Here is a 230,686-nt window from a genome sequence, read left to right as displayed (position 1 = left end):
CTGTGGATAACTCTGTGGAGAAACCTGTGGGGCTGTGGATAAGCGTGTGGATTAGCGGGTCCAGTCGTGCTTGGCGGCCCGGATCAGGCGGTCCTTCAGCTCGCGGGTGTGCCGGCGGCTGACCGGCAGGTCCACGCCGTCGACCGCGACCACGTAGCCGGAGTTGGTCAGCCGCAGCTCGGTGACCAGGCGCAACTGCACCAGGTAGGAGCGGTGGATGCGGACGAAACCGGCGTTCGCCCAGCGCTCGGCCAGGGTGGCCAGCGAGACCCGGACCAGGTGCGAGGCGTCGGCGGTGTGCAGCCGGGCATAGTCGCCCTGTGCCTCCACCCAGCGCACCGAGGACCGCGGCAGCATCCGGGTGGTGCCGGCCAGCTCCACCGGGATGGCCGGCTCGTCCGGGGCGATCGCCGGGGCCGGCGCGGACCGCAGCCCGGCCACGCGGCGCAGGGACTCGCCGAGCCGTTCGGCCCGCACGGGTTTCCGGACATAATCCGTCACGCCCAGGTCGAAGGCGTCGACGGCGCCGTCGTCGTACGCGGTGACGAACACGATCGCCGGCGGATGCGCGAAACGGCGCAGGATCCGGGCCAGCTCCATGCCGTCCAGGCCGGGCATCCGGATGTCCAGGAAGACCGCGTCCACCTCGGTGTCGCGCAGCACCCGCAGCGCCTCGGTCGCGTCGCCGGCCCGGTGCACGTAGGCGACCCGGCCGTCCGCGTTCAACAGGTACGCCAACTCGTCCAGGGCCGGTGGCTCGTCGTCCACGGCCAGCACCACGAGGCTCATGCCCGCCTCCGCGGCGTCGTCGCGGCGCGCGGCCGGGTCATGCCCGCACCTGGGGGTGGAATTTCGGCACCCGCATGCTCACCTTCGTCCCCGCGCCCGGGGCGGTCTCGACGATCAGGCCGTGATGATCGCCGAACACCGATCGCAGGCGCTCGTCCACATTGACCAGGCCGACGTGCTGGCCGTCGTCGCCGTCCGCGCTCTCCAAGCCGAACACCGACGGATCCATGCCGACCCCGTCGTCCTCGACCGTGATGTGACACTCGGCGCCGGCGTCACGGGCTTCGATGCTCACCATACCGACGCCGGGTTTGCGGGACAGGCCGTGCCGGACCGCGTTCTCCACCAGCGGCTGAAGGCAGAGGAACGGCAGCCCGACCGGCAGCACCTCGGGCGCGATCTGCAATCTGACCTGGAGCCGGTCGCCGAAGCGGGCGCGCTCGATGGTCAGGTAGCGATCGATCGAGCGCAGCTCCTCGGCCAGCGTGGTGAACTCGCCGTGCGCCCGGAACGAGTACCGGGTGAACTCGGCGAACTCCAGGATCAGCTCACGCGCCCGCTCCGGGTCGGTGCGCACGAACGAGGCGATCGCGGTCAGCGCGTTGTAGATGAAGTGCGGGCTGATCTGCGCGCGCAGAGCCCGCACCTCGGCCCGGGCCAGCCGCTCCCGGGAGGAGTCGAGCTCGGCGAGCGCGAGCTGCGACCCGGCCCAGCGAGCCGCCTCCAGTGTGGCCTGCACCAGACCCGGCGCCGGCTGGTCGTCGGCGACCGCGACCAGAGCCGCCGACGCCGCGCCGTCCGGCCCGGGCAGCGGCGCGATCACGGCGCCGCGGACCACGCAGTCGACCCGGTCGCAGGGCAGATCCGCGGCGGTCAGCACGATCGATCGGCGCGTGCTCACCGCTCGCTGCGCGGCGGCGGTCAGCTGGTCGGTGTGGTGGTGGCCGCGACCGTCGAACGCCAGGCACCGCTCGGCGTCGGCGAGACTCAGCCCGACCGCGCCGACCAGTGCCCGCAGATGCCGCACCGCCTTGGCCGCGGTCGCCTGGCTGAGCCCGGCCCGCAACGGCTCGGCCGCCAGCGAAGCCGTGTGCAGCACCTCGTAGGTCGCCCGCTGCATCGTGGTGGCGATCCCGCGCCGGGCTCGCAGCCGCAACACGGCCACGACGGCGGCCGCCAGCGCCGCCAGCACGGCGAGCACCGCCAGCACACTCCCGATCTGCCCCGCCACGGCACAGATCCTCGCCCCTCGAAGCCCTTCGCGCCATGCCCAGCCCTCGCCAGGCCACCATCAGCCACGCCGTCCTTCCCTGCACCCCTCACGCTCCGTCCCCCGGGCCATGCGGTCGCCACTCCCGGTCCACAGCCGGCGTGGTCGGCGAGCCGACCGCGACATGGCTGGTCGCGGTTCGCTGCCAGGGTGCGGTGCGCGGCGGGGTGCGGTGCGGATGCCAGGCCATGGGGTCGCTGGTCGTGGTAGCGGCCGCCGCTCCCGGTCCGCAGTCGGTTGCGGTGGCGTCATGAGCGCTCGGGACAAGCTCGTGGCTCCGGCTGGTCGCGGTAGCCCTATCCGGCCGGGCGATAGGGCCATGGGCGCCAGCTCGGGGAGTCCGGCTGGTCGTGGTGGCCCTGTTTGGGCGTGCGATAGGGCCATGAGCGCCAGCTGGGGGTCCGGCTGGTCGAGGTGGCCTTAGCCGGGTGTGCGATGGGGCTGTGGGTGCCAGCTCGGGGAGTCCGGCTGGTCGTGGTGGCCCTATTCGGGCGTGCGATAGGGCCGTGGGGGCCAGCTCGGGGTTTGGCGGGACGGGGCTGGGCGGGCTGCGTTGGCTGGGACGGCGGCGGGGTTGGGGGTTCCGTGAGTGGCCACGGGCAATGAAGGACGCGGGGATTGTTTTGGACGCGCAGCGGCCAGATCCCCGTGTCCGGCCCGCGCGGGAGCGTGCGATCCGTACCCGAGCGGACGCGCGTATATGGGGATCTTGAAGTTGATCTTCCAGGCTTGAGAGAACGGGTTGCGGAAACCAAAACGGCCCGCGACGTTGGGGGCGTCGCAGGCCGTGGGTGGAGCGGGCTGGCGTCAGTAGGCGCCCTTGCGCTTGAGGACGACCCAGATGGTGCGCCAGAGGATGCTCAAGTCGTAGGTGAGCGACCAGTTGTCGACGTAGTAGAGGTCCAGGCGGACCGCCTCGTCCCAGGAGAGGTCGGAGCGGCCGCTCACCTGCCAGAGGCCGGTGATGCCGGGGCGGACCAGCAGGCGGCGGCGGACGTCGCCCAGGTAGTCGCCGTCGTCGGCGGGGAGCGGGCGGGGGCCGACCAGGGACATCTCGCCCTTGAGCACGTTGATCAGCTGGGGCAGCTCGTCGAGGGACGTCGCGCGCAGTTTCTGGCCGAACGCGAAGATGCGCGGGTCGTGCTTCATCTTGAAGAGCATGCCGTCGGACTCGTTGAGCTCTTCGAGGGTGGCCTTGCGCTCCTCGGCGTCTACGTACATGGTCCGGAACTTCCAGACCTTGAAGGTGCGGCCGTCGTGGCCGACCCGGGTCTGCCGGAAGATCACCGGGCCGGGGTCGGAGAGCCGGATGCCGATCGCGATGACCGCCAGGATCGGGCTGATCAGCAGCAGGCCGATGGCGGCGGCGACCCGGTCGAGCAGGTTTTTCACCAGCCAGCCGGGGCCGGAGAGGGTGGGCTCCTCGACGTGCAGCAGCGGCAGGCCCTCGATCGGGCGGATGTGCACGCGGGGGCCGGCGATGTCGGTGAGCTGTGGCGCGACGACCAGGTCGACGCCGGTGCCCTCCAGCTGCCAGGCCAGGCGGCGCAGCTCGCCGGGCTCGGCGCTGGCCGAGCCGCAGACCGCGATGGTGTCCGCGCCGACCTCACGGACCAGCGAGAGCACGTCGCGACCGGCGTAGACCGGGACGGGCGTCTCGATGCCGCGGGCGGAGGCGTAACCGTCGGTGATGTGGATGGCGACCGGGATCAGGCCGGCGGCCGGGCTGCGGGTGACCGCGGTGTAGACCTCGAGCGCCTCGGGCAGCGTGCCGACCAGGATCATCCGGTGCGCGCCGTGACCGGTGCGGCGCCGGGAGAGGTGCAGGACCTGCCTGGCGGTGACCCGGCAGAGCAGGATGAACAGCAGCGAGCACAGCGAGACCGTGGCGACCGTGCCGCGGGACAGGTCGGTCTTGGTGGCGAACGCGAGCAGCGACACGGCGGCCACCACGGTGACCGAGGTGCGCACGATCCGCTTGAACTCCTCGCTGCCCAGACCCAGGTAACGGCGGTCGTAGGTGCCGTTGGTCCAGAGCAGGAGCAGCCAGCCGAGCGGCAGGACGACGTAGGCGAAGAAGCTGAAGAGATCGGGCCCCTGGAAGAAGAGCCAGCTCTTGTCCTGGAAACCGCTCTTGGACTTCTCCAGCGACACGTCGGCGATCTTGCTGGCCGCCAGAGTGGAGATCAGGTCGAGCAGGACCAGCGCCGCGGTGTACGGCCGGTGCCACCGGGAGAGCCGGCGGTGCTGGCGGGTCCACGCCGAACGGGGAACGCCGTTGCTCGGTGGCTGCTGCTGTTGTTGCGGCCACTCGAAGCTGTCGTACCCCACGGGTTTACTCCGGCTGCCGTCGGTCGTTGGGCGATGCAGGCTAGTCGTCACTTCGCCTACGTCCTCCCGCATCCGGAAAAAGATTACGCACCGCCACGACCTCGTAATCGTCGTCGGGTCCACCGATACCCGTTCGCGTCACAACGGTGTCCAGGGACCGGGCCACTATACCGATGGATCGGCCGGAGAGAAGGTGACGTTGTGGTAGCAATCCTTACCGCCACGGTCCGTAATCGAGCGATGGCGGTTCTCACCGGACCAACTTGGACAGGCGGCGATCGGCGAGGGGTTTACCGCCGGTCTGGCAGGTAGCGCAGTATTGCAGGCTCTTGTCGGCGAAGGAGACCTCTCGCACGGTGTCCCCGCAAACCGGGCAAGGTAGACCCGTCCGGGCGTGCACCCGCATGCCGGCTCGCTTCTCGCCCTTGAGCTCGGCCGCTTTCTGCCCGACGGAGCGCTGGACCGCGTCGGTCTCCACTTCGCGCATCGCCTCGTAGAGCGTGGTGATCTGCTCGTCGGTGAGCTTGCCGGTCAGCGCGAACGGCGACATCTTGGCCACGTGCAGGATCTCGTCGGAGTAGGCATTGCCGATCCCGGCCAGCACCTCCTGGTCGACGAGCACGCCCTTGACCTGACCGTTGCGGGACCTGATCGCGGCGGCGAACTCGTCACGGCTGACCGCGAGGGCGTCCGGGCCGAGCCGGGACACGCCCGGGACCTCGGTCAGCGGGTCGCGGACCAGGTAGGCCGCGAGGGATTTCTGGGTGCCGGCCTCGGTCAGGTCGAAGCCGGAGCCGTCGTCGAGCCGGAGCCGGATCGCGATCGGGCCGCTGCCCGGCTTGAGCGGGGCGGGCGACTTGAAAGCGTCCCGGTAATGCAGCCAGCCGGCCCGGGCCAGGTGCACGACCAGGTGCACCTCGGGGCCGATGCCGATGTCCAGGAACTTGCCGTGCCGGCCGGCCGAGGTCAGTGGCAGGCCGGTCAGGGCGGAGGGCGCCGGATCATACGTTTTCAGCGCGCTGAACGAGGAGACCTCGAAGCGCTGCACGGTGTGGCCGACCGCACGCTCCCGCAGGTACGCAGCGAGCGCCTCGACCTCGGGGAGTTCGGGCACCCGTCCACGGTAGCGTTCTGACCCGTGAAGGTGGTGGTGGCACACAACCGGTATCGCGAGGCGATCCCCTCGGGGGAGAACGTCATCGTCGACACCGAGATTTCCCAGTTGCGGGCGGCGGGCCTGGAGGTCGTGCCGTTCCAGCGCAGCTCGGACTCGATCGAGACGATGTCGGCGGCGCAGAAGGCGCTGCTGCCGGTCTCGCCGATCCTCGGGATCGCGGCGCAACGCGACCTCGCGGCACTACTCGAGGCCGAAAAACCGGATATTCTTCACATCCATAATCCATATCCTCTCATTTCACCGCGAGTGATCCGGACCGCGCACCGCTTCGGGGTGCCGGTGATCCAGACGGTGCACAACTACCGGCAGGTCTGCTCCTCCGGGCTCTACTTCCGGGACGGGCACAACTGCCACGACTGCCGCGGCAAGCTGCTCGGCTGGCCGGCGATCAGGCACAAGTGCTACCGCGGCTCGGCCGCGCAGAGCGCGATCATGGCCACCACACTGGCCGTGCACCGCCCCACCTGGCACTCGGTGGACCGCTACATCGCGCTGACCGACAAGATCGCCGCCCACCTGATCGACTACGGCATCCGGCCCGAGCACATCGTGATCAAGCCCAACGGTCTGCCTGACCCGGGACAGCCCGACCCGCTGGGTGAGGGTTTCCTGTACGGCGCCCGCCTCTCCCCCGAGAAGGGCCTCGGCCTGCTGCTCGACGCCTGGCGGCAGCACCCGGACGGCGCCCTCGGGACGCTGCGCATCGCCGGCGACGGCGAGTTGCGTCCGCTGGCCGAGCAGGTCGCCGCCGAGCGCGCCGACGTCACCTATCTGGGTCCCCTGGACCGTGCCGGGATGACCGCGGCCCGCCGGGCCTCGGCGGTGGTGGTGGCGGTCCCGACCTGGGAGGACGTGCTGCCCACCGTGGTGCTCGAGGCGATGTCGGCGGGCCGGCCGGTGCTCGGCACGGCGGTCGGCGGGGTGCCGTACATGATCGGGGAGGGCCCGGACGCGGGTGGCTGGCTGGCCCGGCCGGACGTCGCCGCGCTGGCCGCGGCCCTGCCGGTGGCGCGCGACGGCGCCGCCCGGACAGCGACCGCGGCTCGCGAGCGCTATCTGCGCCACTTCCATCCCGACGTGCTGACGAAGCGGCTGATCGAGGTTTACACCGAGCTCAGCCGCGCAGCGCGGCCCGCCCGGTGAAGGCGATGCTGGCGGCCAGGAAACCCGCGTTCACCAGGGTGAACAGCGCGACGAACCAGACGGTCCACTGCGGAGCCACGGTGAGCAGCACCCCGGCCAGGGTGATCACCGCGCCGTAGTCGCGGACCAGCTTGACCGCCCGGATCGGCAGCGACCGGCTGGTCACCATGCTCGCCGCCTGCTCGCCACCCTGCATCACCGAGGTGACCAGGTTGACCATCCAGGTGGCGGCGAACGCGGCGAGCAGCCAGGCCGGGGTGTCCGGCTCCTGCGCCTTGGCGACCGACGCGAGCGCGGCCACCAGGGCGGACTGCACGGCCACGTCGCAGAGCACGTCGAGCCGGCCGCCGGCCGTGCTGGTCTGCCCGGTCACCCGGGCCAGCTGGCCGTCGGAGCAGTCGAACGCGTACGCCAACTGCCAGCCGACCAGCGCGATCAGGCCGATCAGCCAACTCCACACCCGGCCGTCGGCGACCGGGCCGGCGGTGGCGATCACCACGAACGAGGTGAGGCACCCGATGCCCAGGTTGCCGATGGTCATGACGGTCGGGCTGAGCCTGTTCCGATAAGCGAACACGGCGAGCCGGGCGCCGATCCGCTGGCTCACCGCCTCGCTGAACAGCCCGCCACCGCGGTTGACCGCGTAGTAGTCAGCCGCGGTGGGCGCCGGGCCCGGCTCAGCGGGCCGCGAGGGCGTTCTCATACTCGCTCAGCCTCTGGAGGGTCTCCTCCGGCGTCATCGCCAGATGTTCGAGAATCGTGTACCGGTCCGGCCGGGTCCGCGGGGCGAACTCGACCGCCCGGGCGAACTGGTCGGCGTCCAGTCCGACGTCGGACGGCGTCCGGGGAAGCTGGTGCCGCTCCAGGCAGTCCGCCATCTGAACGAACCGACGCGTGTCGCCGCGCAGGAACGTGCAGAACAGCGCGCCGAGACCGGCCAGCTCACCGTGTGATGCGGTGGCCGGGAACAGCGAGTCGATGGCGTGCATGATCTCGTGGCAGCCGCCGCTGGACGGCCGGCTGCTGCCGCAGACCGCCATCGCCAGGCCGCTGGAGATCAGCGCCTCGGCCAGCACGGTGACGAACGCGTCGTCGGTCATGTCGCCGGGCATGGTCAGCACCGCCTCGGCGCCCATCCGGGCCAGCGAGGCGGCCAGGCCGTCGACCGGCTCGCCACGCACCTGCCGGGCCAGCTCCCAGTCGGCCAGCGCGCTGATGTTGCTGATCACGTCGCCGATGCCGGCCCGGTTGACCCGCTCCGGCCCGTTCTCCACGAAGTCCAGGTCGACGATCACGCCGAACGGGATGTGCACCCCGTACGACCCCTTGATCCCGTCGTTGATCAGGCTGGCCACCGGCGAGGCGATGCCGTCGTTGGCCAGGCTGGTGGCGACCGAGACCATCGGCAGGCCCCAGCGGCTCGCGGCGTATTTCGCGGTGTCCACCGTCTTGCCGCCGCCGATGCCGACCACCGCGTCGAAGTTCCCCGAGCGCAGCTTGTCAGCCAGCTCCAGGGCGGCGTCCAGGGTGCCGCCGGTGGTGACGTAGACGGTCGCCGACTGCAGCGACGGGCGCAGCAGGTCGACGATCTGCTCGCCGATGCCGGGCCCGACCACCACGGCCACGTCCCCGCCGGAGGAGATCCGGCCGTCCGCGAGGATCCGGCCGAGATCGGCGACCGCGCCCCGCCGCACGTCGATGTGCAGCGGGGTCTGGACGCTACGGGCTAGTAGCGGCATGCGATGTCCCGGGCTTTCGCCAGGTCGTCGTGGTTGTCCACCTCGACCCACGGTAGGTCGCCGATGGTCGCGGCGCGGACCTCGCCGCCACGGTTCGCGTACTCCTGGAAGCCGTCCTCGTAGTAGAGGTCGGGGTTGCGCTCGAAGGTCGTCTTCAGCGCGTCGGCCAGCGCGGCCGCGGCGGACGCCTCGATGATGTTGGCGCCGATGTACTCGCCGAACGCCTCGGACGGCTCCATCAGCTTAGTGATCTTGGTGAGCTGGCCGTTCTCGTCGAAGACGGTCTTCATCTCCTCGTCGGCCAGCTTCTTCACGTTGTCGACGGCGAGCAGGATGCTCGGGCCCCGGTTGGCGAGCAGGGTCTGCTCGACGCTGACCGGGTGCACGGTGTCGCCGTTGACCATCAGCGCGCCCTGCGCGAAGTGGTCCCGGGCCAGCCAGAGCGAGTACGCGTTGTTCCACTCCTCGGCCTTGTCGTTGTGCACCAGGGAGATCTTCACGCCGTACTTGTTCTGGAAGGCCTCGACCCGCTCCTCCACGGCGCTCGCGCAGTAGCCGACGACGATGGTCACGTCGGTCAGCCCGGCGGCGGCCAGGTTGCGCAGCGAGATGTCCATGATCGTGGTTTCCCCGTCGACCGGGACGAGGGCCTTCGGCAGCGTATCCGTGTACGGGCGCAGGCGGCGCCCGGCGCCGGCGGCAAGCACCAGACCGATCATGGGTGTTCCTTCCAATGGAAAAGGGGTGTGCCCCGGAAGGATACCCACCGTTCACTTCTAAGCTGTCAGCTATGACCGCTGAGCAGCTCATCTCGTTCGCCCGTGGTGCTCCGTCGCTGGACATCGTCGACGTGGAGGGCCTGAAGGCCGCCGCCGCCCGTGCCTTCGACGCCGATCCGGCCGGGGTCACCGCGTACGGCACGTCCGTCGGTTACCTCCCGCTGCGGAAGTGGATCGCCGACAAGCACGGCGTCTCGCCGGACCAGGTCATCGTGACCAACGGCTCGCTCCAGGCCGACGCGTTCCTCTTCGGCCACCTGGTGCAGCCCGGCGACGACGTGGTCGTGGAGAAGCCGACCTACGACCGCACCCTGCTCAACCTGCAGAACCTCGGCGCCAAGGTGCACCAGGTGACGCTGCGGCCGGACGGCATCGACATCGACGAGCTGCGCGCCCTGCTGGAGTCCGGGGTCCGGCCGAAGCTCGCGCACATCATCCCGAACTATCAGAACCCGGCCGGTCTCACGCTCTCCGCGGAGAAGCGGCGGGCGCTGCTGGCCCTGGCCGAGCAGTACGAGTTCATCATCTTCGAGGACGACCCGTACGTGGACATCCGGTTCCGCGGCGAGGCGCTCCCGTCGATGCTCTCGCTGGACACCAACAACTCGGTGGTGCACGCCTCCAGCTTCACCAAGACGGTCTGCCCCGGCGTGCGCGTCGGTTACCTGGTCGGCCCGGCCGCGCTGATCGACGCGATCGCGAAGAAGGCGACCAACCTGTACATCTCGCCGGGCATGGTGTCCGAGGCGATCGTCCACCAGTTCTGCGTCTCCGGCGACATCGAGAAGTCGGTCCGGACGGTCAGCGCGGCCCTGGGCGAGCGGGCGAAGGTGCTGGCCGACTCGATCCGCAAGCACATCCCGGGTGCCACCTTCACCGAGCCGGACGGCGGATACTTCCTCTGGGTGGACCTGCCCGCCGACGTCGATGTGGACAAGCTCTTCCCGGCGGCCATGAAGAAGGGCGTCGCGATCGTCAAGGGCAGCGACTTCCTGCTGGAGGGCGGCCGGAGCTCGGTGCGCCTGGCCTACTCCGCGGTCACCGTCGACCAGATCGACGAGGGTGTGCGGCGGCTCGCGGCCGCCATCGACGAGGTTCGCGCCTGACGGACGCGTTTCCGCCCGGGCGGATGTGGGCATCATCAGTCCGTCCGGGTGGGCCGCTCAGGTCTGACCCCCGCCGACGTCTGGCGGTCCGCCCGGCCGTACTCCCCGCGGCCCCGACGAAGTAGCCTCGATTGGTTTGTCGGAGCACCCGGGGGAGGTTGGCATGAGCGACCGCGAGAGCAACACGTGGGGCCGTGGCCGGCCGTTGTCCAAGGCCTGGGCGGCCCGCGCGATGAACCGTTTCCTCGGGTCCGCGGACGCCGGCCAGCAGTCCGGCGAGAACGGCCCGGACGGCTCCGCGGTGGTCGACTGCGGGGTCTACGTGGCCGGCGAGCGGATCCCCGGCGCGTTCACCCCGGACCAGGCGTTCGCCGAGGCCCGCAAGCGTGCCGATGCCTTCGTCTGGCTCGGCCTGCACCAGCCGTCCGAGCACGAGATGACCGGGATCGCCCAGACCTACGGCCTGCACGAGCTGTCCGTGGAGGACGCGGTCAAGGCCGAGCAGCGGCCCAAGCTGGAGCAGTTCGGCGACGTGCACTTCCTGGTGCTGCGGACCGCGCGGTACGTGCCGCACCAGGAGCTGACCGAGAGCTCCCAGGTGGTGGAGACCGGCCAGATGATGATCTTCATCGGTGACCGGTTCGTCATCACCGTCCGGCACGGTGACGCGTCCGAGATGTCGCCGGTCCGCGCCGACCTGGAGAAACAGCGCGCGCAGCTGCTCCAGCAGGGCCCGTGGGCGGTCGCGTACGCGGTGACCGACCGGGTCGTCGACCACTACCTCGAGGTGGCCGAGCAGGTCGAGGCGGACCTGGACCTGATCGAGGAGGGTGTCTTCTCCCGCGACAAGAGCGCCCCGATCCAGCAGGTCTACCAGCTCAAGCGGGAGCTGGTGGAGTTCCGCCGGGCGGTGGTGCCGTTGCAGCGGCCGCTGGCCGGGATCATCGCCAGCCAGGGCGTGGTGCCCAAGGAGATCCGGCGGTACTTCCGGGACGTGCAGGACCACCTGACGCGTACCGTCGAGCAGGTCTCCTCCTACGACGACCTGCTCAACTCGATCCTCCAGGCCCGGCTGGCCCAGGTGACGGTCGATCAGAACAACGACATGCGCAAGATCGCGGCCTGGGCCGGTATCGCGACGGTGTGGACCGCCGCGGCCGGCGTCTACGGGATGAACTTCGACTACATGCCGGAGACCAAGTGGCAGTACGGCTATCCCGGCCTGGTCGCCCTGCTCTCGGTGATCACCGTGGTGCTCTATCGGGCGTTCCGGCGCAACGGCTGGCTATAAAGTGACCGGGTGTCCGATCTGGAACGGTTCACCGGCGCCCTGATCGTCCACGACGCGGATCCGCCCCGGCCACCACTGCGCCGCACCGTGCCCGTGCTGCTGACCGGTCTGCTGATCGCCGCGCTCGTGGCGGGCGGCCTGGCGGCCTACGGCATGGTCACCGGGGCGGGGCTGACCGAGCCGACCGACCCGGCGGCGATCCTGCTCGACCGGCACTCCGGCGCCCGCTACGTCTACCTGGAGTCCGACCGCCGCCTGCACCCGGTCCTCAACTACACCTCCGGCCTGCTGCTCGCGGCGTCGGAGAGTCCGCGGGTCAAGGCGGTGTCGACGAAGAGGCTGGCCGGGGTGCCGCTCGGCGAGACGCTCGGCATCCCGGACGCCCCGGATGAGCTGCCGCTCGCGGACCGGCTGCTGGAGGGCGCCTGGACGGCCTGTACCGAGGGAGGCGCCGGCACCCTGCTGGTCGGGACGACCCCGAGCGGCGGGACCGTTGCGGATCAGGCGCTGCTGGTCCGGGATCCGACCGGTCGCACGTTCCTGGTGCACGCCGGCCAGCGCTTCCAGCTGCCCGCGGACCGGACGGACGCGACGCTGCGCGCGCTCGGCTGGTATGGCCGGGCCCCCGGCCTGGTCGCCACGAGCTGGATCGACGCGGTGCCCGCCGGTCCGGATCTGATCGCCCCCGAGGTGCCCGCCGCGGGTGCCGCGTCGGTGCTGCCCGGCCACCGGGTGGGTGAGGTGCTGACCGACTCCGGCGGGCAGTTCGCGGTGGTGCTGGCCGACGGCATCGCGGCGATCACCGAGCTGGAGGCCCGGCTGCTCGCACCGCCGACCGCTGTGGGCGCGGAATTCCTCCGGCTGCCGCCGTCGGGTCAGCGGGTGCGGTCCGGCCTGCCGCCCACGGTTCCCCGGATCACCGATCTTCCGGTACGGGTGTGTGTCACTCGCCCGGCGGACGGGCCGGCCACCTTACGGTTCGACCCGGCCGTCCCGGGGCCGGGCCCGGTACACGTGCCGCGGGGCCACGGCGCAGTGGTCACCTCGACGGCCGGTCCGATCCAGCTGGTCACCGACGCCGGGCGGGCCTACCCGCTGGCGAGCGCGGACCTGCTGGCACGGCTCGGCTATGCCGGGGTGCGTCCGGTCGCGGTGCCGGCCGAGCTGATCGCACAGCTGCCGGCCGGCCCGCTCCTGGATCCGGAGCGGGCCGGCCGGCACTGAGTTCCTACTTAGCCGGGTTCGGCTTGCCGGCCTGCTCGGTCGACGTGCCGTTGGCCGTGGTGTAAACCGTCGGCTCCAGCGGCTCGAAGGCCGCGTCGTCCGCACCGGCCGGCGACGGGTTGGGCGCCGCGTCGTACTCCTCCCACTGCGCCTCGCTGCGCCGCTTGGCGTACCACGCGGCGCCGATGCCGACAGCGGTGCCGAGCAGCGCATACCCGGCCAGCTTGCTGCCCCGGCCGCGCTTCTTGCCCACCGCCTTGTCGGCCTTGCGCTGGAGCTTCTCGGCACGCTTGCGCTGCGCCTTGAGCTCCCGCTTGCTGACCTTCTTGCTCGTCTTCCCGGCCTGCCGCACGTTGTCGGTGGCCGCGGTGACCAGCGGGGTCAGCGCCGCGAGAGCGCTGTCCCAGCTCTGCGACGCGGCGTCCTTCGCCTTCCCGGCGGCCGGCTGCACACGCTCGACCGCGGCGTTGAGCCGAGGCCCGACAGTCGCGCTGGTCTCCTGCGCGGCGAGCGACGCTGCGCGCTTGAAGTGATCCACGCCCTGTCCGAGCTCGTTGCGCATCCGCGCGCTCCGGCGCTTACGGCGCATCGTTGCGAACACCAGTGCCACCTCCTGTGGTCGTCTCCCAGCTCATGGTGCCTTCTCGGGTACCCCCGCGCGGCCGGATCAGACACATGGGGGAGGATCCGACTTGACGAGACAGTTCCCATTCAACGCAGTTGGGAGTACCCGTGGCCGAGACGATTTACGCCACCCTGCACACCAACCACGGTCCGATCCGGCTTCAGCTGTTCCCGGACCACGCCCCGGCGACCGTCCGGAACTTCGTGGAGCTGGCCGAGGGCACCAAGGCGTACACCGACCCGCGCACCGGTCAGCCGGGCAAGGGTCCGTACTACGACGGCACCATCTCGCACCGGGTGATCGCCGGCTTCATGGTTCAGATGGGCGACCCGACCGGCACCGGCCGGGGCGGGCCGGGCTTCCAGTTCGCCGACGAGTTCCACCCGGAGCTCTCCTTCGACCGGCCGTACCTGCTGGCCATGGCGAACGCGGGGCCGGGCACCAACGGCTCGCAGTTCTTCATCACGGTCGGCCCGACCCCGCACCTGAACCGCCGGCACACCATCTTCGGCCAGGTCGCGGACGAGCAGTCGGCCAAGGTCGTGGACTCGATCGCGAACACCCCCACCGGCCCGGGCGACCGGCCGCGTGAGGACGTCGTGATCGAGCGGGTGGAGATCGAGCGGGCCTGACCCGCACGGTACCTTTGGTGACATGAGTGAGGCTCCGTCCACGTCCTCGGTGTGCTATCGACACCCGGGCACGGAGACCATGCTCCGATGCAGCCGGTGCGAGAAACCGATCTGTCCGAAATGCATGAATGACGCGGCGGTCGGTTTCCAGTGCCCGGACTGTGTCAAGGATGGACGGCGTAGCCAGCGGCAGGCGCGAAACGCCTTCGGCGGGAGCCTTGTCGCTGGCCGTGCCGGTTACGCGGTGCGCACCATCATCGGGCTCAACTTCCTGGTGATGGCCGTCTCGGTGGCCTTCGGCGGCCTCCGCGCGATCGCCGGCGCGGGCGGCTTCTTCAACACCGGTGGCGCGCAGACCAGGGTCACCAAGGCGTTCGAGGTGCTCGGCTACGCGCGCTACGGCGGCGACTGGCACGGCATCGCGGCCGGCGAGTGGTATCGGCTGGTCACCGCCATGTTCGTGCACTACGGCGCGGTCCACCTGCTGCTCAACATGATGCTGCTGTGGCAGATCGGCAGCTACCTGGAGGGCAAGTTCGGCCCGGCCCGGTTCGTGGCCCTCTACTTCCTGGCCGGCTTCGGCGGCAACGTCGCGGTCTACGCGCTCCAGGAGCCCTACATCCCCGCGGCCGGTGCCTCCACCGCGACGTTCGGCCTGGTCATCGGCATCATCATCGTCAACCGGCGGCTGGCACTGGACATCAGCTCGCTGGTCCCGCTGCTGGTGATGAACCTGGTCTACACCTTCGCCCTGCCCGGCATCTCGGTCGAGGGCCACCTCGGCGGCCTGGCCGCGGGCGCCGCCGCCACCGTCGTGCTGGCCTATGCCAAGCTGCCGCACCGCACCGCGAAACAGGTGATCGGCTGCTCGATCCTGTTCGTGATCCTGGTCGGCATCGCGATCGCCCGCACCATCCAGATCCTCAATTAGGATCAAAACCGCCTTTTTGCGTACGCATTAAGCGCGCAGCCCCGCCAGCTCGGTCACCACGTCCTCGGGCATCGCGCCCAGCTCGTGCGCCCCGAAGAGGTAGACCGCGTCACCGGCGTCGATCTCCAGCAGCTCGCTGCGCAGGCCCCGCCGGGTGGTCCGGTCCACCCGCACCCGTTCGACGTCGGACCAGGCCAGCCGTCGCCGGCGGGCGAACCCGGTGACCACCGTGACGCCGCCCGCGTCGGCCGCCAGCCGGACCGGGACGAGCAGGTCGCGCAGCGCCCAGACGAGCAGGGCCAGGGCGACCACCGCGGCCACCGCCCAGCGCACTCGATCCCCGCCCCCGAACGCGAGGGCCATCACCACCACGGCGACCGCACCTATCAGCTTGGTGACCGGCAGCACCGGTCGTACGCGCCACTGCATGGGGACACTATGGCAGCACGACCGCTGTAATTCCTTATTCAGCAGCTCAGGCCGCTGCCTGTCCCGTTCACACGCCGTTAACCATGTCATGGACGTGATCTCGCGTACGTTCTTCCCCGCCACCACCGAAGCTGGCGTGGTCATCCCCAGCCGGCACCTCCCGATCGTGGAACGGTGCGTCGATGCCGACGACACCGCGGTCCTGGTGGCCCGGTGCACGCGGCCGGAGGCCCCGCTCGCCGGCGACCATCTGCTGCTGCTCACCCGGCGGCGGCTCGTGGTCATCCAGAAGACGCCGGTGCTGCACCGGTTGCGTCTGCACCTGAACGCGAACCTGCGGCATCTGAGCAACGTCACCTGGCGTCCCGACCTGACCCGGCCGGCGCTGGAGATGGCCGCCACCGCGGTGGACGGGGTGCGCGAGCGCTTCCGGATGAGGTTCGCGAACACCGAGGCGGTGTGGCGCTTCGAGGGCGTGCTGCGCGAGACCTTCCTAGCCTAGGAAGTCGGTGATCGACTTCCGCAGGCCCGCGGCGTCGAGGCCGTGTGCCCGGGCGTGGTCCTCCCAGGTCCCGTAATCGCGGATCTCGGCCCGGCCCACGCCCAGGTGCAACGCCCGGTGCGGGAGGCCGTTCAGCGCCTCGCCGACCAGGCGGGCCGACGTCCCGGCCAGGTACGGCTCGACCACGACCACCTCGCCCCCGGCGATCAGCCGCAGCCCCTCGACGTCCAGTGGCCGCGGGGTGTTGGTGTAGGCGACCGTGACGTCCAGGTCCCGGGTGGCGGCCAGCACCGGGTCGAGCATCGGCCCGACCGCCAGGACCAGCGGACCGCCGCGCCTGAGCACCCGCAGCTTCCCGCCGTCGGGATGGGCCCGGGCGTTCTCCTGCAGGCCGAGCCGGATGTAGACCCGGTCGTCGTGCCGGGCCGCCTCGCGCAGCATCGCCGGGACCTCGTCGCGGTGCCCGGGCACCTGCACGGTCCAGCCGTCCAGGGTGTCGAGCAGGGCGACGTCGCCGGGGGACTGGTGCGTGTACCCGGCCGCGGCCGCGTCGTACGACCCGCCGATGCTGACCAGCACCGCGCCGGCGTCCTGGTGCCCGAGGTCGAGCTTGATCTGCTCGTATGCCCGGTCGATCAGGAACGGGGCGTACGAGTGCAGGTAGGGCCGCATGCCGGTGAGTGCCAGCCCGCCGCCGACCCCGACCATCAGCTGCTCCCGGATGCCCACGTTCAGGGCTCGGTCGGGGTGCCGGCGCAGCGCGGGCGCGAACACGTCGGCGGAGATGTCGGCGAGCACCAGTGCGGTGCGCGGGTCCTCGTCGAGCAGGGCGGTGGTGGTGGCCACGAAGGTTTCGCGCATGATCAGCTCCACTTGGGTTCGACGGTGGCGACGACGAGGTGCGGACGCTCATGGCGTACCGAAAGGGCTCTGTCGATCTCGTCGTGGTCGTGCCCGTCGACCTGTGACACCGACCACCCGGGGAAACGCGCCGGGATCCCGCCGGGCCAGCCGTGCGTGGCCGACTGGTTGTCGATCACGATCGCGGTCAGCGGCAACCGGATCGCGGCCGCGTACGCGATCGCCTCGAAATTCGACCCCTCGTCCAGTTCCGCGTCGCCGAGCAGCACGAACGTCCGCGCCTCGGTGAATCCCTGCGCGCGCAGCCCGAGCGCGGTGCCGACCGCGAGCCCCAGCCCGTGCCCGAGCGACCCGGTGCCCACCTCGACACCGGGGATCAGCACCCGGTCCGGGTGGGTGCCGAGGCGGCTGTGCCAGCGGCCCATCCGGTCCAGCCAGTGTTCGGGGATGAAGCCCCGGTCGGCCAGCACCGCGTAGTACGCGGCCGGCCCGTGGCCCTTGGAGAGCAGGAACCGGTCCCGGTCCGGCTCGTCGGCGGTCTCCGGGCTGATCCGGAGCACCCGCTCGTAGAGGACGCGGAGCACGTCCAGTGTGGAGTGCGCGCTGGGCGCGTGTTTCTCGTCGCCGGTGAGTCGGCGCAGCGTGGTCGCGGTCATGTCGGATAGGCTGCAACTTGAAGTTCACTTCAACTCAAGGGGATCGGATGGAGACCCTCGCCATCGGGGAGATGGCCGCCCGCAGCGGCGTGGCGCCATCGGCGTTGCGTTACTACGAGCGGGAGGGCCTGCTGCACGCCGCCCGCACCGGCGGCAACCAGCGGCGTTACGAACGGGCCGACCTGCGCCGGATCGCGTTCATCAAGATCGCGCAGCAGGTCGGGGTGTCGCTCGACGAGATCCGCGAGGCGCTCGCCGAGCTGCCGGAGAACCGGACGCCCACCAAGGCCGACTGGTCCCGGCTGTCCAGCCACTGGCGGCACCGGCTGGACGAGCGGATCGCCATGATGGAACGGCTGCGTGACCAGCTGACCGGCTGCATCGGGTGCGGGTGCCTGTCGCTGCAGCGGTGCAACCTGATCAACCCGCGGGACCGGCTGGCGACCCGCGGGACCGGTCCGCAGATGATCCTCAACCCGCCGGGGGACTGACCGATCTTCCGGGGTGGCCCCCCGTTCGTCGTACCCGTCAGGGAGATCCATGCGCACCACTCTGCTCGCCGCCGGTCTCGGCACCCTGCTCTCGGCCGGCCTGGCGGTGCCGGCACACGCCGCCGGCGCCCCGGCCGAGGGCGTCTACCGGCTCGGCGCGACCAGCCTGTTCGCCGGCCAGTCGGTCACCCTCGACCAGGTGTCGCTGACCGGGAACGAGGACGGCTCGGTGCAGGACCGGCAGGTCGACTGGGGCGACGGCACCCAGGGCTCGCTGACCGACGGGAGCCTGGCGCATCGATATGCGACGCCGGGGACGTACCGGGTGCAGGTGGCGATCACCGACCTGGACGGGGACAGCGCCGGCACCCTCACCGGCGGTGACACGGTCACCGTGGCGGCGGTGGGTGGGACGTACAAACTGCTGGCCGGCGCGGTGTGGACCGGGCCGGACGGCACCCAGCGGACGGCGCTGTCGCTCAGCGGCGTCCCGGCGGCCGCCGACACCGTGAAGATCGGCTGGGGCGACGGCTCGGTCAGCGAGGTCGCCCCGAGCACGACCCGGGTGGAGCACACGTACCCGAAGGCCGGCACGCGGACGGTGACGGTGACCCTGGCCGATGAGAACGGCGACTCGTCCGCCCGGACGGTCGGCACCGTCGCGGTGAAGTCGGATCTGGTCCGGCCGTACATGACGGTCACCACGCCGTCGAAGAAGTCCCGGGCGTCGTCGTGGCGTACCGTCCGCGGCACGGTCGGTGACAAGGCCTCCGGCCTGCACCTGGCGGCGGTCGGGCTGGCCCAGGTGCGCGGCGGGACCGAGTACTACTACAACGGCAAGAAGTGGGTGAAGGGCCCGGCCGAGAACGCCGAGGGCTTCATCGTCCGCGCCGGCTCGAACGGCACGTGGTCGTTCAAGCCGGTGGTCGCGCCGACGAAGGGCTACCTGATCGTCTGGTACGCCGCGGTCGACAACGTCGGCAACGCCTACGCCCCGAAGGGCAAGTTGGTGAAGCTCACAAGCTGACCATGGTTCACCCGGATGGCGGGCTTGCGCGCGGCAGTTATGGTGATCAGCAGTCTTGATCGACTTCCGCGCCGGGCTGACCAGCCGCCCGGCTCGCCTTCCGGGGGAACAATGCCTCTCACCCAGCCTCGACGGCTGTCCACTGTCCTCGCCGCCGGCCTCGGCGCCGTGCTCTCCGCGGGTCTGCTCGCGCAGCCCGCGCAGGCCGCCGGCACGCCGGCGCAGGGCACCTACCAGCTCAACTACAGCAGTGTCTACGCCGGACAGACGGTGACGCTGCGCCAGCTGTCGCTCACCGACAACGAGGACGACCGCCTGCTGCTCCGCAAGGTCACGTGGGGCGACGGCAGCACCGGCCTGATCTACGACGGCGAGGTGACGGCCCAGCACGAGTACGCGGACGCGGGAAGTTACCCGGTCTCGGTCGAGCTGATGGACCTCGACGGCACCACGGCCGGCACCATCACCGGGACCAGCACGGTCACCGTGGCGAAGGTCACCGGCAGCTACCGGCTCAGCGCCGGCACCACCTGGCGGGGCCCGTCGGCCACGCTGCCGGTCAGCCTCTCGCTCGCCGGCGTCCCGGCGGATGCCACCCAGGTCCGGATCGGCTGGGACGACGGCCAGGAGAGCACGGTCGCTCGCACCACCCGGAGCGTGTCGCACCGGTTCGCCTACAGCGGCGCGCACCGGGTGACGGTCTCGCTGGTCAACGGCGCGGGCGTGTCCGCCCCGCTGAGCGTCGGCACGGTGAACGTCAAGCTCGACTACACCAGCCCGACCGTCAAGATCACGACGCCGGCGAAGAGCAACCGGGCGGCCTCGTGGAAGACCATCCGGGGCACCGCGGCCGACAAGGGCGCCGGGGCGTCCCAGGTGGCGATCGTGGTCGGCCAGGTCCGCGGCGGCAAGACCTACTACTTCAACGGCAAGAAGTGGGTCCGGGGCAGCATCAACAAGTCCAAGGTCCGATACGCCACGGTCAAGAACGGCAAGTGGTCGGTGAAGATCGCGACGCCGAAGAAGGGATACCTGATCATCGGGTACGCCGCCGTCGACAAGGTCGGCAACTCGTCCGTCGGCAAGAGCAAGCAGGTCAAGCTCACTCGCTGAGCACGCACCGAGCGCGACGCCCGGCTCCCGGACTTACCGGGGCCGGGCGTTTTCGCTGCTCGGAGCGTCTGCGGAGGACGTGGGATTCGAACCCACGATGGGTTGCCCCATACCGGTTTTCAAGACCGGCGCCATCGGCCACTAGGCGAGTCCTCCCGTGGTGCCGCTCTAGTCTGCCAGACGTTCCCGGCGTGCCGTCGTTTGTGTCGTACCCGTGGGGCAAAGTCGATCCCATGCACGCCATCGTGATCGAGGACAAGCAGCTGCGCTGGGCCGAGGTGCCGGACCCGGAGCCGGGCCCCGGCGAGGTCGTCATCGACGTCACCGCCGCCGGGGTCAACCGAGCTGACCTGCTGCAACGGCAGGGTCACTACCCACCTCCACCGGGCGCCCCGGTCTATCCGGGGCTGGAGTGCTCCGGCGTGATCAGTGCGGTCGGGCCGGGTGTCGACGATCACCACGTGGGCGAGCGGGTCTGCGCCCTGCTGGCCGGCGGGGGTTATGCGGAGCGCGTCGCGGTGCCCGCCGGCCAGCTGCTGCCGGTCCCGGCCGGGCTCTCCCTGGTCGAGGCGGCGGCGCTGCCCGAGGTGGCCTGCACCGTCTGGTCCAACACGGTCGCGCACGACCGGTTGCGCGCCGGTCAGACGTTCCTGGTGCACGGTGGCGGCAGCGGGATCGGCACGTTCGCCGTCCAGTTGGGCAAAGCGCTGGGCGCCACGGTGCTGGTCACCGCCCGCGCGGCGAAACACGAGCGGCTGCGCGCGCTCGGCGCCGATCTGACGATCGACTATCAGGAGCAGGATTTCGTACGCGTGGTGCACGAGGCCACCGACGGCCGGGGCGCCGACGTGGTGCTCGACATCATCGGCGCGAAATACCTGGGTCGCAACATCGAGGCGCTCGCCCCGGACGGCCGGATCTCGGTGATCGGCTTCCAGGGCGGCACCCGCGCCGAGCTGGACCTGGGGGCGCTGATGGCCAAGCGCGGCACCGTCTCGTCCACCTCGCTACGCGCCCGCCCGATCGCCGACAAGGCCCGGATCGTCGCCGGCGTCCGCGACCAGGTCTGGCCCCTGGTCGCCGCCGGCCTGGTGAAACCGATCATCCACGGGACCTTCCCGCTCGCCGAGGCGGCGCGGGCGCAGCGCGTGCTGGAGTCCAGCGACCACCTCGGCAAGCTCATCCTGCTCCGCTGATCACCCGATCGAGGGAATATCCCCGTGGCGATATAGCCGATAAAGTCGGTTTTGCGGCGAGTCGCGGTGATGTGCGGCCGCACCGAACCCAGCATGGACGGACAGCGCGTCCGGCCCTCGGTCGCGCCTCGGAGCTGGGGGACGCCGTGACCTACACACCGCACCGTGCCACGACCATTCGGGTGATCCATCCGGATGACGACGGCGCGGACGAGTGGGCGCTGCGCTGGCGGGCGCGCATCTGGGTGGGCGGCGGCGTGTTCATCGCCTTGGCGCTGATCACGTTCGGGATCTGGGCGGTGGCGACCGCCGACCGGCCGGACGGCGGCCCCGCGGTGATCCGGGGGCTGCCCGCGGCCGGGCCGGCCGACGCCGCGCCCGGCGGTTTCGGGATGCGGGTGAAAAGCGTGCGCTGCGGCGTCTCGGCGGTCGGCCCGGACGGGCTGGAACAGCGTGCGCAGGGGCAGTTCTGTCTGCTCGACGTGCGAGTCACCAACAACGGCCTGGAGCCGGAACTGTTCGACAGCTCCGCCCAGCGCGTCTACGACACCAACGGTGCAGCGTACGCCGTCGCCGACGAGGCCGCGGTTTTTCTCAACGATGACAGTCCGACACTGCTCGACGAGATCGAGCCGGGCTCCTCGGTGAACGGCGTGCTGCCGTTCGACGTTCCCAAGGATGCCCAGCTCAGCGAGGTTTCGCTGAACGGCTCGACGGCCACGCCGGGGATCCGGATGTCGCTGCCCACCGCCGAGTAGCAGCATGCCTTTATCTTTTCGAGATCGGGGGATTAATTATCTGAATCCAGCCACGCCGTAATTCAAGGTGTGTTGGCATGGTCCACGGAATGCACAAAGTTGTCCGGGTTCCCATTGCCTTCCTTCGACGGCGGCAATAGCGCGGCGACGCACCTGCCGTCGCGCTGAAGATGGGATTCGCGTGAGTGCCCCGGGCCTATTTCGGAGGCAACACTGCACGGTACGTCCACCCGCCGCGTGCTGACCGCCGGCGCTCTCGCGCTGGCCGTCATCGCACCGGCCGTAGACCCCGCCGAGCACGGCGCGGAAGCGGTCCAAGCGCCGCCCGCTCGGCCGGCCGACCTCCCGGTGGCTCCGCTCTCCGGGCAACTCTCCGGCGGCGGCCAGGCCGGCCTCGGCGGCGTCGACGAGAGCCTCTACCAGCAGCGCCAGTCGGCTGCCGCACGCGCCAACCGGGCGATGCGCCGGCCAGCCGCGGTGCGGCCCGCCCCGCTGGCCCCGATCCGATTGCGTCCAACTGCCCAGCGGCCGGCCCCGCTGGCCCCGATCCGGCTGCGCCCGGGCGCCCAGCAGCCGGTCACCCGGGTGGCCACCCGGGAGGCGCAGCCACGACAGGTTCGCCAGGCCCGGCCGTACCGCGCGTCGCAGCGGCGGATCGTGGTCGCCCAGCGGCGGACCACGGTGTCGCACCGCGGCATGGTGCGCACCACGGTGCGGCGGACCGCGGAACGCCCGATCCGGATGTCGGCCCGCGGCGGGATGAACGCGGTCATCGCGTACGCCCGCTCGCAGCTCGGCCGGCGGTACGTCACCGGCGGCGAGGGCCGGGGCGGGTTCGACTGCTCCGGGCTGACCCGGCAGGCGTACGCCCGGGCCGGGATGCGGCTGCCGCACTCGTCCCGCGCCCAGGCCGCCCGGGCCCGCAGCATCTCCCGCCGGCTCGCCCGCCCGGGCGACCTGGTGGTCGGCAGCGGGCACGTGGGCATCTACATGGGCCGCGGCATGATGATCGACGCCGGCAACCACCGGACCGGGGTGGTCTATCGCAAGATGTACCGCGGACTGCGGGTGGAGCGGATCCCCGGCTCCTGACGTGCTGTCCGGGTCCTCGGGGACCGGACAGCAGCCGGCACCCGCCATGGTGACGGGTGCCGGCTCGCATGGTCGCTGTTCGCGTACCTATCGCAACTGAGCACGGGGATCTCTGCCGCACGCACCCGGTCGGATGTCTGACAGAAGCATCGCCGACCGCCGGTGTGCCGGTGCGCACCACCTGTGCGTTTACCCGTACGAGTGACCGGCTCTCGCAACACGGGGGAAAGGCGGCCGACACGTCCGGCGGTTACTCTCGGCTCATCGAGGGAAAGCCAGATCAGTTAAGCCACTTCGCCGGAGGACCCCATGAGTCTTGACCGAGCTCTGGCCCCCGATCCGTACGACCTCCTGCCGAGCGTCCCGTCCTTCACGGTGACCAGCGCGGACGTGACGGACGGGCAGCCGCTCGACGAGCTGTACGCGCACACCAGCGTGGGCGGCAAGAATCTGTCGCCCCAGTTGTCCTGGTCGGGCTTCCCCGACGAGACCCGTGGTTTCGTGGTCACCTGCTTCGACCCGGACGCACCCACCGGCAGCGGTTTCTGGCATTGGGTGCTGGTCAACCTGCCGGTCACGGTGACCTCCCTCGACCGCGGCGTCGACCCACTGCCGGACGGCGCGTTCTGCGTCCGCAACGACTACGGCGAGCGGGCCTTCGGCGGTTCCGCGCCGCCGCCCGGCGACCGCCCGCATCGGTACGTGTTCGCGGTGCACGCGATCGACGTGGACCGCCTCGAGGTGACCCCGGACGCGACCCCCGCGTACGTCGGGTTCAACCTGGCCTTCCACACCCTGGCCCGGGCCACCCTCCGCCCGACGTTCCAGGTCCGCGGCTGACCGAGGCACCAACAGCGAGGCGACGGCCGGATGGCCGTCGCCTCGATTGCTGTGCGGGAAGGTCAGCGCGGGGTGCGCGCCACCGCGAAGACCGACTGGCCGAACGGCGGCTTGACCACCCGCTCGGCCGCCTTGGTCACCGGCAGCACCAGCGAGTCGTACACCTTCACCATCGGGCCCTCTTTCGGGGCCAGCTTGAAGATGCTGGTCGCGCCGTAGTAGCCGATCAGGCCCAGCGCGTTCGCGTAGTGGATCTTCTCCATCTCCAGGCCCGCCTCGGCGAACGCGGCGCCCAGGGTCTTCTTCGTGTACCGCCGGATGTGGCCGGTGGCGATGTCGACCTGGCTCATCGCGAACATGAACGCCGGCACGATGATGATCACCCGGCCGCCCGGGCGGACCAGGTCACGCATGCTGCGCAGCGCGCCGACGTGGTCCTCGATGTGCTCGAGCACGTTGTAGGAGACGGCGGCACTGTACTCACCCGCGGCCTCCTGCGCGGGGAGCAGCATCTGCCGCACCTCGATGTTCGAGTGCTCGGCCATCCGCTCCTTGAGCAGCACGAGCCGGTCGGGGTCGGCCTCGGTCGCGGTGAACCGCGGAAGGTGCTCGGCCCACTCGATGGCGTAGTCCCCGAGGCCGCTGCCGATCTCGATGGGGTTGTCCCCGAGGTACGGGAGAGCGAGCTCGACGAACCACCGGCGGTGGTTCACAGCCGTGGCGAGGCCTTCGAGCACTTCGGACTGGATCCGCTGGTCTCCAGTGATGTCTGCCATAGGTGAGGTTCCCTCATCTTGCCGATCCGAGCTGACAGCGGGACCGGTGAAGTTAACCATCTACCGCCGCTATCCGAAAGTTGACCACCGGGTGACGGCGATTTTTTGGCCTGATTGAGACATAGCCCGCGCTGGTAGTTCGTTGGGTTACGCGTGGCTGGGCGTCGGGTGTGCGAGTGATCCATGGACACGCGGAAAACACGCGTACATATCGTCTCTATCACGCTGCGGGCGCTCATCGTGGAACTCTTCGCAACCTCGGTTAGGCTCGCCGATGCTATGACGATTACGGGTTTTGAGTCGACGGGCCAGTCGGCCGGTGAGAACGTTCTGCCGCCCCGCCAAGTGACCGCTGCCGAGGACCTGGACGCCGAGCTGCGCGCACTTGAGGACGGCATCGCCACGGCCGCGCCGGCTTCTGCCGTACCCGCCGGGGAAAAGACCGATGAGCAGGCAGGAGAGCCTGTCCGGCGCCGTCCTCTGTGGCGTGCGCTCACCTGGCAGGACGTTCTGGCAATAGCAAGTTTCCTAGCTGTTGCGCTCTTCGTCACGGCGCCGTTGTGGCTCAATCTTGATCATGAGTTGCGCGATGATCCACAGGATCAGGCTTTCTTCGAGTGGATGCTGGCGCACGGTGCACGCGTGCTCACGGATGGCGCTTATCCGTTCTTCTCGGATCGCATGAATTACCCCGATGGGGTGAACATGATGGCCAACACCTCGGTGTTGGCCGTTTCGCTGCCACTGACGCCCGTCACTCTTCTGTTCGGCCCGCATGTGGCGTTCAACGTATTTCTAACCGGCGCATTGGCATTAACCGGTGCTTCATGGTATTTGGTGCTCGCCCGCCGTCTGGTCACCTCGCGACTGGCCGCCTGGGTCGGCGCTCTGCTCTGCACCTTCGCGCCGAGCATGATCTCGCACGCCGCCGGCCACCCGAACATCGTCTCGCAGTTCCTGGTTCCGCTGATCATCTGGCGCACGCTGGAGCTGCGCGTGCCCGGCCGCGCCGTGCGCAACGGCCTGCTGCTCGGCGGCCTGCTGATCTGGCAGGCGTTCATCAACCTGGAAATCCTGTTCATGACCGCGGTCGGCCTCGGTGTCTTCTGCGCGGTCCTGGCCGTGGCCCGGCGCAAGCGGCACCGCGGCGAGACCTTCGCCTTCCTGCGCGGCCTCGCCGTCGCCGGGATCCTCGCCCTCGCCGTGCTGGCGTACCCGTTGAGCGTCCAGTTCTTCGGCCCGCAGTCCTACCAGGGGCTGGCGGAGTCGGTGCGCGCCTTCGGCGCCGACCTCGGTTCGTTCACCGCTTACTCCACCCACTCGGTGGCCGGCCGGACCGACCTCCCGCTGACCCTCGCGCAGAACCCGTCCGAGCAGAACGCGTTCTTCGGCTGGGGCCTGGTCGTCCTCTTCTTCGGGCTGATCCTCTGGATGCGGCGCAGCGCCGCGGTGCTGACCCTGGGCGCGCTGGCCGTGCTGTTCGCCGCGATGTCGCTGGGCCCGAGCGTCCACCTCGACGGCGCCGACACCGGGGTGCCCGGCATCTGGGCGTTCCTGCACCACCTGCCGGTGCTCAACTCGGCGGTCCCGACCCGCTGGGCGATGGCCATCGCGCCGATCGTCGGCATCGTGCTCGCCCTCGGCTGCCAGCGCGCCGCCGACCTGGCCCGCACCCAGCCGCACACCCGCGGCCCGATCCGGGTCGCCATGATCACCGCGGTGGCGATGGCGCTGGTCCCGATCGTGCCGCTCCAACTCGCCACGGTGGCGATGGAGCCGGTGCCGGCCTTCGTCACCTCCGGCCAGTGGCAGCGGTACGTGGACGACGAGCACACCATGGTCACCCTGCCGCTGCCGGACAGCAGTTACCCCGACCCGCTGCGCTGGAGCGCCTACACCGGTCAGGACCTGCGGATCGCCGGCGCCTACGCGCTGCTGCCCACGCAGAACCCGCAGGACCCGGCCGATCACACCGCGGCGTTCGCCCCGCCGTGGCGTCCGACCAGCGGCCTGATGGCCTCGATCCGGCAGGGCAACCCGACTCCCGAGGTCACCGCCGCGCGCCGCGAGATGACCCTCGCCGACCTGCGGTACTGGAAGGCCGGCGTGGTGGTGCTGACCCCGCAGACCCGCGACGTCGAGATGCTGCGCACCATGTCCGATCTGCTCGGCTTCCGCCCGACGTGGACCGGTGGCGTCTGGATGTGGGACGTGCGTGACCTGGTCGACGACCCGGACGCCGTCCTCACGGCCGAGGCCAGCAGCTGATCGCCGTACCGTAATCGGTTCTTGATCTGACGATCGTGACGGACCGCGGTCCGCACGACCGTCTCGTTCTCTTTCGGTACGCCCGGAGCCCGGCCGGCGTCGCGACAATCGCGCGCCGCGGGGGAATGCTGGATTACGAACGCGTGCGGCGGTAATCCGTTAATCCGCGGTCACGCCTTGATGCAGCAGCCCGGGCAGAGTTTCGCGGTCGGCAGGGTGAAGGCGAGGCAGCAGGTCTTGCGCTGCACGTCGAGCTCGCCGCTCGGACCCGGGACCAGGTCGACCAGGTCAGCGATGCCGAGCGCGCCGAGCAGCCGGCCGATCGACTCCGCGGACCGGCCGGGGACGGCGTCGGCCGAGCGGAGGACGCCGTAGGCGATGCCGGAGGCGAGCGAGCCGAGCAGCGGCCGGGTGCCGAGGCGGACCCGGCTGTGGATGGCGTCCAGCAGGGGCGTCAGGTGCTCGTCCAGGACGGCCCGGCGGAACGCGCAGAGCAGCGCGGCCTCGTCCGAGACGACGATCGCGTCCGGGTGACCGCCGAGCGCGAGCGGGTCGTCGGGAAGCACCGCGACGGGTGTGCCGGGGCGCACACCGAGCGTGATCATCACGTCCGGGTCGAAGCGCGTCAGCACGTTACCCGCGGTGATCAACGGAACCCGGCGGGCGGAGGCCCAGCCGAGGACCGCGGGCAGCGTCAGCCAGTAGGTGTACGCCTTCCAGGCGAGGGCGGCGGCGGCGTGCGGCTGCGCGTTCCACCGGCGGCCGGCGGACTCCAGCAGGGCGCTCAGGCCCGGGCCGGCCAGCTCCGCCGCTGGAGTCCATCCGGCCTGGTCACCGACGATCAAGCCGGGCGCCAGCGCGGGCGCCGGGACGCCGCCGAACATGGCGCGCAGGGTGGCGGTGACGGGCGCCAGCGGGTGGGTGCCGGTGCGCAGAAGGGTGACGGTCACGCGTCCACCAGCTTTTCCATCTCACCGCTCCCAGCAGGGGCCCGAACGTCGGCCGCGACCAGGCTTGCCGCCGTGGTCGGGCACTCTCGTCGGCCCGGCTCGTCGTCGTGGCCCACGGCGACCGAGAGTACTCGGTTAAGGCTAGCCTAACCAATGTCTGTGACGGGATCTTTCGGGCGAATACCCTCTGCGATGATTACATAACGTAGCGTTGCGATCCTGTCGGATTTGTCAAGGTACCTGTCGGCAACGCGCTACTAGCCCCATCCGGATACCCGACGCCAGCGACACTGAAGGTGCCGTCGCGAAGGGGACATCCGTGATGACCACCTCGCCCATTGAGAGGGCCGCAGATCAGTTCGTCACGGCGCTTGCGCAATGGCGGGTCGAGCGCGGGATGACCAAGAAGCAGCTCGCCGCGCGCATGGGCTTCGATCCCTCCTACGTCAGTCACGTCGAGGGCCGCCGCCACAAACCGACCGAGGACTTCGCCCGGCGGGCGGAGGCGGTGCTCGGTGCGGGCGGCGCGATCTGGCAACGCTTCCAGGAGTACGACGAGCTCCGGCACGCCCGCGGCTCGACCCTGCACCGCGACCCGCCGGTGCCGGTCCAGTGGCTGCCGCCGGGCACCGGCCTGGTGGTGGAACGCGAGATCGCCGAGCTCACCTACATCGGCGGCGGCTACCGCTGCCGGGTGATCCGGTCGCTCTACAACGCCGGCGTCGAGCCGGTCACCCGCTACCTCGTGAAGATCTCGGTGGACCGGTACCCGAACGATCCGGCCGGCTCCAACCGGCACCACCGGGAGCACCCGCTGACCTTCGAGGAGATGGACGTCAGCGCGATGGCCGGCGAGGGCGACGCGGCCGAGCCCATGCAGTGGCGGGTCAAGCTGGACCGGGACGCCGCCAAGGAGCTGTGGCTGCTGTTCGCGAACGAGCGTGGGCAGTTCCCGCTCTACCCCGGCGAGCGCACCACGATCGAGTACGCCTACACGGTCGGCGAGGAGAAATGGGGCCAGTGGTTCCAGCGCGCCGTCCGGCTGCCGACCCGGCAGCTCACCGTCCGCCTGAACCTTCCGCAGAGCTTCGAACCCCAGGTCTGGGGTGTCGAGGCGTCGCTGGCCGCGGAGGTCCCGGTCCGCAGTCCCCTGGAACGCCGCAACGAGGGAGGTCGCGCCATTTTCGAGTGGTCCACCGATCAGCCCCTGTTGAACGCCCGGTACCGCCTGGAGTGGCGGTTCCGTGGCGCCGACGCCCCCCGATACGACGAGTTCGGCCCACCCGAGCCACCCGCCCCGCCGCGCGCCTCGCACCGGATGCTCGGCATCGGGATCGTCCAGCGCGGCTCCGACCTGCTCCGGCAGCGCTCCCGGCACTTCCAGCTGCCCCGCGAGGGACCGGCCGCCCGGGAGACGGTCACCCGCCTGCTCACCTCGCTCGCCCAGCTGGAGGACCTGCACGAGTTCAGCAAGGGGGTGGGCCTGGCCGCGCCGCAGATCGGGCTGCCCGTCGCGGCCGCCGTGGTGCGCCCACCGGATCGCGAGCTCGAGCCGGTGGTGCTGCTCAACCCCCGGATCGTCGGCGAGTCCCGGGACGGCGACGAGCAATACGAGGGCTGCCTCTCCTTCTTCGACTATCGCGGCATGGTCGCCCGGCCGCTGCGGATCGAGGTGGAGCACGCGCGATTCGACGGCACCCGGGTGGTGACCGTCTTCGAGCGAGCCGTGGCCCGGTTGATCAGCCACGAGATCGACCATCTGGAGGGCCGGCTGTACGTGGATCGGATGGAGCCGGACGCCAAACTGGTGCCGGTCGCGCAGTATCAACAGACCGGCCGGCCCTGGGACTACTAGCTCTGCCCGTCGTCCCGGTTCATTCGCTGAAACTGTCGTACTTGATGCGCATCGACGGGACCTGCAGCTCGGCGAGGGTCTTCAGGGTCGCCTTGACCATGGGGCCCGAGCCGGAGACGAAGAAGTCGTGCTCGTTCCACGGGCCGTACCGGGCCACGATGTCCGAGATGTTGCCCTGCTCGCCGGGGAACGTGGGGTCCTCGCTGCACGCGGTCACCACCGACAGCCAGGGGTAGCGGGCGGCCAGGCGGTTCAGGTCGGCCAGGTCGTACAGGTCGTCCCGGTTCCGGGCGCCGAAGAAGACGTGCACCCAGCGGGTCCGGTTGTACCTGGTCAGTTCCTCCAGCAGCGACTTCACCGGGGCCAGCCCGGTGCCGCCGGCCACGAAGACGGCGTCCCGGGTCGATCTTCGATCCAGGGTCATCGAGCCCATCGGCGCGGCCAACTTGATCATGTCGCCCACCTTGAGTCGCCGGACCAGAGCGCTGGAGACCCAGCCGGCGCCGAGAGCCCGGACGTGGAATTCCAGCGAGTTGTCCCGGCGCGGCGCGTTCGCCGGTGAATAGGTGCGCCACAGTCGCGGTTGATAGGGCGTCGCCTCCAGGCTCAGGTACTGCCCGGCGCGGTACTCCAGCGGCTGCAACGGCAGCACGGTGAAGACCGCGATGTCATGCGAGCGGCGCTGGTGCTCGACGACCTCGCCGTACCAATAGGGCGGATTCTGATCGGCGTCCGCGCCGGCCAGCATCTTGCTGGCGATCACCGCGTAGGCGTCGGCCCAGGCCTGGTCGTACTCGACACCCCACTGCTCGCCGGCGAACGCCCGCAACGACTCGATCAGCGCGCCGCCGACCACCTCGTAGTGCTCGGGCAGCACGTGGAACTTGCGGTGATCCCGGCCGAGCGCTCGCAGGTAGTCGTCGAACCGCTCGGGATCCTCCAGGGTCTGCACCGCGGTGACGATCGCGGTCAGCAACCGAGTCCGTTGCACATCCATCTGCACCGGGAAAAGGTCGCGCAGGTCGGGGTGCGACAGGAACATACGGGCGTAGAAGTATCCGGCCACCTTGTCCTGATGTTCCTCGACGAGGCTCCAGCTCTCCTTGAGCAAGCGTGCGAGGTCTCCCATGCATTCATGGTGGTCAGCACAGTCGGGAACACGACGCACCAAAAGTGCGACTCGTCACGTCTGTCGGCGCGTCGCTTGCCGAAATGGCCGCATTCTGGCCGTCCTACAGTTAAAGCCGTGACTCTTGAAGGCCAGCGGACCACCCGATCGGCGTACCCCGCCGAGATAGTCATCGTCATGCTGCTGTCGCTCGGGCAGTCGGCGATCTGGTCGCTGGTGCGGCTGACCGCCACGCTCACCGACGGCAAGCCGCTGGCCAGCCACACCGCGACGCTGAATGCGCCGCTGTCCCCCCGGCCGTACCTGGACCTCACCTACCAGCTGCTGAACATCTTCTTCGACCTGGTGCCGGTCGCCCTGGCGTGGTACCTGCTGCGCCGCGACGACATGAACCCGGGCCGGGACCTCGGCATCGACCTGCGGCGGCCCGGCTTCGACGCGGGGTGGGGCGCCGCACTCGCGGCCGGGATCGGGATCCCCGGGCTGCTGCTGGTTTATACCGCACTCCAGCTCGGGATCAGCGCGCAGATCGTGCCGTCGGCGTTGCAGCCGTACTGGTGGGCGGTGCCGGTGCTGATCCTCTCCGCGATACAGAACGCGGTGCTGGAGGAGGTGCTGGTCGTCGGTTACCTGATCACCCGGCTCCGACAGCTCTCCGTCTCGGTGCCGGCGATCATCGCTTGCTCTGCCGTGCTGCGGGGGTCGTACCACCTGTACCAGGGGTTCGGCGGCTTCATCGGGAACGTCGTGATGGGGGTGATCTTTGCGCTGTTCTACCTGCGGACGAAGCGGGTGATGCCGTTGATCGTGGCGCACAGTCTGCTCGACATCACCGCGTTCGTCGGTTATGAGTTGCTGCCGGATTCATGGCTGGGGTGGCTGCATCCGTAAGCAGCGTCTTCACCTCTCTTACTCGTCTTACTCGCGGGCCTTCTCCCGCCCGGTGTACCAGCCGTAGCGTCGCTCGGCTCGGGTCGCCACCGCCTCGGCCGCGTTCCGGCCGCCGAGAACCGCGCCGAGCAGGCTCGTGCCCGGGAGGAAACGGTCGGCCAGGCGCAGCGCGGCCCAGGCCGCTCCGTTCCGGTAGCCCGGGAGGAGGCCCAGGATCTCCGCCGCCCGGTCCGGGTGGGTGGGATCGAGACCGTACGCCGCGGCGAGGTGCAGGACCAGCTCGGCGTGGGTGAACGCGGCCGTGGCGACCAGGGTGAACGGGGCGTAGGTGCCGGAGAGCGCGCTGAGGCCGCCGCGCAGCGTCGCGGCGCGGGTGAAGCGGGCGGTGGCGAGCCTGGCCAGGGCTTGCGGGGTGGCGGCGGGGTAGGTGGCGCGGGTCTGCGCGGCCCAGGCGGCGGCGCGGGGGCCGAGGGTGTGCACGGCGGAATCGGCCAGGAGTTTGGCGGCGTTGCGGGGGTCGGCCAGGAGGCGGGGCCAGAGGTCGACGGCTAGTTGGTCCGGGGTGGGTAGAGGCGGCTGCGGGGTAGCGGCCCGGGTCGGCTGGGCCGGGACTGTTGGGGGTGTTTCGGTTGTCGGCGCTGCCACGGTGTCGGCCGTTGGGCGCGGTGCTGCCACGGTGTCGGTTTTGGGGCGCGGCGCTGCCACGGTGTCGGCTGTTGGCGGCGCTGCTGCGGTGTCGGTTTTGGGGCGCGGCGCTGCCACGGTGTCGGCCGTTGGGGGCGGCGCGGCCGCTGCTGCTGCTGCCTCCGCTGGCGGGGCTGGTTTGGTCATCGGTGTTGCCGCGGCGACCTCGGCGGTCTCTGTTGGTGGGGCCGGCTTTGTCGTCGGCGCTGCCTCAGTCGGTGTCACCGCCTTCGTGACGACTGCTTGAACCGGTGCTGTTTCCGCCGGGATCGTGGCCGCCGGAGCGGTGGTCTTTCGGGCGCGTTTGGCGGGAGCCGCGCGCTTCACCGGAGACTCCGGGCTGGTCAGCGGGTCGGCCGGGGTGCTCTTTGCGGCTGCGCGGGCGCGCGGGGCGGGCCGCTTCGCCGGGGCGGGCTTCCTCGCCGGAGGCTCCGGTGCGGTGTCCTTCTTCACGGGCGTTGCCGCTGCCGGGGTGGTCTTTGCGGGGCGTGCGGGTTTTTTCGCCGGCGGCACCGGGCGGGGTGGGGTCGCCTCTGCCGCCGAGGTGGGCTCCTCGGCCGGGGCTTGACTCGGGGTCGCCTTGGCTGGTGTGGCCTTGGGCACTCTTGTCGTGGGACGGGGAGTTGTCGTGGATGCGGGCGGGCTGTCAGGCGTACCCAAATCGGGTTTTTGGGGGTGACCTTCGGCACTGACCCCGGGTCGTGGCGGCTGGAAGGTGACCACCGGCGGTGCCCCACGCCGGGCCGGCGGCGCGGCCGGCTCCTCCGAACCCGCTCCGCTGAACGGCGCGTGCGGATCGCGCCCACCCCGCGTCTGCTTCTCCTCCATCCTGCGCAGCGTAGTCGCAAGCGCAACGTTTCGCCTGTTCGCAGCCTTCACAGCAGATCTTCGGGAGGTTTCGGGCGGACCTCTTTGTGCGGCCCTCAGGCGGTCCGGTATCCTCAATCCTCGGTGGCTCCGACGGGCCGCCGAGGAGACTTCGCCTAGTCTGGTCTATGGCGCCGCACTGCTAATGCGGTTTGGGCTAACCGCCCATCCCGGGTTCGAATCCCGGAGTCTCCGCGCAAAAGTCGGTGTGTATGCTGACTGAGCACTGAACGAGCGCCCGTAGCTCAATGGATAGAGCATCTGACTACGGATCAGAAGGTTAGGGGTTCGAGTCCCTTCGGGCGCACTTCTTCGATAAAGGCCTGAGCTGCGGAAACGCGGTTCGGGCCTTTGTCGTTGTCCGGCCTGTGTGGAGGGTGGGTGGCACATGGGTGTCGTTACTTTCCGTGACGGAAGGGGTTGCGGCGGTTGCGTGACCTGCGGCTTCGCTTCTTGTTGATGGGTCGTTTCTCCGAAGGTGTTTCTTTTCGCCGCGCCCGGCGGGCCGGTTCTTCGCCGCTTTCTGCTTGATGCGTTTGCGGGTGTGCCGGGCCGCTGCAAGCACCAACGCGGCGGTGGCATCCGCGCAGCGGCGCTGGCTGTCGGGCAGGACGCTGGTGTGGGTGTCGGCGGTGACCACGATGCTGGAGTGGCCGAGCAGATCTTGCAGGGTCTTCAGGTCCGCGCCGGCCTCGTGGGCCAGGGAGGCGGCGCCGTGGCGCAGGTCGTGCAGGCGGGCCGGGGGTAGGCCGGCGCGGGTGGTGAGTTTGCGGAAGCGGGTGGTGGCGTAGCTCGGGTTGATCGGTTCGCCGTCTTTGCAGCCTCACTTGCGCAACCCACGGCCACACCGATGCGGCGGGCGCCTCGATCCGTACCGCCCGCCATATTCCGTCCTGGCCGAGTCCCACTCGGCTTTCACTTCTCTTGCCGCCGATCGTGCGCGCCGACCAGCAGAGAGGCAGTTGCAACGGCTGGGCCGGGTTGGCTGACAACGGTACAGATTGGACCGTCCGGGCCCGTGCTGAGGCGCGGGCCCGGATCGTGCTGTCGGCTCGAACGGCTCGGTAAGACCACGACGCATCTGGTGGCGCGGGCTTACGGACGCCGGGCGGCCTCGGGCGTGCCGATCGGTGGCGGCACCGCAATAGCCGAGGTGCTGGTCACGGTGTTCGGGCTGACGTTGTCCGGCTGGCAGACCGGGCTGCTCGCGCAGCCGGCCTTGTGGACGATGGCGTGCTTGCTGCTGACCCGCGGCCGGGTGCGCGCGCACGTGGGCGCGACGTTGCTGGCGGCTGCACGCCCCGGGAGTCGCGTTAAAGAAGCTTTAAGGAAAGCTTGTTCAGCGTCATGAACTGCCGTCACATCATCGCTCGTATATCTCGGCACAAGCAGTACCGAGACGAAGAGGAGCCGTGCATGTATCGACGCGGAGTCAGCAGCCGGACGCGCAAGCTGGTGATTGGAGGTGCCGCAGCAGCGCTGCTCGGCTCGGCGCTCGCGGTCGGCACGGGGATGAGCCAGGCCGCCGAGTCCGGAGCCGGCTCCGGCAACATCAACGCTTTGGTGCCGGCGCTGGGCTTCAGTCCGGGTGATCCGAACGCGACGGCCGACCGTGTGGGTCCTACCGGGGTGAACGTTCCCGGTCGCTGCCCGCCCACTCAAGCCCAAGTGAACGCGCAGGTAGCGCTCAAGAATGCGAACTTTCCGAGTGGAGCGGACCTGGAAAGTCGCATCCAGCGTTTTGAAAAGACTCTGTCGGCGATTCAGGACTTGAAATGCCCCGCATCTTCCACGACTTTGCTGGGCCGCTTGAAATCCTTGACCGCGCTGCGCGGAAACGCGGACCGCGATAACATCCTGCGTGGTTTGGGTTTGAACGAGACGCCAGCGGACAAAGCCGCCGCAGGATCCGGTGACGCGGCCGCGAGTGGAGCGACGGGGAACGCCGGAGCCGGCTCCGGCAACATCAACGCTTTGGTGCCGGCGCTGGGCTTCAGCCCGGGTGATCCGAACGCGACGGCCGACCGTGTGGGTCCTACCGGGGTGAACGTTCCCGGTCGCTGCCCGCCCACTCAAGCCCAAGTGAACGCGCAGGTAGCGCTGAAGAATCCGAACTTTCCGAGTGGAGCGGACCTGGAAAGTCGCATCCAGCGTTTTGAAAAGACTCTGTCGGCGATTCAGGACTTGAAATGCCCCGCGTCTTCCACGACTTTGCTGGGCCGCTTGAAATCCTTGACCGCGCTGCGCGGAAACGCGAACCGCGATAACATCCTGCGTGGTTTGGGTTTGAACGAGACGCCAGCGGACAAAGCCGCGGGAAATGCGGCGCCGTAAAACGCGCCAGCGAAATAGGCAGAGCGGCGCCGCGGACGACGGCAACCTGATCCTTCGCGGATCCTGATCCACGGTAAGGAAACGCCTCGCCGGAGACCCTCGCACCACGGGGGTCTCCGGCGCGTCCGTGTGTGGCCCATGCGCGCGGTGATCTTCGGCTACTTCGGCACGCTGACCGACCCGCACGGACCTCTTCACCAGCCCTGAGGACGGATCGGTGCGCGTCGAGGCGCCGCTGCTGCTCGGCTCGTACCCGGGGTTCTCGGCGCTCGTCGCCGCGTGGGGGTCACGACCCGATTCAGGCGCGCACTTGAACGCTTTGCAGGAAGCTTTCCGCCAGCTCCCGGATATCGAGTTCGGTCGAGTCCCGTCCGCTCATGATCCAGTAGAACGCCGGCCCGATCAGGCGTGCGGCCACCTGATCGGGGGCGGCCAGGCCGGGAATGGTCCGGTCGAGGACGGCTTGCGCGCTCGCGCCGAGGACGTCGCGCGACGCGATCAGCTGCGCGACCGCCGGATCGTGCTGAGCGGCGGCGAGCAGCGTCCGGTACGCGATCCCAGCCGGTGAGTGCGTCAGGAAGCGGACCAACGCCTCGAGGTAGGCGCTGATGCCGGCCAGCGGGGTGCGGGCGGGCGGCACCGTGAGTTCCTCCTCGGCGTCGGCGACGCTGGCCTCGAAAATGATCTCCGCCTTGGTTGACCACCAGCGGTAGACCGTCTGCCGGCCGACGCCCGCGCGCTCAGCGATGCCCTTCATCGTCAGAGCGGCATAACCGACTTCGAGCAACAGGTCGTCGACCGCATGCAGGACGGCTTCACGCGCCTGTTCGCTGCGGGGCCGGCCGCCTCGGCTCTTCGGTTCGATCATCCGGCCATCGTACCGAGACATCGTGCCTCGCTTTGTGACTCAAGTAACGAGACATGGTGCCTCGTTATGACCTACGGTTACGAGACACGATGGATCGAAACCTTGGGGAGATCTCATGAACGTCTTCGTCACCGGGGCGACCGGTTGGATCGGCTCCGCCACCGTCGACGAATTGCTCGCGAACGGTTACCAGGTCACCGGCCTGGCCCGCTCCGACGACTCGGCCAAGACGCTGGAGGCCAAGGGCGCCACCGCTCTGCGCGGCGACCTCGACGACCTCGACTCACTGCGCCGCAGCGTCGCCGCGGCCGACGCTGTCGTCCACCTCGCCAACAAGCACGACTTCGGCCCGGAGAGCGATCGGGCCGAACGCGCCGCCGTCGAGGCCATGGCCGAGGCACTGGTCGGCAGTGACAAGCCCTTCGTCGTCGCCAACGGTCTCTCCGGCGTCGCCGAGGGCCGGCCGGCCCTGGAATCCGACGTCAGCCCGGTCGACTCACGCGGTGACAGCGAGAACGTGGCGTTGAGCTACGTCGAGCGAGGCGTACGCACGATCATCGCGCGATTCGCCCCGAGCGTGCACGGCGTCGGCGACTGGGGCTTCGTCACCTTCCTCGCCGACGGGGCCCGCCGACGCGGCGCGTCGGGCTACATCGACGACGGCTCCACCGCATGGTCGGCCGTGCACCGCTCGGACGCCGCGCGGGCGATCCGGCTCGGCATCGAGAAGGCCCCGGCCGGTACCCGGATGCACGTCGTGGCCGAGGAGTCCATCTCGACCCGCAAGATCGCCGAGGCCCTCGGCGAGGCACTTGGGCTGCCCACGGTCGCGGTCGCCCGCGAGAACGCCGCCGAGCACTTCGGTCTCATGGCCCATTTTCTCGGCCTCGGCATGGCCGCTTCCAGCGCCCGCACCCGTGAACTGCTCGGCTGGACCCCGACCGGCCCCACCCTGCTCGACGACATCGCGGCCGGCGCCTACGGCAGCGCGTCCTGACCGACACCGCACACAGCCCGAAAGAGGAGCTGCCATGACCGCCGAAGAAGCCGAACCGACCGTCACCGCGTTCATGCTCGTCAAGACCACGCCGGAATGGCTCGCCCTGACCGTTGAAGAACGTGTGGAAGCCTTCACCACACAGGTCCTTCCGGTGATCCAGAGCAAGGCCAAAGACGTCACATCACGCTTCTACGACACAGAGTTCTACTCCACCCGTGTCACCGACGTCTGGGTCTGAAGGCCCGCGACCACCAGTCCTACCAGCTGCTGATCGAGGCGCTGCGCGAGACGCCGTTCTGGGACCGCTATTTCACGATCGTCGACCTGCTCGTCGGCGTCGAGAACGGCTACGCCCGCAACTACGACCTCGACGCTGCCGCCACCGTCAACGTGTGACAGAGCGGGTCGATGAGCCTGCGGATGACGCCCGAGCCACCCCACGCCGGGACGTCATCCGCAGGCTCACGCCTGGTCCGGACCTGCTCTTCCACCGCCAGTTCCCGAGCGGTCTGTCCGCTGGCCAGCCCCGCTGAGCGCAACCCTGTGGGCCGGATCACCTCAGGCCGCCTGCCCGACGACCGATACCTCGTGCGTGAGGCCTCTGACTCGTCGCACGTCGGCCGGGGACCCGATTCTGGTCGGGCTGGCGGCGCTGGCCGCAGTCGTCACGCTGTGGTACCTGCTGGTTCCGGCCGGAGTCGCGGCTCAGGTGATCACGTACCGGACCCTGCAACCGCTGTTGAACATCGGGCTCACGGTGATGTCCGTGCGCGCCGCCCGGATGCCCATGCTGCCCCGGGCGGCCCGCCGGTTCTGGTACGCCCTGGGTCTCGGCGGGGCCGTGCTCGCTCTCGGCAACGCCTCGCAGGCGGCGCTGACCTGGTGGCATCCGACGGTGGCCGCGGTCGGCATGAACCCCTTCCAGAGCGTGTGCCAGGTGGTCGGCACCACGATTCCGCTGATCGTCATGCTGAGCTATCCGCTGGGCCTGGAGACAGCGCGCAAGCGTGTCTCGTTCTGGTTCGACACGATCACCGTGCTGATCGCCACCGCCATGGTCGCCTGGTACCTGTCGGCCGGGGCCGCCCTGGACGGCCGCCAGATCGTCGACTCGCTGCTCAACTGCGGCATCTCGGTCGTGACCGTGTTCGCCGTGGTCAAGCTGATGATCAGCGGCTCCCGTCCGTTCACCCGCGCGGCAGCGATCTGCGGCGTCGCCACCGTCGGTACCGCCGGGCTGCTGGAGGCCGTCAGCCAGCCACTGCTGCACGGCGCGCACCTGGGGGCGCTGCTGGCCGCGAACCTTCTCCCGGCATACCTGAGCACGGCCATACCGCGCCTGCAGCAGCTGCGGTTGCGGGCGGACCCGAAGGCGCTGGCCGTCCGCCAGCGCCCGTACAGCCGGCTCCCGTATCTCGCCGTGGCGGTGACCGACGCGGTGCTGGCGGTCGCGCTGCTGCACCACGGTCTGGACGCGCAGACCTGGATCCTGCTGGGTGGCGTGCCGCTCATCACCGCCGTGGTGGTGATGCGCCAGCTGATGGCGTTCGCCGACAACGACCGTCTGCTCCGGCAGGTCAGTCGCCAGGAGGAACGATTCCGCGCGCTGGTCCGGCATGCCTCCGAGATCACCTACATCGTCGACGGTTCCGGAACCGTCTCCTACGCCAGCCCGGCGACCGTCCGCGTCCTCGGCATCGAACCGGACGAGGCCGTCGGACGGACATGGGGCTGGAACGCGCACCCCGAGGATCTCGACGCCCTCCGTGCCACCGTCGCGGAACTGCTCGCCAACCCGGGCATGAGCGTCACCTTCGAGATGCGGGTCCGGCACGCCGACGGTGGCTGGCGATGGCTGGAGACGGTCAGCACCAACCTGATCGACGATCCGAGCGTGGCCGGCCTGGTCTGCAACGCCCGCGACGTGAGCGCCGCCCGGCAGCTGCAGGAAGAGCTGCGCCGGCAGGCCTCGCACGACCCGCTGACCGGGCTCGGCAACCGTGCCCTGTTCACCGAGCGGCTCGCCGCGCTCAGCCGGCAGCAGACCGCGGTCATCCTCATCGACCTGGACGACTTCAAGCCGGTCAACGACACACTCGGCCATCACGTCGGCGACGCTCTGCTGATCGCCGCCGGACAGCGGCTGCGGTCGGCGGTGCGACCGGGGGACACGGTGGTGCGCCTCGGCGGCGACGAGTTCGCCGTCCTGCTCCCCGGCGCCGACGGCGAGTTCGGCACGGCGGTCGCCGCCCGGATCGGACAGGCATTCGCCGAGCCGGTGCTGTTCGATGGCCTGCGGCTGAGCATCAAGGCCAGCTTCGGTGTCGTCGACGGCGAACTGGACCCCGGGGGCGAGCTGCTCCGCCGGGCCGACGAGGCGATGTACGCGGTCAAGCGGGCCGGCAAGCCGGCCGCGGCGAACCGCTGACCCCGCGGGCGCGCCCGGCCGGGTGATGCGTGGACGCCGGCATCAGCCAGCACCACGCCTACCCCGGCCCTACCCCTGTCCGCCGGTCGCCTCGCCCACAACGCGCACGCCGGCGGACCGGCGGGCCGCGGTCTTCGCCAGCGACCCTGAGGGCGCGAAGAACGCCCGGCCAGCTGCGATGGCAGGAACCGAGTCCGCGCTCGGGCAACTGAGGGCAATTCTGTTCCAAGCGTTTGCCCTCGCTGTTACGGCATCCGCACCGCTTGAAAGTCTTGGTTGTGCTGGCCATCGCTGCCTCCACCGTTCGCTCTATGAACAGAACGTGATGCCGAGGCTGGATTTCGAAGTTCCTCCGAGGGATGACTGCGGGGCGGGGTTGTCGGCGTGGTGATGAGAGACCACCGCCCATCGACTCATGGCAGTGGCCGCCTGTCGCCCCGGTCGCCCGGCTAGCTCTGGTGCTGCTGGGAACCTGGGAGTCAACTGTGACCAAGCGCCCGTGCAGGGGGTCTTGAAGGCGATCGGCTTATTTCTATACGGTGCCTCTGCTGGTGATCTCAGCGAGGTTCCGTCAACCCGCGAGGCACCATTTCTGCTAACCGGGGGAACCTTAATGACATACCTTCGGCGGCCGGGAGGCCGCCATCTTGGCATGCCTGTCCACAGTCTTGTTCGTCCCGTGGCGACAGCCGCTGCGCTGACGATGGCGGTCGTGGCCGGCGTCGCCGCTCCGGCGGCAGCGAGCCCGCCAGTGAGTGCCCTGCCCGTGAAGGATCCGACTGAGACGGTGACCGAGCAGGCGAGCGCCATGCATTTGGCGTGGAAGACGCGGCAGCCCGTCGAGATCGTTTCGGAGCGTACCGAGTCGTCGGAGACGTTCGCGCAGCCTGATGGCACCCTGCGGGTGCGGCAGCACGCGGCGCCCGTGCGGGTCCAGCGCGATGCGGGCTTCGTGCCGGTTGATCCGAGCCTGGTGCTGGAAGATGGCGTCGTCAGGCCGGAAGCAACCACTTTGGATGTCCGTTTCTCCGCTGGTGGCGACGACCGGATGCTCACGGTGGTTCGTGATGGCCGGTCACTGTCCATGAGCTGGCCCGGTGTACTTCCGAAGCCGGTGATTACGGGAGACACGGCGACCTATCCTGAGGTGTTGCCCGGGGTTGACTTGCAGCTCGCGGCGCAGGTCGACTCGTTCAGCGAGGTGCTGGTCGTCAAGAATGCGGCTGCCGCCGCCGATCCAGCGTTGCAGCGGCTGCAGTTCGGGATCGAGACCGACGGTGTCACGTTGCGCAGTGACGCTGATGGTTTCTTGACGGCGGTCACGCCAGAGGGCGAGCGAGTTTTCGCGTCCGATGGCGCGCGTATGTGGGACAAGCCGCAGGCTGTGACGTCGCTTGCGTCGATTGCGTCGAAGCGGGCTCGGGTGGCCGCCGCAGCTCCGGAATCGGGAACACTGCCACAGGATCCCGAGCCTCGCCATGTCGAGGACGTGCCGGTGATTCTGGAGAACGGGTCGCTGACGGTGGTTCCGTCGCAGCAGATGCTGGCTGATCCGGCCACGGTGTATCCGGTCTCGATCGATCCCGGCTTCAACGGGGGCAAGGAGATCTGGACGCACGTCTCCCGTAAGAACCCGACCAAGTCGTACTGGAGTGACTCGGCTACCCGGGACGACATGCGGGTCGGTCAGATGTGGCACGGCACGTCGGACGACGACTGGCGCACGATCGTGCAGTTCAACGTCTCCAAGCTCAGCGGCACCCAGATCGTCTCGGCTGCCGTGCATGTCAATGTGCGGCACAGCGCGGACTGTTCGCCGTCACCGTTGCAGCTGTGGCGAACCAACTACGTCAGTGATTCCAGTGCGGTGACGTGGAACAGCACGAAGGACAAGTCCTGGACGCTGCTGGGTTCGGTCAAGGCGACCGCGAACAAGAGTGCGTGCCCGAAGGGCAACGACGAGGTCAAATACGCGCAGACCGCGGTCAAGACCGCGTTCGCGGACGCGGCCAAGAACGGCTACGCCACCATCACTCTCGCGTTCCGGGCCGCGGACGAGTCGGACGAATATCAGTGGAAGAAGCTGGTGGCCGGCTCCACCTACCTGGATATCAACTACAACCACAAGCCTGCGATCCCGGACAACCTCACCCTGGGTCCGTGCTATGCGGCCTGCGGCAACGGCACCGCAGTGACGTCGTCCAAACAGCCGCAGTTGAGCATGAGAGCGTCGGATCCTGACGGCGGAACCCTGCGGTATGAGTTCGAGGTCTACGCAAGCAACAAGACAACACAGGTCGCAAGTTCGAAGACCACGGTTACCGGAGTCGCGAGCGGCAAACAGCAGCCGTGGACGGTCGTCACGAAACTCGCCGACGGGCAGTACTACTGGCGTGGCCGAGCGTGTGACGCCACGATATGCAGCGGGGACACGGGATGGTTCGGCTTCAAAGTTGACGCCACCAATCCGGGTAACCCCGCCGTCACCAGCACGGATTACCCGCCGACTGGATGGAACGGTGGCCCCGGCACACCCGGCAAGTTCACGTTCAGCCCGGGCGCTGCCGGCGACGCGGTGAAGTACTACACCTACTCACTCAACGGTGGTAGAGAGACGCAGACCGCTCCGCCGGCCAACGGCGTCCTGACGGTGACTCTGACCCCGGACAAAGACCTGGTGAACACACTGCGGGTCAAGGCGATCGACACCGCCGGCAACCTGTCCGGTGGCGCCGACTACCCCTTCAAGGTGCGACCCATCGGGGACTCCTGGTACTGGTCACTCGACGAGGGCACCGGAACGACTGCCGACTCTGCTCCGGAGAACAGCCGCCCGGCCAGCATGGCTGGAACCGGGGTGACGTGGTCGGAGACAGGAAAGGGCAGCGCCTCGGCGCTTACGTTCGCGGGCACCGGCGAGCTCACAACCTCCTCGCCGGTGTTCAACACGTTGTCGCCGTCCGGCTTCACGGTCGCCGCCTGGGTTCGGCTGCCAGCACCTCCTGTCGAGCAAGATGCTGACGGCGGAATCGGCACGGCGGATACGGACGACGAGCAACAACCTGAATCGCCGCTGCCGGTCGGTAACCGGATCGCGGTCTCGCAGGACGGCACCAAGACGTCCATGTTCAGCCTTGGGTACCGCACCGATCTCGACATCACCGGCGACAACGTCAAGGACCCGGCGTGGTGCTTCACCGTGGCGGCTAGTGACACCGCCGACGCGGCCACGACCGACGCCTGCACCACCAACTATGTCGAAGCCGGCACCTGGGTGCACCTGGTCGGCGTCGTGAACCCGATGACCAACAAGATCCAGCTGTACGTCAACGGCACTCCCGCCGTGGACGGCGTCCTGGTGGAGAAGAGCGGGGCCGCGACCTGGGAAGCGGCCGGGAAGTTCGCGATCGGCCGCGGCTGGTCCGGCACGCCCGACAGCCGCTGGACCGGCGAGATCGACGAGGTCCACGTGACCCCCCGCATCTGGTCGGAGCAGGAGATCGACGTAACGGCCGGTTCCTGACCCGTTACCCATCACCAGCAGGAAAAGGCCAGGTCGGGAACCGAACCGCGTTCCGGACCTGGCCCGACTGTCCGTGACATTCGAGCAACTAATCGTTTTGAGGCCGGCGCCGCGCCGGCGTACGGGGAATGCCGCACCAGCGGCCGACAGGAGATCGATGTGACCGTCAGGGTCCACCGGCACATGCCACAAAGGCGGCACCGCAGCCGCCCTTCACGACTACTGCACAGCGCCGTCATAGTCTCGCTGCTGACCAGCACGCTGGGGCAGCTACCACTGTCCGAGCCGGCCTCAGCCGCCGCAGCGACACCGCAGGACGTCAAAGGCATCAAGGTGACGCCGGTGATGGCGGCACCGCTACCGGAATACACCGCCGAAGACCGGGAACTCACCGAGGCCGACCTGCCCCCGGACCCGGACGTGCCGACAGTCGCCAAGACCGTCGACCTGGCCCAGCAGCCGACCGCGCGAGTCCAGGCCGGAAAGCTGGCCGTCGCAGTCTCGGCGGTCAGCCCAGCCAAGACCGCACAGAGCGCGCCCGCCGCGGACGCCCAGGGCACCGTGCGCAAGGTGAAGATCAGCGCGCTGAGCCGGGACGCCGGAGGCTCCGCGACGGACGACCTCGTCGTCGGAGTTGCCCGCGCGGATGGCACGAAGAAGGCCGGCCAGGTCAAGCTCGCCGTCGACTACCGGTCCGTGGCAGGCATGTTCAACAGTGATGCGCTCGGCCGCCTGCAACTGGTCCGGCTTGCCGACGGACAGCCGGTCCCGTCGACCAACAACACCCGTACCGACACGGTCACCGCCACTGTCGCGGTCGCCGCATCGGGCACCGCTTCGACCTTCGCGCTGGCGGCGGCTCCGGAAAGCGAGAACGGTGACTACAAGGCCACCAGTCTCACGCCGGCTTCGACTTGGCAGGTGTCGCAGCAGAACGGCGCGTTCGCCTGGTCCTACCCGATCAAAGCGCCGGCACCGCCTGGCGGGGTCGCCCCCGAACTGGCGTTGAGCTACTCCTCCGCTTCCATCGACGGCCACACCTCCGGGAACAACACCCAGGGATCCTGGATCGGCGACGGCTGGTCGCTGGAGCCTGGCTACGTCGAGCGGACCTACCGGCCGTGCTCGGATGACCGGGACGGCAAGGACGAGCATGAGCCGAACAATCTGAAGTTCTACGGCGGCGACCAGTGCTGGTTCGACGACAACGCCACCATCTCCTTCAACGGCGCCTCCACCGAGCTCGTCAAGGTGGCCAGCAGCGAGACCGACAGCGACGACAAGACCGTTCTGTACCGGGGCAAGGCCGACGACGGTCTGCGCATCGAGCAGGTCAAGGGCAGTGCCGACAACGGTGACGAGGACAAGATCTACTGGCGGGTCACCAAGCTCGACGGAACCCAGTACTACTTCGGTCGAGGCACCACTGACGGTGGAACCTCGAACGGCGCCGCGACCAACTCGACGTGGACTGAACCGGTCTACAGCAACCACCCCGGCGAGCCCGGCTACGACAAGGACTTCGCCAAGTCCCGCAAGACCCGCGCCTGGCGCTGGAACCTCGACTACGTCGTCGACCCGAACCACAACACCATCAGCTACTTCTACGCCGCCGAACAGGGTGCCTACGCCCGCGAGGACGACAAGGACAAGCGCACCACCTACGACCGTGGCGGCTACCTCACCAAGATCGAGTACGGGAGTCGTAGTGACGCCGGCGCCGCTGCGCGTCCGGTCGACCGCGTTCTGTTCGATGTCGCCGACCGGTGCATCGGCACCTGCATCTCCAACGGCAAACCCATCGCGAAGCGTTTCCCGGATACTCCGTGGGACCAGTACTGCGACGCCGCTCCCTGTGACACCTTCTCGCCCACGTTCTGGACGAGCAAGCGCCTGGACCAGGTCAGGACCCAGGTCTACACCGGTACCGGTGACACCTACACCACCGTCGACACGTACACGCTGAAGCAGGCGTACCTGCAGGCCGGCGGCAACGAGAGCACCCCGATGTGGCTTAAGAGCATCAGCCACACCGGTAATGTCACCAGCGCCGGCGGACCCGCGGTCACCGACCCGCCCGTGGTCTTCAACCCCAACGCCGACTTCATGCCGAACCGGGTGAACACCCCGAACGGCCACTCCAGCCTGTTCCGTAGCCGTATTCAGTCGATCACCACCGAGTCCGGTGCCCAGATCGGCATCACCTACTCGAAGCCCGAGTGCGACGGCATCACTTTGCCGAAACCGTGGGCCAACACCAAACGCTGCTACCCGCAGTACTACGGGGCTGAGGGCGAAGAACCGGTCCTCGACTGGTTCAACAAGTACGTCGTCACCCGCGTCGACGTCTACGACAACACCGGCGGGTTCGAACACCAGCAGACCAACTACGACTACCTCGACACCCCGGCCTGGGCGTATGACAAGTCGCCGATGGTCAAGCCGAAGAAGCGCACCTGGGGCGACTATCGCGGCTACGGCCGGGTACAGGTTCGAGTCGGTATCGACTCCGAGACCCAGACCCGGACCGAGTACCGGTACTTCCGCGGCCTCGACGGGGACCCGCAACCCGCGGCTGACGGCACGCTGCCGCCCAAGGGCACGCCACGCACCGTCCAGGTTGAAGACTCCCTCGGTGGGAAAATCGCCGACCACGAAGCGCTGAGCGGCATGCTCCGGGAGCAGATCGACTACAACGGCAGCGCCTGGATCTCCGGAACCCTCAACACACCGGCAGACCCCATCGTCACCGCCACCGCCGGCTCGCTGAAAGCCTGGCGGACCCACGTCGAGACCGAACGCAAACGCACCAGGCTGTCCAGCGGGGGGACCCGATGGACCAGCACCATCACCAAATACAACGACGACAACCTCGTCATCCAGGTGGACGAGACCGGCGACGAGGCCGTCACCGGTGACGAACACTGCACCCGCACCGAGTACGCCCGCAACGAAACCCTGTGGATGCTCGACCACGTCAAACGCAAGACCGTCGACGGCGCCAGATGCGGCACCGCGAGCGGGCCGAGCACCCTGCAGAGTGACGTCCGCACGTACTACGACAACGCCAAGACCTATGGAGCCGCACCTACCCGCGGCCTCCCCGTTCGGGTCGATATGGTCGACCACTTCGACGGCGACCAGCCGGTTCTCATTACCGCTGCCAGCACCGTCTACGACGATCTCGGCCGTGCCGTGCAGCAGACTGACGCTTCCGCCACGCAGTTGTTCGACCCGGCCAAGTCCACCCGGACCGAATACACGCCCGCCACCGGTGGCCCTGTCACTCAAACCAAGACCATCAACCCCCTCGGGCACACCGTCACCAATACCCTGAACCCGACCCTCGGCGTGACGTCCAAGATCACCGACGCCAACGGGCTGGTCACCGAGTACGCCTATGACGGCGACGCACGCCTGCTGAAGGTCTGGGCCCCCGGACGGGACCGGACCACTTACCCGAACGACCCCACGATCAGCTACACCTACCAGCTGAGCAAAACCGCGCCCAGTTCGGTCACCTCCAAGACCCTGATGCCGTACGGGTCGAAGACGTATCGCACCTCGATCGCCCTGTATGACGGCATGCTGCGCCTGCGGCAGACGCAGACCCAGACCATCGCCGGCGGCCGCACCATCGTCGACAACGTCTACAACTCCCGCGGGCTGCTTGCGTGGACAAGCAACGCCTACTACGACATCGACAACGCCGCCCCCGACACGAAGCTCGTCACGCCGGTACGGCGCCCCGAAATCCCCTCACTGACCAGCAACGTCTACGACGGCGCGGGACGCATCACCGACGCCGTCTTCACGGTTCGCGGGGACGAGGCCTGGCGAACCCACACCACGTACGACGGGGAAAAGACCAGCGTCACCCCGCCCAAGGGCGGCACCGCCACGACCACCGTCATTGACGCACAGGGTCACGTCACCGAGATGCGCCAGTACAAGGACCCGGCAAAGGTCGGCAGCGACGACGCCGCCGCCTTCGAACGCACCACCTACCGGTTCAACAACCGAGGCGACCTCGCAGCCGTGGTCGGTCCCGGCAACAACACCTGGGCCTACACCTACGACTTCCGCGGAAACAAGATCGCCACGGATGACCCCGACAACGGCAGCTCCAGTAGCGGATACGACGTCCTCGGTCGACAGGTCTGGACCAAGGACGCCCGGGGCAAGACTACTTACTTCGATTACGACGTAGTCGGCCGCAAGACCGCCGAGCACCAGGGCAGCAAGGACGGGCGCGTCCTCGCCGAATGGAAATACGACACCCTGGACAAGGGCATCGGAAAACTCGGCAGCTCGATCCGGTACGAGTACGACAGCAACGGCCAAAAAGCCGCCTACGTAACCGCCACCACCGGCTTTGACGCGGCGGGCCGCCCGAAGGGCACCTCCGTCACGGTCCCGCCGACCGACAGCGGACTCTGCGTGTCCGGCGAAACCGATCCCTGCACCTACACACAAACGCTCGGTTACCGCCCGAACAACACCCTCGAGAAAGTCACCACCCCGGCCGTCGCAGGACTCCCCGCCGAAACGGTCACCACCCTGTTCAACGCGGTCGGCCTGTCCAACGGCCTGATCGGCAAGCAGATCTATGCGCAGGAGATCGTCTATAACCAGTTCGACCAGCTCATCGGCCAGAACCTCGGCGAACACGGCCGCCGGGTTGCCCTGACCTACGGCTACGACGACACCACCGGCCGCCAGACGACATTCAACGCGGTCCCCGAGCTCAAGAACGACGTCTACAACCTCTCCTACCACTACAACGATGCCGGCAACATCACGGCGATCACCGACACGCCCGACGGCGGTCAGGCCGCGGAAACGCAGTGTTTCCAGTACGACGCACTGAAGCGGATCACCGATGCCTGGGCCCAACCGGCCGCCACCTGCGCCGCCTCACCAACCAGTGCAGCCGTCGGTGGTCCCGCCCCCTACTGGCGCTCCTACACCTACGACGCCTCCGGCAACCGCAAAACCGAGGTGATCCACCAGGCAACCGACACCACCACCCGTACCTACGACTACCCGGCCGCCGGCGGAGCCGCGGGCAGCAAACCACACGCCGTCACCAAGGTCACCACAACAGGGGCCGCCACAGCAGTCCAGCAGTACGCCTACGACGCGACCGGCAGCACCCTCTGCCGTCCCATCGGAACCGCCGCGAACGTGTGCGCGGCTGACGGTGCGGCAGGTGCCGGAAGCCAGGCGCTGACCTGGACCGACAGTGGCAAGCTCAACACCAGCACCGACACGACCGGCGTCACCAGCTACACCTACGACGCCGACGGAACCCGCCTGATCCGCCGCGACCCCACCGGAGCAACCCTCTACCTGCCCGGCGGCATCGAAATCCGCAAACCCAAAACCGGAAACGCCACCGGCACCCGCTACTACAGCCACGGCGGCTCAACCATCGCGGTACGCACCCCCACTGCTCTGACCTGGCTCGTCAACGACCACCAGGGAACCGCCAACGCCACCGTCACCAGCGACACCTCACTATCCGTCACCCGCCGCCGCACCACCCCCTTCGGAACCGACCGCGGCACCACACCCACCATCTGGGCCGGCGACAAGGGATTCGTCGGCGGCACCCGCGACAACACCGGACTGACCCACCTCGGTGCCCGCGAATACGACTCCAACCTGGGCCGATTCATCTCTGTCGACCCCATGATGGACCTCGCCGACCCCCAACAATGGGCCGCCTACAACTACGCCGACGACAACCCCGTCACCACCTCCGACCCGTCCGGGCTCTGCCCGCGCGACCGATGCGACGGCTACGGCCAAAATCCCGCGCCGGCGCCGACCACGGACGACGACGATGACGATGACGACCACGGCGGCAATGGCGACCAAGGAGGCAACGGAGACAACGGCAACGGCGGCTCTGACGGCGGCGGCAACAACGTCGTGCAGGCCCTGCCAACAGAAGACGAAGGCATCGACTGCGGATGGTTCGACGTCGTCTGCAACAAGATCGCGAACGGCGTCGACAACCTCATCGACAACGCTGACACCATCGGCAGCATCGCGCTCCACACCGGCGAGCTGGTCGTCGGCGTCCTCTCCATCGAACAGGGCATCCCCGAGGTCATCGCCGGCGGTGCCGTAATCGTTGGTACGGACGGAGCGGCAACGCCTGTGGCGGCTCCCGTCATCTTGGTCGGCGGGATACAAGTTGTCGGCGGTACTTTCCTCGCCCGCGAAGGTGTAGGCGGGCTGAAGAAGGACTTCGACAACCTCCACTGGAACAACCAGGCTGAGGGCGCTTCCGGTACCCCGGGCGGCTATGCCGGGCGTTCGTACGAGCTGAAACTCAAAGAGCAGTTTAAAGGCGAGGACGGATTCTCTGAAGGTGGACGTCAATTCGACGGCAGGTATGTGAAAGAGGACGGCGGTAAGGTCTGGTACGAAGCCAAGTCCGGCGAGGCTTTCGACAGGATGCTGGAGAAACCGGAGCTGTTGGAGAAATTCAAGGCGAACACAGGTCAGCAGAGGAAGATCGCTGAAGAGAATGGTGCCGAGTTCAAGGTCTACTCGGAGAATCCCATTCCGGACAGTATTGCATCGTGGCTGACCAAAAAGCAAATCAGTTTCGAAGTTCGTTGATCAAATTGAAGGACTCGCATGAGTAGAGATATTGATATCGACTTCGGCTTCTCCCGGCTGCCAAGTGTTCGCGAATTTATTCTGGCACTGCGCTCGCGGGGGATCGTGCTGGAGCGAGGCGGTGTGCTGCTGGTGTCGACCGATGGGGATTTCACCTGGGAAGATCGGGGCGTTTCCGAGTTGAACGCCGTCGTGGAAGAGATGGCACGAACCGTATCGGACGGGCAGAGTGTTGGATTCAAGATCGCCTGGGTCCATCAGGAGAAGCGGGGAACCATCGTCGTCATGCCTGCGTGCAACAAGATCTCCTTCTCGCCGGATGTCGATACGCTGCTGCGCGGAGTTGATCCGTCGTCGGTAGGGGTGGGCTGGTACCTGGATGAGCTCGGAGCGCTTCTGGCGCCGTTCGGGCCGACGGAGATGACGGCCCGCAACGTGGGCTGACATCGGAGCGAAAGCCTCCTGGCGGGCCATACGGAACGGATGGAGCGGCGAATTCGGCTTTACGGAGCACGAGGAGGTCATTTGTCTCGCTCCTGAAGCGAGCAAGGTTGAAGTGACAACTTCAATCCGCCCGATCAAGGCGATGGTGTTGGGGTCAGGCCGCTCGTGTGGCGGCTTGGCCCCAGCGTCTTTGTCGGTCGCTGCGGACGCAGGGTTGTTCGCGGCCGCGTCGGTGGATCGCCGACGCGGCCGGTGGTTGGTGTGGTGACGTTCAGTTCTTGCCGGTCTTGGGGTTCTCGGTCTGTGCGGCGTAACCCTTTTCAGCCTTGGCGACGGCCTCGGGGGTGAGGTTGATGCCGCCCGTGACCTTGACCATCTGTTCTCTGGTCAGGCCGGTGCTGGCGTCGAACTGAACGGTGAGGTAGACGTGTGGGGACTGAATCACGAAGATCTGGGTCGCCTCCACGGTGGTTCCCTCGGCCGGAGTTCCCTCGGCGGCGTGGATGGCGCGCAGCGCCGCCGGTTTGTCGCCGATCCTGCGTCTCCACCGTGCCGGACCTTCCCCAGGCGGTCACGACGTATGAGTCCTCCCGGGTGACGGAAGCCGACTTGTAGGCCGTTCGACGTGCATCCGGCGTCCTCGCGTACGGGGAATCACCCTGTGGGCGCCGGATGCGCAGGTAGTGGCGCTTCGGATGCGGACAGGGGCAGGGCGGCGGTCACCACGAACCCGTGGGCATACGCCTCGGCACGGAAGTCACCGCCGACCGCCTGGACTCGTTCTTGCAGGCCTATCAGACCGTGACCTGTCGACGGCACCGGGCCGCCCCGGTCGTGGGTTCTGCCGAAACCTTTGTCGGCGACCGTGACGGTGAGACGGTCGCTGGCCCAAGCGAGCGTGACCTGGGCGGTTGCGTCGGGTCCGGCATGCTTGGTGGAGTTGGTCAGCGCCTCCTGGACGACCCGATAGGCGGTGAGGTTCACACTCGCGTCCAGCTGGGCCGGGTGGCCGGTCGACTCGACGGTGACCGCGAGGCCGGTGGCGCGCATCCGGTCCACCAGGTCGTCGAGCCCTTCCAGACCTTGCCGGGTGCCGCCGGGGGTCGGTATGGCGTCGTCGGGCATTCGCATCAGGTTGAGCATCCGGTTCAGCTCCGCCATCGATGCGGTACCGGCGGCTTGAATGGTGTCCAGGGCGTCGAGCACCCGGTCCGGATCTTGTGCGAAGATCGCCCGCGCTCCGGCTGCCTGGAGCATCATCACCGCCACCGAGTGAGACACGATATCGTGCAGTTCCCGGGCGAGCTGCAACCGCTCGCCGCGCCGCGCCTGTTTCACCGCCTCCGCCGCGGCGCGGGCCAGCGTCGCCCGCCGCGACCAGTAGCCGAGCAGCCAAACCGTGACGGGCGCGATCGCGTACAGGGCCGAAGCGAACGTGAGCGCGGGAAATGAGCCGTTCGCGTAGTAGAACTGGTCCCACACGCTCCGGTAGCCGCCTATGAGGATCAACGCGACGCAGCACATCGCCGTAGGCACGGAGATCCGTGGCCGATGTTGCCGCGCGACCGTGTGTAAGCCGATCAGAAGACCCCCGACGAAGTCTGCCCCGGGCAGGATCTGCGCCAGCAGTACCGCATAGCCCGCTTCGACAGCGAAGACCGCCAAGGGCCGGCGCCAGCGCATGAACAGCACCGCCAGCACCGAGAACTCCAGGAAGTACATCGACCACCAGCCGGCCGGGGTGCCCGCCTCATACCGGAGCCAGGAGTTCCAGTCGAGTGCGAGGGCGCCGCCGATCAGCACGGCGTCGAACACGGTCCGCAGCCAGACCTGGCCTGGCAGAGCCGGCATCGGGCCGGGGGAGCGATCGCGGGGCTGACGCGTCATGAAACCGATCCTTCCTGCCTCGCCGTGCGGTCAGGCCCGAACCTGAGGAGCCGGTGGCGGTTTCAGGGCAACGTGAACCAGAACCGGCTGCCGCCGCCCGGGTTGTCCTCGACCCCGATCCGGCCGCCGTGGCGCTCCACTATCCGACGGCAGATCGCCAGGCCCAGCCCGGTACCGGTGAAGTCGCCACTGTTGGCGCAGCGGTGGAATTCGTCGAACACCCGGGACCGTTCGTCCGCCGGGATTCCGATGCCTCGGTCGGCCACCTCGATCCGCATCCCGCGGCCCGCCAGTTCCCGGGCCGAGACCAGGACGTCCGCCCTGGTCCCCGGCGGCGTGTACTTGATCGCGTTGCCGACCAGGTTGTCGATCACGTGGCGAAGCAACATCGGATCGGCGGTTACCGTCGGCAGAGGGCCACCGGTCGCTACCCGGGTCCCGTCGTCGACGGTGACCCGCTCGGCGACCACGCCGGCGACCAGATCGTCAAGCGCGACCGGGCCGAGCCGGAGGGCGGACCCGACGGCGCGGGCGTGTCCGAGCATCTCTTCCACCAGGCGGTCGATGCGGCGGGCTGCCCGTTCCATCGCGGCCAGATCCCGCTCGACGTCGGCGCCCAGCGTCCGGCCGCGATCCTCGCGCAACACCTGAAGGTGAGTCGCGATGGTGGTCAGCGGCGACCGCAGGTCGTGGCCGGTCATCGTGATGAATCCGCGCAACTCGGCCTCACGTCGGCGCAGGTCGCGCTCGACGTCGGCGCGGCGTCGCTTCCGGTACCAAACCCGCCGGGCGGTGACAGCCGCTGAGGTGGTGATCATGGCGTTCATATCGGCTCCTTGACGACGACTCGCCGGTCGTGGCTCGCGACCTGACCACATCGTGTGTCACCGGCCACCGCGGGGTCATCCACCTGCGGCGGCGTCACCGGGCCGTCGTGTACCGACGTGGTTGTACACCGGGCGGGGCGCCGCCGAACACCTGCGCGGGTCTGCCGGCGCGGTCGAGAATCCTCGGTATGGAAAGCCCCGCCGTGGACGTCGCGACCATCCGCATCGTGCTCGCCGATGACGAGCCGCTCGTCCGAGCCGGTATCGCGATGTTGCTGTCGGTGCAGCCAGACATGGAAGTGGTGGGTGAGGCCGCCGACGGCCTGGAGGCGGTAGCGCTTGCCCGGGAACTCCAGCCGGACATCGTGATCATGGATCTGCAAATGCCGAATCTGGACGGGGTCGGTGCCACGCACCGGCTTACCGCGGACGACTTCGCGGCCGACCAGAAGCACACCGTCAAGGTTCTCGTGTTGACTACGTTCAGCAACGACGAACAGGTGTACGCGGCACTACGAGCGGGTGCGTCGGGGTTCCTGCTCAAGAGCGGCGTTCCCACCGACCTGGCCAGTGCGGTACGGGAGATCCACGCCGGGAACGCATACCTCCATCCCGCGGTGACCCGTAGCGTGATAGCCGACCTGACCCATCGCCCGGGCCCGTCGCCGCGGACACCGGGTTTGCTGGACCGGCTCACCCCACGGGAACGCGAGATCCTCCAGCTGATGGCGCACGGCCTGCCCAACCGGGAGATCGCCGAGCGGCTTTTCCTGGCCGAGGCAACGGTCAAGACCCACGTCTGCCGAGTGATCATGAAACTGGGTGTCGACGACCGTACTCAGGCCGTCGTGCTGGCGTACCGGAACCAATTGGTCGAGCTTCCTTGACGCCGAACCCCCGCACAGCAGTGTGAACCGTGCTCCAGGCCGAGTGCTCGTTGACACTCCCTAAAACCTACTTAACCTATAGGCTATAAGGTGATGTTGAGCTGAGGAGGGTGTCGATGGATCTGCAACTGGCCGGCAAGAGGGCCCTGGTGACCGGGGGCAGCCGCGGGATCGGACTGCGCATCGCGCGGTCGCTGCTCGCCGAGGGCGCCGACGTGGCGATCGCCGCGCGCGACGGTGAACGGCTGGCCAAGGCCGCCGCCGAGCTGGCGGCTGCGGGCCATCCGGGGCGGATCGTCACCGCGCAGCTCGACACCGGCGACGACGCGTCCGTGCGGGCCGGCGTGCAGCGGGTCCGCGAGCAACTCGGCGGCATCGACATCCTGGTCAACAACGCGGCGGTGCCCGGCGGCGGCCAGGGTGGCCCGATCACGCCGTCGCAGACCACCGACCAGCAGTTCGTCGACGCGGTCAACGTCAAGGTGCTGGGCTATCTGCGCACCGCCCGGGCGGTGGCGCCCGACCTGATCGCCCAGGGCTGGGGACGGATCATCAACATCTCCGGCCTGGCCGCCCGGCTCAGCGGCGACTTCGTCGCGACCGCCCGCAACATCGGCGTGGTCGCGCTCACCAAGAACCTCGCCGACGAGCTCGGCCGGCACGGCATCAACGTGACGGTCGTGCACCCGGGCGCCACGGTCACCGAGCGCACTCCGGCGCTGATCGCGGCGGCCGCCGAGCAGTGGGGCGTCACCGTCGAGGAGGCCGAGCGGCGCCGGGCCGAGCGGACGGCGATCGGCCGCGAGGTGACCGCGGAGGAGGTCGCCGACGTGGTGACGTTCCTCGCCTCGCCGCGCAGCGTCGCCATCACCGGCGACGCCGTCACGGTCGGCGGCGGCCTGATCGGCCCCATCCACTACTGACCCCGCGAGGGGGCGTAGCAACTCGGCCGGTGCCGTACATGTACCCCCTGGATGCACCCGGCATCCGGATCGTGGGGCACCTGAATGACCGCAAGAAGCAGTGAACGGCTGTACGCGCTGGATGGAATGCGCCTGCTGTGCGCGCTGGCCGTGGCGGGCTACCACTTCGGCGACTCGTGGCGGCTGGACGGCGTCCACCGCCCGATCCATCACCTCCCGGACGCGGCGCCGGTCCTGATCTACGGCTTCCTGGGCGTGGAGTCGTTCTTCCTGATCAGCGGCTTCGTGATCCTGATGAGCGGCTGGGGGCGAACCCTGCGCGGGTTCGCCGCCTCCCGCGCCGCCCGCCTCTACCCGGCCTTCTGGGCGTGCGTGCTGATCACGACGGCGGTGAGCGCTCTGCTGCCGATCGAGGGCGGGCTGCCCTTCGGCGGGCCGCCCGACTCCACCGACGTGCTGGTCAACCTCACCATGCTCGCGGAGCCGTTGAACACGCCGATGGTCGACACCGTGTACTGGACGCTCTGGTGCGAGCTGCGCTTCTATCTGATCGTCGCGTTCCTCGTCGCCGCCGGCCTCACCGACCGGCGGGTGAAGGGCTTCGCCACCGGCTGGCTGCTGGCCGCGATCGTGCTGCCCTACTTCCCCGGCGCCGCACTGACCCAGGTGGTCATGCCGGACTTCGCGCCGTACTTCATCGCCGGGATGACGATGTTCCTGCTCCGCCGGAACCCCCGTGACCTGTGGTCCTGGGTGCTGCTGGCCGCCTGCTGGCTGCTGAGCCAGGAACGGGTGCACACCCGCGCGCTGAGCCTCGACCCCGGTTTCCGGGTGCCCGCCTGGCCGGCCCATGTCATCATCACCGTCGTCTTCTTGCTGCTGCTCGTCATCGCGCTCGGCGCCACCGACCGGTTGCGGCTGGGCTGGCTGGCGACGGCCGGCGCGCTGACCTACCCGTTCTACCTGCTCCACCAGCGTGCCGGTTACAGCCTGATCCGCACCGTCGCGACCGCAACCGGCGCGGATGCCGCCTTCGTCATAGCCGGGACCGTGCTGGTGCTGCTGGGTGTGGCATGGGCGGTGCACCGTGTCGTCGAGCGGCCACTGGCTCCGGTGCTCAGAAGATTTCTGAGCCGGCCGCCGAAAGAACATGTAGCAGCGCCGCCGCGGCCGAACATGAGCAGGATATGAAGCATCCACCCGCGGACGTCGAGGCCGCCTTCCGGGAGTTGTTCGAGGCGGCGTACGACGATCTGCTCTGCTTCGTCGAGCGCCGTACCCACCTGGCTGTCGCCGACGACGTGGTGGCCGAGGTGTTCCTGACCGCGTGGCGCCGTTTCGACGACGTGCCCGCCTCGTTGAGCGACGCCCGTGCCTGGCTGTTCACCGCCGCGTACAACGTCCTGCGCAACCGGCAGCGCAGTGATCAACGGCAGCAGAGCCTCGCCCTGCGGATCCTGCGCGAGCCGGGCGCACCCGGGCACGCTGAGGACGACGCCGTGGTCGCCCGCGTCGATCTGGCCCGGGCCTGGAACCGGCTGCCGCTCAAGGACCAGGAGGCGCTCACGCTCACCGTCTTCGAGGGCCTCACCGGTGCTCAGGCCGCCACGCTGCTGAACATCTCCCGTCCCGCGTTCAGCCTGCGGCTGATCCGCGCCCGCCGGCGTCTGCGCCATCTGCTCCGCCCGCACCTCGACGTCTCGATGCCCGCACCCGCCCCGGCAGCAGGAGCCACCCCATGACGAACGACCGCACCCTCGACCAGGCACTGCGTCACGCGGCCGTCCCGGTGGACGCCCGCGCGCACCGGCCGGCCGCACAGAATCTGCTCGACGAGATCCTGCGCAGCGATCCCACCGTCCTCGCCGGCCCGGCGGCGATGTCCAGGCCACGCCGGCGCCCGCGGCTGATGCTGGCCGGAGCGGCGCTCGCCCTGGCAGCCGCCGCCGTGTTCACCGTCACCACGGTCAGTACCGATCGCGCGTACGCATCCTGGACCACCGATCCGAGCCCCCTGCCCGCCACCGATGCGCAGAGCATCATGAGCGCATGCCTGCCCTCCTCCGGCGCAGCGGGCGCGCGCGTCGCCATCGGGGAACGGCGCGGGGAGTACGCGTACGTCACCGTCCTCACCGCCGACGGCAACGTCACCTGCTTCCGTGATCACGATGGCCGGGTCAGCGAGACCAGTGTCCTCGCCGCACCCGCCGACGCCGCGCGCCTCGGTGCCGCCGGCATCGATCTGTACGCCTGGCCCCAGGTGCACACCGACGAGGGCTACGCCCGGCTGATGGCCGGTCGTCTCGGCTCTCAGGTCACCGCCGTCGAGATCACCGTCCGCCCCGGCGTCGTGGTCCGGGCCACGGTGACCGGCGGATTCTTCGCCGCCTGGTACCCGGAGGGGCTGGCCGAGTCCGCCGAGAACAACACCTCGCTGACGCTCCGGCTGGCCGACGGTCGCACCGTCGCCGGCCTGACCGCCCGGGGCCTGATGGAGGAGCCCAAGCTGGACTGACCTGACCCACGGCGGGTTTTATGTACCTTTAGCCCCAATCTGCTCCCGCGTCGGCTCCGAATCCCCAGGACAGGGCCATCTCCGACGATGGCCCGCGATTGCAGGGGGATTCACATGTTCGACATCAACCGCCGCCGGGCCGGGGGCACCGGTGCGTTCCGGCGCTGGGCTGTCCCGGTCTCTGTCGCCGCGATCGTCATGGCGGCCGGGGGTGGCGCCATCGCCAAGGCCGCGCACGCCGCCGAGTCCGGCGGCCGGGGCCCCAACGAGTACGGCATGACCATGGGCAGCCACGCCGGGCACTCGTCGAGTTTCACCTACACCCACGGCTTCTACTGCGACACGCACGTCGCCGCGGCCTCGACCACCGGCTGCGAGGCGGGCGAGGCGGCCGAGGTGGCGCCGGCCAAGCACGTCGACCCACTGTTCATCACGGTGCCGCTCGGGTTCACCGCCAAGGGCCTGGACTGCCCGGACAAGCTCACCTGCGTCGACCATCCGATGAACCTGGACATGACCCGGCTGGCCGCGGCGCTGGCCCCGGTCTACAAGACCACTCCGGAGAAGCTGACGCCGGCGCTGCGCAACTTCACCACACCGGGGCACGACCACTTCATCGGGACCAAGGCCGAGGGCAAGGCGGAGTGGTGGGATGTCCGGGTGGTCGGCGTGACCGACCCGGCAACCTACCGGGCCGTCCAGCAGCACCGGAGCTGGACCTACCTGCACGGCCTGATCAAGGCCAAGAACAAGCACGTGGTCGGGCCGATCCCGACCAACATGTTCCTGTTCTTCGCCGCCCGCTGACGGCATCTCGACGGTGCGCCGGGGACAACGTCCCGGCGCACCACCCCTCGCTCAGCCCACGGTGACGCTGATCGTGTGCCAGCCGGTCGCCCCGTCCGGGAACGGGGTAGCCCGGGTCTCCGGCTGCACCGCGCCGCTCCTGTCGGTGGCGCGCACCGCCAGCGAGTGCGGCCCGGCGGTCGCCTTCCAGCTGAACCGCCACTGCGTCCACGTGTCGACCGAGGCGGTGGGCAGCAGTTCCGCCTTCGCCCATGGCCCGCCGTCGACGCTGATCTCGACGGCCGCGATCCCGCGCCGCTGGGCCCACGCGACACCGGCCACGGTCACCGTGCCCGCTTCGACGCGGGCGAACGGTTTGGGCTTGTCGATCCGCGACGCGGTCTTCACCGTTCCCTGCTGCCCCCAGCCGCGTTCGACCCAGTACGCGTCGAACCGATCAAAAGTGGTCAGCTCCAGCTCGGTCACCCACTTGCAGGCACCCGCGTACCCGTACAGGCCAGGGGTCAGCATCCGCACCGGGAAACCGTGCTCGAGCGGCAACGGTTCACCGTTCATCCCGACGGCGAGCATCGTGTCGCGGCCGTCGAGCGCGGTCGCCACGGGCGTGCCGATCGTCATGCCCTCGACCGAGCGGGCCACGATCTGGTCCGCACCGCTCCGCACGCCGGCCTCCTCGAGCAGCGCGGCGAGGGGCACGCCGAGCCACCGCGCGGTGCCGATGTAGGGGCCTCCGACCTCGTTGGACACGCAGTTGAGGGTGATGTCGCGTTCGATCAGCGGCCGGCGCAGCAGATCCGCGAGCGACAACTCGATCTGCCGGTCGACCATCCCGTGGATCTTCAGCCGCCACGTCGACGGATCGACGCGAGGCACGGTCAGGGCGGTGTCGACGCGGTAGAACTTCGTGGCCGGGGTGGTGAAGTCCGCCGCGATCCCAGGGGGCAGCGGTTTCGCCGGATCGGCGGCCCCGGGAAGCCGGATCGCCTCCCGGGACTTGCCGGCCGCACTTTCGCGCTGACCGGAAACGGCCAGACCGGTCGCCTCCACCACGGCGGCGCCGGCCGCCAGCAACGACAGGCGAAGAACCAACCGACGATCAACCCCATTTTCCCGTACGTCCGCGGCACCCCGCCGATCGCGCAGCAGCCACCACAGCGCCAGCCCGGCCACAGTCGCCCCGAACCCGGCCGGGACCGTGTCCAGCACGGTCCCGGCCGGTCGGGACAGTGCGGCGGCCGCCCCCGCCACACCGAGCACACCGGTGCCCACCGGGATCGCGGCCCGCCACTTCGTCGCCGCGATCCCGGTGGTCGCGGCCAGCAGGATCAGGACGAGGCCGATCACGCCGAGCAGCACGGGCTTGTCGTGGGTGCCCAGCTCCCGTACGGCGAGTTCTTTGATCGGGGTGGGGGTGGCATCGATCACCGCGCCACCCACCGCGACCAGCGGCCCCGCACCGGGCCGGACCGCGGCCGCGAGCAGTTCCGCGGCCGCGATCCCGGAGGCCGCCGCGGCGATCCCGCAGATGGCCCCACGCAGCCGGCTCATCAGCTCTTCGGCATCAGGACGGAATCGATGATGTACACGTTCGCGTTCGCGGTCTGCACGTTCCCGCACACCACCGACGCGCTGTCCGCGCCGACCTTGAAGTCCTCGCCGCTGCCGGTCACCGTCAGGTCCTGGCCCTGCAGCGTCTTGTGCGTGCCGGCCAGGTCCTGCGGGGTCAGCTTCCCGGGCACCACGTGGTAGGTCAGGATGCTGGTCAGCGTCTTCTTGTCGGCGAGGACCTTGTCGAGGGTGGCCTTCGGGATCTTCGCGAACGCGTCGTTGGTCGGCGCGAATACGGTGATCCCGTCCGCGGAGTTGAGCGAGTCGACCAGGCCGGCCTTCTTGACCGCGGTGACCAGCGTGGACAGCAGCGGGTTGCCGGAGGCGGCGGTGGCCACCGGCACCTTGCCCATCGCCTCGAAACTGCCCGCGTTCGCCGGGTCGGTCGGCACCGCCGCACACCCCGGGCCGAAGCTCACCATGTCGGTGCTCATGCTCGGGGCCATGCTGGGCGCCGCCGAGGTCATCGTCGGCGCCGCGGCCGTCGCCCCGCCACTGCTGCTCTCGTCGGTGTCACTGCCGCAGGCCGCCAGGGAGATCGCGAAAACGGTCGCCGCGGCCAGGGCGGTGAACTTCGTTGCACGCATGATTTTGCTCCTCTTTATCGGGACTTACACCGATGATTCGGAGCCGACCGTGCCGCGGATTGGTGGAATCTCCGATCGTTTTCACGTCGGCCACGGTTCGACCGGGAGTCGCGTCCGATGCCTTCGTGATGATTCGGAGCCGACGGATCACCAGATGGGTCCGACCGAGAACTGCGAGCAGGTCGAAGGCGACACCCGCCAAGGTGCTCGCGAGGCTTCACGACCGGAACGACTCGGTGGTCGACAAGGGCGACCTCAGGCCGCGGACGGGCTATCGGCGCCAGGTACGGGTGACGGTGTCCGTCACGTTGCCGGCGCGGTCGTAGGCTCGCAGGCGTACGTGAATCGTCTTGCCGTATTTCTTGGTGTCGACGGCGAAGCTGTAGCTCGCGGTGCGGTCCCGCGCGACCACCCTGCCGTTGATCAGCAGCTCCACCCGGCTGATGCCGTTGCGATCGGTCGCCGAGGCGTGGACCTTGACCGTGCCCTTGACCTTCGCCCTGTTCTTCGGCGCCCGGGTGACGGTGAGCTTCGGCCGGGTGTTGTCGACGATGACGGTCTGGTAGACGGTGGTCCAGTTGCCCGAGGTGTCGGCGACCTGCCAGCCCAGGCGCTGGATGCCGTCGCTGCCGAGGGAGAACGGCACGGTGTACGGCGCGTCGGAGCCGGCCATGGCTTGCTGCTGACCCTGGGCCAGCACCCAGGCGATGTCGGACTGGTCGTCGAACCGGACCGTCGACAGGACGCCGGAGCCACGCACCAGCGCGTTGGGCTCGGGGCTGATGGAGACCAGGCGCGGCGGCGTGGCGTCGACCGTGACCGGGTATGTCGTGACGGTCTGGTTACCGGCCCGGTCCCAGGCGCGGAGCTCGACAGTGGTGGACCGCTGGACGTCGCCAAAGTCGTACTCCAAGTGGCTGCCGGTCCCGCGGAGCGCGCCGTCGACCCACCACTCGATCCGGTCGACGCCGGCCGGATCGGTCACCGATCCGATCAGGATCTGCTTACCGCGTCCGACGATGTGGGGCCGCTGCGAGGAGGTGATCGACGCGGTCGGGGCGGTGTTGTCGATCTGAAATAGGCGGTTGTAGACGGTGGTGTTCCCGGCGTGGTCCTCGACCGTCACCCGTACCGCGCCGGTCTGACCGGGCGTGGTGGTGTCCCACCGCAGGTTCCAGGGAGCCGCGGTGGCCTGGCTGATCTCCTGGCCGTCGAGTGAGGTCACCACGATGCGGGCGGTGTCCGCCGACACCTGGTCCGGGGTCAGGGTGGTGACACCGCCGACGTACGCGTTGTCCGCGAGCGAGAGGATCGCCGTCGGAGCGGTCTTGTCGACGTGCACGCGGGTGGTGCGCGCACCGGTGTTGTGGGCGCGGTCCTCGACGCGGACGGTGACGTCCACATCGGTGTCGTCCGGAATGTCAGCCAGGTACGCCGCGGCGACGAACTCCCCCTGGTAGCGGCCGAAGCTGTTGCGATAGATCCCGTTGACCAGGATGTCGAGCCGCATGACCTCGACGTCGTCACTCACGACGGGCCGGAAGAGGGTGTGCGGACCGATCAGCTGACCCTCGGTCAGGCCGGTCTGCGAGACCACCGGCGGTGTGGTGTCGCCGGCAGCGGCCGGACCCGGCGCCGCGAAGAGAAGAGCGGCGGCGATCACCGCGGAGGCAGCGGCACGTAACGCGATCAACTAGCTGTCCTTCGGGGCTTTTGCCAGCGGAGATGCGCCTGGACTCTAGGCGAGTCGATCAACCTGGTCGACCCCGGGCCCTGATGTCAAGGCCGATACGGCATCGTTGCAACGGTCCGGTCTCGACTTGCAAGATCGATCGGCGTACAGTGCCTGCACTACATCGACTCTGAGTGCGGGGAAACATCGATGGGCAAGGCACGCTCCGCGACGCTCGCTGCGATCGTCGCGACCCTGATCGCTGCCGGTGGGACGCCGGCCTACGCCGAGGACGTCCCGGACGTCACCGCACCGGTCGGGCGCTACCAGCTCGACTTCACCAACCTCTGGGACGGCCAGGGCGCCACGCTGACCGCCCTGGAGGTCTCCGACGACGTCTCGGCGCAGTCGGACATCACCCAGTACGTCGAGTGGGGGGACGGCAACTTCTCGTACCTGGACGGCGATGAGAAGTCGGAGTGGCACCGGTACTTCAACCCCGGCTCGTACACCGTGAAGGTCCGGGTCACCGACCGGGCGGGCAACTCGTCGGCCGGTGTCTTCGCCGACACGTCCACGGTCACCGTGGTGAAGACCCCCGGCACCTTCAAGATCGTCAACAAGATGGTCTGGATCGGCGACCCCGCGACCGTCACCCTGGCCGACGTCCCCAGCGATGTGACCAAGGTGCGGATCTGGTGGGGCGACGGCAAGGAGTCCACGGTCAGCCGGACGACCCGGGAGGTCAAGCACTACTACACCAGCCAGACGACCTGGTCGGTCAGCGTCATGCTGACCAACGCGGCGGGCGAGACGTACGGCCGGGAGATCGGCGACATCAACACCGCGTACGACGAGAGCGCCCCGCAGGTCTGGCTGACCAAGCCCAGGAAGCCGGCGTACGTCTCGTCCTGGCGCACGATCAACGGCACGGTCCGTGATCGGGGCCGGGGGACGACCGCGGTGGGCGCCGCCTTCATCGAGCAGCGCGGCAGCCGCTGGTACTACTACACCGGCAAGAAGTGGGTGAAGGCCACGTCACTCAACCAGGCGCTGAAGAAGACCAGGACGATCGCGGTCCGCCCGACCGCGAAGAACACCTGGAAGATCAAGATCAAGGGCCTGAAGAAGGGCACCCTGTACGTCTTCTACGCGGCGGTCGACAAGAACGGCAACCAGTCGGAGTCGAAGGTCAAGAAGCAGAAGCTGACCCGCTGATCCGGCAACCCGGCCGGATGAACAGCGCCTAAGACGCCGAAACCGGGGCGAAACGGATAGTTACCGTGCGTGGGTGACTACCAAGAGAGTTCGTAGAGTCCTGGCGGCCTTGATCGGGCTGCTCACCCTGTCCGTCGCCACCCCCGCGCACGCCGCCCCCCAACCGGGGCTCGCGGGTTCCGACCCTGCCCGGCGGGCGGTGCCGGGGGTGGACGGACTCATCGCCCTCCGTCCGGACGGGAAAGTCTTCGCCACCGTGAGTGACGACGCGGTGCGTCTGTGGACCACCGCGACGGGTCGGCGTGCCGGAGCGCCGCTCGCCGAGGGCGCCGGGCCGATCTACTCGATCGCGTTCAGCTCGGACGGCAAACTGCTGGCGGTCGCCGGTGACCGTGGGGTGTCGCTGTGGGATCCGGCCACCGGGAAGCCGTCCGGGCCGCCGCTGACCGGCCATGCCGGGCCGGTGCGCTCGGTGGTCTTCAGCTCCGCGGGGCCGCTGATGGCCACGGCGGGCGACGACGGCACGGTCCGCCTGTGGAATTCCAGGACCGGGATTCTGGTACGCACATTGAACGGTCACGCCGGCGCCTTGCAGTCGGTCGTCTTCAGCCGGGACGGGAGCCGCCTGGCCACCGCCGAAGCCGGCGACACCGTGCGACTGTGGCAGACCGGCACCGGCCGGCCCATCGGTGAGCCGCTTACCGTGAGCCCCGGCCCGGTGTACGCGATGAGCTTCAGCCCCGACGGGCACCTCTTCGCCGCCTCCGGTGGTGGCAACGCCGTCCGGCTGTGGAACCCGGCCACCGGCGCACCCGCGGGCGAGCCCCTCGTCGCCGGCTCCGGGCCGGTCTACACGCTCACCTTCAGCCTCGGCCGCAAGCTCCTGGCCACCTCGTCCGGCGGCGACAACACGGTGCATCTGTGGAACACGGTGACCCGCCGGCCGGTCGGCGCGCCACTCGCCGGTCACACCGGACCGGTGCGCGCCATGCGGTTCAGCAAGAACGGAAAGCTGCTGGCCACCGGCAGCGACGACGGAACCGTGCGGCTGTGGGACCCGGCCACCGGGAGCCTCGAAGGCGCACCGCTGACCGGGCACGCCGGCCGGGTCTGGGCGGTCCGGATCACCCCGAACGGCAAACGGGTGATCTCCGCGGGCGCCGACGGCAAGGTCCGCCTCTGGCGGGTCCCCAAGCGCAACCCGGCCTGACCCGGAGCGGAACAGAAAGCGGGCGGGCTCCTCGCCGGACCCGCCCGCTTATCGGGCATCATCATTGACCGTGACCGAAGGTAACAGTCGGCTCAGCCGACGCACCCTGGGCAAACTCGCGGTGGGAGCCGGTTTCGGCGCCGCCACCTATGGCGGCTTCCGGGCCGCCTCGGCGGACACGACGTCGGACACGGCGGCCGCCACCTGGAAGGCAACGGGGACCGCCGTCCCGGCCCTGTCCTCGTTCGACAGCACCATGAAGTCGTTCATGCAGGCGCGGAACATCACCGCCGGCCAGCTCGCCGTGACCTACAAGGGGCGGCTCGTGCTCGCCCGGGGATACAAGTGGAGTGCCGACACCGCGCTGAACGTGCAACCCACCTCGCTGTTCCGGGTGGCCAGCCTGTCCAAGTCACTGACCGCGGCGGCCATCGTCAAGCTGGTGCAGGACGGCAAGCTGACGCTGACCACCAAGGTGGGCAGCATTCTCGACCTGACGCCGCCCGCGGGGCAGACCCGCGACCCGCGCCTCGCGAACGTCACGTTGTGGCAGGTGCTCCAGCACACCGGCGGCTGGGACTCGAGCGTCACCCCGGACCCGCAGTGGAATGACCGGGTGGTCGCCAAGGCACTGGGTGTGCCGATGGAGCTGTACCCGAAGGACGTCATCAAGTACATGTCCGGGCAGCTGCTCGACTTCACCCCGGGCACCAAGGTCGCCTACTGCAACTTCGGGTACAACCTCGCGGGCCGGGTGATCGAGGCGGTCAGCGGGCTTCCGTACGCGACGTACGTGCAACAGAAGCTGCTGACCCCGCTCGGCATCACCCGGATGGCGCAGGGCTGGAGCATCGCCAAGCACACCGGCGAGGTGCCGTACGTGTCGAAGTACACCGGCACCACCGTGCTGAACGAGACCGGCGATGTCGTGCCGGCCCCGTACGGCTCGTTCAGCATGCGGGTGATGGACGCGCACGGCGGCTGGATCGCCTCGGCCGTCGACATGGTGCGCTGGGCGTCGATGTTCGACAAGGCCGGCACGGTGCTCGGCAGCACCGCGCTGGGCCAGGTCTTCAAGACGCCGAGCCTCGGCGTCAACCCCGACGGCTGGTACTACGGTCTCGGCTGGGCGGTGCGACCGGTGACCACCGGCGGGACCGGCCGCAACACCTGGCACGTCGGCAGCATGCCCGGCACGTACACGCTGCTGGTGCGTACCTATCACGGAATGAGCTGGGCAGCGCTGTTCAACCAGCGTGACGACGCCTCCGGGCTGGGCTACGGCGACATCGACGCGCAGCTCTGGACGGCGGCCGGCAAGGTCACCGCCTGGCCGACGAACAACCTGTACTCGACCTACTTCTAGAGGGACGCGGGCGGCTCCGGCCGCCCGCGTCGCTACTCGGTGAAGGCTGTCGCCGGACTTGCCTTTGACATCGCACCCGGTTCGACGTGACGGTCTAGTTGCGACGGGAGTCAGGTCGTGCTGAGGGCAGCGGCGCCGAAGGAGACCGAGAAGCGTTTGCACCAGATGCTGACGCTGCGGAACTCCGCGGGATCGACGCCGGCCGGTATCGCGTAGACCTGGTCGCCGTGGTTGCCCTTGAGGCGGCCGAGTTCCCGGTACTCGCCGTCGTCGAAGACGCGCCAGCCCGCGGCGCCCGCGCGGACCGGTTGGTCGGTGAGCCAGACCCGCAGGTCGGGGCCGTCGGTGGTGTCCAGGCCGACCAGTTCGAGTTGGTGACTGCCGTCGGCGTTGCGGACGATCCGCGCGGTGCCGGTGGTGTCGTGCTCGTGGGTGACGAAGCTGCCCTGCGCCACCACGGTCGCGACCGGCGCCGCCGGCGCGGAGGCGGAGGCGGACGCGGACGCGGCGGTGGCCGGGGGCGCGGAGGCCGGGACCGCCAGGGAGTCGGTCACGGTGGTGTCGGTGAACAGCCGCCACGGCTGGAACCAGTAGAGCGCTCCGACGCCGAGCACGGCGGCGACGATCCAGGTGGCCGGCTTGGTGAGAAGTCTGCGGATCACGGGTTCCAGTCAACCGAGAGCCGGACGGGTACGACAGGCGGTGCGCGCTTACGAACCGCTTACGGACCCGTCCGGCCGGCGACGGTCAGAACCGCGTGTGGGTCATCGTGTACCAGGTCGGGATGATCATGGTCAGGATCAGCACCGCCAGGACCGCGAGGGCGACGAGCGCGCGCCGGGTGGTGAGCGGCTCCGGGGCGATCGGCCGGTGGCGCGACCGGCCCACCGCGATGAACGCCGAGACCCCGCCCAGCAGCAGGTTGACCGGGATCAGCGGGTACTCGCCGCGGATCAGGTGGAAGCCGGCGGCCAGGAGCATGGTCAGAGCCAGGCCGGCGGCGGCGAGCGGGACCAGCCTCGGTGCGACCCGGGTGATGGCCGGCAGGATCAGGCCGAGGCCGCCGAGCAGTTCGGCGACCCCGATGACGACGATCAGGGGCTGGGGCACCGCGGCGTACCAGGCGACGGCGCGGGGGGCGTCCGCGTACAGGGCCGCGTCGTAGAGCAGCACCTTGCCGAAACCGCTGCCGGCGAAGAAGAAGCCCCAGAGGATCTGGAGCGTCCAGAGCACGCCGTTGCGGGTCACGCGCAGCTCGCGGCGCTGGGTCGGGACGCTGATGTTCGTGGTCATGGTGTGTCTCCCGGACGAGGGTGGCTGAGGACTTCAGCGTCTCGTCCGGGAGTACGGGTCCACATCCGTGGTCACCACGGAACCGGCCACCGAGGGTGGCCGGGTGTCACTTGACGAACGTGAGGTACTGGTACGCCGTCCAGGTGGTGGTGTTCAGGCTGTCGCCGGAGCCGCCCTTGACGTACGCGGTGCGCACCCGCAGCTTGGCCCCGATCAGCTTGGCGCCGTTCAGGTACAGCCCGTCGTTGGCGGCGAAGTAGCCCGAGTCCAGGGTCTTCCACTTGCCCTTGGTGTAGAGCTGGACCGAGATGTAGACCTTCCGCGTGGCGCCGCCGGTCATCGACGTGTAGAACCGCGCGTCGTTCTTGACGTGGAAGTACCGGTACTTCTTGCTGCCGATCTTCGCCGTCTTGTAGTACCCGGACACCTTCAGCGACAGGTTGACCTTGGTGCCGACCGTCGCCGTCACGGTGCGCGGCGCGTACCGCGCGTCGCCGGTGAACACCGCGGACAGCGTGGTGTCACGGGTCAGCCGGACACTCGCCGTGAGGTTGCCGGAGCTGTTCACGGTGCCGCGCTTGACCAGAACCCTGGCCTGGTCGGCGCCGGCCGGGTCGGCCCAGATCTCCACGGTCCGGTTCTTGTAGGTGGCGCCGAGGTGCGCGGTGAACGACACCGTCTGGCCGTACGCGTAGACCTTGCCGCCGTTGGTCAGCGTCAGGGCCGGGGTGACCCGGGAGACCGCGATCGCCTTGGTCGCCGCCGCCGCGGTGTGCGTCTTGTCGCCGGCGTACGCGACCCGGTAGGTCACCGTGCCGCCGGCCGGCGGGGTGTCGGTGACCGAGAACGAGCCGTCGGATCCGACCGGCCGGGTGCCCAGCGCGAGGCCGGTCGGGTGCTCCAGGTCGATCCGGGTGACCGACACCGTGAGCCCGGACGGCAGGGCCAGCGGCGAGGCCAGGGTGCCGGTGATGGTGAGCGGCTTGGCCCGGGGCGCCGAGGACGGCCCGGCGAGCGTCACGGTGGACGCGGTCCGGGAGACCAGGATCGACGCCCTGCCGGTGCCCGGTAGCAGGGTGCCACTGCCGGCGTAGGCGAACTCGTAGCCCCACGTGCCCTCCTCGTCCGGCGCGGTGCCGGTGAAGGAGAAGTTCTGGTCCGCGTCGACCGTGACGGTGCCCAGCACCGCACCGGCGCGGGAGACCGTGAGCGAGTCGCCGGCGTGCGAGTACCCCTGCGAGGTCAGCCGGCCGGTGATGGTGATCGCCGCGCCGGGAACCGCCGTGGTCGGACCCCAGAGGGTCACCGTCGACGCGGCGCGTTCCACCCGGACCGAGGCGGTCGCCGTGGACGGCAGGTGGGAGTCGTCACCGGCGTACGAGACCTGGTAGGTCGCCACGCCGTCGGCCGGCGGGGTGTCGGTGAAGCTGAACGAGCCGCCGGCGCCGACCGTGGCGTTGTCCAGCGCGGAGCCGCCGCGGGAGATCGCCACCACGGTGCCCGCGGGCAGCGACAGCGACGACGTCAGGGTGCCGGTGAGGGTGACCGGCGCACCCGGGACCGCCGCCGGCGGAGCGCTGAGGGCGATCGTCGTCGGCGAGTGTTTCGTGTCCGTGTAGGTGTTGAGCCGGAACACGGTGCCGTTGGCCGAGACGGCGAACAGGCGGTCGCCGTCCGGCTCCCAGGCCACGCCCTTGTCCAGTCCACGCCCGTTGTTCGAGGAGGTGAGCGAGGTGATCAGCTCGCCGGACCGGGCGTAGACGTGCACGCCCGGCGACGACACACCGTGGCTGACCCCGGCGATGGATCCGTCCGGCCCGAAGTCCACCGCGTAGGAGTAGTCCTGGAACGGGAGCGACTTCGACGTCGCCAGGTCACTGGTGTTGCGCAGGGTGACCCCGTAGTAGCCCGGGGAGACCGTGGCGATCTGATCGCCGTCCGGAGAGATCGCCAGGTCGGTTTCCTGACCGCCGGCGGCCGCGACCGCCACCTCGGTGACGGTGTCCCCGGACGCGTCGAGGACGGCCGTCTTCCCCATGGCGGCCACGCCGATCCGGTTCGGCTTGGCGGCGGAGGTGGCCAGTTCGGCGGCCGAGGTCCCGGTGTCGTACCGGTCCAGCTGCACGGCCGCGGTCTCGCCGGACGGGTCGATCGTGCCGAGCCGGCCGTGCAGGCCGGAGGCATACGAGAACCAGATCCGGTCGCCGGTGGCGGCCACGTCCGCCGGCACGAAGCCGAGCGGGTACGCCGCGATCTGCTCCAGGCTGGTGGTGTCCAGCGCGATGATCGCCTGCCCGGCACGGGAGGTCACGTAGAGCCGCGTCGCGTCCGGCGCCAGGGCCAGGTCCTCGGCGGTGCCGACCTGGGCGGCACCGAGCTGGTTCCCGCTGTAGTCGATCGCGACGACCTTGCCGGCGTCCGGGTCGCTGATGAAGATCCGGTCGTGGGCGCCGTCGACGAGCATGTCGCCGACCGACGTGACGGCGAGGACCGGGCTGGTGTCGGCCAGCGCCGGCGCGGCGGAGCCGACGGCCAGCGCGGTGGTGCCGGTCAGCACGGCGACGGTGGCCGCGCTGATCTTTCGGTTACCCATCGCGCGACGATATATCGGAGAACGCGAAAATGGATCATGCGAATGGACGAGTCGCACCCGCATCGTCGTAACGGTGAAGTCACGACGAGTGGAGGTAGGTGAGAATCGATCCGTGTACGAGCGATTACTGGCGTGGGCGCGCGGGCTGCCGCCCCTGGCGGTGGATCTCGGGCTGACGCTGATCGCGCTGGTCGCGCAGCTCGCCCCGTTCGCCTCCCGGGGCGGGCACTGGCCGCTCGCCGCGTACGCCGTCGCGGTCGCCGTGTCGGTTCCGGTCGTCTGGCGGCGGCGTGCGCCGTTCGCCGTGCTGCTGCTGACCGAGGCCGCCGCGGCCGGTTACGACCTCGTGGCCAGCGGCCCGCGGCAGCCGCTCTGGTACGGCGCGCTGATCGCCATGTTCACCGTGGCCGCGCAGGCGCCGCGCTGGCAGCGGATCAGCGCCGTCGTGATCATCGGCTGGGGCGCCTTCATCCTGACCGGCTCGGTCGAGACGGCGGCCCGCGGCGCGCTGCTCTGGACCACCGCCTACGTGATGGGCCGGGCCTGGGCGAACCGCCGGGAGGAGGTGCGCACGTTGCGGGAACGGGCCCGCCACCTGGAACGGGAGCGGGAGCTGGAGGCCGAGCGGGAGCGGTCCCGGATCGCCCGGGACATGCACGACATCCTGGCGCACGCGGTGAGCATCACGATCGCACAGGCGGAGGCGGGCCCGGTGGTGATGAAACAGGGCCCCGCGCGTACCGAAGAAGCCTTTGACGCGATCGCCGCGGCCGGGCGGGAAGCGATGGCCCAGCTGCGCAGGATCCTCGGCGTCCTCGACGCCGGAGGCGAGGGCGCCCGCGCACCGCAGCCGACGCTCGCCGGGATCGCCGGCCTGGTGGCGAGCGTGTCCCAGGTCGGCGGCACCGCGGTGTCTCTGAACGTTCTCGGTCAGCCGGGCACGGTGACCCCGGACGCCGAGGTCGCCGCCTACCGGATCGTCCAGGAAGCCTTGACCAATGTGCTCAAACACGCCCGGGCCAGGACCGTGACGGTGACCCTCGACTGGCGCGGCGACGGGCTGGCCGTCACGGTGACCGACGACGGGCGGGGGCCGCAGCGGACGGCCGGGCCGGGGCAGGGGCACGGTCTGATCGGGATCCGGGAGCGCGCGGCGTCCTGCGGCGGCTCCGCGACGGCCGGTCCGGCGCCCGGTGGCAGGGGATTCCAGGTGCGGGCGACTCTGCCCGGCACATCTGTGGAGGTGGCCTGATGGGCATCCGGATCGTGGTGGCGGACGACCAGGAACTCGTCCGCGGCGCGTTCGCGATGATCCTCGACAACGAGCCGGACATGGAGGTCGTCGCCGAGGTCGCGGACGGCGCCGCGGCGATCGCGGCCGTCCGCGAGCACGCCCCCGATGTGCTGGTGCTCGACATCCGGATGCCCGGGATGGACGGCATCGAGGCCACCCGGCGGCTGCGCGGCGAGCCGGTCCGCGTGCTCATGCTGACCACTTTCGGCCAGGACGATTATGTGTACGACGCGCTCCGCGCCGGGGCGAGCGGCTTCCTGCTCAAGGACGTCCGGCGCGCCGAGCTGGTGCAGGCGGTCCGGGTCGTCGCCGCCGGCGAGTCGTTGCTGGCCCCGGCGGTCACCACCCGGCTGATCGAGACGGCGGTCCGCGGCCAGGCCCCGCCGGTCAAGCCGTGGACCGGCCTGGACCGGCTCACCCCGCGGGAGCACGAGGCGCTGCGGCTGCTCGGCCGCGGGCTCACCAACGCCGAGATGGCGGCCACCCTCGTGGTCAGCGAGCACACCGTGAAAACGCACGTCAGCAGCGTGCTCGCCAAGCTCGGCCTGCGGGACCGGGCGCAGGCCGTGGTGGCCGCGTACGAGTCCGGCCTGGTCGTCGCCGGGGAGCCGCCTCCCTCTGGAGAGTGAGACCGGAACCGCTCGCGGCGGCGATTCGCGCGGGCGTCGATTCATCGATGCTCGTTCCATGCCCGCCCGCAGCCTCCGCCTCCTGGTCCTGGCGCTCGTCGCCGTCGCCCTGACCGGCACTCCGGCCACCGCCGCCGTCCCGGCGCCGCCGATTCCGGCCGACCTCACCACCACCGACGTCAGCATTCCCACCCAAGACGGAAAAATCCTTTACGGTACGGTCTTCGCGCCCCGGAACGCCGCCCGCCCGCTCCCCGGTCTGGTCCTGGTGCACGGCTCCGGCAACGGCAAGCGCAGCGGCGTCCAGCCCGAGGCGATCGCCTTCGCCCGGCAGGGGATGGCGGTTCTCGCCTACGACAAGCGCCCGCTCGACCAGCCGGTGTACTCGCTGCTCGCCGACGACGTGATCGCCGCGACCGGCGTGCTGCGCCATCAGCCCGGAGTGCGGCCGGACGCGGTCGGCCTGTGGGGGATCAGCGAGGGCGGCTGGGTCATGCCGATCGCGGCGAGCCGGTCGAAGGAGATCGCCTTCCTGGTCCTCGCGTCCGCTCCGGGCCTGAGCCCGCTGCGCGTGCAGAACTGGAACATGCGCAACAAGCTGGCCGGCGCCGGGGTGACCGGAGCGCTCCGCGACACCCTCTCGAACCGGTTCTACCGGCTCGCCGACGACGCCGGACTGTTCGCCGAGGCCGATCACGACCCGCGGCCGGCGCTGGCCGGCATCACCCAGCCGGTCCTCGCCGTGTACGGGACGGCCGACACCCAGGTGCCGCCGGCCGAGGGCGCCGCGGTGCTGCGCGACACCGTCCACGCGCCGCTGACCATCCGGTTCATCCCGGGCGCCGGGCACACCCTGCGGGTGCTGGACGCCGGCGGGATGTTCACCGACGCGCTGTTCCCGTCCTACCCGGACATCGTCGGTGGCTGGGTCCGCGCGATCGGCGCCGGCACTGTCCCGCCGTCCCGGATCGATCCGTCCCCGGCGCAGCGGGCGACCAGCGTCGACCTGGCGCCGTCGGCCTGGTGGGAGTCCTGGCCGGCGCAGCTCGCCGTGCTGGTCGTGATGGTGGTGGGCTTCCTGGCGTACCCGATCGTCGCGCTCGTCCGCCGGGTCCGCCGCCGTCCGGTGCCGGTCGCCCGTCCGGCCCGGGTCCTCGCGGTCACCGGCGCCACCGCGGTGCTCGGCTTCGTCGCCTACTTCGTCGCGGTGGCCGACAGCGCGAACTGGAAGGGCATCTCGCCCGGCCCGACGGTGGCCGGCCGTCCGGTGCTCTGGCTGGCGTTGCAGGCCGCCGCGCTGGTCACGGTGATCGCCACCGCCCTGACCGTCCACGCCTGGCGGGTCTCGCCCGCCGACCGCCCGCGCCAGAGCCTGCTGATCGTGGCCGGCGTCCTGTTCCTCCCCTGGGCCCTGTACTGGGGCCTCCTCCTTCCCTGAGAGGCAACGCCGATGCGCATCTGGATCACCCTTCTCGCCGCCCTCGCCGCCGCGCCGCTCACCGCGTGCGTCCACCAGGAGCAGACCGAGACCGAGACCCGCACCTACGACCTCACCGACCGGGCCGCCGCCGTGGTGGTCAGCAGCCTCGGCGGCCGGATCACCGTTACGGCTGGCGCCGGCGACACCGTGCACGTCACCGAGACCCTCCGGTACGCCGGGGCGCAACCCGCGCCGGAGCACCGGGTCGTCGGCACCGACCTCACCTTCACCTCGGGCTGCCAGGGCCACCGGGGCACCTGCGGCGTCGACTACCGGATCGAGGTGCCGGCCTTCTTCCGGGCGACGCTCGACAGCGACGGCGGCGCCGTCTCGGTCACCGGCCTCTCCGGCGAGCTCGACCTGACGTCCGGCGGCGGAGCGGTCGAGGCGGACGGCATCGGCCCGGTCACCGCCCGGACCGGCGGCGGCGCCGTGCGGCTCACCTTCGCGACGCCGCCCGGCACGGTCCGGGTGGACAGCTCGGGTGGGGACGTCACGCTCCGGCTGCCGCGGGACAGTTATCGCGTCGACGCACGAGCGGACGGCGGTGACACGAGCATCGAGGTGCCGACCGACGGCGCCGCCCCGCGCCGGATCGGCGTCGACTCCGGCGGTGGGAGCATCGTGGTCACACCTGTCCGATGAGGACGGTCAGGTGCACGGGTGCTCTATGATGCCGCGAACAATTCATGAATGGTTTTCGAACGGGGGAGAGATGGCGATGTCGAGGTTGACCTGGCTGACCCGGGCCGGAGTGGCGCTGCTGGCCACCACCGCCGCGGTCGGCGTGTGCAGCGCGCCCGCCCAGGCCGCGTCCACCGGTCTGGTGTATGTGGGGGCGCCCATCGAGCCCGGCGATCCGGTCACCGTCAACTTCAAGGCGGGCTCGGGGAAGAAGAACGCGGTCGTGATCACCCGGTCCGGCCGGACGATCACCTTCGACGACCGGGTCGCGGTGCGGGCCGGCAAGGGTTGCAAGGCGGTGAAGGGCGACAAGACCAAGGTTCGCTGCACCGTCAAGGCGGAGATCGGCAACCTCAGCGTCAGCCTCGGCTCGGGCAACGACAAGGTCACCAACAAGACCAACCTGCCGCTGCTCGCCCGGGGCGGCTCCGGCAAGGACACGCTGATCGGTGGCTCGGCGCAGGACCTGCTGTTCGGTGGCTCCGGCGCGGACCGTCTCTACGGCCTGGGCGGCGACGACAACCTCTACGGCGAGACCGGCGCCGACGTGCTGTCCGGCGACGCGGGTAACGACAGCCTGACCGGTGGCCTGGGCAACGACCTGGAGTACGGCGGCGCCGGCAACGACAGCTTCGCGCAGGCCAACAACGACGAGAGCGCCCCGGACGCGGACTGGCTCTCCGGCGGCGCCGGGACCGACCAGATCTCGTACGCCTGGCGCAAGCGGGCGATCACCGCCGACTCCGACGGTGCCCGGGGCGACGACGGCCACCGGGGCGAGGGTGACACCCTCCTCAGCTTCGAGACCATCATCGGCGGTCTCGGTGACGATCACCTGTACGGCACCAACGGCCCGGACCACCTCTCCGGCCTGGCCGGCAACGACGTCATCGTCGGCTACGGCGGCGACGACGTGATCGACGACTACGCCGGCAACAACAAGCTCTACGGCAACGACGGCAACGACGTGATCGAGTCCGGCACCGGCACCGACCTGATCTCCGGTGGGGCGGGCGTGGACACCGTCACCTACGGCTTGCGGTTCGACGGGGTGACCGTGGACCTGGACGGCGCCACCGGTGACGACGGCGCGCCGGGCGAGAAGGACACCGTGGCCGGCGACATCGAGAACGTGCGCGGCACGCAGGCCAACGACATGATCATCGGCAACGACGGGCCCAACCGCCTGGACGGCGGCAACGGCGACGACGTCATCCGCGGTGGCGGGGGTGGCGACGTGCTGCTCGGTGGCGAGGCCGACGGCGTCGACCAGCTGTTCGGCGAGGCCGGCGACGACTACCTCGACGGCGGGCAGGACGGGAAGATCGACTCCCTCGACGGCGGCGCCGACAGCGACCAGTGCCTGCCGAACCGCGAGGGCGACAAGCTGGTGAACTGCGAGCGCTAGACCCGGAACCACGAAGGGCCGCCCCGGCCGGGGCGGCCCTTCGCCGTTTCACCGGACGGTTACCGGGGGTCGCGGTTGAACTTCGCGGTGGACCAGAAGTAGCCGAGGACCGCGAGGCCGACGCACCAGGCCACGGCGAGCCAGCCGTTGTGGCCGATGCCGGTGCCCAGGAGCAGGCCGCGCAGGGTCTCGATGGCCGGGGTGAACGGCTGATACTCGGCGATCGGCTGGAACCAGCCGGGCATCGCGTCGACCGGGACGAACGCGCTGGACAGCAGCGGCAGCAGGATCAGCGGCATGGCGTTGTTGCTGGCCGCCTCGGCGGTCGGGCTGACCAGGCCCATCCCGACCGCGATCCAGGTGAGCGCCAGGGCGAACAGGGTGAGCAGCCCGAACGCCGCCAGCCACTCCAGGACCGTGGCGTCGGTGGAGCGGAAGCCGATGGCCACGCCGACCGCACCGACCAGGACCACGCTGACCACCGACTGCACGACACTGCCGATCACGTGCCCGACCAGCACCGAGCCGCGGTGGATGGCCATCGTGCGGAACCGGGCGATGATGCCCTCGCTCATGTCGGTGGAGACCGAGACGGCGGTGCCGATCACCGTGCTGCCGATGGTCATCAGCAGCAGGCCGGGCACCAGGTAGGCGATGTACTCGGCGCGGCCGCCGCCCAGGCCGGCGCCGAGGGTGTCGCCGAATATGTAGACGAACAGCAACAGCAACATGACCGGGGTGAGCAGCAGGTTCAGTGTCAGCGACGGGTAGCGGCGCGCGTGCAGCAGGTTGCGGCGCAGCATGGTGGACGAGTCGCGGACGGCGAGGGCGAGGGTACTCATCGGACAGCCTCCTCGGGCTTGCTGGACTTGCTGGTCAGGGCGAAGAACACGTCGTCGAGGTCGGGGGTGTGCACGGTCAGTTCGTCCGCGCGGACGCCGGCCGCGTCCAGCCGGTCGAGGATCGCGCGCAGGTTCTGCTGGCTGCCGTCGCTGGCGAGGTGCAGCGCCTGCGCCTCGTCGTCTCCGCTCGCCCCGTCCAGGGCGAGCACCGCGGCACGGTAGGCGAGCGGATCGGTGAACCGCAGCCGGACGTGCCCGCCGGGGATGAGACGTTTGAGCTCGTCGGCGGTGCCCTCGGCGGCGATCGTGCCCTCGTGCAGCACGGCGATCCGGTCCGCGAGCTCGTCGGCCTCCTCCAGGTACTGGGTGGTGAGGAAGACGGTGACGCCGTCCGCGACGAGCTCACGGATGATCTGCCACATGTTGTGCCGGCTGCGCGGGTCGAGGCCGGTGGTCGGCTCGTCGAGGAAGATCACCCGCGGGCTGCCGACCAGCGTCATCGCGATGTCGAGGCGGCGCTTCATGCCGCCGGAGTAGGTGGAGGCGGGTTTGCCGGCCGCCTCCACCAGGTCGAACCGCTCCAGCAGCTCGGCCGTGACCCGCCGGCCCGCGGACCGGGACAGGTGGTGCAGGTCCGCCATGAGCAGCATGTTCTCCGCGCCGGTGATCAGGCCGTCGACCGCGGAGAACTGCCCGGTGACACCGATCGACGCGCGGACCGCCTGCGGGTCGGTGGCCAGGTCGTGCCCGGCGATCCGGATCGGGCCGGAGGCCGGGTCCGGCGTGATCAGGGTGGAGAGGATCTTGACGGCGGTGGTCTTGCCGGCGCCGTTCGGGCCGAGCAGCGAGAAGATCGTGCCCTGCGGCACGGCCAGGTCGACGCCGTCGAGCACCACCGTGCCGTCGTAGGACTTGCGCAGCCCGTTCGCTGCGATGGCCAGGTTCGTCATGTCGGTCTCCGTCACAGGCTGCGGGCGACGATGTCGCCGTACGAGGTGGTCGCGTGGATGTCGAGCGCCGGGGCGCCGTCGTTCTTCAGGCTGTTGTCGATCCGGCCGTGACCGGTGCCGGCGTCCAGGGCGGCCGCGACGCCCGCCGCCGCGACGACGGTGATGGAGCCGGCCTGGGTGCGCAGCACGACCGTGCCGCGGTGCGCCTCGGCGATCCGGATGTCGCCCTGGTCGGTGCTGATCTCGGCGGGGCCGGTGAGCCGGGCGACCGCGATGTCGGCGGCGTTGGCGATGAGCCGGACGCTCGCGGCCTCGTCGATGTCGACGGCCCCGTGCGCGCCCTCGAAGGTGACCTCGCCGAGCTGCCCGGTGGTCCGGAACTCGGCGCTGGCCGCCCGCGCCTCGATCCGGGACCCGGCCGGCAGGTGGATCGTCACGTCGACGGCGCCGGAGGAGCCGAGGACCTGGTGCTGGGTGGTGGTCTCGACCCGCAGGACGCCGTCGGCGTACGCGATCCGGGTCCGCTCGGCGGCCGTCACGTCGCGGCTCTTGGTGTCGTCCGCCGGCCGCCCCTCGACCGTGGTGTCGGCCCGCTCGGTGGCGACGACGTGGATCCGCCCGGCCGGGACGTCCAGGACGGCGGCGATCGGGGCCGGGGTGGCGAAGGTCTGCATCATGCTCTCCCGTGTTCAACGTTGTTTCCGATGCCAGAAACGCTACGTTGCGTTCGAGAGTTGGGCAACATGGTCGTTGCGTACCGTCAGTGTTTTAGCTGTTCAATGCTCTGAAATCGTTGCAACGGGATGGTTTTCAATGCAACACGGCCGAGCGGTTTCATTGCAATGCAGCGAGGCTGAACGCTACGCTGGAGGCGTCACGGCGTACGCAAAGGAGATTGTCGATGCCCGGAGGCAGGCTTACCCAGCAGGAGCGCCAGCAGATCGCGCTGGGGGTGGCCGACGGGCTGGCCTATGCGGAGATCGCCCGCCGGCTCGACCGTCCCACCTCGACGGTCACCCGCGAGGTGATGCGCAACGGCGGCCCCGCGGCCTATCGGGCGGACCTGGCGCACCGGGCCACCGAGCGCCGCGCCCACCAGCGGCGCAAAGCCGTCCCGCGGGGGACCGAGGCGCGCCTGCACGCGCACGGGCGCGACCCCGAGGCGGTGCGCGAGTTCGAGGAGGCGATGACCACCAACATCATGGCCTCCGGCTTGCCGAAAATGATGGCCCGCATGCTGACCTGCCTTTACACCACCGACGCGGGCAGTCTCACCGCCGGCGAGCTGGTCCAGCACTTGGGGGTGAGCAAGGCGTCCGTCTCCAAGGCGGTCGCCATGCTGGAGAGTTTCGGCCTGATCCGCCGGGAGCGCGACGAGCGCCGCCGCGAGCGCTACGTCGTCGACAACGCCGCGCTCTACCAGTCGATGATCGCCAGCGCTCAGCAGAACCTCGAGTTGGCCCGGATCGCCCGGGGCGGCGTCGGCGTCCTCGGCCCGGACACCCCGGCGGGCATCCGGTTGGAGAACGTCGCCCGTTTCATGGACTTCGTCGCCGAGGCCATCGTGCGCGCCGCCGAGCAGGCCCGCGAGGTGCTCTACGCGAAGGGGACCTGATCGGGAAGTGACGCTTGGGGCGGCCGGGGCTCGCGGTGCGGGAGCACAATGCAGGCGTGACGAGTGAGACGCTGGTCGGCCGGGTCGGCAGGGTGATCACCGCGATCCGCGGCGGCGAGCGTGCCGGTGAGATACGCCTGATGGTCGGCGGCATGCCGCACTATTACCTCGCGTATTCGCCGGTTCCCCTCCCGATCGGGGCAGAGGCGCTCGTCATCCACAACCGTGGCGCGCGCCAGGTCGACGTCGAGCCATGGCCCACTGTGCCGCCGGACGGGATCGCCCGCGGCGTCGATGAAGGGCTGTAGAAGTGTTCGGTTATCGGGTTCCCGCCCCCAACGAAGCGCTGCTGATCAGCGGTCGGAAACAACGGGGTGCGGATGCGTTGCCGTTCAAGATCGTCACTGGGCACGGCGTGTTCGTCCTGCCCGTCTTCTCCAAGGCCACCCGGCTGACCCTGGCCATGCAGGAGGCCGAGGTCGTCGAGGACTGCTACACCAAGCAGGGCCTGACGCTGGGCGTGCAGGCGGTGATCGCGTTCAAGGTCGGCGACGACCACGAGTCGATCGCCGCGGCCGCCCGTCGCTTCCAGGGCAACCAGGGTCAGATGCCCACGCTGGTCGGCCGGATCTTCTCGGGCCACCTGCGCAGCATCATCGGCAGCATGACCGTCGAGTCGATCATCAGGGAGCAGCAGACGCTGGCCGACGCGATCGTCGACGCCAGCAAGACCGAGATGGCCCGGATCGGCCTGGCCGTCGACTCGTTGCAGATCAGCAGCATCGACGACAAGGGCGTCGGCTACATCAAGGCGCTCGCCGCGCCGCACCAGGCGCGGGTCAACCAGGAGGCGAAGGTCGCGCAGGCCGCCGCCGACCGGGAGAGCGCGATGTCCGAGCAGGAGAGCATGCGGCACCAGGCCGAGTACGCCCGGCAGACCGCGATCGCCCGCGCGCAGTATCAAGCCGAGATCGACCAGGCGCAGCAGACCGCGTCGCAGGCCGGCCCGCTGGCCGCCGCCCGCGCCGCCCAGGAGGTGCTCGCCGAGCAGGCGCTGGTCGCGCAGAAGAACGCCGAGCTGCGCCAGGCCCAGCTGATCGCCGAGGTGGTCCGGCCGGCCGAGGCCGAGGCCGAGCGGATCCGGGCGCTGGCCAAGGCTCAGGCCGACGCCACCAAGCTCTCCGCCGAGGCCGCCGCGGCCCAGGACCGGATCGCCCTGGACCAGGCGATCATCGACCGGCTGCCGGAGATGCTGCGGGCCGCCGCCGAGGGCCTGCGCGGCGCCAACGTCACCGTCCTGGACGGTGCCGAGGGCCTGAACAGCGTGGTCGCGTCGCTGGCCGCGCAGGGCATGACCATGCTGGAGACGATCCGCTCCGGCATGCGGACCGATCCCGTGCAGCCGGGCACCGCGGTCGCGCCGATCAGCCCCAAGTCCGTCGCCTGACCTGCCGGGCCCGGCCGCCGCGGCGGCCGGGCCCGCGGCAACAATGGGGTCGTGCGACGAGACGGTTGCGTTCTATGATCGCGGGCACTCATCCCCATCGATCATGGAGTCCGTCGATTTGAACAGGGTCTTCAGCACCGGCCTGGCGCGTGTCGCCGCGGCTGTCGTGGCCGGGGCGGCCACCGCGGCCGTACCCCTGGCCCCGGCCCTGGCAGCGGAACTGCCGGACCTGCGGGTCACCGTCGGGATCAGCCCGGCCAAAGCCACCTACGCCGTCGGTGACCAGGTGACATTCACTTTCACCGTGGCCAACGTGGGTGACGCCCCAGCGGTCCGGGCCCGGCTGGAGGGTGGTGACGAGGACGGTGTCACCCGTGCGTCCGATCCGCCGGGTGAGCCCTTCGGGCTGGCGCCGGGTGCGACGCACACCATCACCTGGGACGGGGTGATCGACAAGTCGGCGGCCGTCGGCGGGGCAGCCGCTGGAGCCTGGAGCTTCGTCAACGACGCGGGCGAGGCGAACGCGAGTGACAACACCGCCCGCTACCGGCTGCTGGTCCCCGGCCTCACCGGCAATCTGACCGTCAAGACGTTCGCTGATCTCCTCGGCAACTATGACAGCCGGCAGCGGGGCACCTCCGGCGTCGGGCTGACCCTGACCGGCGAGGACGGTGCGACCGTCGCCACGGCGACCACCGATGCGACCGGCATCGCCCGGTTCACCGACCTGCCCGCGAGCAACCGGTACGTCCTCGTCCTCACCGGTTGGCAGCAGCGCGGCGAAGGCGGCCGCATGCAGGTCAAGGGCGGCGAGACCATGTCGGCGTCGATCGCGCTCGTGCCCGGCAGCGGTCCGGCGGAGGCGCGGCCCACCGTGTCCGGCACCGGCCTGACCGACGGGCAGCAACTGGGGCTCTACCCGACGATCCACCCGGCGTACGCCGACGACGTCGCGGTCACCAAGGTCGAGGTCCTGGTCGGTGACGTGGTCGCCGGGTCGTTCGCGGCGCCGCTCCCGGCGGACCTGTCGTTCACCGTGCCGAACCCGGCGCAGCTGCACGACACGGACGCGACGGTCACCGTGCGCGCCTACGACGCGGACGGGAACTCCGGCTCGGCGAGCACCCGGGTGCACGTGGACGTGCTGGCCCCGGAGGCGACCATCACGCCGGCATTCGGCACCACGCTCAGCGGTGTGACCAGCCTCCAGGCCACCGGCCTCTCGCCGGACGTGGCGCGGATCGAGGTGCGCGACTCCCGGGGGGCCGTTGTCGCCCGTGCGGACCGGGCGCCGTGGACCCTGACCTGGGACACCCGTGGCCGCAACGGCGACGAGGCGGTCATGGTGCACGTCTTCGACACCGCCGGCAACGCGCGCAACCTGGGCGGGGTGTACCGGATCGACAACGCGGGGCCGGCGGTCAAGTCCGTCACACCCGGCGCGGGCGCCCTGGTCCGTGGCACGGTGCGGACCACCGTGTCCGCTTCCGACCCCAGCGGGATCGCGTCCGCGACGGTTCTCGGCGGCAAGCCCACCTCGTCGCCGTTCACCTGGACGGTCACGCCGGTCGCGCAGGGCGCGTTCACCATCGAGTGGACCGTGACCGACCGGCTCGGGAACCGGACGACCGTGCGGCGAGTGGTCGTCAACGACACCGTCCGGCCCACGCTGAAGGTCACCAAGCGGCCGAAGAACAACACCAAGCTGACCAAGAAGACCACGCTGACCGCCGCGGCGAGCGACCGCAACGGCGTCGCCAAGGTCCAGCTGCTGGTCAACGGCAAGGTGGTGGCCACCGACTTCACGGCCGGTTACCACTTCACGCTGAACCCGAAGAGGTACGGCAAGAAGTTCACCGTGCAGCTCCGTGCCTACGACAAGGCGGGCAACGTCACGTACTCGACCAAACGGACCTACCGCCGCTGACGCCCGCGTCCTCTCCGTTGTGCCGATACGGCCCCGTCCGCGGGGCCGTATCCGTCTTCACGCCGAACAAGCTCTTTACATCTTCAGTTAACAGTCCTAATAATTGCCCATGCGTCGATCCGTGACCCTCGCCACGGCGGCTGTGCTGGCCGCCGCATGCACAAGCGTCTATGCCGCCTCGACCGCGAGCGCCGCCACGGCGTGCGCTCCGGCCTGGAGCGCCTCCGCGACCTACGTCAAGGACAACGTCGCCTCCAAGGGCGGCAACAATTACACCGCCAAGTGGTGGACCCAGGGTGAGGACCCGACCCTCAAGAGCGGGCAGTGGGACGTCTGGATAAACAACGGCGCGTGTGGCGGGACCACGAACCCGAGCCCGACCACGTCGACGAGCCCGACCACGAGCCCCAGCCCGACGGTCAGCCCGACGACCAGTCCGACGGCGAGCCCGACGCCGACCAGCCCCACCCCGACCACGCCGATCCCCACCGGCGGCCTGCCCAAGCACGCGCTCATCGGCTACCTGCACGCCAGCTTCGCCAACGGCGCCGGCTACCTGCGGATGGCCGACGTCCCCGCCGACTGGGACATCATCAACCTGTCCTTCGGCGAGCCGACCAGCGTCACCTCCGGTGACATCCAGTTCAAGCTCTGCCCGGTCACCGAGTGCCCGACCGTGGAGAGCGAGGCCGAGTTCATCGCCGCGATCAAGACGAAGCGGGCGGCCGGCAAGAAGGTGCTGCTCTCCATCGGAGGCGCCAACGGCCAGGTGCAGCTCACCACCACGGCGGCCCGGGACAAGTTCGTCAGCTCGGTCAGCGCGATCATCGACAAGTACGGCCTGGACGGCGTCGACATCGACTTCGAGGGTCACTCGCTGTCGCTGAACACCGGTGACACCGACTTCAAGAACCCGACCACCCCGGTGATCGTCAACCTGATCAGCGCCCTGAAGTCGCTCAAGGCCCGGTACGGCGCCGGCTTCGTGCTGACCATGGCCCCGGAGACGTTCTTCGTCCAGCTCGGTTACCAGTACTACGGCTCCGGCCCGTGGGGCGGCCAGGACCCGCGCGCCGGCTCCTACCTCCCGGTGATCTACGCGGTCCGCGACTTCCTCACCGTGCTGCACGTCCAGGACTACAACTCCGGCTCGATCATGGGCCTGGACAACCAGTACCACTCGATGGGTGGCGCCGACTTCCACATCGCGATGACCGACATGATGCTGGCCGGCTTCCCGGTCGCCGGCAACACCGCGAACCTGTTCCCGGCCCTGCGCGAGGACCAGGTCGCTTTTGGCGCGCCGAGCTCCACCAGCGCCGGCAACGGCTACGTCGCACCGGCCGGCGTGCAGCAGGCGGTCACCTGCCTGGTGAAGGGCACCAACTGCGGCGGCTACACCCCGCGCAGCGGCCTCAACCCGGACTTCCGCGGCCTGATGACCTGGTCGATCAACTGGGACAAGTTCTACAGCTGGGAGTTCAAGAACAGCCACGAGCCGTTCCTGAACGCCCTCCCGTAACCCTGTCGGGCATCGGGTGATCGTCCACCGGTCCCCCGATGCCCAACCCCAAAAATCAACACCACCCTCAGGTACGCCCTAGCCCCGCCCCACCCGCACAGCCCCGTCCCGCCCCTCGACGCCAGGCCCTGCCCCCTCCCGACCGCGACGCCGCATCCGGGCCGAACTGCCCACCTCCCGCTGTCCCGCCCAAACCCCCACGGTGAAGCCCAGCCGGGTTCGCCGGGCTGGACCCCACGGCCCTGTCCCGAGCCCCGATAGGGCCACCAAGCCCAGCCGGGCTCGCCGGGCTGGCTCGCATGGCCCTGTCCCGGGTCCGGGTAGGGCCGTCAGGGCCAGCCGGGTTTGTCGGGCTGGCCCTCACGGCCCTGTCCCGAGCGCGGGTAGGGCGGTCAGGGCCAGCCGGGCTCGCCGGGTTTGTCGGGCTGGCGTCCATGGCCCTGTCCCGGGTCCGGGTAGGGCGGTCAGGGCCAGCCGGGTTTGTCGGGCTGGTGTCTATGGCCCTGTCCCGGGCCCGGACAGGGCCACCGGGGCCAGCCGGGTTTGTCGGGCTGGTGTCTATGGCCCTGTCCCGAGCCCCGATAGGGCCGCCAAGGCCAGCCGGGCTTGCCGGGGTTGCCGGGCTGGCGCCCACGGCCCTGTCCCGGGTCCGGGTAGGGCGGTCAGGGCCAGCCGGGTTTGTCGGGCTGGCGTCCATGGCCCTATCCCGGGTCCAGATAGGGCCGCCAGGTCCAGCCGGGTTCGTCGGGGTTGCCGGGCTGGCCCCCACGGCCCTATCCCGAGCCCGGAAAGGGCCGCCAGGTCCAGCCGGGTTCGTCGGGCTGGCGCCCATGGCCCTATCGAGAGTCCGGATAGGGCCGCCAGGTCCAGCTCGGGGTTGGGTTGGCGGTCGTGGGCAGCCGCGGGCGCCGCCCTGGAGGGGTGGGCGTTTTGGACGCGTCAGCGGCCAGCCCGGCCCGGAAGGGTCCCTGGCGGGAGCGACGATCAGTGATCAGCGCGGACCCGAGTCAGCATGAATTTGATCCTGAAGTTGATCTAGGGGAGGACCACGCAACGGCGGCAGCGCGCCTCATAGGTGTACGTGCCGTCGTCGGGCAGCGCGGTCGAGGGCGCCAGCTCGCGGATGAACGGTTTGCCGTGCTCCAGGACCTGGGTGTGGGTCGCGTCCAGGGAGCGGCAGACGTCGCAGACCGCGCGGCGGTAGATCACCTTCTCCGGCGCGAGTTCGAACAGCGCCCGGACCGGCGCGAACAGCTGCCCCCGGTGGTCCAGGTCGATCCCGGCGACGACCACCTTGATGCCGGCGCGGACCGCGACCCCGAGCACCGCGATGTCGTCGACGGTGAACATGTGGATCTCGTCGACGCCGATCACCTCGACCTCGCCGTCGGCGGCCCCGGCCAGCGTGTGCACCTTCAGCGTCTCCAGGGAGCCGCCGGAGCGGGACATCACCGCGGTGTCCCGGCCGTGCCGGGCCGACTGGAAGATGCGGTGCGGGATGCCGGTGTGCTGCAACGGGGACAGCAAGCTGATCATCTCGAGTGACTTGCCGCCCTTCATCGGGCCGAGGATCACGGTCAGGTCCATGACGCAGAGCGTGCCACCAGGGGATGGCCCGGTGGCACGCACCCCGTGCTACCTGGATCAGCCGATGGCGTAGGTCCGGGGGAGTCGTCGACTCTCTGTAGCCACCGCTGGTGCAGGTTGATCATGGCATAGGCGCCGGTGATTACGACTGCGTGGCGACGGGACCGTTACGGCCGGCGTGGTTTGGGCCGATGTAAACGGCCGATAAGAAGATCGCTGACGTTCGCCGGACAGCGCGTTCCCGAGGATGTCGACCATGCAGAACTCCGCAGGTAAGACCCGGGTCGCGGTCATCTTCGGCGGGCAGAGCGCGGAACACGACGTCTCCTGCCGCTCCGCCGCCTCGGTCTTCCGGTTCCTCGACCGCGGACGCTACGAGGTGCTGCCGATCCGGATCTCGCGGGCCGGCGTGTGGGAGATCGGCACGGACACCGGCACCGGCGCCGAGTTCCCGGAGCGGCCGCCGTCGACCGGCAGCCTGATCGCCGCGCTCGGCGCGCTCCGCGCCGTGGACGTCGCGTTCCCGGTCATGCACGGCCCGTTCGGCGAGGACGGCACGTTGCAGGCGGTGCTCGAGACGGCCGGGGTCCGGTACGTCGGCAGCGGCGTCCTGGCCAGCGCCACCTCGATGGACAAGCAGTTCACCAAGACGATCGTGGCGGCCGAGGGGATCGCGGTGGCCGACGGCGTGGTGCTGCGCGACGGCGACGACGACGTGCCGCCGGCCGACCGGGAGCGGCTCGGCCTGCCCGTCTTCGTGAAACCGGCCCGCAGCGGCTCCAGCGTCGGCGTCACCCGGGTCGACGACTGGGCCGACCTGGACCAGGCGATCACGGCGGCCCGCAAGCACGACACCAAGGTGCTGGTGGAGGCGGCCGTGATCGGGCGCGAGGTGGACATGGCGGTGATCCAGCACCCGGATGGGACGATCGTGGCCGGACCGGCGCTGGAGATCAGGCACGGCGCCGCGTTCTTCGACTTCGATGCGAAGTACACGCCGGGCGCGGCCGAGTTCGTCATCCCGGCCGACCTGCGCCCCGAGGAGCGGGAGCTGCTGGAGCGGACCGCGATCCGGGCGTTCGAGGCGCTGGGCTGTGCCGGGCTGCTGCGGGTGGACTTCTTCCTGACCGGGGACGGCGTGGTGCTCAACGAGGTGAACACGCTGCCCGGCATGACCGAGCTGTCGCAGTTCCCGCAGATCTGGCGGGCCGCCGGGATGCCCTACCCCGAGCTGCTCGACCTGCTGCTGCGTGCGGCTCGATGACCCGGGCGATCGTCGACCTGGACGCGATCGGGCACAACACCCGGCTGCTGCACCGCGCCGCCGCCGGCGCCCGGTTGATGGCCGTGGTCAAGGCGAACGGATTCGGGCACGGCAGCGTCGAGGTGGCTCGCGCGGCGCTGGCCTCCGGCGCCTCCTGGCTGGGCGTGACCTCGCTGCCGGAGGCGATGGAGTTGCGGGCCGCCGGGATCCGGGCGCCGATCCTGATGTGGTTGTTCGCCCCGGACGACATACTGGAAACCGCCCTGCTGTCCGACATCGACCTGTCCGTCAGCGCGGTCCGCACCCTGGAGTCGCTGGCCCGCGCCGCGGGCCGGCTCGGCCGCCCGGCGGCCGTGCACCTCAAGGCGGACACCGGGTTGTCCCGCGGCGGCGCGACCGCCGACGACTGGCCGCACCTGCTCACGGTCGCCGCCAAACTCCGGGCCGCCGGTCTCATCACGGTACGCGGGGTGTGGTCCCACCTCGCGAACGCCGAGCACCCGGACGACCCGGGCCTGCACCGGCAGCTGATCGCCTTCGGTCACGCGCGCGCCGAGGCGGCCGCCGCGGGCTTCCCCGGCCCGCTCACCCACCTGGCCAACTCGGCGGCGACCCTGCACCTGCCGCAGACCCGGTTCGACCTGGTCCGCCCGGGCATCGCCGTGTACGGCGTCGAACCGGTGCCGGGCCGCTCGTTCGGCCTGCGCCCGGCGATGACCCTGGAGTCCACCGTCATCCTCACCAAGCGGGTCGGCCCCGGCACCGGCGTCTCCTACGGCCACGACCACGTGGTCACCCGGGAGACCACGCTCGCCCTGGTCCCGGCCGGTTACGCGGACGGGGTGCCGCGGCGGGTCGCCGGCCGCGCCGAGGTCGCCATCCACGGCCGTCGCGTCCCGATCGTCGGCCGGATCGCGATGGACCAGGTCGTGGTCGACGTCGGCGACCTACCGGTCCGGGCCGGCGACCGGGTGGTCCTGTTCGGGCCGGGCGACGAGGGTGAGCCGACCGTCGCCGACTGGGCGCGCTGGGCGGAGACCAACCCGCACGAGATCCTGACCGGTGTCGGTCCGCGGGTCCGGCGCTGTCACCGCGGTTTCTCGGCCGGCAGCACGATCTCCACCCGCAGCCCGTCGCGGCCGGACGAGTGCGCGGCGATGACCCCGTCGTGAGCCCGGCAGATCGACCGGACGATGGTCAGGCCCAGGCCGGCCCCGCCGCTGTGGTCGATCCGGGTCCCGGACAGTCGCCGGAACGGCTCGAAGAGCCCGACCACCGCCTCCGGCGGCACGTCGTCGCCGGTGTTGGTGACGGTCAGCGCGGGCTCCCCGCCGACCTGCACCTCGATGGTGCCGTCCGGCCGGTTGTACTTGATGGCGTTCTGCACCAGGTTGGTGACCATCCGTTCGAGCAGCACCCGCTCGCCGAACACGGTCCGGGCGGTGAGCTTGCGGGTGATCGTGACGCCGGCCTCCCGGGCCCGCGCCTCGTGGTCGTCGAGCACCGTCGCGACGATCTCGTCGAGCCGTAACGGGATCTTGGTGACCAGTCCGCGGTCGCTCTCGCTGAGCACCAGCAGGCCCTCGATCAGCCGCTCGTTGCGCTCGTTGGTCTCCAGCAGCTGCGCGGTGACCAGGTCGAGCTTGTCCGGGTTGGTGGCCCGGGCCAGGCCGACCTCGATCAGGGTGCGCTGCACGGCAAGCGGGGTGCGCAGCTCGTGCGCGGCGTTCGCGGCGAAGTGGCGCTGCGCGTCGTAGCCCATCGCGATCCGGTCCATCATCGCGTCGATCGCCCGGGCCAGCACCGCGATCTCGGTGTCACCGCCGGCCGGGTTGATCCGGTAGCCCAGGTTCTGCGGGCCGACGCTGGCGATCACCGGCTCCAGCTCCCGGATCGGTTGCAGGCACCAGCGGACCGCCCACCGCGCGCCGGCCGCCGCGGCCACCGTGACCAGCAGCACGAGCGCGAAGAGTTGCAGGTTGGGGCGCTCGGCGACGGCCTGGCAGAGGACCCCGCGGCTCCCCAGCGACCCGCAGACCGCGCCGCCGGCCAGCCGCAGCCAGAACAGCAGGAAGTCGGTGAGCCAGAAGACCAGGACGCCCAGGACGAACGCCGTGGTGCACACCGCGATGATCCGCCGGGCCGGCGAGCGGGTCTTCATGCGAGCGTGCCCAGCCGGTACCCGACGCGCGGCACGGTGTGGATCACGGCGGGCTCGCCGAGTTTCTTGCGCAGCGTCATGATGGTCACCCGGACCGAGTTGGTGAACGGGTCGGCGTGCTCGTCCCAGGCCTGTTCCAGCAGGTCCTCGGCGCTGACCACCTGCCCGCCGGCGCGCAGCAGCACGCGCAGCACGGCGAACTCCTTGGGTGTCAGGTTCAGCGTCAGCCCGTCCCGGGCGGCGAAGTGCCGGACCGTGTCGAGCAGCACGCCGTCCTGCTCAAGCACCGGCTTGAGCGGCGCCACCGAGCGCCGGGCCAGCGCCTGCACCCGGGCCACCAGCTCGGCGAAGGCGAACGGCTTGGTCAGGTAGTCGTCGGCGCCGAGCCCGAGCCCCTCCACCCGGTCGCGGATGCCGGCCGCCGCGGTGAGCAGCAGCAACCGGGTGTCGATGCCCTTCTCGACGACCTGGACGCAGACCTCGTCACCGGTCAGCCGGGGCATGTCCCGGTCCAGGATGGCGACGTCGTACCGGTGCGTGTTGATCCGCTCGAGCGCGTCCGCGCCGTCGTAGACGACGTCCACCGCCATGGCGAACTGCCGCAGCCCGTCGGCGACCGTGTCGGCCAGGGTCCGCTCGTCGTCGGCCATCAAAATGCGCACGGCTGCACCCTAACCACCGCTGCCCAGTCGGCGGTCCGACATTTATGATCTCTGGAACTCACGGGGAGGGTCCATATGAGAATCGTTTCTCGCCTGCTGGTCCTGGGCGTCACCACCACCGCGGTCGCCGCGGTGTTCGCCGCGCCCGCGCAGGCCGCGTCGACGGGCGTCGCGTCGGTCTCCGGCAGCAAGGTGCGCTTCAAGGCCGCCGCGACCGGCGCCAACCGGGTCGTGATCACCCGCAACGGACGGACGATCACGATCGACGACAAGCGGGCGATCAAGGCCGGCAAGGGTTGCAAGCAGGTCAAGGGCGACAAGACCAAGGTTCGGTGTACGCCCGCGACGGCGCCCACCCGGATCCGTGTCGAGCTGCGCGGTGGCAACGACGTCCTGGACAACCGCACCGGCGTGCGGATGACCGCGTACGGCAACGACGGCAACGACCGGATCTACGGCGGCTCGGGCGACGACCTGATCTACGGCGGCCGCGGCGGCGACGAGATCTACGGCCGGGACGGCGGCGACCACATCTACGGCGCGTCCGGCTATGACGTGATCTCCGGCGGTGCCGGCAACGACCAGCTCTTCGGCCAGCTCGGCCGGGACCTGCTGGACGGCGGGTACGGCGACGACCAGCTCCGCGGTGACGACCCGGCGCAGGGCGCGGTCGCGGCCGACTTCCTGTACGGCGGCCCGGGCCGGGACCTGGTCTCCTACATCCAGTACCGCAAGGCGGTCACCGTCAACCTGGACGGCCGGTCCGGTGACGGTCAGGCCGGCGAGCGGGACACGGTCGGCGCCGACGTGGAGGACCTCGAAGGCGGCTCCGGCAACGACCTGCTGACCGGCAACGCCGCGAACAACTTCCTGCGCGGCTGGTCGGGCGACGACGTGCTGCGCGGTGGCGCCGGCAACGACGTGCTCGAGGACGGCCTCGGCCGGGACTCGCTGTACGGCGAGGACGGCGACGACGACCTGCGGGGCCTGGACAACCTGGGCACGCCGTCACCCGACCGGATCGACGGCGGCGCCAACACCGACTTCTGCCTCTACACCCCGGTCGACACCCTGATCAGCTGCGAGGAGTCGTCCACCGAGTAGGTCCGCCGCCCATGCTCAGGAGCCACCCCGCCCGGGGTGGCTCCTTTTTGTTTGCGGGACGTTCATCGATCCCGGACGTGACGCCGTAACGGTACCGTCCTACACTCTCGATCATGCTTTCCGGACGCCTTCGTGCCTTCGCCGCCGCCCTCGCCCTCGCGCCCGCCGCGGGCCTGCTGATCGCCTCCACGCCCGCCCAGGCCGCCACCGACATCAAGGTCACCTCGGTCTCGGTGAGCAAGAGCGTCGTCGTGCTGAGCTCCAAGGCCGGCTGCACCGGCGCCGTCACCTTCACCGCCAAGCTGAACAAGGCCATGCCTGCCACGGGTTACTCGTTCGCCGGCGTCGGCGTCGACATCTACGAGCCGGGCAACTCCAGCAAGCCGCGGGACGGCCTGGCGTTCAAGCGGGTCGGCTCGACGAACACCTACCAGGGCACCGTGAAGCTGTGCGGCAGGTACAAGGCCGGCAAGTTCACCGCCAAGGTCTACGGCGCGCTGGTGCCCACCTCCGGTGACGCCGAGTTCACCAACGTGATCACCAAGGCCATCTCGCTCAAGCGGCCGTCGAAGGTCACCCTGAACGCCGCTCCCGAGCCGGTCGTCAAGGGCAAGAAGCTGACCGCGGCCGGCGTGCTGAAGTCCGACGGCAAGCTGCTGGCGAAGACCTCGGTCAAGATTTACTTCAAGCCGGCCGGCAAGACCACCTGGGCCTACAAGGGCACCGCGGTCACCAACGCCAAGGGCGCTTTCAGCAAGAAGTTCACCGCCACCAGGACCGGCACCTGGAAGGTCGTCTACGCGGGCACCGGCACGCGGAACACCGCAAGCGCCACGGACGCCGTGAAGGTCAAGTAACACCGGGCACGAACAGAAGCGGGGCGCCCGGCCGGGCGCCCCGCTTCTGTGTCACTGCCGGATCAGACCTCGAAGCGGTCCAGCTCCATGACCTTGACCCACGCCTGGACGAAGTCCTGGACGAACTTCTCCTTGGCGTCGTCGGCCGCGTAGACCTCGGACTGGGCCCGCAGGATCGAGTTCGACCCGAAGATCAGGTCGGCCCGGGTGCCGGTCCACTTCACCGCGCCGGTCGCCCGGTCGCGGCCCTCGAACAGCTCGCCGTCGCCGTCCACCGGCGACCAGACGGTGCCGAAGTCGAGGACGTTGACGAAGAAGTCGTTGGTCAGCACGCCCGGCGTCGCGGTGAACACGCCGGTGCTGGACTGCTGGTAGGTCGCGCCCAGCACGCGCAGGCCGCCGACCAGCACGGTCAGCTCCGGCGCGGTCAGCGTGAGCAGCTCGGCCCGGTCGACGAGCAACTGCTCGGTCGGCCGGCGGTGGCCCTTGCCCAGGTAGTTGCGGAAGCCGTCGTGGGTCGGCTCGAGCACCGCGAACGACTCGGCGTCGGTCTGCTCCTCGGTGGCGTCGGTGCGGCCCGGCGTGAACGGGACCTCGACCGTGACGCCGGCGTCCGCGGCCGCCTTCTCCACCGCGGCCGAGCCGGCCAGCACGATCAGGTCGGCCAGCGAGATCTCGGCGCTGAGCTGCGCCCGGACACTCTCCAGCACACCCAGCACGCGGGCCAGCCGCTCCGGCTCGTTGACCTCCCAGCCGCTCTGCGGGGCCAGCCGGATCCGGGCGCCGTTCGCGCCGCCGCGCTTGTCGGTGCCGCGGAACGTCGAGGCCGACGCCCAGGCGGTGGCGACCAGCTCGGCGACGGTCAGGCCGGACGCCAGCACGGCGGCCTTGATCTCGGCGACCTGCGCCGGGCCGACCAGCTCGTGGCTGACCGGCGGGACCGGGTCCTGCCAGATCTGCGGCTCGGACGGGACCTCCGGGCCGAGGTACCGGGCGATCGGGCCCATGTCACGGTGGGTCAGCTTGAACCAGGCCTTCGCGAAGGCGAGCCGGAACTCCTCTGGGTTCTCGTGGAACCGGCGGGCGATCGGCTCGTAGATCGGGTCGAACCGGAGCGCCAGGTCGGAGGTGAGCATGGTCGGCACGTGCCGTTTCGCCGGGTCGTGCGCGTCCGGCACGGTGCCCTCGGCGGCCGGGTCGGTGGGCACCCACTGCTTCGCGCCGGCCGGGCTCTCGCTCAGCGTCCACTCGTACTTGAAGAGGGTCTCGAAGAACGTGTTGTCCCACTGGGTCGGGGTCGGCGTCCAGATGCCCTCCAGGCCACTGGTGATCGCGTCGCCGCCGACCCCGGTGCCGTACGTGCTCTTCCAGCCGAGGCCCATCTGCTCGATCGGGGCGGCCTCCGGCTCGGCGCCGACGTTCGACGCCGGGCCGGCGCCGTGCGTCTTGCCGAAGGTGTGGCCACCGGCGATCAGGGCGACGGTCTCCTCGTCGTTCATCGCCATCCGGCCGAACGTGTCCCGGATGTCCCGGGCCGACGCCAGCGGGTCCGGGTTGCCGTTCGGGCCCTCCGGGTTGACGTAGATCAGGCCCATCTGCACCGCGCCGAGCGGGCTGGCCAGCTCGCGGTCGCCGGAGTAGCGCTCGTCACCCAGCCAGGTGTCCTCGCTGCCCCAGTTGACCTCCTCCGGCTCGTAGACGTCGGCACGGCCGCCACCGAAGCCGAACGTCTCGAAGCCCATCGACTCCAGCGCGACGTTGCCGGCCAGGATCATCAGGTCGGCCCAGGAGAGGCTCTTGCCGTACTTCTTCTTGACCGGCCAGAGCAGCAGCCGGGCCTTGTCCAGGTTGCCGTTGTCCGGCCAGCTGTTGAGCGGGGCGAACCGCTGCTCGCCGGCGCCGCCACCACCGCGGCCGTCGAAGGTCCGGTAGGTGCCGGCGCTGTGCCAGGCCATCCGGATGAAGAGCGGGCCGTAGTGGCCGAAGTCGGCCGGCCACCAGTCCTGCGACCGGGTCAGCAGTTCGGTGATGTCGGCCTTGACCGCCGCCAGGTCCAGGCTCTGGAACGCCGCGGCGTAGTCGAAGTCGCCGCCCAGCGGGTTGCCGGCGGCCGGGTTGCGGTGCAGGACGCTCAGGTCGAGCTGGTTCGGCCACCAGTCCCGGTTCGCCCGCCCGCCGTGGGACGCGGTGCCGTGCGCGACCGGGCACTTGCCGGCGCTCTCCTTGCGTACCTCACGGTTTTCGGCGGCGAGTTCGTCGGCCACAGGTCCTCCAGAGACGGTGATCAGGCGGATGCGCCGACGAGTCTGGTCCCTTTTCTGGAATCAGTCAAGAAAACATCTGGTGCGCGAGCCGGGTCGCCGGGGTGCCTCAGATCCTGCCGGTGCCGGCACCGGCCTTGACCAGGGCGGAGACCGACGAGGCGGGCTCCAGGGTGACCGCGTACGGCGCGGCGGTGAACGTGCCGGTCTGGGTGATCACCGGGGCCTGGCCGCCGAAGTCGTTGCCGGAGATGACCGCGAAGCCGTCCTCGTCGGAGTCCTCAGTGGTCCAGACCGGCAGCTTGACGTTCACGAACACGTTGTTCTGGACCAGGCACTGCGCGTTCATCAGGCAGTGGATGCCGCTGGTCTCGGCGTTGCTGAACAGGTTGTCGTACAGGTGCACGGTGCCGAACCGGACCCGCGGCAGGCGGGACGCCACGTTGTCGAACCAGTTGTGGCCGTAGGTGATCCGCAGGTGGCCGGTGTCCTCGGCCGCGTTGCTGTCCGAGTGGCCGATCAGCGAGCCCTTGTGGTGGTCGTGCAGGTGGTTCCAGGAGACCGTGACGAAGTCGGTGGCGTGCGTCAGGTCCACCATGCCGTCGTAGAAGTCCTTGTCGTGCGTGGTGTCGTTGAACAGCTCGTTGTGGTCGATCCAGATGTGATCCGACTTCTGCGCGGCGATCAGGTCGACCGGCGCCAGCGCGAACGAGATCTTCAGGTTCCGGATGATGACGTTGCTGGCCTTCTTGATGGAGATGCCCGCGCCGGTCAGGCCGGCGTTCGCGCCGACCCCCACGATCGTCTTGTCCGAGGAGACGACGACCTGGTCCGAGCCGCTGCCCTTGAGGACGCTGGAGAGCTGGAGGACCTTCGGGCCGTCCGAGGCGGCCTCGGTGATCAGCTGGGCGAGCGAGGTGATGGCGACGGTCTCGCCGCCGGCGCCGCCGGTGGTGCCCGCGCCGAAGCCGATCGGGCTGCTCTCGAACTTCCCGCCGGTGGTGGCGGTCGGACTCGCCGTCGCCGTCGCCGTCGGGCTCGCGGTAGCGGTAGCGGTCGGGGACGTCGTCGGGGCGGTCCCGCTGGTGGTCACCACCACGTCGTCGAACGCTGCGGTGGCGTCATAGGTCAGCAGTCCGATCCGGCCCCTGCCGCTGGTGCTCGCCGTGCCGGTCACGATCGTGGCGCCGTTGACCGAGCCGCTCAGCGTGGTCCCGCTGACCGTCAGTCCCAGGGTGTAGGAGGCGCCGGCGGTCACCGTGACGGCCGCCTCGCTGAGCACGGTGGCCGTGCCCGACTTCACCGACTCCAGGCGGACCTTGTTCCCGCCGGTCAGTGCCAGGCGGTAGAAGCTGGTGGAGCTGGTCGCCCGGGCCACGATCCCGGCGTAACCGCCGGTCGCCACCGCGAGCGGGTCGACCTTGGCCTGCACGGTGTAGTCCGTCCAGTCGGTCGAACCCGCGAACTCCCGGGCCAGTGTCGCGCCACTCTTCGACTGCCGGAGCTCGCCGTCGGTGACCGACCAGGTGCCACCCGACTTGCTCCAGCCGGCCGTGTCACCGTCTCCGAAATCGTCCGAGAATCCGGCCGGGTTCGCGGCGTCGGCGTCCGCGAAGGACACCCCCGCCACGGTGCCGAGGCCGGCCACGACTGCCGCCATTCCGGCCGCGAGAATCACTTTCCGCTTCCGGGGATCCGGCTTCTTCGCGTGGTTCATCGTCGTCCTTTCGCTCCGATTCGCGGCGAGGCGAAGACGGGGGAATGGGGATGGCCGCCTCGGCGCGATCAGGACGATATGCATTAGTGGGAGGGCGGTCAACCCGCCTTAAGCAATTCCTAAAAGTGTTCTGAGCTGCGGATATGTAAACGCTGCTAGGGTCGGCAGAATGCTCTGCCGACCTCAGGAATGAATTCAAAAAAGGCCATGCCGACGGTCCGGGCCGCCATTTCCCTTCCGCTCCGCGGCCAATTTCTCGCGTACGTAAGGGTGTGGTCCCGCCCCCCGCAATCCGTTGCTCGCCCGTCCTGTGACGGTCGTCACACTGAAGCGCGGCCCGTCTATCGCTCAAGATCACCTTCTCCTTAAGATGCGCCGCGATCGCTACATCGGGGGAAGCATTCGATGCTACGAAACCACTGGCCGGCAGGAGTCGGTCTCACACTTCTCGCCATCGTCGCCTCGGGCGCGGTGGCCACCCCCGCCATGGCGCTGACCGGGGGCGACGCCTACGCCGGCACCAGCCGGGTCACCTTCCGGGCGGACTCCGGCGACCGGAACCAGGTGGTGATCACCCGGGCCGGGCGTTACGTCGTCATCGACGACCGGGTGACCATCAACCCGGGCAAGGGCTGCAAGCGGGTCAAGGGCGACAAGACCAAGGTGCGCTGCAAGACCAAGAAGCCGGCCCGATCGCTGTACATCAAGGTCTACGACCGGAACGACTCCGTCGTCAACAACAGCGATCTGCGGATGGAGGCGTACGGCGGTACCGGTAGTGACACGCTCGTCGGCGGTCCCAAGGCCGACATGTTCCGCAGCGACGACACCTGCGAGCCGCGCGGTGGCAACGACCGGATCTACGGCCGGGGCGGCAACGACGAGATCTTCGCGGACGACGGCTCCGACTACATCTCGGCCGGCGACGGCAACGACCTGGTTCTCGGTGACAGCGATTGCGCCAACCACCCGATCCGTCCCGGCAACGACGTGATCCACGGCGGCAAGGGCGACGACGAACTGGTCGGCGGCGCCGGTGACGACCAGATCTACGGCGACGACGGCTCCGACTGGCTCGCCGGCCAGGCCGGCCGGGACCGCCTCGACGGTGGGGCGGGCGACGATGCGCTGCAAGGCGACGAGAACGATCGAGGCGCGGCAGCCGACGTGCTGCTCGGCGGCCCGGGCCGGGATCGGTTGGACTACTTCGCCTACGCCAAGTCGATCACGGTCGATCTGGACGGCTCCTCCGGCGACGACGGGCTGCCCGGGGAGCGCGACACCGTCGGCGCCGACGTCGAGGACATCATCAGCGGACCGGGTGACGACCGCCTGACCGGCAACGAAACCGCGAACCACCTCGAGGGCTACTACGGCAACGACGTCATCGTCGGTGGTGGCGGCGACGACGAACTCGACGGAGTGGACGGCAGCGACAAGATCTACGGCGGAGCGGGCGACGACGCCATCATCACCGCGGGCGCGTCCAGTCTTGTCGACGGTGGACCGGACAACGACGTGTGCCGGGTGCGGCCGGAGACCACGGCGGTGTTCTCCTGCGAGGTCCGGGAGATCTGGTGACCGGTGCGCACGACGCGGGCCGCAGACCGGATGATCCGCTCACCGCTGAGCCGCAGCTCGGCCACGCGCGAAGCGGTCAGTAGACGTCGCGGACGTAGCGCTTGTCGGCGGCCAGTTGCTTCAGGTACGCCGTCGCCGCCTCCGGTGACAGCCGCCCGTGGTTGACCGCGATCTCGTGCAACGCCCGGTCCACGTCCTTGGCCATCCGGCTGGCGTCGCCGCAGACGTAGAAGTGCGCGCCGTCCTCCAGCCACGCCCACAGTTGCGCGCCCTGCTCCCGCATCCGGTCCTGCACGTACACCTTGGCCCGCTGGTCCCGGGAGAACGCCAGGTCGAGCCGGGTCAGGGTGCCGGCCGCGGAGAGCGCCGCCAGCTCCTCGCGGTAGTAGAAGTCGGTCTCCCGCCGCTGCTCGCCGAAGAACAGCCAGTTCGCCCCGGGCGCGCCGAGTGCCTGACGCTCCTGGAGGAAGCCGAGGAACGGCGCCACCCCGGTACCCGGCCCCACCATGATCATCGGTGTGGCCGGGTCGGCCGGTGGGCGGAAGTGCGGCGCCTTCTGCACGAAGAGCGGCACCTCGATGTCGTCCAGGGCGTCGGCCAGGTGGGTCGAGCAGACTCCCTTGCGCGGCCGCCCGAGCAGGCTGTCGAACCGGACCACCGACACGGTCAGGCTCACCTGGTCCGGGTCGACCAGCGGGGTCGAGCTGATCGAGTAGAGGCGGGGTTGCAGGCGTTTGAGCACCCCGGCCCACTCCTGCGCGGAGGCCCGTACGCCCTGCTCGGCGATCAGGTCGACGGCTTGCCGGCCCCACGTCCACTTCGCCAGCTCGCCCTTGTTGTCCGGCCGGAGCAGGGTCTTGAGCTGCCCGTCCCCGCCCCGCTCGGCGGTGAACCGGAGCAGGTCCGTGGTGATCTTCGTGATGTCCAGGTGCCGGGTGAGCGCCTCGGACAGCGGGACCATCCCGACCCGGTCCAGCTCCACGGCGGTGTCCGCGGCCAGACCGGTCACCGACAGCCACTCGTCGACCAGCTCCGGACCGTTCACCGGCCACACGCCGAGCGCGTCGCCGGCCTGGTAGTCCAGCAGGCCGCCGGTGTGGAAGGTGAATCGGCGCACCTCCTTGGCCGAGCCGGGCTTGCTGAGCAGGCGGTTCCCGACCAGGGCGGACTTCAGCGGGGCGGCCTTGGTGGGCGCGACCCGGGGCGGGGCGGTCAGCGCCGTGACGACCGAGTCGAGCCACCGGCCGGCGGTGTCCTCGAAGTCCGGCTCGCAGTCGGCGCGCGGGGCGAGGCGTTCGGCGCCCAGCTCGGCGAGGCGTTCGTCGAGGCGGCGGCCGTGTCCGCAGAAGTCGTCGTAGTTCGAGTCACCGAAGGCCAGCACCGCGAACCTGCGCCCGTCCAGCCGGGGTGCGCCGTCGCCGGCGATCGACCGCCAGAACTCGGCGCCGTTGTCCGGGGCGTCGCCGTCGCCGAACGTGCTGGTCACCACCAGGAGGTCGGCGTCCGGGTCGAGGAGGTCGTCGACGGCGCGGTCCATACCGCGTACCGAAATCTGGCGCCCGGTCTCCGCGAGCCGCGAGCCCAGGCCGCGGGCGAACTCCTCGGCGTTGCCGGTCTGGGAAGCCCAGAGAATCTGCAGGCGCGGCCCGGCCGCGGCCGGCGGAGCAACGACGGGCGCCGCGTGGAAGATCCCGGCCAGCAGCCCGTTGACCCACATCGCGGTGCCCGGGTCGAACGGCGCGTTGGCCGGCAGCGTCGGCGCGTCCGGGCGCACCGGTGGCAGCCCGGCCAGGAATCCGGCCAGGTACCGGCGCTGCCCGTCGCTCAGCACCGGGGGCTGCGGGTCCAGGCCGAGCAGGTCGTGGATCCGAGCCGGCGTGACGGCGGCCTCGGTGACCGGTGCGGCCACCTTCGACAGCGCCACGGCGCAGACCTTCAGCTCCGGCTGGAAGCTCAGCGGGTCGACCGCGTCGCTGGTCACCGCGTTGACGCTGACGTACTCGCCGAACAGGTCGTTCCAGTGGAACGGGGCGAAGCAATTGCCCGGCATCACCCGGTCGGTGAGCACCGCGGGCAGCACCGCGCGCCCGCGCCGGGACTCGATCTCCACCTGGTCGCCCTCGGCGATCCCGTGTGCCCGGGCGTCGGCCGGGTTGATCTCCACGAACGGGCCCGGGTTGAGCTTGGTCAGCTTGGCCACCTTGCCGGTCTTGGTCATGGTGTGCCACTGGTGCTGCAACCGGCCGGTGTTCAGGACGAACGGGAAGTCGTCGTCGGGCAGCTCGGCCGGGGGCAGGTGCGGGCGCGGGTGGAAGACCGCCTTCCCGCTCGCGGTGGCGAACCGCAGACCGCCGTCGGCTTCGCGGTAGCGGATCGGGTTGCGGTCCGGCCCGCCCGGCGCGGCCGGCCACTGGACCGGGCCGCCGGCAAGCCTTTCGTACGACACACCGCGCAGGTCGTAACCGGTCTGTGGGTTGGCGAACCGCTTGATCTCGTCGAGGATCTCGGGCGCGCTGCCGTACGAAAAAGCCTCCGCGAAGCCCATCGCGGCGGCGATCCGGCAGATCAGCAGCCAGTCCGGCAGCGCGTCGCCGGGAGCGTCCACCACCGGATGCACCAGGGTCAGGTTCCGCTCGGAGTTGATCATGATGCCGTCGGACTCCGACCACATCGCGGCCGGCAGCGCGATGTCGGCGTACGCATGGGTCTCCGTCTCGCCGAAGGCGTCCTGGGTGATCACCAGTTCGGCGGCCTCCAGGCCGGCGATCACCGTCTTGCGGTTGCCGACCGAGGCGACCGGGTTGGTGCAGATGATCCAGCAGGCCTTGATCTTCCCGGCCGCCATCTGCTCGAACATGTCGACGGTGCCCTTGCCGACCTCGGTGCGCAGCGTGCCGGCGGGCAGCCCCCAGACCCGCTCGGTGAACTCCCGGTCGGCCGGGACCAGCACCGACCGCTGGCCGGGCAGTCCCGGGCCCATGTAGCCCATCTCCCGGCCGCCCATCGCGTTCGGCTGGCCGGTCAGCGAGAACGGGCCGCTCCCGGTCCGGCAGATCGCGCCGGTGGCCAGGTGCAGATTGCAGATCGCGTTGGTGTTCCAGGTGCCGTGGGTGCTCTGGTTCAGCCCCATGGTCCAGAGCGTGACCCAGTTCGCGGCCCCGCTGATCCACGCGGCGGCGGTCCGGATGTCGTCCTCGGGCAGCCCGGTCAGCTCGGCCACCGCGGCCGGCGGGTAGTCGGCGAGCAGCTCCGGCATCGCCGCCCAGCCCTCGGTGTGCGCCGCGATGAACTCCTCGTCCTTGTCGACGAGGTGCAGCAGGCCGTTGAGCAGCGCCAGGTCGGTCCCCGGCTTGATCTGGAGGAAGAGGTGCGCCTTGTCGGCGGTGGCGGTACGCCGCGGGTCGACCACGATCAGCTTGGCCCCGGCCTTGACCCGCTCCATCATCCGCAGGAACAGGATCGGGTGGCAGTCCGCCATGTTCGCGCCGATCACGAAGAAGACGTCGGCGTGATCCAGGTCGTCGTAGGAACCGGGCGGCCCGTCGGCGCCCAGCGACAGCTTGTAGCCGGTGCCGGCGCTGGCCATGCAGAGCCGCGAGTTCGACTCGATGTTGTTGGTCCCGATGTAGCCCTTGACCAGCTTGTTCGCCAGGTACTGCGCCTCCAGCGTCATCTGACCGGAAACGTACATGGCGAACGAGTCCGGGCCGTGCTCGTCGACGATCGCCCGCAGCCGCCGGGCGGTCTCCGCGATCGCCTCGTCCAGGTTCTGCTTCCGCGGCTCGGCGCCCCGCTCGGCGCGCACCATCGCGTGCCCCAGCCGGCCACCGGCCGCGAGCAGGTCGGCGCTGGTCGCGCCCTTGGTGCAGAGCCGGCCGCCGTTGGCCGGGTGGTCCTTGTCGCCACTGGCCCTGAGCACCCGCCGCCGCCCGTCGGCGTCCCGGGCGACATCCAGCACCATGCCGCAGCCGACGCCGCAGTAGCCGCACACGGTACGCACCTGGGTGCCCACAGAGCGGGTTCCTTCCGTCCAGCGTGTCGTCCTCGATGTTCACGCTAGGAAGCCGCGATTACCGCCCTGTCACCCGAACGTGCTTCGAGAGTTACCCGATCCTCACCGTCTCCGGGCAGCGGTTGTGAGCCCGGGACTCAGCCGGCGCGGCGGGTCCGGGAGAGCGCCAGGCTGGCCAGGCCGCAACAGACGGTCAGCCAGGTGGCCGGGAGCAGCAGGTAGACCACGTCCCGGACGGTTCCGGGCAGCAGACCGCTAAGGATCAGCAGAGCCGCGCCGATGAAGACGAGCGCGGCGGTGGTCACCGTGCGGCGCAGGGTGCGGTGGGGCATGCGGGACTCCAGGACTCGGTGGCGGAGGAAGCCTTCCCGACCGCCGCGAACCGGGACAACGGCCGTCCGGGTCGCGTTGTTTGCCCTGGTAGCCGGTCGGCCGGTAACGGGACGGTACCGTTTCGGCCCTGCGCGCGAGATCTCTTGATCGACTCATGCCGACGCCCCTAATCTCTGCGCAGTCGATCATAGGGGCTGCATGCTGATGGTGAGCTGGACGTTGCGAACGGCGACAGCGGTGTCTCTCGCGGGCGGGCTGGTGCTGGCCGGCGCGGTACCCGCGGTCGCGGACGATCCGGCCGCGGACGTCACGAACCCGGTGATCACCAGCGTCGGGCTGACCGACGGGCAGCTGGTCCGGGCGGTTCCGCTCTTCCGGGTCACCGCCACCGACGACGTCAAGGTCACCAAGGTGGTGGTCACGGTCGACACACCCGGCGACCCCTACGCCAACGGCGGCTGCCAGACCTCGGCGACCGCCGGATATTGGATCTGCAAGGCAGTCACGACGACGCGGGTCCGTGACTATTACGACAGCACCATCACCGTGCAGGCTCTCGACGCGGCGGGTAACCGCAGTGCGCCGATCGTCCGGCAGGTGCATGTCGACAACGTGGCACCACGGATGGATCTCACGCCGGCGCCAGGGTCGTCGATGCGCAGCGGCCCGGTCACCATCGAGATCACCGGCGTGCCGGCTGACATCACGAAGGTGGAGGTGCTCGACGGGGCGTTCGGGCCGGTGCTCGCCACCCTCACCGAGGCGCCGTGGTCCTACACCTGGCAGGCCACCGACGGGGCCACACAGCCCTGTTTCCAGGCATTCGATCGAGTCGGCAACATCTCGTCCCCGTGCACCGGGTACATCGTCGATGACGAGGAGCCGGTCATCACGCGGGTGGACGCCACCAGCATGTATACGACGAGCCGGGTGGACAGCGGCAACGGCTGGGTCGGCGGTGACACCGGATTGACGCCCACGATCGATGACGAGTCGCCGATCACCCGAACGCAGTGGCGGGTCAACGGTGAACTGAAGTCGACGGGATCCAGTTTCAGCTGGGCGGCGAAGACAATCGCGGCACCGACCGCGACCGTGGACCTGCAGGTCTGGGACGCCGCCGGCAATACGGCGTCGACGTCGTTCCCGGTGAACATCGACAGGACCGCGCCGACGATGGTCATCTCGCCGGCCGAGCGGGCCTTGGTCCGGGGCACGTCGTTCGTCACCTCGCTGCGGGCATCGGACGTGCACGGTGTCGCTTACACCCAATTCGGGAACCAGGCGACGACGTCGTCGTGGGTCCGGTCCGGCGCGGACGGCCCCAAGACCCTGACCTGGCTGGCGACCGACAGTCTGGGCAACACCGCGGAGGCCCGGCGGACCGTGATCGTCGACAACACGGCCCCGGGCCTGACGGTCACCAAGCGGCCGACGAACAACACCAAGCTGACCAAGAAGACCACGCTGACCGCCGCGGCGAGCGACCGTAACGGCGTTGCCAAGGTCCAGCTGCTGGTCAACGGCAAGGTCGTGGCCACCGACTACACGGCCGGTTACCACTTCACGCTGAACCCCAAGAGGTACGGCAAGAAGTTCACCGTGCAGCTGCGCGCCTACGACAAAGCGGGCAACGTCAAGTACTCGACGAAGCGCACCTACCGCCGCTGACTTCGGAGGCCGCCCGGTCAGCCCTCGGCCGGCTCGCCCGTCGGCTGGTTGATCGGCAGCAGCCGCGCGTCCGGTTTCGCCTCGGCGACCAGGATGATCACGCCGAGCAGGGAGAGGGCGATGATCGCCGGGGCCAGCGGGTTCGCGATCTGGTTGCCCAGTGGGTACATGAAGTAGGTGCGCAGCAGCACCGTCGTGCTCGACGCCGGCCACATGCTCGCCACGCAGTCGAAGCTGTTCACCACGGCGGCGACCAGGGCCGGCAGGCTGATCAGCAGCATCCGCCGGCGGGTGCCGGGACCGGTCCGGGCCACCCGGTGCGCCAGCCAGGTCAGCGCCTGCCAGGCCAGCAGGGCGCCGATCACGAAGCCGGCGATCGCGCCGGCCAGCAGGCCGGGCGGCTCGACCGGGTACCAGTGAACGGTGATGCCACTGTGCTCGTAGGTCCCGCCGACGGTGATCAGTGCGCCGTCGCGCTCGGCCCAGAAGACGCCGTCCGGCGAGTTCTCGTCCCGGACCACCTCGCCCATGGCCCAGCCGTCGTGCTGCAGCCGCTGGTACGCCGCGGTCAGCACGCCCGGCACGTCCGGCACGCCGTCGTAGCCGCGGGACTGCTCGTCCGGCACCGGCCGGGAGCCGGTCCAGCCCTGCCCGCTGAAGTCGTTCAGCGTGCCGGACGTCCCGGCCAGATAGGCCAGCTCCACCGGGTTGTAGCCGGACGCGTCCGTGCTGGTCGCGGACGGCTGCCCGGCCAGTTGGTCGGCGAGCGCGGCGAGCCGGGGCGGCTCCGGGCGCTGCGCGGCGTAGACGGCGACCGTGCCGAGGCCGCTGCACACCAGTGCGACCCAGAGGGTCACGAAGCCGGCCACGACGGCGCTGATCCAGCCCGGCGGCACGAACCTGTACCGCAGACCGATCAGCAGCAGGTGGAGCGCCTCGCCGCGGGACGGCCTGGTCTGCCCCGGTTCGGCGGCGTCCATCAGCGTGGTCAGGATCTCCAGGCCGCGTTCGCGGCGGTAGAAGCGCGGGTACGCCCAGAGCAGGCGACGGTACGAGAGCTCCAGCTCAGGCATGCTGAACTCCCCCGATGAAGCCGAACGCCTCGCGCAGCCGGGTCGCGGCCACCCTCGCGTTCGACTGGAGCCTCGCCACCGCCTCCTCGAGCGCCGCGCGCCCGTCGTCGGAGAGCACGTAGTACCGGCGGAGCCGGCCGCCGACGGCCTCCTCGCGGTCCACGACGATCAGGCCGTCCGAGCTGAGGCGGTCGAGCGCGGCGTAGAGGGTCCCGGCCTTGAGCCGGACGCGACCGTCGGAGAGCTGCTCGACCGCCTGCATGATCCCGTAGCCGTGCAGTGGTGTGCGCACCAGCGCGGTCAGGATGAAGAACGTCGGTTCCTGCATCGTCATGCGGAGGAATATAGACCATCGCTATATACAGTCGGACTGCATATGGGGGTGTCGTGTTCCCCGACCCGGGATTCAGCCCGGCGGTCGCCGGGCGGCCCGGTGCCCACGCGGGCCTCGCGGGTAGCCACGGGACGGGCTGGTGCGGTGGTGGGAGGGGTAACGCGTATCGAATGGATTGTGGCTTCGGGCAAAGGGTCAGGCGGCGACCGCCGATCGGCGAACCGGGGCGCGGCTCAGCATCAGCTGGGTGAGCAGCGCACCTGTCACCGCCGCCGCGAACGCCGGCCCGGTGCCGAGCGGTCCGAGCAGCACCGCGGCCAGAAAGCAGAACACGGCGAAGCCGGTCAGACCGCGGGTCACCCCGGACAGGGTCCGGATGGTGGCGGCCGGCCCCTGCTGCGCCCGGACGAACGCGGCGATCACGCTGGTGGCGATCGGGAACGGTGCCAGGATCCCGGTGACCGTGGGGCCGAGGCGGGCGGCCGCGCTGGTCACGGTCAGGACCAGGGCGGCGGTGGCCAGGGCCCGCGCCGGGAGGTCCCACCACGGCGGCGCGGCCGGGTGCACCTCGGCGGCCGGGTCGTCGAGGCCGGTCACCAGCCGGTGGGCGGCCACGATCGCGGCCAGCACCAGCGGGAACGCCACCCAGGCGGTGAGCCTGAACCCGGCCAGGACGGCGTCCCCGGCCAGGTTGGCGAGCCAGGCCAGGACCAGTGCCGGCAGCCAGCCGAGGCGGCGGGCGGCGTACGCGTAGACGACCGCGAACAGCGCCAGCGTGATCAAGCCCAGCAGCGACGCCGAGGCGGCCCGGGCACCGAAGGCCGGACCGTGGTCGAGGCAGGTGATCAGCAGGATCGGACCGGCCACGATCGGAAAGGTGACCAGCAGACCGGCCACCCGCGGACCCCAGCGACGCCCGGCGAGCGTGGAGCCGGCCACCAGCAGCGGGGCCAGCAGGAACTTCAGGAGCAGAACCACGGTGAGCGGGTCAGTACGCGGCGGCGCTCACATACACCCAGGCGCGTACGCCGGAGCCGAGCGAGACCAGCACCCGGTGGTAATCGTCCACTTCGTACTTGTCGGCCGCGGTCAGCTCGTCCTCGGTCACCTCGAACACCGTGCCCGGTACCCCGTCGGCGTCCTCGCCGGTCTCCACGACGATCGGGTGATGGGTCTTGCCGCTGGTCGCCAGGACCTCCGGGTCGGTGATCTCCAGGAGCCGTTCCGCGTACCCGGGCAGGGTGTCCGCCCGGCCCTCCAGTTCCCTTCCGAAGTTGGCCCGCTGGACGGCGGGATCTTGCAGGGTGCCGTACGAGAAGAGCAGAGGCATGCCCTGATCCTGCCTGGTCTTGCCGCGGCGGATTAGCCTGCGTCCCGGGTTTTAGGACCGAGGAGGTTGCGGTGGGTACCTGGCTGGCCACGGTCCGCTTCCCGGACGGCGTCGCGCGATACGCCGTCTACAGCACCGTCGTCGAGGCGATGTACGCCGACCTCTACCCCACGTTCCACGTGGAACACTACCGAGAGCGAGTGTCCGGTGACCCGCTGCCAAGCTTTCCCGATCGCGACCTCGCCCCGCTTGACGAGCTGATACCGGTGGTGATCACGCGTGCGCCTGATGATCGCGAATGGCATGCCGTCTACTGTCCGCGACGGTCCATGGTGGTCGGTCCGCACTCGCCGCACCACCAGTGGCACGTCCAGGAGAGCCATGATCTGGTCTTCGGGGCCCACGACAACGTGCGGCATTTGTCACAAGTGAATACTCGTGGCCGGTGCGGGGCGCCGGTGACCGACGCCCCGCTGCGTTATCACCGCGAGGCCCCCGGGATCGGGAACCCGGAGTGGCGCGAGGAGGACCAGCCGCCGGCGGTGGACATCTTCGCGGAGTGGACGCGCCCCGACATGTGCCGGGCCTGCCTGATCACGGCGCTTCAGGCCGCATAGACCCGCTCACCACCCACGAAGGTCATGGCGACCTTCGTCGCCGCGATCGCGGCGGCCGGCCCGTCGAACGGGTCGCGGTCGAGGACCACCAGGTCCGCGACGTTTCCGGTACGCACGACGCCGCTGTCGTCCCGATGATTGAGGTACCCGCTGCCGGCCGTGTACGCCGCCAGCGCCGTACCCAGGTCCAGCCGCTGCTCGGGCAGGAACACCCGGTCGTCGTCCGCCCCGGGCACCTGCCGGTTCACCGCCACGTGGATGCCCTCGATCGGGTTCGGGCTGCTCACCGGCCAGTCCGAGCCGGCCGCCAGGGTCGCCCCGGCCCGGAGCAGATCGCCGAACGGATACTGCCGCCCGGCCAGCGCCGGGTCCAGGAACGGAATGGTCAGCTCGTCCATCTGCGGCTCGTGCGCGGCCCACAGCGGCTGCATGTTCGCGGTCGCCCCGAGCCGCCGGAACCGGGCGATGTCGTCCGGGTGCACGACCTGGAGGTGGGCCAGATGCGGCCGGGTGTCCCGGAATCCGTTCACGGTCCGCGCCGCCTCGATCGCATCGAGCGCCTCCCGGACCGCCCGGTCACCGAGCGCGTGGAAGTGCACCTGGAAGCCCAGCCCGTCCAGCTCCGTGACATATCCCCGCAGCAGCGCCGGATCCACGAAGCTCAGCCCGCTGTTCGGCGTCGGGCAGCCGCACCTGTCCAGGTACGGCTCGGTCATCGCGGCGGTGAAGTTCTCCGCCACCCCGTCCTGCATGATCTTCACGGTCGAGCAGGTGAGCCGCCCGATCGTCAGCTGCGCCCGGTGCTCGACCAGCTCGGCGATCTGGTCGGCGCCGCGGTCCCGGTCCCACCAGAGCGCGCCGGTCACCGCCGCGGTCAGCCAGCCCTCGCCGGCCGCGGTCCGGTACGCGTCCGCCGGATCCGGATACCCGTTCGACCCGCGCAGCATGGCGTCCTGCCAGCCGGTGACGCCGAGCGAGTGCAGCAGCGCCTGGGCCCGGCGCAGACCGGCCACCAACTGATCCGGGGTGGTCGCCGGGATCAGGTGGCCGACCAGCCCCATCGCCCCCTCTTGCAGGGCGCCGGCCGGGTTGCCCGCGGCGTCTCGGTTGATCACGCCGTCCGCCGGATCCGGGGTGTCCCGGGTGACCTTCGCGAGTTCGAGGGCGACCGAGTTGACCCATGCCCCGTGGTGGTCACGGTTGGTCAGGTAGACCGGCCGGTCCGGGACGATCGCGTCCAGCAGCGCCGCCGACGGCACGCCGCCCGGGAAGCTCTCCATCGACCAGCCGCTCCCGGTGATCCACTCCCGGTCGGGGTGGGCGGCCGCGTAGGCGGCGATCCGCTCGCGGTAGACCGCGAGGTCCGTGGTGCCGGTCAGGTCGCACTCGCCCATCTCGACGCCGCCGAAGACCGCGTGCACGTGCGCGTCCTGGAACCCCGGGATCAGCAGCTTCCCGGCCAGGTCGACCACCTCGGTCCGGGCCCCGCGCAGGTCGGCCAGGTCGTGCCCGACCGCGAGGATCCGCCCGTCCTTGACCGCGACGGCGGTGGCCCGGGAGCGCGCCCCGCCCGCGGTGAACACCGGCCCACCGGTGAAGAGCAGGTCAGCGGTGGTCATACGGTCTCCTCCACACGAGCGAAGTACGGTGAGCGGCGGCGCCACTTCGCCATCGCGGCGGCCCCGATCCCGAGCAGCACGATCAGCGCCGGGGCGGCCAGGTTGAACCAGCCGTTCTCCACGCTGATCGCGAAGCTGTCGCTCAGGGTGGCGTAGTACAGGGCGAGGTAGATGCCGAGGGCGAGCAATGCCGTACCGGAAAGCAGCGGGATGACAACGGCCCGCAAGCCTTCGGTGGGGTTGGTCCGCAGCAGTCCGCGGAAGCGGACCGCGGAGGCGATCGCGGTCAGCCCGTAATAGACCGCCACGAGCAGGCCGATGGTGTTCACCGCGGCGAGAATCGCCTGGTTGAGCGTGGGGATGGCGAACTCCAGCAGGGCCACGAACCCGGCGATCACCGCGATCACGACAGTGCCGGCGGCGGGCGCGCCGCGCTTGCTGAGCCGCGCCCAGAACGGGCCGAGCGTCTTGTCCCGGCTCATCGCCAGGGTCAGCCGGGCGGTCGGGATCACCCCGGACTGCACCGAGGCGATCGCCGAGAACATCAGCGCGAGCAGTGGCACCGACGCCCACGGCTCGCCGACCAGCTTGGCGGCGAAGTAGCTGAGGCCCTGCGCGCCGTTCTCGGCCAGTTCCTCGGTGGGCAGCACGCGCTGGAACGCGATCGAGCCGAGCACGAAGAGGCCGAGCATGGTGAAGAGCGCGATGAACCCGCCGCGGGAGGCGTCCTCCGGGTTGCGGGTCTCCTCGGTGACGTTGAACGCGGAGTCCCAGCCCCAGTAGAAGAAGACCGCCAGCACCAGGCCCTGTGCCAGGCCGCTGAGCGAGTCGAAGGCGAACGTGTTGAGCCAGGAGAGCGAGAACGGCTGGTCGCCGACGATCATCCCCCAGCCGCAGAAGACGATCAGGACCGCGTACTCGAAGATCAGCAGGTATTTCTGGAAGGTGACGGCGTGCGCCACCCCGCGGATCGCCGTCCAGGTGACCGCCACCAGCACCACCAGGCCGACCAGGGTGCACTGCGCGGTCGAGTCCGGGTCGAGGCCGTGCAGGCCGACCTTGCCGGCGGTCTGGATCAGCAGCGAGCCGCAGATCGCGGTGGTGTAGGCCAGGAAGATCACCGTGCCGGCCACCGGGATCCAGCCGGCCAGGAAGCCGAGCCAGGGGCCGAGGGTGCGGCCCACCCAGGTGTATCCGGCGCCGCAGTCGGGCTCGGAGCGGTTCAGCCGGGCGTAGGCGCCGGCGATGCCGATCATCGGCAGGAACGCCAGGACCAGCAGGATCGGCACCTGGCGGCCGACGGTCGCGGCGAGCACACCGGTGCCGATCGCGATGCTGGTGGTGGCGGCGGTGCTGGAGGCGGCGATCACGACGCCGTCGATGACGCCGAGTGACTTCGGCATGGGTGCGTTCATCTATCCACTCCCCTTGGTGACCCTGGCCACAGATGCAACGACATCTGAACACCGATGTCAACAGCGTTCACAACGTTGTTTCATTAAGATGGGCCGCATGGCGAAGAGGGAGCGGGGCACGCTGAGCCGGGCGGAGATCGTCAAGGTGGCGCTGGAGGTGGCCGAGGCGGACGGCGCGGAGGCGCTGACCTTCCGGCGACTCGGCCCGGCGCTCGGGGTGGCGCCCACCGCGGTGCTGCGGCACTTCCGGGACAAGGACGAGCTGCTGCTGGCGATCGGCGCGCAGCTGCTGGAGCACGCGCTGTCCGAGGTGGACACGGACGAGCCGGACTGGCGGAAAAGGATCATGTCGCTGGCCCGGGCCAGCCGCCGCGCCTTCGTCACGCATCCCCGGGTGGCCGCCCTGGTCGCCACCCGCACGCTGCGCCAGGAGGCCGAGTTCCGCACCGTCGAGCTGATCATCGGCGCCCTCGAGCAGGCCGGCCTGCACGGTCGCGCCGCCGCCAGCATGTACCGCGCGGTCGCCGACACCATCCTGGCCTGGACCGCCTTCGAGGCGAACGTGCACGCCGTGGGCCTGGACGTGATGGACCGCGACGGCCTGGCCTGGACCAGGGAATACGTCGTCCTGCCCGCCGACCGCTACCCGCACATCCGCAACGTCGCCGAGCACCTGAGCGACGTCAACCGCGAGGACCAGTTCGAGCTGGCGCTGGAACTCATCCTGGATGCGGTCGAAATGCGGGCAAAACCTATTTGATACGCATTACCCCTCCCACCACCGCACCAGCCCCGTCCCGTGGCTACCCGCGAGGCCCGCGTGGGCACCGGGCCGCCCGGCGACCGCCGGGCTGAATCCCGGGTCGAGAAGCATCGCCGAGACGCCGAAGGGGAGACCCGGCCGGGCCTCCCCTTCGGTGTGTCATGTGCCGGTCAGCGGCGGTAGGTCCGCTTCGTCGAGTACTTCACGTTCCCGGCGCGGTCGTACGCGCGGAGCTGGACGGTGAACTTCTTGCCGAACTTCTTCGGGTTCAGGGTGAAGCTGAAGGCGGCCTTGCTGTCGGTCGCCACCACCTTGCCGTTGACCAGCAGCTGGACCCGGGCGATGCCGAAGCGGTCGGCGGCGATGGCCTTGACGGTCACCTTGCGGGTCAGCTTCGCCCGGTTCTTCGGCGCGGTGCCGAACCTCACCGCCGGCGCGGTGTTGTCGACGTAGACCGACCGGCGCAGCTGCGTGAGGTTGCCGGCCTTGTCCTTCACGTCCCAGGCCAGGGTGTGCCGGCCGTCGGCGACCGCGCGGCTGTTGACGTGCACGTACCACGGGCTGCGCTCGGTGAAGCCGGTGCCGCGGAAGTCGTCGAAGTAGACGGCCAGGTAGGCGGCGCCGGTGGCGTCTCGGAAGTTGCTGACCCCGGCGCCGAAGGTACCGCGCAGGTAGCTCGACCCGGGCGCGCCGGCCGCGACCGGCTTGTCGTTGTCGACCACGACCGAGCGCGTCTGCTCGGTGACGTTGCCCAGGTGGTCGTACGTCTTGACGGTCAGCGTGGCCGGACCGTTCGCAGTGCCCGCCGCGAGGTCGAGGTCGGCGACGCCGGCGCCGTTCAGCGTGGCGGTGTCAGCGAGCACGCCGTTCAGGTACAGCTCGGCCCGGTCGACGGTGGCCGGGTCGGACGCCTCGACCGCGAGCGGCTGGTGGACGCTGACGTAACCCGCCACCTGCGGGAACCGGACGGTCGTCGCCGGCCCGGTCCGGTCCACCCACAGCCAGGCCGAGTTCTGCGTGGTGTTGCCCAGGTCGTCGGTGGTGGTCGCGGTCAGCTTGACCACGCCCTCCGGGAAGGCCGAGGTGTCCCAGGTGACCGGCCACGGCGCCGCGGTGGCCGTGTCGATGACCTGGCCGCCCACCGACAGCTGGATCCACCGGACGGTGTCGGCGTCGCCGGCCGGGGTCAGTGAGAACCGCTGGATGCCGGTGAAGCTGTTGTTGCTCGCCGGGTACTGCTGGCTGCTGCCCCAGCCCTGCGGGAAGCTCGCCAGTGGCGCGTAGTTGTCGACCCGGACGGTGACCTTCCCGGTCGGCGTCTTGTTGCCGTCCTTGTCGACGGCGACCAGGTAGACCGGCACGTCCTGGTCGATGATGCCCCGGGTGTTCCAGCTCAGCGACCAGGGCGCCGCGTAGTCGTAGGCGACGGGCGCGTTGTTCGCCCACAGCTGGAGCTGGGCGACGTCGGCCTCCGCGGCCACCGTGGGCCGGAGCTCGACAGTCCGGTTGACGCGGGCGCCGGGTGCGATGCCGAGGTCGGTGACCGGCCCGTCGGCGGCTTGCGCGGGCGAAGCGAAGACGAGGCCGGCGGCCAGGGTGGTGAGAGTGGACAAGGCGACGGTGCGATGACGCATAGGTTCCCCCGTGCTCAATGGTGATCGGATACTACGGCCGGCCTCCGACAGTCACCAGAGGGGTCCGCAGTGGACCCTTGTCTCCGAACGCGTTCGAGCCTTACGCTGCAAGCAGCAGGAAAGCGCTTTCCTAAAGGAAGAGGTCGCGGCACATGGCAGCGCGCAGATCGATCGGAATTGTGATCAACGGAGTGACCGGCCGGATGGGGTACCGGCAGCACCTGGTCCGCTCCCTGCTCGCCATCCGGGAGCAGGGCGGCGTCGCCCTGCCCGGTGGCGGCCAGATCTGGCCGGAGCTGATCCTGGTCGGCCGCGACCCGGACAAACTCGCGGCGCTCGCCGCACGGCACGGCCTCACCGAGTGGACCACCGACCTGGACGCCGCGCTGGCCCGGCCGGACGTGGAGATCTACTTCGACGCGCAGGTCACCCAGCAGCGGGAGAAGGCGATCCGCCAGGCGATCGCGGCCGGCAAGCACGTCTACACCGAGAAACCCCTCGCCGAGAGCTCGCCGGCGGCCGAGGAGCTGGCCGAGCTGGCCGCCGCGGCCGGCATCCGCAGCGGCGTGGTCCAGGACAAGCTCTTCCTGCCCGGCCTGCGCAAGCTGAAGCGGCTGATCGACGGCGGCTTCTTCGGCCGGATCCTGTCGGTGCGCGGCGAGTTCGGCTACTGGGTCTTCGAGGGCGACTGGCAGGCCGCCCAGCGTCCGAGTTGGAACTACCGGCTGGCCGACGGCGGCGGCATCGTGATGGACATGTTCCCGCACTGGAACTACGTGCTGGAGGAGCTGTTCGGCGCGGTGCGCAGCGTGCAGGCGACGACCGCCACGCACATCCCGGTCCGGGTCGACGAGCGCGGTGAGGAATACACCGCCGACGCCGACGACGCGGCCTACGGGATCTTCGAGCTGGAGGGCGGCATCGTCGCCCAGATCAACTCGTCCTGGGCGGTCCGGGTCAACCGCGACGAGCTGGTCGAGTTCCAGGTCGACGGCACGCACGGCAGCGCGGTCGCGGGCCTGCGCGGCTGCAAGATCCAGCACCGGGCGACCACCCCGAAACCGGTGTGGAACCCCGACCTGCCGGTCACCTTCTCGTTCCGCGACCAATGGACCGAGGTGCCGGACAACGACGAGTTCGACAACGGCTTCAAGGTGCAGTGGGAGGCGTTCCTCCGGCACGTCGTCGCCGGTGAGGCGTTCCCCTGGGACTTCGCCTCCGGCGCCCGCGGCGTCCGGCTCGCCGAGGCCGGCCTGCGGTCCGCCCGCGAGGGCCGCCGCATCGAGCTGGGGAACGCCTGATGGCCACGGTGAATCTGCCGTCCGGGCCGCTGACCCTCGCCGGGCGGCGCCTCTGGGAAAACCCGGAAACCCCACCCCGAACCCGATTCGCGTACGCCGCGGCGCACGTGGTCGCGGATCCGCGGGCCGAGAACGCGCCCGGCGCGCCGGCGGTCCTGGACTGGGAGGCGACGCTGGCCTTCCGGCATCACCTCTGGTCGCACGGCCTGGGTGTGGCCGAGGCGATGGACACCGCGCAGCGGGGGATGGGTCTCGATTACGCCGCGACCAAGGAGTTGATCCGGCGCAGCGCGGCGGCGGCCGGGGGCCGGATCGTGGCCGGCGTCGCCACGGATCAGTTGGCGCCCGGCCCGGTGACGCTCGACCAGGTGCACCGGGCCTATGCGGAGCAGCTCGCGGATGTGCTGACCGCGGGCGCCGGGCCGGTGCTGATGTGCAGCCGGCACCTGGCCGCTACCGCGCGGGACGCCGACGACTATCTGACGATTTATCGTTCGTTGTTGGATACTTCGGACAAGCCGGTGATCCTGCACTGGCTCGGTACCGCGTTCGACCCGGCGCTGGAGGGCTACTGGGGCTCGTCCGACGTGGACAAGGCCACCGAGACGGTTCTCGAGCTGATCACCGCGAACCCGGCCAAGGTCGACGGCATCAAGATCTCGCTGCTCGACGCCGGCCATGAGATCCGGCTGCGCCGCAGGCTGCCCGCGGGGGTCCGGCTCTACACCGGCGACGACTTCAACTATCCGGAGCTGATCCGCGGCGACGAGCAGGGCCACTCGGACGCGCTGCTCGGCATCTTCGCCGCGATCGCCCCGGCCGCGGCCGCCGCGTTCGCCGCGCTGGACCGCGGTGACCTGGACGAGTACGACCGGATCTTCGCGCCGACCGTTCCGCTGTCCCGGCACATCTTCGAGAAGCCGACCTTCTACTACAAGACCGGCATCGTCTTCCTCGCCTGGCTGGCCGGTCACCAGTCGCACTTCACCATGGTCGGCGGGTTGCAGTCGGGTCGTTCGGTGCCGCATTTCGCCAGGCTGGTGGAGCTCGCCGACGCGGCGGGCCTGCTGCCGGATCCCGACCTGGCGGCACACCGTGCCAACCGATTCTTCGAGGTGGTCGCCGGATGAGCCGGTTCTCCTTCAACCAGATCACGGCGAAGCTGTGGGACCTGGAAGAGATGGTGGCCGGGTGCGTCGCGGCCGGCGTGGACAAGGTCGCGCTCTGGCGGGAACCCGTTGCCGAGTACGGCCTGGACCGCTCCGCCGCCCTGGTGCGTGACGCCGGGCTGACCGTGACCACGCTCTGCCGCAGCGGGTTCTTCCAGCTGCCGGACTGGTTCGACGACAACCGCCGGGCGATCGACGAGGCCGCCGCGCTCGGCACCCCGGTGCTGGTCCTGGTCTCCGGCGGTCTGCCGGAGGGGTCGCGGGACATCGCGGGGGCACGCCGGCACGTCGCCGACGCGATCGCCCGGCTCGCGCCGCACGCGGCCGCGGCCGGGGTGACCCTGGCGATCGAGCCGCTGCATCCGATGTACGCCGCCGACCGCTGCGTGATCAGCACCTGGGACCAGGCCATGGCGATCGCCGAGCAGCACCCGGCCGGGCAGGTCGGGGTCACCGTCGACACCTACCACCTGTGGTGGGACGACACCGTCCTGGAGAAGATCGCGCGGGCCGGCGAGCGGATCGCGATCTACCAGCTCGCCGACTGGATCACCCCGCTGCCGGCCGGCGTGCTCACCGGGCGCGGGCTGCCCGGGGACGGGTGCGTGGACATGCGGGCGTTCCACGACGCGGTGGACAAGGCGGGGTACACCGGGCCGATCGAGGTCGAGGTGATGAACGCCGGCCTCTGGGAGCGGCCCGGGCGGGACGTGCTGGACGCGACGCTCAGGGCGTACGAAAGCGTCCTGTGAAAGCTGGAATCGGTCGCGGCCAACGGAGTCCGGACCGGTTCCTTTCACTTGGGTGGCAGGGAAGCGGCGAAGTCGAGGCCGGCCCGGAGCCAGCGGGCCAAGCCGTCGTCGTCGAGGCGGTCGCCGTCCACCACGATCCAGTTCTTCATCGGGCGGCCGGTGAAGTCGAAGGCCCGGGTGCCCGGCTCGGCCAGGGCGGCCTCCCCGGCGGCCGCGCCGAGCCGCACGATCAGGTCGTCGCCCATCACGCCGACGGCCATGTTGCCCTGCACCATGAAGGTGATCCCGCCGAACATCCGCTTGTCGGTCACCCCGTCGACGTCCCCCAGCGCGTCCCGGATCCGGTCCGCGAGTGCCTCGTCGAAAGCCATACCTCAACCTAACGACCTCGGCGCCTCCGATGTGTGACCCATGCCACTCTGATGTGACAACCGAATGCGCTGTGCCGTCGTCTTGCTGGATGTGAGACGAAGTCTGGACGCGGCCGACGAGGCGGAGCTCGTGCGCCGCACCGCAGCCGGCGACCGGCGCGCCTTCGACGAGCTCTATCGGCGCACCTCGCCGTGGCTCGCCGTCCGCCTGCGCCGCCGGTGTGCCGACGCCGACGTGGTCGCCGACGTCATGCAGGAGACCTACCTGGCCGTCTGGCGCGCCGCCGGCGACTTCGCCGGGTCGGCCACCGGCGGCAGCGCGGTCGGCTGGCTCTGGACCATCGCCGCCAACCGGCTGGTCGACGCGTTCCGCCGGCGTGCCCGGCAGGAGAAGGTGCCGGTCGCCCACGCCGAGACCACCGTCCCGGCCGCCGAGGACGAGGTGATGGCCGGCCGGGTCGGTCACGAGCTGGAGCAGGCGCTGCTCACCCTCCCGGCCGATGTCCGGCAGGTGCTGCGCGCCATGGTCCTCGACGGTCTCTCGGTCCGGGAGACGTCCCTGCTGCTCGGCGTGCCGGAGGGCACCGTGAAATCCCGGGCGCGGCGGGCCCGGCTCGCGCTGCGGGAGGCGCTGTCATGACCGGACACCCCAGCCCATCGACGATCTCTCGCTACGCCGCCGGCGACCCGCATCTCGACGAGGCCACCCTCTGGTCGGTCGAGGTGCACCTGGAGGAGTGCGGCGACTGCCGGGCCCGGCTGGCCGGCAGCGTCCCGGAGGATGTCCTGACCCTGCTCGACCGGGTGAGCGACGGGGTGGATCAGGGCGTCGCGGCCGGGCCCGCCCCGGTCCCGATGCGGCGGCGCTGGTCCGCCGTGCGAAACCGCTGGCTGGTCTGGCAGCTGGTCCCGTGGCTGACCATGACCGGCGCCGTCCTGGCCTGTGCGGTGCTGCTGCAGGCGTTGCAGCCCAGCATGCCGTCGCTGGTGCTGCTGCTGGCGCCGGTCGCACCGCTGCCCGGCGTGGCGGTCGCCTGGAGCCGGATCGGCGACCCGGCCTGGGAGCTGGTCGCCGGCACCCCGGCGGCCGGCCTGCCCCTGCTGTTGCGGCGCACCGCCACGGTGCTCGCCGTGATCATCCCGATGCTCGCGCTGGCCAGCGACCGGGCCGGGGTCTCCCTGGCTCTGGCGTTGCTGCCGTGCCTGGCCTTCACCACCACCGCCATCGCGCTGGGCGCCCTGATCGGGGTGCGCCTGGCCGTGTTCGGTCTGATCGCCGGCTGGTCGTCCGCGGTGGTCCTGCCGGCGGTGCTCACCGCCCACCTCCCGGTCGTGCTTCAGCCGGGCAGTCTCGGCGTCTGGGCGTCGCTCGCGGTGGCCTCGGCGGCCTTCGCGACGACCCGCGCCGACCGCTTTCTCAGGAGGAAATGACTTATGCGTACGGTGAGCGCGGCGGAGACCGCCTCCACCACCCACCCCTGGGCGGTGCACACCGAGGGACTGCGCGTCCGGGCCGGCCGGCACCTGGCCGTCGACGGGCTCGACCTGAGGCTGGGCACCGGCGTGCACGGCCTGCTCGGGCCGAACGGTGCCGGCAAGACGACACTGATGCGCGCGCTGGCGACCGTGATCGAGCCGGCCGGCGGCAAGCTGACGCTGCTCGGCGAGTCCGTCGACGGGCGGGCCGACCTGCGCCGCGTCCGCCGCGGCCTGGGTTACCTCCCGCAGGCGTTCGGGTTCTACCCGCGCTTCACGGTGCGCGAGTTCGTGGAGTACATGGCCTGGCTCAAGGAGATGCCCAAAACAGCGGTGCCCGGCGCCGTGCAGCGGGCCATCGAGCGGGTCGGTCTCGCCGACCGCGCCGACGCGCGGCTCAAGACGCTCTCCGGCGGCATGCTGCGCCGGGTCGGCATCGCCCAGGCGATCGTCAACGACCCGGCGATCCTCCTGCTCGACGAGCCGACCGTCGGGCTCGACCCGGAGCAGCGCCTGGACTTCCGGGAGCTGCTGCGCGACCTGGGCGTGGACAGCTGCGTGCTGGTCTCCACCCACCTGGTCGAGGACGTGGTGGCCGCGTGCTCCGACGTCGTGATGATCAACCAGGGCCGGCTGGTCTTCCAGGGCACCCCGGACGACCTGATCGCCCAGGGCGCCCCGGGCGACGCGGGTGACAGTGCCGCCGAGCGCGGTTACTCGGCCCTGCTCCGCCGGCACCGGGCGGAGGCGGGCCGATGAGTCGCATCCTGGGGATCGAGATTCGCCGGTCGGCCGCAATCGGATCCGCGTTGATCCTGCTCGCGGTCGGCGTCGCCCTGCTGTATCTGTTCGACGAGGAGGACTGGTCGGCCGGCTGGATGCAGCTGGCCATGACCCAGCGGCTCTACCTCGCCCTGCTCTGGCCGCTGGCCCTGGCCGCCGGCGCGTGGCAGGGCCGCCGCGAGCACCAGTCGAACGTGATCGAGCTGTTCGCCAGCACGCCCCGGCCGCGGGCCCACCGGACCGTGCCGACCCTGCTGGCGATGGCCGTCACCCTCGCCGGTGGCTACCTGCTGATGGGCGTCGCGGGCGGTGTGTCCCTGCTCGGCGCCGCGGCCTACCTGCCCCTGTCGGTGCTCGCCGTCACCGCGGTCGGCGTGCTGTCCCTGGTCGCGGCGGCCTGGCTGGGCCTCGCGGTCGGCCGCCTGCTGCCCTGGCTGATCACCGCGCCGGTCCTCGCGGTGGCCGGTCTTGGGCTGCTGCTGACCATCCCCGGCGCGACCCGTCCCCGGGGCTGGCTGGCCCTGGTCTTCTCGCCGATCTACGAGATGAACATGCCGGACGCCTACGCGACCGTCTCCGGCCCGATCAGCGCCGCCCAGGCGATCTGGCTGGCCGCGCTCGCGGTCACCGGGATGCTGCTCTTCGCGACCGCCGGCTGGCGCTCCCGGGTGGCGGCGCTGCTGCCGGTGGTGCTCGGCGCCACCCTGGCCATCGCGGTCATGCCGCACCGGAACAGGATGATCGTCGACTCGGTGGACCCGGTGGCGAAAGCGCTGGTCTGCGCGAAGGACGAGCCCCGGGTGTGCGTCAGCCGGGTGCACGAGGGGCTGCTGCCCGACGTGGTCCCGCAGGCCCGGGCGGCGCTGACGGTCCTGGCCAAGCTGCCCGGCGCGCCGACCCGCGTCAGCGAGGACAACACCACCTACTTGCCGTATGTGCCGGCCCCGCGGACCGCCGACGTCGCCCTGGTCCCGATCCGGACCGGCCACATCTCCGACCTGACCCCGGAGATCGTGGTCGCCGCGTTCGCCCGGTCGTACGACTGCGAACAGGGCCCCGCCTGGGCCGACTCGCTCGCGGCGGCCTACTGGCTGCTCGGCCGCAAGCCGGTATCCGACGAACCGGACGTCGCCGCCGACGCCGTGAGCCGCTGGGAGCAACTGCGCGCCCTGCCCGCCACCCAGGCCACGGCCCAGATCGCCGCCGTCCGCAAGGCCGCCCTGGAGTGCAACTCATGAGCAGCCCGCCGCTGTGCCCGCATGCCGAGTCCGTCCCCGTCAACCAGGCTGGCTTGGAGCGCGCCTCATGAGCCGGTTGCCGTTGTGTCTGCGTGTCGGGTCTGTCGTCGTCGGCCAGGCTGTCCTTGGGTGTGGCTCATGACCTGGTCGCCGTCGTTGTTCCTGCGTGTCGGGTCTGCCGCCGTCGGCCAGGCTGGCTTGGAGCGCGCCTCATGAGCTGGTCCCGTTGTGTCTGTGTGTCAGGTCTGTCGCCGTCGGCAAGGCTGGCTTGGAGCGCCTCATGAGCCGGTTGCCGTTGTGTGTGCGTGCCGAGTCCGTCGCCGTTGGCAAGGCTGTCCTGGGGTGTGGCTCATGAGCCGGTTGCCGTTGTTCCTGCGTGTCGGGTCTGCCGCCGATAGTGCGGTGCTGGAGGGTGAGTCGTGAGAGGGCTGATGCTGTACCTGCGATCCCGGCGGGCGCCGATGGCGCTGGCCGTGGCCGGTGGCTGCGCGGTCGCGATGTGGTCGTTGTGGGCGGCCCTGTCGGAGACCCGGGACGTTGACCCGCAGATGGTCGTGCTCACCGTGCTGCTGCTGGTGGCCACCCTGACCGTCACGCTCAGCAGCCCGGACTATGCCCTGGACCGCACCGCCGCGCTGTCCTGGCCGCCGCGCCGGGCCGCGCACCTGCTGGCGATGCTGCTCATCGTGGTGGGGCTGCTCGCGGTCACGCTGCTCACCCCGGCCCGCTTCGGCCCGCTGGCGGTGGTGCTCCGGGACGCTGCCGGGCTCGTCGGCCTGACCGCGCTCGGCGCCGCCCTGCTCACCCCGGCCCGCTCCTGGTTCCTGCCGCTCGGCTGGACCCTGGCCGCCACCCTGTTCCCCCGCACGGAAACCGTCGCCGCCCAACTCCTCACCTGGCAGTCCCAGCCCTCGGGCACCACCCCCGCCACGCTGCTCGCCGTCTCCTTGGCGGTATCCGGGCTGCTCACCTACGCCCTCTTCGGCCCGTCACGCCAAGCCACCGCCGAAGTCCCCGCCTGACCCGCGTCACCCCGACGCCGACCGGTCTGCCCCACCTCGTCACAACCGCGGCGGCCACTCCCGCCGGCCCTGCTTCGGTCACGGTGCTGGTTGCCGCCGATCCTGTTTCGGCCGCGGTGCTGGTTGCCGCCGGTCCTGTTTCGGTCGCGGTGCTGGTTGCCGCCGATCCTGTTTCGGTCGCGGTGCTGGTTGCCGCCGGTCCTGTTCCGGTCGCGGTGCTGGTTGCCGCCGATCCTGTTTCGGCCGCGGTGCTGGTTGCCGCCGGTCCTGTTCCGGTCGCGGTGCTGGTTGCCGCCGGTCCTGTTTCGGCCGCGGTGCTGGTTGCCGCCGGTCCTGTTCCGGTCGCGGTGCTGGTTGCCGCCAGCCCTTTTCGGTCACGGTGCTGGCTGCCGCCAGCCCTGCTTCGGTCGCGGTGGCAGTGCCGCCGGCCCTGTTCCGGCCGCGGTGGTGGCTCCTGGCGACCCTGTTCTGGCCGCGGCGGCCGCGGCTTAGCTCCGGCTACGGTGGCGGCTCACGGCGACCTTGTTCCGAGTCGCGGCGGCCGCTCACGGCGAAATTTGTCCGAGTCGGGGTGGCGGCTGGTGGCGAGCGTGTTTCGGCCGGGCAGCGGCTCACGGTGATGCTGTTCCGGCTGACGGCTACTCACGTTGGCCCTGTTCTGACTCGGGGCGGCGGCTGATGACGGCCCTGTTCTGGCTCGGGGCGATGGCTGATGACGGCCCTGTTCTGGCTCGGGGCGGTGGCTGATGGCGGTGCTGTTCCGGCTCGGGGTGGTGGCTCACGGCGGCCCTGTTCGGGCGGCGGCGGCGTGCCTGGACGCTGTCGCTGGCTGGCGGGGGATTCGTGCGGCGAAGCGGACCCGCACGACACGCGTTGCGGTCGTGCGGGGGCTGGGGCCTCGCGTGCCGATTGCCACGGGGCTCCGAGTCGTACCAAAGAAAATGCCGAAAGCGGGCAAGCGGTGTCGCGGCAGCGGGTGAGGTGGGGAAGCGGCGCGGGAGCGGGCGGTGTTGTCGCGGTGGGTGGGGTTGGTGGTGCGGGGGCAGGCGGCGTCGCGGCAGCGGGTGAGGTGGGGAAGCGGCGCGGGAGTGGGCGGTGTTGTCGCGGTGGGTGGGGTTGGTGGTGCGGGGGCAGGCGGTGTCGCGGCAGCGGGTGAGGCTGGGAAGCGGCGCGGGAGCGGGCGGTGTTGTCGCGGTGGGTGGGGTTGGTGGTGCGGGAGCAGGCGGCGTCGCGGCAGCGGGAGAGGTTGGAAGCGGCGCGGGAGCGGTCAGCGTCGCGGTATAGGGAGAGGTCGAACGGCGGTGGGAAGTGGGTGGCGAGGTAGCGGAGAGGTCGAACGGCGGGGCGGAGCGGGCCGTGCGGCAGCGGGGAAGTGTCGGAGTGGGCAGACGGCACCGAGTGATGACGGCAGTGGCCGCAACGGCGGCAGCACCCCCCGGATTGCGGTAGGAATCAACGGTGACTTCCTATGCGGCCGCGTCGGCCCGTTATGACGCTATGGAGTACCGCCGCTGTGGGCGCAGCGGCCTGAAACTGCCCGTGATCTCGCTGGGGTTGTGGCACAACTTCGGTGACGACAAGCCGATCGAGACGCAGCGTGCGGTGCTGCGGCGTGCCTTCGACCTCGGGGTCACGCACTTCGACCTGGCCAACAACTACGGGCCGCCGTACGGTTCCGCGGAGATCAATTTCGGTCGGCTGCTGGCCGAGGACTTCGCGCCCTACCGGGATGAGCTGGTCATCTCGACGAAGGCCGGTTATGACATGTGGCCCGGGCCCTACGGTGAGTGGGGGTCGCGGAAGTATGTGACGGCGTCGCTGGACCAGTCGCTGCGGCGGATGAAGCTGGACTATGTGGACATCTTCTACTCGCACCGGTTCGATCCGGAGACGCCGCTCGAGGAGACGATGGGCGCGCTGGACGCCGCCGTGCGGGCGGGTAAAGCGCTCTATGTCGGGATTTCGTCATACTCCCCGGCCAAGACCGCAGAGGCCGCCGCGATCCTCAAAGATCTTGGTACACCGCTGCTGATCCACCAGCCGTCCTACTCGATGCTGAACCGCTGGATCGAGGACGAGCTGCTCGGCGTGCTGGAGCAGGTCGGCGCCGGGTGCATCGGCTTCTCGCCGCTGGCGCAGGGCATGCTCACCGACCGCTATCTGAACGGGGTGCCGCAGGGTTCCCGCGCGGACGAGCAGAAGTCGCTGACCAAGGAGTGGCTGACCGAGGAGAACCTGGAGAAGATCCGGGCGCTGAACGCGATCGCCGAGCGGCGCGGGCAGAGCCTGGCCCAGATGGCGATCGCCTGGTCGGTCCGGGACCCCCGGATGACCTCGGTGGTGCTCGGCGCCAGCAGCGTCGCCCAGTTGGAGAACAATCTGGCCGCGCTCGGCAACACGTCGTTCAGCGAGCAGGAGCTGGCCGAGATCGATCAGCACGCGACCGAGTCCGGCATCAACCTGTGGGCGCGGTCGAGCGCGTACTGAGTACCCGAAGCGGCGCGAACGGATGGATGCGTACGGTTTGACCATGACCGAGAAACTCACCGTCAGCGTCCTCGGCACCGGGATCATGGGTGCCGCGATGGCCCGCAATCTGGCTCGCGCCGGCCACGTCGTGCGGGTCTGGAACCGGCACCGGGACCGCGCCGAGCCGCTCGCCGCCGACGGCGCGCACGTCGCCGGCACCGCGGCCTGATCTTCTTCGACGCGCCGGTGCTGGGCACCCGCCAGCCGGCCGAGGCCGGGCAGCTCACCGTGCTGGCCACCGGACCGGCCGAGCACCGGGACGCGGTCGCGCCGGTCTTCGACGCGGTCGGCGCGCGCACGGTGTGGACCGAGTCCGCCACCCGGCTGAAACTGGTCGCCAACAGCTGGGTGCTGGCGGTCACCCACGGAACGGCCGAGACGCTGGCGCTGGCCAAGGGCCTCGGCGTCGACCCGGCGAGCTTCTTCGACCTGATCAAAGACGGACCGCTGGACATGGGTTACCTGCACGCCAAGGGATCCGCGATCCTCGAGGACCGGCTGTCGCCGCCCAGCTTCGCGGTGGTCACGGCCGAGAAGGACGCGCGGCTGATCGTCGATGCGGGCGCGGCGCACGGGGTACGCCTGGACGTGGCGGCCGCCGGCGCGGAGCGGTTCCGCCGCGCCGCGGAACTGGGGCACGGGGACGAGGACATGGCGGCTTCGTACTATGCGAGTTTCGAAGGATAGAACCACTATCCAATCGACATCTCTCGCTGTAGCTTCACGGGATGAAGGACGTCACGCCCGCGATCCGTGCCGGATTCCTCCTCCCGCTGGCGCTCTGCGCCGGTCTCCAGGTGCTGTTGCTCTTCGTGCTCGGCGGCCGGGGCTTCGCCTGGACGTTCACGTCGCCACTGTCCGCGGCCACGATGGGCGCCGGCTACTGCGGCGGCCTGGCCATGCTGGTCTCCGCGCTGCGGCTGCGGCGATGGGTGGACGTCCGGGTGGCGTACCTCAGCACTCTGCTGCTGATGATCCTCATGCTGCTGGTCACGCTCCGCTACGCGGATCAGACCCACCTCGGCGGCGGTGACATCGTCGCGTTCGGCAACGCCTGGGGCTGGCTGATCGTGCACCTGCTCGCTCCGGTCGTCGGCGCGGTCCTGCTGGTGGTGCAGCTGCGCGCGCCGGGCCGGATCCCGCCGCGCGAGTTTCCCCGCCTCTGGTTCACCGTGCTGCCGATCGCCGTGGTCGCCGTGATCGGCACCGGCGTGGGCCTGTTCGCCCTGCTCCGGCCGGCCGCGGCCGCCGACGCCTGGCCCTGGCCGGTCAGCGAGCTGGACGTCTCCGCGCTGGGCGTGTGGGCCCTGGTCTTCGGCGTCGGCTCGATCCTCGCCATCCGCGAGGGCGATCCGGACCGCCAGCGCGCCGGCGCCGTCAACTACCTGGTCGCGGGCACGGCGAGCGTGATCGCCTTCGTCCGCTATCTCGGCGAGGTCCGCTGGGACAACACCCTGAGCTGGATCTACCTGGTCCTGATGATCCTGCTCGCCCTGACCGGCGCGATCGGCTGGCTGATGGCGGGCCCCGCCGAGCGCTGGAGGTCCCCGGCTTTGGCCGATTAAGACCACGTTTTGCGTACGCCCGGAGCAGCCCCGCCGTCACACCCCGTCGAGCGGGCTGATCGGCCGGCGGTTGTGCAGTCGCGCCGAGACGTCCTCGTGGGCGAGCCGCCGGACGGCCAGCAGGATCGGCTCGTACAGCACCGTGTAGGCGACCGTGGCCTCGATGGCCTCGTCCAGGTCCCGATGGCCGTCGATGAACCGGTACTCGCCCTCGGCGAGCGGGTGCATCGCCGCCGCGTACCGGCGCACGTGCTCGATCCCGTCCCGGTACCCGAGCCGGCGCAGCGCGACGATGGACCTGGTCAGCGCGTTCAGGGACGGGCTGAAGTCGTTGATCAGCCAGCCCAGCTCGGTCATCAGGGCCAGCACCTCGCCGTGCGTCTGGTCCCAGAGCGGGTCGTCGGTGGGCGCCTCGACCAGCGGCGGCAGCATGTATTGCGCGACCCCGAGCCGCTCGTGCCGGCTCAGCGTGCTCTCGCCGGCCGCGAACAGCACGTTGCGCACCTGGTCGATGCTCATCCCGCCGATCTGCTGCATGGCGCGGACCAGGCGCAACCGCCGCAGATGGCTGTCGTCGTAGTCGGACTGGCGCGCGGTGACCGGCGCCCCCGGCTCCAGCAAGCCCTCCCGCAGGTAGAACTTGATGGTCGCGATGGGCACACCACTCTCGGTGCTGAGCTCGGACAGGCGCACGCTGAGCCATTCTTCCCCAACGGTCTGGACAGCGACCGGCGTCACTAGGATAGTGGAACTATCCTACGGATCGAGGAGGCCCGCCATGGCCGGTTCGGCACTGTTCCACGGAGCTCAACTGCTCATGCATCCGCGCTGGCAGCGCACCGGGCCGGTCGACGACCAGGTGCGCCGCGGCCGGTTCATGGCGGACAACGAGGAGCCGATCGCGGTCTTCCTGGTCGGCATGCGGATCAACCGGTTGCGGTCGCTGCGCACCTGGCTGGCGGTGATGTTCGCGATGCCCGGGATGCTCCGCGAGCTGGCCGCCGACCCGGAGAGCGGCCTGCTCGGCTACCAGATGCTCGGCGGCCCGGGCCTGCGCCAGGTCACCCTGATCCAGTACTGGCGCCGTGCCGGTGACATCCGCGCCTTCGCGCACGACGGTGGCCGGCTGCACCGCCCGGCGCAGGACCGGTTCTGGAAGAGGTACTTCGCCGGGAACGGCGCGGTCGGCATCTGGCACGAGATGTTCTCCGTGCCGAAGGGCGCCTACCAGTGCCTTTACGGGGACATGCCGGCCACCGGGGTCGGCGCCGTGCGTGGTTTGCAGCCGGTCGTCCCGAAGGGCGAGCACGGGGGCTATCAAGCCACCACGGAGCCGATCTTCCACTCCCAGCTGCGCGGCTGACTCAGTCCTGGGCGCGGAGCTGGACCAGCAGGCCGTCGCGGTCGGTGAGGACGGCGCCGAGGATCCGGCGGCCGGCGGCCAGCAGGTCGGCGACGTCCGGGGTGCTCAGGGCGTACATCACCAGGGCGCCGTCGCGGAACGTGATCACGATGCCGGCCCGGCGGAGCACCGCGAGTTGCTGCGAGAGGTTCGAGGCCTCGACGTCGATCTCGGACAGCAGGTCGCGGACCGGTTTCGGGCCGTCCTGGAGCAGCTCCAGGACGCGGATCCGGACGGGGTGGCCGAGGGTCCGGAACATCTCGGCCTTCGCCTGGTACAGCGGCACGGACACGACGAGTCCCCTCCAGTCATTCACACCGGCAAACGCGGGAGGGGAGGACCCGGTTACGCGTCTTCAGCTCTTTCGGAGTTGCGAAAATCTTCAACTCCTTCGGTGCCATCACCAGCATGCGAGCTGGTCGACTGTCCAAGCCGGACATCATGTGCGACGGGTTCCGCCGGGTGTCGGTGACAGTCGATGGCGACGGAGCGAGATATCGGAGGAACCCGAAATGCCGGACATGGACGTGGCACTGAAGGATGCGATGCAGATCGACGGCGCGATCGGCGTCGCGCTGGTCGACCGCAGCAGCGGGATGGCGCTCGGCGTGGCCGGCGGCGACCGGAACTTCGACCTGACCGTCGCTGCCGCCGCCAACACCGAGGTGGTGCGGGCCAAGCTGCGCACGATGGAGATGCTCGGTCTGCGCGAGAGCATCGAGGACGTACTGATCACCCTCGACACGCAGTATCACCTGATCCGGCCGCTGACCGGGCGCTCCGGGCAGGGGCTCTTCCTTTACCTGGCGCTGTACAAGGAGCGGGCCAACCTCGCGCTGGCCCGCCACCAGCTCAAGCGGATCGAGGCGAACCTGGACATCTGATCAGCCGCCGTCACGTGTCGCCATTGGCACATCTGTTCGAGTTATCCACAGGCTGTGCGCACAGCCTGTGGGTTGTGGGTTCGTCAGCGGGGCAGCGCGCCGATGCCACCGGGCAGGTGATCCTGATCCGCCGGGTCGACCAGCCTGATCGACCCGTCCGCGACGGTCAGCGCCCGGAGCATGGCGGCGTCCGCGCGGACCAGGGGCGGATACCGGATGCCGGCCCGGTTGAGCGTTTCCGGATCGTCGCTGAGCTGCATCGGGTCCGGGCCGATCCACAGTTGCTCGGTCGAGGACGGGTCGTCGATCAGCAGCAGCGTCTCGACCTCCCCCCGCGACAGGTCGATCACCACCTTGCTCATGCCGTCCCGGAACTGATCGGGTGACGCGACGTCCTCGGCGTCCCGCGCCAGCTGCACGACCATCGGCATGGCGTGCGGCAACGGGTCGTAGGCGGTGATCGCCGCGGGCGGATCGGGCAGCACCTGCCGCATGATCACCTCACCGGCCGTGGCGAACAGGGCGAGTCCGTGCCGGCCCGGAACCTCCGGATGGTGATCCATGACGGCGTCGTCGAGTGCATGCACGGTCAGCGGATCGCAACCGGCGTCGGCCAGCGCGTCCCGTGCGGCGGACCAGCGTGACTCGGCGGCCCGCGAGGCGTCCCCGGCGTCCTGCGATGTGTCGAGATATACCGAAGCCCACGGTCCGGGCCGTTCGTACAGTGGTCGGAGCAGATTGAGTCGCATGTCCTGCCTCCCTGAGTCCCTCGTCTCGACCCGCGAGGTACCCCAACAGAGGCGGCTCAACCAGCGTGTTTGCGGTTCAGCCAGAGCCAGGCGGCGGGCAGCAGGGCAGCCGCCAGAGCGATCTTCAGGAGATCGCCCATCAGGTACGGAAACAGGCCCTGGCAGATCGCCTCGGGCACGTCGAGGGTGGTGGCCAGCGCCAGCCACGGCACGCCGATCAGATAGATCAGCAGGTTGCCGATCACCATGAGTCCGATCGTGTAACCCGGGCGGCGGTCGGCGCCGAGCGCGGCGAGCTGGCCGACCAGCGCCGCGGCGACGACGAAACCGAGCAGGTAACCGCCGGTCGCGGCGGGCCAGCCGGAAGCGCCCGCGGCGAACCACGGGACGCCGAGGATGCCGGCCACCGCGTACACAAGCATGCCGGCCGCGCCGCGACCGGGACCGAGCACCGCGCCGGCCAGCAGCACCGCGAAGGTCTGTCCGGTGATCGGGATCGGTGAGCCGGGCACCGGGAGAGCGATCTGGGCGGCCAGGCCGACAGCGCCGGCGGCGCCCACGATCAGGATCACGTCGCGGACGGCGGACCGGCCCCACACGTCGGCGAGCACACCGGTCGGGCGGCCGGGCACCACCGCCCCGAATACGTCAGTCACTGTCGCGACCTCCCGTCCTGCGTTGACGGGAACCGTAAGCGTCGAAGATCACGGTCCGGCGTCACTGTGGCTGGGGCCACATCGGACTGTCATGCCGGGAGGGGCGCTGCCGACGGCAGCGCCCCTCGTGCTCACCCGTGAGGGTCAGAGAGTGAGCGTCCAACTGTTGATGTAGCCGGTGTCCGCCGAGTAGACGTCCTGGACCTTCAGGCGCCAGGTCCCGTTCGCCGCCTCGCTGGAGAGGTTCTTCGTGTACGTCGTGGCGACGTTGTCCGCGCTGTCGCTGCTCGACGTGGCCTTCAGGTTGTAGACCGTGCCGTCCGGCGCGACCAGGTCGACCCGCAGGTCACCCCGGTAGGTGTGGACGATGTTCACGGCGATCGTCGAGGTCGACGAGGCGCTGCGGGCGCAGCCGCTGATCGCGATGTCGCTGTAGACCGCCGAGCCCGCGTCCGGGATCGAGACGTCGGTGCCGTTGGTGCCGCTGCAACCGGCCGGCGGGTTCGAGGTGCTCTGCGACGGGGTCGGCGAGGTGGTGCCGCCGGTGCAGGTCGGGTCGGCGGACTGGGCCGGCACGCTCACCGCGTCCCAGGCGGCCTTCGTGGTGTTGAAGAGCCCGCAGGTGCTGTCCAGGGCCTTGGCCGCGGTCAGCGTCCAGGTGCGGTACTTCAGGTACGACGAGCTGCTGGTCTTCATCAACATCGCGTTGTACATGATCTTGGTGGCGGTCTGGATGCCGACACCGGTGATCGCGCCGGAGCCGGAGCACCGGCTGCTGGACGGCTGGCCGTTGGTCGGGTTGGTGCCCTCGGCGAGCAGGTAGAACCAGTGGTTACCGGGGCCGGCCGCGGCGTGCACCTCCTGGCTCGGGGTGCTGGACGAGTAGCAGTTGTCGTCACCGGCGAGCGACGGGTTGTACATGTACCGGATCGGGCCGGAGCCGACCAGGTTGATCTCCTCGCCGACCTGGTAGTCCGGCGGGTCGTTCGGGTTGTTGGCGTAGGCCTCGGTGGCCGCGCCGAACACGTCGGCGACGAACTCCTGGGTGTTGCCGTTCGAGATGCCACCCGGGGTGTTGTCGTCGATGCCGTGGCCGAGTTCGTGGCCCACCACGTCAGCCGAGGAGATCCACTGGTTGGCGGTGTTCTTGCCGATCTGGACCTGGGTGCCGTCGTAGTACGCGTTCTGGTCGTTCAGGCCGACCCGGATCGGCCACGCGCCACCGCTGCTGGAGAAGCCGGTGCGGCCCAGCCAGCTGGACAGCATGCCCTTCTCCTTCTGCGCGACGTAGAACGCGTCGACGCAGCCGGTCTCCTTGTTGGTGCCGGTGCCGTTGCCCCACGCGTTGTCGGTGCCGCTGAAGGTCGTGTTGGTCGACGCGTCCTGGCAGGTCAGCGACGTGATGCTCGGGTCCTTCAGGCTGTAGGTGCTGCCCGAGAGGGTGGTGTCCAGGCTGACCGAGCCGTTGATCCAGCCGGTGCCGGTGCCGGTCACGTCGGTCACGTGCTCGTAGGTGCGCAGCACCTTGCCGGAGGCGGCGTCCACGTCGACGGTGAGGCGGCTCGGGCCCTCGGCGCTGGTGCCCCGGATGGTCGACTCCCAGGCCAGCGCCGGGGTGCCGGTCGTGGCCAGGACGATCAGCTTGGTGCCCTCGACGGTGGCCACCGACTTCAGCTCGCTCTTGGCGATCTTGAGGGAGTCGGCGGCGCTCAGGCTCGGGGTGGTGTTGATCGTGCCGAGCGGCGCGTCCTGCGCCACCGACGTGAACTGGACCTGGCCGGCCGCGTCGGTGACGACGACGCCGTCCCCGCCGATCACCGCGAGACCCTTGTAGGTGCGGTCGAACGGGACGTACTGAAGCTTGTCGGTGGTGATCACATCGTGCTGGACGAACGCCTCGTCAGCGGAGGCGTGCAGCGCCGCGGGCGGGGCCGCGAGCAGGTTGGATGCGGCCTGCGCGGCTGCCTGAGGCGAGGGCGGCGGAGTTTGAGCGGTCGCCGGTTGGGCGACGGCCACGGCCACCGCGGCGGCCGCTGTTGCGGCGACCGTGGCGGCGACGACAGGGGTACGGGATTTCACGCACTGCTCCTTTCCCGCCCGGGGGGTTGGCGGGCGGGCTCAACCGTCCGTAGACGATGGGTCACACCTGGATGACTTGTGGTGTGACGTTAGGCATCGACGGACGTCACCGAATCAGGGAAAACCCTTGCGGTTCCTGAATGGCGCCTGAGAGCGTGCTCAATTAGGAAACTTCTATGATCCGATCTCGTTGACCTCGACGAACGGCGCGTCGTTCCACCAGATCGCGCGGATGATGAAGCTGTGCCCGGTCTCGTTGAAGTAGACCGCCATGTCGTCCGGCTCGCTCTGCGTCTTCTCCACCGCGTAGCCGTCCGCGGGTGTCGCGGTGACCAGGGAGACCACGCCCCGGCTGGTCATTTTGATCACCGCTTGGCCGCCGGCGCAGGTGTAGGAGCGGACGTACGTCTTCACGCCGTCGCTGCCCGTGGTGACCGTCCAGCCGTTCTCGACCGTGGGGGCCGGCGTGGTCGCGGCCGGTGCCGTGGTGGCCGGCTCGGTCGTGGGCTTCTTGCTCGGCTTCCGCGTGACCTTCGGCGTCCGGTCCGGGGTGGGGGAGGTGGACGGCGGAGCGGGACGGGCCGGTGCGGTGGTGGAGATCGGTGGCTGCTGCACGTCGATCTTGGCGGCCGGCACCTGATCGATGTCCGGCAGCGCTCCCACGTCCGCCCGGGCCGCGTTGAGCACCGGAAGCAGGGCCACCCAGGAGAGCACGATGCTGGTCGCGGTCGCCACGAACCACCCGGCTATCGGCACCCACCTGGAAGATCGCACGAGGCCATCCTCTCACCTGGTCCTATGGTGTACGCCATGGCGTTGATCCTGTTGGTCGAGGACGACCGCAACATCGCGGCGGCACTGACCCGTGCGTTGACCGACGCCGGGCACGTGGTGCGCCCGGTCGGCCAGGCTGCCCAGGCGCTGAAGATCGTCACCCAGGAACGGCCCGACCTGGTCATCCTCGACCTCGGGCTGCCCGACATCGACGGCACCGACGCGCTGCGGATGATGCGTACCGTCTCCGACGTGCCGGTCATCGTGGCGACCGCCCGGCGCTCGGAGGCGGACATCATCGCACTGCTGAGCGCCGGCGCCGACGACTACGTGACCAAGCCGTTCTCCGGCGGGCACATCCTGGCCCGGATCTCGGCGGTGCTGCGCCGGGCGCGGACCACCACCGAGCAGGCGCCGAACGCGATCACGGTGGGCGAGCTGGTGATCAAGCCGCGGCAGCGCCGGGCGGAGCTGCGCGGGGAGCCGCTGCAACTGACCCGGCGCGAGTTCGACGTGCTGGCGTACCTGGCGGAGCGGGTGGGTCAGGTGATCAGCCGGCGGGAGCTGATGAACCAGGTGTGGAACCAGGCGCGGATCGGTGAGGAGCAGACCATCGACGTACACATCTCCTGGCTGCGTCGCAAGCTCGGGGAGACCGCCGCGAAGCCGCGCTTCCTGCACACCGTCCGCGGTGTCGGCGTCATGATGGTCGATCCGCAGTGAGGTGGGCGCTGAACCGGCTGGCCCTGGCGATCACCTCGATGGTGGCGCTGGCCTTCCTGGTCCCGCTCGCCGTCGCGATCTGGCAGATCGCCCACGACAAGGCCATCTCCGAGGCGCGCCAGCAGGCCACCTCGTTGGTCACGGTGCTCGGGGTGAACGCGGATCCGACCGCGCTCACCAACGCGGTGGCCAGCACCTCGGCCGGTAGCGCGGGGCTGCTCGCCGTACACCTGCCGGAGCTGGACCCGATCGGGACCTCGCACCTGCCCCCGGAGACGGTCGACCGCGCGGCGAAGCAGCGCCGGTCGGCGACCGCGGCCGCCGACGGTGGCCTCGCCTACCTCCAGCCGACCGTGCTCACCGACGGCCGGACCGTGGTGGTCGAGGTCTTCGTGACCGACGAGGAGATGCGCCGCGGCGTCTGGCCGGCCTGGCTGGCGCTCGGTGGGCTGGCCGTCGTGCTGGTCGGCGGCTCGACCCTGCTCGCCGACCGGCTGGGGGCGCAGCTGGTCCGGGCCACCCGCCAGCTCGCGGTTTCCGCCCGCAAACTCGGCGGCGGCGAGCTCAGCGAGCGGATCGAGCCGACCGGGCCGCGCGAACTGCGCGACGCGGCCCAGGCGTTCAACACCATGGCCGGGGACCTGCGCCGGCTGCTGGACCGCGAGCGCGAACTGGCCGCTGACCTCTCACACCGTTTGCGTACGCCGTTGACCGCGCTCCGCCTGGACGCCGAGACCATCCCGCCCGGCCCGATCGCCGACCGGATGCGGGACGCCTGCGACCTGCTCGACGAGGAGCTCGACGCGATCATCAACGGCGCCCGGCTGGGCGTCGAGGTGCGCGGCACCGAGCAGTGCGACCTGGTCGAGGTGCTGGCCGACCGGCTGGCCTTCTGGTCGGTGCTGGCCGAGGACCAGGAGCGCCCGTGGGAGGTGGTCGGCGGGCACGAGCCGGTGATCGTGCCGATGCCGCAGAGCGAGGTGATCCTGGTCGTTGACGCGATGCTGGGCAACGTCTTCTCGCACACCGACGAGGGGGTGGCGTTCCGGGTCAGCGTCTCGTCGACCGGGCTGCTGGTGGACGACGCGGGACCGGGGATCGCCGACCCGGCGGCCGCCGTGCAGCGCGGGTTCAGCGGGGCCGGGTCGACCGGGCTCGGGCTGGACATCGTGCGGCGGGCGGCGGATACCGTACGCGGGCAGTTGGTTGTCGGGCGAAGCCCGTTGGGTGGGGCTCGCGTGGGTTTCCTGCTCACCTCGGCCGGCGACCTTCCTGAGGAGCCGCAACCGCGCCGGCGGCGCCGGGCGGTCCCATGATCGGGTTTCAGGCGGGTTTTCGGTCGCCTTAAGGCTCCGTTATGGCAGCTCTCCCTAACGTTCCGGCCCGTAAGTAAGCCAGGACGAGATGTCTGGAGAACTGACATGCGCAGGAAGATCGCCTACCCGCTGGCCACCCTCGGGATGGTCGGGTCCACCTTGGTGATCGCCTCACCGGCCCTGGCACACGGCTACGTCTCATCGCCGCCGAGCCGGCAGGCGCAGTGCGCCGCCGGCACCGTCTCGGACTGTGGCGCGATCCAGTTCGAGCCGCAGAGCGTCGAGGCACCGAAGGGCTCCAAGCAATGCAACGGTGGAAACGCCAACTACCCGGTCTTGAACGACGACTCCAAGAGCTGGAAGCGCACTACCGTCGGTACCTCGGTCACGTTCAACTGGGTGCTGACCGCCCGGCACCGGACCGCGACCTGGGTCTACTACGTCGACGGTACCGAGGTCGCCACGTTCAACGACGGCAACGCGATCCCCGAGGCGACCGTCAGCCACAAGGTGGACCTCAGCAAATTCAAGGGCAACCACACGGTCCTGGCGGTCTGGAACATCGGGGACACGGCGAACGCCTTCTACAACTGCGTCGACTTGAACGTTGGTGGCAGCGGCTCCTCGACGCCCACCACGGCGCCGACCACCGCGGCCCCGACGACCGCCCCGACCACCGCGCCCACAACGGCCGCGCCGACCGCGACCGCTACCACCGCGGCGCCGACCGCGACCGCAACCAGCTCCGGCGGCTCCTCGACGAGCGGCAGCGAGTGGGCGCCGGGCGTCAGCTACAAGACCGGTGACGTGGTGACCTACAACGGCGTCTCCTACACGTGCCGGCAGCCGCACACCTCGATCCACAGCTGGGAGCCGTCCGTGTTCACCCTCGCGCTCTGGCTGCCGCTGTGAAGCGCGGCCTGGTAGCGGTTGCGCTCCTTCTCGCGGTGGGCGGATGCGGCACGGCCGCGTCTCCGGCGCCTGCCCCCTCGGCCCCCGCGGCCCCGGCGGTCAAGAACGTCGCGGAGATCACCGCTGGCTCGACCTTCAACGAGCGGGACGTGATGTTCCTCCAGATGCTGGTCGACCACCAGCAGCAGGGCCTGGAGATGGCCGCGATCGGCGCGCAGCGGGCCACCCGGGCCGACGTGGCCGACCTGGCCAAGGCGGTGTCGCTGACCGAGACCGACGAGCTGACCATGATGAAGAACTGGCTGACCGAGTGGGGCAAGCCCACCACGGTCGACAAGCGGGTCAGCGTTCACGCCGATCACGGTGGCCTGCCGAGCACCACCGACACCGAGATCACCTCGTTGAAGACGGTGAAGAAGAAGGACTTCGAGACGGCCTTCCTCAACCTCTTCCTGGCGCACCAGCACAACGCCGTGGAGATGGCCCAGCTCGAACTGGACAAGGGCGCGAACGAGCAGACCAAGCAGTTCGCGGAGCGGGTCAAGCAATCCCGCGCCGATCAGGTGCAGCAGATGCTCCGCCTGCTGAACGGCTGAGCTTTCTCTTTCCCTACGCTGCGGATGGCCCGGCCTGGCGGGCGGGCCATCCGCTTTTTCCGTAATCTGCAGATATGACCACACGCCGTCGTGTCTCCGTCATGCTGTCGTCGCTGCTCCTGGGCTTGCCGGTCCCGCTGTGGGACCACCCCGGCTACGACGCCGAGGACAGCCACTTCAACCCGAACGCGACGATCACCACCTTCACGACAGCCTGGTCGGCCAGGTTGCGCCAGGTCGACGAGAGCTGCTCCGGTTTCTCCGCCCCGCTGGTCGGCGCCGACCAGGTCTTCGTCACCGACACCGAGGGCGTCTCCAGCTACGGCATCGACTCGGGTGACCTGCGGCTGCGCTTCACCTGGGACAACGCCATGGACAACAGCACCCCGCGGATGGCCGTCGCCGGCGACCTGCTGATCCTCGCCAACGGCGGCTGCAACTCCCAGAGCGACCCGGACGGCCGGCTCACCGCCCTGGACTTCTACGGCAAGACGCGCTGGAAGGCCGCCATGGACACCCCGATCGACGCCGTCGTGGTGGACAAGGGGGTGGTCCTGGTCTCCGGCACCTCACCGTCCGATGTCGACCAGGTCGCGGCGTACCGGGTACGCGACGGGCACCTGCTCTGGACCAAGTCGCCGTACGCCTCCAGCGGCGTCTCGGCGGACGGCCTGGTCCCGCTCCAGAAGACGGACGGCTTCGGCGTCCCGTCCGGCGAAACCGTCGCCGTCGACATCGCGACCGGCAGGCCGCGCTGGACCAACCGGGCATCCTGGCATGTCGAGGCGGCCAGCCCGACCTTCGGCCGCTTCTTCGCCACCGACAGATCCGGCACTTTCGCCGCCTTGAACGCGGCGACCGGTGTCGCGGGCTGGTCGGTCCTCAAGCAGGCAACCTCACTGGTGGCCACCGACGGCGCCCGCGTCTATCTGTCCTCCGGCTCGACCGTCTCCAGCCGGGACGCGGCGACCGGCCGCCTCCTGTGGTCACGCAAACTTCCCGGCGCGGTGCAGCAGCCGGTTTTGGCCGCTGGGCTGCTCTACACCGGCGGCCTCGTGTTGAACGCCCTCACCGGAGTCCCGGCCGGCAGCACGCTCCCGGGCTACGTGGTCCCGGCCGGCACCCACCTCTACCAGGTCAACGGCCCCAAACTGACCGCCTACGCCCCCTGACCCAGGCGATCGCCGCCGCGAAGACGTACTCGACCGGCTCTTGAAACCAGAACGACCGATCGCATAGCCCCGGTGTCATTTATGGGTTCCGAGCATCGCTCGCCGGCACTATGGTGCGGATCAACTAGGCACTTGCCTAGCCGAGTCTGGACCTAATCCCGGGGGTCTTTGGTGGATCTTGACGAGCTGATGGCCGAAACGCGCAAGCTGCGGCCCAGGCGACGCAGGGGTCGCCTGACGGTGAATCAGCCAGTCGTCCTCCTTTGGGCTGCTCGGCGAGCGGTTGCTGGCGAATCTCGACAGGTTAGGTGGTCGGACGTCAGGTCTACTCTTAGCGAGGCGATCTCGGAACTCGGTGGCGGCATCGAGGCAGATCCAGCTGCTGTTCCTGTGCTTGCGCTGGCGCAGTCGCCGCTCGGAGAAATCGAGATGGCCATGTCCGCGCCGCATAGCGACTCGCATGCAGCACGATGGCTTAATAGCACCGATCCTCATATCGGCCTGTCGTCGAGCGCCTTCACGGCGCTGCACGAGGTGGAGATCTTCGAGGACTTTGCGCATACGGTTGTCGAAAAGTTTGATGAACCCACAGCGCGGGCTGTGCTGGATTACTTCGGTGTCCAGCGGCCGTTGTTTCGCGGCATCGGTGAAGTGCCCGGTGTTGAGGTCGGTGACACCTTTGCGAGCCGTGCCGAGCTGCATGAGGCTCGGGTCCACCGTGCATTGCAAGCCGGCATCGTCGGCACCGCCGATAAGGGTGCCGAATCCATCGTCGTCTCAGGGGGATATGAAGACAAAGATTACGATGACTGGATTATTTATACGGGCCATGGAGGTTGGGATCGCGATACTGGAAAGCAGGTCGCCGATCAAAGCCCAACCGCGCCAGGTAATGCAGGGCTAATTACCAGCAGCCTCACTAAGGCTCCGGTGCGAGTGATTCGTGGTGCGCACGAGGGCAATCCGCATGCGCCGGCGACCGGGTTCCGTTACGACGGGCTATTCATGGTCGAAAGGTTCTGGCAGGAACCCGGCGAGCATGGCTTTTCTCTTTGTCGCTATCGCCTTGTTCGCCTCGCGCCAACGGCCGCAACCATATCGACTGGCGCGGACGCCGTGCACCTTCCCCCGGTGCCGAGCGGGAATTCTCGGCCGGGCCGAAAGTTGACAGCGGCAGAAAGAATTGTCCGTGACGTTGAGGTCGTCCGATTCACCAAGGCTGCGCACGACTGTATCTGCCAGATATGTGAAATAAGGATGGTAATACAGGGGCGTGGATACGCCCAGGGTGCTCATATTAGGCCCCTGGGTGAGCCGCACGGTGGCCCTGACACTCCGGACAACATGTTGTGTCTCTGCCCGAACTGTCATGTGCTCTTTGACAATGGCGAGATTTTGGTCGATAGCGACTTGAGAATTATTTCGGAATATCCGAATCGCGGGACACTTCGGACGGCTGAAAGCCACGTGATTAATCCAGAATTCTTGGAGTACCATCGCGGTTTATATCCGACAACAAAGGTGCCCGCTGAATGAGCGCTCCCGTCCGATTTGCTGCTGCACTGCTCAAAATCCAGAGGTCGCTGGCCATCGCTGCTCGATGGGTGACACCTACGGTAACGTCAGGCTGATCCTCGGGCAGTCGGGTTCGTTGGAGCTGGGTTCGGTAGCGTGAAAGTGCACGCTGACCGGCCACAGACCTAGGGGACTACGTGGAGCTGCTGCACTCCGGCAAGGTTCGGGACGTCTATGCCGACGGGGACGACCTCATCCTGGTCGCGTCGGACCGGATGTCGATCTTTGACGTCATCCTGCCGACGCCGATCCCCGACAAGGGCAAGATTCTCACCCAGCTGTCGCTGTGGTGGTTCGACCAGCTCAGTGACGTGGTGCCGAACCACATCATCTCCTCGACCGACGTTCCCGAGCAGTGGCTGGGGCGGGCGATCCGGTGTGAGCGGCTCGACATGGTGAAGGTGGAGTGCATCGCGCGCGGATACCTCGCCGGGTCCGGGCTCAAGGACTACCAGCGGGACGGGGCGATCTCCGGGGTGCCGCTGCCGCCGGGGCTGGTCGAGGGGTCGAAGCTGCCTGAGGCGATCTTCACGCCGACCACCAAGGAGGCGGTCGGGGCCGGGCACGACGCGCCGATGACCTTCGCCGAGGTGGTGGCTCAGGAGGGGCAGGACCAGGCCGAGGAGCTGCGGCGGATCACGCTGGAGATCTACCGGCGGGGGTCGGAGATCGCGGCCGGCAAGGGGATCCTGATCGCGGACACCAAGATCGAACTGGGGCTGAAGGACGGGGAGCTCAAGCTCGGCGACGAGGTGCTGACGCCGGACTCGTCGCGGTTCTGGGCGGCGGACGAGTGGCAGCCGGGGAGCGTGCAGCGGTACCTGGACAAGCAGGTCCTGCGCGACTGGGCGACCAAGGAGACCGACTGGGACCGGACCGAGCCCGGCCCGGACCTGCCCGAGCACGTGGTCGAGGCGACCCGGAACCGGTACGTCGAGGTTTACGAGCGACTGACCGGCGACCGCTGGAGCTGACCCACAGAGGGGCGAGCTCAGGCTTCCGCGGTGGGGCGGCGGTCCGTCGACGGCGGCCAGGACGGGGTATCCGTCGCCCGGCTGCGTTTGCGCATCAGCCAGGCGCCGTAAATGACCGCGAGAACCGCCTCCAGCACCCCGGTCCATCCGCCGAAATACAGACAGAACGGGACGACCGCCCACAGTAGAACGGCCAGGATCAGCCAGCGCCGGCGTTGGCGGGCCTGCATGCGGTCGCACCGCCGGGTGAAGCCCGGGTCGGCGTCTCGCAGCCGGGACACCATGCTGTCGAATTCCCGCTCATCCCGCGGCTCGAGCACGCCCGTCACCTCCGTTGCGCGGATGGACTGCTCGAAACTACCCCTTCCGAGGGCGTGTCAACCCCGATTGTCGGCATACGGCACAGCCGCGGGGCGCGGTGAGCATCGAGAAAGAGCGGTGCTCACCGCGTACCGAAAGAAACTGAACAGCGGACCTCAGGCCCACTGCACGGTCGTGGCGCTGTCGAGCCGCGGCAGGCGGTCCCGGTACGCGTTCTCCGCCGGATGCCCGAGGTTGACCACCGCGAGCGACTTGAAGCGGCCGTCCGGGAAGAACTCCGCGTCCACGCCGGCCTTGTCGAAACCGGTCATCGGGCCGGCGTAGAGGCCGATCGCCCGGGCCGCGATGATGAAGTACCCGGCCTGGAGCGCGGCGCTGAACGTACCGTCCTGGATCCGCTTCTCCGGGTTGCCCTCGAAGACGTCCTTGAGCCCCGGGTTGTGCGGGAAAACCTGCGGGACGTGCTCGTGGAACTGGGTGTCGAGGGCGAGCACGGCGACCACCGGCGCGCTCTGCGACTTGGCCCGGTTGCCCTCGGCGAGGTGCTTCACCAGGCGTTCCTTGCCCTCGGCGGTCCGCACGTAGAGCACCCGCAGCGGCTGGGTGTTCGCCTGGGTGGGCGGCCATTTCGCCAGCTCCCAGATCTCGTTGAGCTCCTCGTCGGTCACCGGGACCGGCGCGAAGAACGACGCCGTGCGCGCGTCGGTGAAGAGCAGGCCGCGGCCAGCTTCGGAAAGAGTATCCACTTCTAAAAAGCTAGCGGCTGTGGATCAGAAAGCTATTCCGAGCCTGGGTGAAGTACTTCACTGCGGGAAGTGTTCGTCGGCCCACTGGGCGATCTGCCCGAGGGCGGGCATCAGTGCTCGGCTGGCCGGGGTCAGCGCATAGGACACCGACACCGGCGGGCCGGCCTCCACCTCGCGGGTGATCAGACCGGCGTTGGCCAGGCAGGACAGCCTGTTCGACAGGACCGAGTCGCTGATCCCGTCGATCGCGCGGGACAGGTCGCGGAAGCCGGCCGGGCCGCTCTCCAGAGCGCCGAGAACCGCCGCGTTCCACCGGCGGCCGAGGAACTCGAAGGCGCGGGCGAGCGAGGTGGCCTTTTCCTGGCACGCCCGGGCGCTCTGCTCCATCGCCGTCATGCACGTCAAGCTACCTCCGAGAACGGCCGGGGCGCGACATACGATCTTCGGGTGGACTACGGGCACCCGCTGCGGTTCGGGACGTTCCTGACGCCGGCCAACGACGATCTGGAGGGCGTGGTCGTCCGGGCCGTGCTCAGCGAGCAGCTCGGATTCGACCTGGTCACCTTCCAGGACCATCCCTACCAGCCCGGCTTCCTGGACACCTGGACGCTGCTGAGCTGGGTGGCCGCGCGAACCGAGAAGGTCGAGCTGGCCGGCAACGTGCTCAACGTGCCGATGCGCCCGGCCCCGGTGCTGGCCCGCGCGGCGGCCAGCCTGGACCTGCTCTCCGGCGGGCGGCTCGCGCTCGGGCTGGGCGCCGGCGCTTTCTGGGACCCGATGGTGGCGATGGGCGTCACCCGGCGCACGCCCGGGGAGTCGGTCGATCAGCTCAGTGAGGCGATCGACGTGATCCGCGAGCTGTGGGACACCGAGTCGCGGCACCCGCTCCGCTTCGACGGTGAGTATTACCAGCTCAACGGACCGAAACGCGGCCCGGCGCCGGCGCACCGGGTGCCGATCTGGCTGGGCGCCTACGGCCCGCGGATGCTCAAGGTGGCCGGGACCAAGGCGGACGGCTGGCTGCCCTCGCTGTCCTACCTGAAACCGGGTGCGCTGGCCCGGGGCAACACGATCATCGACGAGGCCGCGGTCGCGACGGGACGTGATCCGCGGGAGATCCAGCGGCTGCTCAACGTGCCGGCCGACCGGAGCGTCGAGGAGCTGCTCGGGTACGTGCTCGAGCACGGCGTCAGCACCTTCGTCATCGGCACCGACCAGCCCGCCGAGCTGGAGCGCTTCGCCGCCGAGGTGATCCCGGCGCTGCGCGAGGCGGTGGACCGGGAACGCGCGGCGAGCGGTGCGCCGACCGGCCCGGTGCGCGCCGCCGCGGCGCTGGCGCGCCGGCGGGACGGGATCGACTACGACGGGTTGCCGGATTCGCTCGCGGCGGTCGCGATCGAGCCGGGCGATTTCGGGTACGCCCGGGTCCGCTCCACCTACATGCGCGGCGGAGCGCCCGGCCTGGTGCTGCAACCGGTGGATGTCGAGCAGGCCGCGACGGCGCTGGCCTTCGCCCGCGAGCAGGAGGTGCCGCTCGCCGTCCGCAGCGGCGGCCACGGCATCAGCGGCCGCTCCACCAACGACGGCGGCATCGTGATCGACGTCGGCCGGCTCAACGCCATCGAGATCCTCTCGACCGCCGACCGGCTGATCAGAGTCGGTCCCGGCGCCCGCTGGAAGGAGGTGGCCGCCGCGCTTGCCCCGCACGGCTGGGCGCTGAGCAGCGGTGACTACGGCGGCGTCGGGGTCGGCGGGCTGGCCACCGCGGGCGGGATCGGCTGGCTGGCCCGCGAGCACGGGCTGACCATCGACCGGATGCGCGCCGCCGAGCTGCTGCTGGCCGACGGGACCCTGGTGCGGACCAGCGAGACCGAGAACCCGGACCTGTTCTGGGCGGTTCGCGGTGCGGGAGCGAACTTCGGCATCGTCACCGCGTTCGAGTTCCAGGCGGACGAGGTGGGGGCGGTCGGTTTCGGTCAGTTCGTGCTCGACGCCACGGACGGCGCGGGCCTGCTGGAACGCTGGGGCGCCGCCATGGAGGCCGCGCCCCGGGACGTCACCACGAACCTGATCATGGGGGCGCCGCGGCGTGGGCAGTCGCTCGCGCAGATCTACGGCGTGGTCGACTCCGAGGTGCCGGACACGATCATCGAGCGCTTCACGCCGATCGCCTCGGTCGGGCCGCTGCTCGATCAGCAGGTGCAGCTGGTTCCGTACGCCGGCGTGATGAACGTGCCGGACGCCCCGCACGACGGCCAGGGCGATCCCGCCGCGCGATCCGGGCTGATCGAGCACCTGACCCCGTCGTTCTGCGCGGCCGCGGCCCGGTTGATCGCCTCCGGGGCGGTCTACTTCTTCCAGGTGCGTTCGGTGGGCGGCGCGGTCGCCGACGTGCCGTCCGAGGCAACGGCCTACGCCCACCGAACCGCCAACTTCTCGGTGGTGGCGTTCGGCGCGTCCCGGGCTCGCCTCGACGCGGCATGGGAGGAGTTGGCGCCGTATTTCAGTGGGCTCTATCTGTCCTTCGAGACCGATCAGCGGCTGGAGCGGATCGCCGAGGCTTGGCCGCCGGCGACTTTGTCCCGGTTGCGGGATCTGAAGCGCCGCTACGACCCGGCTAACGTCTTCCGCGACAACTTCAATATCACCCCGTAGTCGACATGTACCGATAAATCGGTTACAGACCGGTATCGGCAGACTCAAGGTCAACTTCATGCTGACTCGGGTCCGCGCTGATCACTGATCGTCGCTCCCGCCAGGGACCCTTCCGGGCCGGGCTGGCCGCTGGCGCGTCCAAAACGCCCGCCCCTCCAGGGCGACGCCCGCGGGTGCCCACGACCGCCAACCCCAACCCCCGAGCTGGCCCTGGTGGCCCTATCCGTGCGTGGGGCAGGGCGGTGGGTGCCAGCTCGGTGCTTCGGGCTGGCCCTGGTGGCCCTATTCGTACTTGGGGCAGGGCCGTGGACGCCAGCCCGATACTCCCGGCTGGCCCTGACCGCCCTGTCCGCACCCGGGACAGGGCCATGGGCGCCAGCCCGACACTCCCGGCTGGTCCTGACCGCCCCGTCCGCACCCGGGATAGGGCCGTGGGCGCCAGCCCGACACTCCCGGCTGGTCCTGGTGGCCCTATTCGTGCGTGGGATAGGGCCGTGGGTGCCAGCTCGGTGCTCCGGGCTGGTCCTGACCGCCCTGTCCGCGCGCGGGGCAGGGCCGTGGACGCCAGCCCGATACTCCCGGCTGGTCCTGACCGCCCCGTCCGCACCCGGGATAGGGCCGTGGGTGCCAGCCCGGTGCTTCGGCTGGTCCTGGTGGCCCTATTCGTGCGTGGGGTAGGGCTGTGGGTGCCAGCTCGGTGCTCCGGGCTGGTCTTGGCGGCCTATCCGTGCGTGGGATAGGGCCGTGGACGCCAGCCCGATACTCCCGGCTGGTCCTGACCGCCCTGTCCGCACCCGGGATAGGGCCGTAGGCGCCAGCCCGACACTCCCGGCTGGTCCTGACCGCCCTGTTCGCACCCGGGACAGGGCCGTGGACGCCAGCCCGACAACCCGGCTGGTCTTGGGGGCCTGTCCGTACGCGGGGCAGGGCCGTGGGCGCCGGCCCGACACTCCCGGCTGGTCCTGACCGCCCTGTCCGCACCCGGGATGGGGCCGTGGACGCCAGCCCGACGCTTCCGGCTGGTTCTGGGGGCCCTATTCGTGCGCGGGATAGGGCCGTAGGCGCCAGCCGGACAATCCTGCTGGGCTTCACCGTGGGGGTTTGGGTGGACCACCGGGAGGTGGCAGTTCGGCCCGGATGCGGCCTCGCGGTCGGGAGGGGGCAGCGGCCTGGCGTCGAGGCACGGGACGGGGCTGTGCGGTTGGGGCGGGGCGAGGGCGTACCGAAAAAGGGACCCGCGGACCGTGCGGGGTCAGCGGTGGGTGGCGGCGGTCTGGTGCTCCGGCCAGTGGACGCTCATCTTGCAGTCGCCGCAAGTCAGCTGTTCGCCGCAGGTGGGACACCAGTCGTTGGTGCGTCGCAGGTACCACCCCAGGGCCACGCCCGAGAAGAGACTCAGCAGGCCGACGATGGCGGAGACGGTGACGGCGCCGGTCATGCCAGCGGCTTTCGGCGGACCAGGCGGAGGCCTCGATTGTCGAGGGTGGGGTCGTCGTCGTCGCGGGACGTCACGTAGGGCGCGGTGAACGTGTCGACGCCGGTGCCGCGGTGGCTGCCCGGCTTGTAGGTGACGGTGACGGCTCGGGGGGAGGCGGCCTCGATGACGCCGGCGCGCCAGCCGTCGCGGTAGACCCAGACCGGGTCGGCCGGGCGGTAGCTCTCGGCGGGCGCCACGTCGGCCGGATCGCGCTGTGGCGGGGTGACGGTCGGCGTGGATGTCATCCAACTCGACATCGCGGTGCCTCCAAGCTCTCAAGGGCCGGCAAAGTCAAGGGCCAGCAAACAGCACCGACGGGGCGCAACGGCCGAGCAGCCGAAGTTTTCGGCACGCTGCGTTAGCAGTCGGTACGTGTCTGTCAGCTATCATGCTCGTCATCAAGTGCGTCCGCAAGGCCGTCTGCACGTGCATCTGTGCGCGCATCCGCCACGGCAGTTCTACACTTGACAAGGTTTCGCGGTAGACGATCTCCGCTTTAGGATGCACACGACTGCATTCCGGTAGTCACGAGACGGCGACGAGGAGTCAGGTGAGCGCGGGTACGCAGGAGGAGGCGCCGGGCGGCGGTCCAACCGTGCTGCGCATTCTGCTCGGCTCCCAACTCCGGAAGCTGCGGGAGTCGAGAGGGATCACCCGGGACGCGGCGGGCTACGAGATCCGCGCCTCGGGTTCGAAGATCAGCCGGATGGAGCTCGGCCGGGTCAGCTTCAAGGAACGCGACGTCGCGGACCTGTTGACCTTGTATGGCGTGGACGACAAGGCGGAGCGCGACGCGCTGATCGGCCTTGCCCGCCAGGCCAACAGCCCCGGCTGGTGGCAGCAGCTGAACGACGTGCTGCCCACCTGGTTCCAGGCCTACCTGGGGCTCGAGGCGGCCGCCACGCTGATCCGCACCTACGAGATCCAGTTCGTTCCGGGTCTGCTCCAGACGCCGGAGTACGCGCGTGCCGTGATCATGCTGGGGCACGCCGGCGCCAGTGCCGAGGAGATCAACAAGCGGGTCGAGGTGCGCCGGCAGCGGCAGCAGATTCTCACCCGTTCGGGTGGCCCGCAGCTGTGGGCGGTGATCGACGAGGCGGTGCTGCGCCGGCCGATCGGCGGCGTCGACGTGATGCGCGCGCAGATCGAGTCGCTCATCGCGGCGTCCCGGCTGCCGAGCGTGCGGTTGCAGATCATCCCGTTCACCGCGGGCGGGCACGCCGCGGCCGGTGGCCCGTTCTCGATCCTGCGGTTCCCCGAGCCGGAGCTGCCCGACGTGGTCTACGTCGAGCAGTTGACCAGCGCGATCTACCTCGACAAGCGCGAGGACGTGGATCAGTACGCGATGGCGATGGAGCGCGTCTGCATCGACGCCGAGCCGCCGAATCACACCCAGGAGATCCTGGGGAAGCTGCTCAACGAGGTCGGCCGCCCGATCTAGGGGCGGATGGGCCAATGGTCCGGCCGGTGCGATGTCACCCGGCCGGACCTCTTTTCGTCTGAAGCGGTGACCTTCAGGCCACCAGGTTGTCGAAGTCCCCGTCCCGAACTCCACCCAGGAACGCCTCGATCTCGGCGCGGGTGTAGATGAGCGCGGCACCCTCCGGGTCGCGGGAGTTGCGCACGGCGACGTCGCCGCCGGGCAGGACAGCGCACTCCACACAGTTGCCACTCGGGTTGCTGCGACGGCTCTTCTGCCAGGTCACGCCCTGCAGCTGACCGGCTGGCATGCCGTTGACCACGTAGGTCATTCCAAGCTCCCTTGGTCTGCCCGGATCGCTGTTCGACCCGGGGTGGTGATCCCCCTGTGCCAATTCGCTCGACGATGCAAATGCACGTGCATCTGGCCTTGCGTAGTACCGGGATTCTGAGCATGATAACGCACAAGACATCCGAAGAAGGGTCACTCAGGGTGACATCTTTGGGTGACGGGTCGGTCGCGGAGCGACGTCTGCGGCCTCGACGCGAGGCTCCCTGGCGGGGGCGTCCGAGCGAGAGGACGACGAGCATGTCGATACCCAACATCGGCCCAGAACATCCTGATCCGGGAGATCCCGGCGCGGCTGACAGCCCGCGCCGGGGTAACCCGGCGCCGGTCTATCGGGATACCGCGATCACCGACGACGTGGTCGCGGCATCGACGAGGGCCAGCGCGGTCACTCACCGGTTCGGCGGTGTTCGTTACGCACTGAGTCGGCCCGGCGGGGTGACAGCCGCTGAGCCATCGGCAGAGGAGGGTGAGTCCGACGCGCGCGAGTGAACTCGTTCGTTGTCACGGACCCCGGTCCGGGGCGCATCCGCACGCCCGTGCGCGGTGGATGGCCTCCGCGCCGCGCGTCCGTGACGATCGGCTGCGGCCGAGCCGGCCCCGGTGGCCGGTCTACGAGTTCGCCGAGTCGGACTACTGCTACGGCATCGGTGCCATCCGGTTGCGCGTGGTCCGGGTCGACTGGCACAAACCGATCCCGCACGAGGGCGAGACCTGGCTCGGCGTGCGCGGGATCGTGGTCGACCCGGACGGCCGCGAGGGCGCGGTGCGGGAGATCCTGATCCGAGCCGGCCGGCTGCCGGTGCCGCCGGCCTGCAAACGGCCACGACTTCGGGTGTTGCGAGACACGCCCGTCTGACGCCGGGTGGGTGGCCTGGTTCCCCGTGCTGGGCCACCCATCCGGTCCACCCCATCTGTCCGGTTGATCCGGCGTCCAGGCGTTCGGAGGGTCCTCCGAGCGGTGTGTGAGTAGGTGCGCGGCCGCCGTCGGCACGTGCCGGCGGCGGCCGGGTCGTGGGCTTGCCGGCCCCGCCGGGGCGGGAGCCGGGGCCGGCAAGAGATCGCACGCCGGATTTTTCGGTACGAACAACCGCGATGCCCGTGGCCGGCCCGGGTCCGAGACGCGAGTGCGGATCGGCGGAGATGAATCGGCCCCGCCCGGGCAGTGGGCGGGGCCGATCTGTGGTGCACCCCAGGTGTTTGCGTGGAAGAACCTGAGAGGGCACGAACGGGGCTGACCAGCGGAACGTCAGGGCTTGCGGGCGACTCCGGCCCAGTAGTAAGCCGCCTTGGGGTCGGCGGCCGGGGTGTCGGGGCGCCAGGCGGAGACCGGGACCAGGCCCGGCTCGAGCAGCTCCCAGTCGCCGAAGAAGCGGGCCACCGCCTCCTGGGTGCGGGCGACCAGGGTCATCCCGGCGCCGGTGGCGGCGGCGACCGCCTGGCCCACCTCGTCGGGGTTGAAGTCGGCGGTCGGGTGGGTGATCGCCAGGCAGCTGCCGGACGGCATCGCGTCGCGCAGGGCGGCCACCGTGGCCCAGGGGTCGTCCTCGTCGGCGAGCAGCATCAGGATCGCGATCAGGGTGAGGCCGACCGGCTGGGTCAGGTCGAGGGTCTCCCGGAGCACCTCGTCGGTGAGGATCGAGCGGGGGTCGCGGATGTCGGCGCTGATGTACTCACTGCGGCCCTCGGCGGAGCTGAGCATCAGGGCGCGGGCGTGGACCAGGACGATCGGGTCGTTGTCGACGTAGACCACCCGGGTCTCCGGGGCGATCTGCTGGGCGACCTCGTGCAGGTTGGGCCGGGTCGGGATGCCGGTGCCGATGTCCAGGAACTGGCGGATGCCTTCCTTTTCCACCAGGGCGCGGGCGGCGCGGTGGACGAACTTGCGATTCTCCCCCGCCATGTAGCGCATGCCGGGGATCGCCTGGATCATCGCCTCGCCGACGGCGCGGTCGACCGCGAAGTTGTCCTTGCCGCCCAGCCAGTAGTCGTAGATGCGGGCGGAGTGCGGGACGTTGATGTTGACACCGGGCGGCGCGACCTCATTGGGTGCGGAGTTGCCACTGTTCTGCTCCACGACCGCCTCCTCGCGCTGGACCCCGACCGTCGATCATCGACAGTCCGTCCAGCCTAGCGCCAACGATTGACCGGCATCACCCCCCGATTCCGCCTTTGGTCACGCAGCGGCACCAAGGAGATCAGGCGGCCGAGGCGTGTCCGACGCAGTCGTGGAGATCTGCCGTGGAGACCACGCGGTCACGTCCGCCGTGCTTGGCAGCGTACAGATGACCGTCCGCAGTGGACAGTAGGGGTACCTGGGCGTCCTGCGGGGCGTCGGTCAGGCCGGCCACGCCGATGCTCACCGTCACCGGCAGGTGCCGGGTGATCGGCGCCCAGTGCTGGTTGCGGATGGTCCGCCGGAGGTCGTCGAGCAGCGCGTGCGCCCGGGGCACGGCGGTGTCCGGCAGCACCACCAGGAACTCCTCACCGCCCATCCGGGCCGCGAAACCCTCGGGGCAGGCGGCGGCGACCTCACGGGCCAGCACCTGGGCGACCCGGACCAGGACCTGGTCGCCGACGTCGTGCGAGAGCTGGTCGTTGACCTGCTTGAAGTGGTCCAGGTCGACCAGGGCCACGGTGAGCTGCGGGTCGGTGCGGATCAGGGCGGGCAGGCGCTCGTCGACATAGCGCCGGTTGTGCAGGCCGGTGAGTGGGTCGCGGCGGGCCTGCTCGCGGAAACGCTCGGCCTCCTGCCGCGCCTCGGCGGTCTCGAACATCGCCTGCCGGGTCCGGGACCGGGCCTCCCGCTGCAGCGACTGCTGCTGGCGATACGCCTCGAAGAAGGTCTTGTGCGCGGCGAACGCGGCCTCGAAGTCGCCGCCGGCCGCGTGGAGCTCGGCCTGCTCCTGGTGCACCCGGACCACCGACTCGCCGAGGTCGCGCTCGACGCACTGCCGGCGGGCCTCGTCGAGACTGGCCTGCGCCGCCGCGAACTGGCCCAGGCCGCGCTGGGCCTGCGCCAGGGTCACCAGGTACTGCGCCATGTCGTTGGCGTCGTCCCACCGGCCCTCGGCGTGCCGCTCCAGGCAGAGCCGCATGGTCTCGGCGGCGGCCGCGTAGTGCTCGTTGCTGACCTGGATCGACCCGATCGTGTCCAGGAATGCCGGCTCGAGCGGGATGTCCCACTCGGCGGCCAGGTGCTGGAGCCGGCCGCAGACCTCCTCGGCGAGGGCCTGGTTGCCGATGCTGGACTCGACGTACGCGTAGTTGTTGAGCATGCAGAGCAGGGCCGGCGAGCCGAGGCGCAGGGCCAGCTCCTCTGCCTGCGTGTATCGCACACGGGCGGCGTCCATGTCGCCGGCGAAATAGAGCGCGTCGGCCAGCTTGGTGCGGTGCCAGACCTGCATGTGCTCGGTGGCGTCGTCGTCGAGCAGCTCGACGGCGAGGACGGCGTGCTCCAGACCCTGCTCGGCGTCACCGAGGTGCAGGTGGATCGCGGACCAGACGAGGTGGGTGCGGGCCAGCAGCCGGCGGGCGTCGTGCTCCATCGCCCACTGGTGCACGTGCCAGATCTGCTCCGCGGCGGCCGCCACGTCGCCGCAGCGCATCTGCATGTTGATCTGGCAGAGCCGGGCCCGGGCGGCGAGCAGCTCGTCGCCGAGGGCGATGGCGGCCCGCTCGATCTCCCGCGTCCGGACCAGCTCGGCCCGGGCGTCCCACGACCGCTGGTCCTCGATCGAGAGGAGGACGGCGGACAGCGTCTCGGCGTCCATGTCGCGCTCGTTCAACCCGGTGCTCCTCTCCGCAGCGGCCGGACAGATCGGTCGCGGCGTGCCGGGGATGAGGAAAACCGCGGCATGCCCGTGATCAGCTCTCCGTCAACCGAGGTTAGCGCTGTGTCAACGAAACATTACGGCTTTGCGGACGTGATCCCGATCGCGAAAAAGGGGCGCCTCGCAGCGAGGCGCCCCTTTTGTCGCAGGAGGTTACTTAGCGGCACCCACCAGGGCCGGCTCCGGCTCCTTCGCGGCGGCCAGGTCGACCGTGCTGCGCAGCTTGGCGGGCTTCATCAGCAGCGCGGCGATCACGCCGACCACCGCGATGCCCATCGAGATCAGGAAGATGTGGCCGGTCGCGTCGCCGTACGAAGCCCGTACCACGTGCTGGATCGCCGGCGGCAGGCTGCTCAGGTTGAGGGCGCTGACGGTCGAGTCGCCGGTGGCGTGCACGCCCAGGGCGGCGAGCTTGTCGGCCATCGAGTCGGCGACCCGGTGGGCCAGGACCGCGCCGAGGACCGAGACGCCGATCGTGCCGCCCAGTGAGCGGAAGAACGCGACGGTGGAGCTGGCCGCGCCGATGTCCTTGAGCGCGACGGTGTTCTGCACGGCCAGGACCAGGTTCTGCATCGACATGCCGACACCGGCGCCGACCAGGAACATCGCGATGCCGACGTACCAGAGCGGGGTGTCGTGGTCGAGGACCGAGAGGCCGCCGAACCCGGCCACCAGGATGATCGTGCCGGCCACCACGTACGGCTTGATGTTGCCGCTCCTGGTGATCAGCCGGCCGGCCACCGTCGAGGCGAGGGCCAGGCCGAACATCATCGGGATGGTGAGCAGGCCGGCCTCGGTCGGGCTGTAGCCACGGCCGATCTGGAAATACTGCCCGAGGAAGACCGAGCCGCCGAACATCGCCATGCCGACCGCGAGGCTGCCCAGGATGGCCAGGGCGGTGGTGCGCCGGCGGACGATCGGCAGCGGGACGACCGGCTCGGCGACCCGGGACTCGACGAGGGTGGCCAGGCCGAGCAGGGCCACGCCGGCGCCGACCATGGCGAAGGTCTGCCAGGAGAGCCAGGCGAACGAGTCGTCCACGAAGGACACCCAGACCAGGATGACGCTGACGCCGGCCGCGATCAGGGTGGCGCCCAGGTAGTCGATCTTCACGTCGTCGCGGCGCAGGACCGGCAGGTGCAGGGTCTTCTGCAGCACCACCAGGGCGATGATCGCGATCGGGACACCGACGAAGAAGCACCAGCGCCAGCCGAGTGCGGAGTCCACGATCACGCCGCCGAGCAGCGGGCCGGCGACGGTGGCCAGGCCCATCACGCCGCCGAGGTAGCCGTTGTACCGGCCGCGCTCGCGGGGCGGGATCATCGCGGCGATGGCCACCTGGACCAGCGCCTGCACGCCGCCCATGCCGAGGCCCTGGAAGGCCCGGGCGGCGATCAGCTGCTCGGTGTTCTGGGTGAGGCCGGCCAGCACCGAGCCGAGCACGAACACCACGATCGAGACCTGCACGAGCAGCTTCTTGCTGTACAGGTCGGCGAGCTTGCCCCAGATCGGGGTGGAGGCGGTGGCGGTCAGCAGGGTGGCGGTGACCACCCAGGTGTACTGCGTCTGCGAGCCGTTGAGGTCGCCGATGATGGTCGGCAGCGCGGTGGAGACGATGGTCGAGCTGGACATGGCCACGAAGAGCACGAGCAGCAGGCCGGAGAGGGCCTCCAGGATCTCGCGGTGTGACATGGACCCGGGTTCGCCGCGACTCGTGGTCGGAGTGCTCATCCGCGCTGCCCCTTTCGGAAATGGTTGCTCACTACAACTATCGGCAACGCTTGCGCACTGAGCAAACTTTCCCGATGGGAAGTGACGTTCGTCGCCGGTACGCTTCGCGGCATGAGCGAGACAGCGGAGCCGGGGCTGCGCGAGCGGAAGAAGGCGGCCACCCGGCAGGCGCTGCACGAGGCGGCGCTGCGGCTGGCGTTCGAGCACGGCCCGGAGAACGTGACGGTCGAGGCGATCGCGGACGAGACCGGGGTCTCCCGGCGGACGTTCTCGAACTACTTCGCCAACAAGGAGGAGGCGCTGTTCTACGGCGACCTCCAGCGGATGCGGCAACTGGCCGGGCTGGTCCGCGCGCGGCCGGCGGACGAGACGCCGTGGGCGGCGCTGAGCGCGGCGGCCGAGGAGTTCTACCGCGAGCTCGGCGACCTCGACCCGGACTGGATGACACGGAACCGGATGGTGCGCCGGCATCCGTCGCTGGCGGCCGCGCAGGTGCAGACGTTCGCGGCGCTGGAGCGGGAGATGGCCGCCGAGGTGGCGGCTCGGCTCGGCCCGGCCACCGACCCGCTCGGGTTGCGGTCCCAGCTGATCGCCGGGACGTTCCTGTCGGTGCTGCGGATCTCGCTGAACGTCTGGCTGGAGCGCCGCCCGGACGTCGGCTACTGGGATCTGGCCGGGGAGTCGCTCGCCGAGGCGGGCCGCGGGTTCGCCTGAGCTTCGCCGGCTCGGGACCGGAAGATCAACGGCGAGATCAAGACCTGATTTCCGTACGACGAGAGCACGGTCCCGCCACGGGACCGTGCTCTCGTCGTACGGAAAACGGGTTTGTCAGCCCTGGAAGCCGGCGAAGATCTTGGAGAACTCGAAGGCGGTCTGGCTGACGTTGGTGCACTGGAACAGGGCGCCCTGGCAGGCGTTCTTGTCGCGCTGCATCTCCCAGAAGGAGACGAAGCCGAGGTGGTTCGTGTTGGCGAAGGCGACCAGGTCCTTGGCGTCGCTCTGGGTGAACGTGCCGCTGTCGTCGTTCTTGCCGATCATCGGGGTGACGCCGACCATCTTGAAGGCGGCCGCGTCGGAGTTGCCGTACAGCGACTTGATCTGGTCCTTCGTGGACTTGACGGCCTGGATCGCCAGGTCGCCGTAGTCCTGCGCGGAGCGGCCGTAGTCCATCGCCATGATGTTGACCAGGTCCAGGTCGACACCGGCGTTCTTGGCCGACTTGACCACGTTGAGGCCGTCCGCGGTCAGGCCCTCCGGCAGCACCGGGAGGGTCAGCGAGATCTTCAGGCCCGGGTTCGCCTTCTGGAGCGCGGCGAGCGCGGTCGAGCGGCGGTCGATCGACGCGGTGTCGGCCGAGGCCGCGCCCTCGATGTCCAGGTCGATGTACTTCAGGTTGTAGGCGTCGACGACGGCCTGGTACTCAGCCTGCAGCGCGGTGGTCGAGGTGCAGGCCTGGGCCAGCTCGACGCCGGTCGCGCCGCCGAAGGAGACCTTCACGTCGCCGCCGGCCGACCGGATCGCGCTGATCTGGTCGGCGAACTGCTTCTGCCGCGGGTCGAAGGCGCCGAACCAGCTGGCCTTGCAGCCGGACGCGGTGACGAACGCGAGGCTGAACGACTTGACGTTGCCCCCACTGGCCAGCGCGGAGAGGGTGCCGCCGTTGGACAGGACGCCCATGTCGACGTACGGGGCGACCAGCACGCCGCTCGCCGAGCCGGACCCGCCGGTCGAGGTCGCGGTCGGCGTGGCCGTGGCCGTCTTGGTCGGCGTGGCGGTGGCGGTCTTGGTCGGCGTGGCCGTCGCGGTCTTGGTCGGCGCGACGGTGGCGGTCTTGGTCGGCGCCGCGGTGGCGGTCGCGGTCGGCGCCACGGTCGCGCCACCCGCGGCGCAGGACGCGCCGTTGATGGTGCAGCTGGTCGGGTCGCCCTTGCCGTTGACCACGAAGCCGAAGGCGGCCGTGCCGCCGGCCGGGATGGTGCCGTTCCAGGCGGCGTTCTTCGCGGTCTCGGTGCTGCCGCTGGTGGTCACCGTGGCGTCCCACGAGGTGCTCAGCTTCGCGCTGGTGGGCAGGTCGAAGACCAGCTGCCAGCCGTTCACCGCGGCGCCGGTGTCGTTCTTGATCGTGTAGTGCGCCTGGTATCCGGTGCCCCAGTCGCTGTCCTTGGCGAAGGAGGCGGTCAGGCCCCCCGTGCCGCCGGTGGTGGCAGCGACCGCCGCGCCGATGCCACCGCCGACCGCGAGCACCGCGGCGGAGGAGTAGATGGCGAGCCGCAGACGGCTGCGTTGCATGGGAGGCTCCGATCAATCACGGGGACGGGGGACGCCAGCGATTGTTGGTCGAAGCCGTCTTAAGGGTCTCCGGCAGCAGCCTTAAAGATCCTTAAAAGCCGTACGGTGACCGGCCGGTCACCGGGTCGCCAGGCCGCCCAGCAGCAGGACCAGCTGGCGGCGCCAGGCGTTCGGGTCGGTGGCGTGCCGGTTCACCCCGGCGTTCGCCATCATCACCAGCCACAGGTCGTGCCGGGTGAAGTCGCCGCGCAGCCGGCCGGCCCGCTGCGCCCGGGTCAGCACGTCAACGGCGCGCTGCTGGGCGGCGGCACGCAGCGCGGACAGCCGCTCGTCGTCGTCGAAGGCGGTGGTGACCAGCAGCTCGGCCAGGCCCCGGTCGGTGGCCTGCAACTCGCAGACCCGGGTGAGGTAGCCGACGAACGCGGCCCACGGGTCGGGGTGCTCCAGCGCCTGGTCGGCGAGGCGGACCGCGGCGGTCATGTGGCTGGCGAAGACCTCCGCGATCAGGTGCCGGCGGCTGGGGAAACGCCGGTAGAGGGTGGCGTTGCCGACCCCGGCACGCTTGGCGATCTCGTCCAGCGAGGCGTCCAGACCCTGCTCCGCGAAGACCTCGCGGGCGGCGGTGAGCAGGGCCGCTCGATTTCGGCGGGCATCCGCGCGCAGCCGGGTGGCCATGCGCATGAGAATACGACGTTCCGGCGGCAAACCCGTCAGTCGGTGCTACCGTCGCCCCGATCATCACCAGAGGCGCAGAGGATCCGGGCGATGCGACAGACTTCGATCGACGTCCCGGCGGCCGACGGGGCCGCCGACGCCTACTTCGTGACGCCGGACGGCACCGGGCCGTATCCGGGGATCGTGATGTTCATGGACGCCTTCGGGATCCGGTCGCGGCTGCGCGAGATGGCCGACCGGATCGCCGGGCGTGGGTACGCCGTGCTGGTCCCCAACCTGTTCCACCGCAGCCGGCGCAGTCCCCTGGTGGACCCGGACGAGCTGGTCGACGCGGAGAAGCGCGGGGCGGCGTTCGGGCGGCTGGCGCCGATGATACGGACCCTGACGCCGGAGCGGATGGTCGCCGACGCCCGGGCATACCTGGACTTCCTGGCCGCTCAGGACGGGGTGGCGGCGGGACCGGCCGGGGCGGTGGGTTACTGCATGGGCGGGCGGAACGCGCTGATCGCGACGTGTGCGCTGCCGGACCGGATCGCGGTGCTGGGCAGCTTCCACGCCGGGCGGCTGGTCACCGACGCGGCGGACAGTCCGCACCGGGGCGTCGGGGCGATCACCGGCGAGGTCTATTTCGGACACGCGGACAACGACGCTTCGATGACGCCGGAGCAGATCGCGACGCTGGAGGGCGCGCTGGCCGAGGCGGGCGTGCGGTACACGTCGGAGCTCTACGACGGGGCGCCGCACGGATTCACCATGTCCGACACGGCGATGTACGACGCGGCGGCCGAGCAGCGGCACTGGGCGGCGCTGTTCGCGCTGCTGGAGCGGTCCCTACCGGCTCAGTTGGCGTAAAGGCCGGGGAAGTAGCGGTCGATCGCGGTGGTGTCGTAGACGTGCCGGACCTCGGTGATCGTGTCGTTCTCCACCGCGAGGAACTCGACCAGCCGGGCGGTGCCGAACGGCGCGACCAGGTCGTAGACGATCGCGGCGCCGTCCAGCGCGTCGGTACGCCCGGCCACCTCGACCCGGTCGGCGAACGCGGCGATCCGGTGCAGCACCTGGAGCAGCTCCTCGTCGTCGACCGGGGCGTCCAGATTCCACTCGGTCTCGACGTCCGGGGTCAGCACCTTGCGGGCCGCGGCCAGGTCGTCCGCGGTCCATGACTTGACCCAGAAGTCCACTACGTCCATCTCGTCTCCCTCGTGATGGTACGACGAAGGCCGCCGCCCGAGCCCGGACGGCGGCCTTTCCCGTACCCGTCGATCAGCCGTTGAGCATCGTCTCGGCGCTCACGAACGAGTAGCCGAGGTTCTTGATCCCGCCGATCAGGTCCTTGAGGTGATCGGTGCCCAGATAGGCGTGGTAGAAGCAGCTCGCCACGCCGTCGCGGACCACCAGGTTGCGGTCGGCCGACGCGACGATGTCGGCCGGCAGCCGGACCGGGTGGTTGTTGAACGCCTCGGTCTCCACGTTGCCGACGTTCTCCGGGACGACCACCGAGCCGTACACGTCGCGGACCGTGTACGGGAAGAACTGGCCGAACTGGCGGGTGTAGTCGTACTTGCCGCCGGTGAGCACGCCGGGGAAGTACAGGCCCCGGTCGTAGCGCTTGCCGAACAGGGCGTGCACCGCCTGGTAGTCGGCCGGGCTCGCCGCGTAGTGCGGGAACTCGAAGATCTTCGGGGCGCCCAGGCCGGTGGCCACGAAGATCGCACCGGAGGAGACCATCCGCGCGGTGGCCCACGCCGCGGAGTCCTCGGCGACCGGACCGTCATAGATCACGCTGTCGTGCGCGTCGACGTGCGCCATGTAGAACTCGAAGTCGTTCGCGCTGACCCCGTCGTACGGGTTCGCCACCGAGCCGTACTGGTGGGTGTACCCGTGCATGAGCAGCGTGCCGCCCTTGGACTGCATGTACTTCAGCGCGGCGACCACCTTCGGCTTGGACGCCAGGGTGTAGTCCTGTGCCTTGCCGTTGTTCTGCACGCCCTTGGGGTCCCGGAATCGCGGGTAGACCGCGACGCTGAACGGCACCTTCTCCGCGGCCAGGAAGTCGGCGACCGCCCTGAGCTGTTCCGGGTCGGCGTCCGGCCCGACGTCCTCGATCCGGATCAGCGCCCGGTGCCGCTCGGGCGCGGTGCTGCCGACGGCGTCGAACATCAGGTCGGCGAAGATCAGGTAGCGGTCGTCGTGGGTGACGTAGGAGAACGGGATCTCGCCGACATAGGTGAGGTTGCCGGACTTCACCGCCCACGGGTACGTGGTGCCGTCCGCGCGGACCGCGGTGGCCAGCGTGCTGACCTTGGCGGTGTCGCTGATCGGCAGGTTCATGATCCCGGCCTTGTTGTCCGTGCTCCGGGTCAGCTTCTTGCCCTTGTACCGCACCTCGAGCACGTCGGCGGTGTCGAAGGTGCCGCTGGTGAAGCCGTACCTGTCGGCGAACCCGGCCTTTGCGGCGAGCTGCCAGATGTTGTCGTAAACCCAGGTCACCGGCTTGGTGGTGGCCAGCACGTCGGTCAGGAAGGCGTCCGGCAGCGGCTCGTCGTAGGTCGAGCCGAGGTAGATCACCGCGGTGTACGCGGACAGGTCACCGGCCTTGTACTTGGCCACCGGCGCCGCCGCCCAGCTGCCGAAGTGCGAGGCCAGGTTCGCGGTCTGGGTGGCGTAGACCTCGCCGAGCCAGCCGTAGTCGCCGGTGGTGTCGTACAGGATCAGGGTCTTGGCCGAGCCGGCGCCGGGTGCGGCCTTGCCGGTGCGGGAGGTCAGCGTGCTGGTGACCGGCAGGGTGGCGGCGGCGTCGGCCTCCACGGTGCTGAGGCCGACCGCGGCGGCCACGGCGGCCGCGCCACCGCCGGCCAGCAGGGTGCGTCGGGTGACCTTCGAGGTGCTCATCAGGCGACGGCTCCGATCTCGGCGGGCTGGAGGACGGGCATGGCTTCGGGTGCGGTGGCGAGGCCGAGCAGGGCGGCGGTCGCCTGGGCGGTGCGCTCGGCGGCGTGGCCGTCGCCATAGGGGTTGCCGCCCGCGGTCATCGCGTCCCGGCGGACCCGGCTGTCCAGCAGCGCGGCCGCCTCCGTGACGATCATGCCGGGGTCGGAGCCGACCAGCTTGGCGCAGCCGGCGTGCAGCGACTCGACGCGCTCGGTGACGTCGCGCAGCACCAGGGCCGGCACGCCGAACGACGGCGCCTCCTCCTGGATCCCGCCCGAGTCGGTGAGCACCAGGTAGGCCTCGGAGAGCAGCCGGGCCAGGTCCGGGTAGGGCAGCGGGTCGGTGACGGTCACCCGCTCGACCCCGGCCAGCGCCGCGTCCACCTGGGCGCGGACCGCCGGGTTGGGGTGGCTGGGCAGCACCACGTCGATGTCCGGGTACCGGGCGATCAGCTCCTTGACCGCGCTCAGGATCCGGTCCAGCGGCTCGCCCCAGGACTCCCGGCGGTGCGCGGTGACCAGCACGAGGCGACCGGTGGCCGCGGCGCGCGCGGCGGCGACGGCCGGATTTTCGTACGGCAGCTTGCGCGCGGCCACCGCCAGCGTCGCGTCCACCACCGTGTTGCCGGTGACCAGCACGTCGCCCGCCGGGATCTTCTCGTCCAGCAGGTTCATCGCGGCCAGTGGCGTCGGCGCCAGGTGCAGCGCCGCGACCTGGGCGACCAGTCGCCGGTTGCCCTCCTCGGGGAACGGCGACTCCAGGTCACCGGAGCGCAGGCCGGCCTCCAGGTGCACGACCGGGATCCGCCGCCAGAACGCGGCCAGCGCGCCGGCCAGGCTGGTGGTGGTGTCGCCCTGCACGATCACGGCGGCCGGGGTGCGTACCGACCACAGCTCGTCGAGCTGCTGGATCATCGCGGTGAGCAGCTCGGCCTGGGTGCCGGAGGCGCGCTCGACGGTGAGGGTGATGTCCGGCGCAAGGTCGAACGCGGCGAGGGCCTGGGTGACCATCGTCGGGTGCTGACCGCTGGCCAGCAGGATCGGCGTGAGCAGGCCGGCCTCGCGGAAGGCGAGAGCGACGGGGGCGAGCTTGACGGCCTCCGGCCGGGTGCCGCCGATCAGGTGAACTTCGCGAAGGGACAAGGGGGAGCCTTCCTTCACAACGGGGGGATGGTGGGGGGATCAGGCGGTCTGCAGGACCAGCGGCTCCTCGACGAGACGCTCGGTCTTGGCCCAGGCCTGCTTGCCGGTCAGCTGCCGGCCCAGCGCCCGATAGGTGGCGACCAGACCGAGGAGCAGAAAGGCGGGGTACGCCAGCGCGGCGACCAGCATGCGAGACATGGACTCGTCCCCGCGCTTGGTCCGGTGCACGAGCACCCAGATCAGACCCGGGAACGTGGTCACGACCAGCCAGATGCCGAGGCTCAGACCGAGGGCGACCCAGGTGGGCAGAATCGGCAGCGGATGACCGATCATGAGGCCCAGCGCACCCACGATCATGCTGAGCGAGAGCAGGACGGCGACGATCGCGTTGACCCACGGCGAGATCAGGTAGTGCAGGATCTCGACCAGCGAGGTGCGGGTGATGTTGCCGGACGAGAAGAGCGAGCCGAGGTAGCGGGCGCACTGGAGGTTGCCCTGCGCCCAGCGGGTGCGCTGCCGGGTGAGCCGCTTGATGTCCACCACGGCCTGCTGGGTGACCGAGGAGCGCGAGGTGTAGCGGATCGAGACGCCCGAAAGGTGCATCCGCAGGCCCAGCTCCATGTCCTCGACCAGGCAGCTCGACCACGGGGCGTCGCCCAGCGCGATCAGCGTGGAGAGCCGGCTGAACTGGCCGTTGCCGCCGAGGCCGACGGTGTCCAGCGCGTCGCGCATGTTCTGGCAGGCGTCCACGATCGCGCCGAACTCCAGGTCCTGCACCGCGCCGAGCAGCTTGGTGCGGTTGCGGATCCGGACCTGCACCTGCACCGCGCCGACCCTGGTGTCGCCCATCAGCCGGCCGACCTCGACCAGGATGTTCTCGCTGCCCTGGCCGTCGCCGTCGATGATGCCGAGCACCACCCGGTTGGCCGGGATGCCCTCCTGCGCGCAGAGCCGGGCGATGAAGCGGTAGGCGGCGTTCAGCGCCTCGCCCTTGCCCTGGCGGGCCTCGGGCAGCTCGCGCCGCATCACGTGCAGGCGCGGGTGATCGATTCCGGCCAGAACCTCGGGCGTCCGGTCGTCCGAGCCGTCGTCGACGACCAGCACCCGGGCCAGCGTTCCGGCGGCGCCGCGCAGGCCGAGAGCCGCCCGCACCGTGTTGGCGACCACGGCCTCCTCGTTGAGCGCCGGCACGATGATCCAGAAGTGCTCCGGCTTGCCGTCACCGCTGGCCAGGGTCTTGTTGACGACCCGGGCGCGGTGCGTGCCGACGTAGCGGACCGCGAACCAGACCAGGATCACGGTGGAGAGCGGCCAGGCCAGCAGGATCGCATAGCCGGTCACCGCGAGAAGCCAGCCGTCAGACGCCGACATCGCATCCCCGTCCTGTCACGTTTCGTGAGATTCCAAGGGCGGAGTGCGCCGCGCTCTTGGACGTAATAGGACATTACGGCGCTACTCAGCGTCATCCAAGGAGTGCGGTACGGGTGGGGGTGCAGACCGCCCGAAAGGACCATGCCAGACATCTCAGACGGGCCGGGGCTGGCGAAACCGGGCGCGCTTTGCCCGATTCGGGTGGGTCGGAAGTGAATTCGCGGGGCGACCGCGTGAATGCGGAGAGTAGTTGACTCACCGCATTCGGGTGATTACGGAACGTGCTCTCGGCGTACGAAAAAGGCGGCCGCCGTAAGCGACCGCCTCCGTGCCCGGACAGCTATGCCTGGGTGTCGTCCAGCAGGGTGGGGTTGTCCCGCAGCATCGCGGCGAGGCGGCGGGCCGCCATCTCGATCTCCTCCGGCGTGCCGGTCTGGAACGGGACCGGCTCCTGGAACGGAAGCGGGTTCTGCGGGGCCGGCTCCTGGAAGGCGGCCTGCTCGGCGTGCGCCACGGGCGGGGGAACCGGTGGCGGCGTGTAGGCGGCCGGCGGCGCGGACTGCGGGACCGGCGGCGGCGCATAAGCGGCCGGCGGGGCGGACTGCGGCGCCGCGAACGGCGGCGCGGACTGCGGTGTCACGAACGGCCGCTCGGCGGTGGGCGGCTCGGCGTAGTCCTGGTAGTCGGTGGGGCCGAATCGATCCTGGTCGTCGTGGCTGCCGCGGGGTGGTGGCTCCGGATCCTCGACGTTGATCTCGAAGTCGGCGTGCATCCGCCCGGGATGGGGCACGGGCTGATCGGCCACCGAGCGGTCGGCCCGGACCTGCACGGTGCCGCCGGCGAAGGCGAACTGGAACAACACCGGGTCGCCGACGCCCTCGACCCCCACGGTGACGGCCAGGCTCGGATGCCGGGCGACCACCGCGGCGATCGCCTCGACCAACTCGGTCACGGCCGGCGGCGTCGCCGGCGAACTCTCCCCGGTGGCGCGCCGCCGGAGCTCGTCACGACGAGCAAGCTTGTCGAGCGCGTCGTCCAATCCGCCTCGCACGGTCACCGTCCTCTTCGTTCGCACGGTCGCCCGGTACCCCACTGTGCCCTCCCACGGGCACGTTTGGGAATGCTTGTGAACCGGGCGACTCGCCGCACACCCTACGACGCCATACGGATCAGGCCTTCATCCGGATCGCCTTGTCCAGCGCCTGGTCGAGAACGACCAGCAGAGCGTCCCGGACGGAGGCACGGAACCGGGCGTCGTAGGAGATGACCGGCACGTCCTCGCGGACCGCGAGCGCCCAGCGCACCTCGTCGAGGCTGTAGCCCATCTGGCCGTTGAAGGTGTTCACGCCGACCACGAACGGCAGGCCCGCCCGCTCGAAGTAGTCGACCGCGGGGTAGCAGTCGTCGATGCGGTTGGTGTCCACCACGACCAGCGCGCCGAGGGCGCCCTTCACCAGGTCGTCCCACATGAAGGCGAACCGGGTCTGGCCCGGCGTGCCGAAGATGTACAGCTTCAGCGTCTGGTCGATGGTCAGCACGCCGAAGTCCATCGCGATCGTCGTGGTGGTCTTCGTGGTGGCCTGACCGACGTTGTCGATGCCGATCGACTCCGAGGTCATCTCGGCCTCGGTGGTCAGCGGAGAGATCTCCGAGATGGCGCCGACGGTCGTCGTCTTGCCCACCCCGAAGCCGCCGGCCACGATGATCTTGACCGGAACCGGCGCCTTCTTGGGCGCGGGAGCGCCCGGTATGCGCGCGGTACCGACGACGCGGTTAGCTGATGGATCGAAGTCCACGGATCACTCGCATGATGGTCTCGGGGTCAGGGGTGTCGTTTTCAATGCCCTGGATGTCGACCTGACCCGCGGCGCGCAGGTCGCCGACGAGGATTTGGCAGACGCCCAGGTGCAGGCGCAGTCGTGCGGAGATCTCGGCTACCGAAATCGGGCTCTCCTCGAGGAGAGACACGATCGCCCTGGTTTCCGGTGAGAGCCGGGACGGCGGCGCGCCATGCACCACCGTCACCTGAGTCTCCATACCGATGTCGGGGTCGCCTCCATCGGTGCGTCCGGCCGTGATGACGAACGGGCGCAGAGTGTTGGTCTGTCCTTGCTCGACCGGCGGGTGCTCCCCGGTGGGGGTGTAGCCGCCGGCCGAGTGCTTCGGACCGGATTGCAGGAAGGGCCGGACTCCGGAGCGCGCCGGAGGTACCGGTTCGTCGACGGGGTCCGGGTACGTCATTGCTGGACGGCGTTCTTCAGCTCGGCGATCAGGCGCGGGCTCAGGGCGCCGCCGGCCCGGGTGGCGAAGAGCGTCATCTCGTACGCCAGGGTGCCCAGGTTGGCGCTCCGGTCGGCGATCACGCCGAGCACCGAGCCGGCGCTGATCGCGGTGACCAGCAGGTAGCCGTCGGCCATGTCGATGATGACCCGGTTCAGGGCGCCCAGCCGGTACCAGCTCGCGGCGCCGCCGGACAGGCTGGTGAGCCCGGACACGACGGCCGCGAGACGCTCGGCGTTGGGGCGGTCCTTGATCGCGGACATCGCCATCAGCAGACCGTCCGAGGAGACGGCGATGGCTTCGATCACGCCCGCTGTACCGGACGTGAAGGAGTCAAGCAGCCAGTTGAAGGTTTTGGCTTCGGCGCTGAGCTGACTTTGCGCGGTGGGGTATGGGGAAGTCATCGCGGTTGTCCCTCGGGTTGTGGCTGAGTTTCATTCAGTGCGAGTGCGACGCCGTACTCGAACTGATCCATCAGTGCTCGGGCCTGCTCCGGGTCCATCTGGACCGGCGCCGGCGGAAGGATCGGCTGGTGAGGTTCGTCGCGAGGCAGGGTTGCGCCCGGCACGCGGCGAGTCAAGCCACCACCGTTGGACAGCGGCGGGGGCGGCGTCGGAACGGCCACCGGAGCGGGGGCGTCCCACTGCTGTGACCTGGCCGGTTCAGGCGCCGGCACGTTCCACTGCGGCGCGGGCAGGTCGGGCATCGAGGCCGGCATGTTCCACTGCCCGCCCGCGAAGTCCGGGGCCGGAATGGTCGTGCTGGTCTCGTGAGCCCGGCTGACACCGGCCTCGAAGGCGTCGAAGGCGGCCCGGGCGGCCAGGGCGTCGTCCTGCGACGGCGCCGCGGCGTGCTGCTTGGGACCGGTCTCCATGGGGAGCTGGCTGCCCGGCACCCGGCGGCGCAGCGGCTTGTTGCCGCCGTTCTGCTGAGCGATCACCGGCTCCGGAGCGGTCGGCTCCGGGACCGGGGCCGAGTAGCCCGAGTTGCTGGCCGAAGCCATTGGCGCCTCCACGGCCGGAGCCGGGGTGTTCCAGACCGGCTCGGCCGGTTGCGGGGTGTTCCAGTGGTTCTGGGCCGGGGCCGGGGTGTTCCAACTGCTCTCGGCCGGGGCCGGGGTGTTCCAGTTGCTCTCGGCCGGGGCCGGGGTGTTCCAGCTGTTCGTGCTCTGCGCCGGGGCCGGGGCGTTCCAGGCGGGCTCGTCCGGGACGTTCCAAGCGGTCTCGGACGGCTGCGGAGTGTTCCAGCCGGGCGCGGCCGGCAGGGCCGGGTCGTTGCCCCAGGCCGACTGACCGGCGGCGGGCAGCTCGGGCATCGCGCCCGGCACCCGGCCGGCGACCGGGATGCCGCTGTGGTAGCCGGGCGACGGGGCCGGCGCCTGGTAGGCCGGCTCCTGGTACGCGATCCCCGGCGAGTACACCGGCTCGGCGTCGTAGACCGGCTGACCCGCGTACGGGTCCTCGACGGCCGGCTGGGCCGGCTCGGCGCCGAACGCGTTCCAGGACGGGACCGACTCCAGCGTCCGGGTGGCCCGGTTCAGCACGTTCGGGTCGAACGGCTGCTGGCTGCCCGGGACCGTACGGACCGCGGTGCTGGCGATGGCCACCTCGGCGGTGTTGCCGCGCAGCGCGCCGCTCACCGGCGAGATCAGCGGCTCGCGCTGCGCCGGGATCTGCGGCATCGCGGCCGCCGCCGGTACGGCCGGCGGGGCCTGCATCCCGGCCGGGGCGAGGCTCTCCACCCGGGCGATCAGGTGCTGCGGGCTCAGGTCGATCCAGGCGGTCAGACCGCCGTCCGGGGTGTCGGTCAGGGTGACCTCGATCCCGTGCCGGCGGGCGAGCCGGCCGACCACGAACAGGCCGAGCACCTCGGTGGGCGCCAGGTCCAGTCGCTCACGGCGGGTCAGCCGGGCGTTCTCCTCGGCCAGCCGCTCGGGCTGGAGGCCGAGGCCGTGGTCGATGATCGCCAGGCGGGCGCCGCCGCGCAGCTCCTCGGCGGAGACCACGACGGTGGTGTGCGGCGGGGAGAACGTGGTGGCGTTCTCCAGCAGCTCGGCGAGGAGCAGGGTGAGGTCGGCCAGGACGGCCGGCACCACGACGATCTCCTCGGGGACGTCCACCTCGACACGGGTGTAGTCCTCGATCTCACCGAGGGCGAGACGGACGACGTCGGAGAGCGGCAGCGGCGCCATGTGCTCGTTCGCGCCGGCGCCACCGGAGAGCACGACCAGCGCGGACGCGTTCCGGCGCAGACGGCTGGACATGTGGTCCAGTCGGTACAGCTCGCGCAGGCGGTCGGAGTCGGTCTCCCGGCGCTCCAGACCGTCGATCAGGGAGAGCTGACGGCCGACCAGGTTCTGCGTACGCCGGCCGACGTGGCCGAACATCTGGGCGACGTTACGACGGCCGAGCACCTGGCGTTCCACCAGCCGGGCGGCGGTGGTCTGCACGCGGTCGAACGCGCGGGCCAGGTCACCGATCTCGTCCTGGGCCTCGACGTCGACCGGGTCCAGGCGGATCGGGCGTACCTGGGCCTCGCCCTCGTCGTCGGCGACGCGCTCGAGCTCGGCCTCGGCGGCGCGGGCGATGCGGTCGGCGGAGACGGTCAGACGACGCAGCGGCCGGGCGACCGCGCGGGACATGAAGATCGAGAGCGTGACCACGACGATCAGCAGGAGCAGCGCGCCACCACCGACGAACACCGCCTGCTGGATGGCGCTGTCCCGGTTGCCGGTAACGGCGACGTCCACGTCCTTCGCCACGCGCTTCTCGACGAAACCACCGAGCACCATGACGGAGGTCAGCGACGGGAACAGCGTCTTGATCCGGAGGTTGACCAGCGCCAGGGTCGGGTTGGTCGCCAGCGCCGTGGTGAACTCGGGGCCCACCCGGGACTGGAACGCGTCCTGCGTGCTCAGGTAGAGCTTGTACTGGCCGTCGGTGAAGTACGGCTTCGACGACGTGATGATCGACTGGATCTCGCTGAACGTGTTGCTGAACTGGGTCAGCAGCAGCGGGGCGGCGGCCCGGGTCTTCGCGTCCGGCGCCTTGGCGACCGCCACGGCGGTGGCCAGGTAACACGAGGCCTGGCTGATCAGGTCGTCGGAGCGCATCGAGCGCTCCAGGGCGAAGACCTGCTGGCCGACGGAGGTGGTCAGGTCGGCGTGGGTGGAGAGCGCCAGGCCGTCGATCATCGGGGTGACGACGTTGGTGAAGTCCTGGACGACCTCGATCGGCTGGGTCAGACCGTTGAGCACGTTCTGCCGGGTGGCGTTCAGCTTGGTGGCCAGGACGATCGACCGGCGCAGCGCGGCCGGCAGGGTCAGCTCCTCGTCGTTGAGCAGCTCGGCCACCTTGTCGGAGGCCTCGGCGCTCTGCACGACCAGGTCCGGCCGCTCGACCAGGCCCAGGAGGTAGCCCACCGAGAGCAGACGCTCCTCCTGGAGCTCCAGGATCGCGGTGCTGAGCCGGGTGGCCAGCCGGACGGTGTCCGAGGTCTCCTGCGCGGTCGACGCCGCGGAGACACGGTTGTAGATGATCGGCACTGTCAGGGCGAGGACGCCCAGCAGCGGCACGAGCACCAACAGGGCGAGTTTGCCCAGGATGCGGAACTTAGCGAAGAGCACCGGTACGCTCCCGCCCGCCGCCGTAGTTGGGGATGTCGCCGTAGGTGGAGTCGTACGAGCCGGCCGCCTGGACCGAGACGTCGCGGCTGCCCTCACCGGACTGCGAGGTCAGGCCGGACCGCACCTCACGGGCCCGGACGCGGGTCCAGAAGGTGGCCACCACGATCAGCGCGACGGCGATGCCGAACAGGGCGTACGCCTCGAACCGCTTGTAGTTCAGGGTGTCCATCCGGTCGTCGAGCAGGCCGGAGATCTCCTTGAGCACCACGCCGGACAGCGCGCTCAGCGCGGTCTGGAGGGTCGACTGCGCGGTCACCAGGGTCGACGCGTTCGGGGCGCCGCTACCGAGGTTGGCGCCACGGTTGGCGGCCTCGATGCCACGGCGGAACGAGTCCAGGTTGCTGACCAGGTTGCCGCTGAGCGTGTCGCTGTTGGTGCTGTCGACCGCCTCCTGGAGGCTGTCGGTCACCTCGCCGACGCTGTCCTGCACGGCCAGCGCCTCGTAACCGAACCTGACGGTGAGCAGCTGGCGCTGGGCCTTCTTGGCGCCGGCGGCCATCGACGCGAGGTCGCTCATCCGGCTGACCGCGGTGACCGCCTCCGGCATGCGGACGGTGACCGCCTCCTGGAGGAACCAGATGTCGTTGTCGTCGTCCTGCGCCAGCGTGGAGTTCTCGGCGACCAGGTCGTACATCTCCAGCGTCAGGTCAGCGACCTCGACGTGTGCCTCGAAGACCTTTTCCGCAGCGGTGTCGGCAGGGATCTTGGGCAGCTTGGAGATCTTGTCCTTGAGATCCGCCCAGCGGGTCTTGGTCTCCAGGTCGTCACCGAGGCGCTCGTCGACACCCTGCACCCGGGCCACGGCCGCGGTCACCGAGGCCGGCTCCGCGGGGACACCCTGCAGGGCCGAGGCCTGCGACTCGGCGAGAGCGCTGACCAGCGTCGACAGGGCGGTCAAATACTCCACGCCCTGTTGTTCGAGCTTGGTGTTGTCGCGCTGGTGGGAGTTCTCTTGCAGGACCCGCAGGAACAGGCCTGCGGCCGGCAGCAGGACAAGAGCCGTCAGCACCACCGCGAGGGCGGAGCGTAAACGGGTTCGCCGGCTGTTCACCGAGACTGACATTGCTTTCGTCCTCCGCCATGCACACACGCGATGGGCCATTGGGGGGCTACAGAACGTAGCCATGCGGGCGCACCGATCTGGGTCAATCTATCCGAGAAATCCTCAAGAAACCCCTTTCCAAGGGTCAGAGTTCGCTCGGCTGATCGGGGGATACGCAGCACTGCCGAACCCGCTGTACCCGCAGCGTGGGGGCGTCGGCTGAGTGACACGTGCCGCGGAGATGGTATCCGGATGGCGGCCAAGACGTGAATATGAGTTCTACTTCGGATTCGTTACGTCTTGGGTGCGGTATGGTCCACGGAAAGTGGTCCGACAATTACGGAAAGGCAGAAACCTACCCTCCGTAGTCGGATCACGACATAAAAAGAGGGCCTCTCCGTCCCGTTTTCGACACGGAGAGACCCTAATGACTTAAATCCTGCTTAGTGCTTTCCGAAGTGGATCAAGGCCCAATGAGCCCAGATTAAGGGCATCTCGGTGAAATGTCTTGAGGTCGAAGTCACTGCCGTGCCGCTGCTTCGCCTCGTCCCGCGCCTGCAACCAGATCCGCTCGCCGACCTTGTACGACGGCGCCTGCCCCGGCCAGCCCAGGTACCGCTTCCACTCGAACCGCAGCACGTCCTCCTGCATCCGGGTGTGCGCCCGGAGGAACTCCCAGCCCAGCTCCGGTGTCCAACGGTCGCCCGGGTGGAAGCCGAACGGGTTGTCCTTGGGGATCTCCAGTTCGAGGTGCATGCCGATGTCGACGATCACGCGAGCCGCGCGGAGCGCCTGGCCGTCCAGCATGCCGAGCCGGTCGCCCGGATCGGTGAGATAGCCGAGCTCGTCCATCAGGCGCTCGGCGTACAGGGCCCAGCCCTCGCCGTGCCCGGAGCACCAGGAGAGCAGCCGCTGCCAGCGGTTGAGCGTGCCGGCGCGGAGCAGGGCCTGGCTGACCTGGAGGTGATGGCCGGGCACGCCCTCGTGGTAGACCGTGGTCACCTCGCGCCAGGTGGAGAACGACTCCTGCCCCTCCGGCACTGCCCACCACATCCGGCCCGGCCGGGAGAAGTCCTCGCTCGGTCCGGTGTAGTATATGCCGCCGTCGCTCGTCGGGGTGAGGCAGCACTCCAGTTTCTGGGCCGGCGCCTCGATGTCGAAGTGGGTGCCGTTCAGCTCGGTGATCGCCCGGTCGGAGAGCGCCTGCATCCAGTCGCGGAACTGCTCCTTGCCGGCGATGTTGCGGGCCGGGTCGGCGTCCAGCGTCTGCACCGCCAGGTCGATCGAGGCGCCCGAGCCGGCGATCGCCGCGGAGACCGCGAGCATCTCCCGCTCCAGGCGGTACAGCTCGGCGAATCCCCAGTGGTACGTCTCCAGCAGGTCCACCTTGGCGCCCAGGAAGTACTGCGAGGCCAGCGTGTATCGCTCCAGCCCGGCGGCCTCCTTGGCCCGCCCGCGCGGGGACAACTCCTCGCGCAGGAACCGGCCGAACTCCGCGGTCGCGGCGGTCGCGGCGGCGGCGCCCCGGCGCAGTTCGGCGGCGAGCGCCCCGGACGCCTCCAGCCGGCCGGCCAGGCCCTCGAAGAAGTTGTCCCGGCTCGCGTCGGTCCACGCGTCGCACTGCTCGGCGACCGCCACCAGCTGCGCCCGGGGGCTGACCACACCCCGGTCGGCGCCCTCCACCAGGGTCCGGCGGTACTGCTCCAGCGCGAGCGGCAGGCCGTTGAGCCGGGCCGCGATGTTGGCCACCGCCGGCTCGCCCTCGGTCGGCATCATGTCGAACACCATCCGCAGCCCGTGCAGGGCGCTGGCGATCACGTTGATGTCGGTGGCCGCGTAGCCGGCGTCGAACCGGGCCAGCTCCAGGCCGAGACGCTCCATCATGGCGTCCTTGGCGACCTGCTCGGACTCGTGCTCGGGCTCCAGCACGTCGAGCTCGTTGAGGGTGCGGCGCACCAGGTCCGCCTGGGCCGCGAAGCCCTCCGGTGAGAGGTCGTCGGTCTTGTCGTCGTAACCCGAGATGCCGACGGCGGTGGCGCCGGTCGGGTTCAGCTCGGCCCACTCGTCGACATATCGGTTGGCGAGTTCGTCAATTCGTCCCACGGCCCGACCTTAGGGGATGTGGCGGGGCGCAAGCCGTCCGATTTCAGCGATGCGACGCCGTCCACTCCAGCAGGCGGTCGGCGGTCCAGGTGTTCACCACCCGATCGGCGGGCACGCCGCACAGCGCCGCCCGCTCGCACCCGTTGCCCAGCCAGTCCAGCTGACCCGGGGCGTGCGCGTCGGTGTCGATGCTGAACCGGCAGCCGGCCTCGACCGCCACGGTCAGCATCCGTTTCGGCGGGTCGAGCCGGTCCGGCCGGGAGTTGATCTCCACGGCCTTGTCGTGCTCGACGCAGGCGGCCAGCACCTTCTCCAGGTCGAACGTGCTCGGCGGCCGGGTCCGGGCGGTCCGGTGCGCGGCGTCGCCGGCCCCGGCGGCGGCCACCTTGCGCCCGGTCATGTGCCCGAGGATGTCCAGGTGCGGGTTGGCGATCGCGGCCAGCATCCGGCGGGTCATCCTGGCCGAGTCGTCACGCAGCTTGCTGTGCACCGAGCCGACCACCACGTCCAGCCGGGACAGCAGCTCGTCCTCCTGATCCAGCGAGCCGTCCTCCAGGATGTCCACCTCGATGCCGGTGAGGATCCGGAAGCCCTCCGGCAGCTGCGCGTTCAGTTTCGCCACGTGGTCCAGTTGGCGGCGCAGCCGCTCGGCGGTCAGCCCGCGGGCCACCGTCAGCCGCGGCGAGTGGTCGGTGAGCACGAAGTACTCGTGCCCGACCTCGGCCGCGGCCAGCGCCATCTCCTCGATCGGCGAGCCGCCGTCGGACCAGTCCGAGTGCACGTGGCAGTCGCCGCGCAGCGCCTGCCGCAGGGCGGTGGCCTCGGCCGGCAGGTCGGCGCCCTCGGTGCTGACCAGCCGCCGCAGGTAGACCGGCTCCTCGCCGGCCAGCGACTCGGTCACGCAGCGGGCGGTCACCTCACCGACCCCGGCGAGCTTGGCCAGGGTGCCGGCGGTGGCCCGCTCGACCAGCTCGTCGTGCGGCGTCTTGCTCACCGTCGCGGCGGCCGACCGGAACGCCTTCACCCGGTAGGTCGCCTCGTTCGCCCGCTCCAGCAGAAACGCGATGCGCCGCAGATCGGCGACCGGGTCACGGGATGCCATACCGACACCCTAAAGGCATTCAAACCCGTTTTTCGTACGACCGGAGCCGCGGCCTCGCGGGGTTGCCGGGCAAAGATTCATGCCGGTATCTTCCCTGCGCCGCCTGGTCGGGGCGGCGGCGTAACAGGGGAGAACACCGCGATGCCCACAGCGCTGCGTGCCGCGATCTCGGTCGTCATGCTGGCCGGTTTCTATCTGCTCGGACTGGTGCAGCTGGCCCTTGTCGGCTGGCTCCTCTACGAGATCTGGACGCACGCGCACGGCGTGGGCGCGGCCAAGCTGAGCTGGCTGCTGATCGCCGCGGTCGGCGCCGTGGTGGCCGGTCTGTGGCGGGCGGTGCGGGCCAAGCCCGGCGAGCCGGAGGGCCTGGTCGTCACCCCGGAGCAGGCGCCCGAGCTGTGGCAGCAGGTGCGCGCGCTGGCCGCCGAGGTGGGCACCCGGGCGCCGGACGAGATCCGGCTGGTCCCCGAGGTGAACGCGGCGGTCAGCGAGGACACCCGGCTGCTCGGCCTGATCGGCGGGACGCGCCGGCTGTACATCGGCATGCCGCTGATGCAGACGTTCAGTGTGGACCAGATGCGCTCGGTGCTCGCCCACGAGCTGGGGCACTACTCGGGCTCGCACACCCGGCTGTCGGCGGTCGCCTACCGGGGCCGGCTGGCGATGCACGAGACCCTCGACCGGGTCGGCACCTGGAACGTGTTCGGCTGGGTGTTCAAGGCGTACGGCTGGCTGTACCGCCTGGTCAGCAGCGCGGTGGCACGCCGGCAGGAGCTGGAGGCCGACCTCGCCTCGGTCCGGGTGGCCGGGGTGGAGGCCGCCGTCTCCTCGATGCGCGAGCTGCCGGTCGTCGACGCCGCGTGGAACTTCTACATGGGCCGGTACATCGGGTACGGCTGGGAGCTCGGCTACGCGCCGGACGACGTCTTCGGCGGGTTCAGCCAGCTCTACCGGGCCCGCGCCGACGAGCTCGCCGAGCTGCGGGAGCAGGAGCCGTCCGACGAGACCTCGCGCTGGGACAGCCACCCGGCGATCGCCGACCGGATCGCCGCGATGCGGGCCGCGCCGCGCACCCCGCACGCGGTGGACGGGCGGCCGGCCAGCGTGCTGCTGCCCGCCGTCGAGGCGGCCGGCCTGGCGTTGCAGCGGGAGGTCGTCGACTTCGGGACGCGTACCGTCCTGCCCTGGGCCGACTTCACCGCCGCGTCGATGACGCTGGTGACGCAGAACCGCGCCGACCGGGTGTTCCGCAGCGCGGCCCGGCACACCGGCGTCCCGGCGGCCGGTCTCGCCGAGGTGTTCGGGCTGGTCGAGGCGGGCCGGCTCGGTGACCTGGCGGCCGAGTTCTTCCCGAAGGCGACCCGCGCGGAGGCGGTCGCCGAGTTCGCCGGCGTGATGGAGAACCTGATCGAGCTCGCCGCGGTGCGCTCCGGCCAGGTCCGCTGGCAGCATTCCTGGTCGGAGCCGGCCAGGCTGGTCGACCGCGACGGGCAGCCGGTCGACTTCACCGAGATCGCCAAGCTGGCCGTCGCCCCGGAGACCCTGGAGGAGGCGCGCCGCCGGATGGCCGAGCGGGGCGTGCAGGTGGAGACCGCGACGGTGGTGCAGACCCGGGCCACCGGGCAGGGCGCCGAGGTGCTCGGCGCGATGCCGAACGTCAAGGTGGACGGTGGCGAGCACGCCGACCTGATCCTGCTCAGCAAGGGTTTCGTGATCACGCCGGCGCCGAAGTCGACCGACGACGGGGACAAGCGGGTGGCGGCGCTGCTCGGCGGTGTCTCGGCGGCCGAGCTGGCGGCACGATACCGCTACATCGCGTTCGAGGAGATCGCCACCGTGCGGATCGACCGGGAGGTGCCGGTCACCGCGACGCTGCTGCTGCACGACGGGCGCACGGTCGGCATCGAGGAGCGGTGGACCGCCGACAAGATGGGCAAGAGCGACGACCTGTTCCGCGAGATGCTCACTCACCTGAGGGACAGGACCGATCGATAGTCTGCGGAGCATGCGAACGATCGACTGGGTGGACGGCGCCGTTGAGATCATCGATCAGACGGCGCTCCCCGGCGACCTGCGGGTGCTGCGCCTGCACACGGTCGGGGAGCTGATCGCGGCGATCCAGTCGCTGGCGGTGCGCGGTGCTCCGGCGCTGGGCGTGGCCGGGGCGTTCGGCGTCGCGCTCGCGGCACGGGTGCATGCCGACGACCCGGGGGCGCTGGCTCAGGCCGTACGCAAAATCGAAACCGCGCGTCCCACGGCCGTGAACCTGGCCCGCGGCGCGCAACGCGCGGCGAACCTGCTGCCTCTGGGTCCGGACGCGGTGCTGGCCGAGGCCTGCGCGATCCGGGACGAGGAGATCGCCGCCTCGCAGTCGATGGCCTTCCACGGCGCGGACCTGGTCACCGAGCTGTGCGGGCCGCGGGCCCGGCTGCTCACCCACTGCAACACCGGCGGCCTGTGCGCGGTGACCATCGGGACCGCGCTGGGCGTGGTCGGCGAGCTGCACCGGCGCGGCCGGCTGGGCGGGGTGATCGCCAGCGAGACCCGGCCGCTGCTCCAGGGCGCCCGGCTGACCTCGTGGGAGCTGACCCAGTGGGGCGTGGCGCACCGGGTCGCGGTCGACTCGGCCGGGCCGTTCCTGATGGCGCGCGGCGAGGTGGACGCGGTGATCCTCGGCGCCGACCGGATCTGCGCGAACGGCGACGTGATCAACAAGATCGGCACCTACGCGCACGCGCTCGGCGCCCGCCGGGCCGGGATCCCGTTCCTGGTGGTGGCTCCGGAGTCGACGGTCGACGTGGCGACGCCGACCGGCGGGCACGTCGAGATCGAGGATCGCGGGGCGGCCGAGGTGACCGCGTGGAGCGACGCGGTCAACCCGGCCTTCGACGTGACCCCGGCCGACCTGGTGACGGCGATCGTCACCGACCGCCGGGTGATCAGGCTCGATCGTGGGGAGCGACCCAGGCCTTGAGCCACGGGGTGTCCGGCCAGCCCTCGGCGGCCGCCATCAGCGGGAACGCGGTGGCGCCGTCGATGCTCTCCCGGATGATGTCGGCGTGCCCGGCGTGCCGCGCGGTCTCCTGGATCAGGTGCAGCAGGATCCAGCGCAGCGTGAAGTGGTCGAGATCGGGCCGGTTCCACGGGACCGACTTGTCCACCGGGATGCGGTGGCCCAGGTCGTCGATCTCGGTGACCGTCTTCTCGGTCTCCTCGGCGATCCGGTCGTAGCGGGCGAACAGCTCGTCGATCGTCTCGCCCTCGGCCAGCGCGAAGTTCTCCTGGTACTTGGCGAAGTCGGGTTTCTGGTCGCTGCCCCGCACGGTGGCGATCCAGCCCTCCTCGGTCGACGCGCAGTGCTTGATCAGGCCGCCGACGCTGAGCGTGCTGGCGCTCGGCGTGGCGCGCAGCTGCTCCGGGGTGAGGCCGTAAGCGGTCAGCCGCAGCTGGTAGCGCATCTGGGCGAGGTAGGCGAGCAGGCCCTCCTGCTCGTTGCTGATGGGTCCGACCTGACCGGGCATGCCGACTCCTAAGTCGCGGTTTCTCCGTCGGGAACCACGCTAGGCGGCTTAGCGGTCAGTTTCTGGCCGCATTGTCGTGAGTCCGTCATCGTGCACCTCGGTGATCCAGCCGCCGGCCCGGCCGAGCTCCAGCAGCGTGTGGGCCGGCGCGGCCAGCCACGGGCGGCCCGGCGGCGACACCGGCGGCCACGGCATCCGGCTCGGCACGCCCGGTTTCGGCGGCCAGGTCCGCCGCAACTCACCCGCGTTTCGCAGGTAGGGGAGCAGCGCCGGCACCGGATCCGTCAGCTCCAGATCATCCAGCAGCGCCTCGAGATCGCTGATCACGCGGCGGAGCTCGTTAGCCACCTCGGCGGCGTTGCCCCCGCACATGGCGGCGATCAGCTCCGCACGGGTGGCCGCGACGCGGGAGCCGTCCCGGAACGAGCCGGCGGCCAGCGCCGCGTTCAGCGGACTCCCGGCCAGCCTGCTGGCCAGGGCCGCGGCCAGCAGATGCGGCACGTGGCTGATCGAGGCCACCGCGTTGTCGTGCTCGGCCGCCGTGACCGGCAGCACCCGGGCGCCCAGCGCGGTGTAGAGCCGGGCCAGCACCATCCAGTCGTCGAGATCGGTCCCGTGCGGCTCCACGCAGAGCACCCACACGCACCCGCGGAACAGCTCCGGATCGGCCGCCGCGAACCCGGACGCCTCGGTCCCCGCCATCGGATGCCCACCGACGAACCGGCGCCCCTCGGCGAGCTCCCGCACCGGACCTTTCACCGAGGTCACGTCGGTGAGCAGGCCGGGGTAGTCCGCCAGCTCGGCCAGCACGCCGGACAGATGCGGCAGCGGCACGGCCAGCACCGCGACCGCGGTCCCCGCCGTCGCGGCGGTGGCCGTCTCCCGGACGTCGTAACCGGCCGCCCGGGCCAGCTCCCGCGTCGCCGGGTCGGCGTCGTAGCCGCTCACCTCGTGGCCGGCGCCCGCGAGCGCCTGCAACAGCGAGCCGCCGATGAGCCCCAGACCGATGACCGCGATGCGCACGTCTCTGTTTATAGACGTCGGGGCCCGCGCCGACGCGCGGACCCCGGGCAAAGGCTCAGGCCTTGCAGCCGTGCGCCTTGTTCCACTTCTTCACGGCCGCGACCGGGCTCTTCTGCCCGCCCTTGCGCCACGACTTCAGGTACGAGTACGGCCACACCACGCCGCGCCGCACCTTCCAGTCCCCGACCTTCTTGCAGGCGGGGGAGATGCCGTAGTGCAGGTGGCAGACGCCGCTCGAGTTGCCGGTCTTGCCGACCTTGCCGACCTGCTGGCCGACCTTCACCCGGACGCCGGCCTTGATGCCCTTGGTCACCGACTGCAGGTGCGAGCCGTAGTACCGGACACCGTCGTCACCGAGGATCGAGACGAACTTGCCGCCGTTGTAGGGGCCGTCCTTCACCCCTTTCTTGTACTTGTCGACCCGGCTGACCTCGAGGACCACGCCGTTCGTGGTGGCCACCACCTTCGAGCCGCAGTTGGCGAAGATGTCGGTGGCCTTGTAGCCGGCGTGGGTGTCGTGCCAGGACACGTTCTTGGCGGCGACCGGGAAGGCGTACTTCTTGGTCGCGGCGGCCGCGGCGAGCTGGATCGTCGCGGGGGCCGCGGCGGGCGCGGCAGCGACACGCGCCGGGGCGGCGTCGGCGGCGGCGGAGGAGCCGGAGCCGCCGACCGCGCAGCCGGCCAGACTCACGGCCGCGATCGTCAGAGTTGAGAGGGTACGGATAAGACGCACCGCGACATCCTGGCAGATGCCGCGGATCCGCGCCGACCCCTACCGATCTCCGCGCCGGATAGGCTGCGGGTATGTATCCCGCGCCACCACAGCCGCCGCCGGGCTACCTCGCCGGGCTGCCACCGCGGCCCGTCTACCGCGAGCCGCACCCGATCGGGGCCCGGCAGGTGCTCAGTGGCCTCGCCGCCGGCACCGTCTGGCTCATCCTGTTCGGCAGCCTCGGCCGCGACCTCGCCTCCTACGTCTGGTGGACGATTCTCGCCGCGGTCAGCGCCTGGCTGGTGGCCCTGGTGCTCACCCTGATCGGCGACCGGGGCGTGGCGCTCGGGGTGGCCGTGGTGAGTGGACTCGGGCTCTCCATCGCGCTCGGCTTCGCCGGCGCCCGGTGGATCGACACGCAGGACTTCCCGCTGTGGTGATTGTCCGCTTTTGACCTGCGGATTCGGCCACGCTCCGGAAGCTGTCGATCGCCCAGCGCACCGGGTCTGCCGAAGTGCGGATCGACCCTTGACGAACGCCGGGCGGCTCGGCACTCTCGGCTTCATGGCCCCCTCACCGCAGCGGCTCGACGCGGATCGCTGCCGTCGCCGTTTGGAACTTCTGGCGGCTCTGGCCCAGGCTAAATCGATGCGTGGGTCGGCGCCGCCGCAACGTGCGCGCGGCATGCGGCTGCGCGAACTGATCGCGACGCGCCGCCGCACCGCCAACTGATCAGGGCGTGGCGCGTCACGCCCGCCACCGCACCAGCTACCGTCAGGCGCTGAGGATAAGAACCGCGTTGGGGGAATCGTGTCGATTTTCGCTGCCGCTGTCGCCCGGGGCAAGAACGGGTGGACCGCGTCGGAGCTGGACCTTTCAGGCCTGGCCGACATCGATGAGGTGGTGGATGCGCTCCGGGATGCCGAACCGGATGCCGGGCTGGCGCTGTTGTTCGTCGAGAGCGACGACGAGTACCTCGCGATCCTGCGCCTGGACGAGGGCGAGGACCTGCGGGTCTTCGGGTCCGACTCGGCGTTCGCCGAGGAGTCGCGGATCGGGTCGGTGCTGCTCGGCGAGGTGGAGACGCCGGCGCTCGGGGTGGACGACCTGGCCGATCGCACCGACGATGACGACGATGACGACGAGGACGACCGGCCGGCCGCGGACCCGGACGCCGATCCGATCGGCGACGCCGAGCTGCTGAACGATCTGGGCATTCCCGCGCAGCGCCTGCTGGCCCTGTGCGGCATGGAGGGCATGCTGCCGTCCGACATCACCGCGGAGATCTGCCAGCGGATCGGCTGCGGCGACGAGATGGAGGAGCTGCGCGAGGCGTGATCCGTCGAGGGCGGCATGAGTCGAAAGCCGCCCCAGGCGTGATGCGTCGCGAGCGGCAGGAGTTGGAAGCCGCCCGAGGCGTAATGCGTTGCGGACGGCATGAGTTGGACGCCGCCCAGGCATGATGCGTCGAGGGCGGCATGAGTTGAGGGGCTGCGCGGGCACGTGATCCGTCGCGAGCGGCATGAGTTATGGATGCGACGGGCGCTGTCCGCCGCGTCCGCCTCACCGGAGGACGTGCCGGTCGGCGCGATCATTCTCGGTCCGGACGGGACCGAATTGGCCGCCGCCGGCAACGAGCGGGAGCTGACCGGCGACCCGACCGCGCACGCCGAGGTGCTGGCACTGCGCCGGGCCGCGGCGACCCGCGGGGAATGGCGGCTGGACGGCTGCACCCTGGTGGTCACCCTGGAGCCGTGCACGATGTGCGCCGGCGCCCTGGTCCTGGCCAGGATCGCGACGGTCGTCTTCGGCGCCTGGGAGCCCAAGACCGGCGCGGTCGGCTCCCTCTGGGACGTCGTCCGTGACCCCCGCCTCAACCACCGCCCCGAGGTATACGGCGGCGTCCTCGAAACCGAGTGTGCCCAGCTGATGCGCGACTTCTTCCGCTGACCCACCGGTTCCAGCCCGCCGAACCCGAAGACCAACACCATCCTCGGGTACGCCCTAGCCCCGCCCCACCCGCACAGCCCCGTCCCGACCCTCGACGCCGGGCCCTGCCCCCTCCCGGCCGCGAGGCCGCATCCGGGCCGAACGCCCACCTCCCGGTGGTCCGCCCAAACCCCGGGGGTCAAGCCCAGCCCCGCAATCCCGGCTGGCCCCCACAGCCCTGTCCCAAGCCCAGATAGGGCCGCCAGGCCCAGCCGGGCTCGCCGGGCTGGCGTCCATGGCCCTGTCCCGGGTGCGGATGGGGCGGTCAGGGCCAGCCGGGTTTGTCGGGCTGGTGTCTACGGCCCTGTCCCGGGTGCGGATGGGGCGGTCAGGGCCAGCCGGGTTTGTCGGGCTGGTGTCTACGGCCCTGTCCCGGGTGCGGATAGGGCCACCAGGGCCAGCCGGGCTCGTCGGGTTCGCGGGCTGGTCCCCATGGCCCTATCCCGAGTACGGATAGGGCCGTCAGGGCCAGCCGGGTTTGTCGGGCTGGTGTCTATGGCCCTATCGAGAGTGCGGATAGGGCGGTCAGGGCCAGCTCGGGGTTGGGGTTGGCGGTCTTGGGCGGCCGCGGGCGTCGCCCTGGAGGGGCGGGCGTTTTGGACGCGTCAGCGGCCAGCCCGGCCCGGAAGGGTCCCTGGCGGGAGCGACGATCAGTGATCAGCGCGGACCCGAGTCAGCATGATCTTGATCTTCAGGAGGCGTCGGCGGTGATCGTGTCGAGGCCGATCTTGACCATGTTGCTGAAGCCCTGCTCGCGCTCGGCGGAGTCCATCGCCTCGCCGCGCTTGATGTGGTCACTCACGGTCAGGATGGTGAGCGCCTTGGCGCCGTAGCGGGCCGCGATGGTGTAGATCGCGGCCGACTCCATCTCGACCGCGAGCACGCCGTACTGGGCCAGCGCGTCGTACAGGTCGGGCCGGTCGGTGTAGAACGCGTCGGCGGCCAGGATCGGGCCGACGCGCATCGGGACGCCGCGGGCGGCGGCCGTGTCGACGGCGGTGCGCAGCAGGCCGAAGTCGGCCACCGGGGCGTAGTCGATCAGGCCGTCGAAGCGGGTGCGGTTCATATTCGAATCGGTCGCCGAGCCGATCGCGGCGATCACGTCGCCGAGGTTCAGGTCCATCGCCAGGGCGCCGCAGGAGCCGATCCGGATGACCGATTTCACCCCGTACTCGTTGATCAGCTCGTGGGTGTAGATCGAGGCCGACGGCATGCCCATGCCGGAGCCCTGCACCGAGACCCGCTGGCCCTGCCAGGTGCCGGTGAAGCCGAGCATCCCGCGGACCTGGGTGTAGCAGACCGCGTCCTCCAGGAAGGTCTCGGCGATCCACTTGGCCCGCATCGGGTCGCCGGGCAGCAGCACCCGCTCGGCGATCTCGCCCGGCTTGGCGCCGATGTGCACGCTCATGCTCTATCTCCGTCTCGTCGGTTTTCCTGCTGCCGATCTTGCCAGGTCAGCGCGGTACCGGGCGGTTATGGGGCACCCGGCGACAGACCGCTCCGGGCGTCCGGTAACGTACTTCCCGGTGGTGTGTCCGAGTGGCCTAAGGAGCACGCCTCGAAAGCGTGTGAGGGTTTACGCCCTCCGCGGGTTCAAATCCCGCCGCCACCGCCAGCAGAGCCCGATCTGGAAACGGATCGGGCTCTCTTGTTTTCTCCCGTCACATCCGTCACTCTGTGTGCCTTGCGCGCGGGTCGCCCGCGCGTACCGTGCCAGCCTAGTCCGTTCGGTCGTTCTCCATGATCAGCGCTGGTTTTGTAACGACGAGATGTCGTCGCACGTCAAAGCCTTGAATTACGTTCTGTAGTGAATCATGGACGGCCCAGCGACATGGGGTGTAGCGCAAGTCACGCGGGCCAAATACACCGGATCAGACAATGTGGTTCCGACCGGGCGGCGAGAAACTTTCACAGATTCGCCCCAAGGCAAGTTCGTCGATGGTGTCCTAAATTTGACACGTGAGAGTTGAGCATCACTGGTGGAATGGCGACATCCGGCTCCAGCGCCGGGATGTCTTCGTCCGCACCGACGGCAACCTCTGGGAGGTCGAGGCCCAACTGGGCGGACCCGAAGGGAAGTCGAAGGTGCAGCAGTGTCCAGGCCGGGCGTCAGCGATGATCCTGGCCGACGCGTGGCGTGGTCCACGCTGGCAGTGGCGCGAGTTGTAAGGCGCGCCAGGAGCCAGGGCTGCGCCGTTGGTGCTTGACTGCTCGGCTCAGCCTTCGACAAGGCCGGACCCCCTGGGTCCGGCCTTTTCGTATGTGTCAAGCCGGTCTGCGACGCACGTTCAGTCCGATGTGCGCGATTCTGCGCAATCTACCCTGAATTTCCATCCACGGGTAGAAAGTGATCCCCATGCGAGCCACCATCACCGAGCACCGGCCGGACGTCGCCGTGCTGCATCTCAAGGGCGAGCTCGACGCGGACACCACTGATCAACTGCGCACCGCCCTCGCCGGGCTGCTGGAGCGGCCGGTGCCCCGGATCGTGGTGGATCTGACCGAGCTGAAGTTCTGCGACTCGATCGGCCTGAGCACCTTCGTGATCAGCAAAGAGGTGATCACGGCCCGCGGCGGCTGGCTCAGTTTCGCCGCGGCGAACCCGTTCCTGACCAGGCTGCTGGAGACGGTCGGGCTGAACCGGTACTTCGCCATCTTCCCGGAGGTCGACGACGCCATAGCGGCCGGCCAGCTGTAGCGCCGGAACGGGATCGTCGCCGCCTCTGAGCTGGCCCTTCCCGGATCCTGGGATTGTAATCATCTTAAATATTCATCCTGGCAAGATCCCTCGCTGTCGTAGTGGGCCAGCCGGGGGAAGATCGTGAGACGTTGGAGTGCCGCTCTGCTGGGCGGCCTGGTCATAGCAGTCGGGTTGCCGGCCGCGGCACGGGCGGAAGAGTCGCCATCGCCGTCGGTGTCCCCGTCGTCATCCGCCTCTTCCTCGCCGTCGGCGTCGCCCTCCGTCTCGGCCTCGCCGTCGGCCACGGCCCGGAACAAGGTCGAATCCCGGGACGCCTCGCCGGTCTGCACCACGCTGGACCCGGCCACCTTCACCGTGCACGGCACCCCGCTGGCGCGGTCGATGGCCGGCGGCTCGGCCGGTGACTGCTACCGCTTCGCGGGGACGGCCGGGATGCGGCTGACCGTGGAGACCACCGCCACCACCGCGGTGCCGGACTTCATCGCGGACCTGCGCGGCACGCTGCGGAACCCGGCGGGCGAGCAGGTCTGCCCGATCCAGTTCGGCGGCGCCGACTGCACGCTGGACCAGGACGGCGAGTACGAGTTCGTCCTGCGGGACGAGTACGGCAACCCGGTCGACTACACCCTCCGGCTGATCCGCACCGACCGGCCGATCGGCTGCGACACTCTGGAGATGGGCGGTTTCGGCCCGCTCACGCCCGCCCAGATCGCCGACGTCAAGCTCGGCGCCGGGGAGACCACCTGTTACACCGTGCCCGCCACGGCCGGCGCGAAGCTGGTGCGCACCAGCGACGGCGGCCAGATCGGCTGGTACCTCACCAGCCCCGCCGGACAGGTCTGCCAGGAGAGTGGCTACGGCGGGTTCCTCTGTGACCTGCCCGCCGACGGCGACTACACGCTCTGGTTCAAGCGTGGCGACTGGCCGGCCGACACGGTCGACTTCCAGGCCGTGATGGTCGACGTCGCCGGTGACGCGGGCTGCGCGCCGGTCGCCGGCCTGGACTGGGACCGGTCGGTGCACACCTACACCCCGGCCGGTCCGCTGGAGGTGTACTGCCAGCCGTTCGACGCGAAGCCGGGCGAGCGGGTCGCGGCGTTCACCGCCGGCAGCGGGCGGAACTGGATCGCCGGTGCGGCCGGCACCGACCTCTGCACCGAGTACGAGGAGTACCAGGACGGATGCGTGCTGCCCGCCGGCGGGCCGTACCGGATGATCGTCGAGGCGGGCGCGGCGGAGCGGGTGAAGGTCCAGATCGGGTCGCTCTCCGCGCCGGCCGGCTGCGTGCCGGTGACGCCCGGCGCGTACGGAACGGCACCGGCCGGCGCCCTCGGCGGCAACCGCTGCCGGGCGCTGACCGTGCCGGCGGCCGGCAAGTACCTGGTCCGGACCGTCGACGAGCGGAACTATGAGGAGTATGCGCAGGTCTACACGGCCGACGGGAAGCGGCTCTGCTCGGCCGGATACTTCTGTGACTTCCCCGCGGCGGGCACCTACACCCTGATCCTCGGCGGCACCGGCAAGACGGTCGACGAGGGCCGGTTCGCCACCGTGCTCACCGCGCCGACCGCCGCGGGCTGCGTGGCGGTGACCGACCAGGGGCTGTCGACCGGCGCGGCCCGCGGCTCGTTCGCCACCGCCGGCGAGACCGACTGCCTGGAGCTGTCCAGTCCGGCCGGCGCCACCGTCTCGGTGCTCACCACGCTGCGCGCGAGCGGCGCGGCCCGCCCGGACGCCCAGCTGATCAACGCGGCCGGCACCGACGCCTGCTCCGGTTACGACTGCGTGCTGACCGGCCCGGCGCCGTACCGGGTGCTGCTCACCGCGCCGGAGGACTCGTCGGCCGGCGACTACGCGGTCGTCGTGCAGCGCCTCGACCAGGTCACCGGCTGCCCGGCGATGCCGGCGGCCGGGACCGTGACGTTCGGCGCGGACCGGTCCACCGCCTGCTGGACCATCCCGGCCGGTCAGCACGCCGCCTCGGAGATCCTCACGTTCGCGTCGGTCACCGACGGCGCCGGTTGGGCCTACCTGAGCGTCACGGACAGCGCCGGTCACCAGGTCTGCGCCTCCGGGCTGCTCTCCTCGGCGTCGCTGGCCACCTGCAAGTTCTCGACCGGGAAGGCGTACACGGTCGTGATGCGGGCGGCCGCCGAGAACGTCCAGTACCGGGTCGGCCGGCGCGACGCCACCGGCGCGACCTGCCAGACGCCCGGCAACACGGTGCTCGGCGGGGTCGCCGCGACCGGCACGCTGGCGGCACGCGACGACATCCGGTGCTACCGCGTGACCGCGGCGGCGGCCGACAACTACTGGCTCGGGGTGCGCAACACCGCCGACAACAGCGTGCGGTACTGGATCATCGACGGGTCCGGCGCCGAACGCTGCTCGGGATTCATCGTGCCGTGCCGGGTCAGCGGCTCCACGTCGTACGTGGTCTTCGTCCGGTCCGCGGTCGACGGCCCGGTGGCGTACGCGGTCGACACCTGGAACCTCGGCACCGCGGACCGGCCGGCGGAGCAGTGCCCGGCGGTGCCCGCGGCGCCCGGCTTCAGCCTGGCCGGGACGCTGGACGACACGCACACCGCGGTCTGCGTGGCGGTGCCGGTCAGCAAGGGGCGCAGCGAGTTCCGGGCGGTGCTCGGCAGCACGGCCGCCGAGCCGTACTACTTCAGCACGACCGGCGACGGCGGCGCGATCCTGCGCTGCTCGTGGATGACCGGGGGTCGCGGGTGCGACGTGTACCTGCCGTACCCGGCGCCGGCCACCTCCACCGCGCTGTTCGTGCTGGCGCGGCAGGAGGTGACCGGGACGGTCCCGTTCCGGATGGACGCGCTCTGCGACTACGAGCCGTGTGACGGGAAGCCGTACGTGCTGACCTCGGCCGCTCCGGCGAGCGCGCCGAACAGCGGGCCGGTGACCCTGACCCTGCGGGGCGAGGTGGCGGCCGGGGACACGGTGCGGTTGACCCGTACCGGCGCGACCTCGATCACCGCCGTCGTGCAGACCGTCGCGAACGGCGTGCTGACCGCGACCGCGGACGTCACCGGGGCGCTGCCCGGGCTGTGGAACGTCACGGCGTCCGCGGCGGACGGGCGGAGCACCACGCTGGCCGGGGCGCTGACCGTGACGGCGACCGGGCTGCGGCTGGTGAAGGCGCCGGCGATCAGCGGGACGATCCGGGTCGGGTCGACGGTGCGGGCGGTCGCCGGGACGTGGAGTCCGGCGGCGAGCAGCTACTCGTACCAGTGGGCGGCGAACGGGGTGGCGATCAAGGGGGCGGTCGGGTCGGCGTACGCAATCCCGGCCTCTCTCCGTGGCAAGCGACTCACCGTGACCGTCACCGCTCACCGCGCCAACCTGCTGACCTCCCCGGCGGTCTCCGCCGGCGGCTGGGTGGGCTGGGGCGCGGCGCCGAAGGCGACCAAGGCCCCGAAGATCACCGGAACCGTCAAGGCGGGCCGCAAGGTCAAGGTCTCGGTGGGCGGCTGGACGCCGCGAGCTGATTCTTATCGGTACGAGTGGCGGGTGAACGGGAAGCTCGTCGGCACCGGGTCGGCCCTGACGATCAAGAAGTCCTGGGCCGGCAAGAAGCTGACCGTCACCGTGATCGCCAGGAAGGCCGGCTGCTACGACGGCCGGAAGACCAGCGGCAGCGTGCGGATCAAGCGCTGACAGACGACGAGGGCCGGCCCGATCGGGGCCGGCCCTCGCCTGCACTGTTTTCGTGCCGGAGCATACGAGACGCGATGAACGTCTCACACAGCGGCATCCGCAGACGCGAAAGGCCGGACCCGCTGGGTCCGGCCTTCATCGGCGGAGGATACGAGATTCGAACTCGTGAGGGTGTGAACCCAACACGCTTTCCAAGCGTGCGCCCTAGGCCTCTAGGCGAATCCTCCGTCAGCCAGAGTAGCGGCAGTTGCGTGAGGCGTCTTACGCGGGGGTCGGGCGTCCGGGTTTTGGCCCGGCCGGGTACTGTGGCGATCAGCCCCTCGTGCGGCGTCATCCTGTGAACCTCCCCAGGGCCGGAAGGCAGCAAGGATAAGCGGGCTCTGGCGGGTGCACGAGGGGTCCTTCGTATCTCCTCCGGCGTGCACGGTCGGGGCATGTCGTTTGTTCTTGTCACACCCTCGACGGAGAATGACGCGGTCGTTCAGGAGGTGGCAGGAGTGGCTCTCGCCCTCTACCGGAAATACCGTCCTCGCACGTTCGCCGAGGTCATCGGTCAGGAGCACGTGACCGAGCCGTTGTCGCAGGCACTGCGCAGCGGCCGGCTCAACCATGCCTATCTGTTCTCCGGGCCACGCGGCTGCGGCAAGACGTCCAGCGCGCGCATCCTGGCCCGCTCGCTCAACTGTGAGCAGGGCCCCACCCCGGAGCCGTGCGGCGTCTGCATGTCCTGCAAGTCGCTGGCGAACGACGGCGCCGGCTCGATCGACGTGATCGAGATCGACGCGGCCAGCCACGGTGGCGTCGACGACGCCCGTGAGCTCCGGGAGAAAGCGTTCTTCGCCCCGGCCAACAGCCGCTACAAGATCTACGTGATCGACGAGGCGCACATGGTCTCGTCGGCCGGCTTCAACGCGCTGCTCAAGCTCGTCGAGGAGCCGCCGGACTATGTGAAGTTCATCTTCGCCACCACCGAGCCGGACAAGGTGCTCGGCACCATCCGCTCCCGCACGCATCACTACCCGTTCCGGCTCATCCCGCCCGCCGTGCTGCGTCCCTATCTCCAGCAGCTCACCGACGCCGAGGGGATCACCGTCGACCCGGCGGTGTTCCCGCTGGTGGTCCGGGCCGGCGGCGGCAGCGCCCGGGACACCCTCTCGGTGCTCGACCAGCTGATCGCCGGCGCCGGCCCCGACGGGGTCAGCTATGCGCGGGCGGTCGCCCTGCTCGGCGTCACCGACGTCACCCTGATCGACGAGATGTGCGACGCCCTGGCCGCCGGTGACGGCGCCGCGGCGTACTCGACCATCGACCGGGTCGCCGAGGCCGGCCACGACCCCCGGCGCTTCGCCTCCGACCTGCTCGAACGCCTCCGTGACCTGATCGTCCTCCAGCAGGTGCCGGACGCGGTCGACAAGGGCCTGATCGACGGCCCGGCCGACCAGCTCGAGGCGATGCACGCCCAGGCCGGCCGGCTGGGCGCCGCCACCCTCTCGCGCAGCGCCGACATCGTGCACAACGGCCTGGTCGAGATGCGCGGCACCACCGCGCCGCGGCTGCTCCTGGAGCTGATCACCGCCCGCATGCTGCTGCCCGGCGCGGATGATTCGACGGGGGCGCTGTTGCAGCGCCTGGAGAGGTTGGAGAGGCGCGGGCCGCTGGGCCCGTCCGACGCCGCTGTGGCTTCTCCTTCTGAGGTACGCGAGGAGCCGCTGTCCGCGCCTGGCCCGTCGGCCGGGGTGGCCTCTGATGGCGCGGCTTCCGGTGGGGGCGCGGGTCTGGCCGCTGCCCGGGCTGCCGCGGCGGCTGCCCGGAAGGCGACCGGCGGTTCCGCGCGTCCTGTTTCTCCGGCTCCGGCCGCCGCTTTAGCGTCGCCGCCTGCCGTTGCGTCGCCCGCCGCCGTGCCGCCTGCCGCTGTGCCGCCTGCCGTTGGCTCGCCTGCCGCCGCGCCGGCTTCCGCTGCGCCGGGCTCTGCTGCTTCGGATGTCGTGGCGCCGCCTGCCGCCGCAGCGGTTTCTGCTGGTCCCGATGTCGCCGCGCCGCCTGCTTCCGCTGCCCCGGCGTCTCATGGCGCACCGCCCGTTCCCGCTGCCCCGGCGTCTCATGGCGCGCCGGTCGCTTCTCCTGCATCGCCGGTTGCCGGGGATTCGCCTGCCGCGGAGCCGGAGGAGAACTGGAACCAGGTCGCCGACGGCGAACATCACGCGCCCCCGGCCGACCCGGGTTATTACGACGACGAGCCGCCGTGGGACGAGGAGCCGCCGGAGGATCTGGAGCCCTCGCGGCCCCAGATCGACGAACGGCTGGAGAGGGTCCGCACCGCCTGGCAGGCGCTGGGCCGTCAGCAGCAGCGTGTCCAGGCGATGCAGGACGCCGGCATCGGCGTGCGCGAGCTGCGCGGCGACACGGTCGTCTTCGCCGCTCCGTCCGAGGCCATCGCCGACCGCTTCCTGCGCTGGACCAACGCCATCGCCACCGAGTTCGGCCGCACCCTGGGCGGCCGCTGGCAGATCCAGTGCGAGATCGGCGCTCTGACCTCGGAGGCTCCGCCTCGCAGTGCCGGCCCACGAGGTCCGGCCACCGCCGGCCGCGACCAGTCCGCCGGTCGTGATCAGTCCGCTGCCCGCCGCCCGGCATCCACCCGGGCCGGCGCGACCCCGGTCGCGGCATCGACAGCTGCGGAACGCAACACCGGCCGCACCGAGTCCCACCCGTCACGGCCGCAGCGCGCCCCGGCCGACGCCGACGACGACGGCCCGGCAGCACCCCACCCCGGCGCTCGTCCGACCACCCCACCCGCTCAGGGCCAACCTGTCGCGGGCGGTACCCACCCCGGCCGGTTCGATGCGGGCTGGGCTGAGGCGGATCGTTCTGACCAGGGCCGTTCCGATGCCGGTCGTCCTGACGCTGGCTGGGCCGAGGCGGATCGTTCCGACCGAGGCCGTTCCGACGCCGGTCGTCCTGACGCGGGCCGGGTCGAGGTGAGCCGGGCCGAGCCAGGCCGATCCGACGCCGGTCGTGCCGAGCTGGGCCGGGCTGAGTCGGGTCGGCCCAGTGTGAGCCCGGCCGGCGCGGCGGACGGTGGCGGCGACACGGACTGGCCGGAACCAGCCCGTCCCGGCGGTGCTGCCCCACGATCGGTGGCGGCCCCACCGCCGGAAGATGAAGGCTGGCCCGAACCGGTCAAGCCCGGCTCCAAAGCGCCCGTCACCCCGGCCGCCGCGTCGAACGATGCGGTGCGGCATCCGGCCCCACCGGCGTCGGGTCCGAACGGCGCGGACGACTCGGGCCCGGTCGACCCGTGGGCCTATGCGTCGCCGGTGACGGATCCGAGCCCTGCGGGTTCGGCTGTCCCCGTGGCATCTGCGGCGCCGACGGTGCCAGGTGCTGCGGCACCGACGGCCCCTGCGCCTCCGGTCCCCACGCCTGCGTCCAACCCCATGCCACCGGCAAGCACACCCGTGCCGGCGGCATCCGTGCCGGCGGCATCCGCGCCGGCAGCATCCCCGCCGTCTGTCCCTACTGCGTCGGCCGTCCCAGCTGCGCCGGTCACGTCGGCCATCCCAGCGCCGCCGGTCAAGCCAGCCGCCTCAGCCGTGCCGGTCAAGCCAGCTGCCCCAGCCGTGCCAGTAAAGGCGGCTGCGCCGCCCAGGGCGGCTGCTCCCGCTCGGTCCGCGGCGATGGAGGCGGCTCGGGCGGCCGCTGCCCGTGGCGGCACCGCCGGAGCCGCAGGTGGGGGACTGGCCGCCGCCCGGGCGGCGGCGCGCAACGCCGGTTCCGGTCGTCCGGCGGGTCCCGCGGCCGGTCAGTCACCGGCCACCCAGTCCGGCGGTTCGGCCTGGGCCGACGGCACCCCGATCGGCGAGGCGCCCTACGACCCGGAGTATGACGGCCCACCTCCGACCGGAGCCGGTTACGAGGGCTTCGACCCGGGTGACGAGCCGCTGGACGAGGTCATCGACGAGAAGACGGCCCGGCAGAGCAGTGAGGAGCAGGCCTTCCAACTCCTCCGCGACGCCTTCGGCGCCGAGAAGATCGGCGAGATGTAGTCCGGCCGTGCGGATCGGGTCCCGGGCCGGGGTCCGCATGCCGTTCGGGATCTCCGGTGGGCGGTGCTCATGGCGTACCGAAATAGAAACTGGCCCTGACCGGCAGCGGCGTGGTGGTTGCCGGGGGAAGGGTGCCCGGCGGCTACGCTGGCGGCGGTTGATTCGGAGGCCGCCGGGTTATTGATGGCGGTGTCCGTGGGAGAGATGACTAGTTGAGGAGCGGTGCCATGCGCCCCGGTGCACAGCCGAACATGCAGCAACTCATGAAGCAGGCGCAGAAGATGCAGCAGCAGGTCGCTCAGGCGCAGGCCGAGCTGGCCGAGGCCGAGCTGACCGGGACCGCCGGCGGTGGGCTGGTGACCGTGACGGTGACCGGGCTCGGCGAGTTCAAGGCGGTGAAGATCGACCCCAAGGCGGTGGACGCCGACGACGTCGAGACGCTGGAGGACCTGGTGCTCGCCGCGATTCACAACGCCGCCGAGGCGCAGCGGGAGCTGGCCGAGGAGAAGATGGGACCGGCCACCGGCGGCCTCTCCCTGCCGGGGTTCTGATCACGTGTACGAAGGTGCCATCCAGGACCTGATCGATGAGCTGGGCCGGCTGCCGGGCGTCGGCCCGAAGTCGGCCCAGCGCATCGCCTTCCACGTCCTGTCCGCCGACCCGGCCGATGTGAACCGGCTGGCCACGGCGCTGCGCAAGGTGAAGGAACTGGTCCGGTTCTGCACCACCTGCTTCAACGTGGCCGAGTCGGAGCAGTGCCGGGTCTGCCGCGACCCGCGCCGCACCAACGAGGTGCTCTGCGTGGTCGAGGAGCCCAAGGACGTCGTCGCGATCGAGCGCACCGGCGAGTTCCGGGGGCGCTATCACGTGCTCGGCGGGGCGATCAACCCGCTGGAGGGCGTCGGCCCGGACAACCTGAAGATCCGTGAGCTGCTGATGCGTCTCGGCACCGGCGAGGTCAAGGAGCTGATCCTGGCCACCGACCCGAACACCGAGGGTGAGGCGACCGCGACCTATCTGGCGCTGCTGGTGAAGCCGATGGGTATCGCGGTGACCCGGCTGGCGAGCGGCCTGCCGGTCGGCGGTGACTTGGAGTACGCGGACGAGATCACGCTCGGTAGGGCCTTCGAGGGCCGTCGCGCGATCTGAATTTACATGCGGTAACACTGACGTAACGGCATGCAAGCTGTTTGGCCCGGATTAGCTACTTGCGGGCCCCTTACGCGGTACCTTCCGTTTGTTCGGCGTCTAGGTCACGGTGACATCACGAGGGAGACACGGAAGCATCCGCGTGCGGTCGGTGAGCTTGACCGAGGCTCCGCATTAGGTGAATGTTCCTCTCGACGGCGGCCACAACCGCCGTCGGGTGCCTTCGTGGCCTCGGCCTGATCTCGGCCGTCGCGACGAGGGCCGGCACTCGAGGCATGCGATAACCGATCGGTTTACCGCGAGCAGCGTGGGCCATCGTCACCGAGCCGTGGAGCTTCCGTGTGCCACGCGCCGGTGACTGTGGACTCCTCTGCCCTGTGGTGGCCGGGAGAGGACCGGCGAACAATATGTCGCTTGGCCCAGAAGCGCCCATCTCCGATGAGATGCCGGCGCCGACAGCCGACGCGGCTGAGGTGCGAGGCCCCGCCGAGAAGGCGATCGCGGGCCGGTCGCTGAAGCAGATCGCGTGGCGCCGCCTGAAAAAGGACAAGGTGGCGATGGGCGGCGGCTTCGTCGTCCTGTTCCTGATCGTCGTCGCGTTTCTCGCGCCCCTGCTGACGAAACTCTTCGGCCATCCGATCGACGAGTTCCACCAGGATCAGATCGACCCCACGTTCGGCACCCCGATCGGGGGTTTCGGCGGGATCAGCTCCGACTTCATCTTCGGCGTCGAGCCGACCAGCGGCCGGGACGTGTTCAGCCGCATCGTGTACGGCGCGCAGACCTCCCTGACGGTCGCGTTCCTCGCCGCCTTCCTCTCCACGTTCCTCGGTGTCCTGTTCGGCACCGCGGCCGGCTTCTTCGGCGGCTGGGTCGACGCGGCGATCAGCCGGGTGATGGACTTCCTGCTCGCCTTCCCGCAGCTGCTCTTCTCGATCGCGCTGGTCTCGGTGCTGCCGGACACGATCTTCGGACTGGACAGCCGCTGGTCGGCGATGCTGATCCTGATCTCGATCATCGGTTTCTTCGGCTGGCCGTACATCGGCCGGATCGTCCGCGGCCAGACGCTCTCGCTGCGCGAGCGGGAGTTCGTCGAGGCGGCGCGCAGCATCGGCGCCCGCTCGCCGCGGATCCTGTTCCGGGAGATGCTGCCGAACCTGGCCGCCCCGATCCTGGTCTACGCCACTCTGATCATCCCGACGAACATTCTCACCGAGGCCGCGCTCAGCTTCCTCGGCGTCGGTATTCCGCCACCCAACCCCTCCTGGGGCGGCATGCTGTCGGACGCCGTGGCCACCTACACGATCGATCCGATGTACATGATCATCCCGGGTACCGCGATCTTCATCACGGTGCTGGCCTTCAACCTCTTCGGTGACGGCCTGCGTGACGCGCTCGATCCGAAGGCCCGCTGACAAGGCGCGGCTGGAACATCGCAATTTCCAGCGGATCCACCTGGTTTCGCTGTTCGAGGAGGTAGGAGTACAGGTGTCCAGGAAGACTAGGGCGATCGCGGCGACCGGCGTCGCGCTCGCGCTCGGCCTGACGACCGCCGCGTGCGGCGGTTCGAAGGATGACAACAAGACCGGTGGCGGCGGGTCGAACGGCGGCAAGTCCGCCTACAACGCCGCGATCACCGACGTGGTCAACCCGTCCACCACCAAGGGCGGCACGCTGAACCTGTGGGGCGCGCAGGACGCCGACTCCTGGGACCCGGCCCGCGGCTACTACGCGTTCGTGTGGAACCTGAACCGGCTCTACACCCGCAAGCTGGTCGACTACGCCGCCGCGCCCGGCAAGCCCGGCCTCGAGCTCCAGCCCGACCTCGCGCAGGCGATGCCGGAGATCAGCGCGGACAAGAAGACCTACACCTTCAAGCTGCGCAGCGGCATCAAGTTCGACGACGGCACCCCGATCACGTCGAAGGACATCAAGTACGGCATCGAGCGGGTCTGGGCGACGGACGTCATCTCCGGCGGCCCGGTCTACCTGCCCGGCATCCTCGACCCCAAGGGCGAGTACAAGGGCCCGTACAAGGACACCGACCCGAACAAGCTGGGTCTGAAGTCCGTCCAGACGCCGGACGACTCGACCATCGTCTTCACCCTGGCGAAGCCGACCTCCGACTTCATGTACCTGCTGGCCATGCCGGGTTCCGGCCCGGTGCCGCAGAAGCGGGACAAGGGCGCGCAGTACGGCTCCGCGCCGGCCGCCTCCGGCCCGTACATGTTCAAGGAAGGCAGCATCCAGCCCGGCAAGGGCGTGACCTGGGTTCGTAACCCGAACTGGGACCCGGCGACCGACCCGATCCGCAAGGCGCTGCCGGACCAGATCACCTTCACGGTCACCACGAACGCCGAGGACATGGACAACCGGCTCATCGCCGGCACCGTCGACCTCGACGCCGGCCAGACCGGTGTGCAGGCGACCGCCCGTACCAAGATCCTCCAGGACCCGACCCTGAAGGCGAACGCGGACACCCCGACCACCGGCTTCCTCCGGTACGCGGGCCTGGCCACCTCGGTGGCCCCGCTGGACAACATCGAGTGCCGCAAGGCGGTCATCTACGCCGCCGACCCGACCTCGCTGCAGACCGCCCGTGGCGGCCCGATCGCGGGTGGCGACATCGGCACCAGCATGCTGCCGCCGAACATCGCCGGCTCGGACGCCAAGTACGACCCGTTCAACCGCCTCCAGGGCAAGCCGCAGCCGGAGGAGGCCGCCAAGGCCCTCGCCGCGTGTGGCAAGCCGAACGGCTTCGACGTGACCATCGCGGTGCGTAACAACAAGCCGGCCGAGGTCAAGACCGCCGAGGCGCTCCAGGCCGCCCTCAAGGCGTCCAAGATCAACGCCAAGATCGAGCAGTACGACGGTGCTCAGCAGGCCTCCATCACCGGTGCGCCGAACAACGTCAAGGCCAAGGGCTACGGCATCATCATCGGCGGCTGGGGCGCGGACTACCCGACCGGCTCCGGCTACATGCAGCCGCTGGCGGACAGCCGCTTCATCCCGGCGAACGGTAACTACAACCTGCCCGAGATCAAGGACCCGGCGATCGACGGCCTGTTCGACCAGGCTGCCGCCGAGACCGACCCGGCCAAGGCCGCGGAGATCTACGGCCAGATCAACCACAAGATCATGGAGGGCGCGTACTACCTGCCGTTCGTGGTCGACAAGGCGCTCAACTACCGCAACCCGCGGCTCACGAACGCCTACATCCACGAGGCCTTCGGCATGATCGACTTCCAGGCCCTCGGCGTCAGCGACGGCAAGTAACAGCGCCGTCCGCCCTAATAGCAACGGGTAATTCGAAGGGTTGGTGAAGGCCGCCCACGGCGGGCGGGTACCGAATCTCGCGATCGGTGCCCGCCCGTCCTTCGGCCGAACGTCGTGCTGGCATACCTCATCCGGCGGCTTATCAACGCCGTCATCACGCTGCTCGTGGTCACGTTCGTGACCTTCGGGATCTTCTTCATGGTGCCGAAGCTGACCGGCAGCGATCCGGCGTTGCTCTACATCGGCAAGACCGCCGATGCCGCGTCGATCGAGGGCATCCGGACCAAGATGGGCCTCGACCAGCCGATCCTGGTGCAGTACGGCAGGTTCCTCAAAGGCATCGTGGCCGGCCGGGACTACGTCACCGGCTCGGAGGTCACGCACTGCCCCGCCCCGTGCCTCGGTTACTCGTTCAAGACCGAGCAGGAGGTGACCCCGCTGCTGATGAGCGAACTGCCGGTGACCCTGTCGCTGGCGTTCGGTGCCGCGGTCCTCTGGCTCATCGGTGGCATCTCGACCGGCGTCATCTCGGCGCTGCGAAGAGGCTCCTTCGTCGACCGAGCGTCGATGACCATAGCTTTGGCCGGTGTCTCCCTCCCGGTCTACTTCACCGGCCTGTTGGCCACCAAGATCTTTGTGTACGACCTGGGCTGGCTCCCCCAGGGCCAGTACGTGCCGTTCGTCGAGAGTCCCAGCGACTGGTTCCTCCAGATGCTGCTGCCCTGGATCACGCTGGCCTTCCTCTTCGCGGCCACGTACGCCCGCCTCACCCGGGCGAACATGCTCGAGACCCTCGGTGAGGACTACATCCGGACGGCCCGCGCCAAGGGCCTGATGGAACGCAACGTCATCGGCAAGCACGGCCTGCGCTCCGGCCTGACCCCGATCGTCACGATCTTCGGTCTGGACCTGGGCGCCCTGCTCGGCGGCGCGCTGCTCACCGAGACCGTCTTCAACCTGCGCGGCCTGGGCTACCAGGCGTACCAGGCGATCAAGGGCAACGACCTGCCGGTGATCCTGGGCGTCACGCTGATCGCCGCGTTCTTCATCGTTTTCGCCAACCTGATCGTGGACCTGGTCTACGGCATCATCGACCCGCGCGTGCGGCTGGGCTGAGGGAGAGCGAATGTCACGCCCATTCCTCGAGGTCAAGAACCTGACCGTCCGTTTCGAGACGGACGACGGCATCGTCCAGGCCGTCACCGAGTCGAACTTCGCGCTGGAGGCCGGCAAGACGCTCGGCATCGTCGGCGAGTCCGGCTCCGGCAAGAGCGTCACCTCGCTCGCCCTGCTCGGCCTGCACCGCACCCGCAGCAACGCCAAGGTCAGCGGCGAGATCTGGCTCGACGACCAGGAGCTGGTCACTGCCACCAACGAGGACGTGCGCGCCCTGCGCGGCGGCAAGATGGCGATGATCTTCCAGGACCCGCTGAGCGCGATGCACCCGTACTTCACGGTGGGGGCGCAGATCGTCGAGGCGTACCGGGTGCACCACCCCGGGGTGAACAAGAAGGTGGCTCGCGAGCGCGCCATCGACATGCTCGCTCGGGTCGGGATCCCGCAGCCGGCCCGCCGCTTCAACGACTACGCGCACCAGTTCTCCGGTGGTATGCGGCAGCGCGCGATGATCGCGATGGCGCTGGTCAACGACCCGAAGCTGCTGATCGCCGACGAGCCCACCACGGCCCTGGACGTGACCGTCCAGGCGCAGATCCTGGACCTGATCCGGGACCTGCAGGAGGAGTTCGGCTCGGCGGTCATCATGATCACCCACGACCTGGGCGTGGTGGCCGAGCTCGCCGACGACGTCTTGGTGATGTACGGCGGAAAGATCATCGAGCGCGGCCCGACGATCGACCTGTTCCAGCGGCCGCAGCACCCGTACACCTGGGGTCTGCTCGGCTCGATGCCCCGCCTGGACCGCGACGTCCGGGACCGGCTCATCCCGGTCAAGGGCTCGCCGCCCAGCCTGATCAACCTGCCCGAGGGCTGCGCCTTCCACCCGCGCTGCCCGTACGCGGGCCGCAACGGCAACCGGTCCTTCACCGAGATCCCGGTGTTGCGGGGCGGCGCGCACGCGGTCGCCTGCCACCTTCCTGCTGAGGAGCGCACCAGGCTCTTCCAGGAAGAAGTGCTACCCAACCTCTGAGCGGGGAAGAGAGAGAACGATGAGCGAGAACCTGCTCGAGGTGACCGGGCTGCAAAAGCACTTCCCGATCACGAAGGGGCTGTTCAAGCGCCAGGTCGGCGCGGTCCGCGCGGTGGACGGCATCGACCTGAACGTGCGGGCCGGCGAGACGCTGGGCCTGGTCGGCGAGTCCGGTTGCGGCAAGTCGACGGCCGGGCGGCTGTTCACCCGGATCCTGGAGCCGACCGCCGGCAAGATCGTCTTCGAGGGTGAGGACATCAGCCACAAGTCGGTGACCCAGATGCGGCCGCTGCGCCGCGACGTCCAGATGATCTTCCAGGACCCGTACTCGTCGCTGAACCCGCGGCACACGGTCGGTTCGATCATCTCGGCGCCGCTGCAGATCCAGAACATCCCGACCCCGCAGGGCCTGAAAAAGGCCGTGCAGGACCTGCTGGAGCTCGTCGGCCTCAACCCGGAGCACTACAACCGGTACCCGCACGAGTTCTCCGGCGGCCAGCGGCAGCGCATCGGCATCGCCCGGGCACTCGCCCTGCGGCCGAAACTGATCATCGCCGACGAGCCGGTCTCCGCGCTCGACGTGTCGATCCAGGCGCAGGTGGTCAACCTGCTGGAGGACCTCCAGTCCGAGTTCGACCTGACCTACGTGTTCATCGCGCACGACCTGTCGGTGGTCCGGCACATCTCCGACCGGGTCGCCGTCATGTACCTCGGCAAGGTCATGGAGATCGCGCACCGCGACGACCTCTACAAGAACCCGCGGCACCCGTACACGGTCGCCCTGATGTCCGCGGTCCCGGTCCCCGACCCGGTCCGCCGCGACCGCAACCAGCGCAACCGCGTGCTGCTCACCGGCGACGTGCCCAGCCCGATCAACCCGCCGTCCGGCTGCCGCTTCCGCACCCGCTGCTGGAAGGCGCAGGACATCTGCGCGACCGAGGAACCGCCGCTGGTGCAGCGGCTCGACGACCCGGAGTCGCACCTGACCGCCTGCCACTTCCCGGTGGTCGAGGACGAGACGGTGGCCGGCCGCAAACCGGCCGAGACCCCGGCCTGACAAGATCAAGACCGGTTTTGCGTACGACGTGAAGGCCGCCCCGCCGTGATTCCGGTGGGGCGGCCTCTTCCGTTCGGTCAGGGCCTTCCGCCCGGCGGCGGTCCAGGCCAGTAGATCGCGCTGTACTCGCAGTTCACGGCGATGTCCGCGCCCGTCACCCAGCAGTCGTCCCCGGTTGTCGTGGCGTCGTCGCCGCCGTCCAAGTGGTCGATTGCCGTGTCGAAGTCACCCCCGGTGTCGAGCCAGTCGTCGCCGGCCTCGCCGTAGATGTAGTCGCTGTCCTGATCACCGAAGAGCAGGTCGTTGCCGCCACCACCGCGGATCACATCGTTGCCGGCCTCGCCGGTGAGCCGGTTGGCGGCGGCGTTCCCGGTCAGGTGATCCGCTCCCTGCCCACCGATGACCGTCTCGATGTCCGCGCCGACCGTGTCGTGCTCGCCGGCCTGCCCGTCATCCCCGGACGCGCCGTCCAGGTCCACGGTGATCGGCCGGGTGTAGCTGTAATAGTCGACCGTGTCATCGCCGCTTCCGCCGAGCAGCACGTCGGCTGCGGCGCTGTCCGAGCCGTAGTCGCCGACGAGCTCGTCGTTGCCGTCGCCGCCCTCCAGCCGGTCCCGGCCGTAGCCGCCGTCGAGGTAGTCGTTGCCGCCGAGGCCGCGCAGCGTGTCGTCGCCCGGCCCACCGTCCAGGAGGTCGTATCCGGCGTGTCCGGTCAGGCGGTCATTGCCGTCACCACCCTCGATACCTTCCAGATCGGCCAGCAGGGTGTCGTGCTCGCCGGCCTCGCCGTCGTCCCCCTTGGCCCCGTCCAGGTCGGCGGTGATCGCCTTGGTGCGGCCCTGGTAACTGACGAAGTCGATGCCGCTGCCGCCGCTGACCAGGTCGGAGCCGGACTTGTCCGGGCCGAGCGAGTTCTGGCGGAGCCGGTCCGATCCGGCGCCGCCGTACTCGCGGTCGTTGTCCTCGGCACCGTCGAGTGCATCGTCTCCGGCGCCGCCGTGCAGGGTGTCGTTGCCGAACCCGCCGTCCAGGTAGTCGTTGCCCACGCCGCCGTAGAGACGGTCGTTGTCCAGTTCGCCGCTCAACTGGTCGGCACCGCCGCCACCGTCCAGGTAGTCGTTGCCCGTGCCGCCGCGCAGGATGTCGCTGAGCGAGCCACCGGTGACCCGATCGTTGCCGGCGCCCCCGTCCGCGGTGATCCGCAGGTCCGCCTTGTTGACCACCGAGTCGTTCTTCGCGCCCAGGTAGACGGCGACCCGGGTCGGCGTCTTCCTGGTGGTGCAGCGCACCTTGGTCTTGTCGACCTTCTTGCAGCCCTTGCCGGGCTTGACGGCGACCACGTCGTCGATCGTGACAGTGCGGCCGGAGCGGGTGATCACCACCTTGTTGGTCTGGTTCGAGCCGGCCTTGAAGACGACCTTCGTGCCGCTGACGGACGCGACGCCGGTGGTGGCCGCCTGCGCCGGTGTGGCCAGGACGCCGAGCGCGGCGACCGGGGTGAGCAGAGCCAGTCCGACCCTGGTGAGGTGACGGCGAGGGGGCACCGGATATCTCCTGGAGCTAAGCATGTCGATGTGCAAGATCATAAATGATCCGGCAGGACGGTGCTGTCCCGTTTCGACGTCAGGATGCTCCGGTGCCCTCGCTCAGCGCTCGCAGCCGCTCAGGGTGTCGCGGTCGGTGAAGGCGGGGGTGCACTTGTCGGTGCCGTCGCCGCCGTCGAGGGCGTTCGGGCCGCCCTGCGGAGCGGTGCCGGCCCGCTTGACGACGAGGGTGTCGTTGCCGGGGCCACCGGACAGCTTCGTGTCACCGTCCCCGGCGATCAGCGTGTCGTCGCCGCCCCGCCCGTCCATCACGGCCGCGCCGTTGGAGCTGATCAGCACGTTGCCGGCGTTGTTGCCGATGAAGGTCGCCGAACCCCAGGCGCCCGCCCAGGCGCCCTCGAACGACCCGTCCACCGAGTCGCCCCCGTTGCTGCCGGTGCCCCGGGCCGAGCCGAACAGATCGATCCGGACGGTCTCGGCGAGCTCGTCGTAGACGATCGTGTCGAACCCGCTGCCGCCGCGCAGCGTGTCCACGAAACCGAACCCGGTGTCGTACTTGTGCCCGTCACCGGTCACCCGGTCGTTGCCGGCGCCGCCGTCGACGTAGTCGCCGCCGTCCTCGCCGACCAGGGTGTCGTTGCCGCTCCCGCCGTAGACGCCGTCGGCGCCGTCGCCGGCCCTCACCACGTCGTTGCCGGGGCCGCCGTACAGACGGTCGTTGCCCGGCCCGCCGGCCAGGGTGTCATTGCCGCCGGCGCCGTTCACGTAGTCCACGCCCGGGCCGCCGGCCAGCGAGTCGGCCGACGTGCCACCGGTCAGCCTGTCGTTGCCGATGCCGCCGTCGGCGGCCAGCTTGACGTTCGTGCGGTTGACGACCGTGTCGTCGCCGGCGCCGAGTGCGAGGCTGACCCCCGCCCAGCCTCGCTTCGACGAGCAGACGACCTTGGTGCGGTCCCGCTTGACCGCCTTGCAACCGGCGCCGGCCCTGATCGCGACCCGGTCGTCGATCACCAGTTTGGCGCCGGACCGGGTGATCGTGACCGAGTTGACCTTGCCGGCGGCGGCGTTGTACACGACATGGGCGCCGGACGCGTTCGTCGTCACGCGGACGATGCCGCCGGCCGCCGCCTGAGCGGGGGCGGCGGCCAGGGCGAGGCCGAGCGGGGCGAGCACGGCCACGCCGGCCCGGGTGAGCCAGATCGATCGAGACATGGGCCGGAGCCTAGAACGGGACGACGGCGTATCGATGGTCCGCGGCCAGGTGTTCACTGTGGATTCATGAACACCTCGCGGGCGGCGGTCAGTAGAAGAACGGGTCGTCGATGCGGGACTCGGTCTCGCAGTTGACCGCGGTGTCGCCGTCCTCCTCGTAGGCGACGCAGTTGTCGTGGTCGGCGCCGCCGTCCAGCTGGTCCGGCCCGTCCGTCCCGCGCTCGTAGTTCGCCGAGTCGAGGTAGTCGTCGCCGGCGTCGCCGTACAGATGGTCGTGGCCCTTGCTGCCGTCGATCAGGTCGTCGCCGGCGCCGCCGTGAATGATGTCGTCGCCCCACTCACCCTCGATCCGGTTGACGGCGGCGTTGCCGGTCAGCCGGTCGTTGCCCCAGCCGCCGCGGAGGTTCTCCACGTCCGCGCCGACGGTGTCGTGCTCGCCGGACTGCCCGTCGTCGCCGGTCGCCCCGTCGAGGTCGACGGTGACCGCCGGGCTGCGGTCGGCGTAGGTGACGGTGTCGGTGCCGGAGCCACCGAGCAGGGTGTCCGCGCCGAGGCCGCCGTCCAGGTAGTCGTCGCCGGGACCGCCGGTGAAGCGGTCCTTCCCGTCACCGGCGATCAGCACGTCGTTCCCCGCGCCGCCACTGATCACGTTGTCACCGACGCCGCCCTGCAACTCGTCGTCGCCGGCGGTGCCGTAGAGGTGATCGTTACCGGCGCCGCCCCAGAGCCGCTCGGCGCCGGTGATGGTGTCGTGCTCGCCCCTGGCGCCGTCGTCGCCCTTGACCCCGTCGGAGTCCGCGGTGATCGCCTTGCGCCGCCCGCTGTAGTCGACCAGGTCCTTCCCCGCGCCGCCGGAGAGCAGATCCGCGTCGGACCATCCGGAGGACAGGTCGACAGGCTGGGCGAACTCGTCGTCGCCGGCCCCGCCGTACTCGCGGTCGTTGCCGAGACCGCCGTCGAGGATGTCGTTGCCGGCAGCGCCGGAGAGCGCGTCCTTGTCGAGGTTGCCCCGCAGCTTGTCGTTGCCGCCGAGACCCCAGAGCTTGTCCGCGCCGGCGCCGCCGTCCAGCAGGTCGTTGCGCGGGCCACCGGTGAGCCTGTCGTTGCCGCTGCCCCCGTACGCGGTGATCGCCAGGTCGGACTTGTTGACCACCGAGTCGTTCCTCGAGCCCAGCGACACCGAGACCCGGGTCGGGTTGTGCGCGAGGGTGCAGCGGACCTTGGTCTTGTCCACCTTCTTGCAGCCCTTGCCGGGCTTGACCGCGACCACGTCGTCGATCGTGACGGTCCGGCCGGAGCGGGTGATCACCAGCTTGTTGGCCTGGCCCGAACCGGCCTTGAACAGCACCTTCGCGCCGGACACCGAGGCGACTCCGGTCGACGCCGCCTGCGCCGGCGCGGCCGATGCGCCGATCGCGGCGGTGGAGGTGAGCAGGGCCAGTCCGACTCGGTAGAGCCACGGAGAACGGGACACTGTGGAACCTCCAGAAAGGTGCGTGCCGATGCCGATGATCTTAAGTCCGGCGCACGGACGGTGAGGTCCCGTTCGGTGCGCCAGGTTCAGTAGCTGAAACGTTCGCAGTTCGTGTACTGGTCGCCGGCGCCGACGAAGCATAGGTCTCCGCCGCGCCACTGCCCGGTCGAGTTGGCGCCGCCGTCGAGCACCATCGGGCCGGCGGTGCCGGCCACCGATCCCCACAGCTCGTCGTCGCCGTCCTCGCCGTAGAGCGCCGCCTTGCCGGTGCCGGGCAGGAGGGTGTCGTCGCCTCCCCGGCCGTAGATCACGTCGTCTCCGCCGTAGCCCTCGATGCGGTTGGCGGAGTCGTTGCCGGTGAGGTGGTCCGCGTACATCGTGGCCTTGATGTTCTCCACGTCTGCGCCGACCGTGTCCTTCTCCCCGGCGGCGCCGTCGTCTCCGCTCTCCCCGTCGAGGTCGACGGTGATCGGCCGGTCGTAGGTGTCGTAGATGACGGTGTCCACACCGTCGCCGCCACGCAGCACGTCCGCCGCGATCACCAGAGGGTCCACGACGCTGTGGTCGTCGTCGCCGTACAGCACATCGTCGCCGCCCCCGCCGCTCAGATCGTCGCGTCCCGGGCCGCCCGACAGGGTGTCGTCGCCGTCGCCGCCGACCAGGACGTCGTTGCCCGGCCCGCCTTCGAGGTCCGCACCGCCACCGGTCAGGGCCAGATGGTCGTCGCCGTTGCCGCCGGCGATGCCGTACATGTGCGAGTCGATGGTGTCGTGCTCGCCGGCCTGGCCGTCGTCCCCGATCTCCTCGTCGATGTCGGCGGTCACTGGCAGGGTTCGGTTGCCGTAGGAGACGAAGTCCACGCCGCCTCCACCGATCAACCGGTCCGCGTCGGCGACACCGGCCCGGAGAGCGTAGTTCTCCATCAGGTGGTCGTCGCCGGCCTGGCCGTTGACCGTGTCGTTGCCCAGGCCGCCAGTGATGACGTCGTTGCCGTTGCCCCCGGAGACGACGTCGCTGCCGTCCTCGCCGTACACGTAGTCGTCGCCGTCGCCGCCGAGCAGTTGATCGTTCCCGGTGCCGCCGGAGATCCCGTCGTTGCCGGCGCCGCCGTCCACCAGATCGTTGCCACCTTCGCCGAGCAGGGTGTCATCGCCGGAGCGGCCGTAGAGCCGGTCGTTGCCGTCACCGGCGTAGACCTCGTCCCAGTCGGCGCCGGTGTCGACCATGTCGTCACCCGGACCGGCGTGGATCAGGTCGTTGCCGCCCTGGCTCCAGATCCGGTCGTTGCCGGCGTCCGCGGTCACCCGGTCGCCGCCGGTGCCGCCGTCGATGCTGTCGTCGCCCGCGCCACCGTAGATCCAGTCATAACCGGCCTGGCCGAGGATCCGGTCGTTGCCGTCGTCCCCGTGTGACGCGTCATTGCCGTCACCGGCGTCGATGAGGTCCGAGCCGGTGCCGCCGTGGACGGTGTCGTTGCCGTTAGAGCCGTAGAGGCGATCGGCGCCGCTGTCGCCGTACAACGTGTCGCCGGCGGTGTTGCCGTAGACGGTGTCGTTGCCGGATCCGGCATACACCGTGACCGCCAGGGCGGCGGCCCGGTCGGCCAGGACATCGTCGCGGTCACCCAGTGAGAGCACGACTCGAGTGGGATTCCGCGAGGTCCGGCAGCGGACCTTGGACTTGTTGACCTTCGTGCAGCCCTTGCCGGGCTGGATCGCGACCACGTCGTCGATCGTGACGGTGCGGCCGGAACGGGTGATCACGATCTTGTTGGTCTTGTTCGAGCCGGCCTTGAAGAGCACTCTGGTGCCGCTCACGGTGGCTACCCCGGCGGTGGCCGCCTGCGCGGGCGAGGCCAGCACCCCGATCGCCGCGATCGGGGTGAGAAAAGTGAGGCCGGCCGTGACGAGGCGGCGGGAACGGGACACAGTGGATCTCCTGGAGCCGGCAGGTGGAATTCCGTGATCATAAACGACGCGTCGGGACGGTGCCGTCCCGTTTCGATGGGAGGTGCTCAGGACCAGCGGACCTGAGGGGAGCGATAGAAATGGACACCGCGTCTGGTCCAGCGTTCGCCGTAGGCGCCGAGCCGGTCCCGGAAGGAGATCCAGTCGTGCGTCTCCCAGGGTGACCAGCCCAGCTCGGCGATCGCGGCGAGCCGCGGAAACGCCTGGAACTCCACGTCGCCGTAATCGCGCAGCGTCTCGGACCAGAGCGGCGCCTCGACGCCCAGCACCGCGCTCGCCGGCACGCCGCGCGCCCAGCCGCCCGGATCCCAGTCGTACGCGGTCCGCACCTCGATCGTCCCGGCCCAGTGCAGCCCACCGGGGGTCAGCAGGTCGTACTGCATGTCCAGGTAGGCCCGGTCGGCGGGGGAGAGGACCACCTTCGCCCCGGCCCCGGCGGCCGCCACGACCGCGGGCCGGTCCCGGGTGACCGCCCAGTACTGGATCACCGCGTCGGCCGCGGCCGGTGCGGCGGCGATCTCGTGCCATCCGTACGCCGTCTTGCCGTACTTGGCCACGAGCGGCAGCACCCGCTGCTCGAACGCGACGTAGTCGGCGTGCGGGGTGGACATCGCCTCGTCCCCGCCGAGGTGCAGGTAGGGGCCCGGGGTGAGCGCGGCCAGCTGCCGGATCACGTCCTCGGCGAACCGGTAGGTGATCTCCTTGCCGGTGCAGAGCGAGCTGTACCCGACCCGGATGTCGATCCGCGGCCGCGGCGCCACCCCGTCGCAGGTCAGTTCGGGGTACGCGACCTGCGCGGCGTTCACGTGCCCCGGCATGTCGATCTCCGGGACGATCGTCACGTACCGGTCGGCGGCGTACCGCACCAGGTCGCGGTACTGCTCCTGGGTCAGGAAACCGCCGCCGATGCCGCGCACGCCGGTGCCCGGGCCGCCGCCGACCGTGGTCAGCCGCGGCCAGCCGTCGATCGCGATCCGCCAGCCCTGGTCGTCGGCGAGGTGCAGGTGCAGGTAGTTGATTTTGAAGCGGCTGATCTCGTCGATGAAGCGCTTCACGTCGGCCGGCGGGTGGAAGTGCCGGGCCAGGTCGAGCATCGCGCCACGGTAGGCGTATCGCGGCCGGTCGCGGATCACGCCGGCCGGAATCGTCCAGTGCTCCTGGCGTACCGAAAGCGCCTCGACGGCCGGTGGAAGCAGCTGCCGCACCGTTTGCAGGCCCGCGAAGAGCCCGGCCGGGCGATTGGCGCGCAGCGCCACGCCCGTGGTGTCGATCTCCAGCTGATAGCCCTCGTCGCCGAACCAGGGGTCGGCCGTGGCGTTGAGCCGCAGCTCGATCGCGGCGGTCCCGATGGGCCGGACCGGCAGCGGAAATCCGGTGGCCGGGCGCAGCGTCGCGGCGAGCCGGTCCGCGACCGGCCGCGCGGCCCCGGCCGCGACGATCACGGTGCTTGCGGTGATCTCAAACGGCGCGGCCCGCGACGGTACGACCTGGGCCGGCACCGGGATCACGCTGCCCAGCGTCGTCGCGGGCGGCGGACGATGCCCGGCCGACCCGGTCAGCGCGGTCAGCAGCAGCGCCGCCACGACGATGAGCCCGGCCTTGGTCGGCCTCACTTCGCGAGGACGTGCTCGCAGCTGACGACGCCGATCCGGGACAGCCGACGCGACACGATGGTTCCTCCCCCGCGCATGCATGATCATCAAGCGCTTCGCGCATCATAAAACGCGACGGGGGCGTCTCATCGTCTCTCGTTGTGAAGGAACTGTGCAGATCAGCCCCCGGGCCGGTGGAGCAGACCGACCGCGATGGCGTGCACCGCGTCCAGGTCGGCCGGGTCGGTGAGGGTGGTCTTTCCTCCGGTGACGGTGTACCACTCCTCGGCGTCCTTGTACTGCACCCGCAGGGTCAGCTGATCGCCGGCCAGCTCGGTGCGCAGCGTCAGGTCGCCGGTCACGACGCCGACCTCGTCGGTCATCACGCCGCCCGGGCCCGGGACGATGTCGCTGGTCTTGCTCGGGCTGTCGGTCTTGGCCGCTTCGGTCGTGGGCGCTTCGGCGGCGACCGGTTCAGTGGTGGCCGGTTCGCTCTTGGCCGGTTCGCTCTTGGCCGGCTCGGTCGTGGCCGGCTCGGTCGTGGCCGGCTCGGTCTCGGTCATCGGCAGGTCTCCAGCATGTCGTTGAGGGCGTCCTTCTCCTTCTGGAGCACGGTCAGCTTGTAGTAGCTCTTCACCGCGATCCAGTCCTCGGCGTAATCGCACCAGGCGTCCTTGGCCGGCGGCTTCCAGGTCGACGGGTCCTGGTCGCCCTTCGACCGGTTCGAGGTGGCCGAGACCGCGAGCAGCTGCGGGCGGTCCAGGTCGTTGGCGAACGCCTCGCGCTGGGCGGTGGTCCACTTGTTCGCCCCGGAACGCCAGGCGTTGGCCAGCGGCACGGTGTGGTCGATGTCCACCTTGGTCGGTGCGTCCAGGGTCTTGCCGTCGTAGAAGCTGGTCCAGGTGCCGGCGACGACGTTGCACCCGGAGGTCTTGACCTTGCTGCCGTCCCGCTCCAGGACGGAGTCCCGGGTGTCGCAGTTCTTGCCGGTGCTCTTCCAGTGCGGGAACTTCTCCCGGCTGTACCCGGCCATCGTGCCGGACTTGGTGACGACGGTCAGTTTGTTCAGTTGTGCCTCGGCGCTGCCGGAGGTCTGCGAGTCCTTGGGCTTGGTCGTGGTGGGCGCGGTGCCGGGCGAGCCGGCGTCGACGGTCTCACAACCGGTCAGGAGGGTGGCGGCGAGCAGCAGGGGGAGCCAGTTACGTGGGGGCACCCGCTCAGCGTAAGGCCGTCCGTCGCGTGCCGCCTCCGCAGCGGCACGCGACGGAGTGAATCATCGAGCGCGGTTGATGGCGCTGGTCACGGCCTTGATCGAGGCGCTGACGATGTTGGCGTCGATGCCGACGCCCCAGAACGCGCGGTCGCCGACCTCGACCTCGACGTAGGCCGCGGCCTGCGCGTCGCCACCGGAGGTCAGCGCGTGCTCCTGGTAGTCCAGCACCCGCGCCTTGATCCCCAGCGGCTCGACGGCCTGGGTGAACGCGTCGATCGGGCCGTTGCCGACGCCGACCAGCGGGCGCCGCACTCCGCGGTGGAACACCTCGACGTCGATCTCCACCTTGCCGTCCACCGTGGCCGTGCTGTAGGACTCGACCTTGAACTTGGTGGCCAGCTGGTGCTCGACCAGGTACTCCCCGGCGAAGATGTCCCACATCGCCTGCGGGCCGACCTCGCCGCCCTCCTCGTCGGTGTGGTGCTGCACCACGCCGGAGAACTCGATCTGCAGCCGGCGCGGCAGGTCGAGCTTGTGCTCCTCCTTCATGATGTACGCCACGCCGCCCTTGCCGGACTGCGAGTTGACCCGGATGACCGCCTCGTAGGTGCGGCCCACGTCCTTCGGGTCGATCGGCAGGTAGGGGACGCCCCAGGTGAAGGAGTCGATGTCGACGCCGGCGGAGTCCGCGTCGGCCTGGAGCGCGGTGAAGCCCTTCTTGATCGCGTCCTGGTGCGAGCCGGAGAACGCGGTGTAGACCAGGTCGCCCGCGTACGGGTGCCGCTCGTGCACCGGCAGCTGGTTGCAGTACTCGACGGTGCGCTTGACCTCGTCGATGTTCGAGAAGTCCACCTGCGGGTCGATGCCCTGGGAGAACAGGTTCAGCCCCAGGGTGACCAGGTCGACGTTGCCGGTGCGCTCACCGTTGCCGAACAGGCAGCCCTCGATCCGGTCGGCGCCGGCCAGCAGGCCCAGCTCGGCGGCGGCCACCGCGGTGCCACGGTCGTTGTGCGGGTGCAGGCTCAGGATGACGCTGTCGCGGCGGGGCAGGTTGCGGTGCATCCACTCGATCGAGTCGGCGTACACGTTCGGCGTGGCCATCTCGACGGTGGCCGGCAGGTTGATGATCAGCGGGCGGGCCGGGGTTGGGTCGATCACGTCGATCACGGCGGAGCAGATCTCCAGCGCGTACTCCAGCTCGGTGCCCGTGTAGGACTCCGGCGAGTACTCGTAGAAGATCTCGGTGTCCGGGGTGTGGATCTCCGCGTACTTCTGGCAGAGCCGGGCGCCCTGCGTCGCGATGTCGGTGATCCCGTCCTTGTCCAGGCCGAAGACCACCCGGCGCTGGAGCACCGAGGTCGAGTTGTAGAAGTGCACGATGGCGCGCTTGGCGCCGCGGATCGACTCGAAGGTCCGGTCGATCAGGTGCTCCCGGCACTGCACCAGCACCTGGATGGTGACGTCGTCCGGGATCAGGTCCTGCTCGATCAGCTGGCGGACGAAGTCGAAGTCGGTCTGGCTGGCCGCCGGGAAGCCGACCTCGATCTCCTTGTAACCCATCTTCACCAGCAGCATGAACATCCGCCGCTTGCGCTCCGGGGACATCGGGTCGATCAGGGCCTGGTTGCCGTCCCGCAGGTCGACCGCGCACCAGCGCGGCGCTTTCTCGACGACCTGGGCGGGCCATCGCCGATCGGGCAGGGAGATCGAAAACTGCTTTTGGTACGACTCGTAGCGCTGGAACGGCATGGCGCTCGGACGCTGCGTCTCAAAGGGGTTGGACATGTGACTGCTCCTGTCGACAAGAAACCGAGCAGGCGGCGTGCATCAACTCCGCGACGAGGTGCCGGCCTGGGATGGGGCCTCGTCGCGGCAGCGAAGGAGGAGGTTCACCTGCCACATGTCGCCAACCACGTTACGTGATCAACTTCCGGGCGGCTAACCGAACGACCGGATCGTGGGAAAGCGCCGTCAGCGCGTGGGTGAGGGGACGGCCAGCGGATCGTTCCCGCCCTGGGACGCGGACATTCCCATCGCCTCGCCACCCACCTCCGGGCCGGGGAACTGCACGGTGTCCGGGGCGCCGACCTGCTTGACCAGCGTGATCGTGCCGAAGGTGACCCGGGCCGCGGTCAGCAGGCCGTCCGCGGCGTAGCAGTAGACGCCGATGTCGACCGGCGCCTCCAGCGAGGCCGAGGTCGAGTCGACCGAGTAGCACGCGCCGCCCTGCGCACCCTCCAGCGGCTTCACCGCGGCGACCGACAGCGCGGAGTCCCGGTCGGTGAAGACCGGCAGCCACTGCCGGAACAGTCGCTGCACCTGCGGGTCGTACTTGTGCGGGACCTTCTCGCCCTTCGCCGCCACGTGCACGCAGCCGGCGTTGATCGGGGCGCCGGTCATCGAGACCGAGCACTGATAGACGCCGTTCATGTTGTGCACGATCGAGACGTCCGCGCTGCCGCCCAGCGCGCCGTTCGCGATGTCCACCCGCCAGCTGCCGTCGTTGGCCACGGTGGCCACCACGCGGCGCGGGTTCCCGTCCTGGCCGGTGAAGGAGTAGAGCGCGGCATACCGCCGGTCCAGGGCGCCGGCGGCCAGGCCGGCGAGTTCGGTGCGGGCGTCCGGGCCGGCCGGGGTGGCCGGTGCGGCCGACGGGACGGTCGGCGCCGGGTCCGGTGCGTCGCCGCCGCACCCGGCCAGGCCGAGCGCGAGCAGGACGGTGAGCGCGGTCAGGCCGCGTCCGGATCCGGAGGGAAGGCGCACCGCGTCATTCTCGCCCCATACCGCCCGTAGCACCCGACACGCCGGTCGCCGCGGCCCGGCGTGTCGCGCCGGAACGGCCGGATTCTGGGATCGTCTGTCGAGGCCGCGGCCTCGCGCGGCTAGGGTGGTGGCGGATTGCCCTGAGAGGATTGGTTGGCCGTGGCTCTTGTCGTGCAGAAATACGGTGGCTCGTCGGTGGCGAACGCCGAGCGCATCAAGCGCGTGGCCGAGCGCATCGTGGCCGCCCGCAAGGCCGGCGACGACGTGGTCGTGGTCGTCTCCGCGATGGGCGACACCACCGACGAGCTGATGGACCTGGCCAACCAGGTGAGCCCGCTGCCGCCCGGCCGTGAGCTGGACATGCTGCTCACCTCCGGCGAGCGGATCTCGATGGCGCTGCTCGCCATGGCGATCCACAACCTGGGCTACGAGGCCCGGTCGTACACCGGCTCGCAGGCCGGCGTGCTGACGACCTCGACGCACGGCAAGGCCCGGATCATCGACGTCACCCCCGGCCGCCTGCGGACCGCGCTGGACGAGGGCGCCATCGCCATCGTCGCCGGCTTCCAGGGCGTGTCGCAGGACACCAAGGACATCACCACCCTCGGCCGCGGCGGCTCGGACACCACCGCGGTCGCCCTGGCGGCGGCGCTGCACGCCGACGTCTGCGAGATCTACACCGACGTGGACGGCGTGTTCACCGCCGACCCGCGGATCGTCCCGGACGCCCAGCACATCAAGAAGATCACCTACGAGGAGATGCTCGAGCTGGCCGCCGGCGGGGCGAAGGTGCTGATGTTGCGATGCGTGGAGTACGCGCGCCGGTTCAAGGTGCCGATCCACGTACGCTCTTCGTACTCGAACAAAGAAGGCACGCTCGTCACCGGCTCGATGGAGGACCCCGACGTGGAACAGGCACTGATCACCGGGGTCGCTCACGACCGCAGCGAAGCGAAGATCACGATCGTCGGCGTGCCCGACGAGCCCGGCGCGGCCGGCCGGATCTTCGAGACCGTCGCCCAGGCCGAGATCAACATCGACATGATCGTGCAGAACGTGTCGACCGAGGGCACCGGCCGCACCGACATCTCGTTCACCCTGCCCAAGGCGGACGGGCCGACCGCGATGGGTGCGCTCGACAAGATCAAGGACCAGATCAAGTTCAAGAGCCTGCTCTTCGACGACCACGTCGGCAAGGTGTCGCTGATCGGCGCCGGCATGCGCTCGCACCCGGGTGTCGCGGCCTCCTTCTTCGCCTGCATCGGTGAGGCCGGCGTCAACATCGAGATGATCTCCACCTCGGAGATCCGGGTGTCCGTGGTGTGCCGCGACACCGACCTGGACACCGCGGTCCGCGCCGTCCACGACCAGTTCGAGCTGGGTGGCTCGGAGGAGGCCGTCGTCTACGGCGGTACCGGCCGGTAAGCCGACCGATGGCGCGGCCCACCCTCGCCGTCGTCGGAGCCACCGGTTCCGTCGGGACCGTCATGCTCGACCTGCTCTCGTCCCGGCGCGACGTCTGGGGCGAGATCCGCTTGATCGCCTCGTCGCGCTCGGCGGGCAAGTCGCTGCTCTGCCGCGGGGAGACCCTGCCGGTGCGGGACCTGACCCCCGAGGCGTTCGACGGCGTCGACGTGGCGATGTTCGACGTGCCCGACGACGTGGCGACGCACTGGGTGCCGATCGCGGTGTCCCGGGGCGCCGTCGTGGTCGACAACTCCGCGGTCTTCCGGATGGATCCGGAGGTCCCGCTGGTGGTCCCCGAGGTCAACGACGAGGTGCTCGCCCACCGCCCGCGCGGCATCGTGTCCAGCGCCAACTGCACGGTCGCCGCGATGATCATGGCGGTCGCCCCGCTGCACTACGAGTACGGCCTCCGTGAGCTGGTGCTGGCCTCCTACCAGGCCGCTTCCGGGGTCGGCCAGGTCGGCGTGGACACCCTGCACGACCAGTTGACCAAGGTGGCCGGCGACCGGCTGCTCGGCTCCCGCCCGGGCAACGTGCGGCAGGCGGTCGGTGACGATCTCGGCCCGTTCCCGGCCCCGCTGGCGCTCAACGTGGTGCCCTGGTCCGGCGTCGCGGGCCCGCTCGGCTGGTCCTCCGAGGAGCTCAAGCTCCGCAACGAGAGCCGCAAGATTCTCGGCCTGCCGGTCCTCAAGGTCTCCGCGACCTGCGTCCGGGTCCCGGTGGTGACCGGCCACTCGGTCGCCGTGCACGCGGTCTTCGCCGCCGAGGTGACCGCGGACGGCGCCCGCCAGGTGCTGCGCAACGCGCCCGGCGTGATCCTGGTCGACGACCCGGAGGCCGGCGAGTTCCCGATGCCGATCGACGCGGTCGGCACCGACCCGTCCTGGGTCGGCCGGATCCGCCGCGCGATGGACGACCCGCGCGCCTTGGACTTCTTCGTCACCGGCGACAACATGCGCAAGGGCGCCGCCCTCAACACCGTCCAGACCGCCGAACTACTTGCCGCGGAGCTCAGTAAGTGACCACGATCCACCCCGGTTCCACCGCACTTTCCACCACCGCCTCGCCGGCCGGGCCGCGTTTCGACGCCGGGCCGCTGTTCGGCGAACCGGCGGGCATCGTCTTCGACGGGGTCGAGCGGTGGCTCTGGTGGGGGCCGGACCTGGACGGCGAGGACTGCGTGGCGGTCCGGGGCGGCCGGCTGCTGACCTTCGAGTCGGCGGCGGCGTGCGAGGCGATGTTCCCGGTACTGACCCTCAAGGCCCTGGCGCCGGCCGCACCCGCTCCCGCCATCTCCCACGCCGCGGCCTCCGGCGACGACGCCTGTGCCTGCGGTTCCGGCGACGCCGCTGCCTGCGGTTCCGGCGCCGGTCCCTGCGGTTCTGACGCCGGTCCCTGCGGTTCTGACGCCGCCGGTTGCGGCTGCGGCGATGCCGGTTGCGCGCCGGACTCCGACGTGGAGGACGACGGCCCGGTCGCGGCCGACTTGGGGCCGGCTCAGGATTGGGTACGCGGTAAGCGTCTCGCCGTCCCGGCCGAGAGCGCGCTGAACCTGTGGAACCTGGGCATCGACGTGGCCCGTTCGACGGGGCAGCCGTTCGTCCAGCGGGGCGGGCTGCGGGACACCTGTTACGACAAGCTGATGGCGAACCAGGTGCCCTGGGTGTACGGCCTCCAGGAGTACCAGCCGGTGTGGACGCCGCGCGAGCTTGCCGTGCTCCGGGAGACGCTCGCCCGCGCGGTGCACGTGCTGCGCTCCGCCCTCGCCTGACCCGGGTTGTGATCTCCGGAACCATCCACGGACAGTGAAGACATCCCATGTCCAGGGGCGTCAAGCGGCTTGGCCCGATCCCGCGTCCGCCCAGGGCGCTGAGGCCCAGCCGAGGAGTATCCGGCTGGCCCTGACGGCCCTATCCAGGAAAGAGATAGGGCGCTGAGGACCAGCCGGGAGAGTCCGGCTGGCCCCGGTAGCCCTATCCAGGAACGGGATAGGGCGCTGAGGACCAGCCGGGTTTTGATCTCCGGAACCACCCGCGGACAGTGAAGACATCCGATGCGCCAGGGGCGTCAAGCGGCTTGGCCCGATCCCACGTCAGCCCAGGGCGCTGAGGCCCAGCCGAGAAGTGCCCGGCTGGCCCTGACGGCCCTATTCAAGAAGGGGATAGGGCGCTGAGGACCAGCTGGGGTTTGATCTCCGGAACCATCCGCGGACAGTGAAGGGGCCGGCGATCGCCCTGGACGCGCCAGCGGCCAGATCGCCGGGCCCGGCCCGCGCGGGAGCATGCGATCCGCACCCGCGCGGACCCGCGTACCTGAAGATCTTGAATGTGATCTTCAAGCGCTGGGACGTGGCTGCCTGATCAGGAAGCTGCCGCGTCCAGATCCGCCCTGGTGAGCAGGGCACGCAGCGTGATGCCCGCGTCGGCGAGCGCCTGCGTCCCGCCCTCCTGGCGGTCGATCACGCAGAGCGCGTGGTCCACGTGCGCGCCCAGCTTGCGCAGCTCGCCGGTGGAGATGACCACCTGACCGCCGCTGGTGACCACGTCCTCGACGACCAGCACGCGGCGGCCGGCCACCTCGGCGCCCTCGGCGAGGCGGGCGGTGCCGTACTTCTTCGCCTCCTTGCGGACGAACGCGGTGGGCAGACCGGCGTGCCGGGCCAGCGCGGTGACCACGGCGATCCCGCCCATCTCGAGGCCGGCCAGCACCTCGGTGCCCTCCGGGATCAGCACGGCGAGCCGCTCGGCCAACTGGTCGAGCAGGACCGGGTCGGCCTCGAACTGGTACTTGTCGAAGTATTCGTTGGCGATGCGGCCGGAGCGCAGCGTGAACTCGCCGGTGAGGCGGCTCACGGTGCGGACCTGGCGGGCGAGGTCGATGGAGTCAGTCACAAGGTCCCAGCTTGTCAGGCGGTGGTTCGGCGATGTGCGGCCACCCCGGTCTCCGGCCGGATTGCTCGATGTCGCGACGCGCGGCTACGTGATCGTCACCCGTTGGCGTACTTGATCTCCGCAATACGGCATTCTATGTCTGTTTGGGGTAGTTTTCGCCTAATTAGCGGCTTGTGCCCGGAAGGAACATCGCTGTGACACCCTTCGCCATGCTCTTCCTGCTCGCCCTGGCCGGATCGACGTGCTTCGCGCTCGGTCGGGCCTTCGGCCGGGGGGAGCGGTACGAGCGCGGATATCGGGAGGGATTCCGCGACGGCGAGACCGGGTCACTGGCCCGCGCCACCCGGCTGATGCAGCTCGGCGACCGGCAGACGATCGCCCCGGTGGTCGAGACGATGCTGGGACCATACTGCGTGCCGCAGCAGATGTCCCCGCGTCCGGTCGGGCCGGCGGTGGCCGGGGTGCCGGTCCGCCCGCAGTTCGCGGTCTGAGCGGCCGCCCCTCCGGCGGCGCCGCTGTCCGTGACGTGAGCCGCCCTCTGTCAGCGGGCGTGCAGTCACCCCTGAATCCGTGATCGAACGGCTCTCCGGCCCGCTCAGCGCCCGCGGCGGGCCTTTCTGATCATCGGCGGTCACCCGCGTCAGCCGTGGGCGGCACAGCGAAAGGCCCGGCTTCCGTTTCCGGAAACCGGGCCTTTCGGCAAGCTGGTCGGGGTGGCGGGATTTGAACCCACGGCCTCTACGTCCCGAACGTAGCGCGCTACCAAACTGCGCCACACCCCGTTGCTGCGAGAAGAATACTAGCGGACCGGCGCGCAGGCTCGAAATCCGGGACCCCCTCGCAGTGTTTCCCCAGGTCAGCGCGGAATCAACGTGAGCACCGAGGCCTCCGGCCGGCAGGCGAAACGGATCGGTGCGGTCGGGTGGGTGCCCAATCCGGCCGAGACGTGCAGGAGGGCGTCCGAGCCGGGCCAGCGGTGCAGCCCCTTGGCCATCCGGGTCGGCAGGTCGCAGTTGGTGGTCAGCGCGCCGTAGCCCGGCACGCACACCTGCCCGCCGTGCGTGTGCCCGGCCAGCAGCAACTCGAAGCCGTCCGCCGCCATCGCGTCCAGCACCCGGGAGGCCGGCGTGTGGGTCACCCCGAGATGCAGGTCGACGCCGTCGCTGATCGGCCCGGCCACGGCGGCGTAATCGTCCCGCTCGACGTGCGGGTCGTCCACCCCGGCCAGCTCGATCGAGCGGCCGCCGGCCTTGAGGACGGTGCGGGCGTTGTTCAGATCGGCCCAGCCGGAGTCGGTGAACGCGGCGCGCAGGTCCTCGGCGGGCAGGTCGGCGCCCTGCACGTACTCCCGGTCGGGCAGCAGATATTGCAGCGGGTTCTTCCAGACCGGGCCGCGGTAGTCGTTGGAGCCGAAGACGAACGCGCCGGGCAGGTCGAGCAGCGGCTCCAGCGCGCGCAGCACGCCGGGTACGGCGTCCGGCGAGGCCATGTTGTCGCCGGTGACGATCACCAGGTCCGGGTCGGTGCCGATCAGCCCGGCCACCCACTCCTGCTTGCGGCGCTGGTCCGGCATCATGTGCAGATCGGACAGATGCAGGATGCGCAACGGCTCCGCGTCCGGGTCCAGCACCGGCACGTCGAAGCGGCGGAGGGTGAACATGTTCCGCTCGATGAGCGAGGCATAGGCGAACGTGGCGCCGCCCACGGCGGCCAGCGCGGCGGCGGCGGAAATAAGGGAGCGCTTACGCATGACGGCAAGGGTAGTTTCTCCGTCCATGGGAACGCTGAAAGACCGCCTGAACGATGACCTGCACGCCGCGATGAAGGCCCGGGACGAGCTGACCACCTCCACGCTGCGCCTGGCGCTGGCCGCGGTGCGCACCGCCGAGACCACCGGCGACGAGGAGCGGGACTTCTCCGACGACGAGGTGCTGGCGGTGCTGACCAAGGAGGCGAAGAAGCGGCGGGACGCGGCGGCCGCGTTCGCCGGGGCGGGCCGGGACGCGCAGGCGGCGAAGGAAACTGCCGAGGGCGAGGTTCTCGACCGCTACCTGCCGAAACAGCTCACCGACGCGGAGATCGCCGAGATCGTCGCTCAGGCGCTGGCGGCCGGCGGGTTCACCGGCAAGGCGCAGATGGGCCCGGCCATGAAGGCGGCCCAGGCGGCCGTGGCGGGCCGGGCCGAGGGTGGCCGGGTGGCCGCCGAGGTGCGCCGCCAGCTGGGCTGAGGCCCCGGATACGAAGAACGGGCGGGAGAGGTGCTCTCCCGCCCGCTTCGTTTTCCGGCTGACTATCGTCGGCCGGGCTTGGGTTTCTTCGTCTCCGTCGTGCCCGGCTGCGGTTGCTTCTTGCCGAGGCTGACCTGGATCTCGACGGCGCCGCCCTTGACGGTCCGGGAGACCGCGGTGCCGGCGGCGGTGCCCTCCGGGCAGTCCGACTCGACCTTGCCGCCGATCACCGGCTCGAAGCCGGCGCCGGAGATGCGGTCCTCGGCGGCGGAGAGCGAGCTGCACGTCACGTCCGGGACGTTGCGCAGGTCACCGATCGAGATCTTGTCGTTCGACGTGGTCTTGAACTGGACCTTGGGCTTGCCCTTCATGTAGTCGTGCAGGGTCCACTGCACGGCCTTGTTGACCGGGAAGTGGTCCATGTGGTCGCTGTGGTCCTGCCAGTCCGGGTTGACCAGGTAACCGGCGATCACCAGTTTCGTGGTGCCGGCGATCAGCGAGGCGGTCCGGCTGGCGTCGGTGGTACCGGTCTTGCCGAACACCGGGTGGTCGACGATGCCGTGGGTGTCCCCGGCGGTGGCGTGGCCGCCGCAGCTGCCCATCTGCGCCGAGTCACCGAGCGGGCAGCGGGTCGCGTCCAGCGCCGCCCGGGCCACGTCCTTGGTGGTGGCCTGGATGCAGTGCGGCTTGCCGACGTCGATCTTCTCGCCGTCCTTGGTGGTGATCTGCTCGATCGGGGTCGGCTCGCAGTACTTGCCGTCACCGGCCAGCGTCGCGTACGCGTTCGCCATGTCCAGCGGGGTGGACTGCATGACGCCCAGGGTGAACGCGCCCCAGCCGGCCGCCTGGTCCTCGTCGTTGGCCCGGTCCGCGTCCTCCTTCTCGCGGAACTGGACGCCGAACCGCTTGGCCACGGCCACCACGTTCTGCGCGCCGACCTTCTCCTCGAGCGGGACGAAGTAGGTGTTCACCGAGGCGCCGAAGCCGGTCCACATGTTGAAGACGCCGGCCTCCTTCTTGCTGGCGTTGCTCGGGCACCAGTCGTCCGAGCCGGGGCAGGACGACGGCGTGCCGTAACCGGCCTTGTACTTCGAGTGATACGTCGGCTTGGTGTTGATCGGGAAGCTCAGCGGCAGGCCCGACTCCAGGGCGGCGACCATGGTGAACATCTTGAACACCGAGCCGGCCTGGTAGCCCTTGATGTCCCCGCCACCGGTGAGCAGCGGGTTGGTGGTCTTCGGGTACGACCCGCGGATCTTCTTCTTCGCCTTCCTCGGGTCCGAGGAGATCTTGTTGGTCGGGTGATCCGGGTCGTCCAGCGCGTACTTCCGGTTGGCGGCGAGCACCCGGACCTTGCCGGTGCCCGGCTCGATGCCGGCCAGCAGCAGCGCGTTACGGCTGTTGTCCGAGGTCTGGTCGAGGATCCGCGACCGGGCCGCGGCCTGGCCGGGCAGGTCGAGCGTGGTGATCACCTTGTAGCCGCCGCTCTTCAGCCGCCGCTCCCGGTCGTACGTCGTCGCGCCGAACGCCTCCTGGCTCATCCACCAGCGGTAGAAGTAGTCGCAGAAGAAGCCCCAGCTGTTCTTCGACACCGAGACGCAGCCGTTGCCGATCGGCTTGACCTTGGTCGGGATCGCCACCTTGATGGCCTTGTCGGCATCCGCCTGGGTGATCGCGTTCATCGCGACCATGCCCGGGATGATGTAGTTGTTGCGCCGGGCCAGGATCTGCTCGTGACCGGTCTTGGTGGTCGGGTTGAAGCTGGTCGGGGCCTTGACCATGCCGGCGAGCATGGCCGACTCGGCGATGCTCAGGTCCTTCGGCTTCTTGTTGAAGTAGACCTGGCTGGCCGCGTAGACGCCGTACGCCTGGTTGCCGAAGGGCGCGATGTTCAGGTAGCGCTCGAGGATCTGCTCCTTGGAGAGCTGCTTCTCGACCTGGAGCGCGTACTTCATCTCGGTGATCTTGCGCTTCGGGGTGTCCTTGGTGGCGTTGATCACCTCTCGCGGGTTGGTCGCCGAATAGGCCAGCGACATCCGCACGTACTGCATCGTCAGGGTCGAGGCGCCCTGCTGGGGGCCGCCCTGGTTGTTGCTCACGAAGGCACGCGCCACGCCCTTGAGGTCGACGCCGTTGTGCTCGTAGAACTTGCGGTCCTCGGCAGCGATGATCGCCTTCTGCATGAAGGGCGAGATGTCCTTGAGCGGGACGTCGCTGCGGAACTCGTCGTAGAACGTCGACAGCGGGGTCCGCCCGTCAGCGGCGAAGACCCGGGTGAGCTGCGGCGAACTGAAGTCTTTGAGCTCACTGGGCAGATTCGCGAACGTCTCGCCACCGGCCTTTGCCGCGAGACCGGACATCGCCGCCGCGGGGAAGGCGGCCGCGGCCACCACGACACCGGCCAGCAGGCCACAAACGAGCAGCGATGTCGCGTTCGTGAATATGTTGTGATCGCGTCTGCGCATCCAGGAGGTCACCCGAGGCAGGATACGCGAACGACGCACGCGACCGCCCGTCGAGAAGGCCGTCCTGGTCCGTTCCAGGGTGACTTGTCACCCGGGTCGGCGGGGTGATTTCCCACATCTGCACCAAAGATACCCCCGTTCGGCCACGCTTCCCCGGCCGCTTTGCCCGGAACTACCGGGCTATACGTATTTGAGGGACAACGTTGCGTAATCACCCAACTACAGAGCATGATGGTCCGGCGAGACATCTCGCATGACGTCTGCGCGGCAATGGGGGACATGGGCTGCCGCACCGACGTCCGGGGGTGAAAAGCAAGGGGGGACGTTTACCAATGGGGATGATCAGCGACTGGCCCAGCATGGCGGCGTGTCAGAGTGGCGACCCTGACGCGTTGTTCGTGCAGGGCGCCGAGCAGAACGTGGCGAAAAGGATCTGCCGCAGCTGCCCGGTCCGCTACGAATGCCTCGCGGATGCTCTGGACAACCGGATCGAGTTCGGCGTCTGGGGAGGCATGACGGAACGGGAGCGGCGGGCACTGCTGCGTCGCCACCCGCACGTGGCGAGCTGGCGGAAGATGTTCGAAGCCGCTCTGAAGGAGAAGGGCGCCGACAAGGTGCTGGTCTCCACCCGCTGATCAGGCGAGCAACGCGCCGATCGTTCGCAGCCCGTCGACGTCGTGGACGTCGGCGGGCTGTGCTGCGACCGAGGTCGTCGGCACCTGCGGGAACGCCTCGGTGAAACCGGCCGCGACCCGGATCTCCCGCTCGGCCTGCCGCAGCAGCCCGGCGTGGATCCGCAGCACGTCGGCGGTGATCGGCTGGTCGCCGGCCGCGTCCAGGCGCTCGGCCGCCGCCAGGCTCTCCTCGGCGGACAGGCCGGCCGGCTCGCTCTCGTGCATCCGGTTCAGCACCAGGCCGCTCAGCGGCATCCGCTCGGTCACCAGCCGCTCGGCGAAATAGGCGGCCTCCCGGATCGCGTCCTTCTCCGGGGCGGCGACCAGCAGGAACGCGGTCTGCGGGTCCTGCAGGATCCGGTACGTCTGATCGGCGCGCTGCCGGAAACCGCCGAACATCGAGTCCAGCGCCGCGACGAAGCCGGACAGGTCGGTGAGCAGCTGCGCGCCGAGGATTTTCTGCACCGCCCGGGAGAACAGCCCGAACGACGCGGTGACCAGGCTGAACATGCTCTTGCCGCCGGCCCGCGCCGGGGCCAGCAGCATCCGCAGCATCCGGCCGTCGAGGAATCGGGAGAGCCGGGCCGGGGCGTCCAGGAAGTCGAGCGCGGAACGCGACGGCGGGGTGTCCACGATGATCAGGTCCCACTGGTCGCCGGCCCGCAGCTGGCCCAGCTTCTCCATCGCCATGTACTCCTGGGTGCCGGCGAAGGTCGAGCTCATGGCCTGGTAGAACGGGTTCGCGAAGATCTCCGCGGCGCGTTTCGGCGTGGTGTGCTGCTCGACCACCTCGTCGAAGGTGCGCTTCATGTCCAGCATCATGGCGTGCAGCTCGCCGCCGGACGTGCCGGCGTCGATGCCCTTGACCTGGCGCGGGGTGTTGTCCAGCTCGGTGAGGCCCATCGACTGGGCCAGCCGGCGGGCCGGGTCGATGGTCAGCACCACCGTGCGACGGCCGTGCACCTCGGCGGCCCGCAACCCGAGCGCGGCGGCGGTGGTGGTCTTGCCGACCCCGCCGGAGCCGCAGCACACCACGATCCGGATGGCCGGGTCGGCCAGCAGACCGTCGATGTCGAGCCGTGGAGCGGTCACATCAACCACTACTCCAGAGTAAGGGGACTTGATCGGACGTGGGGTGATCAAACACTCATCAGACGACTGGCGAGGACATCCAACCCAGCCCGGTCCATACCGTCGGGCAACTGCGGCAGCTCGACCATCGGGCGGCCCCGCTCGGTCAGGTCGTGCCGCAGCGACTCCTCCAGCTCGCGCCGGGTCAGGTGCGCCTGCGCCTCGGCGGCCAGCCGGCCGACGGTGGCCGGCGCGGCGGGCAGGCCGGCCGCGACCAGGCCCCGCTTGATCTCCGCCTTGGTCACCTTGCCGCCGGCCAGCAGCGGCGGCCGGGCGCCGTTCAGGATGATCCGGCCGACCGGGATGCCCAGCTCGCGCAGCTCGTCGATCGCGTCGAGCGTCTCCTGCACCGGCATCTCCTCGAGCAGGGTGACCACGTGCACCGTGGTCATCGGCGAGCGCAGCAGCGAGGACACCCCGTCGCTCTGGGTCTTGATCGGGCCCATCTTGGCCAGCTTGGCGGTCTCCGCCGTCACGTTCAGGAAGCGGCCGATCCGGCCGGTGGGCGGGGCGTCCAGGATCACCGCGTCGTAGGTCCGGCGGCCGTCCGACGAGCGGGTGGTGGCCTCCTTGACCTTGCCGGTGAGCAGCACGTCGCGCAGGCCCGGCGCGATCGTGGTGGCGAAGTCGATGGCGCCGACCTTGCGCAGCATCCGGCCGGCGGCGCCGAGCTTGTAGAACATGTCCAGGTATTCGAGGAGGGCCTCCTCGGGGTCGACCGGCAGGGCGCGGACCTCGCCGCCCCCGGTGGTCGTGGTGATCCGGCGCTCCGAATACGGCAGCGGGTCGACGCCGAACAGCTGGGCGATGCCCTGCCGGCCCTCCACCTCGACCAGCAGCGTGCGGCGGCCACCGGCGGCCAGGCCCAGCGCGAGAGCGGCCGCGACGCTCGTCTTACCGGTGCCGCCCTTACCGGTCACGATGTGCAATCGCTCCGGCCAGTTGCCGTGATGCTCGCCCATGTCTCCCACGTTACGGCTTTTGGAAAAACGGTTGGTCAGCCGGAGACTTCGCAGACCAGCCAGCCGCTCTTGCGCACCACGGTGAACTGGAGATCCTGCGCGGCCGCCTTCTCGTCCTCGGTGGACATCACCACCCGCACGCCGACCTCGGCCTCACCCTCGTCGCTGCTGGTCACTGCCGGGTCGTCCCAGCGGAACACGGCGCCCTCGTAGCCGTCGGCGTAGCTGCGGATCTGCTGCACCCGGTCGGTGAGGCGGGTCTCGTCCCGAGACTTGCGGCACACCAGGTCCTCGGCGGCGCCGGCGTCCTGCTGGGTGTAGACCGCGGTGAGGAACCGGTTTACCGCGGTGGCCGGGTCCGGCGAGCCGGGGTTGTCGGCGTCCCGGTACAGCAAGTACGCCGAGACCGCGCCGCCGCCGCAGAGCGCCAGGGTGGCGGCCAGCGCCAGCGAGACGAAGAGCGAGGAGCGGCGCGAGGCGGCCGCCCCGAGGCGCCGCGGCACCTGCCAGGACTCGGTGTCGCCCGGCCGGCTGACCCAGATCGGCTCCGGCTCGGGCGGCTGCACCTCGGCCGGCGGGGAGTGCTCCCACGCCAGGTGCTCGGGCGGCGGGTACTGCCACTCGCCGGGCCGTTCGTGCTGGGCGTGCCACGGGCCGTGGGCCGGCGGCTGATGCCAGCCGGCGGCCGGCACCACGGGGTGCTCCATGGTCAGATCGTGGGCGAGCGTCTCGTCGGGCGAGGCGTGCCGCCCGCGGTGCGGCGGCTCGGGCACCGGGATCGGCTCGGCCGGCGGGATCGGGGTCGGCGGCTCGGGATCGGGCGACGGCGGTGGCTCCGGATGGCCCGGCTCACCGTCCCGCGGTAGCTGCATCACGTCACCCTCCGCGATGGCTTGTGCGCTGTACGTGCTTTTCCGGCTCAGCCTAGCCAACCGTCAGGAACGAAGAGCCCTAAGCTGTGCCGGTACCCGACTAAGGAGTGTCCGAGCCATGCAGAAGTGGGAGTACGTGACCGTGCCCCTGCTGGTACACGCGACCAAGCAGATCCTCGACAACTGGGGCGAGGAAGGCTGGGAGCTGGTCCAGGTAGTGCCGGGTCCCAACCCCGAGCAGTTGGTCGCCTACATGAAGCGGCCGAAGTCGTGACCACGCCGGTCGCCGGGGAGGGCGGCGTCGACGCGTACGCGAAACTGGCCGAGCTGGGCCTGACCCTGCCGACCGTGGTGCCGCCGCTGGCGTCCTACGTGCCGGCCGTGCAGTCCGGCAACTATGTCTACGTCTCCGGCCAGCTGCCGATCGTCGACGGGAAGCTGCTGCGCACCGGCAAGGTCGGCGACGACGTGACCGCCGAGGAGGCCGCCGAGCTGGCCAAGATCTGCGCGCTGAACGCGCTGGCCGCGATCGAGGGCCTGGTCGGGCTGGGCCGGCTCGTGAAGATCGTCAAGGTGGGCGGCTTCGTGGCGTCCGCGCCGGGCTTCACCGGTCAGCCGGCCGTGATCAACGGCGCGTCCAACCTCTTCGGCGACGTGCTCGGCGAGCAGGGGCGGCACGCCCGCAGCGCGGTCGGGGTGGCCGAGTTGCCGCTGGGCGCGCCGGTCGAGGTCGACGTGATCGCCGAAGTGCAGTGAGGTTGGCCGGGTTCGGCCGGGTTTGATCACCCAAGGTGACCGGAACGGACATCGTGTCTCGGCTCACCATGGAATCGCGACGTACGATTCTCGGCATGGGGGGTGCTGAGCCCGCGTCGGCCACGGGAAATCCGTCCGTCGACCGGCTGCCGGGTTGGGTGTCGCTGCTACGTGCTCCCAACCCGGGCCCGATGACGCTCGACGGCACGAACACGTGGATCTTGCGGGCGCCCGGCGCGGCGTTCGGGACGGTGATCGATCCCGGACCGCTGGACGAGGAGCACCTGCTCCGGATCGCCGAGCGCGGGCCGTTCCAGTTCATCCTGATCACGCACGGTCATCACGATCACGTCGAGGGCGCCGAGCGGCTCTCCGAGCTGCTCGGCGGCACCGCGATCCTGGCCGCCGACCCGGCTCACTGCCTGCACGGTGAGCCGTTGGACCCCAACGAGAGCCTCGGTGGGAACGGGTTGGAAATACACGTCCTGGACACTCCGGGGCACACCAGGGATTCGGTGTGCTTTCTCGTCGAGTGTGAGGGCGAGCGCGTGATGTTCACCGGTGACACGATTCTGGGCCGCGGGACCACGGTGGTGGCCGCGCCGGACGGGGACCTGAGTTCCTACCTGGCTAGTCTCGAGGTGCTCCGGGCGTACGAAAATGTCCTGATGCTGCCCGGCCACGGACCGGCCCGGCACGACACCGCGGCCCTCGCCGGGGAATATCTGAGTCACCGGATGGAGCGGCTCGCGCAGGTCAGGGCCGCGATGGCGGCCGGCGCGCGGACACCGGAGGCGGTGGTCGACGTGGTCTACCCGGACATCGATCCGCGGGTGCGGTTCGCCGCGGAGTGGTCGGCGGCCGCCCAGATCGATCATCTGGAACGGGAATCAGCGGCGGGGGCCGACGGTTTGGACCGGCTGTGACCTGCCCCGTGTGCGGAACCGTCGCCGTTCCCGGTGCGCGCTTCTGCCACCACTGCGGCTCGGCCCTGCCGGCCGCCGCCGCGCTGCCCGCCGCCGAGCGGCGGATCGTCACCGTGCTCTTCGGCGACCTCTCCGACTTCACCTCCTGGTCCGAGGACCTCGACCCGGAGCGGGTCGGCGCGGTCACCGACCGGGTGCTCGCGGCGCTGGCCGGCGCGGTCAAGACGTTCGGCGGGCACGTCGACAAGCTGACCGGTGACGGGATCATGGCGGTCTTCGGCGCGCCGGTGGCGCACGAGGACGACGCCGAGCGGGCGGTCCGGGCGGCGCTGAGCATGCAGCGTGCGGTCCGCCGGGTGCTCGACGACGAGCGCGGCGGCGGCGCACCGCTCGGCCTGCGGGTCGGGCTGAACACCGGTGAGGTGGTCGCCGGCATGCAGGCCGGCATCGAATACACCGTCATCGGGGACACCGTGAACACCGCCGCCCGGCTGGCCGACGCCGCCGCGGTCGGCACGGTCTACGCCGGGGAGCGGACCAGTAACGGCACCCGGCACGTCGCCTCCTGGCGGCAGCTGCGCCCGCTGCGGCTCAAGGGCAAACGTGAGCCGGTCCCGACCTACGAGCTGCTCGGCCTGCACGATGCTCCGGGCACCCGGTCCGGCCTGGGCGACGAGGCGCCGTTCGTGGGCCGGGAGGCCGAGCTGGGCCGGGTCTCCGGGCGGCTGGCCGAGGCGATCGACTCGGGCACGCCCCGGGTGCTGGTGATGACCGCGGAGGCCGGGATCGGCAAGTCCCGCTTCGCCGGCGAGGTGAAACGGCTGGCCGCGGGTTATCAGGCGGGCGGCGCCCGGGTGCTGCGGGTGCGCTGCCGCGCGTTCGGCGAGCGGCGCCGCTACGCGCCCCTGGCCGACCTGGTCCGCAAGGCCGCCGGCCTGCCCAAGGACGTGGTCACCACGGTCGGCCGCACGGTCGTCGAGGAGCGGCTGCGCAAGGTCGGCCAGCGGCTCGGCGTCGTGCTGGACACCGACCGGCTGCTGGTCCTGCTCGGTTACGGGGAGACCCCGGTCAACCCGGGTGGCCCGGCCGCGCCCGCCGACTGGCCGCCGAGCGCCAAGCGGGTGGACGCCGAGGCGATCTCGGTCGCCGTCGCCGACCTGCTGAACGCGATGGCCACCACCGCCCCGCTGATGGTGATCGTCGACGACCTGCACGACGCCACCGCCACCACGGTCGACGCGCTGGGCAGCACGCTGTCGAGCCTGGAGGGCCCGGTGGTGGTGCTGCTGCTCGGCCGGCCGGAGCTGGTGCGTACCGCCGGGGCGCTGACCCATCTCGCCGACGCCGAGGTGCACACCCTGCCGCCGTTGCGCGGGGCGGACGCGGCGCGACTGCTCACGTCGTACTTGAACGGCGGGAAACTGCCGCAGCCGGACATCGACCGGCTGCTCGCCACCGCCCAGGGCAACCCGTTCTACCTGGCCGAGATGGTCACCCTGCTGATGGAGCGGGGCGCGCTGACCCCGGCGGTGGGCGCCAACGCGGCCGGCAAGTGGCAGCTCGCGGCCGGTTCGCTGGGCCGCCAGCTGCTCTCCCGTGACCTGGCCGCGGTGCTCGCCGCGCGTATCGACGCGCTCTCCGCCGAGCCGCGCGCGGTGCTGCGGGACGCCTCGGTGGCCGGCACCACGGTGCCCAGCGGGGTGCTCGAGGCGCTGCACGAGCGCCGTCCGCTGGCCGAGGCGCCGGGCGACGCCGACCCGGCCGCCGAGCTCGAACGCGCCGTCGACGAGCTGCTGCAACGCCGCATGATCCACCGCAGCCGGGGCGGTTTCCAGTTCACCACCCCGCTGATGCGGGAGGCGGCCTATGCCGGGATCGGCAAGGCCGACCTGGCCGAGCGGCACGCCTACCTGGCGACCTGGGCGGCCCCGGAGACGGTCAGCAGATATCCGGACGGCGCCACCCGGTTGAGCCTGACCGACAACGATCGGGACGCCTTCGTGGCCGCCCACGCCGAGGCGGCGATCGAGCTGGCCGACGCGGTCCGGCTGCGCCCCGACGCCGCGGTCCGCGAGGTGGCCGGGCTCGCCGTGGCCGCGCTCGGCCGGATGGCCCGGCGCGCGCTGGCCAACATCGAGCCGGCCGCCGCCATCGAGTACGCCGAGCGGGCCACCGTGCTGGCCGGCGGCGAGCTGCCGCTGCCCGATCAGCTGGTGCTGGCCCGGGCGCTGCTGCGGCTGGGGCGGGCCGAGGAGGCGCTGGCGTACGGCCAGAAGATCACCGATCGAGCCGTCGACGACCCGGTGTGCCGGGCCGAGGCGATGATCGTGTCCGGCCGGGCCTACGAGGCGCTCGGCGACGGCAGCCGCGCGGTGGCCGCCTGGCAGGAGGCCCTGGAGGTGGCCACCGAGGCGCAGCTGCTGCCGGAGCGGGCGAACGCGATGCGCCGGCTCGGCATGGCCGACTTCCTGAACGGCAAGCTGAGCCAGGCGAGCAGCCGGTTCGCCGCGGCGTACCAGGTGACGCTGGCCGCCGGCGACCGGCACGGCCAGGCCTGGGCCTTGCAGAATCTCGCCTGGGTGACCACCACCCGGGGCGACTTCGCCGGCACCGACGCGGTGCTGGGGCGGGCCGCGCGGCTCTTCGCCGAGCTCGGCGACCCGGTCGGGCGGTCCTGGCTGCGCGGCACCACGGCGTTCGCCCGGCTGCTGGCCGGCCGATTGCAGGAGGCGCGCCGGCTGGCCCGGATCTTCCTGCCGTTCGGTGACCGGGTCGGTGAGGGCTGGGCGGTCGGGACGCTGCGGGTGGTGGAGGCGTACGCCGCGGCCGAGCTGGGCGACCTGGGCGCGGCCGACAGCCAGGCGCGGCGGGCATATCGCGAGTTCCAGGAGGTCGCCGACGACTGGGGCTGCGGGCTCGCCATGGTGGTGCGCGGCGCGATCGCCCGCGGGCTGGGCGAGTTCGACCACGCCGCCGACCTGCTCGGCGACGCGCTCTGGTTCGCCGACAAGACCGGGCACCCGTTGCTGCTCGGGATGGCCGGCACGCTGCACGGGTTCGTCGCGTTGCAGCGGGGTGACCTGGCCACCGCCGAGGCCGACGCCCGGCGGGTGATGACCGCGGTCGAGCCGCACAACGCGCTGGCCCCGGCCCAGGTCGGGCCGCGGGTGCTGCTCGCCGAGGCGCGGACCCGGGCGGGCGACGCGAGCACCGCGATCGGGCTGCTGGCGCCGATCGCGAGTGACACCTCGTCGCCGTCGCTGCTGTTCTCCCGGCGGCACGCGCTGGCGTCGTACGCGTCGGCCCTGCTCGCCGAGGGCCGGGTGGAGTCCGCGCTGACCTGGATCGAGCGGGCCCGCGACGTGCCGGCCGAGGACGTGCGCAGCGGGGTGGTCGCGGCCATGGTCCGGGCCCGGGTGCTGGCCGCCGCGGACCGGTGCGTGGAGGCCCGGGTGGCGGCCGAGGAGGCGGTGCGATTGGCGCACTCGACCGAGCAGGCGAGCGAGCGGACCGCCGCCGAGGAACTGCGCGACACCCTGGCGATCACCGGGGTCGAACCGGCTCCGGCGGAAACTGTCGCCTACGCGTCTGACGTGCCGGGATGATCTTCCCGATGCCTGGCGTATTTTCTAAGCCGTGACGGAGACACCGCCTGGCGCCCTGCCCGTGCCCTACGTCCCGGGCATGTCCGGCTTGTCGGTCATGGCCCGTGGTGGCTATGCCACCGTTTACCGGGCCACCCAGGACTCCGTCGGGCGCGAGGTCGCCATCAAGATGGAGAACCGGACCCTTGACAATGCCCGTGACCAGGCCCGATTCCTGCGGGAGGCGCGGGCCGCGGGGCGGATGTCGTCGCATCCGCACGTCGTCGACCTGTTCGACGTGGGTGTCACGGTCGACCAGCACCCTTACCTGATCATGGAGCTCTGCGACGGCTCCTACCTCGACCGGATGCGGGTCAAGCCGCTCAGCCCGGCCGAGACCCGGGACGTCGGCGTCAAGATCGCCGACGCGCTGGTGCACACCCACGCCAACGGCGTGCTTCACCGCGACGTGAAACCGGCCAACATCCTGTACTCGCAGTTCAACCAGGCGGTGCTGGCCGACTTCGGCCTGGCCGTGCTGGGCGAGATGCGCGACTCGTCGGTCACGCTCGAGGTGCTGACCCCGGCCTACGCGCCACCGGAGATGTTCCGGCACGAGAGCCCGTCCAGCGCCGCCGACGTCTACTCGCTCTGCGCCACGCTCTACGCGATCATGTATGGTCGCCCGCCCCGCTGGCAGACCGACCGCAGCCCCAGCCTGATCACCCTGATGAACCTGTTCGACGAGCCGATCCCGGACCTGCCCGGCGTCCCGCGCTCGCTCACCGAGGTGCTGCGCCGCGGCATGCACAGCGACCCACGCGGCCGCCCCTCCGCTCAGGAGCTGCACCACCAGCTCACCAACCTGCACCTGGACCCGAACGCGCCGGCCCCGTCCCCGACGGTCTACCGCTCCTCGTCGACGTACCTGCCGCCGCGGCCACGCCCGATCGCCCCCACGACACCGACCCAGAACGACGAGACGCCGACGGTCCACACCCGCAAGACCGGCTTCTTCGCGAAATGGTTCAGCCGGTGATCCCCGGACCGCCTTCGGTCGCCTCTCCGCAACCCCATTTTTGTACGCATTAGCGCGGTCCTCAGAAGCAACAGCCCCGTCCCGAGTCCGCATCACGCGGACTCCGAGCTGTGGTCAGAGTCCGCCCCGCGCGTCGCGGTCCGCTTCTGCGCGCGTCGCGAGACCGACGGCACTCCCGGCACGCTGAACGCGCGTCGCGGTCCGCTTCGCATGCCGCGCGAGGCCCGCCGCAGGCCCAGACCCTGCCGCGACACACCGCCCGCGGCTGGTCCCCACCGCCCTATCCCGAGTCCGGATAGGGCCGTCAGGTCCAGCCGGGTTCTGTCGGGCTGGTCCCTGTGGCCCTATTCCGAGCCCGGATAGGGCCGTCAGGTCCAGCCCGGTGTTTCGAGTTGGGTTGTCCCGGGTTTGGGCCTGGCCGCAGTGCCGACTCCGGCTGGGGCTCAGCGCCCTATCCCGGGTTCGGATAGGGCCGTCAGGTCCAGCCGGGTTCTGTCGGGCTGGTCGCCACGGCCCTATTCCGAGCCTGGTTAGGGCCGTGAGGTCCAGCCCGGTGTTTCGAGTTGGGCTGTCCCGGGTTGGGGCCTCACCGCAGTGCCCAGCCGAGCCGACTCCGGCTGGGGTTCAGCGTCCTATCGCGGGCTCGGTTAGGGCCGTGAGGTCCAGCCCGGTGTTTCGAGCTGGGCTGCCCCGGGTTTGGACTGACCGCAGTGCCGACTCCGGCTGGGGCTCAGCGCCCTATCGCGGGCTCGGATAGGGCCGTGAGGTCCAGCCGGGTTCTGTCGGGCTGGTCCCTACGGCCCTATTCCGAACCCGGATAGGGCCGTGAGGTCCAGCCCGGGGACACGCCACCACGGTGTCCGGCTGGGGGCGGCACGGGGTCTCCGGGAGCGGGCCGGGGCCGGGAGGCGCGGATCGGTCTGGGGTGGCGGCGGTCTCGCGGACTGGGTGGAGCGGACCGTGACGCGCTGACAGCGTGCCGGGAGTGGCAGCGGCCTCGCGGCGCGCGTGAAGCGGACCAAGGATCGCGGAGCGGTCCGGACCACAGCTCGGGCGCCGCGTTGTGGCGACTCGGGGGAGGGCTGTTGCTTCTGGGGACGGGGTCAAGGCGTACAAGATCGGGATTTTGGTTACTCTGGGTCTAGGACTGCTAGGAGTTCACCCGTGTCCACCTCGGCGCCGGGGTGGACCGGCAGGGACGCGACCACGCCGGCCGACGGGGCGTGGACGGGGTGCTCCAGCTTCATCGCTTCCAGAGTGAGCAGCAATTCTCCGGCCCGGACCCGCTGTCCCGGCACGACCAGGACGCGCCGGACCGCGCCCGGCAGCGGGGCGATCAGGGAGCTCTCCGCGGCCTCCGGAGCGGGTAGCGGGAAGCGGGAAATCTCACGCAGAGTCACCGAGCCCTCGGGGCTGTCGACATAGGAGACGTCGCCCACCCGGTGCACCAGGACCGCCAGGCGGATGCCCTGGACGTTGAGGACGACCCGGTCGCGGCGGGCCGAGACGACCACGATCGGCGGGTGCTCGTCGACCGGCTCCTGGCCCAGGCCGGCCAGGTCCAGCTCCTCCGGGTCGACCGAGCGGACCCACCAGCCGGCCAGCTCGCCGTGCCGGTTCATCCGGTAGCCGACCTCGACCGGACCGGTCGGGCCGTCGTAGACGGCGGTCTGCGAGCCGGACGGCACGTTGCGCCAGCCGGACGGCAGCGAGCTCAGCACCGGTGCGCTGGCCCGCCGGTCGGCGGCTCCGGCCAGCGCCGAGGCCAGGCAGGACAGCCGGACCGCGTCCACCGAGGAGAGCAGCGGGGCGAACACCTCCGGGTGCCGGTCGAGGAATCCGGTGTCGATGTCGCCGGCCCGGAACGAGTGGTGCCGCAGCGTGCGGACCAGCAGGTCGCGGTTGGTGACCACGCCGTGCAGCTGGGCTCGGGCCAGCGCCGAGGCCAGCATCCGGGCGGCCTCCTGCCGGGACGGCGCCCAGGCGATCAGCTTGGCCAGCATCGGGTCGTGGTGCATCCCGGTCACCGAGCCGTCCGCGACCCCGGAGTCGAGGCGCAGGCCGGGCTGCGGCAGCGGGCGGAACGCGCCGGCCACGTCCGGAACCGCGAACCGGTGCAGGGTGCCGGCGCTGGGCAGCCAGGCGTACGCCGGGTCCTCCGCGCAGATCCGCACCTCGATCGCGTGCCCGCGGATCGGCGGCGGCCCGGGCATCGGCAGGCTGCCGCCCTCGGCCACCAGCAGCTGCAACCGGACCAGGTCGTAGCCCGAGGTGCACTCGGTGACCGCGTGGTCGGTCTGCAGGGTCGGAGTCAACTCCAGGAACCAGAAGTCGCCGTCCGCGTCGAGCAGGAACTCGACCGCGCCGGCCCCGACGAAGCCGAGCGCCCGGACCGCGACGATGGCCGCCCGGCACAGGTCCTCGCGCAGCGCCGCGTCGACCGCCGGCGACGGCGTCTCCTCGACGATCTTCTGGTACCGGCGCTGCACCGAGCACTCGCGCTCGCCGAACGGCACCACCGCGCCCATCGCGTCGGCCAGGATCGGCACCTCGATGTGCCGGACGTTCGGCACGTACGGCTCGCAGAACACCTCGCCGTCCACCTCGCGCCGGGTCGAGGCGACCGCCTCGGCCAGCGTCGAGGCGTCCCGGACCACCCGCATGCCGGCGCCCCCGATGCCGGCATCCGGTTTGATCAGGACCGGGAACCCGGGCACCGTCTCCGGGTCGGTGAAGCTCGGCAGCACCGGCACCTTCGCCTCGGCGACCAGCTTCTTCGTCTCGGTCTTGCGGTGCAGGGTGCGCAGCGTGGCGGCGGGTGGCCCGACCCAGATCATCCCGGCGTCGACGACCGCGGCGGCGAACACCGGGTCCTCGGCCAGCACCCCGTTGCCCGGGTGCACGGCGTTCGCGCCGGCCCGCTTGGCCGCGGCGATCAACGCGTGCTGTTCCAGATACGTGGTGGCCGGGGTGTTGCCCTCCAGGTGGACGGCGTAGTCGGCCTCGTTGACGTGCGGAGCGTCGGTGTCGACGTCCGAGTAGACGGCGACCGTCTCGATGCCGACCAGACGGCAGGTGGCGAACACCCGGCGGGCGATCTCACCACGGTCGGCGACCAAGAGGCGTCGGATCACGGGTCTACCTTTCAAGGTCGGAACACGCCGACGTGTTCGGCACCAGCCACGGCGGCGCTGTGCACTGCGGAGAGGCAGAGGCCGAGGACCGTACGGGTGTCGCGGGGGTCGATGACGCCGTCGTCGGCCGCGGCGGGTTCCGCCGGGGGACGCGGCCAGCTGAACTGGAATCGGGGTTCGTCGGCGCGGGCCGGCGTGCCGCCGGGTTCCGGGCCGATGGTGAGGACCAGGTGCGGCACGGTGGACTTGGCCACGGCGTGCACGAGGGGGGCGTCGTGCCGGATGTCGGCGTCGTCGCTCTTCTGGGTTTCCCCCGGATGCCGGATGAAGATCACCGGGGTGGCGGTGGCGTTGGCCAGCTGGAGGAAGTGCACGGCCTTCTGCGACTCGGCCGGGGAGAGCCAGGTGCCGCGCGGGCCGGCCAGCACGCCGACCGGGTAGCCGTGCAGCTCACCCCAGCCGGCCACCAGCACGCCGCCCTGCCCGGGCTTGAACTCGTCGAAGTCGGAGTCGTCCAGGATCCGGGCGAGCACCTCGCGCGGGTCGAAGCCGGCCGGGTCGGCGGCGGCCAGGCTGAGCAGCGCCTCGGTGTCGTACCGGGGGGCCGGCGGCCGGACGGTCCGGGGCCGGGAGCCCTGCTTGCGCCAGTTGAACCGCCGTACGCACTGCCGCGCCAGCCGCAGCCCGTCGCGCTCGTCCTCGGCCAGCTGGTCGGCCGGCCCGGGCGGCCCGGCCGGCACCACCGGCGTGGCCCGCACCTCGACCCCGGAACGCTGCGGGTGGATGGTCATCACCTTGGCGTGCCCGCGCACCACGATCGTGTAGTCGGAGAGCGCCGGCAGGTACGCCGCGTCTCCGCTGGTGGTCCCGAAGACCACGCAGACGGTCGGCACCCGGTCGGCGGTGAGCCGGCTCAGCTCGCGGGCGATGCCCCCGGCCGGGGCCGCGTCACCGGCCGACTCGACCAGATTGACCAGCGGCAGCCGGTTCTCCGAGGCGATCCGCGCGGCCCGGCGGATCTTGTCGGCGGTGTACGGGTTGACCGCCCCGCCGTCCACCGTGGGGTCGTTGGCGATCACCACGCACTCCACGCCCTCGACCACGCCGATGCCGGTGACCACGCTGGCGCCGACCGGGAACTCCGAGCCCCAGGCCGCCACCGGGGACAGCTCCAGGAACGGGCTGTCCTGGTCGAGCAGCATCTCGATGCGTTCCCGGGGCAGCAGCTTGCCGCGCGCGTGATGCCGGGTCACCCACTTCTCGCCGCCGCCGGCGCGCGCCTCGTCGAGGGCGGCCTCCAGCGCGGCGAGCCATTGCAGGGTGGTGCTGCGCCCCTCCAGGTAGGCCGGGTCGCGCGGGTCCAGCGTGGTATCGAGCACGGTCATGTGGCGACCCCGCTGCTCGCTACGCCCCTACCTGCGTTCAATGCCGCGCCCTTCCCTGTCACGCCGGTGCCTCTCGGCCACCTCCGTAACGAGCGGCTGTGCGGGCGCGACACGGATCCGGGCATTGCTGCCCGGTCACTGGAAAGAGTGGATCAAGCACGTTTGAGGGGCTGTCCACCAGGACAGCCCCTATGCCGTGAGGTGGCGGAAGGTCAGACGCGAGCGCGCCGGGCGAGCCGCTCCGGATCGAGGATGATCACGCTCTTGCCGTCCAGCCGCAGCCAGGCGCGGGAGGCGAAGTCGGCGAGCGCCTTGTTGACCGTCTCGCGGGAGGCGCCGACCAGCTGGGCCAGCTCCTCCTGGGTGAGGTCGTGGGTGACCCGCAGCACACCGCCGTCCCGGGTGCCGAAGCGGCCGGCCATCTGGAGCAGATTTTTCGCCACCCGGCCGGGCACGTCGGTGAAGATCAGGTCGGCCAGCGCGTCGTTGGTCCGCCGCAGCCGGCGGGCCAGCACCCGGAGCAGCTGCTCGGCGATCTCCGGCCGGTTGTTCAGCCACGGGCGCAGCGACGACTTCTTCAGCCGGGCCAGCCGGCTGTCGGTCACCGCGGTGGCCGTCGCGGTGCGCGGGCCCGGGTCGAAGAGGGAGAGCTCGCCGAGCATGTCGGACGGGCCCATGATCGAGACCAGGTTCTGCCGGCCGTCAGCGGCCCGGCGACCCAGCTTGATCTTCCCGGACAGAACGATATACAGGCTGTCGCCGGCCTCGCCCTCGTTGAAGACCACGTCGCCCTTGCGGACTTCGATCGTGTCCATCTCCTTGGCGAGCGCCTCTGCGGCTTCCGGGTCAACGCCCTGGAAGATTCCGCTGCGCGCCAGTACCTCATCCATCGCCGCACCTCCGAAACGCGCAACGTCTGCGCTCGATCAGTCTAGGCGCACGCGGGCGGGAAACGGGCGGCCACCCCTTGATCCAGATACTGGACGGTAACCAGAATTGTCCGGACCGCCGGAGACAATTCGACGGTCCGGGCAATTCGGGACAGCACTTTCGTCGGTCGCTGCCGCTTGCGAGCCGACGGTATCGTCCCGGTCGATGA

Annotated in this window: 201 protein-coding genes, 6 tRNA genes, 1 other RNA gene and 1 pseudogene (1 of these 209 only partly in view); 111 read left to right on the top strand and 98 right to left on the bottom strand. The window is 70.2% G+C overall.

Features of this window, described 5'->3' with window-relative positions:
* Positions 1-51 precede the first annotated feature (51 nt).
* From Aiant_RS20635 to Aiant_RS20620, 4 genes are all read right to left on the bottom strand, one after another.
* Complete coding sequence (locus tag Aiant_RS20635; protein ID WP_189332099.1) at positions 52-789, bottom strand: LytR/AlgR family response regulator transcription factor; 738 nt, start codon at positions 787-789, stop codon at positions 52-54.
* Positions 790-826: 37 nt separating this feature from the next.
* Positions 827-2,020: a sensor histidine kinase gene (locus Aiant_RS20630; protein WP_189332100.1), complete on the bottom strand. Its 1,194-nt coding sequence runs from the start codon at positions 2,018-2,020 to the stop codon at positions 827-829.
* Positions 2,021-2,866: 846 nt separating this feature from the next.
* Positions 2,867-4,462 carry a sugar transferase gene (locus Aiant_RS20625; RefSeq protein WP_189332101.1) on the bottom strand — a complete coding sequence of 532 codons (1,596 nt, stop codon included), beginning with the start codon at positions 4,460-4,462 and terminating at the stop codon, positions 2,867-2,869.
* Positions 4,463-4,640: 178 nt separating this feature from the next.
* Positions 4,641-5,504, bottom strand: a complete 864-nt coding sequence (locus Aiant_RS20620; RefSeq protein WP_189332102.1) for an Fpg/Nei family DNA glycosylase — start codon at positions 5,502-5,504, stop codon at positions 4,641-4,643.
* 24 nt (positions 5,505-5,528) lie between these two features.
* Here Aiant_RS20620 and Aiant_RS20615 point away from each other — a divergent pair, with 24 nt between their 5' ends.
* A complete protein-coding gene (locus Aiant_RS20615) occupies positions 5,529-6,710 on the top strand; it encodes a glycosyltransferase (protein WP_189332103.1) in 1,182 nt (393 codons plus the stop codon).
* Here the strand turns inward: Aiant_RS20615 and Aiant_RS20610 are convergent.
* From Aiant_RS20610 to Aiant_RS20600, 3 genes are read right to left on the bottom strand one after another with little or no spacing between them, the layout of a single operon-like run.
* Positions 6,682-7,413, bottom strand: a complete 732-nt coding sequence (locus Aiant_RS20610) for a CDP-alcohol phosphatidyltransferase family protein (RefSeq protein ID WP_189332104.1) — start codon at positions 7,411-7,413, stop codon at positions 6,682-6,684. The genes Aiant_RS20615 and Aiant_RS20610 overlap by 29 nt on opposite strands.
* Positions 7,388-8,449 carry an iron-containing alcohol dehydrogenase family protein gene (locus Aiant_RS20605; protein ID WP_189332105.1) on the bottom strand — a complete coding sequence of 354 codons (1,062 nt, stop codon included), beginning with the start codon at positions 8,447-8,449 and terminating at the stop codon, positions 7,388-7,390. Before Aiant_RS20605 ends, Aiant_RS20610 begins: the two co-directional genes overlap by 26 nt.
* Positions 8,437-9,168 (bottom strand): phosphocholine cytidylyltransferase family protein, encoded by a 732-nt coding sequence (locus Aiant_RS20600; RefSeq protein ID WP_189332106.1) that lies wholly within the window; start codon positions 9,166-9,168, stop codon positions 8,437-8,439. The genes Aiant_RS20605 and Aiant_RS20600 overlap by 13 nt, the downstream gene beginning before the upstream one ends.
* A 71-nt stretch (positions 9,169-9,239) precedes the next feature.
* On the opposite strand from Aiant_RS20600, the gene Aiant_RS20595 reads away from it, so the two are divergent.
* The 3 genes from Aiant_RS20595 (at position 9,240) to eccB (ending at position 12,849) form a co-directional block, all read left to right on the top strand.
* Complete coding sequence (locus Aiant_RS20595; protein WP_189332107.1) at positions 9,240-10,334, top strand: aminotransferase-like domain-containing protein; 1,095 nt, start codon at positions 9,240-9,242, stop codon at positions 10,332-10,334.
* A 163-nt stretch (positions 10,335-10,497) separates the two neighbouring features.
* Positions 10,498-11,625, top strand: a complete 1,128-nt coding sequence (locus Aiant_RS20590) for a magnesium and cobalt transport protein CorA (RefSeq protein WP_189332108.1) — start codon at positions 10,498-10,500, stop codon at positions 11,623-11,625.
* 9 nt (positions 11,626-11,634) lie between these two features.
* Positions 11,635-12,849 carry a type VII secretion protein EccB gene (gene eccB / locus Aiant_RS20585; RefSeq protein ID WP_189332109.1) on the top strand — a complete coding sequence of 405 codons (1,215 nt, stop codon included), beginning with the start codon at positions 11,635-11,637 and terminating at the stop codon, positions 12,847-12,849.
* Between the two features lie 4 nt (positions 12,850-12,853).
* On the opposite strand, the gene Aiant_RS20580 is transcribed toward eccB, so the two are convergent.
* Complete coding sequence (locus Aiant_RS20580; protein ID WP_229830371.1) at positions 12,854-13,450, bottom strand: hypothetical protein; 597 nt, start codon at positions 13,448-13,450, stop codon at positions 12,854-12,856.
* A 131-nt stretch (positions 13,451-13,581) separates the two neighbouring features.
* Here Aiant_RS20580 and Aiant_RS20575 point away from each other — a divergent pair, with 131 nt between their 5' ends.
* A complete protein-coding gene (locus tag Aiant_RS20575) occupies positions 13,582-14,106 on the top strand; it encodes a peptidylprolyl isomerase (RefSeq protein ID WP_189332110.1) in 525 nt (174 codons plus the stop codon).
* A gap of 22 nt (positions 14,107-14,128) precedes the next feature.
* Positions 14,129-15,037: a rhomboid family intramembrane serine protease gene (locus Aiant_RS20570; RefSeq protein WP_189332111.1), complete on the top strand. Its 909-nt coding sequence runs from the start codon at positions 14,129-14,131 to the stop codon at positions 15,035-15,037.
* A gap of 27 nt (positions 15,038-15,064) precedes the next feature.
* Here the strand turns inward: Aiant_RS20570 and Aiant_RS20565 are convergent, their stop codons facing one another.
* Entirely contained in the window at positions 15,065-15,466 is a 402-nt protein-coding gene (locus tag Aiant_RS20565) for a PH domain-containing protein (protein ID WP_189332112.1), read from the bottom strand.
* An 88-nt stretch (positions 15,467-15,554) separates the two neighbouring features.
* Here Aiant_RS20565 and Aiant_RS20560 point away from each other — a divergent pair, with 88 nt between their 5' ends.
* The gene (locus Aiant_RS20560; protein ID WP_189332113.1) at positions 15,555-15,968 is read left to right on the top strand and encodes a hypothetical protein; all 414 of its coding nucleotides are present in this window, start codon (positions 15,555-15,557) and stop codon (positions 15,966-15,968) included.
* Here Aiant_RS20560 and Aiant_RS20555 read toward each other — a convergent pair.
* Positions 15,960-16,829 (bottom strand): transketolase family protein, encoded by an 870-nt coding sequence (locus Aiant_RS20555; protein ID WP_189332114.1) that lies wholly within the window; start codon positions 16,827-16,829, stop codon positions 15,960-15,962. The two genes, Aiant_RS20560 and Aiant_RS20555, sit on opposite strands and share 9 nt — an antisense overlap.
* A 2-nt stretch (positions 16,830-16,831) precedes the next feature.
* Positions 16,832-17,485, bottom strand: a complete 654-nt coding sequence (locus tag Aiant_RS20550) for a thiamine pyrophosphate-dependent enzyme (RefSeq protein ID WP_189332115.1) — start codon at positions 17,483-17,485, stop codon at positions 16,832-16,834.
* Between the two features lie 47 nt (positions 17,486-17,532).
* Here Aiant_RS20550 and soxR point away from each other — a divergent pair, with 47 nt between their 5' ends.
* From soxR to Aiant_RS20535, 3 genes are all read left to right on the top strand, one after another.
* Positions 17,533-17,976, top strand: coding sequence for a redox-sensitive transcriptional activator SoxR (gene soxR, locus Aiant_RS20545; RefSeq protein ID WP_189332116.1), 444 nt, complete (start codon positions 17,533-17,535; stop codon positions 17,974-17,976).
* A gap of 49 nt (positions 17,977-18,025) precedes the next feature.
* Positions 18,026-19,003, top strand: coding sequence for a PKD domain-containing protein (locus tag Aiant_RS20540; protein WP_189332117.1), 978 nt, complete (start codon positions 18,026-18,028; stop codon positions 19,001-19,003).
* A gap of 111 nt (positions 19,004-19,114) precedes the next feature.
* Entirely contained in the window at positions 19,115-20,116 is a 1,002-nt protein-coding gene (locus tag Aiant_RS20535) for a hypothetical protein (RefSeq protein ID WP_189332118.1), read from the top strand.
* Positions 20,117-20,187: 71 nt separating this feature from the next.
* Here Aiant_RS20535 and Aiant_RS20530 read toward each other — a convergent pair.
* A tRNA-Ser gene (locus Aiant_RS20530) sits at positions 20,188-20,272 on the bottom strand.
* Positions 20,273-20,349: 77 nt separating this feature from the next.
* Here Aiant_RS20530 and Aiant_RS20525 point away from each other — a divergent pair.
* The 4 genes from Aiant_RS20525 to Aiant_RS20510 all read left to right on the top strand — a co-directional run bounded on the left by Aiant_RS20525 (position 20,350) and on the right by Aiant_RS20510 (position 24,002).
* Positions 20,350-21,312 carry an NAD(P)H-quinone oxidoreductase gene (locus tag Aiant_RS20525; RefSeq protein WP_189332119.1) on the top strand — a complete coding sequence of 321 codons (963 nt, stop codon included), beginning with the start codon at positions 20,350-20,352 and terminating at the stop codon, positions 21,310-21,312.
* 182 nt (positions 21,313-21,494) lie between these two features.
* Positions 21,495-22,070, top strand: a complete 576-nt coding sequence (locus Aiant_RS20520; RefSeq protein ID WP_229830373.1) for a DUF4352 domain-containing protein — start codon at positions 21,495-21,497, stop codon at positions 22,068-22,070.
* Positions 22,071-22,307: 237 nt separating this feature from the next.
* Complete coding sequence (locus Aiant_RS45835) at positions 22,308-23,162, top strand: C40 family peptidase (RefSeq protein WP_229830376.1); 855 nt, start codon at positions 22,308-22,310, stop codon at positions 23,160-23,162.
* 309 nt (positions 23,163-23,471) lie between these two features.
* A complete protein-coding gene (locus Aiant_RS20510) occupies positions 23,472-24,002 on the top strand; it encodes a YbhB/YbcL family Raf kinase inhibitor-like protein (RefSeq protein ID WP_189332121.1) in 531 nt (176 codons plus the stop codon).
* Between the two features lie 62 nt (positions 24,003-24,064).
* On the opposite strand, the gene Aiant_RS20505 is transcribed toward Aiant_RS20510, so the two are convergent.
* Positions 24,065-24,778 carry a class I SAM-dependent methyltransferase gene (locus Aiant_RS20505; RefSeq protein WP_189332122.1) on the bottom strand — a complete coding sequence of 238 codons (714 nt, stop codon included), beginning with the start codon at positions 24,776-24,778 and terminating at the stop codon, positions 24,065-24,067.
* Positions 24,779-25,057: 279 nt separating this feature from the next.
* Here Aiant_RS20505 and Aiant_RS20500 point away from each other — a divergent pair, with 279 nt between their 5' ends.
* On the top strand, positions 25,058-27,046 hold the full coding sequence (locus tag Aiant_RS20500; RefSeq protein ID WP_189332341.1) for a DUF6311 domain-containing protein: 1,989 nt from the start codon (positions 25,058-25,060) through the stop codon (positions 27,044-27,046).
* A gap of 170 nt (positions 27,047-27,216) precedes the next feature.
* Here the strand turns inward: Aiant_RS20500 and Aiant_RS20495 are convergent, their stop codons facing one another.
* Positions 27,217-27,930 (bottom strand): hypothetical protein, encoded by a 714-nt coding sequence (locus Aiant_RS20495; RefSeq protein ID WP_189332342.1) that lies wholly within the window; start codon positions 27,928-27,930, stop codon positions 27,217-27,219.
* Positions 27,931-28,318: 388 nt separating this feature from the next.
* Between Aiant_RS20495 and Aiant_RS20490 the strand changes: the two genes are divergently transcribed.
* On the top strand, positions 28,319-29,851 hold the full coding sequence (locus Aiant_RS20490; protein WP_189332123.1) for a peptide deformylase: 1,533 nt from the start codon (positions 28,319-28,321) through the stop codon (positions 29,849-29,851).
* A gap of 19 nt (positions 29,852-29,870) precedes the next feature.
* On the opposite strand, the gene Aiant_RS20485 is transcribed toward Aiant_RS20490, so the two are convergent.
* Positions 29,871-30,980 (bottom strand): globin domain-containing protein, encoded by a 1,110-nt coding sequence (locus Aiant_RS20485; RefSeq protein ID WP_189332124.1) that lies wholly within the window; start codon positions 30,978-30,980, stop codon positions 29,871-29,873.
* Between the two features lie 117 nt (positions 30,981-31,097).
* On the opposite strand from Aiant_RS20485, the gene Aiant_RS20480 reads away from it, so the two are divergent.
* On the top strand, positions 31,098-31,871 hold the full coding sequence (locus Aiant_RS20480; protein ID WP_425322679.1) for a CPBP family intramembrane glutamic endopeptidase: 774 nt from the start codon (positions 31,098-31,100) through the stop codon (positions 31,869-31,871).
* A 27-nt stretch (positions 31,872-31,898) separates the two neighbouring features.
* On the opposite strand, the gene Aiant_RS20475 is transcribed toward Aiant_RS20480, so the two are convergent.
* Positions 31,899-32,516 carry a hypothetical protein gene (locus tag Aiant_RS20475; protein WP_189332125.1) on the bottom strand — a complete coding sequence of 206 codons (618 nt, stop codon included), beginning with the start codon at positions 32,514-32,516 and terminating at the stop codon, positions 31,899-31,901.
* A 1,011-nt stretch (positions 32,517-33,527) separates the two neighbouring features.
* Between Aiant_RS20475 and Aiant_RS20470 the strand changes: the two genes are divergently transcribed.
* A tRNA-Ser gene (locus Aiant_RS20470) sits at positions 33,528-33,617 on the top strand.
* Between the two features lie 39 nt (positions 33,618-33,656).
* A tRNA-Arg gene (locus Aiant_RS20465) sits at positions 33,657-33,729 on the top strand.
* On the opposite strand, the pseudogene Aiant_RS45825 reads toward Aiant_RS20465, so the two are convergent.
* A pseudogene (locus Aiant_RS45825) lies at positions 33,703-34,236 on the bottom strand (tyrosine-type recombinase/integrase); the annotation flags it as partial. The gene Aiant_RS20465 and the pseudogene Aiant_RS45825 overlap by 27 nt on opposite strands.
* Positions 34,237-34,838: 602 nt before the next feature.
* On the opposite strand from Aiant_RS45825, the gene Aiant_RS20455 reads away from it, so the two are divergent.
* Positions 34,839-35,756, top strand: coding sequence for a hypothetical protein (locus Aiant_RS20455; protein WP_189332126.1), 918 nt, complete (start codon positions 34,839-34,841; stop codon positions 35,754-35,756).
* A 298-nt stretch (positions 35,757-36,054) separates the two neighbouring features.
* Here Aiant_RS20455 and Aiant_RS20450 read toward each other — a convergent pair whose 3' ends face one another.
* Entirely contained in the window at positions 36,055-36,624 is a 570-nt protein-coding gene (locus Aiant_RS20450) for a TetR/AcrR family transcriptional regulator (protein ID WP_189332127.1), read from the bottom strand.
* Positions 36,625-36,739: 115 nt separating this feature from the next.
* On the opposite strand from Aiant_RS20450, the gene Aiant_RS20445 reads away from it, so the two are divergent.
* The 7 genes from Aiant_RS20445 to Aiant_RS20415 all read left to right on the top strand — a co-directional run bounded on the left by Aiant_RS20445 (position 36,740) and on the right by Aiant_RS20415 (position 50,655).
* Entirely contained in the window at positions 36,740-37,621 is an 882-nt protein-coding gene (locus Aiant_RS20445; protein ID WP_189332128.1) for an SDR family oxidoreductase, read from the top strand.
* A gap of 34 nt (positions 37,622-37,655) precedes the next feature.
* Entirely contained in the window at positions 37,656-37,862 is a 207-nt protein-coding gene (locus Aiant_RS46565; RefSeq protein WP_212847115.1) for a darcynin family protein, read from the top strand.
* Positions 37,805-38,020 carry a darcynin family protein gene (locus Aiant_RS47025; RefSeq protein ID WP_212847203.1) on the top strand — a complete coding sequence of 72 codons (216 nt, stop codon included), beginning with the start codon at positions 37,805-37,807 and terminating at the stop codon, positions 38,018-38,020. Before Aiant_RS46565 ends, Aiant_RS47025 begins: the two co-directional genes overlap by 58 nt.
* Before the next feature lie 196 nt (positions 38,021-38,216).
* Positions 38,217-40,052, top strand: coding sequence for a sensor domain-containing diguanylate cyclase (locus Aiant_RS20430; RefSeq protein ID WP_189332129.1), 1,836 nt, complete (start codon positions 38,217-38,219; stop codon positions 40,050-40,052).
* 679 nt (positions 40,053-40,731) lie between these two features.
* The gene (locus Aiant_RS20425) at positions 40,732-43,575 is read left to right on the top strand and encodes a LamG-like jellyroll fold domain-containing protein (RefSeq protein WP_189332130.1); all 2,844 of its coding nucleotides are present in this window, start codon (positions 40,732-40,734) and stop codon (positions 43,573-43,575) included.
* Between the two features lie 159 nt (positions 43,576-43,734).
* A complete protein-coding gene (locus tag Aiant_RS46560) occupies positions 43,735-50,211 on the top strand; it encodes an RHS repeat domain-containing protein (RefSeq protein ID WP_189332131.1) in 6,477 nt (2,158 codons plus the stop codon).
* 18 nt (positions 50,212-50,229) lie between these two features.
* Entirely contained in the window at positions 50,230-50,655 is a 426-nt protein-coding gene (locus tag Aiant_RS20415; protein WP_189332132.1) for a hypothetical protein, read from the top strand.
* Positions 50,656-50,926: 271 nt separating this feature from the next.
* On the opposite strand, the gene Aiant_RS20410 is transcribed toward Aiant_RS20415, so the two are convergent.
* The 3 genes from Aiant_RS20410 to Aiant_RS20400 all read right to left on the bottom strand — a co-directional run bounded on the left by Aiant_RS20410 (position 50,927) and on the right by Aiant_RS20400 (position 53,369).
* On the bottom strand, positions 50,927-51,121 hold the full coding sequence (locus Aiant_RS20410) for a hypothetical protein (RefSeq protein ID WP_189332133.1): 195 nt from the start codon (positions 51,119-51,121) through the stop codon (positions 50,927-50,929).
* A 188-nt stretch (positions 51,122-51,309) separates the two neighbouring features.
* Positions 51,310-52,542, bottom strand: coding sequence for a sensor histidine kinase (locus Aiant_RS20405; protein ID WP_189332134.1), 1,233 nt, complete (start codon positions 52,540-52,542; stop codon positions 51,310-51,312).
* A 62-nt stretch (positions 52,543-52,604) separates the two neighbouring features.
* Positions 52,605-53,369 carry a sensor histidine kinase gene (locus Aiant_RS20400; protein WP_189332135.1) on the bottom strand — a complete coding sequence of 255 codons (765 nt, stop codon included), beginning with the start codon at positions 53,367-53,369 and terminating at the stop codon, positions 52,605-52,607.
* Between the two features lie 188 nt (positions 53,370-53,557).
* Between Aiant_RS20400 and Aiant_RS20395 the strand changes: the two genes are divergently transcribed.
* The 6 genes from Aiant_RS20395 (at position 53,558) to Aiant_RS20370 (ending at position 58,501) form a co-directional block, all read left to right on the top strand.
* Positions 53,558-54,256, top strand: coding sequence for a response regulator (locus tag Aiant_RS20395; RefSeq protein ID WP_189332136.1), 699 nt, complete (start codon positions 53,558-53,560; stop codon positions 54,254-54,256).
* 116 nt (positions 54,257-54,372) lie between these two features.
* Positions 54,373-55,179 carry an SDR family NAD(P)-dependent oxidoreductase gene (locus Aiant_RS20390; protein WP_189332137.1) on the top strand — a complete coding sequence of 269 codons (807 nt, stop codon included), beginning with the start codon at positions 54,373-54,375 and terminating at the stop codon, positions 55,177-55,179.
* Positions 55,180-55,263: 84 nt separating this feature from the next.
* Positions 55,264-56,370 carry an acyltransferase family protein gene (locus Aiant_RS20385; protein ID WP_189332138.1) on the top strand — a complete coding sequence of 369 codons (1,107 nt, stop codon included), beginning with the start codon at positions 55,264-55,266 and terminating at the stop codon, positions 56,368-56,370.
* A complete protein-coding gene (locus tag Aiant_RS20380; protein ID WP_189332139.1) occupies positions 56,367-56,921 on the top strand; it encodes an RNA polymerase sigma factor in 555 nt (184 codons plus the stop codon). The genes Aiant_RS20385 and Aiant_RS20380 overlap by 4 nt, the downstream gene beginning before the upstream one ends.
* Positions 56,918-57,694 (top strand): hypothetical protein, encoded by a 777-nt coding sequence (locus Aiant_RS20375; RefSeq protein ID WP_189332140.1) that lies wholly within the window; start codon positions 56,918-56,920, stop codon positions 57,692-57,694. Before Aiant_RS20380 ends, Aiant_RS20375 begins: the two co-directional genes overlap by 4 nt.
* Positions 57,695-57,808: 114 nt before the next feature.
* Complete coding sequence (locus Aiant_RS20370; RefSeq protein WP_212847113.1) at positions 57,809-58,501, top strand: hypothetical protein; 693 nt, start codon at positions 57,809-57,811, stop codon at positions 58,499-58,501.
* Positions 58,502-58,552: 51 nt separating this feature from the next.
* On the opposite strand, the gene Aiant_RS20365 is transcribed toward Aiant_RS20370, so the two are convergent.
* From Aiant_RS20365 to Aiant_RS20355, 3 genes are all read right to left on the bottom strand, one after another.
* Positions 58,553-60,049 (bottom strand): molybdopterin-dependent oxidoreductase, encoded by a 1,497-nt coding sequence (locus tag Aiant_RS20365; RefSeq protein WP_189332141.1) that lies wholly within the window; start codon positions 60,047-60,049, stop codon positions 58,553-58,555.
* Positions 60,049-60,696: a fasciclin domain-containing protein gene (locus Aiant_RS20360; RefSeq protein ID WP_189332142.1), complete on the bottom strand. Its 648-nt coding sequence runs from the start codon at positions 60,694-60,696 to the stop codon at positions 60,049-60,051. The genes Aiant_RS20365 and Aiant_RS20360 overlap by 1 nt, the downstream gene beginning before the upstream one ends.
* 271 nt (positions 60,697-60,967) lie before the next feature.
* Positions 60,968-62,389 (bottom strand): Ig-like domain-containing protein, encoded by a 1,422-nt coding sequence (locus Aiant_RS20355; RefSeq protein WP_189332143.1) that lies wholly within the window; start codon positions 62,387-62,389, stop codon positions 60,968-60,970.
* A 189-nt stretch (positions 62,390-62,578) separates the two neighbouring features.
* Between Aiant_RS20355 and Aiant_RS20350 the strand changes: the two genes are divergently transcribed.
* The 3 genes from Aiant_RS20350 to Aiant_RS20340 all read left to right on the top strand — a co-directional run bounded on the left by Aiant_RS20350 (position 62,579) and on the right by Aiant_RS20340 (position 66,162).
* Complete coding sequence (locus Aiant_RS20350; protein WP_189332144.1) at positions 62,579-63,586, top strand: hypothetical protein; 1,008 nt, start codon at positions 62,579-62,581, stop codon at positions 63,584-63,586.
* A gap of 73 nt (positions 63,587-63,659) precedes the next feature.
* A complete protein-coding gene (locus tag Aiant_RS20345) occupies positions 63,660-64,796 on the top strand; it encodes a WD40 repeat domain-containing protein (RefSeq protein WP_229830384.1) in 1,137 nt (378 codons plus the stop codon).
* Positions 64,797-64,866: 70 nt separating this feature from the next.
* Positions 64,867-66,162, top strand: a complete 1,296-nt coding sequence (locus Aiant_RS20340; RefSeq protein ID WP_189332145.1) for a serine hydrolase domain-containing protein — start codon at positions 64,867-64,869, stop codon at positions 66,160-66,162.
* Positions 66,163-66,272: 110 nt separating this feature from the next.
* Here Aiant_RS20340 and Aiant_RS20335 read toward each other — a convergent pair whose 3' ends face one another.
* The 3 genes from Aiant_RS20335 to Aiant_RS20325 all read right to left on the bottom strand — a co-directional run bounded on the left by Aiant_RS20335 (position 66,273) and on the right by Aiant_RS20325 (position 70,048).
* The gene (locus Aiant_RS20335) at positions 66,273-66,824 is read right to left on the bottom strand and encodes a DM13 domain-containing protein (protein ID WP_189332146.1); all 552 of its coding nucleotides are present in this window, start codon (positions 66,822-66,824) and stop codon (positions 66,273-66,275) included.
* Between the two features lie 85 nt (positions 66,825-66,909).
* Positions 66,910-67,455, bottom strand: coding sequence for a DoxX family protein (locus Aiant_RS20330; RefSeq protein WP_189332147.1), 546 nt, complete (start codon positions 67,453-67,455; stop codon positions 66,910-66,912).
* A 106-nt stretch (positions 67,456-67,561) separates the two neighbouring features.
* Complete coding sequence (locus Aiant_RS20325) at positions 67,562-70,048, bottom strand: Ig-like domain repeat protein (protein ID WP_212847111.1); 2,487 nt, start codon at positions 70,046-70,048, stop codon at positions 67,562-67,564.
* 112 nt (positions 70,049-70,160) lie between these two features.
* Between Aiant_RS20325 and Aiant_RS20320 the strand changes: the two genes are divergently transcribed.
* The 5 genes from Aiant_RS20320 to Aiant_RS46555 all read left to right on the top strand — a co-directional run bounded on the left by Aiant_RS20320 (position 70,161) and on the right by Aiant_RS46555 (position 75,543).
* Complete coding sequence (locus Aiant_RS20320; protein ID WP_229830386.1) at positions 70,161-71,300, top strand: sensor histidine kinase; 1,140 nt, start codon at positions 70,161-70,163, stop codon at positions 71,298-71,300.
* Positions 71,300-71,971 carry a response regulator gene (locus Aiant_RS20315; protein WP_189332149.1) on the top strand — a complete coding sequence of 224 codons (672 nt, stop codon included), beginning with the start codon at positions 71,300-71,302 and terminating at the stop codon, positions 71,969-71,971. Before Aiant_RS20320 ends, Aiant_RS20315 begins: the two co-directional genes overlap by 1 nt.
* Before the next feature lie 58 nt (positions 71,972-72,029).
* Positions 72,030-73,409 carry an alpha/beta hydrolase family protein gene (locus tag Aiant_RS20310; RefSeq protein WP_189332150.1) on the top strand — a complete coding sequence of 460 codons (1,380 nt, stop codon included), beginning with the start codon at positions 72,030-72,032 and terminating at the stop codon, positions 73,407-73,409.
* Between the two features lie 12 nt (positions 73,410-73,421).
* Entirely contained in the window at positions 73,422-74,096 is a 675-nt protein-coding gene (locus tag Aiant_RS20305) for a DUF4097 family beta strand repeat-containing protein (protein ID WP_189332151.1), read from the top strand.
* Positions 74,097-74,172: 76 nt separating this feature from the next.
* Positions 74,173-75,543, top strand: a complete 1,371-nt coding sequence (locus Aiant_RS46555) for a calcium-binding protein (RefSeq protein WP_189332152.1) — start codon at positions 74,173-74,175, stop codon at positions 75,541-75,543.
* A gap of 59 nt (positions 75,544-75,602) precedes the next feature.
* On the opposite strand, the gene Aiant_RS20295 is transcribed toward Aiant_RS46555, so the two are convergent.
* Genes Aiant_RS20295 through Aiant_RS20285 form a run of 3 tightly spaced genes read right to left on the bottom strand, consistent with a single transcriptional unit; the run spans position 75,603 to position 78,012 of the window.
* On the bottom strand, positions 75,603-76,385 hold the full coding sequence (locus tag Aiant_RS20295) for an ABC transporter permease (protein ID WP_189332153.1): 783 nt from the start codon (positions 76,383-76,385) through the stop codon (positions 75,603-75,605).
* A complete protein-coding gene (locus Aiant_RS20290) occupies positions 76,382-77,335 on the bottom strand; it encodes an ATP-binding cassette domain-containing protein (RefSeq protein ID WP_189332154.1) in 954 nt (317 codons plus the stop codon). Before Aiant_RS20290 ends, Aiant_RS20295 begins: the two co-directional genes overlap by 4 nt.
* A gap of 11 nt (positions 77,336-77,346) precedes the next feature.
* Positions 77,347-78,012, bottom strand: coding sequence for a DUF4097 family beta strand repeat-containing protein (locus tag Aiant_RS20285; RefSeq protein ID WP_342358075.1), 666 nt, complete (start codon positions 78,010-78,012; stop codon positions 77,347-77,349).
* A gap of 224 nt (positions 78,013-78,236) precedes the next feature.
* Here Aiant_RS20285 and Aiant_RS20280 point away from each other — a divergent pair, with 224 nt between their 5' ends.
* The 5 genes from Aiant_RS20280 to Aiant_RS20260 all read left to right on the top strand — a co-directional run bounded on the left by Aiant_RS20280 (position 78,237) and on the right by Aiant_RS20260 (position 83,846).
* Positions 78,237-78,950 (top strand): helix-turn-helix domain-containing protein, encoded by a 714-nt coding sequence (locus tag Aiant_RS20280; RefSeq protein WP_189332156.1) that lies wholly within the window; start codon positions 78,237-78,239, stop codon positions 78,948-78,950.
* Between the two features lie 56 nt (positions 78,951-79,006).
* Positions 79,007-79,258, top strand: a complete 252-nt coding sequence (locus Aiant_RS20275) for a hypothetical protein (protein WP_189332157.1) — start codon at positions 79,007-79,009, stop codon at positions 79,256-79,258.
* 77 nt (positions 79,259-79,335) lie between these two features.
* Positions 79,336-80,397 (top strand): SPFH domain-containing protein, encoded by a 1,062-nt coding sequence (locus Aiant_RS20270; protein WP_229830388.1) that lies wholly within the window; start codon positions 79,336-79,338, stop codon positions 80,395-80,397.
* A 103-nt stretch (positions 80,398-80,500) separates the two neighbouring features.
* On the top strand, positions 80,501-82,324 hold the full coding sequence (locus Aiant_RS20265) for an Ig-like domain-containing protein (protein WP_189332159.1): 1,824 nt from the start codon (positions 80,501-80,503) through the stop codon (positions 82,322-82,324).
* 109 nt (positions 82,325-82,433) lie between these two features.
* Positions 82,434-83,846: a chitinase gene (locus Aiant_RS20260; RefSeq protein WP_189332160.1), complete on the top strand. Its 1,413-nt coding sequence runs from the start codon at positions 82,434-82,436 to the stop codon at positions 83,844-83,846.
* Positions 83,847-84,881: 1,035 nt separating this feature from the next.
* On the opposite strand, the gene Aiant_RS20255 is transcribed toward Aiant_RS20260, so the two are convergent.
* Positions 84,882-85,433, bottom strand: a complete 552-nt coding sequence (locus Aiant_RS20255; protein ID WP_189332161.1) for a thymidine kinase — start codon at positions 85,431-85,433, stop codon at positions 84,882-84,884.
* A 256-nt stretch (positions 85,434-85,689) separates the two neighbouring features.
* Between Aiant_RS20255 and Aiant_RS20250 the strand changes: the two genes are divergently transcribed.
* Together Aiant_RS20250 and alr are read left to right on the top strand one after the other, a co-directional pair.
* The gene (locus tag Aiant_RS20250) at positions 85,690-86,697 is read left to right on the top strand and encodes a D-alanine--D-alanine ligase family protein (RefSeq protein WP_189332162.1); all 1,008 of its coding nucleotides are present in this window, start codon (positions 85,690-85,692) and stop codon (positions 86,695-86,697) included.
* Positions 86,694-87,869, top strand: a complete 1,176-nt coding sequence (gene alr / locus Aiant_RS20245; RefSeq protein ID WP_189332163.1) for an alanine racemase — start codon at positions 86,694-86,696, stop codon at positions 87,867-87,869. Before Aiant_RS20250 ends, alr begins: the two co-directional genes overlap by 4 nt.
* Here the strand turns inward: alr and Aiant_RS20240 are convergent.
* Complete coding sequence (locus Aiant_RS20240; RefSeq protein WP_189332164.1) at positions 87,785-88,858, bottom strand: sensor histidine kinase; 1,074 nt, start codon at positions 88,856-88,858, stop codon at positions 87,785-87,787. The genes alr and Aiant_RS20240 overlap by 85 nt on opposite strands.
* Positions 88,855-89,520, bottom strand: a complete 666-nt coding sequence (locus tag Aiant_RS20235) for a response regulator transcription factor (protein ID WP_189332165.1) — start codon at positions 89,518-89,520, stop codon at positions 88,855-88,857. The genes Aiant_RS20240 and Aiant_RS20235 overlap by 4 nt, the downstream gene beginning before the upstream one ends.
* Before the next feature lie 75 nt (positions 89,521-89,595).
* Here Aiant_RS20235 and Aiant_RS20230 point away from each other — a divergent pair, with 75 nt between their 5' ends.
* A complete protein-coding gene (locus tag Aiant_RS20230) occupies positions 89,596-90,624 on the top strand; it encodes a calcium-binding protein (RefSeq protein WP_189332166.1) in 1,029 nt (342 codons plus the stop codon).
* Positions 90,625-90,737: 113 nt separating this feature from the next.
* Complete coding sequence (locus Aiant_RS20225; RefSeq protein WP_189332167.1) at positions 90,738-91,481, top strand: hypothetical protein; 744 nt, start codon at positions 90,738-90,740, stop codon at positions 91,479-91,481.
* A gap of 62 nt (positions 91,482-91,543) precedes the next feature.
* Here Aiant_RS20225 and katG read toward each other — a convergent pair whose 3' ends face one another.
* Positions 91,544-93,745 (bottom strand): catalase/peroxidase HPI, encoded by a 2,202-nt coding sequence (gene katG, locus Aiant_RS20220; protein WP_189332168.1) that lies wholly within the window; start codon positions 93,743-93,745, stop codon positions 91,544-91,546.
* A gap of 106 nt (positions 93,746-93,851) precedes the next feature.
* Complete coding sequence (locus Aiant_RS20215; RefSeq protein ID WP_189332169.1) at positions 93,852-95,402, bottom strand: pectate lyase family protein; 1,551 nt, start codon at positions 95,400-95,402, stop codon at positions 93,852-93,854.
* Positions 95,403-95,864: 462 nt separating this feature from the next.
* Here Aiant_RS20215 and Aiant_RS20210 point away from each other — a divergent pair, with 462 nt between their 5' ends.
* Positions 95,865-97,040, top strand: a complete 1,176-nt coding sequence (locus tag Aiant_RS20210) for a calcium-binding protein (RefSeq protein WP_229830391.1) — start codon at positions 95,865-95,867, stop codon at positions 97,038-97,040.
* A 76-nt stretch (positions 97,041-97,116) separates the two neighbouring features.
* Here the strand turns inward: Aiant_RS20210 and Aiant_RS20205 are convergent, their stop codons facing one another.
* Together Aiant_RS20205 and Aiant_RS20200 are read right to left on the bottom strand one after the other, a co-directional pair.
* Entirely contained in the window at positions 97,117-101,052 is a 3,936-nt protein-coding gene (locus tag Aiant_RS20205) for a bifunctional nitrate reductase/sulfite reductase flavoprotein subunit alpha (protein WP_229830394.1), read from the bottom strand.
* A 137-nt stretch (positions 101,053-101,189) separates the two neighbouring features.
* On the bottom strand, positions 101,190-101,384 hold the full coding sequence (locus tag Aiant_RS20200; RefSeq protein ID WP_189332170.1) for a hypothetical protein: 195 nt from the start codon (positions 101,382-101,384) through the stop codon (positions 101,190-101,192).
* A 199-nt stretch (positions 101,385-101,583) separates the two neighbouring features.
* Here Aiant_RS20200 and Aiant_RS20195 point away from each other — a divergent pair, with 199 nt between their 5' ends.
* Complete coding sequence (locus tag Aiant_RS20195) at positions 101,584-103,056, top strand: Ig-like domain-containing protein (protein WP_189332171.1); 1,473 nt, start codon at positions 101,584-101,586, stop codon at positions 103,054-103,056.
* A gap of 17 nt (positions 103,057-103,073) precedes the next feature.
* Here Aiant_RS20195 and Aiant_RS20190 read toward each other — a convergent pair whose 3' ends face one another.
* From Aiant_RS20190 to Aiant_RS20175, 4 genes are all read right to left on the bottom strand, one after another.
* Positions 103,074-104,129 carry a hypothetical protein gene (locus tag Aiant_RS20190; RefSeq protein ID WP_189332172.1) on the bottom strand — a complete coding sequence of 352 codons (1,056 nt, stop codon included), beginning with the start codon at positions 104,127-104,129 and terminating at the stop codon, positions 103,074-103,076.
* Positions 104,122-104,463: a PadR family transcriptional regulator gene (locus tag Aiant_RS20185; RefSeq protein WP_306415828.1), complete on the bottom strand. Its 342-nt coding sequence runs from the start codon at positions 104,461-104,463 to the stop codon at positions 104,122-104,124. Before Aiant_RS20185 ends, Aiant_RS20190 begins: the two co-directional genes overlap by 8 nt.
* Before the next feature lie 195 nt (positions 104,464-104,658).
* Positions 104,659-105,441: a hypothetical protein gene (locus Aiant_RS20180; protein WP_189332173.1), complete on the bottom strand. Its 783-nt coding sequence runs from the start codon at positions 105,439-105,441 to the stop codon at positions 104,659-104,661.
* A 10-nt stretch (positions 105,442-105,451) separates the two neighbouring features.
* Entirely contained in the window at positions 105,452-105,793 is a 342-nt protein-coding gene (locus Aiant_RS20175; protein ID WP_189332174.1) for a gamma-glutamylcyclotransferase family protein, read from the bottom strand.
* Between the two features lie 71 nt (positions 105,794-105,864).
* Between Aiant_RS20175 and Aiant_RS20170 the strand changes: the two genes are divergently transcribed.
* Complete coding sequence (locus Aiant_RS20170; protein WP_189332175.1) at positions 105,865-106,410, top strand: hypothetical protein; 546 nt, start codon at positions 105,865-105,867, stop codon at positions 106,408-106,410.
* Here the strand turns inward: Aiant_RS20170 and Aiant_RS20165 are convergent.
* Both Aiant_RS20165 and Aiant_RS20160 read right to left on the bottom strand, forming a co-directional pair.
* A complete protein-coding gene (locus Aiant_RS20165) occupies positions 106,398-108,029 on the bottom strand; it encodes an amidohydrolase (RefSeq protein ID WP_189332176.1) in 1,632 nt (543 codons plus the stop codon). The two genes, Aiant_RS20170 and Aiant_RS20165, sit on opposite strands and share 13 nt — an antisense overlap.
* Positions 108,026-109,444 (bottom strand): APC family permease, encoded by a 1,419-nt coding sequence (locus Aiant_RS20160; protein WP_189332177.1) that lies wholly within the window; start codon positions 109,442-109,444, stop codon positions 108,026-108,028. The genes Aiant_RS20165 and Aiant_RS20160 overlap by 4 nt, the downstream gene beginning before the upstream one ends.
* 97 nt (positions 109,445-109,541) lie before the next feature.
* Between Aiant_RS20160 and Aiant_RS20155 the strand changes: the two genes are divergently transcribed.
* Positions 109,542-110,204 (top strand): TetR/AcrR family transcriptional regulator, encoded by a 663-nt coding sequence (locus Aiant_RS20155; RefSeq protein ID WP_212847105.1) that lies wholly within the window; start codon positions 109,542-109,544, stop codon positions 110,202-110,204.
* A 173-nt stretch (positions 110,205-110,377) separates the two neighbouring features.
* Here Aiant_RS20155 and Aiant_RS20150 read toward each other — a convergent pair whose 3' ends face one another.
* On the bottom strand, positions 110,378-111,841 hold the full coding sequence (locus Aiant_RS20150; protein WP_189332179.1) for an Ig-like domain-containing protein: 1,464 nt from the start codon (positions 111,839-111,841) through the stop codon (positions 110,378-110,380).
* Between the two features lie 152 nt (positions 111,842-111,993).
* On the opposite strand from Aiant_RS20150, the gene Aiant_RS20145 reads away from it, so the two are divergent.
* The 3 genes from Aiant_RS20145 to Aiant_RS20135 are packed head-to-tail and all read left to right on the top strand — an operon-like array spanning position 111,994 to position 115,063.
* The gene (locus tag Aiant_RS20145; protein WP_189332180.1) at positions 111,994-113,142 is read left to right on the top strand and encodes a Gfo/Idh/MocA family protein; all 1,149 of its coding nucleotides are present in this window, start codon (positions 111,994-111,996) and stop codon (positions 113,140-113,142) included.
* Positions 113,142-114,272, top strand: coding sequence for a dihydrodipicolinate synthase family protein (locus tag Aiant_RS20140; protein WP_189332181.1), 1,131 nt, complete (start codon positions 113,142-113,144; stop codon positions 114,270-114,272). Before Aiant_RS20145 ends, Aiant_RS20140 begins: the two co-directional genes overlap by 1 nt.
* Complete coding sequence (locus Aiant_RS20135; RefSeq protein ID WP_189332182.1) at positions 114,269-115,063, top strand: sugar phosphate isomerase/epimerase family protein; 795 nt, start codon at positions 114,269-114,271, stop codon at positions 115,061-115,063. The genes Aiant_RS20140 and Aiant_RS20135 overlap by 4 nt, the downstream gene beginning before the upstream one ends.
* A 44-nt stretch (positions 115,064-115,107) precedes the next feature.
* On the opposite strand, the gene Aiant_RS20130 is transcribed toward Aiant_RS20135, so the two are convergent.
* Entirely contained in the window at positions 115,108-115,434 is a 327-nt protein-coding gene (locus Aiant_RS20130; RefSeq protein ID WP_189332183.1) for a TfoX/Sxy family protein, read from the bottom strand.
* Between the two features lie 64 nt (positions 115,435-115,498).
* On the opposite strand from Aiant_RS20130, the gene Aiant_RS20125 reads away from it, so the two are divergent.
* From Aiant_RS20125 to Aiant_RS20090, 9 genes are all read left to right on the top strand, one after another.
* Positions 115,499-116,074, top strand: coding sequence for an RNA polymerase sigma factor (locus Aiant_RS20125; protein WP_189332184.1), 576 nt, complete (start codon positions 115,499-115,501; stop codon positions 116,072-116,074).
* Positions 116,071-116,865, top strand: a complete 795-nt coding sequence (locus Aiant_RS20120; protein ID WP_189332185.1) for a cupin domain-containing protein — start codon at positions 116,071-116,073, stop codon at positions 116,863-116,865. Before Aiant_RS20125 ends, Aiant_RS20120 begins: the two co-directional genes overlap by 4 nt.
* A 3-nt stretch (positions 116,866-116,868) precedes the next feature.
* Positions 116,869-117,669 carry an ABC transporter ATP-binding protein gene (locus Aiant_RS20115; protein ID WP_189332186.1) on the top strand — a complete coding sequence of 267 codons (801 nt, stop codon included), beginning with the start codon at positions 116,869-116,871 and terminating at the stop codon, positions 117,667-117,669.
* Positions 117,666-118,931 carry a hypothetical protein gene (locus Aiant_RS20110; RefSeq protein WP_189332187.1) on the top strand — a complete coding sequence of 422 codons (1,266 nt, stop codon included), beginning with the start codon at positions 117,666-117,668 and terminating at the stop codon, positions 118,929-118,931. The genes Aiant_RS20115 and Aiant_RS20110 overlap by 4 nt, the downstream gene beginning before the upstream one ends.
* 431 nt (positions 118,932-119,362) lie before the next feature.
* Positions 119,363-119,953 (top strand): hypothetical protein, encoded by a 591-nt coding sequence (locus Aiant_RS20105; protein ID WP_245006662.1) that lies wholly within the window; start codon positions 119,363-119,365, stop codon positions 119,951-119,953.
* A gap of 1,497 nt (positions 119,954-121,450) precedes the next feature.
* Positions 121,451-122,440 carry an L-glyceraldehyde 3-phosphate reductase gene (mgrA, locus tag Aiant_RS20100; protein WP_229830450.1) on the top strand — a complete coding sequence of 330 codons (990 nt, stop codon included), beginning with the start codon at positions 121,451-121,453 and terminating at the stop codon, positions 122,438-122,440.
* A gap of 43 nt (positions 122,441-122,483) precedes the next feature.
* Positions 122,484-122,651, top strand: coding sequence for an NAD(P)-binding domain-containing protein (locus Aiant_RS45805; protein WP_229830397.1), 168 nt, complete (start codon positions 122,484-122,486; stop codon positions 122,649-122,651).
* 17 nt (positions 122,652-122,668) lie between these two features.
* Complete coding sequence (locus Aiant_RS20095) at positions 122,669-123,169, top strand: NAD-binding protein (protein ID WP_229830400.1); 501 nt, start codon at positions 122,669-122,671, stop codon at positions 123,167-123,169.
* A gap of 41 nt (positions 123,170-123,210) precedes the next feature.
* The gene (locus Aiant_RS20090; protein ID WP_189332190.1) at positions 123,211-124,047 is read left to right on the top strand and encodes a hypothetical protein; all 837 of its coding nucleotides are present in this window, start codon (positions 123,211-123,213) and stop codon (positions 124,045-124,047) included.
* A 36-nt stretch (positions 124,048-124,083) separates the two neighbouring features.
* Here the strand turns inward: Aiant_RS20090 and Aiant_RS20085 are convergent, their stop codons facing one another.
* The gene (locus Aiant_RS20085) at positions 124,084-124,740 is read right to left on the bottom strand and encodes a MerR family transcriptional regulator (RefSeq protein ID WP_189332191.1); all 657 of its coding nucleotides are present in this window, start codon (positions 124,738-124,740) and stop codon (positions 124,084-124,086) included.
* 85 nt (positions 124,741-124,825) lie between these two features.
* Between Aiant_RS20085 and Aiant_RS20080 the strand changes: the two genes are divergently transcribed.
* Positions 124,826-125,410: a DUF4188 domain-containing protein gene (locus tag Aiant_RS20080; RefSeq protein WP_212847103.1), complete on the top strand. Its 585-nt coding sequence runs from the start codon at positions 124,826-124,828 to the stop codon at positions 125,408-125,410.
* A 1-nt stretch (position 125,411) separates the two neighbouring features.
* Here Aiant_RS20080 and Aiant_RS20075 read toward each other — a convergent pair whose 3' ends face one another.
* Complete coding sequence (locus Aiant_RS20075) at positions 125,412-125,741, bottom strand: ArsR/SmtB family transcription factor (RefSeq protein ID WP_189332192.1); 330 nt, start codon at positions 125,739-125,741, stop codon at positions 125,412-125,414.
* A gap of 220 nt (positions 125,742-125,961) precedes the next feature.
* Between Aiant_RS20075 and Aiant_RS20070 the strand changes: the two genes are divergently transcribed.
* A complete protein-coding gene (locus Aiant_RS20070) occupies positions 125,962-126,333 on the top strand; it encodes a hypothetical protein (protein ID WP_189332193.1) in 372 nt (123 codons plus the stop codon).
* 83 nt (positions 126,334-126,416) lie between these two features.
* Here Aiant_RS20070 and Aiant_RS20065 read toward each other — a convergent pair whose 3' ends face one another.
* From Aiant_RS20065 to Aiant_RS20050, 4 genes are all read right to left on the bottom strand, one after another.
* The gene (locus Aiant_RS20065; protein ID WP_189332194.1) at positions 126,417-127,082 is read right to left on the bottom strand and encodes a hypothetical protein; all 666 of its coding nucleotides are present in this window, start codon (positions 127,080-127,082) and stop codon (positions 126,417-126,419) included.
* 56 nt (positions 127,083-127,138) lie between these two features.
* Positions 127,139-127,738, bottom strand: coding sequence for a biotin transporter BioY (locus Aiant_RS20060; RefSeq protein ID WP_189332195.1), 600 nt, complete (start codon positions 127,736-127,738; stop codon positions 127,139-127,141).
* Positions 127,739-127,882: 144 nt separating this feature from the next.
* On the bottom strand, positions 127,883-129,817 hold the full coding sequence (locus Aiant_RS20055) for a M4 family metallopeptidase (RefSeq protein WP_189332196.1): 1,935 nt from the start codon (positions 129,815-129,817) through the stop codon (positions 127,883-127,885).
* Between the two features lie 174 nt (positions 129,818-129,991).
* Positions 129,992-130,591, bottom strand: coding sequence for a DNA mismatch repair protein MutL (locus Aiant_RS20050; RefSeq protein WP_189332197.1), 600 nt, complete (start codon positions 130,589-130,591; stop codon positions 129,992-129,994).
* A 36-nt stretch (positions 130,592-130,627) separates the two neighbouring features.
* Here Aiant_RS20050 and Aiant_RS20045 point away from each other — a divergent pair, with 36 nt between their 5' ends.
* The 7 genes from Aiant_RS20045 (at position 130,628) to Aiant_RS20015 (ending at position 137,859) form a co-directional block, all read left to right on the top strand.
* Complete coding sequence (locus Aiant_RS20045; protein WP_067690995.1) at positions 130,628-131,314, top strand: response regulator transcription factor; 687 nt, start codon at positions 130,628-130,630, stop codon at positions 131,312-131,314.
* A complete protein-coding gene (locus Aiant_RS20040) occupies positions 131,311-132,630 on the top strand; it encodes a HAMP domain-containing protein (RefSeq protein WP_189332198.1) in 1,320 nt (439 codons plus the stop codon). The genes Aiant_RS20045 and Aiant_RS20040 overlap by 4 nt, the downstream gene beginning before the upstream one ends.
* 105 nt (positions 132,631-132,735) lie before the next feature.
* Positions 132,736-133,542 carry a lytic polysaccharide monooxygenase gene (locus Aiant_RS20035; RefSeq protein WP_189332199.1) on the top strand — a complete coding sequence of 269 codons (807 nt, stop codon included), beginning with the start codon at positions 132,736-132,738 and terminating at the stop codon, positions 133,540-133,542.
* Between the two features lie 152 nt (positions 133,543-133,694).
* Positions 133,695-134,138 (top strand): DUF305 domain-containing protein, encoded by a 444-nt coding sequence (locus Aiant_RS20030; RefSeq protein ID WP_229830452.1) that lies wholly within the window; start codon positions 133,695-133,697, stop codon positions 134,136-134,138.
* 74 nt (positions 134,139-134,212) lie between these two features.
* Positions 134,213-135,310: an outer membrane protein assembly factor BamB family protein gene (locus tag Aiant_RS20025; RefSeq protein ID WP_189332201.1), complete on the top strand. Its 1,098-nt coding sequence runs from the start codon at positions 134,213-134,215 to the stop codon at positions 135,308-135,310.
* 171 nt (positions 135,311-135,481) lie between these two features.
* Complete coding sequence (locus tag Aiant_RS20020; protein WP_212847101.1) at positions 135,482-136,846, top strand: YDG/SRA domain-containing protein; 1,365 nt, start codon at positions 135,482-135,484, stop codon at positions 136,844-136,846.
* Between the two features lie 176 nt (positions 136,847-137,022).
* Positions 137,023-137,859: a phosphoribosylaminoimidazolesuccinocarboxamide synthase gene (locus Aiant_RS20015; RefSeq protein WP_189332202.1), complete on the top strand. Its 837-nt coding sequence runs from the start codon at positions 137,023-137,025 to the stop codon at positions 137,857-137,859.
* A gap of 17 nt (positions 137,860-137,876) precedes the next feature.
* Here the strand turns inward: Aiant_RS20015 and Aiant_RS20010 are convergent, their stop codons facing one another.
* The 3 genes from Aiant_RS20010 to Aiant_RS20000 all read right to left on the bottom strand — a co-directional run bounded on the left by Aiant_RS20010 (position 137,877) and on the right by Aiant_RS20000 (position 139,322).
* Positions 137,877-138,179 (bottom strand): DUF3040 domain-containing protein, encoded by a 303-nt coding sequence (locus tag Aiant_RS20010; protein WP_189332203.1) that lies wholly within the window; start codon positions 138,177-138,179, stop codon positions 137,877-137,879.
* A gap of 156 nt (positions 138,180-138,335) precedes the next feature.
* Positions 138,336-138,926, bottom strand: coding sequence for a malonic semialdehyde reductase (locus Aiant_RS20005; RefSeq protein ID WP_189332204.1), 591 nt, complete (start codon positions 138,924-138,926; stop codon positions 138,336-138,338).
* A 57-nt stretch (positions 138,927-138,983) separates the two neighbouring features.
* Complete coding sequence (locus Aiant_RS20000; protein WP_189332205.1) at positions 138,984-139,322, bottom strand: winged helix-turn-helix transcriptional regulator; 339 nt, start codon at positions 139,320-139,322, stop codon at positions 138,984-138,986.
* Between the two features lie 51 nt (positions 139,323-139,373).
* On the opposite strand from Aiant_RS20000, the gene Aiant_RS19995 reads away from it, so the two are divergent.
* Complete coding sequence (locus Aiant_RS19995; RefSeq protein ID WP_189332206.1) at positions 139,374-141,581, top strand: LLM class flavin-dependent oxidoreductase; 2,208 nt, start codon at positions 139,374-139,376, stop codon at positions 141,579-141,581.
* A 1,252-nt stretch (positions 141,582-142,833) separates the two neighbouring features.
* On the opposite strand, the gene Aiant_RS19990 is transcribed toward Aiant_RS19995, so the two are convergent.
* Positions 142,834-143,019: a hypothetical protein gene (locus tag Aiant_RS19990; RefSeq protein ID WP_189332207.1), complete on the bottom strand. Its 186-nt coding sequence runs from the start codon at positions 143,017-143,019 to the stop codon at positions 142,834-142,836.
* Complete coding sequence (locus Aiant_RS19985) at positions 143,016-143,303, bottom strand: hypothetical protein (protein WP_229830402.1); 288 nt, start codon at positions 143,301-143,303, stop codon at positions 143,016-143,018. Before Aiant_RS19985 ends, Aiant_RS19990 begins: the two co-directional genes overlap by 4 nt.
* Before the next feature lie 305 nt (positions 143,304-143,608).
* Here Aiant_RS19985 and Aiant_RS19980 point away from each other — a divergent pair, with 305 nt between their 5' ends.
* A complete protein-coding gene (locus tag Aiant_RS19980; RefSeq protein WP_189332209.1) occupies positions 143,609-144,499 on the top strand; it encodes a helix-turn-helix domain-containing protein in 891 nt (296 codons plus the stop codon).
* Positions 144,500-144,572: 73 nt separating this feature from the next.
* On the opposite strand, the gene Aiant_RS19975 is transcribed toward Aiant_RS19980, so the two are convergent.
* Positions 144,573-144,809: a DUF397 domain-containing protein gene (locus tag Aiant_RS19975; protein ID WP_014695100.1), complete on the bottom strand. Its 237-nt coding sequence runs from the start codon at positions 144,807-144,809 to the stop codon at positions 144,573-144,575.
* Positions 144,810-145,376: 567 nt separating this feature from the next.
* Between Aiant_RS19975 and Aiant_RS19970 the strand changes: the two genes are divergently transcribed.
* Positions 145,377-145,685 (top strand): hypothetical protein, encoded by a 309-nt coding sequence (locus Aiant_RS19970; RefSeq protein WP_189332210.1) that lies wholly within the window; start codon positions 145,377-145,379, stop codon positions 145,683-145,685.
* 390 nt (positions 145,686-146,075) lie between these two features.
* Here Aiant_RS19970 and Aiant_RS19965 read toward each other — a convergent pair whose 3' ends face one another.
* The 3 genes from Aiant_RS19965 to Aiant_RS19955 form a co-directional block, all read right to left on the bottom strand.
* Positions 146,076-146,846 (bottom strand): SAM-dependent methyltransferase, encoded by a 771-nt coding sequence (locus tag Aiant_RS19965; protein WP_189332351.1) that lies wholly within the window; start codon positions 146,844-146,846, stop codon positions 146,076-146,078.
* A gap of 178 nt (positions 146,847-147,024) precedes the next feature.
* A complete protein-coding gene (locus tag Aiant_RS19960) occupies positions 147,025-148,614 on the bottom strand; it encodes a GGDEF domain-containing protein (RefSeq protein ID WP_229830403.1) in 1,590 nt (529 codons plus the stop codon).
* A gap of 198 nt (positions 148,615-148,812) precedes the next feature.
* On the bottom strand, positions 148,813-150,390 hold the full coding sequence (locus Aiant_RS19955; RefSeq protein ID WP_189332211.1) for an MDR family MFS transporter: 1,578 nt from the start codon (positions 150,388-150,390) through the stop codon (positions 148,813-148,815).
* Positions 150,391-150,501: 111 nt separating this feature from the next.
* On the opposite strand from Aiant_RS19955, the gene Aiant_RS19950 reads away from it, so the two are divergent.
* Complete coding sequence (locus tag Aiant_RS19950) at positions 150,502-151,104, top strand: TetR/AcrR family transcriptional regulator (protein WP_189332212.1); 603 nt, start codon at positions 150,502-150,504, stop codon at positions 151,102-151,104.
* A 114-nt stretch (positions 151,105-151,218) separates the two neighbouring features.
* Here Aiant_RS19950 and Aiant_RS19945 read toward each other — a convergent pair whose 3' ends face one another.
* Together Aiant_RS19945 and Aiant_RS19940 are read right to left on the bottom strand one after the other, a co-directional pair.
* Positions 151,219-152,679, bottom strand: coding sequence for a cellulose binding domain-containing protein (locus tag Aiant_RS19945; RefSeq protein WP_189332213.1), 1,461 nt, complete (start codon positions 152,677-152,679; stop codon positions 151,219-151,221).
* 117 nt (positions 152,680-152,796) lie between these two features.
* Entirely contained in the window at positions 152,797-153,354 is a 558-nt protein-coding gene (locus tag Aiant_RS19940; RefSeq protein ID WP_189332214.1) for a TetR/AcrR family transcriptional regulator, read from the bottom strand.
* Positions 153,355-153,444: 90 nt separating this feature from the next.
* Between Aiant_RS19940 and Aiant_RS19935 the strand changes: the two genes are divergently transcribed.
* Entirely contained in the window at positions 153,445-154,206 is a 762-nt protein-coding gene (locus Aiant_RS19935) for a dienelactone hydrolase family protein (RefSeq protein ID WP_189332215.1), read from the top strand.
* Here the strand turns inward: Aiant_RS19935 and Aiant_RS19930 are convergent.
* The 12 genes from Aiant_RS19930 to Aiant_RS19875 all read right to left on the bottom strand — a co-directional run bounded on the left by Aiant_RS19930 (position 154,194) and on the right by Aiant_RS19875 (position 169,010).
* Positions 154,194-154,544, bottom strand: a complete 351-nt coding sequence (locus tag Aiant_RS19930) for a hypothetical protein (RefSeq protein WP_189332216.1) — start codon at positions 154,542-154,544, stop codon at positions 154,194-154,196. The two genes, Aiant_RS19935 and Aiant_RS19930, sit on opposite strands and share 13 nt — an antisense overlap.
* A 73-nt stretch (positions 154,545-154,617) precedes the next feature.
* Entirely contained in the window at positions 154,618-156,246 is a 1,629-nt protein-coding gene (locus Aiant_RS19925) for a DUF2334 domain-containing protein (protein WP_189332217.1), read from the bottom strand.
* Complete coding sequence (gene wecB / locus Aiant_RS19920; protein WP_189332218.1) at positions 156,246-157,427, bottom strand: non-hydrolyzing UDP-N-acetylglucosamine 2-epimerase; 1,182 nt, start codon at positions 157,425-157,427, stop codon at positions 156,246-156,248. Before wecB ends, Aiant_RS19925 begins: the two co-directional genes overlap by 1 nt.
* A gap of 39 nt (positions 157,428-157,466) precedes the next feature.
* The gene (locus Aiant_RS19915; RefSeq protein ID WP_189332219.1) at positions 157,467-158,798 is read right to left on the bottom strand and encodes a glycosyltransferase family 2 protein; all 1,332 of its coding nucleotides are present in this window, start codon (positions 158,796-158,798) and stop codon (positions 157,467-157,469) included.
* Positions 158,799-159,138: 340 nt separating this feature from the next.
* A complete protein-coding gene (locus Aiant_RS19910) occupies positions 159,139-159,855 on the bottom strand; it encodes a hypothetical protein (protein WP_189332220.1) in 717 nt (238 codons plus the stop codon).
* Between the two features lie 112 nt (positions 159,856-159,967).
* Positions 159,968-160,594 (bottom strand): GTP-binding protein, encoded by a 627-nt coding sequence (locus tag Aiant_RS19905; RefSeq protein ID WP_185038245.1) that lies wholly within the window; start codon positions 160,592-160,594, stop codon positions 159,968-159,970.
* Complete coding sequence (locus Aiant_RS19900; RefSeq protein WP_189332221.1) at positions 160,572-161,039, bottom strand: DUF742 domain-containing protein; 468 nt, start codon at positions 161,037-161,039, stop codon at positions 160,572-160,574. Before Aiant_RS19900 ends, Aiant_RS19905 begins: the two co-directional genes overlap by 23 nt.
* Positions 161,036-161,482: a roadblock/LC7 domain-containing protein gene (locus Aiant_RS19895; protein WP_189332222.1), complete on the bottom strand. Its 447-nt coding sequence runs from the start codon at positions 161,480-161,482 to the stop codon at positions 161,036-161,038. The genes Aiant_RS19900 and Aiant_RS19895 overlap by 4 nt, the downstream gene beginning before the upstream one ends.
* Positions 161,479-164,703: a sensor histidine kinase gene (locus Aiant_RS19890; RefSeq protein WP_189332223.1), complete on the bottom strand. Its 3,225-nt coding sequence runs from the start codon at positions 164,701-164,703 to the stop codon at positions 161,479-161,481. The genes Aiant_RS19895 and Aiant_RS19890 overlap by 4 nt, the downstream gene beginning before the upstream one ends.
* Positions 164,690-165,772, bottom strand: coding sequence for a hypothetical protein (locus Aiant_RS19885; RefSeq protein ID WP_229830405.1), 1,083 nt, complete (start codon positions 165,770-165,772; stop codon positions 164,690-164,692). Before Aiant_RS19885 ends, Aiant_RS19890 begins: the two co-directional genes overlap by 14 nt.
* A 465-nt stretch (positions 165,773-166,237) precedes the next feature.
* Positions 166,238-167,908, bottom strand: coding sequence for a DUF885 domain-containing protein (locus Aiant_RS19880; protein ID WP_189332225.1), 1,671 nt, complete (start codon positions 167,906-167,908; stop codon positions 166,238-166,240).
* Between the two features lie 43 nt (positions 167,909-167,951).
* On the bottom strand, positions 167,952-169,010 hold the full coding sequence (locus Aiant_RS19875; RefSeq protein ID WP_189332226.1) for a PHP domain-containing protein: 1,059 nt from the start codon (positions 169,008-169,010) through the stop codon (positions 167,952-167,954).
* Positions 169,011-169,151: 141 nt separating this feature from the next.
* Here Aiant_RS19875 and Aiant_RS19870 point away from each other — a divergent pair, with 141 nt between their 5' ends.
* Complete coding sequence (locus Aiant_RS19870) at positions 169,152-171,005, top strand: M48 family metallopeptidase (RefSeq protein WP_189332227.1); 1,854 nt, start codon at positions 169,152-169,154, stop codon at positions 171,003-171,005.
* A gap of 10 nt (positions 171,006-171,015) precedes the next feature.
* On the top strand, positions 171,016-171,984 hold the full coding sequence (gene mtnA / locus Aiant_RS19865; RefSeq protein ID WP_189332228.1) for an S-methyl-5-thioribose-1-phosphate isomerase: 969 nt from the start codon (positions 171,016-171,018) through the stop codon (positions 171,982-171,984).
* Here the strand turns inward: mtnA and Aiant_RS19860 are convergent.
* The 3 genes from Aiant_RS19860 to Aiant_RS19850 are packed head-to-tail and all read right to left on the bottom strand — an operon-like array spanning position 171,950 to position 174,245.
* On the bottom strand, positions 171,950-172,531 hold the full coding sequence (locus Aiant_RS19860; RefSeq protein ID WP_189332229.1) for a DinB family protein: 582 nt from the start codon (positions 172,529-172,531) through the stop codon (positions 171,950-171,952). The two genes, mtnA and Aiant_RS19860, sit on opposite strands and share 35 nt — an antisense overlap.
* A gap of 48 nt (positions 172,532-172,579) precedes the next feature.
* Entirely contained in the window at positions 172,580-173,554 is a 975-nt protein-coding gene (locus Aiant_RS19855; protein WP_189332230.1) for a prephenate dehydrogenase/arogenate dehydrogenase family protein, read from the bottom strand.
* 55 nt (positions 173,555-173,609) lie between these two features.
* The gene (locus Aiant_RS19850) at positions 173,610-174,245 is read right to left on the bottom strand and encodes a M23 family metallopeptidase (protein ID WP_229830407.1); all 636 of its coding nucleotides are present in this window, start codon (positions 174,243-174,245) and stop codon (positions 173,610-173,612) included.
* 113 nt (positions 174,246-174,358) lie between these two features.
* On the opposite strand from Aiant_RS19850, the gene Aiant_RS19845 reads away from it, so the two are divergent.
* From Aiant_RS19845 to Aiant_RS19830, 4 genes are all read left to right on the top strand, one after another.
* Entirely contained in the window at positions 174,359-174,706 is a 348-nt protein-coding gene (locus tag Aiant_RS19845) for a hypothetical protein (RefSeq protein WP_189332232.1), read from the top strand.
* A gap of 88 nt (positions 174,707-174,794) precedes the next feature.
* Positions 174,795-174,998 (top strand): hypothetical protein, encoded by a 204-nt coding sequence (locus tag Aiant_RS19840; RefSeq protein WP_189332364.1) that lies wholly within the window; start codon positions 174,795-174,797, stop codon positions 174,996-174,998.
* A 78-nt stretch (positions 174,999-175,076) separates the two neighbouring features.
* Positions 175,077-175,604 (top strand): tRNA adenosine deaminase-associated protein, encoded by a 528-nt coding sequence (locus tag Aiant_RS19835; protein ID WP_189332233.1) that lies wholly within the window; start codon positions 175,077-175,079, stop codon positions 175,602-175,604.
* A 195-nt stretch (positions 175,605-175,799) separates the two neighbouring features.
* A complete protein-coding gene (locus Aiant_RS19830; protein WP_229830409.1) occupies positions 175,800-176,216 on the top strand; it encodes a nucleoside deaminase in 417 nt (138 codons plus the stop codon).
* A gap of 730 nt (positions 176,217-176,946) precedes the next feature.
* Here the strand turns inward: Aiant_RS19830 and deoD are convergent.
* Positions 176,947-177,663: a purine-nucleoside phosphorylase gene (deoD, locus tag Aiant_RS19825; protein ID WP_189332235.1), complete on the bottom strand. Its 717-nt coding sequence runs from the start codon at positions 177,661-177,663 to the stop codon at positions 176,947-176,949.
* 117 nt (positions 177,664-177,780) lie between these two features.
* On the opposite strand from deoD, the gene Aiant_RS19820 reads away from it, so the two are divergent.
* The 4 genes from Aiant_RS19820 to Aiant_RS19805 all read left to right on the top strand — a co-directional run bounded on the left by Aiant_RS19820 (position 177,781) and on the right by Aiant_RS19805 (position 182,631).
* Positions 177,781-177,870: transfer RNA gene (locus Aiant_RS19820), tRNA-Ser, on the top strand.
* 344 nt (positions 177,871-178,214) lie between these two features.
* On the top strand, positions 178,215-178,424 hold the full coding sequence (locus Aiant_RS19815; RefSeq protein WP_189332236.1) for a hypothetical protein: 210 nt from the start codon (positions 178,215-178,217) through the stop codon (positions 178,422-178,424).
* A 187-nt stretch (positions 178,425-178,611) separates the two neighbouring features.
* On the top strand, positions 178,612-178,953 hold the full coding sequence (locus tag Aiant_RS19810; protein ID WP_189332237.1) for an STAS domain-containing protein: 342 nt from the start codon (positions 178,612-178,614) through the stop codon (positions 178,951-178,953).
* Between the two features lie 123 nt (positions 178,954-179,076).
* A complete protein-coding gene (locus Aiant_RS19805) occupies positions 179,077-182,631 on the top strand; it encodes a hypothetical protein (RefSeq protein WP_189332238.1) in 3,555 nt (1,184 codons plus the stop codon).
* A 142-nt stretch (positions 182,632-182,773) separates the two neighbouring features.
* Here the strand turns inward: Aiant_RS19805 and Aiant_RS19800 are convergent.
* Positions 182,774-182,858: transfer RNA gene (locus Aiant_RS19800), tRNA-Ser, on the bottom strand.
* Between the two features lie 84 nt (positions 182,859-182,942).
* Between Aiant_RS19800 and ffs the strand changes: the two genes are divergently transcribed.
* The 9 genes from ffs to Aiant_RS19755 all read left to right on the top strand — a co-directional run bounded on the left by ffs (position 182,943) and on the right by Aiant_RS19755 (position 194,308).
* An RNA gene (ffs, locus tag Aiant_RS19795) (signal recognition particle sRNA small type) lies at positions 182,943-183,038 on the top strand.
* 90 nt (positions 183,039-183,128) lie between these two features.
* Entirely contained in the window at positions 183,129-186,677 is a 3,549-nt protein-coding gene (locus tag Aiant_RS19790; RefSeq protein ID WP_189332239.1) for a DNA polymerase III subunit gamma and tau, read from the top strand.
* A 227-nt stretch (positions 186,678-186,904) separates the two neighbouring features.
* Positions 186,905-187,228 (top strand): YbaB/EbfC family nucleoid-associated protein, encoded by a 324-nt coding sequence (locus Aiant_RS19785; protein WP_189332240.1) that lies wholly within the window; start codon positions 186,905-186,907, stop codon positions 187,226-187,228.
* 4 nt (positions 187,229-187,232) lie between these two features.
* Complete coding sequence (gene recR / locus Aiant_RS19780; protein WP_189332241.1) at positions 187,233-187,826, top strand: recombination mediator RecR; 594 nt, start codon at positions 187,233-187,235, stop codon at positions 187,824-187,826.
* Between the two features lie 407 nt (positions 187,827-188,233).
* A complete protein-coding gene (locus tag Aiant_RS19775; protein ID WP_189332242.1) occupies positions 188,234-189,241 on the top strand; it encodes an ABC transporter permease in 1,008 nt (335 codons plus the stop codon).
* 73 nt (positions 189,242-189,314) lie between these two features.
* Positions 189,315-191,102, top strand: coding sequence for an ABC transporter substrate-binding protein (locus Aiant_RS19770; protein WP_189332243.1), 1,788 nt, complete (start codon positions 189,315-189,317; stop codon positions 191,100-191,102).
* Positions 191,103-191,216: 114 nt separating this feature from the next.
* Positions 191,217-192,218, top strand: coding sequence for an ABC transporter permease (locus Aiant_RS19765; RefSeq protein ID WP_189332244.1), 1,002 nt, complete (start codon positions 191,217-191,219; stop codon positions 192,216-192,218).
* A gap of 10 nt (positions 192,219-192,228) precedes the next feature.
* Complete coding sequence (locus tag Aiant_RS19760) at positions 192,229-193,251, top strand: ABC transporter ATP-binding protein (RefSeq protein ID WP_189332245.1); 1,023 nt, start codon at positions 192,229-192,231, stop codon at positions 193,249-193,251.
* Positions 193,252-193,270: 19 nt separating this feature from the next.
* Positions 193,271-194,308: an ABC transporter ATP-binding protein gene (locus tag Aiant_RS19755; protein ID WP_189332246.1), complete on the top strand. Its 1,038-nt coding sequence runs from the start codon at positions 193,271-193,273 to the stop codon at positions 194,306-194,308.
* Between the two features lie 77 nt (positions 194,309-194,385).
* Here Aiant_RS19755 and Aiant_RS45800 read toward each other — a convergent pair whose 3' ends face one another.
* From Aiant_RS45800 to Aiant_RS19710, 9 genes are all read right to left on the bottom strand, one after another.
* The gene (locus Aiant_RS45800) at positions 194,386-195,852 is read right to left on the bottom strand and encodes a calcium-binding protein (protein ID WP_268248769.1); all 1,467 of its coding nucleotides are present in this window, start codon (positions 195,850-195,852) and stop codon (positions 194,386-194,388) included.
* Between the two features lie 102 nt (positions 195,853-195,954).
* Positions 195,955-197,064 (bottom strand): calcium-binding protein, encoded by a 1,110-nt coding sequence (locus tag Aiant_RS19745; protein WP_189332248.1) that lies wholly within the window; start codon positions 197,062-197,064, stop codon positions 195,955-195,957.
* Positions 197,065-197,152: 88 nt separating this feature from the next.
* On the bottom strand, positions 197,153-198,538 hold the full coding sequence (locus tag Aiant_RS19740) for a calcium-binding protein (protein WP_189332249.1): 1,386 nt from the start codon (positions 198,536-198,538) through the stop codon (positions 197,153-197,155).
* A gap of 86 nt (positions 198,539-198,624) precedes the next feature.
* Positions 198,625-200,466 carry a calcium-binding protein gene (locus Aiant_RS46550; protein ID WP_189332250.1) on the bottom strand — a complete coding sequence of 614 codons (1,842 nt, stop codon included), beginning with the start codon at positions 200,464-200,466 and terminating at the stop codon, positions 198,625-198,627.
* A gap of 86 nt (positions 200,467-200,552) precedes the next feature.
* A complete protein-coding gene (locus Aiant_RS19730; RefSeq protein WP_229830411.1) occupies positions 200,553-202,118 on the bottom strand; it encodes a beta-N-acetylhexosaminidase in 1,566 nt (521 codons plus the stop codon).
* A 158-nt stretch (positions 202,119-202,276) separates the two neighbouring features.
* The gene (locus tag Aiant_RS46875; protein ID WP_306415829.1) at positions 202,277-202,660 is read right to left on the bottom strand and encodes a hypothetical protein; all 384 of its coding nucleotides are present in this window, start codon (positions 202,658-202,660) and stop codon (positions 202,277-202,279) included.
* Complete coding sequence (locus Aiant_RS19720) at positions 202,657-203,310, bottom strand: HNH endonuclease family protein (RefSeq protein WP_229830413.1); 654 nt, start codon at positions 203,308-203,310, stop codon at positions 202,657-202,659. The genes Aiant_RS46875 and Aiant_RS19720 overlap by 4 nt, the downstream gene beginning before the upstream one ends.
* A gap of 60 nt (positions 203,311-203,370) precedes the next feature.
* A complete protein-coding gene (gene leuA, locus Aiant_RS19715; protein WP_189332251.1) occupies positions 203,371-205,095 on the bottom strand; it encodes a 2-isopropylmalate synthase in 1,725 nt (574 codons plus the stop codon).
* Positions 205,096-205,281: 186 nt separating this feature from the next.
* Positions 205,282-206,073 (bottom strand): hypothetical protein, encoded by a 792-nt coding sequence (locus Aiant_RS19710; protein ID WP_189332252.1) that lies wholly within the window; start codon positions 206,071-206,073, stop codon positions 205,282-205,284.
* Between the two features lie 159 nt (positions 206,074-206,232).
* Here Aiant_RS19710 and Aiant_RS19705 point away from each other — a divergent pair, with 159 nt between their 5' ends.
* Genes Aiant_RS19705 through Aiant_RS19695 form a run of 3 tightly spaced genes read left to right on the top strand, consistent with a single transcriptional unit; the run spans position 206,233 to position 209,311 of the window.
* Positions 206,233-207,498, top strand: a complete 1,266-nt coding sequence (locus Aiant_RS19705; RefSeq protein WP_189332253.1) for an aspartate kinase — start codon at positions 206,233-206,235, stop codon at positions 207,496-207,498.
* Between the two features lie 8 nt (positions 207,499-207,506).
* The gene (locus Aiant_RS19700; protein ID WP_189332254.1) at positions 207,507-208,562 is read left to right on the top strand and encodes an aspartate-semialdehyde dehydrogenase; all 1,056 of its coding nucleotides are present in this window, start codon (positions 207,507-207,509) and stop codon (positions 208,560-208,562) included.
* Positions 208,559-209,311: a hypothetical protein gene (locus Aiant_RS19695; protein WP_189332255.1), complete on the top strand. Its 753-nt coding sequence runs from the start codon at positions 208,559-208,561 to the stop codon at positions 209,309-209,311. The genes Aiant_RS19700 and Aiant_RS19695 overlap by 4 nt, the downstream gene beginning before the upstream one ends.
* A gap of 589 nt (positions 209,312-209,900) precedes the next feature.
* Here the strand turns inward: Aiant_RS19695 and pyrE are convergent.
* Positions 209,901-210,431: an orotate phosphoribosyltransferase gene (gene pyrE / locus Aiant_RS19690; RefSeq protein ID WP_189332256.1), complete on the bottom strand. Its 531-nt coding sequence runs from the start codon at positions 210,429-210,431 to the stop codon at positions 209,901-209,903.
* A 194-nt stretch (positions 210,432-210,625) separates the two neighbouring features.
* Here pyrE and Aiant_RS19685 point away from each other — a divergent pair, with 194 nt between their 5' ends.
* Entirely contained in the window at positions 210,626-210,922 is a 297-nt protein-coding gene (locus Aiant_RS19685) for a hypothetical protein (protein WP_189332257.1), read from the top strand.
* Positions 210,923-211,136: 214 nt separating this feature from the next.
* Here Aiant_RS19685 and Aiant_RS19680 read toward each other — a convergent pair.
* A tRNA-Pro gene (locus Aiant_RS19680) sits at positions 211,137-211,213 on the bottom strand.
* Positions 211,214-211,287: 74 nt separating this feature from the next.
* The gene (locus Aiant_RS19675; RefSeq protein ID WP_189332258.1) at positions 211,288-212,181 is read right to left on the bottom strand and encodes a metallophosphoesterase; all 894 of its coding nucleotides are present in this window, start codon (positions 212,179-212,181) and stop codon (positions 211,288-211,290) included.
* Positions 212,182-212,206: 25 nt separating this feature from the next.
* On the opposite strand from Aiant_RS19675, the gene Aiant_RS19670 reads away from it, so the two are divergent.
* Complete coding sequence (locus tag Aiant_RS19670) at positions 212,207-212,659, top strand: GatB/YqeY domain-containing protein (protein ID WP_189332259.1); 453 nt, start codon at positions 212,207-212,209, stop codon at positions 212,657-212,659.
* Positions 212,660-212,721: 62 nt separating this feature from the next.
* Here Aiant_RS19670 and Aiant_RS19665 read toward each other — a convergent pair whose 3' ends face one another.
* Positions 212,722-215,124 carry a transglycosylase domain-containing protein gene (locus Aiant_RS19665; RefSeq protein WP_189332260.1) on the bottom strand — a complete coding sequence of 801 codons (2,403 nt, stop codon included), beginning with the start codon at positions 215,122-215,124 and terminating at the stop codon, positions 212,722-212,724.
* Positions 215,125-215,456: 332 nt separating this feature from the next.
* Here Aiant_RS19665 and Aiant_RS19660 point away from each other — a divergent pair, with 332 nt between their 5' ends.
* Positions 215,457-215,759 carry a WhiB family transcriptional regulator gene (locus Aiant_RS19660; RefSeq protein ID WP_014695048.1) on the top strand — a complete coding sequence of 101 codons (303 nt, stop codon included), beginning with the start codon at positions 215,457-215,459 and terminating at the stop codon, positions 215,757-215,759.
* Here the strand turns inward: Aiant_RS19660 and bagB are convergent, their stop codons facing one another.
* From bagB to Aiant_RS19645, 3 genes are read right to left on the bottom strand one after another with little or no spacing between them, the layout of a single operon-like run.
* Complete coding sequence (bagB, locus tag Aiant_RS19655; RefSeq protein WP_189332356.1) at positions 215,760-216,890, bottom strand: ArsA family ATPase; 1,131 nt, start codon at positions 216,888-216,890, stop codon at positions 215,760-215,762.
* A 47-nt stretch (positions 216,891-216,937) separates the two neighbouring features.
* A complete protein-coding gene (gene bagA / locus Aiant_RS19650) occupies positions 216,938-217,891 on the bottom strand; it encodes an ATPase BagA (protein ID WP_189332261.1) in 954 nt (317 codons plus the stop codon).
* A gap of 35 nt (positions 217,892-217,926) precedes the next feature.
* Positions 217,927-218,763: an Rv0361 family membrane protein gene (locus tag Aiant_RS19645; protein WP_189332262.1), complete on the bottom strand. Its 837-nt coding sequence runs from the start codon at positions 218,761-218,763 to the stop codon at positions 217,927-217,929.
* A gap of 118 nt (positions 218,764-218,881) precedes the next feature.
* On the opposite strand from Aiant_RS19645, the gene sp36 reads away from it, so the two are divergent.
* The 5 genes from sp36 to Aiant_RS19620 all read left to right on the top strand — a co-directional run bounded on the left by sp36 (position 218,882) and on the right by Aiant_RS19620 (position 225,068).
* On the top strand, positions 218,882-219,037 hold the full coding sequence (gene sp36 / locus Aiant_RS19640; RefSeq protein WP_189332263.1) for a Sp36 family protein: 156 nt from the start codon (positions 218,882-218,884) through the stop codon (positions 219,035-219,037).
* A complete protein-coding gene (locus Aiant_RS19635) occupies positions 219,034-219,519 on the top strand; it encodes a RidA family protein (protein ID WP_189332264.1) in 486 nt (161 codons plus the stop codon). The genes sp36 and Aiant_RS19635 overlap by 4 nt, the downstream gene beginning before the upstream one ends.
* 95 nt (positions 219,520-219,614) lie before the next feature.
* On the top strand, positions 219,615-220,445 hold the full coding sequence (locus Aiant_RS19630) for an MBL fold metallo-hydrolase (protein WP_189332265.1): 831 nt from the start codon (positions 219,615-219,617) through the stop codon (positions 220,443-220,445).
* Positions 220,442-224,050, top strand: a complete 3,609-nt coding sequence (locus Aiant_RS19625; RefSeq protein ID WP_189332266.1) for an adenylate/guanylate cyclase domain-containing protein — start codon at positions 220,442-220,444, stop codon at positions 224,048-224,050. Before Aiant_RS19630 ends, Aiant_RS19625 begins: the two co-directional genes overlap by 4 nt.
* A 31-nt stretch (positions 224,051-224,081) precedes the next feature.
* Positions 224,082-225,068 carry a serine/threonine-protein kinase gene (locus Aiant_RS19620; RefSeq protein WP_189332267.1) on the top strand — a complete coding sequence of 329 codons (987 nt, stop codon included), beginning with the start codon at positions 224,082-224,084 and terminating at the stop codon, positions 225,066-225,068.
* A 1,130-nt stretch (positions 225,069-226,198) separates the two neighbouring features.
* On the opposite strand, the gene Aiant_RS19615 is transcribed toward Aiant_RS19620, so the two are convergent.
* The 3 genes from Aiant_RS19615 to Aiant_RS19605 all read right to left on the bottom strand — a co-directional run bounded on the left by Aiant_RS19615 (position 226,199) and on the right by Aiant_RS19605 (position 230,477).
* Positions 226,199-228,202, bottom strand: coding sequence for an ATP-binding protein (locus Aiant_RS19615; RefSeq protein ID WP_189332268.1), 2,004 nt, complete (start codon positions 228,200-228,202; stop codon positions 226,199-226,201).
* Positions 228,203-228,213: 11 nt separating this feature from the next.
* Positions 228,214-229,587, bottom strand: a complete 1,374-nt coding sequence (locus Aiant_RS19610) for a carboxyl transferase domain-containing protein (protein WP_189332269.1) — start codon at positions 229,585-229,587, stop codon at positions 228,214-228,216.
* A 212-nt stretch (positions 229,588-229,799) separates the two neighbouring features.
* Positions 229,800-230,477, bottom strand: coding sequence for a Crp/Fnr family transcriptional regulator (locus tag Aiant_RS19605; RefSeq protein WP_014447921.1), 678 nt, complete (start codon positions 230,475-230,477; stop codon positions 229,800-229,802).
* A gap of 205 nt (positions 230,478-230,682) precedes the next feature.
* Here Aiant_RS19605 and Aiant_RS19600 point away from each other — a divergent pair, with 205 nt between their 5' ends.
* Positions 230,683-230,686, top strand: the start of a protein-coding gene (locus Aiant_RS19600; protein ID WP_189332270.1) for a CapA family protein. 1,178 nt of this gene lie beyond the right edge of the window; the window shows 4 of its 1,182 coding nt (coding positions 1-4); the start codon lies at positions 230,683-230,685; its stop codon lies beyond the right edge, outside the window.

Source organism: Actinoplanes ianthinogenes, from assembly GCF_018324205.1.
GTDB lineage: Bacteria > Actinomycetota > Actinomycetes > Mycobacteriales > Micromonosporaceae > Actinoplanes > Actinoplanes ianthinogenes.
The sequence above is the reverse complement of the archived record's forward strand: the minus strand, read 5'-3'. Positions and strand labels throughout refer to the sequence as shown.

Excerpts from the sequence above, each read along its gene's own strand:
- Aiant_RS20225 (WP_189332167.1), top strand. The coding sequence starts at position 90,738 with ATGCTTTCCGGACGCCTTCGTGCCTTCGCCGCCGCCCTCGCCCTCGCG.
- Aiant_RS20160 (WP_189332177.1), bottom strand. The coding sequence starts at position 109,444 with ATGAACGCACCCATGCCGAAGTCACTCGGCGTCATCGACGGCGTCGTG.
- Aiant_RS19675 (WP_189332258.1), bottom strand. The coding sequence starts at position 212,181 with ATGCGTAAGCGCTCCCTTATTTCCGCCGCCGCCGCGCTGGCCGCCGTG.
- Aiant_RS20400 (WP_189332135.1), bottom strand. The coding sequence starts at position 53,369 with ATGAACGCCATGATCACCACCTCAGCGGCTGTCACCGCCCGGCGGGTT.
- Aiant_RS19870 (WP_189332227.1), top strand. The coding sequence starts at position 169,152 with ATGCCCACAGCGCTGCGTGCCGCGATCTCGGTCGTCATGCTGGCCGGT.
- Aiant_RS46565 (WP_212847115.1), top strand. The coding sequence starts at position 37,656 with ATGACCGCCGAAGAAGCCGAACCGACCGTCACCGCGTTCATGCTCGTC.
- Aiant_RS20535 (WP_189332118.1), top strand. The coding sequence starts at position 19,115 with ATGCCTCTCACCCAGCCTCGACGGCTGTCCACTGTCCTCGCCGCCGGC.
- Aiant_RS20140 (WP_189332181.1), top strand. The coding sequence starts at position 113,142 with ATGGCCACGGTGAATCTGCCGTCCGGGCCGCTGACCCTCGCCGGGCGG.
- Aiant_RS20325 (WP_212847111.1), bottom strand. The coding sequence starts at position 70,048 with ATGGGTAACCGAAAGATCAGCGCGGCCACCGTCGCCGTGCTGACCGGC.
- Aiant_RS19875 (WP_189332226.1), bottom strand. The coding sequence starts at position 169,010 with ATGGCATCCCGTGACCCGGTCGCCGATCTGCGGCGCATCGCGTTTCTG.
- Aiant_RS19950 (WP_189332212.1), top strand. The coding sequence starts at position 150,502 with ATGAGCGAGACAGCGGAGCCGGGGCTGCGCGAGCGGAAGAAGGCGGCC.
- Aiant_RS20635 (WP_189332099.1), bottom strand. The coding sequence starts at position 789 with ATGAGCCTCGTGGTGCTGGCCGTGGACGACGAGCCACCGGCCCTGGAC.
- Aiant_RS19760 (WP_189332245.1), top strand. The coding sequence starts at position 192,229 with ATGTCACGCCCATTCCTCGAGGTCAAGAACCTGACCGTCCGTTTCGAG.
- Aiant_RS20625 (WP_189332101.1), bottom strand. The coding sequence starts at position 4,462 with ATGCGGGAGGACGTAGGCGAAGTGACGACTAGCCTGCATCGCCCAACG.
- Aiant_RS20360 (WP_189332142.1), bottom strand. The coding sequence starts at position 60,696 with ATGCGTGCAACGAAGTTCACCGCCCTGGCCGCGGCGACCGTTTTCGCG.
- Aiant_RS20380 (WP_189332139.1), top strand. The coding sequence starts at position 56,367 with ATGAAGCATCCACCCGCGGACGTCGAGGCCGCCTTCCGGGAGTTGTTC.
- Aiant_RS19665 (WP_189332260.1), bottom strand. The coding sequence starts at position 215,124 with ATGCGCAGACGCGATCACAACATATTCACGAACGCGACATCGCTGCTC.
- Aiant_RS20565 (WP_189332112.1), bottom strand. The coding sequence starts at position 15,466 with ATGCAGTGGCGCGTACGACCGGTGCTGCCGGTCACCAAGCTGATAGGT.
- Aiant_RS20195 (WP_189332171.1), top strand. The coding sequence starts at position 101,584 with ATGCTGATGGTGAGCTGGACGTTGCGAACGGCGACAGCGGTGTCTCTC.
- Aiant_RS20315 (WP_189332149.1), top strand. The coding sequence starts at position 71,300 with ATGGGCATCCGGATCGTGGTGGCGGACGACCAGGAACTCGTCCGCGGC.
- Aiant_RS19970 (WP_189332210.1), top strand. The coding sequence starts at position 145,377 with ATGGCCTCCGCGCCGCGCGTCCGTGACGATCGGCTGCGGCCGAGCCGG.
- Aiant_RS20105 (WP_245006662.1), top strand. The coding sequence starts at position 119,363 with ATGCTGTACCTGCGATCCCGGCGGGCGCCGATGGCGCTGGCCGTGGCC.
- Aiant_RS20035 (WP_189332199.1), top strand. The coding sequence starts at position 132,736 with ATGCGCAGGAAGATCGCCTACCCGCTGGCCACCCTCGGGATGGTCGGG.
- Aiant_RS20210 (WP_229830391.1), top strand. The coding sequence starts at position 95,865 with ATGCTACGAAACCACTGGCCGGCAGGAGTCGGTCTCACACTTCTCGCC.
- Aiant_RS20255 (WP_189332161.1), bottom strand. The coding sequence starts at position 85,433 with ATGGACCTGACCGTGATCCTCGGCCCGATGAAGGGCGGCAAGTCACTC.
- Aiant_RS20165 (WP_189332176.1), bottom strand. The coding sequence starts at position 108,029 with ATGACCACCGCTGACCTGCTCTTCACCGGTGGGCCGGTGTTCACCGCG.
- Aiant_RS20070 (WP_189332193.1), top strand. The coding sequence starts at position 125,962 with ATGCCGGACATGGACGTGGCACTGAAGGATGCGATGCAGATCGACGGC.
- Aiant_RS45805 (WP_229830397.1), top strand. The coding sequence starts at position 122,484 with ATGACCGAGAAACTCACCGTCAGCGTCCTCGGCACCGGGATCATGGGT.
- Aiant_RS20370 (WP_212847113.1), top strand. The coding sequence starts at position 57,809 with ATGTTCGACATCAACCGCCGCCGGGCCGGGGGCACCGGTGCGTTCCGG.
- Aiant_RS20405 (WP_189332134.1), bottom strand. The coding sequence starts at position 52,542 with ATGACGCGTCAGCCCCGCGATCGCTCCCCCGGCCCGATGCCGGCTCTG.
- Aiant_RS20130 (WP_189332183.1), bottom strand. The coding sequence starts at position 115,434 with ATGGCTTTCGACGAGGCACTCGCGGACCGGATCCGGGACGCGCTGGGG.
- Aiant_RS20415 (WP_189332132.1), top strand. The coding sequence starts at position 50,230 with ATGAGTAGAGATATTGATATCGACTTCGGCTTCTCCCGGCTGCCAAGT.
- Aiant_RS20550 (WP_189332115.1), bottom strand. The coding sequence starts at position 17,485 with ATGACCGCGACCACGCTGCGCCGACTCACCGGCGACGAGAAACACGCG.
- Aiant_RS19700 (WP_189332254.1), top strand. The coding sequence starts at position 207,507 with ATGGCGCGGCCCACCCTCGCCGTCGTCGGAGCCACCGGTTCCGTCGGG.
- Aiant_RS20610 (WP_189332104.1), bottom strand. The coding sequence starts at position 7,413 with ATGAGAACGCCCTCGCGGCCCGCTGAGCCGGGCCCGGCGCCCACCGCG.
- Aiant_RS19670 (WP_189332259.1), top strand. The coding sequence starts at position 212,207 with ATGGGAACGCTGAAAGACCGCCTGAACGATGACCTGCACGCCGCGATG.
- Aiant_RS20145 (WP_189332180.1), top strand. The coding sequence starts at position 111,994 with ATGGCAGCGCGCAGATCGATCGGAATTGTGATCAACGGAGTGACCGGC.
- Aiant_RS20155 (WP_212847105.1), top strand. The coding sequence starts at position 109,542 with ATGGCGAAGAGGGAGCGGGGCACGCTGAGCCGGGCGGAGATCGTCAAG.
- Aiant_RS19940 (WP_189332214.1), bottom strand. The coding sequence starts at position 153,354 with ATGGCCACCCGGCTGCGCGCGGATGCCCGCCGAAATCGAGCGGCCCTG.
- Aiant_RS20595 (WP_189332107.1), top strand. The coding sequence starts at position 9,240 with ATGACCGCTGAGCAGCTCATCTCGTTCGCCCGTGGTGCTCCGTCGCTG.
- Aiant_RS20385 (WP_189332138.1), top strand. The coding sequence starts at position 55,264 with ATGACCGCAAGAAGCAGTGAACGGCTGTACGCGCTGGATGGAATGCGC.
- Aiant_RS46555 (WP_189332152.1), top strand. The coding sequence starts at position 74,173 with ATGTCGAGGTTGACCTGGCTGACCCGGGCCGGAGTGGCGCTGCTGGCC.
- Aiant_RS19895 (WP_189332222.1), bottom strand. The coding sequence starts at position 161,482 with ATGACTTCCCCATACCCCACCGCGCAAAGTCAGCTCAGCGCCGAAGCC.
- Aiant_RS20390 (WP_189332137.1), top strand. The coding sequence starts at position 54,373 with ATGGATCTGCAACTGGCCGGCAAGAGGGCCCTGGTGACCGGGGGCAGC.
- Aiant_RS20395 (WP_189332136.1), top strand. The coding sequence starts at position 53,558 with ATGGAAAGCCCCGCCGTGGACGTCGCGACCATCCGCATCGTGCTCGCC.
- Aiant_RS20365 (WP_189332141.1), bottom strand. The coding sequence starts at position 60,049 with ATGAGCCGGCTGCGTGGGGCCATCTGCGGGATCGCCGCGGCGGCCTCC.
- Aiant_RS20505 (WP_189332122.1), bottom strand. The coding sequence starts at position 24,778 with ATGGCAGACATCACTGGAGACCAGCGGATCCAGTCCGAAGTGCTCGAA.
- Aiant_RS19745 (WP_189332248.1), bottom strand. The coding sequence starts at position 197,064 with ATGTCTCGATCGATCTGGCTCACCCGGGCCGGCGTGGCCGTGCTCGCC.
- Aiant_RS20175 (WP_189332174.1), bottom strand. The coding sequence starts at position 105,793 with ATGCCTCTGCTCTTCTCGTACGGCACCCTGCAAGATCCCGCCGTCCAG.
- Aiant_RS46875 (WP_306415829.1), bottom strand. The coding sequence starts at position 202,660 with ATGACCGAGACCGAGCCGGCCACGACCGAGCCGGCCACGACCGAGCCG.
- Aiant_RS20190 (WP_189332172.1), bottom strand. The coding sequence starts at position 104,129 with ATGCCTGAGCTGGAGCTCTCGTACCGTCGCCTGCTCTGGGCGTACCCG.
- Aiant_RS19610 (WP_189332269.1), bottom strand. The coding sequence starts at position 229,587 with ATGACCGTGCTCGATACCACGCTGGACCCGCGCGACCCGGCCTACCTG.
- Aiant_RS20445 (WP_189332128.1), top strand. The coding sequence starts at position 36,740 with ATGAACGTCTTCGTCACCGGGGCGACCGGTTGGATCGGCTCCGCCACC.
- Aiant_RS20600 (WP_189332106.1), bottom strand. The coding sequence starts at position 9,168 with ATGATCGGTCTGGTGCTTGCCGCCGGCGCCGGGCGCCGCCTGCGCCCG.
- Aiant_RS20065 (WP_189332194.1), bottom strand. The coding sequence starts at position 127,082 with ATGCGACTCAATCTGCTCCGACCACTGTACGAACGGCCCGGACCGTGG.
- Aiant_RS20045 (WP_067690995.1), top strand. The coding sequence starts at position 130,628 with ATGGCGTTGATCCTGTTGGTCGAGGACGACCGCAACATCGCGGCGGCA.
- Aiant_RS19860 (WP_189332229.1), bottom strand. The coding sequence starts at position 172,531 with ATGCCCGGTCAGGTCGGACCCATCAGCAACGAGCAGGAGGGCCTGCTC.
- Aiant_RS20090 (WP_189332190.1), top strand. The coding sequence starts at position 123,211 with ATGAAGGACGTCACGCCCGCGATCCGTGCCGGATTCCTCCTCCCGCTG.
- Aiant_RS20555 (WP_189332114.1), bottom strand. The coding sequence starts at position 16,829 with ATGCGCGAAACCTTCGTGGCCACCACCACCGCCCTGCTCGACGAGGAC.
- Aiant_RS20285 (WP_342358075.1), bottom strand. The coding sequence starts at position 78,012 with ATGATGCAGACCTTCGCCACCCCGGCCCCGATCGCCGCCGTCCTGGAC.
- bagA (WP_189332261.1), bottom strand. The coding sequence starts at position 217,891 with ATGGGCGAGCATCACGGCAACTGGCCGGAGCGATTGCACATCGTGACC.
- deoD (WP_189332235.1), bottom strand. The coding sequence starts at position 177,663 with ATGAGCGTGCACATCGGCGCCAAGCCGGGCGAGATCGCCGAGCGGGTG.
- Aiant_RS20290 (WP_189332154.1), bottom strand. The coding sequence starts at position 77,335 with ATGACGAACCTGGCCATCGCAGCGAACGGGCTGCGCAAGTCCTACGAC.
- Aiant_RS20330 (WP_189332147.1), bottom strand. The coding sequence starts at position 67,455 with ATGACCACGAACATCAGCGTCCCGACCCAGCGCCGCGAGCTGCGCGTG.
- Aiant_RS20540 (WP_189332117.1), top strand. The coding sequence starts at position 18,026 with ATGCGCACCACTCTGCTCGCCGCCGGTCTCGGCACCCTGCTCTCGGCC.
- Aiant_RS20135 (WP_189332182.1), top strand. The coding sequence starts at position 114,269 with ATGAGCCGGTTCTCCTTCAACCAGATCACGGCGAAGCTGTGGGACCTG.
- Aiant_RS20150 (WP_189332179.1), bottom strand. The coding sequence starts at position 111,841 with ATGCGTCATCGCACCGTCGCCTTGTCCACTCTCACCACCCTGGCCGCC.
- soxR (WP_189332116.1), top strand. The coding sequence starts at position 17,533 with ATGGAGACCCTCGCCATCGGGGAGATGGCCGCCCGCAGCGGCGTGGCG.
- Aiant_RS20495 (WP_189332342.1), bottom strand. The coding sequence starts at position 27,930 with ATGTTCGGCGGCGTCCCGGCGCCCGCGCTGGCGCCCGGCTTGATCGTC.
- Aiant_RS20605 (WP_189332105.1), bottom strand. The coding sequence starts at position 8,449 with ATGCCGCTACTAGCCCGTAGCGTCCAGACCCCGCTGCACATCGACGTG.
- Aiant_RS20310 (WP_189332150.1), top strand. The coding sequence starts at position 72,030 with ATGCCCGCCCGCAGCCTCCGCCTCCTGGTCCTGGCGCTCGTCGCCGTC.
- Aiant_RS20230 (WP_189332166.1), top strand. The coding sequence starts at position 89,596 with ATGAGAATCGTTTCTCGCCTGCTGGTCCTGGGCGTCACCACCACCGCG.
- alr (WP_189332163.1), top strand. The coding sequence starts at position 86,694 with ATGACCCGGGCGATCGTCGACCTGGACGCGATCGGGCACAACACCCGG.
- Aiant_RS20110 (WP_189332187.1), top strand. The coding sequence starts at position 117,666 with ATGAGTCGCATCCTGGGGATCGAGATTCGCCGGTCGGCCGCAATCGGA.
- Aiant_RS20560 (WP_189332113.1), top strand. The coding sequence starts at position 15,555 with ATGGACGTGATCTCGCGTACGTTCTTCCCCGCCACCACCGAAGCTGGC.
- Aiant_RS20305 (WP_189332151.1), top strand. The coding sequence starts at position 73,422 with ATGCGCATCTGGATCACCCTTCTCGCCGCCCTCGCCGCCGCGCCGCTC.
- Aiant_RS20120 (WP_189332185.1), top strand. The coding sequence starts at position 116,071 with ATGACCGGACACCCCAGCCCATCGACGATCTCTCGCTACGCCGCCGGC.
- Aiant_RS19605 (WP_014447921.1), bottom strand. The coding sequence starts at position 230,477 with ATGGATGAGGTACTGGCGCGCAGCGGAATCTTCCAGGGCGTTGACCCG.
- Aiant_RS19785 (WP_189332240.1), top strand. The coding sequence starts at position 186,905 with ATGCGCCCCGGTGCACAGCCGAACATGCAGCAACTCATGAAGCAGGCG.
- Aiant_RS20215 (WP_189332169.1), bottom strand. The coding sequence starts at position 95,402 with ATGGCGGCAGTCGTGGCCGGCCTCGGCACCGTGGCGGGGGTGTCCTTC.
- Aiant_RS20590 (WP_189332108.1), top strand. The coding sequence starts at position 10,498 with ATGAGCGACCGCGAGAGCAACACGTGGGGCCGTGGCCGGCCGTTGTCC.
- Aiant_RS19945 (WP_189332213.1), bottom strand. The coding sequence starts at position 152,679 with ATGCAACGCAGCCGTCTGCGGCTCGCCATCTACTCCTCCGCCGCGGTG.
- mtnA (WP_189332228.1), top strand. The coding sequence starts at position 171,016 with ATGCGAACGATCGACTGGGTGGACGGCGCCGTTGAGATCATCGATCAG.
- Aiant_RS19930 (WP_189332216.1), bottom strand. The coding sequence starts at position 154,544 with ATGGACGTAGTGGACTTCTGGGTCAAGTCATGGACCGCGGACGACCTG.
- Aiant_RS20030 (WP_229830452.1), top strand. The coding sequence starts at position 133,695 with ATGTTCCTCCAGATGCTGGTCGACCACCAGCAGCAGGGCCTGGAGATG.
- Aiant_RS19985 (WP_229830402.1), bottom strand. The coding sequence starts at position 143,303 with ATGACATCCACGCCGACCGTCACCCCGCCACAGCGCGATCCGGCCGAC.
- Aiant_RS20250 (WP_189332162.1), top strand. The coding sequence starts at position 85,690 with ATGCAGAACTCCGCAGGTAAGACCCGGGTCGCGGTCATCTTCGGCGGG.
- Aiant_RS20000 (WP_189332205.1), bottom strand. The coding sequence starts at position 139,322 with ATGACGGCGATGGAGCAGAGCGCCCGGGCGTGCCAGGAAAAGGCCACC.
- sp36 (WP_189332263.1), top strand. The coding sequence starts at position 218,882 with ATGCAGAAGTGGGAGTACGTGACCGTGCCCCTGCTGGTACACGCGACC.
- Aiant_RS20240 (WP_189332164.1), bottom strand. The coding sequence starts at position 88,858 with ATGAAGACCCGCTCGCCGGCCCGGCGGATCATCGCGGTGTGCACCACG.
- Aiant_RS19990 (WP_189332207.1), bottom strand. The coding sequence starts at position 143,019 with ATGACCGGCGCCGTCACCGTCTCCGCCATCGTCGGCCTGCTGAGTCTC.
- Aiant_RS19915 (WP_189332219.1), bottom strand. The coding sequence starts at position 158,798 with ATGTCGGCGTCTGACGGCTGGCTTCTCGCGGTGACCGGCTATGCGATC.
- Aiant_RS19660 (WP_014695048.1), top strand. The coding sequence starts at position 215,457 with ATGGGGATGATCAGCGACTGGCCCAGCATGGCGGCGTGTCAGAGTGGC.
- Aiant_RS20500 (WP_189332341.1), top strand. The coding sequence starts at position 25,058 with ATGACGATTACGGGTTTTGAGTCGACGGGCCAGTCGGCCGGTGAGAAC.
- Aiant_RS19755 (WP_189332246.1), top strand. The coding sequence starts at position 193,271 with ATGAGCGAGAACCTGCTCGAGGTGACCGGGCTGCAAAAGCACTTCCCG.
- Aiant_RS19925 (WP_189332217.1), bottom strand. The coding sequence starts at position 156,246 with ATGAGCACCTCGAAGGTCACCCGACGCACCCTGCTGGCCGGCGGTGGC.
- Aiant_RS20280 (WP_189332156.1), top strand. The coding sequence starts at position 78,237 with ATGCCCGGAGGCAGGCTTACCCAGCAGGAGCGCCAGCAGATCGCGCTG.
- Aiant_RS20525 (WP_189332119.1), top strand. The coding sequence starts at position 20,350 with ATGCACGCCATCGTGATCGAGGACAAGCAGCTGCGCTGGGCCGAGGTG.
- Aiant_RS20295 (WP_189332153.1), bottom strand. The coding sequence starts at position 76,385 with ATGAGTACCCTCGCCCTCGCCGTCCGCGACTCGTCCACCATGCTGCGC.
- Aiant_RS19900 (WP_189332221.1), bottom strand. The coding sequence starts at position 161,039 with ATGACGTACCCGGACCCCGTCGACGAACCGGTACCTCCGGCGCGCTCC.
- Aiant_RS19630 (WP_189332265.1), top strand. The coding sequence starts at position 219,615 with ATGGGGGGTGCTGAGCCCGCGTCGGCCACGGGAAATCCGTCCGTCGAC.
- Aiant_RS20265 (WP_189332159.1), top strand. The coding sequence starts at position 80,501 with ATGGAGTCCGTCGATTTGAACAGGGTCTTCAGCACCGGCCTGGCGCGT.
- Aiant_RS20455 (WP_189332126.1), top strand. The coding sequence starts at position 34,839 with ATGTATCGACGCGGAGTCAGCAGCCGGACGCGCAAGCTGGTGATTGGA.
- Aiant_RS20025 (WP_189332201.1), top strand. The coding sequence starts at position 134,213 with ATGACCACACGCCGTCGTGTCTCCGTCATGCTGTCGTCGCTGCTCCTG.
- Aiant_RS19845 (WP_189332232.1), top strand. The coding sequence starts at position 174,359 with ATGTATCCCGCGCCACCACAGCCGCCGCCGGGCTACCTCGCCGGGCTG.
- Aiant_RS20570 (WP_189332111.1), top strand. The coding sequence starts at position 14,129 with ATGAGTGAGGCTCCGTCCACGTCCTCGGTGTGCTATCGACACCCGGGC.
- Aiant_RS20185 (WP_306415828.1), bottom strand. The coding sequence starts at position 104,463 with ATGACGATGCAGGAACCGACGTTCTTCATCCTGACCGCGCTGGTGCGC.
- Aiant_RS20450 (WP_189332127.1), bottom strand. The coding sequence starts at position 36,624 with ATGATCGAACCGAAGAGCCGAGGCGGCCGGCCCCGCAGCGAACAGGCG.
- Aiant_RS20485 (WP_189332124.1), bottom strand. The coding sequence starts at position 30,980 with ATGGGAGACCTCGCACGCTTGCTCAAGGAGAGCTGGAGCCTCGTCGAG.
- Aiant_RS19830 (WP_229830409.1), top strand. The coding sequence starts at position 175,800 with ATGCGACGGGCGCTGTCCGCCGCGTCCGCCTCACCGGAGGACGTGCCG.
- Aiant_RS20260 (WP_189332160.1), top strand. The coding sequence starts at position 82,434 with ATGCGTCGATCCGTGACCCTCGCCACGGCGGCTGTGCTGGCCGCCGCA.
- Aiant_RS20375 (WP_189332140.1), top strand. The coding sequence starts at position 56,918 with ATGACGAACGACCGCACCCTCGACCAGGCACTGCGTCACGCGGCCGTC.
- Aiant_RS20510 (WP_189332121.1), top strand. The coding sequence starts at position 23,472 with ATGAGTCTTGACCGAGCTCTGGCCCCCGATCCGTACGACCTCCTGCCG.
- Aiant_RS20115 (WP_189332186.1), top strand. The coding sequence starts at position 116,869 with ATGCGTACGGTGAGCGCGGCGGAGACCGCCTCCACCACCCACCCCTGG.
- Aiant_RS19645 (WP_189332262.1), bottom strand. The coding sequence starts at position 218,763 with ATGCAGCTACCGCGGGACGGTGAGCCGGGCCATCCGGAGCCACCGCCG.
- Aiant_RS20350 (WP_189332144.1), top strand. The coding sequence starts at position 62,579 with ATGGGCAAGGCACGCTCCGCGACGCTCGCTGCGATCGTCGCGACCCTG.
- Aiant_RS19935 (WP_189332215.1), top strand. The coding sequence starts at position 153,445 with ATGCGACAGACTTCGATCGACGTCCCGGCGGCCGACGGGGCCGCCGAC.
- Aiant_RS20490 (WP_189332123.1), top strand. The coding sequence starts at position 28,319 with ATGACCACCTCGCCCATTGAGAGGGCCGCAGATCAGTTCGTCACGGCG.
- Aiant_RS20200 (WP_189332170.1), bottom strand. The coding sequence starts at position 101,384 with ATGCCCCACCGCACCCTGCGCCGCACGGTGACCACCGCCGCGCTCGTC.
- Aiant_RS20125 (WP_189332184.1), top strand. The coding sequence starts at position 115,499 with ATGCGCTGTGCCGTCGTCTTGCTGGATGTGAGACGAAGTCTGGACGCG.
- mgrA (WP_229830450.1), top strand. The coding sequence starts at position 121,451 with ATGGAGTACCGCCGCTGTGGGCGCAGCGGCCTGAAACTGCCCGTGATC.
- Aiant_RS19955 (WP_189332211.1), bottom strand. The coding sequence starts at position 150,390 with ATGAGCACTCCGACCACGAGTCGCGGCGAACCCGGGTCCATGTCACAC.
- Aiant_RS20080 (WP_212847103.1), top strand. The coding sequence starts at position 124,826 with ATGGCCGGTTCGGCACTGTTCCACGGAGCTCAACTGCTCATGCATCCG.
- leuA (WP_189332251.1), bottom strand. The coding sequence starts at position 205,095 with ATGTCCAACCCCTTTGAGACGCAGCGTCCGAGCGCCATGCCGTTCCAG.
- Aiant_RS19775 (WP_189332242.1), top strand. The coding sequence starts at position 188,234 with ATGTCGCTTGGCCCAGAAGCGCCCATCTCCGATGAGATGCCGGCGCCG.
- Aiant_RS19975 (WP_014695100.1), bottom strand. The coding sequence starts at position 144,809 with ATGACCTACGTGGTCAACGGCATGCCAGCCGGTCAGCTGCAGGGCGTG.
- Aiant_RS19810 (WP_189332237.1), top strand. The coding sequence starts at position 178,612 with ATGCGAGCCACCATCACCGAGCACCGGCCGGACGTCGCCGTGCTGCAT.